The sequence below is a fragment of the Psychrobacter sp. CCUG 69069 genome (assembly GCF_021023115.1).
GTDB lineage: Bacteria > Pseudomonadota > Gammaproteobacteria > Pseudomonadales > Moraxellaceae > Psychrobacter > Psychrobacter namhaensis.
In genome coordinates this window covers 1-195,631 of sequence record NZ_QQAI01000005.1, presented here as the reverse complement: position 1 = coordinate 195,631, position 195,631 = coordinate 1, and the positions used below count along the sequence as shown (strand labels likewise).

Below are 195,631 nucleotides of genomic sequence, written 5' to 3'. Positions count from 1 at the left end.
CCAAGCGAATGGAGTCACAGCCATCTGCTTTGCGCTTAAATTGTGGCATCAATGGGCGAAGTTGAATCTCTGTGCCATCAGCCAGTTTAAAGAACTTGGGCTTTTTGGGTTTCTTTTTATTCTCTTTTAATCTGGCGTGTACTTTGGGGTCAAAGAATCGTGACCAAGCCAAGGCAAGATCACGTACCTTTTGTTGTAAGGACACGGCATTGGCATGAGTTTTTAAAAAGGCAAAATCAGGGTTGTTCTTTAAGCCAATGATTTTATTAACCAAGTTGGTGGCATTGATAAACTCATTTTTAGCAAACATCTCAAATGAGATTGCCAGCATTTGATTCCAAACAAAACGCGCAGAGCCGACAAGATTATTTAGAATAACCGCCTGCTCTGCATTAGGCTCAAGCCTAAATTTATACGCTTTGTTGATTTTCATAAACGCCCATTCATTTTACTGATTTTAATGTGATTTTTTTAATGTAAGTTCTAAAGTTTATTATAGCTTGTTTCAGTATATAATTTTTATGACTATATAATAAACACTAAGCGAAACTCACCTCTACCCTAATGTCGGGTGGCGCCTCTTTCGCGGTTTTGATAGAGAAAAATAAGGCCTGTGCAAGCAGCCTTGTTTAGACAACGCATCTATCGCGCGCCCTATGATACGTGATTTTTGATACAGACTCAAAATATTCACGTTGAATGACACAAACTAAACCGATAAAAAAAGCACCTAATGACTAGGTGCTTTTTTTCGTTCACTTCTCGTTCATATAATCATTGAGATTACAATCTAAGCCATGAACGTTCATCTATTATATGACTCATAGTAAACGCTGTCTTTATGCGTGTCATACGTTGTTATCAGCGTCCACTTTAAAAGAGTGGCTTAGTTTAAGCGCTCTTTTAAGTTTTTACCAGCTTTGAAGCTTGGTACTTTACTTGCTGGAATGCTAAGCTCTTCACCAGTCTTAGGGTTACGGCCAGTGCGGGCTTTACGGTCTTTTACGCTAAATGTACCAAAACCAACTAGTGAGATGCTATCGCCAGCTTCTAATGCTTCACCAACACTTTCCATAACAGCATTCAATGCATCGCCAGCTTGAGTCTTATTTAGACCACTTTTGTCTGCGATGCTATCAATTAATTCTGACTTATTCATAAAATTTCCTTCAAGTTTAAGGGGGATAATAAACGCTCACGCCAAGTATTGTAACGCTCTCATCGCATTTAAGCAATAAAAACCACCTGACTGCGTATTAACAGGTTTCGCTTTGTTATCGTCTTTATATCAAGGCAGCATAAGGAGCGCAAGCGATTTTACATATTTTTGTCCACTGTACTACGTATTTGACACTCAATGTTACGCAAAGCCTTTGCAACTGTCTGATTAGCTCGCTATTTTAGCTAAGATATAAGGTGTTTTTTGACATAAAACGGTTATCAGTTACCCCTCATAGTCACTAACCCACTGTTTTCATCCATACTAAGCATCAATATTAGTGTGGTTATTGACCATTAAATTATCAGTTAATAATTTAGCAACTGACAGAAACGAGCGTTACTTTTTACTATAAAGGCGTTACTATAAGCAAAATATCACTGCAGAACGGTGGGTAGACTTTAGCCCTTTATTTGCCTTTTGCCTCTGATTTATCAAATAAAAAACGGATTATTTTCATGAAGCGTTCTACGTTGTCTCACTCTTTTCTTAATATTATTTTGGTGTTCATCGAGTCGGCGCTGACACTATTGTTACGTTTGGACCCTGAACTACGTAAAGCTGCCTATCCCCTTGCCAAGCAAGGTACGGTCGTGGCGTTGCGTTTGTATTTGCCCCATGTCGAGATTTTTGCCACCTTTAGCCCCAAAGGTGTCTTACTAGATGCTCAATTGCCCGTGGGCCGTAGTGAACCTGATGTCGTTATTAATGCCTATAGTATCCAAATCATTAATGCGATCACCACTCATGATAGCGAAACCACTGAAAAACTCCAAATGCGCGGTGAGTCTGTTCAGGTGCAATTGGTGAAACAGTTCATCATGCAGCTTGGTCTTGGTAGCTTAATTCAAGGTTTGATTAAGAAATTCAAAGGTGGCAAAGGCAAGCACCAGCCTTCTGAAGCTGAAATGGCGGATAAAAAAGAAAGCTATCAGCTACGTATTAAGGAACAACAGACCCAAATAAACACCCTAACCATCAAAAATCGTGAGCTTGAAACCACGCTAAAAGAACTGCAAAGCAAACAAAAAACCCTAACTATCGTCGCTGTGGTGGCTGTCATTGTTATGATTGGGGCTATTATCGCACTGTTAATGAGTTAGTTTTGACCGTATGATCGTTCATAATTGACTTCTGCTGCTAACGACTGAAAAAAAAGCGCTTAACACTTCTTAAAGGGTGTTAGACGCTTTTTTCTATATTTTCAGGTTTTAGAAGTAAACTTACCTTTGTAGTTTAAAACCGTTAAATTCGCTTTATCCTCTCTTTAGTGCTCTTACCACTCCCACCTTTTATCAGCCATTGTTTTTATCAATCGTGTTAATAAGCTAGATTAACCATTTAACCACACTTTAATCTTGACTAAATTACTCAGGATTAAGTATAATTGGCTTAATCGTTGCACACATCGGGTTAATCATCTGTTGTTTAATAACGATAAGACACAACTTAGTCGCTTTGATATTCATCCAATAGCTTTTAAATGACTTTATAAGCCATTGCGAATCTCATCTGACTAAGATCGTTGTTAAATAAAAATGACATAAAAGTTTGGAGATAACACATGCGTTTGACTACTCGAGGCAGATATGCCGTTACTGCGTTACTAGATTTGGCGTTACAAACCAGCCAACAAGATAGCGCCGTATCCCTATCTGATATAGCCAAACGGCAATCAATCTCGATCTCTTATCTGGAACAGTTGTTTTCCAAACTTCGTAAACGTGGCCTTGTTACCAGTATTCGCGGCGCAGCGGGTGGTTATCATCTAGCAAAACCATTACATGAAATAGATGTAATGAGCATTATCTCTGCTGTCGATGAATCTGTTAATGCAATGCAATGTGAAGGGCGCGGAGACTGTCAAGGTGGTACAATGTGCTTAACCCACGATTTATGGTGTGCGTTGTCTAATCACATTGAGCAGTACTTGAAAAATATAACATTAGCGCAATTATTAGACATGGAAAATGTGCAATCAGTGTCAGAACGTCAGCACACATCCACTAAAGATATTTCTATAAAAGACATCAATACTATTACTCTATCGAACAGCGAGGCAAACCCAGCATGAGCCAACATAACAACCTTATATACTTAGATTATGCCGCCACCACGCCAGTTGCTAAATCAGTAGCGGCTAAAATGAGCGAGTATCTGACTGTAGATGGCATCTTTGGTAACCCAGCCTCACGTTCGCACGGTTACGGCTGGCAAGCGGAAGAAGCGGTAGAAACCGCTCGCGGGCAAGTCGCTGAAGTGATTAACGCAGATCCACGCGAAATCGTCTTTACCTCTGGCGCGACCGAATCTGATAACTTAGCTATCAAGGGTGCAGCCCATTTTTATCAGTCTCGTGGTAAGCACATTATTACCAGTAAAATCGAACACAAAGCCGTACTCGATACTTGCCGTGAGCTTGAGCAAGAAGGTTTTGACATTACCTATCTTGAGCCACAGCCAAGCACTGGTCTGATCTTACCTGAGCAAGTAAAAGAAGCGCTACGTGAGGACACCATTTTAGTGTCACTCATGATGGTAAACAACGAGCTTGGTACGATTACTGATGTCACTGCCATTGGCGAAATCACTCGCGAAGCTGGCGTGGTATTCCACGTTGATGGGGCACAATCGGTTGGTAAAGTAAAAATCGATCTCGAAAAAATGAAAATCGACTTGATGAGTTTCTCAGGTCATAAAGCCTACGGCCCTAAGGGCATTGGCGCCCTATTCGTTCGTCGTAAGCCACGTATTCGCCTGAAAGCAGAACAGCACGGCGGTGGTCACGAACGTGGCATGCGCTCAGGTACATTACCTACGCATCAAATCGTCGGCCTTGGTGCCGCATTTGCCTTAGCCAATGAGCGCTTTGATACAGACCACGCCCATGTTGCCAAACTACGCCAAAAATTGTGGGATGGCCTGCAAGATATCGAAGAGATTTACTTAAACGGTGATCTTGAACATAGCGTCCCTAATATTGTGAATATTAGCTTTAACTTCGTTGAAGGCGAATCTCTCATGATGTCACTAAAAGACTTAGCAGTGTCATCAGGTTCAGCCTGTACCTCAGCGACACTTGAGCCATCATACGTACTGCGCGCTATTGGTCGTCCAGATGAGTTGGCCCACAGTTCCATTCGTTTTAGCTTCGGCCGTTATACCACTGAAGAAGATATCGATACGGTCATCAAGCAAATGCATGAAGCGGTTGATAAATTACGCGCCCTATCCCCACTTTGGGATATGTACCAAGAAGGTGTAGATTTAAACTCAGTCGAATGGGCTGAGCACTAAAAATACAGAATAAAAGAGCAATATGGTTATCAAATATAACCATTACTCCATTCATCAGACAATTAAAGTTAAGTGTTTGACCCCAATTATCGATGAGTAGATAGCGTTTCAAAGTTAATAAGTGACTACTCATCACCTAACTAGGAGAAAACCCCATGGCCTATAGTGACCAAGTTATTGATCATTACGAAAATCCACGCAACGTTGGCAATCTTGATAAAAATGCCCAAAATGTTGGTACCGGTATGGTTGGTGCCCCAGCCTGTGGCGATGTGATGCGTCTACAAATCCAAGTGGATGATAATGGTATCATCGAAGATGCACGCTTTAAAACGTATGGCTGCGGTTCAGCGATTGCTTCAAGCTCACTCGTAACTGAGTGGCTCAAGGGCAAAAGCTTGGATCAAGCTGGCGAAATCAAAAACAACGATATCGCTCAAGAGCTGGCGTTACCACCTGTCAAAGTGCATTGTTCTGTACTAGCAGAAGATGCCATTAAAGCTGCGATTAGCGACTATAAAGGCAAGCATGGCACGGCAGCAGTAACAGAAGAAGCCGCCAGCTAAACCTATTAGCGTATGCGCTATTGTTTTATTAGCAATGCTTTGGTAGCGGTTCATTGAACCGCTACTAATGCTAAAGAGGTGACAATGACGCTTATGTAATTGTCACCTTTTATTTTCTAAACGTTGTTAGCATATTATTTTGGCAAGCTCGTCGTTTTGGTTGCCAGTTTATATAGAATTTTATTGATATTTATTATTGATAGTCAATGGGAGTTGGCATGATTGAAATGACAGAACGCGCCGCTCAGCATGTTCGAGATTTTTTGGACAATCGCGGCAAAGGTGAAGGTATTCGAGTTGGTATCCGTACAGCGGGTTGCTCGGGCTTGGCGTATGTTTTAGAGTTTGTCGATACACCGGACGAAAATGACACGCGCTACGAAAGTCGCGGCGTCAGCATCTTTATTGACCCCAAAAGCTTGGTATATTTGGATGGGTTATTGATGGATTATGAAAAAGAAGGGTTAAACGAAGGCTTTAAATTTACCAATCCCAATCAAAAAGGGGAATGTGGCTGCGGTGAGTCTTTTACCGTTTAAGGTCTACAGTTTACAGTCACTGTGATCAAAACGTCTAATTTTCCCTTCGAGCAGTGATAAACTATTGTGGCTACAGTGGTAGCCAGTATGATAAGCCTGTGCGCAAACATAGCTAGACAAAGAATTTAAAAATAAATAAAAAACAAGGCGTATGATATGACAGACATTACTCCAGAAGCACAGTTTGATAACTTCTTTGCCTTATTTGAGCAACCTGTACAATTTGAAATCCATCAAGAGCGTCTTGATCAACAGCTACGCCTGCTACAAAAGCGTTATCATCCGGATAATGTGGCCAAAAACCTAACAGATACTGCTCAAGCCCAACAGCATTCTGAGCAAACCTCAGCACTAATTAACCAAGCGTATCAAACATTAAGCGCCCCTGATAGTCGTGCTAGCTATTTATTAGATCTAGCAGGTCAAGCGCAAAATGTCGAACACTCCATCGCAGACTTAGATTTTTTAGAAGATGCGATGCAGATGCGTATTGAGCTGGATGATGCCATTGAGGGCAAAGATCGCCAGACCTTAGCACAGTTACATCCGCAGATTGTAGAACGTCTGTCTAAACAGTCCAAGCGTTTTGAGGATGCCTACCAGACCAAAGACTGGCAAACGGCGATTGACGCCACCCAAAAACTAAAATTCTTAGTTAAATTAAATGCTGATGTGACCACGGGTCTTGATGAGGTAGCGACATCTGAACATTCAGATGATGACGATTTGTACGTCTAAACCTCTAACAGCTAGATTCATATGATCAGACCTATCTACCAGCGTTTATGTATGAACATTTTTAACTTATGACTCTTATTTAAACGTCATGGTTAAAATAGTACCAACTATACCGTATAATCTCTTATTTTAAGGCACGCTCAACCGCTACGTTGCTCTGTTTTTAGAGTCAGGTTACAGCCGTTACATGGTCCTAGTACATGTGGTGTATTGGCTTTATTTCACTTATTTATTTTATCTCTGAGTTATCTTATGTCTTTATTGCAAATTGCCGAACCCAATCAAAGCGCCCAACCTCATCAACATCGTTTTGGCCTAGGAATTGATCTTGGTACCACGCGCTCATTGGTCGCGGTGGTACGGTCAGGCAAGGCGCAAGTCTTAGAAGCAAGCTCAAGCGCCGATAATTTACTACCTTCTGTTGTCTATTATCCAAGTACCGGCACACCACTTGTCGGCTATGACGCCCTATCTCACTTAGCGGATGATCCAAAAAATACGATCGTCTCGGCTAAGCGTTTTATGGGTCGTAGCCAAGCTGATATCAAATTCTCTCATCCTTATGAGTTGAGTGGCAGCAAAGCTGATATGCCAGCATTCGTTACTGCTCAAGGTGACATATCCCCTGTTGAAGTCTCAGCGCGTATCTTATCAGCGCTTAAGCAGCGCGCTGCGAGCGCATTACCTGATGACAGCATCGAAGGCGCGGTGATTACCGTACCTGCGTATTTCGATGAGGCCCAGCGTCAAGCCACGAAAGATGCGGCACAAGCGGCTGGTATCAATGTGCTGCGTTTATTAAATGAGCCTACCGCTGCTGCAGTCGCTTATGGTTTGGATCAAACCGATCAAGAGAATGACAAAGAAAGCCATTACCTGATTTACGATCTTGGGGGCGGAACTTTTGACGTCTCTATCTTAAAGCTGACGGATGGTGTTTTTGAAGTACTGGCAACGGGTGGTAATAGTGCACTAGGTGGGGACGATATCGATCGTTTGATCACCAATTGGCTTATCAAGCAGTTAGATATCGATCCTAAAGAGGTGAGCCGTCATGACAAATCGATACTTGCACAACAAGCCAAAGCTTACAAGCAAGCATTGACGGATACGGAACAAGTCAATATTGACATCACGGTTAATGGGCGATCTTATCAAGGAGTCTTAGGCCGCGCCGATATACTGGCTATCATAGAACCCGTTAGCCGTCGTACGCTAAGCGTGTGCGAACAAGTACTGCGTGATGCGAAGCTCTCTGGCGCTGATTTAGACGAAGTTATCTTGGTCGGTGGCTCTACTCGTATGCCTGCCATACAGCAAGTGGTTACTGAGTTTTTTGCCAAACAGCCACTTTGCCGTCTGAACCCTGATGAAGTCGTCGCCTTAGGGGCGGCACAAACCGCACATCAGCTGGTCAATGGCGATAGCGATAGCAATCTACTGTTATTGGACGTAACGCCTCTGTCACTTGGTCTTGAAACCATGGGCGGGCTGGTTGAAGTGCTCATTCCGCGTAATACCCCCATCCCTGTCAAAAAACGTCAAGTGTTTACCACGTATCAAGATGGTCAAACCGGTATGGTTATTCATGTCGTACAGGGCGAACGCGAAACGGTAGAAAACTGCCGCTCACTGGGCCGCTTTGAGCTGTACGGTATCCCACCAATGAAAGCGGGGTTTGCTCGTATCGAAGTAACCTTTAGCATTGATGCCAATGGACAGCTGACCGTCAGTGCGCAAGAGACCACAACCAAAACAGAAAGTAAGATTGAAATTGTGCCTTCATATGGCTTATCAGATGAACAAAAAGAGCAATTACTGGTTGCCGGATTTAAGCACGCAGAAGAAGATAAAAACGCGCGCTCTTTGATTGAAACCAAAGTAGAGGCTGAGCGTGAAGTACTCGCTTTACAGTCTGCCCTGAACGAATTTGCTACTTTACTGTCCTCTGAGGAACAGCAGTCATTGGCAGAGCAGATACAAAAACTACAAACAGCACTTAGTACTGATGACCTAGCTCTTATCGAAGCCGAACAAGCCCAGCTCAAACCGCATAGTGATGCGTTTGCTGCTCGGATTATGAATCAAAGCGTAAAAGCCAGTATGGCCGGTACGAGTGCCCAAGATTGGTAAGTGGATACATTGAGCAAAATAGCTTAGAGCTCGTACTAAGCTGACCTCTTATATTTTTTATTTTTTAAATTGATTAGCATCGGAAAGACAATTTATGCCAAAGATTACTGTACTCCCCCATCATGAGATTTGCCCTGAAGGCACTGAAGTCGAGCTAGAGGCTGGTGAAAATTTGTGTAAAGCTCTCTTAGAAAAAGGTATTAAGGTTGAGCATGCTTGTGAGATGTCAAAAGCATGCACCACGTGTCATGTGGTGGTACGTAAAGGCTTTAATAGTTTAGAAGAGATGGATGATATTGAAGCTGACTTATTGGATCGCGCTTGGGGACTAGAGCCTGACTCACGCTTATCGTGTCAAGTAATGCTTGATGACGAAGACTTAACCATCGAGATTCCTAAATACACGCTCAATCATGCAAAAGAAAATCACTAAACGCTCGTAGCAAATACTACTTAGCTATTTAAGAAAAAGCCAGCTAGTATCATACTAGCTGGCTTTTTTATACCCGATGTCGAAGGCCATTTTTTCAACAGTTACTTATGAACAGCTACTTATGATGATTGTCACTGTGTTTGGCTTCTGCCGCGATAGTCACTGCCACTTTTTCTTGCTCCTGCTCGATACGTTCAAGCGCAAAATTTAAGCGATCCCTAATATCTTGATAGTCATCATCTTTCATGTCTTTAAAATTGAGATGCAAGTTAAAACCCGGTAAGGTGTGGTCAACCCATTTTGATAGATGACCTTTATGCGCATCCGGATCCAGTACTTGCCACGCATTTACCTTGTTATCAAAGCCTTTTAGCTGAAACGCACCCGCATGGTGACACTCATAATTATGGCAGATATAATCGTAGGTGCTTTCACTGACCAATATCTTGTCTTTACCCGCGCTAGCCTCAAGTCTTGCTGCCAGATTGGCCTCTTTGCCAATCAGTGTGTAACTCAGACGATTGTTACTGCCAAAATTGCCAACGTGGCAATAGCCCGTGGTAATACCGATACGTATGTATAATCCCTCAAAACCCATCAAGCGCCATTTTTGTCTTAAGGTACGCATTTCACGGCGCATGTCTATCGCCATTGCCACACAGTCCAGCGCATCTTGACGCGGACCACGACTGTCAGGCTCACCAAAAAAACACACCATACCATCGCCAATGAATTTATCAAGCACCGCACCGTGCTTGTTAGCAATCAAGGTCATACAGTGCATATAAGTATTCAAAATATCGGCTAAATTATCAGCGCTTAAACTATCCGACAGCTCGGTAAAGCCTATTATATCTGAGAACATAATTGTCAGTTTTGCCCGCTTATTGGACACACTCACTGGGCTATCTGCTCTTACAATTGGCTCCCAAACTTGTGGTGGTACAAAACGAGTCAACTTATTAATAACCGAAACCATGGTACTCAGACGCCCTGTTGCCTGTTTAGCACGGACTTTATAACCCGTATACTCTTGATAGACGCGCCGAAACTGACAGAGCACAACCACCATACTGGCCAACAGTATCGTGTTTGACAGCCAACCTTCACCACAGTCCATATCCGCGCCATCTAAGATGGTACTCACATAGTAAAAAACGATGGCCGTCACCAAGGCCACTGTGATTAATTTTAGATAATTTTCAGGGCCACTAATGATGATGCGTATGCCAATCAGAAACACCAAACTGAGGGAGATGACAGGGCAAAACTGGAGCGACCCAACGACTACGGAAAATAAAATAATGACAATATTAGACGTCCAAAAGCTCATTTTGCGCCGATAATTGTAAATAAGAATCATCAAACTCGGTAGAGTTGTGATAACCAGTAGTGCCATTGAGGTGGGCCGAAAATCATAGTGCAAAGCAAGCAGTACGACCGTCAGAATTAAGACAAAAACCTCTGGATAATCAAATCGACAAACTCCTTCATTTTTTGACGGGAGCTTCGGTCTCAGCATGTCTAAAAAAGGCATATGGAGTGTTCGCTTTATCTAGCAGGCTATCGAAAAGACTAAGGTGAATAAGAGTAATATAAGTACATCTTTGGTTTTATGACTGTCATATATAAGACGATCTAATAATACATTATACTTTTTAAATAAGACAAAGCCTAGGTCATCGACAACTAAAAAAGTACCATTTATCATTTAGATAACTGGCTCTCTCCTGCTGTCCCTTATCTATACATCATGGATTCATTTAAAGACGATTAGTGCTGCTGGAGTAAACTTTGCGCAGCCTCTGTCTGCGTAGACGCAGCAAGCAAGTAAAATTTATGCCAGCAAAACGTGACAGTTTTATTGAGGCTGAGTTATAACCTGTCTAAATAAATAACACCAAAAGACAAAGCCAGACACTACTACGTATCTGGCCTCTTAGAAGCTTTCGTATACACCAAAATCAAAGTCGCTATTACTGCCATAGGCTATATGAAGACAATAAAATCAAACTTTAAACATCAAATCAAAAGTCTAAAGTATTATTTCATTTGCCAATCAAACGGCATTTGGTGATGACCACGTAATGCCATCATTAAGGTCTGCTGCATTTGTGCCAACACTTCTTTGGTGTAAGGAACGGCAGGCACGCCCCATACTGGATTTGGCCACTGCATATCGTTTTGATAGCGGACAATATGATGAAAATGCAACTGCGGCACTTGATTACCGAGGGCTGCCACATTCATTTTATCTGCTTGAAAGGTTTTAGCCAGTTGGCTTGACAACCAACTTGATTCGCGCAAAAACTGCGCTTGATCAGCCTCAGATAACTCATACAGCTCTTTAATACCAGACACGCGCGGCACAAGAATCAACCAGGGAAACTGACAATCATTGATTAGGCGACAAGTAGATAATGGAAAGTCACCCACTAAAAAACTGTCGGCCGCAAGTTTATGATGGAGTTGGAACATAATGACGGTTCTCTTGTTATGAATCTTAAATAAAAGGAAATAAAGGCAAAATACAATTAGAGTACGTTAAAAATACAACAGATTGAAGAATAGTGGCGCTATTTTATCAGTTATCCGGCGGATAAAATAGCACCATCACCCATTGTATGGATCGCCTAACTCACTTAGCCAAAATACCCAATACCCAGTTACTGTTACTGTTACCAATCAGTCAAACTAAGCCGACTCTGCCACCATATGCTCACTAAAGTAGCGGAGTAACTCTTGAATCACCGTAACGCGCTGTTGCGGCGTTGCCAGTTTTTTGGCATCTTGATAGCGAATACCAGAGGCGCCATTCATCCGATAGTGCTGTCCATCTTTTTGGATTAGCTTAATAATAGCCAATGCATCGACTGGGGTGTCCGGTGCAAACTCCAGAGTCATACTACTGCTATTGGCATCAATTTTATTAATTTTAAGCGGCTCCGCTTGTAAGCGTAACCCATGAACGGCAAATAGCTGCTTGGTTTGATCAGGCAGAGTACCAAAACGATCAATCATTTCAGTACGTATATCGGTGAGTGCCTCTTTGTCATCGGCGTTGCTGATGCGCTTATAAAACAACAAACGCTGATGGACATCGTGCAAATACTCTTCTGGTATCAGCGCGGAGCTGTGCAGATTAATCTCACTGGTTAGCGACAAAGGTGTACTCAAGTCAGGCTCTTTACCCGCTTTAATTGCCTTCGTAGCACGCTCTAACATATCCATATATAGACTAAAGCCAATCGCCTGCATATTCCCGCTTTGCTGCTTCCCTAGAATCTCACCTGCCCCGCGAATTTCTAGATCTTCGCTTGCCAGCATAAAGCCTGCGCCGAGCGTATTCGCCCGCTCAATCGCATGCAATCGGCGCTTGGCGTCGCCTTTTAGACCTTTAATAGACGGTACGAGCAAATAACAATAGGCCTGATGATGGCTACGACCAACACGACCACGCAGCTGATGCAGCTGAGCAAGACCAAACTTATCAGCGCGCTCAATAATAATAGTATTGGCATTCGGAACATCAATGCCCGTCTCGATAATGGTCGAGCAAATCAACACATTGAATTTTTTATGATAAAACTGCTGCATCACTTGTTCAAGTTGGCGCTCTTGCATTTGCCCGTGGGCAACCCCTACGCGTGCTTCGGGTACAAGCTCACGGATGGTTTCTGCCATACGCTCGATACTGGCAACATCGTTATGCAATAAATATACCTGACCACCACGCAGCAACTCACGTAGGATCGCCTCTTTTAGCAAGGCTTCTGTTTTTTGCATCACAAAGGTTTTAATCGCCAGGCGACGGGCAGGTGGCGTGGCAATGATCGACATGTCACGCATCCCTGAGAGCGCCATATTGAGCGTTCTAGGAATCGGTGTGGCTGTCATCGACATACTATCTACATCGGTCTGAATGGCCTTGATACGCTCTTTATGACGCACACCAAAGCGATGCTCTTCATCGACAATCATTAACCCTAGATTGTAAAACTTTACGTCAGGTTGCAATAACTTATGCGTACCAATCACAATATCAACCTTACCATCAGCCAAATCAGCCAGCACTGTGTCTTGATGCTTTTTGCCACCAAAGCGCGATAACGTCTCGATACGTACTGGCCAATCAGCAAAACGATCTCGGAAATTGTCTTCATGCTGACCTGCCAGCAGCGTCGTCGGTACTAATACAGCCACTTGATAGCCTGCACTAACCGCAATAAAAGCGGCACGCATGGCGACTTCTGTTTTTCCAAACCCTACGTCGCCGCAAATGAGACGATCCATTGGCTGGTTTTGTCTCATATCCTCCATCACTGCATGGATAGCATGGGTTTGGTCGGGCGTTTCTTCAAAGGCGAATTGGCTAGCAAACAGCTCATACTGTGAGCTGTCTATTTTAAAGTGAATACCGACCTTGGCTTCACGACGTGCTTGCATATTCAGAAGCTCTGCGGCAACATCGTGAATTTGCTCTAGTGCTTTTTGCTTTGCCTTGTCCCATTTGCCACTACCAATCTTATGCAGCGGTGCCAATGCTGGATCTCCGCCACTATAGCGATTAATCATTTGCAAATTGGCCACAGGCACATAAATACTGGCATCATCGGCATATTTTAAGTGAATAAACTCTTGCTCACCATCCCCTACATCTAAGGTAATCAAACCATGGTAACGCCCGATACCATGCTCGATATGGACAACAGGACTGCCTTCCGTTATTTCAGTCACGCTCTTGACCAAAAACTCTTCTGACACACCACTTTGGCGGCGGCGGCGCGTTTGCAGAACCTGCCTACCAAATAGCTGCGTTTCACTAATCAACACCAGACGTTCCGGCACATAAACGCCACGCTCAATAGGAGCAACCGTTAAACCGACCTGTGGACGTTGATTATCGTTAAGATCACTAATGTCATCTGCTGCTAAGAAATCCTCAAAGCTATCGTAAGCTTTGATATCAATCTTGCCTTTAAATAACTCAATCAGAATCTCGCGTCGACCCGCTGTTTCAGCAACCACCAACACGGGTGTCACCGTTTGTGCTTGTAGGTTTAAAAACTCTAACAGGGCACTCAAAGGCTCAGCTTTTTGATGGTTCACTGCCAGCTGCGGTGGCTCTTGAGCGCTTAGGGTCACTAACCCTGGTTGGTTATTGGCTGTAAGACGCTCTAGTGCTGCGTTTTCACTGTCTACTGCCGCGACATTAGTCATGGACGCCAGTTCATCACGCGCGCTCAGTATAACGCGTGGGTAACGATTGAGATGCTCATTTAGGGTATTTGATAACAGATATAAAAGCTCAGGGGCAACGATAGGCTTATCAATATCGTGACGGCGCTCTTCGTAGCGGCGCTGGATTTGCGACCAATAGTCTACCTGTTTTTCGTTAATCAACTCATCAGCAATAAACAAGGCATCACTTGGCAAATAGGCAAACAGACTACTCTCTGCCTCCCAATCCTTTAGATCGAAAAAGAGCGGTTGGTAGTACTCGATGCCACTGCTTGCAATGCCTGCCATCACATCTTTATGCAGCTCAAACTTACGACTACTGGCATTTGGAAACATCGCTGCAAAATTGGTACGGAACGTCTCACGCCCTTCATCGAGCGGAAACTCCTTTGCTGGTAGTATTTGAAACTGTGCAATAGGTTTTGAGATGTCTGGCAGTTTATGAAGTAGCGATAGTGACTCTTTCGCCATACTCATATCATTGCCAGTCATCATGGCATTGAGATCCTCAACGGTCAAAGTGCGCTGCGTCTGCGGATTGAAAAAACGGATGGTCTCAATTTCATCATCGAATAAATCTAGACGCAGCGGAAATGGCTGACCCATCGCAAAGATATCAATGATACTACCCCGGACGGCAAACTCACCCGGCTCAAACACATTTTCAACCGCTCGGTAACCTGCTTTTGCTAGTAGTCCACGCTGCGTATTGATATCAAATTGATCGCCAACGCTTAAATCAAAATGTTGCCCAATCAGCCAACTTGGCGGTGCCACGCGGTGCATCAGCGCCTGTACTGAAATCAGCAACACACCTGATGTTGGCATATCCGTCAACAGGTTAATACGCTCGCTCACGATGTCTTGATGCGGGGACAGCTCATCATACGTCAGGGTCTCCCAATCGGGAAACACATAGGCATCGACACCGCAAAATGCCAATTCCGTCTCTATTTGATTGAGCTGATTTTGGTCGCGAGTCACCACGACTTTGAGACGGTCAACCACATTCCATATCGGTGCCTGCATCAAACTTGCCAGCCACAAACTACTGACCGCACCATGCACTGGTGCTAGCCAACGCCGCTGTGCATCTTGAATAGGAAACAACTGCTGGTTAATAGGATCAAACGCGTCAGTCAAAGCAGTGATAGGCATAAAGAATAGGGTCAAAGTTAAGAGTCAGATGGCTATTATACGAATATTTGAGCAATTACCAAAATTTATGCCGTAACGGTTTGTCACTTAGAAATGTCACTTAGAAATGTCACTTAGAAATGTCACTTAGATACGCTACTTAGAAACGCCACTTAGGTTTGTTTAAAAAACCTCAGCCCACGGGTGGCCTGAGGTTTTAGTTTATGTACACGCACTTGATAACAGGAGGTTAGATGAGCGCTTTATCACTGGCGATGATGCCATTATTATCTGCGTAAATAAACATGCCCGAGTTTAGAGTTAAATCACCAAAGCTGATTTCAAGATCCGTTTGACCTTCATCGCGACGAGTCGATTTACGAGGAATACAGCCTAGTGCCTTCACACCAATATCCATCTCTGCCATATCATCAACATCACGCACGCAGCCATACACGACGACGCCAGCCCAGCCATTATCGATAGCGGCTTGCGCAATCATATCGCCCAACAGTGCACAGCGCATCGAACCACCACCATCAACCACCAACACCTTGCCATTACCCTCATTGTCTTTGCCATCACTGTTCAACAAAGATTTAACTCGGCTATTGTCTTCAAAGCACTTTACCGTCACAACTTCACCGCAAAATCTGGTTTTGCCACCAAAACTGTAAAACGACTTGCCTTCAATATTAGGCAAACATACCTGAGATTCAGGATTAGCATCCAATAAGTCACACGTCACAAAATTCTCTTTACTCATCTTTATTGCTTCTGACATGGTAGTCTCCTTGTTGTTAACTGACAGCACGGTTATTAGAAATTTTCCTTCATCATAGGACTAGACTTTTTTCTAGTAGTTAATGTTTTACTCGGGTCATCGCAAGCATCTGCTTATTTTCGATCACATCAACTTGTTGAGTCATCGGCTCAGTGCGGTATTTGTTACGCTCATAAATACCATGCGCACTCATTGCCATCGCACTAGCGACCCGCTTGGCAGAAATAGGATGCAATGACAATGATTCTGAGACTAAAGGGGAGATAAGTTGAAACGCTTTTTGACCAATACTTTCAAGCGGACGGCCTTTATGTTTACCAAGTAGCAGTGAAGGCCGAAAAATAACCAACTGCGTAAAACCTAACGCTATAATAGACTGCTCCGTCTCTGCTTTTACCCGATTGTACAAAAAGCGACTGTCCATATCAGCATTCATTGAAGACAATAAAAAGAAGTTTTCAACGCCTTTTTGTTGACAGAGCTTAGCAAAATTCACGTTATAATCACGGTCAACTTTTCGAAAGGCTTCATCGCTACCAGCCTGCTTTTTTGTGGTGCCAAGGCAGCTAAACGCGTCTGTCTTACGGTCCACGCCAACGCTGGTAAATATTTCAGCCAAGTTGTCAAAATCATTAACCTGATAAAAGCGCATACTCGCATTGATATAGCGTGGCGGACGCCGTGCAATCACAATTAACGTGTCATAAAGCTCACTAAGCTGCTTAACAAGATGCTGTCCTACCAATCCTGTCGCACCAATCACAATTGCTTTTCGCTGCATACCCTATCCACTTATATACGGTTAGAAAACGTCTAATGATGAGAAGATGTGTCTTTTAGCAGACCATCGCTTTAGTATCATACCTAAATTAATAGAGCACTGACGCTATTCTACAGAATTTATTGTAAGAGTTTTTATCAGCTCTGATGTTTTGAAGCCAATAATCTTAGCAGTGACCCTGATAGACACTCTAAAAACGAAACATCCATGTGCCAGCATAACTTCTTTCAGCATTAATCATCAAATATATTGTCCTAAGCGCGATAATTTGCTAAGATAACCGGCTTTACACGTCAACGCTGTTTAATTATTCCAAACAGTTCTGACGCTTGCGATGACCTATTAATATTAGATCGTTTAATATTAGACATCGACATCATATTTGACGAGACGGCTGCTCGTCACCGATGATTGTTAAACCCATTATTGCAATCAACATTCATATTTTATCTGTCTTTATCAAGGAGATACGCGTGGCTAATACTGCACAAGCTCGTAAACGCGCCCGTCAAAACACCAAACGTCGTCAGAACTCTGCGTCACAACGCTCTATGGTTCGTACTTACTTAAAACGTGTTGATGCGGCTATCGCAGCTAAAGATTATGACGCGGCTACCGAAGCTTACAAAAAAGCGGTACCGGTTCTTGATCGTATGGCTGACAAAGGTATTATTCATAAGAATAAAGCTGCTCGTCGTAAGAGCCGCCTAAACAAAACAATCAAAGGCTTACAAGCTTAAGATTTTTAGTGTTTAGACCACATCGTGCTTTAATAGTGAGATGACTAAAACCTTGTCACTGGTTCTAATACTGGGGCAAGGTTTTTTTACGTCTGCTCAAAATACAGCCATTCAAACAATGCCTAACCACCCAAACAATTTTGTAGACATTCTTTTAGTGTGTTTAAAGTTGACATTACGTCCATTTCACTTCTGGAGGCAATAACAATTGATTAGGATGCAAGCCACCTGCACGGTAGCTGTCCAATAAAGAGCTAATCGGCCGTATATACACCTCACCGCGCCATACGAAATGCGCGTTTGCCTGCTCAAAAGGCTTATCATCAAACCACAAAAATACCCCCTCCATCATCTTTGGCCAGTCATTCCAATCAATCTCAATCACGTCAAACATCACCGCTAGAAATGCAGACAGCAAGGTATCATGACTAACCGCAAGCATTAAATGTCCATGCTGGGGCTGGCTTTGATAAAAAAGCGACAAAATATCTAGCCCCCCTTGGTAAGCATTTTTAGTCCCTTCAAGATTGCCTTGTAAGAAGCGATTGATAAAATTAAGCACGCCAATTTCTTTAAACACGGGATTGGCAATTTCAGGCTCAGTGACAAGGCTACCAGGCTCAACCAATAATGACTGATGCGAAATATCACGTCGCAGCCCTGCTCCTTCTTGCATCAGTTGCGCGGTATCAATACAGCGACCAATCGGACTTGAGATACTATCGACATCAAGTGAATACGGCAGATGTCCTGCCAGCCAACGTCCCCAAGATTTCGCCAAGACACGGCCTTTTGGGGTTAGTGGTAGCTGATAACTGGCAAAACCATTCCCATCAGAACGCTCACGAAGGGAGTGTCTGGTAAATAATATCAGCCGTTTATCTTCCGGCAGTAAGCGGACGGAAGAAATCATGCTGTCAGGTAAGTGTGATGGTGCTGGAGCGCTTGGACTGTGACTCGCAAGCTTAGCAGCAGACAACTTGGACGGGGTGGTAATAAGATATTTACTCATGCTAGCAAGCGTAGCAGATTTTTTATCCCGAAAGAACAAAATATAAATTCAGTTGCAATATAAGTATGAGTAAGTCTATTAGATTAGAAAAAGGACGTCTGAACGGAAATCCTATAATACCAATAGTAGCAAAGGCATTTGTACTTATTGGTTTGATTCTAAAAAATATCAACTACTTTATCCCACGCAAACGCTAATGCTGTGCTACTAATCTCGTTAGGATATGCTCGCGGATTAACAATCACCCGTGTCTTACCAATCCGGTAATCAAATGCTTCATGAGTGTGCCCATGTACCCAAAGCACTGGTGCCCAATCCTGATGCATCCAGCCAGACAAATCACTGACGAACGCTGCATTGCTGGGCAGATTGGCATACTTCTCAGACACAGATAGAGGGCTGACACTGTGATGGCTCATCACGACCGTTTTTTTGCCAAGCACTCGCGCCGTTATTAACGCTTGCTGCAGCCACTGGCGCTGCTCAGCATGGATTTGCATCGATACCTCAGGAGAAAATAACTCACTACCGGCATAGATTTGCTTATAATCACGCATAAAGCGTTTAGCTGCAGCCATTGTGTCGTCATTGGCTTGATACTGATAATCCGTCCACAGTGTACAGCCCAAGATGCGTATATCCCCAATATCAATATACTGACACTGTAGCAGTTTAACACCCTGCTGCAACTCATCATTATAGTTGTCCCAAGTCGCTAACTTTTTATCAAAATGCAGCACATCTTCATTAAAGTACTCGTGGTTACCAGCAATAGTAATTAATGGCACTTGTAAGCGTGCTGCTTGCTCTTGTAGCCAAGGCATACCACTGTCACTGTTGGCCGTGTCTCCTGCGACTAACAGCATATCTGCGTCGGTTTTAGGGATCTGCCCCACAGAACGCGACTGCCGTGCATAACTGTCAATATGTAAGTCACTTAAAATCTGTAATTTCATATTGTCCAACGTCATCCAATAATGTCATTATTAAAATTTGAGTATCAAGAAAAACCTTCATCACTCACGTTCCCGTCTAGGAAGTTAAACGTATTTGATGGCGTCCCTCATACTCTCGAGAATGGTATCAGTCTAAATTTAAGTAGTGTAGCAGCTTTTTCTCTACCATCAAAAAGTAAAAAGACAGCGGTTTAGGCTGTCTTTTATTGCTCTATAATAAGTACAACTTACATACTTTGAAGTATTTTCTGCAGTTTAGCAGCGGGGTCTGCGGCTTGGGTAATGGAACGACCAATCACCAGATAATCTGATCCAGCGCTCAACGCCTGTTTTGGGGTACAAATGCGTTTTTGATCGTCAGCACTATCCTCTACCAATCGTATACCAGGCGTGACTAGTTTAAAGTCAGACCCACATAGGGCTTTGAGCGTTTGAGCTTCTTGAGCGGAACATACCACGCCATCCAGACCCGCTTGCTTGGTCAATTGTGCCAATCGACTCACTTGCGTATCCAAACGATCAGGGATGCCCGTTTGCATCAACGCTTTCGCATCCATAGATGTCAGGACCGTTACCGCGATCAATAAGGTCTTAAGATCATTGTCTAACAAACGCTGTTTTGCCAATGACATCGCCTCTAAACCAGCGCTTGCATGGACATTAACCATCCACACGCCAAGCTCAGCGGCTGCTAAAACGGCTTGGGCAGTGGTATTAGGAATATCATGGAACTTTAAGTCCAAAAATACCTCAAAACCACGCTGATGTAGCGATTTAACGATATCTGGGCCACAGCGAGTGAACAGCTCTTTACCTACTTTTAATCGACACAATGTTGGATCTAATTGGTCAGCTAGAGTTAGAGAGGCCTCCATGGTCATATTATCTAACGCGACTATGACTGGAGAAAGGACGGTTTTATTCATAGGGGTGCCACTTTATATCAAGGTTATCAAATTATTATGTATCGACTGCTTGGCAACTGATTCATCCTATCACCAATCAATAATCTCGCTTTTTCTTGGTTAAGGTCGCACCTTCGTCTAGACTGTGTGATGTTTCATCGTGCACATTAGTGGCAGTCGCCCCATAAACCGCTTCCTCTACCGAAGGCGCATTTGCTTGGCGGTCAATAACGACATTGGCTTGTGTCAACTGCTCTTGCAGGTTGGCATTGGCCTTTTGGAGACGGGAGATTTCCCACTTATTCTGTAGCACGCGAAAGATAAGCAATGCTAGTAAAATACCAATGATAATGCCAAGTATCAGACAAAGGATCAGCAGCAACCCTAAATTCATCGTAGGTGCTTGTAAAAATAGTAGATTGACGCCAACTTCGGTATTATTTGCCAACACCAAACCAAGGGCGTAAGCAAAGCTTAAAAACAGTAAGACAAACAGTAAAAATCGCATGAGAGGGATACCTCGGTTTGGAGTGTCATTTGTATGTTGAAGTTAAAGCCATACAGAAGCCGCTGATAAACCAGATTAATACTGGTTTTATCTCATTACCGCTTATGACTACTAACTGTTTGCAACTTTATCATTGACTGCTTCACGTAGCGCTTTACCTGGCTTAAAGTGTGGAATGGCTTTCGCGGGTACGGGTACGCTTTCTCCTGTTTTAGGATTGCGGCCCATGCGAGCACGGCGATGATGTAGACAAAAACTGCCAAATCCGCGAACTTCCACCCGACCATCATTGGCTAACGTGTGGGTCATTAGGTTTAATATTTCACGCACTGCATCATCGACCACGGTATCAGTCACATTTTCGCAGTTCGCACTCAGATTACTAATAAATTCAGACTTGTTAATCGTTTGCTGCATTATTACGCTTGCCTTGTTGATTGCTGGATAAGATGATTATGAATCAGACTTTTTTTTCAGTCACTGCGCTTAATTAGCGATTTTTTAAAAACTATTTTTAAACACGTAAGTACCTTAGAATCATAAAAAGAAAACTTCATAACTCAAACAATACTACGGTCTTAAATAATCTGTGATTCACATCTCGTTACTCAATGTACGAAATGATAGCGGATATTATCGTAAATGGAAATAAGAGTTTACCGGTTTAGGCAAAAACCTTACCGATTAACCACCGGATCAAAATTTAGTCACAAAAAAAGCGACCGGAGTCGCTTTTTTCACATTATTTTATATCAATAAGGTATCGCTTACTGCATTTGTTCTTTGATCAAGTCACCAATGGTTTTTGGCTGAGCATCAGAACCTGCTGCTGCAGTCGTGTTGGTGCTACCAAGATCTTTAATCGCTTGACGCTCTTCAGCTTCGTCTTTCGCTTTGATAGACAAGTTGATGTTGCGTGTTTTACGATCAACACTGATGATTTTCGCTTCAACGTCATCACCAACAGACAGATGCTTAGTCGCATCTTCAACGCGGTCACGCTGAATCTCAGAAGCGCGTAGATACGCTTCAACTTCGTCAGCAAGCTCGATAGTAGCGCCTTTAGCATCTACTTCTTTTACTTTACCATTTACGATAGCACCTCGGTCGTTACCGACTAGGTACTCGTTGAATGGATCAGAGCTTAACTGCTTCACGCCTAGGCTGATACGGTTGGCTTCTGCATCTACAGACAATACCATTGCTTCAACGGTGTCGCCTTTGTTGTAGTTACGGATAGCGTCTTCGCCAGTTTCGTTCCAAGAGATATCAGATAGATGAACAAGACCATCGATACCACCGTCTAGACCGATAAAGATACCAAAGTCAGTGATTGATTTGATCGTACCAGTGATTTTATCACCACGCTCATGTTTCTTATCAAACTCATCCCATGGGTTAGCTAGAGTCTGTTTAATACCTAGGCTGATACGGCGACGTTCTTCGTCGATATCAAGAATCATTACTTCAACTTCATCGCCCACTTGAACAACTTTTGATGGGTGGATGTTTTTGTTGGTATGATCCATTTCTGATACGTGTACTAGACCTTCGATACCTTCAGAAATCTCAGCAAAACAACCATAATCAGTCAAGTTAGTTACGCGAGCTTTTACCACGCTACCCACTGGGTAAGTACCGCCAACGTTGTCCCAAGGATCCGTACCAAGTTGTTTTAGACCTAGGCTTACGCGATTGCGCTCACGGTCAAACTTCAATACTTTAACTTTTAGGTCTTGACCAACTTCAACAACTTCAGATGGATGCTTGATACGGCGCCATGCCATGTCAGTGATATGCAATAGACCATCGATACCACCTAGATCAACGAACGCGCCGTAATCAGTAAGGTTCTTAACGATACCTTCGATCTCGATGCCTTCTTCAAGTTTGTTCAATAGCTCTTCGCGCTCAGCTGAATTTTCAGCTTCCATGACGGCACGGCGGCTAACAACAACGTTGTTACGCTTTTGATCAAGCTTGATAACTTTGAATTCTAGCTCTTTGCCTTCAAGATGCGTCGTATCACGGATAGGACGTACATCTACCAATGAACCTGGTAAGAATGCGCGTACTGAACCGATATCTACCGTGAAACCGCCTTTAACTTTACTTGAGATAATACCTTTTACGATCTCATCGTTGTCAGCGATTTTTTCAAGGAAGTTCCAAGTTTCAACGCGTTTGGCTTTTTCGCGTGACAGTAGGGTTTGACCCATACCGTTATCAACCGCTTCAACTACGACATCAACGCTATCGCCAACTTCAACTTCAAGTTCGCCTTCTTCGCTTAAAAACTCTTCACGAGCGACGATACCTTCAGATTTAAGACCAGTATCTACTGTGATCCAATCGCTATCGATGGCCACAACAGTACCTGTAATAACCGAGCCACGCTCGATATCCAGGCCCTGCTCTTCAATGCTCGCTTCAAATAGTTCAGCAAATGATTCCATTATGTCTACCTTTGTATAGCCGTATCCTGTCCAGCACAGTACGGATCAAATTTATGACTGCATAAAACGAGAATACTGGTTTTATATCTTACGCAGTCATATAAAAAAACGTTTGTTGCTAATAAGCGAATGATTGAACAAACTCACTAGCAACAAGTGTCTTATGTAAGCTCTTTTTGCTTAGTCAAACTGAGTCTCTACGCTGTGGTTTGAAAAAAGCTCAAGTCTAACAGTATGATTTTATACTAAAAACCCCGCCTATGCTAAGCTTTTTAGTACTTACTATGTTGTTTTTATTAACTATTAAAACAAATACCTTGATCTTGGCAATGTTTTTTAACTTGTTCATAAACCGTATTTGCATCTAATGTTGAGCTATCGAGCAGCAGCGCATCTTCTGCAGGTTTTGATGGGGCCGTTGTCCGGTTCTCATCGCGTTCATCACGGGCTTTAATCGTGGTTAAAATCGCTTCAAAATCGGCTGTTTGACCAGCATTTAGTAGCTGAGTCACACGGCGCTCGGCCCGCGCCTCCGCATTAGCTGTCAAATAAACCTTAACATCAGCGTCTGGAAACACGACCGTACCCATATCACGCCCATCAGCGACGAGTCCTGAACGGGTTGCCATATCTTGCTGCAACTTTAGCAGAGCCTGGCGAACTGTGGGAAATACCGCTATCTGGGAGGCATAACCACCAACCGTTTCGTTACGGACTTGCTCACCTACTGCCTCACCGTTCACCAGTATATCGACACGACCTGACTCGTTGTTAGGCACAAAGGCGATCTCTAAGCTTTGTGTTAACGCTAATACCGCTGTCTCATCAATAGTTTGGTTGGTATCGGCAGTGATCAACCCAGCTTCAAATGCTTTGAGACCTACGATACGATAGAGGGCGCCTGAGTCTAGCAGTTGATAATTTAGAGCTTGGGCCAAGCGCCACGTCACTGTACCTTTACCGGCGCCACTTGGCCCATCAATACAAATAACAGGATAACGCAATGGCTTTACTTGGCTAGTATCATCACTATTAAGTGGAGTGTTATCAGCTGTAGAAACGGTCATAATACTCACTTAATAGTAGGCGTACTTATACGGCTGCTTGTAGGCTAGTACCAGCACGATATCCATTTATTGATCAAATACTTGACAGCAAATTAAGAAGCTCGCTACCAAATAGTGCAGTATTATAGCAAATAAACCTGCCCATCACTAGCCACAAGACCAATATCTTGTTAATTACTTATGTTGTTTTTCTTTTTGGCAGCTTGTCGGCGTTCACGGAAAAACGCCTTAAGTATCTGACTGCTATGCTCACGACACAAGCCATGATGCACGCTGATTGTATGATTATAAAACGGCTGTATTGACAAGTCCATCTGACTACCAACCATGCCGGCCCGAGGCTCGCTCGCCGCATACACTAGCCTATCAACACGTGCGTGAATCAGAGCACCAATACACATGGTACATGGCTCTAAAGTCACATACAAAGTCGTCTGCAAGGGTAAGCGATAGTTTTTTAAACGGGCGCAAGCATCCCTTAGGGCTACAATTTCGGCATGGGCAGTCGCATCATGGCGGCCAATCGGTTCATTGAAGCCTTGACCGATAACCTGCTGATTATGTACCAGTATAGCGCCTACTGGCACTTCGCCAAGCTCAGCACCTTGTTTGGCCAACTTAAGGGCTTCTTGCATCCATTTTACATCTTGAGGTAACCAAAAGGTACAACTCTCAAGCCTTAAGGGCGTTAACGGGTCAGCCATTAATTGCTGCGGCTGTAAATTAAAAGGAAGAGTGTTTATCATTTACTGTGGTAACTGCCAATCAATCGGCTTTTGCCCATGCTGCCGCAAATAGTCATTGGTTTTAGAAAAGGGTTTGGTACCAAAGAAACCACCACGGTTAGCAGCAAGTGGCGATGGGTGTACCGCTGTCAAGATCAGGTGCTTATCTGTGTTGATATATTTACCCTTCTTCTGTGCCTTGCTACCCCATAAGATAAACACGGTATGCTCTGTTTGTTCGTTAACCACATCAATCACCGCATCGGTAAACTGCTCCCAGCCTTTATTCTGATGGCTGTTGGGCGCTCCCTCTTGTACCGTCAGTGAGCTATTCAATAGCAAAACCCCTTGCTGCGCCCAGTAAGTCAGATCGCCGTGCGCCGAGGGCTTGATACCAATATCGTCTGCCATCTCTTTCAATAAATTGTTAAGTGAGGGCGGCTTTGGTATGGCTTTGGGCACAGAAAAAGACAACCCCATTGCCTGCCCTGGACGATGATACGGATCTTGCCCTAAGATAACCACTTTTACCTGTGATAAAGGCGTTAAGTTAAAGGCATTGAACATCAGCGGTGCAGGAGGATAAATACTCTCATCTGACTGATAAGCATCCTTTAGAAATTCCCGTAGATCATCCATATTATGGGAGGTTAACTCCTCTGCTAGTGCTGTTTTCCAATCCTCGGGCAGGCGGACATTGTCTAAAATCGCCTGCTTTTGCTCTGAGGTCTTCGTCGTCTTTTCGTCAAACAACTCCATACTGTTTCCTTTTTACTTTTTTGTAAGAATCTTTTTATAAGAATCACTGAATCAATGTTTTATAAAACCGCTGCAACTCAAGATTAATAAACTTGATAATAGCTTTGGCTAAATTATAGCAATAAAAAAACGGCTACCGCAGTAACCGTTTTTATAATGTAGTAATCGTTCTTATAATATTGGTACAAGACGCTTTAGCTGGCTAATGACTCAGAATCTGGATGGGGCTCATGAGTCTCAACAACCGTCAACACAATACGGCTGTCGGCTGCTCCTTTTTCTGAGCGCTTGCCTCTACTTTTATCAAGACTTACCGTATCGTCATCTTGTGCATCGGTAGACTCAGGCGCCAAAGTAAGCTGTACTACCCCGCCGTTGACCAAGTCACCAAACAAAATCATACTTGCCAACGGCTTTTTGATCTCATCTTGAATCAGACGCTGCATTGGACGTGCACCCATTAGACGATCATAGCCTTTATCAGCTAAGTAGTCGCGTACTTCATCATCAATCTCTAGCGTCACTTGTTTGTCATCGAGCTGAACTTGTAGCTCAACCAAGAACTTATCAACCACTGATACCACGACTGAGGTGTCTAGTGGATTGAACTGAATGATGGCATCCAAACGATTACGGAACTCAGGCGTAAAGACACGTTTGAGTGCTTCAGTGTTATCACGACTATGATCTTGCTGCGTAAAGCCCATGGACGAGCGACTGATGCTATCCGCGCCGACATTTGTTGTCATAATAACAATGACTTGCTTAAAGATAGCAACACGACCATTATTGTCAGTCAATGTACCATGATCCATGACTTGTAATAGCAGGTTAAAGACATCAGGGTGCGCTTTTTCGATCTCATCAAGTAACAAAACGCAATGCGGATGTTGATTGATTTTTTCAGTAAGCAAACCACCTTGATCATAACCGACATAGCCTGGCGGTGCACCAATTAGGCGTGAGGCGGTATGGGCTTCCATATACTCTGACATATCGAAGCGTACCAACTCGACACCGAGCAAATTGGCTAGCTGACGTGACACTTCTGTTTTACCAACCCCAGTCGGACCGGCAAACATAAATGAACCAATGGGCTTGTCAGGCGCTTTAAGACCAGCACGCGACAATTTGATCGCATCTGCTAACGTCTCAATCGCTTCATCTTGCCCAAATACTAAGTGCTTAAGGTCGCGATCTAAGTGCTCAAGAATACTCTTATCATCACTCGATACTGACTTGGGCGGAATACGCGCAAGCTTAGCAATGATCGCTTCAATATCTGCCACATCAATTTTCATCGGTGGTTTTTTCTTGGCGTTAGATGCTTTAGAATCATCAGACGATTGGGCACGGTCATTGGCTTTTGCCGCATCTGCTTCATCTTGCATTTCACTATCAGTCGCGTCATGAGCCACGGCGCTATCAACATCCTCATCAATCTGGGCGTCAAAGTCTTGTTCTAGATCCGCAATGAAGCTTTCTTCTGCATCAATATCATCGGCATCAGGAATCACACCCAAACGTTTATACGCACCCGCTTCATCAATCACGTCAATGGCCTTATCTGGCAAAAAGCGCTCATGAATGTGTTTAGCGGACAACTGTACGGCAGTGACCAAGGCCTCATCTGTGTACTCAACGTTATGAAACTCTTCGTAACGTGGTTTAAGACCCCGCAAAATATCAATACTGTCATCGACACTAGGTTCTTTCACATCGATTTTTTGGAAACGACGTGACAATGCATGATCTTTTTCAAATACCTGACGATATTCGGTAAAGGTCGTTGAACCAATACAGCGTAACTCTCCATTGGCAAGCGCTGGCTTGATTAGGTTGGACACATCCATATTACTGCTCATGGACGAGCCTGCGCCAATAATCATATGTATCTCATCAATAAACAAGATAGCATTAGGTTTTTTCTTTAGGGCATCGAGCAGTGACTTCATACGTTTTTCAAAATCACCACGATATTTAGTGCCCGCAATCAATGAGCCAATATCAAGACTATAGATGACACAACCATTCAGCGGCTTCGGCGCTCTATCATTGATAATCAACCATGCCAAACCTTCAGCAATAGACGTCTTACCAACACCCGGCTCACCGACCAACAAGGGATTGTTTTTACGTCGGCGGCACAGTACTTGCGCGGCACGCTCAATCTCAGAGGCACGGCCAATCAGTGGGTCTGTTTTGCCCTCAGCAGCGCGCTGGTTTAAGTTAGTGGCAAATTCTACCAATGGGTCTTTACTGGTCTTCTCTGACGCACTACGGCGCTCACCAGTCATAGAAGCACGCGGCTCAGCTGGCTCGTCTTTATCTTGTCCATGTGACAAGTACTGGGTTAGCTCCAGACGGCTAATACCCTGCTTTTTCAGTAAATAAACCGCGTACGTATCATGCTCAGAAAACATAGACACTAAAATATCTGAGCCTTCGACAAGGCGGCCACCGCCAATAGACTGCACGTGGAAAATAGCACGTTGCAAAATACGATCAAAGCTTTGGGTTGGCTGCGGCGATTGTTCCGAATCTGCGTCGACGGTTGGCGTGTGCTTACTAATATAAGCCTCAAGCTCAGTGCGCAGCGTTGAAACATTGGCATTACACGCAGTTAAGGTATTGGCAGCGTGAGTATTTTCTAACAATGCCAGTAATAGATGTTCAACAGTGAGATACTCATGCGATTTTTGGCGCGCAAGCGTCATTGCTAAACGTAGAGAAACTTCAAGATGACGACTTAACATAACGACTTCCTACGGTTATACCTATCTTTATAATTGATAGCTTTATGAATGAGTTAGTAAGTAAATCAGGGCGACAGATGGATTGTTCAAGGGCAACATCCGTATTATTAAAAGGTATCATGAAATGACATTGGTCATGCATTGCTTACCTACTTATCATCGATCAAGAGAGTTAACCACTCACATTCTCTTTTCTTTATCTCAACACGATACTTCAGCAGAGTCAATCTATTAACACAGACTAAAATGTATCGAAGCATATTACATCTTGATAGACACAAAAATAATAGAGCAGCAACGCTCAGGAAACTGGGTAGATACAAGAGAGTTTGGTTATAAGATAACGAAGGGAGGTATAAAAATTTGGCTGTTTTTTATTTAAGCACGGAGCGGAACAAAAATTTCTAAGACAACGCTGCTTGAATATCGATGCTATTAAAAAACGATACTAGAAGAGGAGTGATACAAGACCTCTGGCTCTGCCCCTACTTAACGGGGTGACTTACTATATAAGGCTATATTAGAAGAAAATCAAGGTTGTGATAATAATACAGCCATTCATTCAGTATGTTTTATAAGAAAGATGTGATCAATGAGGACTTGGTGCAGAGTGCTTATTAAGCTGGCTATCAAGGTAAACTATTTATAAGCTGTACTGATGGTTTGATATCACAAGGCAGAGAAAGCAAAAGCAAAAGCAAAAGCAAAAGCAAAAGCAAAGTGAGAGTTGCACATTAACATCTGTACAATGTTTTTATTCGCCTTGGTGCGGCTCTATTTGGGTCAGTAGCGGATAGCCTTCACGATGGGCAAGGCTGTTCACTTTTTTGGCCTTAGTTTCAGCAATATCTTTAGGATAAATACCCGCAATGCCTTTGCTACTGTTGTGAATCGTCAGCATAATTTCCACCGCAGAATCCATACTATGACGGAACTCCGACTGTAAAATATAGACGACGAACTCCATGGGCGTATAGTTATCATTATACATAACCACGGCATACATCGGCGGCTTAGCCACTTCTGGCTCTGCCACCAATACATCTGCTTGCGGCGAGGTTTCCCCGTCGGTATCGCCCTCTTGTGCATGATGAGCAGGCATATTTGGGAAGTGCCAATCAGAAACCGTTGGCGTAGCTTGTAATATCATTTTTTTCATCATAATAAAAATACAGTTATCAGGTGTTTTTGAAGTAAGAAAGAGTAGACAGGCAGGAAACCACGCAGAGAACAAAACATCATTTAAGGACTATGTCATTATTGCTTTATGATTGATTAAGGCTCAATGGGACTTTCATCGACTTCCGGCAAGTCCAAAAGTGACAACGGCAGGTTATCAACTCGATCGCCAAGCTTCCAGTCATATAGCTGTTCCGCTTTCTGCCCACCTGCTTGTACGCTCAGTTTCACTTGTAGAGGTTTAAAACCTGAGGGCATCATAAAGCGGCCCCGAATACGAGTGATACCTTCAATGGAGTAAGTTACGGGATCTAATGGCACTTCTACAAAGTCATTGTCATTGAGCAATGTCAAGGTGGGCTTTAAACGCTTGGCTTCTCCATCACTTGCCAGCATACCGATATCAAAACCATATTCAAAGGCGTTCTCAGGTAGTGGTTCAATCTTAGCGCCAAGTATTTGTAAGGGCATACCGCCTTTTTGGCTAATGAAATCAGCGTAGAGTTCATTCAGCTGCGCGACTTGCTTGTTTTCAATCGTTAATTCCTGCTGGTTTTCACGTAACTCTTTTAGATTGGCCAAGCTTATTGCCAGCTCTTGCTTGGCTGTAACGGCTTGATTGGTCGCTATTTTATTACTGTGCCTTAATTCTTTTAGCGCTTTAGTGGCCTCGGTGCTATTGATTAACGCTTGCTTGGTTTCAGTTTGCATCGAATGAAAGCCGCGCTGATACCCCAGTTTATGACCAAATATGAGACTCACGCCCGCAGTCACTAGGACGACCACGACAAATAACGCCAGTACCAGTGTCGATGCCCCTTTTTGCGCCCTACCCGTCGTATTTGCTAGGCAATCCTTACTGGTCACAAAATGTGGTCTACGCTCCAAATGAGGTAAAGCAGAATCTTGGCACGATGAACGTGCTGGCTGTGAGCAAAAGCGTAGTATGAGCTTAACACGCATTTAGACAGTATCTCTTAACAGTAAAGGCAAGTTATTATAGCGGAATTTATAATCAATACCTAGCACCGTAAATGTGAATAGAGTGGCGATAAGAACCAGTACTAAGGGACAATAGGAGCAAAGTTTAGCCCCATTGTTTCATCAAATCCAAACATAACATTCATATTCTGTACCGCTTGGCCCGCCGCCCCTTTTACCAAATTGTCCTGCACGACGATAACGGTTAGCTCAGCACGCTCATTGTCTTGATGCACGGCAATACGTAAGCGATTGCTGGCACGGACGCTACGGGTGTCGGGATAAATACCCTTTGGCATAACATCAATGAACGGCTCTGAGGCATAAACACTCTCGAATGCGTGTTGCCAATCAATAGCCGCACCAGCCTCCGTAAGCTCCATGTGAATAGAGCTGAGCATGCCACGAATCATGGGCACAAGATGCGGTAAAAAACGAATGCGATGGGTAAACTGACTGTCTAACAGCTGGGCGACGCCTTGCTCAATCTCGGGCAGGTGACGATGTCCTTCAACGCTATACGCTTTAAAATTATCGGTGGTTTCAGCATAGTTAAGCGCAAGCTTTGCTTGACGTCCAGCGCCTGAAACACCAGATTTGGCATCAATGACAATACGAGGCTCAACCAGTCTTTGTGCCTGCTTATTTTGTGCTTCTATTATGGGTTTTAAGCCCAAAATAGCCGTGGTCGGATAACAGCCAGGATTGCCGACGACTAAAGCACTGGCAAGCTTATCGCGATTGACTTCAGGTAATCCATAAACGGCTGTTTTTAGCAGCTCAGGACAAGCATGCGACTGTTGATACCACTGCTCAAAATCGGTCAGTGACTGTAAACGAAAGTCAGCCGCCAAATCGATCACTTTTACGCCTGCTTGAGTGAGTGCTTCAGCTTGCTGCATGGCAACGCCATGCGGTGTCGCAAAAAATACCACATCGCACTTTTGTAACGTAGCAAGTGTGTTATCACCTAAGTCACTAAAGACGATATCTGAGATACCACGTAAGCTTGGAAATATCTCATCAGCGCGTGTACCCGCTTCGCTACGCGACGTTAGTAAATCAATCGAGACTTTAGGATGCGCCGACAACAGACGAATCAACTCAACACCTGTATAGCCTGTACCACCAACAATCGCTGCTGAAATCATAAGATAGCCTTTTTTCTTGTACTCAGTAAAAACATTCTAAATCGCTATAAAAGTCAATTTTTAGCTTAATAAGCCAAAAAGTGATCGCTTCTACATTTTAGAGTGTTTAGATTTGATAGTCATGTACCGCATCAATAAACACTTTAGCATGGTCAGGGTTGACCCACTGAGTAATTCCATGACCTAAGTTTGCGATGTAGCCTGTTTTTTCACCGTTAGCATACGCACTATCAAGCATCGCATTCACTTCACTACGGATAGACGCAGGTGATCCGTACAAGGTTGCTGGATCCAAGTTACCTTGAATCGCTTTACTACTCTGTAGTTTTTTATGCTGTTTGGTCAACTGGCGCTGACTTTCAGTCAATACTTGCCGCGCACGATCGATCGGCATCGTCCAGTCTAGGCCAAGAGCATCCGCTTCGCTGTCCGCTTGAACATCGAGCCATAACCCGCCGCCCTTAGTGAATAGTACCACAGGTATTTGTGGATGGCGTACCTTTAACTCAGCGACAATGCGCTTGTTATAAGCGTGAGAAAAATCAATAAATTGACGATGACCAAGTGCCCCGCCCCAACTATCAAATATTTGTAAGACTTGAGCACCAGCGACCACTTGCGCATCTAAATAGTCAATCACAGCTGTTGCCAACTTATCTAACAGTTGATGTAAAAAATCAGGATTGCTATATAAAAAACCTTTGGTATAACGATAATCTTTTGAGCTACCACCCTCAATCATATAGGTCGCTAGTGTCCATGGACTACCAGAAAAACCAAATAATGGTACTTGACCATTTAGCGCTTTACGAATGCTCGTCACCGCACGCATGACATAATCAAGAGAGTCATTAGCATCTAGCACGGGCAGTCTATCAAGATCAGCCTGTTGACGAATCGGATGTTTAAACTTAGGACCTTCACCCGTCTCAAAATATAAACCCAATCCCATGGCATCAGGGATGGTCAAGATATCACTGAATAAAATAGCGGCGTCCAAATCGTAACGACGCAGAGGCTGCAACGTCACTTCAGTGGCGCGGTCTGTGTCTCTACATAGGCTCATAAAGTCACCCGCCTCAGCGCGAGTCGCCTTATATTCTGGTAAATAACGACCTGCTTGACGCATCATCCAGACTGGCGTGGTATCGATCGTCTCAAAGCGTAGTGCCCGTAGCAATCTATCGTTTTTTAACGGCGCAAATTCTTGCCCAATTGAGTCACTATTATCTGAAGCACTCATGTACAAATCTCCAAAACAACACAGTATTTATACGTCTTAATAGATACTATGCTGGTTAAAATAAGTTGAATAAAGGAATAAAAAACGCTTATACGTGTAGATAGTGACGTCTGATCTGAATGTTCTTAACAGCGTTAACTGATACGACGCTTTAGACTTTATAAGTATGATTTGCTGTGATGCTGGATAAAAATAGCTTACCTATACGATAGATAAGCTATTTCAATCAGGAAAATCTGCTTAACCATTCACGTACTATACTGTCAAAGCCAAGTTATCACGGTGCACCATGACGACGCGCTCTTCGTTACTACCAAAGATCTTATCAAAATGTTCTGTCCGCTCACGAGCCACTCGGCGCGCATCATGCGACGAGAAATTCACTTGTCCAACTGCGATACGCTCGCCTGTATCCTGATGAATAATCTCTACAACATCCCCTTCATCAAAGCCGCCACGCACCTCTACCACACCGACTGGTAACAGACTTCTATTGTGCTCAGTCAACGCCTTTGCTGCACCAGCGTCGACCACCAAGCTGCCTGACATGCGTAGATGCGCCGCCAGCCACTGCTTACGAGCAATAATTTTGTCTTCATCGTTGGTCGTCAAAAGCGTACCGACCGCTTCACCTGACACCACGCGCGTGATGACATCGTCAATAGCCCCGCTCACGATTACGGTTGGACAGCCACCCATTGCAGCAAGACGACCTGCACGGATTTTGGTCAACATACCGCCGCGTCCAAGCTTTCCGCCATCTCCTGCTATATCAAACAAATAATCCGCCATTGCACGCTCTTGACGAATCATCTTGGCATCAGGATTGTCACGCGGGTTATCAGTGAACACGCCCTCTTGATCCGTTAAGATAATGTACAAATCAGCATTAACCATCGCTGCTGCCATCGCTCCTAACGTGTCATTATCACCAAATTTAATTTCATCAATGGTAATGGTATCATTTTCATTAATGACGGGTAGCACGCGCCATTCTAGTAATTGTGTGAGCGCGCCTGTCGTATTGAGATAACGGCTACGATTAGACAAGTCATCATGCGTTAGTAGTAGCTGCGAGCTTTGGATACCATGTTGGATCAGTGCTGACCACCATGTTTCAATCAAACCCATTTGACCAATAGAAGCACAAGCCTGTAGTGCAGCCAGTTTTTTAGGACGTTCATCAAGGTTCATGCGTACCACACCTTCAGCCACTGCACCTGATGATACCAGCAGCACTTCGACCCCTTGCTTATGTAGCTTAGCGATCTGCTTTGCCCACTCGTATATGGCAGTTCGATCTAGCCCTCGGCCGTTATTGGTTAACAGCGATGAACCAATCTTGACAATAACGCGCTGAATATCAAAGTTGCGAGTTTGTTTAATAAACCTTGCTTCTTCGGTCGTTTTTTCCATGTCACCTGCCATATAAACTCCTGTTTCTCATGTGAATTGATTACGGGGAATAATTAAAAAATTCTAGTATATCAGCTCAAGCGTGGTCGCTTAAGGAACATAAACCACCTCAACACCATCTTCATCGTCATCATCAAGATCGCTATCATTGGCTAAATCCAAGCCTTCACGCTGGGCTTTGCGAGCCGCGCGATACGCTTCGCGCTGAGCTTCTGTATTTACACGTACTTCCGCTTCTAAACGCTCAAAGCGTTCTTTTTGCGCTTCAGCGAAGATCGGGTCTTCTATTTCACGCTCACGCTCACGCTCAATTTCATTCATTAAGTGGTATTTGACCGCATCTACGCCTTCACCAGTCAGAGTTGCAGTGCGGAAAACCATACCTGTCCAACCAAGCTCTGCCACAATGTGCGTGCAAAGCTCATTCAAATCTTCGTCATCGACCTGATCAATTTTGTTCAATACCAAAATTTGCGGTAAGTTGGCCAATTCAGGAGAGAAGCGCTCAAGCTCATTTAAGATAACGCGAGCATTTTCTACCGGATCACTACCGTCAATTGGTTTTACATCGACTAAGTGCAGCAGGCGGCGCGTACGAGCCACGTGCTTTAAAAAGCGAATGCCCAGTCCAGCCCCTTCTGATGCGCCTTCAATAAGACCAGGAATATCAGCCATGACAAAGGAGCGATGACGTCCAATATCCACCACGCCCAAGTTTGGCACTAGCGTGGTAAACGGATAGTCAGCAACTTTCGGTCTGGCAGCAGAGACTTGACGGATAAAAGTAGATTTACCCGCATTAGGTAGACCGACCAAACCCACGTCAGCCACTACTTTTAGCTCAAATTTGAGGATTTTTAATTCCCCTTCAAAACCTGATGTGGCTTTGCGTGGGGCTTGGTTCGTAGAGCTTTTGAAATGCGTATTACCCAGACCACCGTCGCCGCCTTTGGCAATCAGTAATTTCTGACCAATTTCAACTAAGTCTCCCAGCACCTCATCTGTTTCAGTGTCGACCACAGTGGTGCCAATCGGTACTGGCAAATAAATATCGTCAGAGCCTTTACCTGAGCAGTTCTTACTGTGTCCGTTTTCACCGCGCATCGCGTCATAGCGACGGGTATAACGATAGTCAACTAAGGTGTTGGTGTTGTCATCAGCGATGACATAGACGTCGCCGCCACTACCACCATCACCGCCATCAGGACCACCACGCGGTACATATTTTTCTCGGCGAAAACTGGCGATTCCGTTACCACCGTCACCTGCTTTTACCGTTACGACGGCTTCATCAATAAATCGCATCTTACGTTCCTTAATTTACAATCCAGTGTATATACTGGTACAGCCAACGGCTGTCTTTTAGGTTGTTACTATATCGTGCTGCCCTAGTGAACGCAGCAAGCAATGGCATTGCTCTTAGCATTCATTATGACAATAACACCCGATAACCAATCGGACTATCGGGTGTTTGGTATGACACTTCAAATTATGCTTAATTTCTGACAGAAACCTCAAGTAAAATCTGCGCAAACCTAACGCTTACTACCGTATTTTATGAGGTTGCCACTTTGCCAAATTTGGCATTTTATGCTGGAATCTGAGTATAACTAATTCCAGCCATTTGTGTCGCCAAACGTAATACTTGAGTGCTGTAACCTACTTCGTTGTCATACCAAATATAAACAATGGCATGATTATCCGTCAAGATCGTTGCTTGTGCATCAACGATACCGACGTGCGTGTCACCGACAAAATCAGTCGATACCGCTTCTGTCGAATCCGTATAAGCAATCTGTGTCTGCCAAGTGCTGCTGTTGGCCACTTTACGCATGAACTTATTTAACGCCTCTGCACTTTCTGGAGCAGATTTAAGATTCAAGTTCAAAATCGCTAAGCTGACGTTGGGAGTAGGTACACGAATGGCATTACCAGTGAGTTTACCACTCAAGGCTGGTAACGCTTTGCCCACTGCTTTTGCCGCGCCCGTACTGGTGATCACCATATTAAGGACCGCACTACGACCCCGACGATCTGCTTTATGGTAGTTATCAATTAGGTTTTGGTCATTAGTAAATGAATGAATCGTTTCAACGTGACCGTTTTCGATACCGTACTCATCATTCAATACTTTTAAAGTTGGGGTGATAGCGTTGGTGGTACAGCTCGCTGCACTCACAATCGTGTCATCACCAACCGTGTCATTATTCACACCGTACACGACGTTTTTGATATCGCCACCAGCTGGTGCCGTTAATAGCACTTTTTTCACACCTGTAGACTGCACGTGCTTACCAAGACCCGCTTCGTCTTTCCAGATGCCTGTATTATCAATAACCAAGGCATTGTCGATGCCGTAAACGGTATAGTCAATGCTACTTGGGTCATTGGCATAGATAACCTGGACAAAGCGACCATTGATGATCAAGCCGTTGTTTTCATCATCCACTACCACGGCACCCGCGAAGCTACCATGAATTGAGTCACGCTCTAATAATGAGGCACGTTTTGCCAAATCACCAGCGGCAGCAGGACGGACCACAATGGCTTTTAGCTGTAGCCCTTTTGAACTTGACGCTTGTGACAATAGTAGGCGCGTTAAGATACGACCAATACGGCCAAAACCATATAGCACAACATCCGTTGCAGAATTCACCGTACTTTCACTGATGTTAACCGCTTGAAGGGCCGCTTGTAAGCTGGTGTCATTGGCGATCAACTGTCCAACATCAACCTGTGCAGACTGGAGACTGTCATTTTCTGCCAGCGTTTTAACCATCGCTAAGGTAGCAGCGATATCGATAGATTGGGCTTCTTGATTACGTAGCGCTACTTTTTGATGTAATGCTAATATTTGACCAACTGAGGTAGTATTTAGCGTGTCACCAAACAAGGTCACTTGTACGTCTTGCTCATTGTAGAGCTTATTCAATAGCCCCATAAGCTCAATCGCTTGTTGCTCTTGATTATTATAGTGGCCTAAGTGGTCTTGATGTAGTTGGCGTAAGGTATCAGCGTTGCTCACGAGAAACATCCTTATGGTCGGTAATGTATGATCAGTAAAGTTTAAAAAATATAGAGTAGATAGGTGATGCGCAGTTACTCTAGTATGGAAACCACACACTATTAGTGTCAGTGATAAAGTGTAGAGTAGATAGATTGCCTAGATTTTAGCCTAAAACGCCTTATTTTGCCAGTGATAACCGATCTGCTAGGGTCGATAAGGTATTTTATTAGCCTATATTGGTTATTATAAAAATAAAGGCAGCCAATTGAGCTACCTTTATTTTTATTGTCTTAAGTCTTGGGTATGACATCAAGAGCTGTCCATCCTTTAACGTATCAGTTAAGCAGGTATAGGCAATTATGGCACCAGATTTACCGTTTGATTGGTTTGCGGTGTCAACTTAAACTCTTTTAAGTCATAGCCTTGTTGTTGGGCAATCTGCCGATACTTAGCATAGGTTTCCTGAGTCACATTTGGTGAGCGCGCTAATAACCAGAGATACTCTTTATCAGGTGTCCCTACCAAAGCCGTTTTGTAGTCAGCATCACGTGCTAGCACCCAATAATCGGCACGGCCGACTGGCAACCAGCGTAACCAAGAAGGTAAAAATGTAACTTTTAGTTTGCTTCCTGATTCATCAACTGGCTTAGCTAAACCTTCAGCAACGATGCTAGAACCGTCTTTATCCACACACTTATTAGTGACTATAATACCTGAACCATCTGTTTTTTCAGTGTAGTTGGCGGTCACATCACCAGCACAATTACGCTGAAAATACATGGGCAAGCGTCCTATTTCATACCACGTCCCAGTATATTTATTGAGATCGACATGATCCACAGTGGTCGGTGTACTGGCCGACTTATGAATGATGGCACTCGGCTTAATAGACAGCATTTCTGTCGTGGTTTTCTCAGTCGTTGCGTCAGCCGCCACACTATCACTAGTGTTAACCGGCGGCGTTGCAGCGTAAGCTGAAAATGCTGCTAGCGGTATGATAATAGCTAAGGCAATACCTGTGTGCTTGATCAGTCCATTCATAAATATACGCTCCGGTATGTCTTGATACGAGGTGTGAGTTGCGGTTGATGAGGCACTGACACTTTGCCCCAGCCCCCCTTTTCGTTCTAGTTTTTTTGGTAACACCTCTGCATGATCCTCTAAAAACCCTGACAGCATGGGTTCTTTTTCGGCCAGCTTTGTGGCCTGCTTATAGCCCTCAGAGTAATAGCCATTAGCAATATCCGTGCTTTCACTAACGCTGACGCTGGATCTTGACCCTTTATTTTTTATAGTGGTGCTGTCAAGCATACCAGACTCTTTGGTTTTTAACGTGCTAGTGTTTGCACTTTTATAGCCAAAATTACTGTCTTGCATGGAGGTGTTTTTTGCAGCCTGTTTTAAGTCGTTATCATTCGGAACATCATGGTTATAGCTAGCATCGTTGCTGGCATAGCTTGTCTGTCGCCCATTACTACCATTTAAGCAATAACGATTCGACTGGCTATTCTGCTGAGACTGAGAACCAGCTTCCTGTGAATCAGACCATACTGATTGAGGTAACTTATTGGTTTTCATAGGGGTACCATATTAATAGTGACTGTTAAAATTCTTTACTTATCACACTCGTTTGATCCAATCTATGGACGTTATTTACTGACAAAACGCATTTACTGTGTGAGCTTGTACGGCAAAACTTAAATATTATTAGATTAGAAAGAATAAGATTGGTATTTGATCAGCAAATTGCTTATCACAATTAGAGTCAATTCTCTTTAAATTAGGTAGTATATATTAAGGGGAGATTGACTATTAAAACAGTGTTGCAATGTAGGGAAACGCAACGGTTTGTAAGTAATTATGTGCTTATGGTGTCCAACAAACACATAGTTACTCATCGGATAAATATGTTCAAAATCAGTTATTTGCTTTGCTGAGTTTCAACACCCCATCGCACCGACGCGGCTAGCGTGGTTATGTCTACCAGCCGTTACGCTTTAGGTTTTTGTGATGAAAGAAACTGACGAATACCTGCCACACTAACCCCGCCGTATGAGATTGCTTGATCAATTAGTGTCGGTGATAATCCGCCCAAACCGATAATCGGTATATCAGACAATTGTGCCAATGCGGACCATGTCTCCCAACCAAGTGAGACAGCATCTGGATGGGTTTGGGTAGCTAACACAGGTGATAAGAAAGCCCCAACTACTGGAGGTAATTGTTGCTGCAATCGAGCTCTAGCAAGTTTATTAGCTGCTGTAATGCTGTCGGCATCATGGCAACTGACGATTAATGGATGAGAGCTTGAGATTCCTTGGTCAGGCATCGCAGCCTCCTGAGCATCATTAAACCATTGCATCAATGCCGTATGGGTTAAATGATGAGCAACAACGTGAGTATCAGTGCCTAAAAGCTGGCTATCCGCATGATGAGGGACAATCACATGGATATCCGGACGCGCCCGCGTCAACTGCGCGATGAGCTTCTCTGTGCCCGCTTCTTTTGTTCGCACATACACCCATGCGGCGACTGTTAGTTTTTCTTCATGATATTGCAGCCACGCTACCGCTGGGTCAGAATGGTCATCAAAATGTGACAGTGGATAAGTAATCGTTATATTTGCCGGCAATTTTAGCCATTCAAGCATCGTCTTGTTGGCAGCTGGCAAGTCATACTTCTCGGCCAATAAGTCCGCTTTACTTACCCACGTCAGTGCCTGCTTTTCTAGCCCGTATTGGCAGTGCTTGTGCTGCTCATACTGCAGCGCTGTTAGCTCAATCTTATAAACCTGTAAGCTAACTTGCTTATCGCCATAGTCATGATGTAGGCGACCAAGTTTCACGATCGTGTTCTCATGAATGGCAAACCCTGTCTCTTCAGCGACTTCTCGGATGACTGCCTGCTTTGCGTTTTCACTCGCCTCTATTTTACCGCCTACGAACTCATAACGATTACCCTGATGTTGCGCAGCGTTTCTAAATCCAAGCAAATACTGTTCTTTATAGTGAATAACTGCCACCGCAACGTTGACGACAGTCGCCTTCTCACAGGTGGTTGAATGGTTTGATGGGCTTGGCATAGGAAGATCCTTTATTGCTATTTTTATGACGTTGCTGTCTTCTCCCTTTATAAGGTGAAAAGAGCTACTAAATTCACGTTAACGTATGGTTTATCCATTATTGTGATAAAAAATATGACTTATAAGGGCGGTATCAGGCTTGCTTTAGATAAGTTTACACAATGACTGCAATTTATTTTATTAATTAGCTTGCAAAATCTTTGAATGTAAATGATAATTATTATCGTTAAAAGGCAGTCATTCTATTGCTCCTTCACTCAGCCACTTTTTATCAAAAGGAATTTACCATGAGCATGGTCATCTCTCGTTATTTGAATTGCCGTGAAAACCGCTTACCTACCCTACAGTCGCAGCATCTGTTTGCACTCACCAAAGAAGTGCGTATCGAACATGAAGGTGAAGAGTATCGTCTACGTTTAACACGTAACAATCGCTTAATTTTGACTAAATAAGTAGAAAATAACGTCAGCACCCTTATAAAAAAACGCCTTCATTAAAAGGCGTTTTTTATTGCAAACCAGTTATGAGCGGCACGATGAATCTCTCAATCCTAGGTGTTGTCAGTATCTAGGTACATAGTCGATGCACTTAAACAGTGTTATAGCGCTACTAGCACAAATTTTACGCAGCCTCTGTCTGCGTAGGCACAGCACGCACGTAAAACTTGTGCTAGTAGCGCGTTTAAATTTATACAACCGTTTTATTGTCAACTGACCATATCTTCTAGAACTGCCAACTATAGACCACATCTACTGCATTTTCTGCAGCTGACGTTGCTTCAATGTAGATACGGCGTGTCAGCTGATAGCGAATAGAGAGGCTGTTTTGCGCGTTAAAAACGCCCACGCCATAGCGAATATATAAGTCAGGACTCACGTAACCTGTGACATTGACATTGGTATCTTCGCTACCCCCTGAGGCATCCACCGTCAAACTCTGAAAGCCAAAAGCTTGACCGATTTGATTGGTTAGATTGCGCGTGCCACTCAGACCAAAGCTCAATCCAGCTGCCGCTAAGTTATTGGTGACCTGCGACTTAAAGCCCTGCTCACTAATTTGTGTGGCGCTTCTGTTATTGATTCGCCCTGTAACTAGCGCATTCATGGCTTGCTGTTGAGTCAGGCCTGCATTATTAAAGACCGTGATATTCGGATTTTCGGTACTGCCCTTGACACGCACGCCTACGGTTTTTCCATCGATCGTTTTAACCGCTTCAATACTCAAGTTAGGCTTCATGACATCACCGTTGAAGCGTACTTGCCCGTAGTTAAGCTCTAGATTCTGACCAAAGGCGTTGATATTGGTGCGACGTGATACCTGTACCACCCCTTTCGCCCGCATGACACCTGTTCCATTTTGAGTAACATTAATCGCTCCTGCTAACGGAATCACTGCCCCAAAACCACGGAAGTTTATATTGTCACCCAAGTCGACACCAATGTCTGCATTGATGGACCAAGGTTTTGAAACCGCCAATACCTCATCAATATTACCAATCAGACGACGATCAAGCACAACTGCATCTTCAGTTTGCGTGATAATATCTTCACTGGCTTCTGGTGGACGAATGGTTGCTGAAGGCACACTCACTGCGCCTTTGATACTGACATAACGGTCAGTTGGACGTATGATGATATCGATATCAGGATTAATCTCCGCGACTAATAATGGCGGCTGCGTGATCACCAAGCGCTCACCAACCACGCTAAGCTTGGCCTGTAACTTTTGTTGCCAGTTCACGGTGCCTTTTAGTGTGCCTGTACCTGTACCACTGTCAAAGCTTCCATCAATGGTCGCCTGTGTACCACGAACTTTAGCTTCAGTATTCACGTTGGTTAAATTCACTGGTAGATCAAGCATCGCGATACGGCCATCAACGAGCTTCACATTCCCATAGAACTGCGGCTTGTCTAATGTCCCGCCCAGTCCACCTGCCATAGTGACATTACCTTCTAGCACTCGCATACCTGGGAAGAAAGGCTTAAATATCGCTAGATTAAGCTCATTTAGCACCAACGCACCTGAAATTGGCTTCGGGGTCTTATAAGGATCAACGACCACTTCAGCATAACCACGAGCACCGCGACCCGTATTGATGTCTGTACGCAGCTTGATACCCTCAGGAACTGACATAGCAATGAGTGACACACGCTTATACGGCAAGGTCACAGGCGCGCTATCCCCATCTTGGATCAAACCAATTTTGCCATTATCCGAGTATAACGTCATATTGATGGTTGGTGGACGTCCCGCTTGCCAGCCCACAATAGCTTTACCATTAATTTTACCGTGCCAATCGATGTCTTTGGGTAAAAAAACTGAGAACAATGACGTATCTAGATTTTGCACAGCAATATTGATATCGCCTTTATCTGGTGACGCGATTAAGTTTTCGCGTAAGCATAGTTTGCCAGACTGGTCAGTTGCCTGCCAACAATGTGCCGCCAGCTGTACCTTTAAGTCACTATTATTGCCACTTTGGTTATTAGGTAGATTTACAATCAACTGCGCAGGCTGCAACTGTTTTAAGGTCGCGTACTGGGATTCAATACGGCCCTTGCCAATCACACCCGACCAAATAAGCTGGTCTCGGTTAAAGCCACCTTTCAGCCGTGCGCTAATATCGAGCTGCTCATTGGCAACGTTAAGATCGACCACATGTGCCTGTTCAGTACCATTAAAGACGGCTTCCACACTTTCAAAACTTTGCCCTGCCGCATCTAAGCCTTCAGCGGTGACGATGAGCTGACTTGGACTGTTTGCCAAATTGACCAGTTTGCCGCGCACACGGCCCTGTCGCAAAATAAAACCTGGCAACGCAATACGCTCACCGACCAAATCGATATAAATGGTTGGTAATGCCTGTCCGGCTGGTTGCGTTAAGGTCGCGCCGCCCGTTACTTTACCAGCCAGCTTGTCTGAGAGTTGATCCAGACTGGTGATATTGATTTTGGTTTGTAATTGTCTGGCATTGCCATTGGCTGTTATATAATTATCACCCCAACGCAGCACGAGATTGTCAGCGTTCAAACTGTCGATTAAGGCATTCACTTGCTTATACTGCGCCTGCGCATCTTGCGTTTGGAGACGTTTAAAGTAGCTTGCTAAGTCTTTTGGCAAACGCAGTTTCGCCGCCAAACTGCCTTTCGCGCTAAGCGGTTGACCTTTTAACATACCACTTAGGTTAATCTGCTCAATATTAATAACTTGCTGCGAGTCAGTCCAGCGTCCATTCGTACTAATGGTCCCAGTGATAAGGCTTGGCGTGTCTTTTAGGAAATATCCTACGTTGAAACGATCCATCACGGCATTGATGTCCCAAGCAATGCCTTGGCTCACATCAACGGTGCCTTTGGCATTAATACTGCCCGCCGCGCCTATATGACTAAAACGGTTAATACGAAACAGCTGAGCGTCGCCACTGGCATCAATAATTAACTCACCTGCTGGTAGTTGTTCCGCATCTAACACCCCATCGAAGTTGACCGAAAAACGTTGCAGCTTGCCTGCCGTATTGGTACTGTCTTTAGGCGGCGTTTGCCACTCACCGCTGGTCTGTAGATCACCTGTGATAATCGCTGAGTTATTGGGTAAAAAATAACCCAAATTAAACGTCTCAAAGCGACCATCGACACGCCAACCGATGTTTTTACGCAAATCGATGACACCCTTCGCACTTACTGCGCCAGCCTCACCGTTATAATTGAATTTACGAATACTGATAAGCTTTGGCGTACCAGCGGCATCGATCGAAAGTTGTCCTTTTGGCACCTCCGCCGTATCAATCTGACCATCGAAACGCGCGTCAAACACAGACAGCTCACCACCAATCATGTTGACGCTGGCATCACCGCTACCAGTAATACCGATCGTGCGGCTATCTTGCGTGTCATCAAGTTGCGCCTGCAAATCCGTTTCACTCAAAGTAACAATATGGCGCTGACCGCTCACCCCATTCTTGGTAATCTTTAATAAACGACCACGAGCGCTGACCCTTCCCGTTAAACGCTCAAGCGGTAAGTCACTGCGATATTGTTTGGGAAGTAAGCCATCGGTACGAGCGTCAATTTGCCAAGTCAGCGGCCGCTGTTTATTCGCCAGTTGAATCTGCCCAGTTCCCGTTAAGTCCCCGACGATTCCTTCGTAATCTAGGCGATTAATATCGATGGTGTCACCGTTTTTACGCACGCGTACATCGTAATTACCTTTGGGTGCCGCGTTAAGCTCATTGATAACCGCATTGGCATCGACAGATAGCCGTGAACCACGAACGATAACCTCCGCTTGTCCGCGCGGACTGTCAATATCGCCAACATTCGGCACATTTTGGCGGACGAGGTTTTGCCATCTCGCATCAATGTACCAAGGTGCCACCTGCGTAGATTTCGCTGATGTTTTACCACGGACAATATTGGCATTAACCTGTTCGCCATCACGTTGACGTAAGGCTGCATCCATCTCTATATTACCAGCGCTGTTTTGCTGCTGATAATGGACAGACAGTCTGCCATTGAGTTTTTGCGGGGCGTACGCTTTAAAATCCGTGTACTGATCAGGAATAGCGCGGCGAATATCAAAATTGCTACCAGTCGCTCGTACCTTTGCATCAAAGCTATTTTTCCAGTCTAAAATCCCCTGCAGTATCAAGTTTCCAGCGGGAACCTCTGCCTCTAAACGATCGACGCGTAACTGACTGTTTGCAATGACGCCGCGACCTTGATAATGACCGGATGGAATATCCTTGGCGGTCAGTTCGGTGTTGATACGCAGACGTATCTCAGAGATCACCCCTGCTGCCGTCGCAGTACCGCTCTTTAGATGGATATTTTGACTGTCGGCATAAGGAATCAAAATATCATCCCATTGCAATTTGGCCTGAAACGGCGAGTCATCACTCAACCCTTGCACGACGAACTCACCGCTGACATCGCTGTCATTGTAGCGACTACGCACTTTACCGACTGTGCGTTTTAATGTTCCTGTTGCGGTGATATTTAGCGGGTCAATGTAGGCTTTTTCTAGCGCACTGACCTCGGCAATTGCGCTCAGGTCCAGCGGATAATCACCTTGTAAATCAATCTCGCCTTGTAAGGCATTGATTTTGACGATATCAGCATACTGTAAATCACCACGACCCACCGTTACCGTACTACCGACCCACGTCAAGTCACGAGCAGCAATATCATGGACAACGATCGCCTCTTTAGTCACTTGCTTATAAATAATTTTTTTAATCTTAGCCTGGTCAAAACGCAGGTTGACTGGCAATTGCAAGGTTCTATAATCGTACGGCTCACCCGTTGGTGGCTTGGTATTGAGGATTTCAATGGTTTGTATGTCAGCATCACGCAAATGTACTTCTTTGGCAAAGATAGCGCGCCAGCCTACTTTGACATAGGCCTTATCAACCAATATCTCAAGATCTTCGGTCGCCTTAATATCAATGTCGGTAACCCAAATACCATCACGTAAGTTACCGCGGCCATATTTAAACTCAATACCCGTCTCAGCACTGATTTTCTCTAATATAAATTTGGTACCGGACTCTGTACCCATCGCATAGAAGAACACGGCAAACATAATCGCCAGTACGATTGTGACCAGTACTAGCAGCTTGAGTAAAAACGACAAAGGATACCAACGTCTGACTGCACGAGCGTCGCGCTGTGCTGGATCTTCATCTGGTGCGTTATTAGGCGGGGTATTTTTTGTCAGCATGACACTCAACTACGTTAAAGAATGATGACCAGCAATCGGCACGATAGATAATAAACAAAACGAACTACACGACTGAATTAAAAAACTACAAAGGCGAACCAATAAAGAAATGTAGTCTAACGGGAATACTCTCTTCTGTCACACCAGCGGCCACATCGACTCGCACGACACCGACAGGTGATGCCCAGCGAATACCAACGCCAACGCCAACTTTGGTTTCAGTTTCAAAATCTTTGTCGTAAGCATTGCCCACATCGGTGAAGAATGCCCCGCGAAAGCCCGGTCTAAATTCGTAGTTGTACTCGGCACTACCAACGGCGAGGATTTGCCCACCAGTGAGATACCCTTTATCTAGTGGTGATAAGCTTTCATAGTCATAACCGCGGATACTTTGATCCCCGCCTGCAAAGAAACGCAACTTGTAAGGCACGTCATAAAAATCATCGGCCCAAATGTAACCTGCATTCACACTGCCCAATACTTGATGTTTTTTGTCCTCACCAAAGCTATAAATACCACTCACACCCGCGCGAACGATTGCCAAGTCGGTGTCGCTAAGAGCCTTATCGGCACCGGCTTCAATGGCATAGTACTGACGTATCCCACGAGTGGGGTTAGTCGCACTATCCACATCGGTTTTATTTATACCGTAACCAAATAACAGCGCTTGCTGTTTGGGCTTGGAGGAGGTAAAGCGTATAGGCAAGTCATCTAACTCCGTCTCATCGACACCCGTTTCCAGCTCATCCAAACGGTAACGTACAGAGTAGCTGCGATTCCAACCACTTTCACGGCGTATATTACGTGCCAAGGCTGCTTTTAAGGTACTGGTAGACAAATCAAAGTTACCTTCGCCTTGATCGATCACTTCTTCTTCATAGGTCAGACGCCCTTCTAATGTATCATTAAGCGGATGCTTCCAAGGACGACTGGCGTAGACGGTGACATTTTTAGTAATTCTTGAGACTTCGGTTTCTGCCCCTGCTTGATAACCTTGACGATTGAGCAGATTATAATCTATCTTCGCAGTGGCTCGTACACCCGTATCTGTACCATAACCAAGACCAACTTGGGCATCACGTGGCTTACTGGACGATACAAAGACATACAGCGGTACTTTTTTACTCTCTGCTACTTCTTGCGGGGTTTTACGTCCTGCCAGCGTTGGTGGTACAAAGTTTTCATCAGCAATGATACTTTCTTCGTCGGGGAATATTTTTTGAGCAATGTTACTGATTGAGTCGCTAATTTTGCCTAAAAGATTATCCGCCTCTTGGTCTTTTTCATCCAACACCCGATCATTTGGCAAGTTGCTTAAGCGTTCTGCCTTTTGTCTAATGGCTTGCAGTTTATCAAGCGTTTCTTCATCAGCCTCAAACTCGATAGCGGCAATATCGGCGGCATTGACTGTCTCTGTGTTATTGGTGTCAAGACTGCTTTCACCTTCTGCAACAACCTCGTCATTATTGGCCTTGTCATCTGCATTGTCACTCATACTGCCATTCGCATCGTCTTTTCTGCTGTTACTACGATCATTGATTGCTGCTAAGCTTACGTCCTCGTTACTGCCAGTCGTGTCTGTCACGCCAGCGTTATTGATATCATCATCTAACTGGTTGTTGCTCATGGCAGGGGCGTTATCAAAATCCAATGTACTGGCTTCACTGCGCTCATCTGGCGGTAATATCGACTCAACGTTGACCGTGTTAAAGTAACGCGTCGCGGACAAATCATTGCTAAACTTGGTAACAGCGGGGCGATAAAAAGGATCGCCTGGCTCAAAGTCAAATAGCTGCTGTAGTAGCGATAGCTCAACGGGCAGCTTATCAGGGTCTTGAGTCAGTGTGTTTGTTTCTTCATCATAAGTAAAAAACACAACCTCATCAAATTCATAGCGATCGCCGGTGTTATAGACCAAAGAGACATCCGCTGTGTTGTCTGGCAAGATAACATCAACGGATTTATTGAGCCAATATTCATCGAAATAACCGTACGTGTTACTCAGTGACTCAAGCGCAGCTTTACTGTTTTTGTAGACACGGTGATTAAAGATATCGCCTTCTTGTGGCGGTAACGTTTCTTCCAACGTGACAAATTCTTCTTGCTCACTGCCTTCACCGCGAATATCAACAATACGGCTATCCACACGGACAGGCTCGCCCAGCTCTTCAATAATGACGTCAATCGTATCCCGATTAGGCTGGCGTAGACGTAACGTCACATCATAATAACCCACGGCTTTGGCAGCATCTAACGCCGTTTCACGTAACCGCGGCAAAGCAGCCGTAAAGTCAACGACCGATTGAACCGTCGTATCATCAAGGGCGGCTTTAATGTTTTTCATGGGCTGAACGTCATTATCTGCCTTGATTATATTTGGCTGACCACTGACCGTTCCTGCAGACGCTTCTTGCTGTAAATAAACCGTGGTTTCTACGTGCGGCAGCGCCATCGCACCACCATTAAACAAGCGGTTATAGAGGCGTTTGACGATATTACTACTATTACGAGCCAGTGGTTTCGGCTTACTCGCTTGTTCGAGGCTTTGATTGACGGCCTGAGTTTCGGTTTGATAATCGGGTAAGTAATCATCAGGATTGATAACGTCGGACGGCGTATCGTCCTCAGTACTGGCATTCGCTACCATCTCACCACTGTTGTCACCTGCGTCATCCACACGGCCACTACTGACAGCGTCGCTCACGTTAATTGGACGCGACATAATCTCAGCAGTTTCGGCGTCTGTCTCATTCCTACCTAAGGTATCAAGATTGCTAGGAGCAGGCAGATTGGTGGCATCTAGCTCCACATCCAAGCCAATGGGCGGCGTCGCATCATTCAGCGTCGCGATAGGCGTATCAAAATCGCTATCGTTAGGGACGTTACCGATGTTATTGATATCTTGAGCATTCTGTAGATCCATGGCAGCCAGCTCACGATCAATCTGCTCGGGCGTCATCATCTGATAGCCCTGCTGCTGAACCGCTGCCGCTTGTTGTGACAAATCCTCATTGATACTACTAGGAAAATTCAGCTGAGCACTATTTGGACTATTTACGTCTTCGCTGGTATCAAATTCATCTTTGGCATTATCTTGAGATAGCGCTAGGTTCTGAGATGGCGTGTCTGATTTTTTAATCCCTAAGCTTTGTTCACTATAGTCATCCAATACTGACTGCTCAATAATGCCTTGCTCTACTGCTTTTTTTAGGTGGAGTGCGTCCAGCGCCCTATCAAGCTGGGTATCATCATCCATAAGCGAGGTTGGTGGGTTAGCTACTATTTGATTAGGCGCTACCTGATTTGTCATAGATTGATCAGGAGTATTGCCACTGTTAGTAGTATCAGCCAACGCCGCGGGGGCAATGCCAAAACCTACTAAGCTTGTGGCTAAAGCCGTAAAAAGCGCTGAGCGGGTAAAATGAGTGCGCGGAGCGGTAGTACGAGTGTGGCTTTCACTCTGTACGCTAATAGTATTGCGCTGCTTAACCGATACGTTGCTCGCTAGAGTTGAAGGCTGGTTTTTCATGTTGATGTCCTATCACCTCACGCGGCACAATACATGGACGATAGCTATCGCCAAGTCTTACCGGTGAATAAACTTATAGCAGTTGACTAAAATTATGGGTTGTGACTTTATGGGGCGTAACGTTGCTTGGATAAGGGCATCAATAGCACAGATTTTCGCGCTCTATTTAGAGGCGCGTAGACTGCCAGACTTGAGTGATAGCACCCTTCGCCACCGCACAGACCTTATGACGCAACCACTTAAAATTTACAAATCATAACTTAGTTAATTATGAAATCATAGCATCGGCCGCATGTATTTTTACCTAAGCCTTGCTATTATACGGCTTAACAGTGATAAAACCTACGTTATATTTCGATAAGTTTTTGATACTGTTGATAATTCACTTTACCTTAACAGCCGTACTAGGCGCTCTTCTTTACGCTACCAGCCGCCACTCATCTGTAGGAATTTTCATGGCCAACCAGTTTCAGTTATTTAAGCACCGCCGTTTTAGTGCCATGTTTTTTACCCAGTTTTTGGGTGCGTTTAATGACAACGTTTTTAAGCAAGCACTCATTTTGGTGTTGACTTACACTGCTGCCAGTCAGCTGGGTATGGAGGTCAGCATTTTAAACAACTTAGCTGCGATGTTGTTCATATTGCCCTATTTTTTGTTTTCGGCATTAGCAGGTCAAATTGCTGATAAGTTTGAAAAATCGAAGCTAACACAGTTTATCAAGTTGCTTGAACTAATCATTATGGCAATCGCCGCTGTTGGCTTCGTCTTTGAATGGTATGGACTATTATTTGTAGCACTGTTTTTAATGGGTACGCACTCAACCTTTTTCGGTCCGATTAAATATGCTTACTTGCCGCAAGCCATGAAAGAAGACGAGCTGGTTGGAGCGAATGGTTTGTTTCAAATGGGCACCTCCCTCGCCATCCTCCTTGGGATGATCATCGCAGGTGTTTTAACCCAGTTGTCGCAATCACTATATTGGATTAGTGCGACTGTGTTGATCATCGCGGTTTTGGGCTATTTAGCGGCGCGTTATATTCCTATGATGCCAGCGGTGCAGCCTCACCTAAAAATCAACTGGAATATCATCACCACCAGTCTTACTACCATACGCTACTTGTACTCCCTGCCTTTTTTATTCTTTGTCATCCTTGGCAATAGCTGGTTTTGGTTTTATGGCGCGACGTTTTTGACGCAAACGCCTGAATTTAGCAAGGTCATCTTACATGGTGATGAGTCAGTGGTTATTTTTCTACTGACTTTATTTTCTGTTGGCGTATCAATTGGCTCTTTGTTGTGTAAATCATTGACCAAAAACCAAGTCAGCCTACGTCTACTACCTTTTGGTATTGCAGGATTGAGCATCTTTGCGATTGATTTGTATTTTTCCCTATCAGGTCTCAATATTGACGTAAATAATGCCACACTACTCGGTGTCGGTGAGCTGTTTGCGATGAATAGTAGCTGGCGTGTTTTTGCTGACTTGTTCTTTTTGGGATTTAGTGGCGGTTTGTACATTGTGCCTTTGTATGCCTCTATGCAGGCGTATGCGCCTAGGAGCCATCGCGCCCGCATCGTTGGTGCCAATAACATTTTCAATGCGATATTTATGGTCACCTCAGCGATTTTTGCCATTGTTGTGCTAAATACGTTAGGGTTAACCCTACCACAGCTATTTTTAGTCACAGGCGTGCTCAATCTCGCCTTTGGCGCTTTTTTATATACCAAGCTCCATAAACATGTTAAAAATGCCGTTATGCAAACGCATGACGACATCGTTCCATAGTTTAAATAGTTAAATAGCTAAAAGTGCGCCATTGAGCCACGAATATTGGTGCTGACAATTTAGATTATTTGCTATAGTAATGTGTGTGAGGCAATGACAATAATTGCCTTGCAGTAGTCTCTATCCTTATTTTATTAAGCGTACCCAACCCCATCAGGAGTGAATTATGGCCCTGCGTCCTTTATCCAAAATCGACCAATTGTTGCTTGGGGTCGATAAGGCATTACGAGCTGTCGTGCCACATTCAAACCCCAGCACTCGTCCCCTTCCCGTGACTAGTGACGAGATTCCTGAGCTTACCATTACGCAGGCGCGTCATGTCGCAGGTTTGATGCGGATCAATCACACTGGCGAAGTATGTGCGCAAGGCCTCTATCATGGGCAGGCATTTGCTGCCAAGGACAATGGCGTTAAGCAAGCCATGCAACAATCCGCCGAAGAAGAAGTCGATCATTTGGTGTGGTGTGAGACGCGTTTAGATGAGCTTGGCAGCCACGCCAGTGTCTTTACGCCTTTATGGTATGGCATGTCCTTTGGCCTAGGTGCGGTAGCGGGTGCTATCTCTAATGAATTTAGTTTGGGATTCGTTGCAGAGACAGAAGCACAGGTCAGCGAGCATTTGCAAGATCACATCAAACAGCTACCTGAACACGATCAACGCTCAAAAGAAATACTGGCGCAAATGGACGTGGAAGAATTGCATCATCGTGAGCTGGCACTTGCAAGTGGCGGTGCCGCATTGTCACCACCTGTCCGTCAGACCATGCGCTGGATGGCCAACCGCATGAAGGCCACCGCTTACCATTTATAATGGCTGATTTTGCAGTAGTGAGTTTTGTCATAGCCATTATGTTAGCTGCGTTATTCATACTGTTGAGACTCATAACTTTGCTTAAGGTTTCCTATTAACAATCCTACTACTGATGGCATTAAGCTTAATTTGCTAGGGTATTAAAAATTTGTACGATTTTGCACCATAGACATCACCGCATTACCCGTCAATTACTAAATAACGATTAAATAAGGTAACGATTTTTATGAAAGCCACTACCCAATCGATACGCTCTAGCAGCTTGTCTACTAAGGCGCCTAAGCTGGCAACTCTGACAGCACTTACGACAGCGTGTGCCATGCTACTATCAACGCCTGTCAATGCTGCTCAAACTGATACTACAGCGACATCTGTCCCGAGTGCCATAGACTCAAGCAAGCGGGTGATTCGCCTGGCTCAACCCAACACTGCTGTTAGTACGGGGCAAACAAACACGCCAGCAATGTCACAATCAAACTCACAAGTTAATGCCGCAAGCGCCAACCCTCAACAAAGCAATGCGCCACAAAGCAGTGGTCAGCCGACCCGTACCTCTATGAGTACGGCGCAGCCACAGGCAGTTGCACCCACTGCCGCGACCCCTGAATTGACAGGGACGACTCGTGTCTATGAACCCGGTCCAATGACGGCGGCTGGCATTGATTTGCGCAGCGGACAGCTTACAAATATCCCAACGCCGCAAGTGCAACTGTCAGACGTGAGCTTTGTGCCAACGGTACTGATCCCGCAGCAAAAAGGACTTGGCACCGATAAGCTGGATGTGAGCCTTCTTGATGACTTCATCAAAGATGTGTCCCCTAATGCCCGCCACTATCCACCAAACTTCCCTAACCGCTCTCAGCGGCACTACACACGTGAAAAAATCAAAGTGTTGGCGGAGTGGATTGAACCTTATGCGCAGTCGCCAAACGCCTCTTATGACGTGTTACTTCGTGCCGCCAAGCTTAATGGCATGGGACGTAACCTAGATTTGGGTTCAGACTATACGGTACGCGGCGGAAAGTATGTTGACCGCGCCATCAAGATTCAACCCGATAGTGCTGAAGCCAACTTTTTATATGGCATGATGTTGTCAGAAGGCGGCGGCTTTAAAGAAGGCCAAAAGTACTTAGATCGTGCGGTATCTCTAGGCTACACAGAAGCCGAGCAAAGCTTGGCTCAGTCAGATTTGTTAAGTGATCGTCGCGATAACGCACTAGAGCGCCTGCGTCGCCTTGAAGAAAAAAATCCGAACAATGACACTATTCGTCAACAAATCAAACTCATCGAAGAGGGCAAATTCTATATTTGGGATATCCCCGCTCCTAACATCAACGTCAAACCCACTGTCTAATGCTTACTTATTAATAATAGTGAGTGGTAGATAGCTCAAACGTAAAGGTGAGCGCCGTCGTTTTATGTTGATCACATTTCAATATAAAAAGGCGGCGCTTTTTTGCGTCTGCTACAAGACGGTTAAAAGCTGCTGGATAACAACGCTTCGTCGACTCAGTTAAATAACATAGTCTAATATTGAAAGTTACGCTACACTCATTCTTGTCCTCGCTCATTTAATGAATCATACCATCATGACTACCGTTTACTGGACTGACCTATGACCTTCGCTAGCTCTATCAAACGTGTGGTAACGCCCACCCATCAAAAAACCCCGTCTATCCTTTTAGTCGCGTTGATAGTAGCGACAGCGTTACTGACTGCTTGTAGTACCGTCTCAGTCAATAAACAGGCTTCTGCGAAGACCATTAGTGCCCAGCGCGGCAACATCGTCACAGAAAATAAGCTTAGCAGCGATACTGCGTCAGCACTGCTATCAGCAGGGCTCAATGAGCAAGCCTGTATGCAGCAATTTGACTTATGCTTGACTCAGCTTACGGACAGTATGCTGAATAAACACTATCGACCTGCACTCGCGATTTTTGCAGAATTGCATTATGCAAAAGCCCGCCAGCTTGCTGACTCGGAAAACTGCCGCAATGCGCTTGCCCGTCCCCCAATTGACCCTTATTACGCCAATGCGCCACTGAGTGACAGCGCGGCTAAAACGCAGCAAGAAAACACCAGTCGTTGCTTAACCGATTATCAAGAACGGTTGTTTGATGCTGTCAAATCCAGCTATACCTATTTGTTCTATGACAGCTTGGACCATGATTTTGAGGGGGCTGACCAGCACCATAGCGACTCTCACACGCAAAACCGCATCCCAACCGATAACGATATTCAAACCCAAGATGTTTATAATGCCGCCAGCAATGACATTATTACCCAGCTTTATAGATCAACCAATGGATCAAATAAATTAATGGGTGGCACAAAAGTAGAATATCTACCCCCCACAGCCGCCAGCGTTGACAATAATAATCAAGCGGCTATTGCCAATCGTTCACCGCAAAAAGGCCAGCCGACCGACCAAGTCAAAGTCATGAAGGTACAAGTCGACGATTATAATCTCGGTATTTATTTGCCAAACGAAAACAACTACCTGCAAAATGCACGTAAGCAAACCTCTGCGTTGGCAGATTTGGTATCGACTTACGAGCTGCGTCTCTCTGGGCTTAACTCCATCAGTAAACGACCAGGCTTGGGTCTCAGTTTGGTCGCCTCATTAGACGACCGCTACACCACCACCATCCGCCAGTTATTGATATCGTCATTGTCAGGTCGATTAAACAGTGAAAAAAATAAAGCCAGCACAGACGAGAGCAAGCCAAGTTCACGCATCTATCCTACTGGGCACTTGCTATTGACTGGTCTTATTCAACCAAGCGGCGATAGTGTGCTGGATGTCCTGAGCAGTCGTCAACTCGATGTCCATCTGTATAACCCCTATCAAAGTGAAAGTGTGCGCATCCTAAATAATGACTACCCATTAGCCGCTAACTTTTCCGCAGGTTACGGTTTGTGGCTGTCAGAGAACCAGCTAGATGGCGTGGGTTATTTGAATTTAATCACGCGCCAGCCAGAGGAAAGGCTGCCCAAATTGTTTATGCTTGAACCCTATGACCCCAATAAGCGTGTCATCATTATGCTGCATGGCTTGGCCTCTAGTCCCGCAACTTGGGTCAATTTGACCAACGATATTCTTAATGATGATAAATTGCGGGAGAACTATCAAGTTTGGCAAATATTTTATCCAACCAATTTACCTATTTTAGAAAACCGTTATCAAATTCAACGCTTGATTAACAGCACTTACCAGCAAACTGACCCCAACGGACAAAACCGCGCTAGCAAAAACAGCGTGATTGTCAGTCATAGTATGGGCGCTATCATTGCTCGTATGATGCTGTCCGATGACAACTTGGTCGAGGACTTCGATAAGCTCGATGATCAACCCCTATTTTCTAGTAGTGAAAAACGTAGGATTCGGGACGCGCTTAAAGAAACGTTTGCCGAAGAACAGCTAAAAGAGCGTTTCGAATTAAAAGCGCTACCGCAAGTAGATACAGCTGTCTTTTTGTCTGCCCCCTTTCGTGGCACTGACTATGCAGACCGCTGGTTCACACGCGCACTGCGCCGCATTGTGTACTTGCCAGTCGGCTTGGTTAAGACGGTCACTGATAACTTAGCAACGATTGCCACCCAAGGCGATTTGGCGCAAAACCCATTGGGGGCGCTATACTTACAAAATGGCGCCAGCCAACTAAGCGACAAGTCTTCTTTTATACAGTTGACGAAAGACATCACCATCAATGAACGCATTACCTATCATTCGATTATCGCCAATAACGATGCTGATATCACTAAAGGACTGGCCCAACTACAGCCTAGTGGTGCAAAAATTGACTTATCGCAAGCCACAGAAGAAGATAAAAAAGAGACTACCAATACAAGCGACACCTCAGACACACCAAAAATTCCCGCTAAACCCCTGATCGCTGCTGTGACGGTTGATGAGAATATTAGCCAAGCGCTGACGGAACGGTTATCAGACGGTATCGTCCCTTATACTAGCGCCCATCTTGACGGAGCTGCTTCTGAGACGGTTATTAACGGTGGTCATAGTATTCAAACCAATCCGCAAACGATTCTGACCTTACGTCGAATTTTACATCAGCAATTACAGGAGTAAGGTGCGCTTGGGTCACATACTAATTGGGTTACATACTAATTGGGTTACACTCTAAAAAGGGGAAAAAGCGGGCTACTCTGCTCACTAAGTAAAAGCCGTTACTAAAACGGTTCACCAGCGACGCTTAGCCGTTACGTTGTAATCCCGTTAAAGCACTCCAATACCCATTGAATAAAAGGTCGGTTTTCCCTACTATTAATTCAAGCTTCTGAGGGGCTTTTAGCCTATTTAAGTCACGACCAGATATGTGACTGAGCCGTTGAGCGGCTTGCGTGCGTATCAAGGGAGGCGCATAATACGCTTATAGTAATGACAATAATATATTAATTTATAAGGATATAAGTTATTCAATCCAGCTAAACAGTCGTTAGCGTAGCCGCACTTTATCTCCAATGTCGCTGGCTATTTAACACTAAGCTATTGTCCGTAACGATGGTCTCTTGCCTTTGTGGGTCATTACGGACAGTTCATTAAGCGTTTTATGGAAGCCAGCGCTATTCAGCTAACAGATAAGGGTAACCGTTTATGTTCGCTACGTTTATGATTGACCAGCTTGATGCGCTGATGCTAGCGCGTATCCAATTCGCTTTTGTGATCTCATTTCATATTGTCTTTCCCGCTTTTTCTATCGGTCTTGCCAGTTGGCTCACGGTGCTTGAATTCCGTTGGTTAAGAACGGGTAAGCCTATTTACGCTGAAGTTTATAAACAGTGGGTAAAAATATTTGCCGTGGTGTTCGGCTTAGGCGTAGTATCGGGCGTGGTCATGTCTTACCAGTTCGGTACCAACTGGGCCGTCTTCTCTGATAAAGCAGGTAACGTCTTAGGCCCACTACTGGCTTATGAAGTATTAACCGCCTTTTTCTTAGAAGCGTCGTTCTTAGGTATCATGCTGTTTGGTTGGGGACGGGTCAGCAAACGCATGCATTTTGCCTCAACAGCCATTGTCGCCATTGGCACGCTGATTTCAGGTTTTTGGATTTTATCAGCCAACAGTTTTATGCAAACGCCGCAGGGCTTTATGATAGGCGCAGACGGACTGCTCTATCCCACCAATTGGCTTGAGATTATCTTCAACCCTTCCTTCCCTTACCGCTATGCTCATATGATGACAGCAGCGTTCTTGACCACCGCTTTTGTTATTGGTGGCATCGGTGCGTATTACATTCAGTCTAAAAAACATACCGAGCACCGGCAGCATGGCCGGGTGATGCTAGGCATGGCGATGATCATGGCCATATTTGTAGCACCTGCTCAAGTATTAATTGGCGATGAGCATGGTCTAAATACCTTAGAGCATCAACCAGCTAAAGTGGCAGCGATGGAAGGCATTTGGGAGGATGAACGCGGTGCTGCGCTACGCTTATTCGCGATCCCTGACCAAGAAAACCAAACCAATAAATACGAAGTTAGCATTCCCTACGTGTCCGGATTGATCTTAACCCATTCACTAGATGGCGAGGTAAAAGGTCTTAAAAATTGGGCACCCGAGGATCAACCCCCAGTTATTATTGTCTTTTGGGCGTTCCGTATTATGGTTGGTATCGGTATGTTGATGGTACTGGTGGGTTTATTCAGTCTCTATAAGTATTTTAAAAAACAACAGTTCAATCCTGACAGTGTCTGGTTTCACCGCGCGTGGATGATGATGACACCGCTTGGTTTTATCGCGTTATTGGCGGGCTGGTTTGTGACTGAGACAGGACGGCAGCCTTATACCGTTTATGGTGTGATTCGTACCGCTGAAAGTATGTCACCGCTCGCCGCACAGCAAGTTGCCACGACGCTCATCGGCTTTATTGTGTTGTATATTTTCGTGTTTGGCGCTGGCAGCTTTTATATTTTGCGCCTCATCGCACAAGGACCTAAGCCTTACGAAGATCCGGATGAAGATCATTATTATGATCATACAGTGACAGAAAGTCAGGGGCGCGCACTCAGTGGTGATAGTAGCCCGGGAGAGAGTACAAAAAAAGATATAGACACTCCTGCTAATGATGTTGATGATGGAGGGTTACGCTAATGTTTAACTACGGTGATGTATTAGACTTACCTTTGATTTGGGGCGGCCTTATCGCCCTCTCTGTCTTCATTTATGTACTACTTGACGGCTTTGATTTGGGTTGTGGTATTTTATTTCCGTTTGCAGGTTCAGATAAAAACCGTAGCCGGATGATGAACTCTATTGCCCCGTTTTGGGATGGTAACGAGACTTGGTTGGTACTTGGCGGCGGCGGTCTGTTCGCAGCCTTCCCAGTCGCTTATGGCATTATTATGACGGGCCTCTACTTACCCGTGACCGCCATGCTGTTCGGTCTTATCATGCGCGGCGTGGCGTTTGAGTTCCGTTTTAAAGCCTCTTCACGTCGACACGTATGGGACACTTTCTTTTTTGTGGGTTCAGTCATTGCTACTTTTTCCCAAGGTATTATGCTTGGAGCGCTAGTTCAAGGTCTTGAAGCAAGCAACCGTCTTTACACTGGTGGGCCATTCGACTGGTTGTCACCTTTCCCTATTGTTTGCGGCTTTGCCTTGATCATTGGTTACGCGTTACTTGGCTCTACGTGGCTCATCATAAAAACCGAACACACTTTACAAGTTTGGGCACGCAAAGTCTCAGGCTGGATGTTACTGGCTTTAGTAGTGGCAATGATCATCGTCACAGGATTTATGTATTTCTCAGACATCAATGCACTCGAAGACTGGTTTAGCTTCCCGAGTCTGTTGTATCTTGCGCCTATGCCCATTATCGTTGTACTGCTGTTTTTCTTGATGCGTAAAGACTTAAAAACAGAGCGTGAGTATCGCCCTTTCTTATTGACTGTTGCGTTGTTTTTGATGGGTTATATCGGCGTTTGTTTTGCTATGTTCCCTTATATTGTACCGTATCAAATGACGATTTATGAGGCAGCTGCTGCGGATACCTCCCTGTCCTTTATGTTGATTGGCGCCGGTATCATGCTACCGATTATTTTGAGTTATACCGCTTTTGCCTACTATACATTCAAAGGTAAATCTGATCACAAACCCATGTATTAATCGCTCATAGCAGCACAACGGATCAGCCAAAAAGTGGCTACCATGATTCATTTAAGGTAGTCACAATACGTAAGCCAATCAGGAGGTTTTCATGAAGAAGCTTAGTAAAAAACAATCACAGTGGTTGTGGTTTATTGGCTTGTATGTGGCAGGATTTTTGGTGGTTTTTACGATTGCGCAGTTAATCAAACTCGCCATGGGCGTTTAGTGACCACCTCTCGTCTCATATAAAAAAAGCAGCGTTGAATAATCAACGCTGCTTTTTTTATGTGAGGCTGTTTCTTACAAGCTACTTTTAAAGTCTTTATTGCACTTACGATCCGAGATGATTGTTGGCGCCATGACTCTCTATAAACGCGTTCACTTGCGTTAAGCGCTCAGGCGTACCGACATCTATCCAGTTATCAGTGATAACCTCAGCGGTAATTTGAAACTTTATCATCGCTTGCTTAAGAAGTGGGGCCAACGCTGCTGGTTGACCTGACACCAACCCATCAACCAGTCGAGGTGACATCACACTGATACCAGCAAAGGTAAATTTGTCTGCCTCGCCAATTGGCTGCTCACTGGCGAGACCGTTATTAATAGCAAAATCACCACCATCATTATGCGCAGGATTATCAATCAATAATAAATGCGCACGCTGATCCGCACTCAGCCTATAGTCTCGCAGTTGGGTGAAGTCATAAGTCGTCCACACATCAGAGTTAACGAGAATGAATGGCTCGTCTCGTAGCTTGCCTGTTTGTAATGCTTGGAAAATACCGCCTGCTGTCTCAAGTGGTTCATCCTCTTCAACCGACCAATGCAGTGTGACGCCGTACTTCGCACCATCTCCCAATGTGTCCATTAATTTATCAGCCAGCCATGACGCATTAATGGCAATATCAGTGATACCAGCCGCCTGTAACGCTTTGATGTGCCAAACAATCAGCGGTTGTCCACCGACTTCGACCAAAGGCTTTGGGGTCTCAAGTGTTAACGGACGCAGACGCGTACCCTTGCCCGCAGCCAAAATCATTGCTTGCGTAATCTTAGGTGTAGACGTTGACATGCATGCTCCTTTTAATATATGACGTAAGCTTTTAGCCTAACTCATGCGTATTTATACTACGGCGAATTTATCTTTATAATTAGGTAGCACGCTATCTTGTAGCCATTGATTAAAAGGGACCACCGCTTGTTTTATCTCATCACTACCCTTATCCGCAAGCCAGTCTAACTCAGTCAGCAAATCACGCATCACTTTGGGAATATCGGCCAAATAGCGGTCTTTGCCATCACGTTGGGACAAGCGAATAAAAATCCCCAATACTTTTAAATGACGCTGTACACCCATCACATTCACATCGTTCTCAAGCTGCTCAGCGCTTTTCGCTGTGGTTAATCCTGCCTGCTGTTGCAGTTGCCAAAAATCGTTGATCCACTCAGATATTTGACTCTCTGGACATTCAACGTAAGCATCACGCACCAATGACACCAAGTCATAAGTATAGGATCCTACGACGGCATCTTGAAAGTCAATCACACCTAAGCGCGCATTATCCGCTTGATCTTGCATGAGATTGCGACTGTGATAATCCCGGTGAACGATGACTTGTGGCTGTAACAAGATCTCTTTTATTAGGGCCGACTTTACATTGGACCACAACGTTTTATCAAGTGCGGCACCAACGTAAGGTATAAACCAGTCACTAAATAAATCCATTTCACGTTCCAATAACGCGCTATCATAATCTGGCAATTGGTGCTGGGATTTTGCCATCTCAATTGGGACGCTCTGTAGCGCCACCAATGTCTGCATTGCCAACTGATAGTACGTATTAATTTGGGCAGGCGTCGCATTAACGAGCAAATGGGCAAATTCTACCGTGCCAAAATCCTGTAATACTAAAAAGCCCTTTGTCACATCTTGTGCGATGAGCGTCGGCACATTGATTGCTGGTGCCATCAATTTGGCGATATTGATAAACTGGCGCAAGGCGTCTTGCTCGTCAGCAGAATCCATGACAATATAACGCGATTCTCCCGTATCACTCTCTCCTAATAACTGGAGACGGTGATATTGACGGGCGCTCGCGTCCCCAGGCAAGCTATCTAGATTAAATGCTTGCTCTGTAAATACTTGCTGTAACCAGTTTTCTAACTGCTGTAAGCGATTATTGCTACTGGTTTCAGTCATGTTCGGCTCTAAAGTTTTGTGATCAGTCATAAAAGGCATCATAGGTTAGATATAAGTCAGAAACGAGTAAAGTAGTGATAAGTCGAGCAAATACTTGCTAAAATAGTGACGTCTGCGCCACAGTTGCTGCTATACATAGTCGTATTGAGTTATCATTCAATACACGTAGTGCTATGCACAATTTTAGCACCCATTTAAAAAACAGCTTGGCTACATTATAAATTTTGGTAAATAGTGTAGCTGATTTGGTTTTTTTTGACTATGATTAGTCGTCATTATATGTAAAATGCCCAAATTCTTAAAATTACATGAGCAATGAGTAGTCTTTTAGCCGGTTATGTACTATTCAATATGACTCAATAGTATGGCGACTAAACTCAGTAACGCAATCCAATAGGCTCTGCAATCATAGGTGTGCCCTTGTTATATTCTCCGCTTTACCAAAGCATCCGCTTGATTTTATTTGGTGCCTTAGGCTTATCAAGTCTAACGGTCAGTGCTGCCATCAATGACACCGACATACAGCCAACGGAGCCGCTAGTCACTGACAGCAGTGTTACCGTAGATAGTAACTATAGTGACATTAGTGACATTCGCTATCAAAACAGTCGTAATCATAAGGGCGATGTTCAGAATAATAAGTATCAACAGGCGGACGCTGGTGCTACGACTGATAACCACTCTTTAGCTAGTGACTTTGATAATCATACTGACAGTAATATTGACAACCCTTCTCTAGAAGTTACGGCTATCAATGATAGCGATCATGACGATTTTGTATCCGCTTCAAACGCGAGGGATGATAAACAAAGCCGTAACGTGACACGAGTCAGTGAGACGATTACCCCTGAGCCTGTTGTAGATCCTCTTGTAGATCGTAGTGATCTTAATGTTAATGATGAAAGTATTCAAGACAGTCTGATGCGTTTGGCAGAGTTTTACGAGCTGACACCAGATACTGACACGCCACCGTTAAGTAATACGGATGGAACAATAAGCACTGAAGAAGACGGCATTCAAAATGCACTAACGTCTACATCGACAACCATCCCAAAAGTGGGTAGCAACTTACAGTTATTACCGAATGCTGTGGATAGCGCTCAACGCTGCGAAGGCCAATGGGTGTATCCAAAGAGCAACCCTAACTACCAGCGCGCTGTAAATGAGGCTGGCGTAGCTAATGGCCAGCCAGCCCCTAACCTGACGAACATCCCAAACAGTCAAGCGCCGTTGTTTACCGAATCAGACTACGGTTATTACGACAATGTTGACTACGCTGAACTATCAGGTAACGTGATTCTTAATCAAGGTACCCAGCGTATAGAAGCAGAAAAAATCGTACTAGATTTGAGCAACAGTGTGGCTGCTGCTCAAGGCAACGTCATGTTTACTGACCAAGCGACAGGACAGCAAGTACCACGAAGCAGCTTGCTAAATAATCCTCAAGCCAGCTTAGCTGCTCAGGCATCACAAGGCGGCCTTATCGGTGTCGCAGATAGCTTAGCGTATAATACGGAGACGGGGCAATCAACGGCTAATGACGTGGCCTTTGCTAGTGTGGAGTTGCAAGCACACGGCTATGCCAAGCGCTTAAACCGTCCTAATGACAGTCAGTATGAGTTAGACCAGGTGATGTTTAGCACCTGTCCGCCCACCAATCGCAAGTGGCAGTTTGATGCCAAAAGTATTGATTTGAATACCGAGACGGGTCGCGGCGAAGCCTATAATACAACCTTCCGTATCGCTGATGTGCCCGTGTTTTATCTGCCGTATTTTAACTTCCCGATTGACAGTCGTCGTAGTAGTGGCTTTTTATTACCGAATGCCAGTTTCAGTAGTGAAAGCGGCGTCGAACTTGATGTACCTTATTATTTCAATTTAGCCCCCAATTATGATGCCACGCTCAACACCCATATTTACACTGATCGTAACCCTATGCTCTCAGGTGAGTTTCGCTACCTAACCGAAAATTATGGTGAGGGTATTTTTAATGGCTCATACCTGCCAAATGATAAAGAGTATAATGACGAAGATCGCACCAGTTTCTTTTATGATCATTATTGGTCATCTAATAGCATTCCACGGTTAAGCGGTGATGCCAAATACAGCTACGTATCAGACGCAGACTATCTGAACGATTTCGATACGTTAGGCTTATCAGATAGCACCATCAACTTACCACGCCGTGCGCGCGTGAATTATTATAATGATTATGTTGACGGTGAATTAAAAGTAGAAACGTTTCAAACCTTAAATGCGTTTACCGATAATGGACAGCCGTTAAAAGATAAAGACAAGCCTTATTCACGATTGCCGCAGCTCAAACTTGATTATCGTCTGCCTTGGGCCAAAAACTTTGATATCACGGGCATCAGTGATTCTGCTTACTTTAAAAAATCCATCGATGATGGCTCTGAAAATGAAAAAAGTGGTGTTCGTCTTTACAACAAACTCAGCGCTGCGTATCCAATCGAGAAGTCTTGGGGTTATATTGAGCCCAAACTAAGCTTACAGCATCTTTATACGTCATATGATGAAGACAGCTTAGCAGACAACCAGCTGAGTGACGAAGATGGCAGTCAGTCCGTGTTTGTACCGCAAGCCAGTATCGATGCTGGACTGAATTTTTACCAAGCAGGGTCCCCTTTTGGTGCTTTTGACGACACGATGGGTGGCTATCAGTTGCTTAGCCCGCGCTTAAAATACACCTATTCGCCCTATAAGAACCAAAACGACCTCCCTAACTTTAACACGCGTATTGCCTCTATCAACTACGAGCAGCTGTTTTCAGACAGCTGGTTCTTGGGCCATGATCGCTTGCAAGATTTGCATTCAATCACTCCTGGTATTAATTATCGTTACATCGACGCAACGGGTGTGACACGTTTTGATGGTAGCATAGCAGAGCAGTTTTATATCGATGATGGCCGTGTCACGCTTGACAATGATCAACCTGTCTTTAGTTCTTCTTCTTCAGGGATGGTCTGGGATACCAGCACGCAGCCTTATAATAACTTTTGGGTTGATGTCAGTGGTGCACTGACCAATGACTATGACTTAAACTATATTACGACTGAGCTGCGTTATCAGCCATCAGACAATAGCTTGTTTAACGTGGGTTTCGTGAAACGTCAACGTGATGAAAACACCAATCAGTTGCCGCTCTCAGCTTTTACAGCATCCGCAGTCTTCCCTATCAATAATAGCTGGCGTATATTGGCCCAAGGTCAATATGACTATAATCGTGATAAAATGCTTGATTCTCTGGTCGGCATTGATTATGAAGATTGCTGTTTTGGTTTTGCAGTTTATGGACGTCGTTACTATAATGACCTAAACGTCAAAGACAAACCAACGCAAGCGATTATGGCAGAGATTAGATTAAACGGTCTTGGTAGTGGGAGCAGCCGCCTAACACGCTTACTGACTGATAAGGTTTTGGGCTTTGAACCTGTCCAGACAGCATGGAAAGACTGATACATTGTCTGGTTACCAGATTAATAAATGGTTTGCATAGATAAGATACTGATATAACATTTTTCACCACCCAGTTTGCCACCCTATTATGGATAACGCTGTCTAACATTCGCCTATTAAGTGTGTGAGACAGCATTAACCAACTACCATCCAATGTGATGACATTGATGAGGAGCATCATGAGATTTTTTTCTTTACGTCAAACGAGCCGCGCTGTATTGCTATCTATGAGTGCCAGTCTGGCGCTTACATTAAGTGCCCAAGCTGCTACCATCAATGCAGCAGTACAAGCAACGCCTCCTGCTGATCAAAGCAGCATTAATCGTTTGACACCAGCTAATAGCACAGACGGCATTATTGCCTTGGTCAATGAAAACGCTATTTTAAAAAGCGAGTTGATCAATGCTATCCAGCAAACCCAAGCACGAGCACAAGCGGCGGGTGAGCCCATGGCTAATTCAGCGCAACTGCAGTCTGAAGTGTTAAACGCACTCATCCTGCGCGAGCTGCAACTCTCCATGGTCAAACGCGTCGGTCTGAATCCTGATGAAGCGGCTATTAATCAACGCCTTGCTCAAATCGCCCAGACACAGGGACTTAATAGCATCTCAGCGTTACAACAACGTCTAGACGCAGCACAACCCGGTAGCTATGCTGCGTTACGTACTCAATTGATTGAAGATGCCGCCATTCAAGCCTTGCAACAGCGCCAAATCAGCAATCGAGTACGCATTAGCGAACAAGATATTGATGCGTTTTTGGCCTCACCTGAAGCCAAGCGCCTAAATCAAAGCGAGTATCAAACCATTCATGTGCGGGTTCCTTACATGGATGACTACAGCCGCCTATCAGACGCTCAGCGTGAAGAAGCACTGAAAGTCGCACAGGCGCTGCGTGATCGTCTGCTTGCCCCCAATATCAATGTCGCTGAAGCTGTTGCTGCCAGCCAAGGCAGCTACCCTATCCCTCTACAAGGGGGCGATATGGGCTTTCATAAAGCAGCGGCTCTCCCTACAGAGCTATCGAGTGAGATTACCAAGCTTGATGTTGGCGCTGTCAGCGCACCGCTAGTGACTCCTGAAGGTATCGACATCATTAAGCTTGCTGACAAGAAATCCAGCGACACCATGCTCATACCGCAGTGGCATACTCGTCATATCTTGGTTAAAGTTGATGAATTACAGACGGATGCGCTTGCTGAACAAAAAATCAATGATCTGTATGAGCAACTACGTAACGGTGCTGATTTTGCTGGTTTGGCATCGACTTATTCCGACGATCCAGGGTCAGCAGGTCGCGGCGGTGATCTTGATTGGGTCAGCGAAGAAGATATGATTGGCCCATTTGAAGCCATGATGAAAAACACAGCGGTTGGTGATTACTCTGTCCCTTTCAAAACCCAATTCGGTTGGCACATCTTAAAGGTGGAAGGCAAACGTCAGCAAGACGTAAGTGACCAGTATCGTCGCAACATGGCGCGCCAAACACTGTATCAACGCCTAGCACCGCAAGCCAAAGAAGACTGGTTACAAGAGCTACGAGCGGGCGCTTATATCCAAGTACTTGGATAGTCTATTTATCCGTGTATCGATAAGATAAATGATCGCTAATAGTGTTTTATTAAGAAGGGTATGTGCTAAGGCATGTACCCTTCTTATTTATGATCTAAAGAAATAACTCACCGTCGGTTATCAATGTATGCTTTTGTACTTTCTGCCCATGCGTTAAACCCACACTCTTATAAATCAATAGTTTACACACAAAGAAAAGCCCCGAACCTAGGGCGATTGGTTCAGGGCTATGGCGTTTCATCTTGTTGTTATTATCTCTTCCATGTGGACTCATCCTAAGTCACAAACAGTAGCGTATATAAGACAGCGGGCTGACCTGAACTTTTATACTACTGCCTCAACACTGCATCCTTGCGTATCCTTGTGTTGATGATTGTATTTTAGTGCAATCCGCTTGATACGACTAGAGGCTAAAGACCTTATTTCACGTAAGCATATGCTTACGTGCTTATCGGGGCTTTCAATGACACTATGGGTGGTCATGTTAGCACCCTGTTAACCCAAGCCTCTCTGCACGTCTGCGTGCTCCTTTGAGACTTTTTCTCCTTCTTTTTTACCTTCTTCTATTTTACTCTCTGTCTCTTTGCTATCCTCTGCGGCCGCGGTCGGTGCGTTTTGCTCTTGTTGACTCGCTTCTTCTGGGGCATATTGTAAGGTAGTCATGACAGGAAAATGGTCGGAGCCGATAGAAGGCATACGTTGAATGTCTACCACGGTAAAGCAAGCACTATGGAAAATATGATCCAATGCCCAGCGCAAAAATGGATAATTGGCATGAAAAGTGTTGATGAAATGCCGGCCAATACGTGGATCTAACAACCCTGATATTCGCTGAAAGCGCCTGGTCGTTTTTGACCATGCCACATCATTGAGGTCACCGGCCAATATGGCCGTTTGCTCATTCTCTTTTATGTGTTTGCCCACCATTAGTAGCTCGGCATCGCGAGTGGTCGATTTATCCGCTTCCGTGGGGCTTGGTGGCATAGGATGCAAGCAATACAACCAAATCACGCGACCACTTTGCAGGCGTAACTGTGTGTGAATAGAAGGTATGTCATCGATCATCAAATACTTAACTTTAGGATCAATCAACTCAAGCTTAGAATACAAGTGCATCCCATATAGATTATCCAGTGGTACTTTTACCGTATAAGGATAGTCAGGTTCGATTTGATGCAGCGCCCTCTCCCATTTTTTATCACTTTCTAGCGTGATTAAAATATCAGGCTGTTTTTGCTTAACCAGATCGACCAGTTTTTGGGTTTCATCATTGGGCGTGAGAACGTTTGAGACCATGATTTTGAGCTGATACGACGCTCCTTCTGGCGTGTCTTTTGCTTCTTGTACTTCTTTTTTCCACAGTTTGGTATAAGGCAATACCATTCTCAGCTGGAACGCTAGAGTGACACTCAATACGATAAACAGCAGCCACTGACCTAGCTGCCAATTTGGCCAAAACGCCAACATGCCAATCCAAGCAATGACACCAAGCACCATTATCTGAATGCGTGGAAACTCAACGCCGCGCACCCACCAGTTATCAAGTGGCATCCAGCCCCAAATCGTCACAAATGCGATGAGCCCTGCGAGCCACTGTACGCTGTAATATAATAGTGAGAGATCCATAGTATGTATTAACCGTCTATTAAAATGGTCATTGAACCCTAGAGTTGATGTTCAGTGTTGGTTCAATAGTGAAGTCTTGCTTGGTTTTTATTGAGCTGACGTTAGGTACTTACTTTAGCATTTCATGAGATTATCACCTACTAATGAGTGTCAATTAAGGGGTAAGTGCCATAAAACGTTACAATTTGTCGCATCTACGATAGTAAGTATTGCACACTAGCCTTCTTGCTTTTAGACACCATGTGTGTCCCCAAGCAATAGAAGTATCAGCATTATGTTAATAACTAAAAGTTATAATGAACATAGTTAATAGTGTATGAAAAACGCCTAAAAATCGCCAAAACGCCTTGCTTTTTAGGGCCAATCACGGCATTGTTATCGGCTGGCAATGCAATAAATAATTGTAAATAGGATTAGATTTCATGAGTAATTTAACAGTAGGCTTGGTAGGCTGGCGCGGCATGGTCGGGTCAGTATTGATACAACGTATGCTTGAAGAAAAAGACTTTGACGGTATTACACCTGTATTTTTTTCGACCAGTAATGCAGGCGGGGATGCGCCAAGCTTTGATGGTATTCAAACCAGCCAGTTAAAAGACGCTCATGATATTGATGCACTAGCAGCTTGTGATGTGATTATTACTTGCCAAGGCGGCGATTACACCTCAAAAGTTCATCAGCCATTGCGTGATAGTGGCTGGAATGGCTACTGGATTGATGCGGCGAGCACATTGCGCATGGAAGATGATAGCATCATCATCCTTGATCCAGTCAATCGCACCGTCATTGACAGCGCACTCGCCAACGGTAAAAAAGACTTCATCGGTGGTAACTGTACGGTATCTCTGATGCTAATGGCCATCGGTGAGCTGTTTAATAAAGGCTGGGTGGAATGGGTCAGCGCGATGACGTATCAAGCAGCAAGTGGCTCTGGTGCCAACAACATGCGTGAGCTAATCAGTGGTATGGGTCTGCTGCATGACACCGTCCGAGACGAGCTGGCTGATCCTGCAAGCGCTATCTTAGATATCGATAAAAAAATCGCCCAAGCTCAACGCTCAAATGATTTTCCTAGACAGTACTTTGGTGTGCCATTGGCTGGTAGCTTGATTCCTTATATCGACGCACAGCTAGAAAACAAGCAATCAAAAGAGGAATGGAAAGGTGGCGTTGAAACCAATAAAATCCTTGGTAATGACCAAACCAATACGGTTCCTATCGATGGCATGTGTGTACGCATTGGCGCGATGCGCTGTCACGCTCAAGGTCTAACCATCAAGCTAAAAAAAGACATTCCATTAGACGAGATCGAAGCTGCCCTTAAAAACAGCGGCAACGAGTGGTTAGATTTGGTCGAAGATGACAAAGAAGCGACTATGAATCGTTTAACCCCAGTGGCAGTGACAGGGACGCTAACGGTTGCGTTAGGTCGCTTGCGTAAGCTTAATATGGGACCTGAATATCTGGGCGCGTTTACCGTTGGTGATCAGCTGTTATGGGGCGCGGCAGAACCATTGCGCCGTATGCTTAACATCATCCGTGAGCAAAAAAACTAATACTCGTATATTAAAAGCTCAAAAAAAAAGACAGCCCATGCTGTCTTTTTTTTGCTTTATTTTGGCTGATACGCAATCATCACTTCATTGCGACGCATAAAAGGTAGCGTCCATGGCGGATTATAGCGTGCCAACTCAGGTACGCCCGTTATGGTTAAGTTGCGCTCTTGCATCCAAGACTGCAACTCCTCCGTTTTAGTCGCTACTTTTTGACTGCCTGCCAACCCTGAAAATTTGATGACCCCGTAATTTTGTGGGGGCACTTCCACGATCTCAACATTTGGATTGTTTGGTTTAGGCAGCGTTTGCATTGTGTAGTGACTGGGCATCGTAAACTGTACGCGCCATTGACCATCCGCTTTTTGCATACTGACTGGTGCCGTCATCGCAATTTTTTGAGAGTCATTACTGTCTGTTTTGGGATCAGGCTGCATCGTAACGGGCGCCGTCATCGCAATCTTGCCACTCTCCCCGCTAGGCGCTGTATTGTTACCAAAAATATAGTCCGCTAATACTTTAAACCCTTCACGACTAGCGCTTTTTTGATCCCCTGTCACCCAAGTTTGCGCCACCAGCTGCTCATCATAACGCCGCAATTCAAAGTCATCTTCTTGCGACAAAACCGTATAGTCTGGCTCTTCGGTAGCCATAGCGCCTCCTGATGTCAATAATAAACCACTTAGTAATAAGTAGGATGCCTTTTTCATAGTGTGTCTCCAGCGTCTAAAAGCATGGTCTGGCGATTCGTCATCGTTCACCAACTGTTTTATACTTTACCAACTATCCTGTCGTCATGTCTGTATCTTTTGGTTGTAGCAGAGTGATATGGATAAGGCTCATCAATGAGATTAAATATCCATATCCAAAAAAAACCTTAACAATGCTATAATTGGCGCTATTTTCATAGCTTAAATAGCGGTTATCATATGCAATTTGTCTTACATAAAACGGCCAGCGGTGAAACGCGTGCACGCCGTGGTACGGTTCATCTCAATCATGGCGATGTGCAAACGCCAGCTTTTATGCCTGTTGGCACTTATGGTACGGTCAAAGGCATGCTCCCACGTGATATCGAAGCCATCGGTGCTGATATCGTTTTAGGCAATACCTTTCATCTGTGGTTACGCCCAGGTACTGAAGTGATTGATAAGTTCGGCGGTCTGCATAAATTTATGCATTGGGATAAACCCATTCTGACCGATTCCGGTGGCTTCCAAGTATTCAGTCTAGGTGCCATGCGTAAAATCACCGAAGAAGGGGTTAATTTTAAATCACCCATCGATGGCGCCAAGGTATTTCTCTCACCAGAAAAATCCATGCAAATTCAGTACAGCTTGAATTCAGACATCGTCATGCAGTTCGATGAGTGTACCCCTTATCCAGCCACTCACGACGAAGCGAAAAAATCTTTAGAGCTTTCACTTCGTTGGGGACAACGCTGCGTTGATGAGCACAAAAGACTGGGTAGCACCAATGCCCTATTTGGCATTATCCAAGGCAGTATGTACGCCGATTTGCGCCAGCAGTCACTGGAAGGCCTACTCGATATCGGCTTTGATGGTTATGCCATCGGTGGCTTATCCGTTGGTGAGCCAAAGGATGAGATGATGGATGTCTTGGACTATATCCCAGATGATATGCCAGCAGACAAGCCGCGTTATCTGATGGGTGTTGGTAAGCCGGAAGACATCGTCGAGGCCGTGCGCCGCGGTGTCGATATGTTTGACTGCGTGATGCCAACGCGTAATGCACGTAATGGTCACTATTTCGTCACGGGCGACACTGACAATGCTGGCATAGTACGTATCCGTAATAGCCAATACCGTAATGATGAAGGCCCTCTAGACCCAGAGTGCGACTGCTATACTTGCCAAAACTTTAGCCGTGCTTATCTCTACCATCTAAATAAATGCAAAGAGATGCTAGGTGCCCAGCTGGCGACTATTCATAACTTGCGCTACTATCAGCGCTTGATGCAAGGAATCAGAGACGCTATTGAGCAAGACCGCTTTGATGAGTTCGTAAATGAGTTTTATAGCAAGCGTGGACAAACCGTTCCTGAACTAAATTTGCGCTAAACATAATATTTTTTAGACTCGTACAAGTAACAAAAAGGGCTTAAGAATCATCTTAAGCCCTTTTTATTATTGAGTGTTTTTCAAACCAAACAAGCAAATACTTTTCATCAGTCGCTATGCTATCCCATCAGTGAGGTAACAAATACAACGATCACCGCGATAGGGGCAATAAACTTAGCAACGATTTGCCAAACTTTCCATGCACCATTAGACAAGCCAAGCTCTTGCTGAATACTGCGTTGATCCATTTGCCAAGCAAGGAAGATAATCGCTGCAAGACCCGTTAAAGGGAGGATAAACTTACTGGTAATTTTATCCAAAGCATCAAAGATCCCGTTGCCCATAATGGTGAACTCAGACCATAGGTTAAACGATAACAATGCCGCAACGCCCAATAGCCAAATCACCGTACTTGCAACGATGGTTGATACCGTACGGCTCATTGGCGTACGCTCTTCTAAAAACTCAACCGTTGGTTCAAGCAGTGAAATTGACGAGGTAAGAGCAGCAAAGGTAATAAGTAAGAAGAACAGGGTACCAATGATAGTACCTGCGCCCATGCTACCAAAAGCAATCGGTAAGCTAACAAAGATAAGACCAGGGCCTGAAGCAGGATCTAGACCATTGCTAAAGATAATTGGGAAAATGGCTAGACCCGCAGCCAACGCAATAACCGTGTCCAAAATCACAACCGTTCGTGCGGTTTTAAGCAAGTTCACTTCACGGCCCAAATATGAGCCATAAGCAATCATAATACCCATACCAATAGACAGGGTGAAGAAGGCATGACCCAGAGCCGCGAGCATGACATCCGCCGTCAGCTTACTAAGATCTGGCGTAAATAAGTAAGCCACTGCCTCACCAAAGCCTCCATTCACCACGTTATAACCAACGATAACGAACAGGATAAGCCCTAATAATGGCATCAAAACCTTCGCGGTCTTCTCAATACCGCCCGTCACGCCGATACCAACGATAATGGCCGTCAAAATCATAAAGACCGTGTGCCAAATCGTCAATGTACCGGCTGAAGCTAACATGGCATCAAAGGTCGCAGCGACAGAATCACTGTCTTGACCTGCAAAACTTCCTGTACCCACTTTAGTAATATAGTTGAGCGCCCAACCACCAATAACACTATAAAAAGACAGAATTAAGAAACCACCTAAAATACCGGACGCGCCTATGATACCCCAATTGCGTGACTTGCCTTCACTTGCCGCAACATCAGCCAAAGTATTGATGGGGTTTTTTTGACCACGACGACCAATTAGCCATTCGGCGACCAAAATCGGAAAACCTACCAGCGCGATACAGAATAAATAAGCGATAACGAAAGCAGAACCACCGCTTTCACCAACCATGTATGGAAACTTCCATATATTTCCTAAACCAACTGCCGACCCGACCGCTGCTAATACGAAGCCAAAACTTGAGCTCCACTGTGCATGTTCTTGTTTATTGATAGCCATTTTTTCCGTCCTCGTGCTCCAATTAACGTCGCTGATAATCTTCCTTGATTATCATAAAGCGCCACTCATAATCTCAGGCACTTTAATAAACGCATCAATGTGAGGCGTCCAGCAACATTAAGAAAGAATTGTTTACAATATCGTAAACGCTCAGTTTCTGCTAAGCGACCAAAAAAGTCAAGTACTCATAAACATAAAAAGCCATAACAATTGGTTATGGCTTACGGTGGTTTTTTCTATCGTTGACAAGAGTTTGCCTAATTGAAATACCAACGCTACATTCAGTCTTAAACAAAACTTCTCTACATTTTTAACGCACCACACCACGACGACTTTTCTGTAATGAGTCGATGAGCAGTTGAATTTTCGGCTCTTTTGGGAGCAGCTCGTTGTTTAAAACTTCTAGCGCTTGTACTGTCGTCAAACCTGATCTAAAAATCATACGATAAGCTTGGCGTAACACATCGATGGTTTCTTTTGACCAATCTTTACGGCGCATCCCTTCTACATTGAGACCATGCGTTTTTGCTGGATTGCCAGAGACCATCGTAAAAGCAGCCACGTCTTTTAAAATCAGACTCGCGCCCCCGATCAAGCTATAATCATCAACCGTACAGAACTGATGAATACCGGAGTTACCTCCAATAATCGTGTGATCCCCAATAGTCACATGTCCTGCGACCCCGACATTATTGGCCAGTACGTTATGGTCGCCAATCACACAGTCATGAGCCACATGCGTATTAACCATCAGCAAGTTATGGCTACCAATTTTGGTAAGTTCACTATCTTGGGCTGTACCACGGTGTAGGCTACAGGCCTCACGAATGGTATTATGATCACCAATCTCAAGCCACGTACGCTCACCAGCATACTTCAAATCCTGTGGGTCTTCACCAACGCTTGCAAACTGATAAAACTGATTGTGTTGACCAATACGAGTCAACTTGGTCACAACCACATGTCGGTGCAAAACCGTGTGTGCGCCAATAGTCACCTCATCACCGACAATACAATACGGGCCGATGACGGCCGTCTCATCAATTTGAGCGGATGGTGAGATGAGTGCTGTTGGGTGGATCTGACTCATAATTTGGGCCTTTGTATCATCTGATGCGAGTAAATGGTAAAACAAATACAGCCAATTTAACTTTATTAAATAAAATAAGCATGACGCTGCTGTTAACCATGGTTGCTAACTATCATTTTTACTGCTCATGTTAATAGGAGTCGCTAAAGATTTTGATTAGCATGAGCATAATAGCAGTCATTAAGCTTTACTGTGCTTGCCGAGCAATCATTATTTGGGCACTAGCAGCAAGCTCGTCTTCGACATGTACCGTACAATCAAACTTGTAAATACCATGCTTTTGCATCACTGTTTTGGCACGAATAATCAACTGATCCCCAGGAATGACTCGGCGCTTAAAGCGCACCTTATCAACGCCTGCGAACAGATATAGATAGCCATCTTCTGCGGTCAGGCCAGCACTAATAAATCCCAGCACGCCTGAGACTTGCGCCATCGACTCTACCATTAACACCCCTGGCATGATCGGTTCATCAGGAAAGTGACCATTAAAAAACTCTTCATTAATAGTCACGTTCTTAACACCGGTAATACACTCTCCTGGTGTGCAAGCGATGATCTTATCGACCAGCAGAAAAGGATAGCGGTGCGGCAGGTAATGCTTAAGGGTATGGTAAGTTAGCGGCAGGGTAAGACCTTGCTCAGCCAAGCTTTTAATCTCGTTATCAGTTGAACTATCTATATCGTTGCTGCTCATAGCGGCACTTCCTTGCTGTGTTTGTAATTTTGATGACTTGTTTGTATTTATGCTATTCACGACCAAGCTGACGGAAACGTACCGCTGCCCGTCGCCAATTAGCCGTCGGCATCGCAGCCGTTCCAGAGGAATATGAACCAGACTTTTTAATGGATTTGGTGACCATGGTCATTCCAGATAAGATCACATCATCGGTGATCTCGATATGACCTGTAATACCGACAGCGCCGCCAATGATGCAGCGCTTACCGATACTGGTACTACCAGCGATACCCGTTTGAGCCGCGATGGCTGTACCATCACCAATACGCACGTTATGGGCCACTTGTACCAAATTATCGATAATAACATGATTACCAATCACCGTATCATCAATGGCGCCGCGATCAATACAGGTTTGGCTACCGATTCGCACATGATCGCCAATCACGACACGACCTAGTTGCGCAATGCGCTCCCAGCCAGTAACACTAGGGTCTCTGGTCGGGGCAAAGCCAAAGCCCTCTGAGCCAACACTCACGCCAGCGTGTAATCGCACATGGCTACCGATAACGCTATCGTGCCCGATAACCACTTGCGATTTGATCACACAATCAGGCCCAATCTTAGTATTTGCCTCAACCACCACATGCGCATCAAGTGAGCTGCGCGCACCAATTTGTACATTATCACCGATCACACAAAAAGGGCCAATATTGACGTGATCGCCAATGACGGCGCTATCAGCAATCACCGCACTAGGGTGAATACCGTTAGACAATGAATCACGAGCAAACAACTGACTGGCGCCCGCGTAAGCCAAATAAGGACTGGTGACTACCAACGCGATAGCGCTCGCTGGCACTTGATCACGATACTCTGCCGTGACCAATACCGCCCCTGCTTGCGTGTCCGCCAGACTAGCAATGTAATGGGGATCCGCTAAAAAGCTTAATTGCTCATGATCAGCAGTGGTTAAACTACCAACGCTACTGAACTCTTGACGTAACTGTTCAGCGCCAATCTCTGCCTTGTTCACAATAGGCTGGCGCTGTTCAATTTGAGTGATAAGTTGCTCAATCGTTATCATAGTTACTATTAACATTATTATGAATAAGGCAATCGCCAAGCTGAGAAATCATCTTGGCGACCTACTAATGTCTAACTGATGCTTTATGTACCTACATCGTTTTATATCATTAACGAGATAAATTAGGACAATTACCCTAAGTTAGAAAGTATTACCAATCTGGAACTGTACTTTTTCGGTCTCATCGCCTTCTTTATCACCGATAGGCACTGCGTAACTCAGAGAGATCGGGCCAATTGGCGTGTACCAAGTCACGCCTGCCCCTGCACTAAAACGCATACTGTTGTCTTGGGTCAATAGTGGCACACCTGTATCATCCCCTGTTTGAGGATCAACAAAGGTACGATCCTCCTTATCAGTGGTATCAAACACTTGACCACCTTCGGCGAATAGCACCGGACGTACTTGATCTGCCCAATCACCTTTAAACGGCATTGGTAAAATCAGCTCACTACCGATGCTGACAAGCGCATTACCACCAACTTCTTCTGCTAACAAAGTTTGATTAGAGGGGTCATTGACTGCATCATAGTAGGACTGTGATCTAGGTCCAAGCGTGGACGCTTCATAACCACGTACTGACCCATACCCACCGGCATAAAAGTTTTCATAAAATGGCAAATCATTACCATAGCCAAGCTTGGTATAACCGCGTGCCACCCAATCTTTATAGAAAGGATAGTACACGTTACCGCGATACACGAGTTTTTGATAGCTAGCATCACCAAGGCCAATGGTTGCATCAACCGTATGGCTCATCCCTTTGGTCGGGAAGACCGGACGATCTAAGGTGCTGTAATCCCAGCCAAATAGTAAGTTATAAGTTTGGTACTCATTTTTAAAACCTGTACGACCTTCAAAGTCTCCTGTGAAGTCTTCAACCGTACCGCCATCATCGATAATCTGCTGTACGTTTGACACGCCAAGACGGCTACCACCACGTACTGAGGTGTTATCAACGTTTAGACCCGCACTAACACGCTTGGTCTCGTCCACAGGATAGCTATAATTCAGGGTGGCACCATAAGCATCGGTGACGTAATTACTGACGTTTCTGTCATCATACTTGGTTTCGCGATAGTAGGCGCTGATACCTTGCGACACGCCGTTTTCTGTAAAGTATGGATCGGTATAACCCAAGCTATAAGAATCACGTGTCTCTGAGCGTGATAGCGCCGCCTTGACACGGTTACCCGTACCCATAAAGTTATTTTGCGTCAAGTCTAACTGGAAGGTGACACCGCCACTTTGTGAGTAACCCGCTGCAATGGTTGAACTACCAGAAGGTTGCTCTTCAACAGTATAGTGAACATCCACTTGGTCGGGCTGATTAGGCACTGGCTTCACATCGACATTAACCGCTTTAAAGAAGCCGGTACGCATCAAGCGTGTCCGTGATAATTGAATTTTTTCGCTAGACGCCAGAGCGCCTTCTAATTGACGCATTTCGCGGCGCAACACCTCATCTTGGGTCTTGAGATTGCCCGTAAAGTTAATACGGCGAACATAAATTGGACGGGCAGGATCAATATAGTAATCAACATCAACCATCTTGGTATCATCGTTGATACGCGGCACAGGTCTGATCTGAGCTAAGTAATAGCCCTCATTACCATAGCGACTTTTAAGCGCTGCAGTCGTCGCCTCTAGCTTGGCTTGCGAGTACTTTTCGTTAGGAGCAAAAGCAACCAACTCGTTTAGCTCATTTGTGTCAAAAGTCGGTTTACCTAAAAAGCTCACCTCGCCAAACTGATATTGCTCACCTTCGCTAAGACTCACTTCGATAAAGACACTGCTCTTATCTTCACTGATATTAAGCACGGCATTGTCGACTGCAAAACGTACATAACCATCGTTCTGGTATAGCGCTTTTAGGTTTTCTAAACTGGCAGCCAGCTTTTCTTTGGCATAGCGATCTGACTTAGACAGCAGACGTGTCCAAGACGATTCTTTCACGGCAAAGACGTCTTTAATCTCTTCATCGCTAAAGTGTTTGTTACCAATAATGTTGATATCAACCACTTTGGCAGGCTTGCCTTCGATAAAACGTACATCGAGCTTGACGCGATTGCCATCAAGTAGTGTTTGGTCAACCTCGATATTACTATTGTAATACCCTTGGCTGATATATTGTTGCTGTAGCTCATTGGCGACGCCTTGTAGCGTGGCTTGCTTAAGCACATCACCGACAGACAGGCCAGCATTGCTAAGCCCCTGCTCCAGCCCTTCTTTTGGAATGAGTTTATTGCCCTCAAAATTCACCTCAGCGATCGTTGGGCGCTCAACGACATCAAATCGTAGCTGACCCCCTTCGACTCGGCTCTGAATATCGGCAAAGTTTTCGGTCGCATATAGCGCCTTAATACTGGCCGCCAAACTACTATCATTCACCGTGTCCCCTACCGAAATAGGAAGAACCGGATAGAGGCTATCGGGGGTTAGGCGTTGCAGACCATTGAAACCGATGTCAGTGACTACAAACTCTGCAGCCTGTACAGGCATACTCATCATCGCTACCACTAACGGCAACCCTGCCGCGCTCATAAATAAAGGCGTACGCATAAACACTATCCGTCAATAAAAAACTTGCTTAAGTTAAGTTAAAAAGCCCATATTGTCTAGCCCGTTTTGCATAAAATCTTATATTCACACGCGGGAGACTCAGAACACTTTATATAAAATGCATCACAAAATAAACTAAAAATTACGATTAGTACAGTAGCCATGGTACAAAGCTTCCGCTCTATCATCGCCGTCATTAGCGCATAATAAGCGTAAAACCATTAGTGTCTCTTGTCTTATCCACTCTATGGCTGATTACTTGCTCAAAAAAGACGACTGATATCATTACCAATTGCTAACACCATGAAACCTGCCAGCAAGAGTAAACCGATATTTAACCCCACCATTTGTACGCCTTCTGAGAGGGGCTTACCGCGAATCAGCTCAATGAGGTGATACACAATATGACCACCATCTAATACCGGAATAGGCAAAAGATTTAGCACAGCCAGACTCAAACTAATCAAAGCCGCGGTAGATAACACCATCTGCCAACTGATATCGAAGCTTTGTTTGGCGACTTTGGCAATGGTAATTGGGCCTGACAAATTGTCCAAACCAATCATGCCTGACAGCATTTTTCCCATTGAGCTTACCGTCATGACTGCCAGTTGTTCGGTCTTCTCAAACGACTTGATCAATGATTCGCCCGGCCCATAGACCACTGTGGTTTTGTAAGCATCAGGGATAACAATCTCAGACTGTGCCACCATAGCACCAATTTGCCCATAGTCGTTACCCAAATTGTCTTTTTTACCTTGTGGCATAATTTGTAGCTGGACAGATTCACCGTCACGTAACACCGTAAAATTAAGAAGTACTTCAGGGCTGTCGCGGATGATACGGGTGGCGCTAATCCAGTCTTTGATTGGCGCATCATTAATCGCCGTAATGCGATCACCTTTTTGCAGGCCTTGACGAATGGCCGCACCATCGGGCGCCAGATTTCCAATTATCGGCGCTATTTGTGGTTGCCACGGTAGCATACCAAAGCTGCTCAACGCATCTTTACCTTGCGCCGCGCCTTGCATGAACTGCTGCACTGGCGCTTGATACGTTTGGCGCGCGCTACTATTTTGTGGATCTGACTGCAAGGTAACACTGACCTCGCCTGTCTCACCCATACGGCCAGCAAGGCGATAATTGATACCTTCCCACGTCTGTACGTCATGACCATCAATCGCAACAATTTTATCACCGACAGGCAGCCCAGCCACGGCAGCCGGCGTATCAGGTAAGACTTGCCCAACTTTGGTCGCCAGCTGCTCTGTTGGCGTCATAAACAATACCCAAAACAGGGCAATAGCGATGACAAAGTTCATGATAGGGCCAGCTGCGACAATGGCAATCTTTTTTAGCGGATGCTGGCGATTAAAAGCCAAATGTTGCTCACCTTTTGCAACCTCTCCTTCACGCTCATCCAGCATTTTGACATAGCCACCAAGCGGTAATGCTGAGATACGATAGTCAATACCGCTTTTTTTACTGGTCCAACCAAAGAGCTTAGGGCCAAAACCGATAGAGTAAGTCAGCACCTTAACGCCGCAAAGACGCGCCACAATGTAGTGACCCCACTCATGTAAAGCAATGAGTGGACCTAAGACAAATATTGCCGCAAGCAGCGTTAATAAAAACGTCATGATCTGTTCTCGATTAAGTTGCTTTTGTTACGATGACGCCAGCTTTTTAATAAGCGCATCGGTGTGGCGGCGTGCTACTTTGTCAATCGCTAATATATCATCTATGTCGGCATGCTCATTTAATAACGGCACTTGTATCTCGGTGAGTGCCTGCTCATTAACATCAGCAATATCCGTCAAGCGAATTTGTCCACTCAAAAACGCAGCCACGGCAATCTCATTGGCGGCATTGAGCACGATGGTCGCTTGTGTACCCGCTTGCATCGCTTGTCGGGCCAGACGCAGACAGGCAAATTTTTGTAAGTCAGGCTCAATAAATTCAAGCCCACTTAGCGCATACAAATCTAATGGTTGCGAGCCGCTATCAATGCGGTTGGGGTAGCTGAGGGCATGCGCGATTGGGGTTTTCATATCAGGACTGCCGAGCTGCGCTAAAAAGCTGCCATCGCTGTATTCTACCATTGAGTGAATGATACTTTGTGGATGAATCACCACATTTATTTTATCTTCAGGCAAATCAAATAAATGGCACGCCTCGATGAGCTCTAAGCCTTTATTCATCATCGTGGCAGAGTCGACCGATATCTTTTGCCCCATTGACCAGTTTGGGTGTTTAACTGCTTCAGCAACGCTTGCTTGGCGCATCTGCTCAAAAGACTGTTGCAAAAACGGCCCACCAGAGGCGGTCAACCAGAGCTTGCGTACACCGTGGTCTGGCTGATGAATTTGAGTATGGTCTTGTTGAATAGCAAGGGGTAGACACTGGAAAATAGCGTTGTGCTCAGAATCAAGCGGTAGCAAAGTAGCACCATACGTTTTAACCGCATTAATCATCACTTGGCCTGCCATCACCAGTGCTTCTTTATTGGCAAGCAAGATACGCTTGCCTGCACGCGCTGCTGCTAGAGTGGAAGGCAGTCCTGCCGCTCCCACAATAGCGGCAACTACCGTATCAGTTTGTGCATCGGTAGCAATATCTACCAGCCCCTCTGCACCGCCCACCACGGCAATATCAAGACCTACTGCACTTAGGCGCTCGGCAAACTCATCGACCGCTGCGGTCGGTACATTGACGCGTCTTGGCAAAAACTGCTGGCATAGAGCAAAAAGCTTGTCTAAACGGCGAAAACCTGACAAAGCATAAACGTCGTAATCCTGTGGTTGCGCCGCTAATATTGCCAACGTGCTATCGCCAATTGAACCTGTCGCGCCTAGTACGGCGATGCGTTGCGTCATAACCATCGATGCCTATAAAAGATACTATAAAAAAGAGAACCAAAAGAAGAAGTAAGGCATAAAGCACACAAAAGCCCGTCGTGATATCTCGCCAAAAATGCCATCAAATAATCGACACAAACCCGTGGCTCAGTGCCTTTGCTAAAACAAGAATGCGCCCTAGCCTTGCCGCTTTATACCACTATCAAACCCAGTTGCTGTATCGCCCAAAAGCCAAGCGCGAATATCGGTGTGGCCGCCAACAGTGAGTCGATACGATCAAGAACGCCGCCATGCCCAGGCAACATATTCCCTGAGTCTTTTATATCAGCGCGGCGCTTGAGCATTGACTCAAACAAATCACCAAGTACGGACGCTAAAATCGTTAAAGCGGATAATGCCACAAAGGCGATTAACGACATGCCTGTTAGTTGTAGCTTAAAGACACTAATGCCGATCACGACTAACAAGCCTGTGACTAAGCCACCCGTCAGCCCTTCCACACTCTTATTGGGTGAGACATTCGGTGCCATTTTGCGACGACCGAGTTTGCGTCCAACAAAATAAGCACCACTATCCGCAGACCACACCAATAAGAATACATAAAGAAGCCACCAAGCTGACAGTTGCCACAAATAAAACATAGCAGTAATGGCGGCAGTTAATATCACAGCGCCCATCAAGGCCAGTTTTTTACCATACCAATTGGTATGAGTGGGAAAGACCTTAACCCAAGACAGCGCCATCAACCATATTGCCAGTGATGCCACCCACCAAAACAGCCAAGTCACCTTAAATATGAGCGACACCAATGTTATGACTAAGACCAATAGCACATACAGCATAGGCTGGCGCCATTTTGGCATCAGCTTTGTCCATTCATGAGCGGCAATGATAACGCCAATCGCTAATAGCGGGGCAAATAAGATAGGAGTTTGGCTCGCAAACATTGCAATACCAACGATAATAACGAGAACAATTGCCGTCTTAATTCGTTGCCACATACTTATTGAGCCTTATAATAATGAAAAACGCATGGTCAAAAAGTGCATTATAGCAGTTAATCCACAATAGCCCACTAATAGCAATTGACACTCATGAACGCGGCTTATTATTTCACAAACAAGGGGTATTAACTACTGATCGCCTACCAACTTTGTAAGCTGCGACCCAACATCCTAAGGTAGAAAACCTTTTAACGCGTCGGCTGCTCTGTCCCTATCTGTTCGCTGGTTTTGCCAAAGCGGCGTTGGCGCTGGGCGAACTCTGTTACCATCGTAGACAATTCATCTGCACCAAAGTTTGGCCACAACGTTTGGGTAAAAAACAGCTCTGCATAGGCAGATTGCCACAGTAAAAAGTTCGATATTCGATATTCGCCGCCCGTCCGTATCAGCATATCTACCGCTGGCGCATCGGCTAATTGAACATACTTCCCAAGCCTCTCTTTATTAATGTCTTCCGCCCGTAATTGCCCTGCCTGTACTTGCTGTGCTAGCTGTTTTGCCGCATGGGCGATATCCCATTGGCCACCATAACTGATAGCAATCACCAATGTCATGGCTTCAAAATTGGCCGTTTTTTCTTCCGCATCGGCCATCAGCGTTTGTAAGTCATCACTGAGCTGACTGCGGTCGCCGATAAAACGCAAGCGAATACGGTACTCATTCATACGCGGTAGTTGTTCATGAATGGTCGAGGCTAACAGTTGCATTAGCAGCGCCACCTCACTGGGAGGACGTTGCCAGTTTTCACTAGAGAAGGCAAATACCGTTAATACTTCAACACCTGTATCGACACAATAGTCGACAATAGGGTCTAGCGCATCTTTTCCTGCTACATGGCCTTGGCCTTTACCTAAATTGTTGGCCTTACCATAACGATTATTGCCGTCCATGATAATAGCGATGTGACGAGGAAGAACAGCAGGGGCCAAAACGGCTGAAGTAGACATAGGCAAACTTGCTTATTGTTAAGGTGAGATAATAATAACGCGTACTGTGACAGTTAAAAAGTGCAATAAACACCATTCACAAATGTATCATAAATCAAGTACGCTAAGAATTGCAAAAAACAACCTATAAAGCTGGCTTGCAAATACTTGTCAGACACGCAAAATCTGCCCATTTACTACTGTATCGTACTGATCAACACAATAATAAGCAGCCAAGAGCACTGGCACATTGGCTGCTTAACGTTAGAGATTTGACTTAACTGACGTGGGTCATAAATGATAAAAGACCTGTATTTACACGTCCATCAAGTCGCTTTCTTTTTTACTCAGACGGCTGTCGATGATTTCAATATATTTGTCAGTGATTTTTTGGATATCATCACTAGCGCGGCGCTCGTCGTCTTCTGAGATTTCTTTTTCTTTCGCAAGCTCTTTGATGTCATTCATCATATCACGGCGGATATTACGAATAGACACACGGCTGCTCTCCGCTTCTCCGCGCGCCAGCTTCTGCATGTCGCGGCGTGTGTCTTCTGTCAGTGCTGGCATCGGCACACGAATCACATCCGCCGTCATTGGATTGAGACCCAAATCTGCTTCGCGAATGGCTTTGTCAACCGCTTGTACCATGGTACGGTCAAATGGCTGAACCAGTAACGTACGCGAGTCTTCAACATTCACACTAGCCACTTGGTTTAATGGCGTAGGCGCACCATAGTAACTGACCATTACACCTGACAACATACCAGGATGCGCACGCCCAGTACGGACTTTACTAAAGGTACTCTCAAGCGCTTCCAAGGTTTTTTGCATACGCGCTTCGCCGTCTTGCTTAATCTCTTTAATCATCATGTGTCCTTATTTATCGCTATCGACAAATCATTCATTACTGTTAGTTATAAAAATTATTAGGGTTATCGTGCTCTCATAAATTAATGATAAACACGCGTACCTTCATTTTCGCCCATAATGACGTTTAATAAAGCATTGGGCTTGGTCATGTCAAAAACTTGTAGCGGTACGTTATGCTCGCGGCATAAAGCAATGGCGGTTAAATCCATCACACCCAGCTTTTGCTCTAATACTTCGTCAAACGTTAAGCCGTCATATTTTTTGGCATCAGAATGTAGGCTTGGGTCTTTATCATAAACCCCATCTACTTTGGTTGCTTTTAAAATCAAACCTGCTTCGATTTCGATACCACGCAAGCAAGCGGCGGTATCTGTGGTAAAAAATGGATTGCCGGTGCCAGCCACAAAGATACAAACTTCACCATTTTTAAGGTAGCGAATCGCATTCCGGCTGCTGTAGCTTTCAGTCACTTCCCCAATAGGTAGGGCTGACATCAAGCGCGTTTTAATATTGCGGCGCTCAAGAGCGTCACGCATCGCAAGCCCGTTCATCACAGTTGCCAGCATACCCATTTGATCACCGGTGACACGGCCAACCAAACCTTCTTGTTGCAACTGTGCGCCGCGATATAAGTTACCACCCCCAACAACGATACCTACTTGCACACCAAGTCCACGCAAATGAGCGATAGACAAGCTCATTTTATCGAGAACTTCGGTATCAATACCCATGTCTTTACCACCGGCCAAAGCTTCGCCTGAGAGTTTCAACAAGATACGAGAGTAACGCGGGTTTTTGTCAGACATGAGGTCACCTTGTTAGCATTAAATTATCATTAAAGTCATTGGTAAAACACAAATAGCATTTGCCTATCGCGCCATACTGAGTAAGAGACGTCGTAAAAGGCTAAATTGCGCTAATTGTAGCAAAAGCTGCCCGCTATTGGGCAATTTTCACTTTATATTGGCGCTGTTTACCGTTCCAAAAATCTTACTCAAACCTAATCAATATTAACTATTGGATAGGTTTGAAGTTTTCTTTCTGCTTCATTGTCACGCGCTACTTCTCGTTTGAGACTTAGACTGACCACGACTCCACAGACTTTTTTAATTGGCGATGGAACTCACCGTCCAATAAAACGGGGTTATGCGGCTGTTAAGATGACAGTCGCGTTGTTTAAAATATTGATGCTGGCGTTAAGGTCGCGGTCATGTTTTGTCTGGCAGCTAGGACAGATCCACTCGCGCATCTTCAACGTCAGCTCATCTTTACCAAGGATATGATTGCAGTTTGAACAGGTCTTGGAGCTGGGATAGAAGCGCCCAACTGACTTTACCGTCTTGCCTTGCTCATTGGCTTTGTAGATAAGCTGTCGCTTAAATTCAAAGAAACCCAAATCACTGATCGCCCGTGACAATCTGCGGTTCTTGACCATACCTTTGACGTTTAAATCCTCAATTGCCATCACATCGAACTCTTTGACCAGCTTTGATGTGATTTGATGGAGAGAGTCTTGCCTAATACTCCTGATCTTGTAGTGCAAACGAGAGAGCTTGGTTTTCGCTTTTTCTCTGTTTTTACTACCTTTCTTCTTGCGACTGAGCACTTTGTTTAGTTGACGCAAGCGCTTTAGGTTGGTCTTTAATGGCTTTGGCGCTTTGATTTTGGTACCGTCTGATAAAACCAATAAATCAGTAATACCAAGGTCTATACCTACGATTTTTCCAGTTCTAACCACTTTTTTAATCGTATCGTCAATCTCAACGGCCACACTGACAAACCACTTACCGCCCCGCTTGGAGATGGTGGCTGACATAATCTTACCGTCAAAACGTAGCGGCTCTTTCATACGAACCCAACCTAGATTTGGGATACGAATGGACTTAGCTTTAATGGCAAACTGATCGTTGGATAAGCCAAACCTATCGTCACGACCTTTTTTACGCGCTGTTGGATATTTGGCAAGCCCTTTAAAGAAGTTCTTGTAAGCGTCACCCAGCTGCATGATAGCCAGTTGCGGAGCGCACTTGGTCACTTCTAACATATAAGGGAAAAATTCACGCTTAATGGCATTCAATTCGCGTCTGAGCTTTGCCTGTGAAGGCTTATTTAGCTTTTTGGTATCCATCTCAATACCAGTCGCCAAACACGCATCACGATACGCCTTATCAAGCGCATACTGCCGTTGCCACTCATATAAAGCCCAGTTGTAGGCTTTCCGCGCCACGCCACAAGCACGAGCAAAATGGTTCGCCTGTACGTTGTTGGGCTTGAGTTCAATGATGTGGCCACGGATCATAATGCTTGTTTAACCTCTTTTTATTAATGTGGAAATTACTTATTTTGATTATAAATGACTAAGATTAGATAGGTTTTAGGTAACTGTTTCGTAACCCTCTATAACTGGCAAACAAATCATATTCACTAGCATCATCGATTGTGACCGTTAGGAACTGCCCCACTTTTACTTGAGCGGTAATCTCATCCACATAGACATGACCGTCAATCTCGGGCGCATCAGCGTAGCTACGACAAATCGCAATGTTTTCTTCGCGATCAATCTCGTCAACCAATACCATTAAGGTCTTGCCCACTTTTTCTTGCAGTTTTTGCGCAGATATCTCTTGTTGTATTGCCATCAGGCGCTCATAACGAGATTGCTTGACCGCTTCAGGCACATGATCTGGCAAGTCATTGGCGACCGCGCCTTCAACTTCTGAATAAGTAAATGCGCCAACACGATCAAGACGAGCTTCGACCAACCAGTCAAGCAAGCACTGAAAATCTTCTTCGGTTTCACCAGGGAATCCAACCACAAAGGTCGAACGAATGACGATATCAGGACAAATGTCACGCCACGCTTTGATACGGGCTAACGTGTTTTCACTATGCGCCGGACGTTTCATGGCTTTTAAGATACGGTGACTGGCATGTTGAAAAGGAATATCCAAATAAGGCAATAACTTCTTTTCGCCCATCAGTTCAACGACTTTATCCACGTGTGGATACGGGTAAACATAATGCAGGCGTACCCAAATACCTAAATCATTCAGTGCTTGGCACAAATCATAAAATTTTGATTTAAGCGGCATACCATTCCAAAAACTGGTCTTATACTTCAAGTCCAGCCCGTAAGCAGAAGTGTCTTGCGAGATGATAAGCAACTCTTTTACGCCAGCGTTTTTAAGCGCCAATGCCTCATTCATCACGCTATCAATCGGACGCGAGACCAAATCACCACGTAAGCTTGGGATAATGCAGAAGGTACAACGATGGTTACAACCCTCAGAGATTTTTAGGTAGGCATAATGACTGGGCGTCAATTTTATGCCAGCCTCATTAATCAAATCTATTTTTGGGTCATAGCTGGCATCCAAATTGCGGTTTGGTTTGGGGACATGCTGCGCCACCGCCGTAATCACCTCATCATAAGCATGAGCGCCGGTCACTGCTAGTACTGCTGGATGCATTTCACGGATTTTGTCCGCCTCTTTACCCAAGCAGCCGGTGACAATCACTTTGCCATTTTTGCTAATGGCTTCACCGATTGCGTCGAGCGACTCTTGTACCGCTGACTCAATAAAACCGCATGTATTGACCACGACAAGATCTGCACCGCTATAATCATTGGCAACTTGATAGCCATCACGGCTAAGCTCTGTGATGATACGCTCACTATCCACCAATGCTTTTGGGCAACCCAGCGATACAAAACCAATCTTTGGTGCCGCACTTACAGGCGCGTTGGCAGTCGCGGACATGGCATCACTACTTTGCGCAATACTCCGGTTTTGATTGTGATTGGCTTTATGATGGTAAGGCTGGTTAGAGTTTGCTTGACTGACATCTGCCTGACTCTGCTCTTGCGCTAGATTTGGCTTGGCAGGATTAAAAATAGTGGCTGTGTTTTTAGGGGCGTCTTTGGGTGCAGTAGAAGCTGGCTGTGAGGTGAGAGTCGTTACATTCATCGACTCGGTAGAAGTTTTGGGCATGGCTGACCTTGCTAGAGATAATTGGCTGTGCGCATTGTACGTTTTTTTTGCAAAAATCGCCAGTTTTGCCGCTCTATAGTGTTGATTTGTGGTTAAATATTATCACGAGTATCCTTTTTCTTAGGCCCTACCTATGACAACCGATTTGATCACGGCAAAACCGACCCCTGACTTAGCCTTTATATCACAGCATTTGTTTACCGCTATCTTATGGGTCGATGATATGCTATCCATCACTTGGTTAAATGCCCAAGCGGAGCACTTACTTGCTATCAGCAGTGGCAGGTTACTCAATCAGTCTGTCTTGACGCTACTGGCCCCCGAGGAGTTAAAATCAAAAAACAGTACAGCTACTCATGATGACCAGATAGAGGCGCAAACTTGCTCTTTGACCGAACGCTTTTATCAAGCAAAGCAGTACCAACAACCCTTTATCGACCATGATCATATTATCAACACACCGTTAAACGGTAACCTACCCCTGTCAATTGACTATAGCGTGACGCCCGTCACCTACGAGCAGCAGCCTTATTTTATCATTGAGATATGGGGCAAAGACCGCCAAAGCCGTATCTCAGAAGAGCAGCGCCAGCAACAACAGTACGGGGTTGCCCGTCACATGCTACGCTCGGTCGCTCATGAAATCAAAAACCCGCTGGCTGGCATTCGCGGGGCTGCACAACTACTCCAACGACAATTTATCAAATTTAGCGACACGACTACTTTTAGCCCTCAATCTTCTGATACTGCGACTCCTTCAACGTCTATCTTAGATCATAATAGCAACCTGCAAAAAACAGCCATAAAGCTACGTAACTATACCGATATCATCATCTCAGAGACAGATCGCTTAACCCATCTTATTGGGCAATTTCTGGGTTCCAATCAATTGCCCAGTTGGCAAACGCTTAACATTCATGAGCCACTAGAGCATGTTTTAACCTTGATACGGCATCAATATCCACAAGTGACACTACAGCGCGATTATGACTTGTCGTTACCTGAACTGTGTGCGGATAAAGACCAGTTAATCCAAGTATTTTTAAACCTGATTAATAACGCTTGTGAATCCATGACGGAGTTTGAACAAACGCTGCCGCAAAACGAATCCCCTCAGTCTCAAGACTCCCCTTCTTTGTCTTCACAGACAGATAGGGATGGTGATGGCGGCAACTGGGCTTACCAGCCGACGCTGCACATTCAAACACGGGTGGCATTTCAACATACCATCAGTGGTCAACAGCACAAGCAGGTGGTGCAAGTTAACATTACTGACAACGGCTCAGGAATTGACCCTGCCCTTATTGGACAGATATTTTTCCCCATGGTGACAAGCCGTGCGACAGGGACTGGCCTTGGATTGTCTATTGTGCAAGATATCATCAGCCATCATCATGGTATGATTGACGTCAGCTCCACTCAATCACACAGTCCTAACGACAGTTTTAAAAATAACCATAGCAATAGCCAAACGTGTTTTACGCTATATTTACCGTTCACCCAGCCACTCATGGAAGCGTAAACATGGTGCTACATAGATAGAACGATCACCTCGCAGATGACTAAATCATAAACCTACACCAACTCATTGCTCATTAGGCCTGATATATGACTGAATATAATGACAAGCGTACCCCTAACAGCGACGATCAAACCTCGAACGGTCAGACAGTGACTGACCCAACCATAAAAGTAACGGTCAACAACGCCGCTGATAATAACCCTGCTACTTTATGGCTCATCGATGATGATGCCGCCCTACGTTTGGTATTGGCTGACACTTTTGAGGATGCAGGACTGGACGTGATTAGCTTTACGCAAGCCCAAGCAGCATGGACACGCCTAAATGACATCTTGCAAGGGTCAGCCGAACCCTTACCAGATGTGATATTGACCGATATTCGTATGCCAATGATGGATGGTTTGTCCTTTAGTGATTGGGTGCATAAACACTTCCCTAAGCTGCCGATTGTCATTATGACGGCGCATTCAGACCTCACTTCTGCCATTAATAGCTATCAGACAGGGGCGTTTGAATATCTACCAAAACCGTTTGATTTAGATGATGCGGTCGCAACGATTTATAAGGCCATTAATCATCAGCCCAACATGCCAGTGAAAAGCAATACAACTGAGCCTGACTCTACTCCAACCACCGATAAACCAGCTGACAATGATGCGACGTTTAGCACCAACACAAAGCCTGTCCGCAAAGTAAGCTCAGCCAATAAAACCAATAAAGTAAACGATGATAAAGCGGCGGTTAAGACTGACACCAAAGCACAAAGCAACCCCAGCGGAATCATTGGGCAGTCGCAAGCCATGCAGACGGTGTTTCGTGCCATTGGCCGATTGGCTCATTCGCCGATCACTGTCTTGATTACAGGAGAGTCAGGCACAGGTAAAGAATTGGTCGCAAGCGCCTTACATCAGCACTCGCCCCGTCGCCAGCAGCCGTTTATTGCCCTAAACATGGCCGCCATTCCACATGATTTGATTGAGTCTGAGTTATTCGGTCATGAGAAAGGCGCGTTCACAGGCGCAACCACAACGCGGCAAGGTCGTTTTGAGCAAGCGGATGGGGGGACGTTGTTTTTAGATGAAATCGGTGACATGCCGTTTAGCACCCAAACCCGTTTGCTACGAGTACTGGCTAACGGTGAATTTTATCGCGTGGGTGGTCAGCAGCCTGTCAAAGTAGATGTGCGCATTATTGCCGCCACGCATCAAAATTTAGAAGAGTTGGTAAAACTGGGTCGATTCCGTGAGGATTTATTTTATCGTCTGAATGTCATTCGTCTACCCTTACCGCCTCTGCGCACGCGACCGGAGGACATTCCCGCTTTGGCCACCTACTTTATGCAGCGCGCCGCTGAGCAAATGAATACAGCACCAAAGCAGCTACATCCTACGGCGCTACAAATTATGCAGTCTTTTGAGTGGCGTGGTAATGTCCGCCAACTTGAAAACGTTTGCCTATGGCTAACCGTGATGGCAACGGGCGATACCGTCATGGTCGACGATCTACCACCAGAGTTACTCGAAAATCTCCCCTCTCATTTAGAAGCGCAGCCAGCGCACACACTCTCTTCTCAAAACATACCTCAAAACCACAGCCAACCTAGCCCAGTTCATCATAGTTCTGACGTCTCAAATTGGCAGCAAGCATTGGCTACTTGGGCTGAGCAATCTCTAGAACAAGGAGAAACCGATATTTTGCAAGTGGCAACCCCTGAGTTTGAACGTATCTTACTCACGGCAGCACTCAAGCACAGCGGCGGCAAAAAAATAGTAGCGGCCAACTTACTTGGTTGGGGACGTAATACCCTCACCCGAAAGTTGCAGCAATTAGATATGTCTTAATTAATAATAGGAGTAAGACCATCTTTAAAGACAAAAAATATTGAATTAAAAATCAAACAATATCAATTGCTTATAAAATATGATAAAAATATTCGTTAAATAATTAAAAATATTTGCAAATAGGGGTTGCCAAAAGATTCAAACTCTATATAATAGCCAACCACTGAGACGCACTACCGAATCAGTTAACTGTCTAGATAGCATTTGAATTTGACTGCTTTTGATGATAGAGTAACGAAAATGGGGCTGTGGCGGAATTGGTAGACGCACCAGATTTAGGTTCTGGCGCCGCAAGGTGTGAGAGTTCGAGTCTCTCCAGCCCCACCATTTTCGGATAGTACATCTTAGACCAAATATCAAAACCTGCTTATTAGCAGGTTTTTTTGTGTCTGGATTTTAGTCTAACACTCAGAACCCTTCAACGTAATCATAAACCTACTAAGTCTACCAGTACCGCCTCTATCCTCTTATACCGCTTCTCTACCCGCTTTGCCAATGCACCATCTACGATAAACTGATAACGGCTGTATTCTGACGGCAATTTTGGCACAGGCTGCTGACAATGCTGGATAGCCCAATCCATCACTGAATCACGACTGTGAGTAGGTATCTTAAACGGTCGCTCACCCATTAATATCTCAACCATCATGATGCCAAACGCGTAAATATCGCTTTGTACGGTTGCGCTTTGTCCATGCCAGCGCTCAGGCGCAAGATACGCTGGTGTGCCGGCAGCGCTTACCTTTTTTGGTTTATCCAACCTCTCTGCTAAGGCAAAATCGGTCAATAATAAATCAGGCACTCTACCGCTGTTGTCAGCGCTGCCTATCGGCATGTCAGCGAGCAAGAGATTACTGGGTTTAATATCATTGTGTAGCCAGCCAGCGTGATGTAGATTGGCTATAAGATGAGCCGCCTGGACAATAAAGTGATGCTTTTGTTTAGTGGTTAATGACCCATACTGTTGAGCAGTAAGCTGCTTTGCCAAATTTCCATTTGGATAGTGGGGCATGACGAGAGCCGTTAACTGCTGACGTGCTCCCAAATCTTGAACCTCTACGTTGTGATAAGCAAGGAGCGATGGTGCGATAGCCATAGCGTTAGATTGGGTTTTCGATAAACCATCTAAGGCTTTTAAGATAGCGACTTCATGATTTAAATCAAATGAGAAATCACTGTCATGAGAAGTTAGCTGCCATTTAATCATCACATTACCGAACTGCGGATGCGTCGCACGCGTTAAGCCCTGATAACAATGAGTGTTAGGATGTCGCGTCTCGGTGTTCTGCTGAGCTAAACGTTGATGGACTATTTCGCTATATTGCAACGCTATCAATACTTGCGTCATTGTCGGCAGTAGCTGCTGAGCGTGGGCTTGCAACGCTTGTATAATAGATGGATTACTGGCATTATTTTTCATGGTATGATTTTTCACGATACTGTTTTTCGTAATATGGTGAAGTCCTAACAAAGCTGCGATTACGCCCTTCAAAACCAACCTGAACTGTTAGAGTTATTATGTCCCAACTAATCAACGCATCTCAGCCTGCTACTCATTATGCTCTGCCTAGCCCTTTACTGGATTTACTCAGTCAATACTTACAGGAGCAGGTCACACCAACGGTTGAGATAGACCCTGCCCAGCTGGCCTATCGCTGGGTCGGTGGTCACAACGGCCATTTAGAACCACTGGCAGTCAATCTGTTTTTAAGTTTAGATGACTTACAGGGTATTGATACCCAAAAATCAAAGCTGATACAGAACACGCGCCAATTTTTAAAAGGCTATCCCGCCAATCACGTTTTGATGACAGGCACACGCGGCGCGGGTAAATCCTCGCTGATTCGAGCATTACTACAAGCCTATCATAGTGAAGGTCTGAGAATCATTGAGATTGCACGGGACGATCTACAGGTACTTGATAAGATCCGTACAGCGATTAAGGGACTACCCGCTGACAGTGAGTGTCGTTACATAGTGTACTGTGATGATTTGGCATTTAACGGTCAGGACGAGAGTTACAGAACGTTAAAAAGCGTTTTGGATGGCGCGCTTGATTCGGAGCAAGACAAGCTCTTGGTCTATGCGACCAGTAACCGCCGTCACCTACTCCCTCAACTGATGAAGGACAATGTCAACATTTATAATGGTCAGACCGATGAGGTCAACCCTTATGAGACCGTTGATGAGACCGTATCGTTGTCTGATCGTTTTGGGTTATGGCTGTCTTTTCACCCCATGGATCAGCAGACTTATTTACAGATTGTGCAGCACTATCTGAATTTAGAGCAACAGAAAATCTTGGCCGAGACTGATACAGTCACTCATTTGGAAAGTAATAGTTTGCCTGATAATATCAGAGCCGATGCGCTACGTTGGGCCTCTGAACGTGGCGGCCGCTCAGGACGAGTCGCTTATCAATTTAGTCGTTATTGGAGCGGTAAAACCCAACTGTCCATTGCAGACAATAAACGCTAAAACGAGTCTAGTTACTGCGTGCAGAGCCTAAATAATGTACGCGGTCCGTCCCTTTACTGTCTACCAAGTCATTTGCGCCATTGACCATGTACTGGTCAAAGTCTGCTGCCAGCCACAAACTGCCTTGATAAAAACTTTCGGCGTCTGCACGGATATGGCCCATGTTTGGGGTGCTGCTATTCTGATTGTCAAAGCTTTGGTAGCGGGCGCTAAAATGCGTCAGAATTAAATGCTTGAGGCCGACATTTTGAGCAAACTTACCCACCAGTTGCGCGCTACTATGCATCGGATCAAAGTCTGGATTTTTGGACTGAATCCTAGTTAAGACGTCAGTCGTATAAGTGGCTTCATGTATCAATAAATCAGCATCCGTCACCGCAGAACGAAGACAGTCTGGTCTATCGTTATCGCCCGCCACCACGACACGTGTACGCCGCACCTCTTTATCGACATAATCTGCTGAACGCAGTTGCTGACCATCATCAGTCACCACGTCAAAGCCTTGCTGCAATCTTCCCCAAAAACTACTGGCAGGAATACCGGCTGCCATAAGCTTGTTGGTGTTAAGCGAGAGCCGATGGATATTTTGAGTGATGCCAAAGCCATAAGATGACACACGATGCGACAATGGCGTAATATCAATACTCAGCTGATGCTGGGAATCTAAAGCGATATCAACCTTACCCGCTTTTGTCTCTAGAACTTCTTCAATTGCTATGAAATCGATAGCAAATGGGAAGTACAGCTCTGTGGTCAGCTTGATAGCCTCAAGTAACGTAGCAATCGATTTTGGTGCAATGAGGGTAAGCGGCTCAAGGCGCCCTAACATAGCGGCACTCGCCAGCAACCCCGGCAGACCATAGCAATGATCTCCATGCACATGGGTGATACAAATGGCGCTCAACTGATGCATGGACAGCTTAGTGTGCAAAAGCTGATGCTGAGTACCTTCGCCGCAGTCAATCAATATCCATGGACGCGACTTTTTATGTTGCTGGGCATCACCCGACTTAGATAAATAAGGATTCAGGCATTCAATCGCCAACGCCGTCACGTTACGCTGTTTGGTTGGCACACCTGCTGATGTGCCTAAAAAGGTTAGCTTTAGCACAGATGGCTTCTCTTATTGATAACATTCACCGGCTATGACAATTGGCACATCATGGTTTTTTGGCCGTCAACCATTTGACCACCATTGGCAGTACACTCATTGACCATATTGGACTCGTACGACTTCCAGCCCCCATAAAAGCTGGCCATACATAGCAATACCACCAATATCTTTTGTGTCCACGATTTAATGGAGACCTGCTGCGCATGGATCATTTGCTCAGGAATATTGCTCTCATTGTCAGACGTTATATTCTTGGCCAATTTGTTTTGGTCGCTCATGACACTACCTTATTTATACGCTACTGTGTTAGATGTGAATTAAAAACGCTCACCATAGCATATTATATCTTTAAAATTGCGGCGTCCCGCCTTTTTCTTCAGCACGCTTAAAGGCTGGACGTTCTTGACAACGCTTGAGCCAGTTTAATAAATTGGCATATCTAACTTTGTCCATTCCTGCTCGTGCATTAGAAGCTGCTACCACGATATACATTTGTATGTCCGCCGCACTAAACGCTTCACCTGCAAACCAATGATTGTCTTGTAGCTGCTGCTCCATGAGTTTTAGGTTATTCGTGATGTTGTTATTAATCATTCCATCTTCAACTTGTTTACGAATGCCTTTGCTAATCGGTTTGATAAGCAGGGGTGATCTTTCAACCACTTTACTAAACACCAAACGCATGACCAGTGGCGGCATGGCCGAGGCTTCAGCAAAATGCAACCAAAACGTATAGGCTTCCCACGCCGCTTCATTGTCATCAGAGGGCTTAAACTGATGCTCGGTATCATAGTGTCTCAGCAGGTACTCAATGATAAAACCTGACTCAGCCAAGGCGCGATCATCGACTTCGAGTACAGGCGTGTGTCCAAGCGGATGAACTTTCTTGAGGCTTTCAGGAGCAAGGTAGGCTTTCGTACGCTGGTAACTGGTCAGTTGATAGTCCAGCTCCAGCTCTTCTAGTAACCATAAAATACGAAACGAGCGCGAATTGTTTAAATGATGCAGATTTAACATAAACCATCCTAGTTTAGAGTGAATAAGCGACAATATTCTATGCATTATGCATTATAGATAGGGCCACGCATGCAACCAAGCGTGACAGTATTCATATTGATAATAGCGTAATTGCCCCACCTTTAATACGAGACTGTTTGACATACTCCCACCACTTTCGCCAAGCTCAAGTGGGGGATTCTAAAAGCATAAGCTCTTAGGCGACTTTCTCACGAATGTCACTTGTTTTCTGTTTCATCGGGCGACCTTTATTGCATCCTCCCTCCGCAGACAAAACGGCATGTCCTGCCGATAAAATATTTTTAGCTGCATTAATATCAGCGTTGGCTTTATGACCACATTTGACGCACTCAAACTTTGCCTGAGTTTGTCTATTTTCCTTGGCGATATGCTGGCATTGAGAGCAGGTTTGGCTGGTGTAGCGTGGGTTTACTTTGATAAGTAAGCCGCCTTGCCATTGCTGCTTGTACTCAAGCATATTGACCATCATGCCCCAGCCTTGATCTAAGATAGCTCTGTTTAATCCTGCCTTGGCTTTGACATGACGGCCTTTATTCTCCACCGACCCGCTGGCTGATGTCGACATATTGGCGACTGTTAAATCCTCACAAGCAATCATGGCGTGGTTTTTGCTGATGCTGGTGGTGATTTTGTGCAAGTAGTCATGACGAATATTGGCGATATGGTGGTGTAATTTTTGAATCTTGCGGTTGTGTTTTTTCCAGTTTTGGCTAAACAGAACCTTTCTGCTTAATTGACGCTGTAATTTGGCCAGTTTGATCTGGTTGGCTTTAAAGCTGTTTTTGGGCTTGAGGGTTTCACCGTTTGAGGTGGTGAGTAGTTTTGTGATGCCTAAATCTAAGCCAATGGCGCTTGTGGCAGGGTGTCGGGGGTTCTGTGCCAGTTCGCGCTCAGTGCCAAACGATACGTACCAGTGACCTGACTTCTTGCTAATGGTGACATTCTTGATGACACCGATGATGTCTTGAGACTTTCTAAATTTCACTAGACCAATGCCATTCGGGAGTTTGATGCGATTGCCCTCAACACGGCAGTATTTATCAAACTGAACCAAGCGAATGGAGTCACAGCCATCTGCTTTGCGCTTAAATTGTGGCATCAATGGGCGAAGTTGAATCTCTGTGCCATCAGCCAGTTTAAAGAACTTGGGCTTACGAGGTTTCTTTTTATTCTCTTTGAGTCTGGCATGTACTTTTGGGTCAAAGAATCGTGACCAAGCCGAGGCAAGATCGCGTACCTTTTGTTGTAAGGACACGGCATTTGAGCTTGTTTTTAAGAACTCAAAATCAGGGTTGTTCTTTAAGCCAATGATTTTATTAACGAGGTTGGTGGCATTGATAAACTCATTTTTAGCAAACATCTCAAACGATATTGCCAGCATGTGATTCCAAACAAAACGCGCTGAGCCGACAAGATTATTTAGAATAATCTCCTGCTCTATAGTAGGCTCAAGCCTAAATTTGTACGCTTTGTTGATTTTCATAATGCCAATTCATTTTGTTTTTTTAATATAAGTTCTAAAATTTAGTATAGCTTACTTCAGTACATAATTTGTATGAATATATAATAAACGCTAGGCGAAATTCACCTCCACCCTAATATCGGGTGGAGTCCTCTTTCGCGGTTTTGATAGATCAATAACAAAAAACAATGTCTAACAAGTCAAACTTAGCTCTTCACGCTCGCCAACCTTACTTTGAGTGTAGCACTTCAATTTTACGTGTCATCTTATCTATTTTTTGCTGATATTTTCTAATTTTACGAAACCGATGCGCCGTTAGCACGCCTTTGATACGACGATTTTTCAGACGCCGACGCGGTGGAAAGCTCCCCACTTGTGGTTCGTTGTATCCGTGCAAGCGGTCATCACGCTTACGGGCCCAGTACCCTAGCGCACTATCAGTAATCATCATCAGCAACGCGATAAAAATCATGCCATACATAAATAAAGAGCCACCCTCATCGATACCTTGATGCAAAATAGTGACTGAAAACACAAACAAAAATATCGGCTCAAGGTAACATAAAGTCCCAAATAGTGAGACGGGCAGTTTTTGGCTGGCCACCATGGTCAGTGACATCGCAGCGGTACTGATAATACCCAATAGAGGCAGTAGATACCAAAACTTATCAGTGGCTATCGCCAACTCAAAACCGCCGTTCAGGTACAACGCCATCAAGACCACAGGAGTCAATAATACAAGATCAGAGATAAGTCCTGTGATTGGTGGCACTGCTAACTTTCGGCGTAACAGATAATAAGGCGGATAACCCAAGCAAACAAATAAGGTCGCCCATGATATTGCGCCATATTGCACGACATCATATACGATACCGATGCCCGCACATATCGTGGCAATCCACTGCAGCAGACTCATGTTTTCATTATAAAAAAACCGGCCAACCATAATCATAATCATGGGGTATAAAAAGTAACCCAACGTCACCTCGAGACCCAAATCATTGACTGGCGCCCACATAAATATCCAAATTTGCGCACCCAATATAGGCGTGGGTAATATAAATAACACCCATTCTTTAGGTGTTTTCAGTGTTCTTAAATAGTCAAAAATATGCTGCCATTGCTTTAATACACTGACCAGTAACACCAAACTAAACAGCATCATCAATACGCGCCACGAAGCGACTTGCGTACCTGATAACGGCTGCATCAGCAACCCGAATAAAAACAGCAATGAGTATAAAAAATTGGCAGCCACCGCAGCGATGGTGCCTTGCGACGTCTGATTGGTAGTAAGCATAACAACGACCTTTAAAAATTGGTGCACTTTTTTGGCAATTTTAGAAAAAAACAAAAGCCTCCGACGCTAACGTCAGAGGCTTTTTCTAGAACAGTAAAACGAGACTGACCAGTTAATTACTGAGACAGTGAGTCGTTATAATCTCATTCATTGTTATTGGCAATATCGATCGAGTCGTTAACATCCGTCGTCGCTGTGGAGCCAGCCGCCGTATTAACTTCTACCTGCTCTTGCCCTTCCACATCAAATGTACCGTCTTCCTTCATGGCTTCGATGAGTTCATCGTCATTTTCTTCGTGCTCCACACGTGCCATGGCGACCAATTTTTCATCTTTTGATAGACGGATTAGGGTGACACCCTGTGTGTTACGCCCAGAGCTAGCAACATGCTCAACTGGTGTACGCACTAGTGTGCCTTTATCTGAGATTAAGATAATGTCGTCTTCAGGCTCAACTTTAGTAGCGCGGACTAAGGCTCCATTACGCTGACTGGTCTTAATAGCGATAACGCCGCCACCACCGCGATTTTGGGTATTGAATTCATCGATATAGGTACGTTTACCAAAGCCGTTTTCACACGCGATCAAGATTTCGCGCACATCATCTTCGATAACCACCAATGACTTGATAAACTCATCATCAGCCAAGCGCATACCACGTACGCCTTTTGCTGTACGACCCATAGAGCGCGCATCATTTTCATCAAAACGAATGGCTTTACCGCTTGAGGCAAACAACATGACCTCTTGACTGCCGTTGGTGATACGAGCGCTCACCAGTTTATCGCCATCTTCTAGACCAACAGCTATCAGGCCGTTAGAGCGAATACTTGCGAATTGCTCAAGCTCAACGCGCTTGACCGTCCCATTGGCTGTCGCAAAAAACACAAAGTGACCGCTGACTTCATCAGACATTTGCGGAATGGGCAGTATCGTGGTGACCGTTTCATCACCATTCAAGCCAATTAGGTTGACCAATGGACGACCACGAGCGCCGCGACTGGCAATCGGTACTTCAAAACCACGTAAACTAAAGACGCGGCCACTATCCGTGAAGCACAGCACTGTCGCATGCGTTGATGTGACTACCAAATGATCAATCACATCATCTTCTTTCATTGCGGTTGCTGACTTGCCTTTGCCGCCACGTTTTTGCGCAACATAATCATCGATCGGCTGGGTTTTAGCATAGCCAGTACGCGACACGGTCATGACCACGGTTTGCTCAGGAATCAAGTCTTCACGGTTAAAATCAGTACGTGAATCGATAATATCTGTACGACGCTCATCACCGAAGTTATCACGAATCTCAATCATCTCATTAGAGATAATGGTCATTAGCTTATCAAAATCGCCTAAGATAGACTCTAAATGAGCGATTTCACGTAGCAAATCCTGATATTCTTCAGTTAATTTATCTTGCTCAAGGCCTGTCAAACGATGCAATTGCATATCTAAGATGGCATTGACCTGCTCAAGTGACAAACGATAGCGCTCTTCGCCTTCTATTAAGCCGAACGGTGCTTTAGGGTCCTCGCCTTCGATAAAGTCAGGACGCACGGATTGGCTACCAGCGGCCGTGAGCATCGCAACGACGCTACCTGAGCCCCAAGTGTTGTTCAGCAGGCTTTCACGTGCCAAGCCGCGGTTTGCAGACGCTTTAATCGTCGCAATAATATCATCAATATTCGCTAATGCGACGGTCAAACCTTCGAGCAGGTGACCACGTACGCGGGCTTTGTTTAACTCATAAATCGTACGGCGCGTCACGACTTCTTGACGATGGCGGACAAATGCAGCGATGAGCTGGCGCAAGGTCAATAGCTTTGGCTGACCATTATCGAGCGCCACCATATTAATACTAAAGCTAGACTCAAGCGGTGTTTGTAGGAACAAGTTATTGACAATTACTTCGGCTGTTTCGCCGCGACGCAAGTCAATAGCGATACGCATGCCGTCTTTATCAGACTCATCACGAATCTCGGTGATGCCTTCGATTTTTTTATCACGCACAAGCTCAGCAATACGCTCGATGAGCTTGGCTTTATTGGCTTGATAAGGGACTTCAGTGAATACAATACGCTCGCGATCACGGTTGACACCTGTATCACTCATGGGCTCGATATGATAGCGACCACGAATATGGAGGCGACCTTTGCCCGTGCGATAGGCGTCTAAAATACCCGCACGACCATAGATAATACCGCCTGTTGGGAAATCAGGGCCTGAGATGTGTGACATCAGCTCTTCAGCCGAAACTTGTGGATTTTGGGCATAGGCCAAACAAGCATTGATCACTTCAGTCAGATTATGCGGCGCCATATTGGTGGCCATACCGACCGCAATACCAGTGGCACCATTGACCAATAAGTTCGGAATACGCGCCGGCATCACGCTTGGCATGCGCTCAGAACCATCGTAGTTGTCTTCCCAATCGACCGTGTCTTTGTCCAAATCAGCGAGCATCTGATGGGTCAGCTTGGTCATACGTACTTCGGTATAACGCATCGCCGCCGGTGGATCATCATCAATCGAGCCAAAGTTACCTTGACCATCAACCATCGGATAACGCAAACTAAAATCCTGCGCCATCCGCACGATCGCATCATAGACCGCACTATCGCCATGCGGGTGATATTTACCAATGACATCACCGACTACACGAGCTGACTTCTTATACGGCTTGTTATAGTCATTAGATAGCACGTGCATGGCGTACATCACACGGCGGTGTACAGGCTTGAACCCATCACGCACATCAGGCAGCGCACGCGAGACAATCACGCTCATCGCATAATCCAGATAGGATTGCTTTAATTCATCTACGATGCCAATAGGACTGACCGATTCGCTCATATACACTCCTTCACTCACATTCTTTTTCTAATGCTGACACTTTTACTTGAGACACTCATGAGCTACACAAAAATACAGCTGCATCAATACGCAGCTCCTATCAAAATATAGACCACAAAAAACACTGCTAAGCGTGCAAAACAATAGGAAAATGGCGATAGTTTTAATGTTTAATAAAAGAAGCTATTTTAGCACAAAATTGCTGATTTAGGGGTATCTGACTGTCATTAAAAACAAGCCACACGGTTCATTTCCAGTGATATTTTGAATGATCAACACAGGCTAAAATAATCCTAATGGCAGGTTTTTTTTGATTGACTGATTTTGCCGTTTTTACAAACAAACTTACCATCTTTTGAGCAGTGCGATACCCCGCCCATCTGGCCTGAGCAAGGGGTGTTTTTGGCCTGTGCTTGACTGATAGGTAAGGTAATAAAGGCAACCGCGAGTAGTGACAGTAGCATCGATTTCATATTTTCTCTCTTATTAAGTGTTGAACTACCTACATTAAAAAAACTGCATCCAGTGGACACAGTCTTCTTGAAATAACTCACATACGAATAATTTATAGCATTTGAATACATTACGTTGGGTTAGCACCTTGATTAAAATTTTGCTCAAAGAACTCACGAGTGGCTTGCGTACAGGCAGTGCTAACGAGACCAGCATGATAAGTACTGAGTACCGCCACTTGCGCTGCTTGCTGGGCTTGTGCTTCACTGCCTCCATTTTCAATCACTTGCTGGGCAGCATTGTTACCCACCAATTGAACCGTGCTTGCAAAGTTCGCTTGAACATTATCGATGGTATTACTCATCATCCACGAGTTACTCATCGCTGAACCAATGGGGATCACTGTACTCTGATCACGATCATCATCGTTTGTGGCATCCACATCGAGTACCGTTATATTCAGATTTGGATTTTGGGCACTTGCTTGTTGCAGTATCGCCGCCATTGACCCCGTATTTAGGTCATAAAACACGGTTGGATCTTGATTACCTCCACAAATCAGCGTCGGCATAGTTGGGATATAACCACGCAAATCATTGTCTTTTAGCGCAAGGCGCAGCTCGTTTTGTGGATTCTCTGCTGGCAAAAGCCCCGTTCTAGCCAGCAGATTATCAGGATTGGCTTGTACGTCCGATAAATAATTGGCACGATAACTGGTTTGAACTAAGTAGTTTTTATCAGCAAAACCAAAACCACTCTCATTAGCAGTGGTTTCAAATAAAGCAGTTTGTGGTAATTTTCCTGCTTTTATTAGTTCCTCAAAGCTCATGGTGTTTGGTAAGTTCGTACCTGCATATTGACTGGTAAACAGCTCGGTTGGATTGCGGTATATTTTGCCCTCTACATTTTGTAAGCTTCTTGCCAATAGGGGCGCAAAAGCTGTCGCACCAATATTAACATTGCCGGAGAATATTGCATCTCCAAAAGCGGCAAGCGCGTACGGTCCTGACGATGGGGCAATCGCAGTGACAGGTTTATTTTGTTGCTCAAGTAGCTGTGCGGTTGCCATGGCGACATGGCCGCCTTGTGAATAACCTGTGAGAAATAGCTTGCCAGAATCTTTGACGTTTAAGTAGTTGGCATTATTGGCTGCTTGTTGCTGCTTAATAATGGTTCGCGCTGTATCTAAAGCGGTAACCATTTCCTCCGATTGCTGCTTGGCATTAAGATACGGGTGGTAATCAAGATCTGAATCATCGTAACCAGCATAATTGGGGACTACAACGATATAGCCTTGAGCGGCAAAGTTGGCCGCTATCAACGTGGCACGCACCCCTGCTGGGTTATCAAGATTACCTACCTGTGTGAAGTCATAATATCTTTCTGTAGCGGTGCCATGGGCATGCAGCAATATTGGTCGATCACCTTGGCAATCTGCATCAGTACCACTTGGCAGCATGAGCGCACCCGTAGCATTAGTGGCTTCACCTGCTGAGCCTTTGGTTGGATAACTGATTTTTTCGACCGTGACACCACACTTAGCATCTGGAGTAACTGCTTTGCCGATGGCTGAAGCGTCTTGTAGTGCATCATCTATATCATCAGCATCAAAGGTAGCTACTGACTTAACGCTAGTTGAATAAGTAAACCTTTCATTGTCATCATCCCCGCAACCAACCAGCAGTAAACTACTGGCAATGGCTACCGATAATAGACAACGTGACATGGTTGGTGGGCGAGTAATAGTAGAGGCTGAGAAGCGAGTGTTACCAGCAGGTTTGGCGCTTGTACCGGTGGCAGGTTTTAGTTTTATCATAATTGCTATCCTTAGCAGTAAAAAGTCATATGTTTGCTGCGAGTCCTTGGCAGTCAGTCATTTCAGTTTGATAGACCCTTTTAATCAATAACTATTCTTGAACACTTATCATTGAAGCCTACTCAAGAACAATTGTTTCTGAAACCTTACTATTTATACCGTAAAAAATTATGAAAAGCCACTGGAAAACATGTACTTGGTAACCCCTTTATTCTTCATAGAAAAATACTACCAGTCGTTGAACAGTCCTAGCTTAGCTATTGTCTTTGTTGTACGATGTTCCAAAATACAACTCTGGTACAGACAGTTTCCCTATGCAAACGAGCCATGAAAATATAAAGAAAAATGAAAGCCAGTTGATAGAGTCATCAAAGCAAGCGACTCAACAAGAAGACATACGCACTGATCGAAGCTTTGATACCATTGCTGATCATTTTGAAAAAAAGGTGTACGGTGGTTTAAAAGGTGACATTCGCTTGGCCGTATTGCGCCGTGATATTTTTGAATATAGTACACAGATGCGTCAAAAACTTGGACGACCGTTACGTATTTTAGATGTGGGTGCAGGGCTTGCACAGATTGCGATTGAGCTTGCTACGCAAGGTCATAGCGTGGTGATCAATGATATTTCAGCCAATATGCTTGAAAAAGCGCAAGCGAGCGTGGCACAAATAGATAAAGACTGGGATCTTAAAGATTTGGATATCACCTGGTATGTTTGCCCCTATCAAGCGCTTCAAGACAAGTTAGCAAAAGAAACAAATAAGTTTGATTTGATCATGTCGCATGCTTTGCTCGAATGGCTAGCGGAGCCAGCAAAGGTCATGGACTTTTTTGACCAGCACCTAACAGATGATGGGGCGCTGTCCTTATGCTTTTATAATCCGGCGAGCTTTGATTATCGCAACCTCATCATGGGTAACTTTAACTTACTCGACAATACGGACTACAAGGCTGACAACAAAAAAAGTCTGACGCCCAACTATCCCGTTGCCAAAGAAGAGGTAGAGTCATGGTTGGCCGCGCATCATTATCACATTGTGCGTACCAGTGGTCTGCGCGTGTTTCATGATTATGCACCGCTAAAACGCGGGGGCCACAATGACCCAGAGGCCGTGATAAGGATGGAGCTGCGCTATTCACAATTAGAGCCGTACAAATGGCTCGGACGTTATTTGCACATACTAGCCGCTCGGCACGCTTAAGCATGATGACACACCCTAGCTCAGGCAAAGTTTGATAACATTTCTGTTCGTGCGCTTTTTTACAGGCTTTCACAACTGCTACTTTATTTCCTCCACTCTCTCTGATCTATCATATTCTGACCAAGTCGTGGCATTGATGTCTTTTTCGTCAAACACCACGACGTGCTCTAGCAGCGGTAAGATACCAATCTGTGACCCAATCTCATGATTATGATGACTGGCGACTAACGACAACACGGTCTGCCCATCATCGAGTTGTAAGCGATACAAGTAATTGGCACCGCGAAATACCCGCCCAATCACTAGGGCCGTCTGTGTACTGTCATCATCATGAATAATGTCATCAGGACGTACCAGCACTTTGATTGGCGTACCGTTTGGATAGTCATACTCACAATACTGCGGCTGCCCTAATGCGTCACACACTTCCATGCGCCGATAAATATTGCCCAGTGCCGTCTCAACATGGCCTTCTTTGATGATGCCGTCTATCATCGCCCCTTCACCCACAAACTCGGCCACAAAAGGACTGACTGGCTCATGATAGAGCTCACTTGGGGTTGCCCACTGTACCAGCTTGCCTTTATCCATTACCCCCACTTTATCGGCGAGTGCAAACGCTTCATTTTGGTCATGAGTCACCAAAATCGCTGTGGTATTGGTACGTTTGAGAATGTCACGGACACTCATTGCCAATGACTCACGTAATACCACGTCTAAATTAGAAAAGGGTTCATCTAGTAAGAGCAGCTTGGGTTTTGGTGCCAGTGCGCGGGCTAAGGCCACCCGCTGCTGTTGACCACCCGAGAGCTCATTTGGACGTTTATCCGCATGCTCAGTCAATTCGACAAGGCTTAACATTTCAGCCACACGGGCTTTTTTGTCAGCGGTAGACCATTTATTCAGACCAAATGCGATGTTTTTTGCCACGCTGAGATGACCAAATAGTGCATAGTCCTGAAACACCATACCCATACCACGTTTGGCGGGAGCTACGGCAAATGAGTGGCGAGCGGTTTTATCAGTAAGGCATTGACTATTTAAATAAATGCTGCCGCCGCGGCTTGGCTCTAACCCTGCAATCGCTCGTAGCGCCGTGGTTTTACCACAGCCGCTATAACCCAGAAAACAACCAATCTCGCCTTGTTGTAACATTAATGAAAGCCCATTAACGATGGTAACATCATCATAGCCCACGATTAAATCTTGCACACTAAAATAAGCGTTGCTCGCGATATCGGTTTCAACCTCTTGGCTAAAGGGGCTGTCTGGTTTCTGAATTTTTTTAGGCGGGGTTTGAGGCGTTTTAACTTGTGCTACTGGTGGTTTTGTTGCATGCTCAGAACTCGCCTTAGTCTTTATTGACTTGGCTTTTACGGCGTTAGGGTCTGATGAGTCGTTCATTGAATCGGTGTACATAGACGGTACCAGTTAGCTATTAGTAAAATGAGCTGTCTTTAAAACTGCTTTTATCCTTGCTTATCACTTTGACGCAATAATATCCAAACAGGGAGTAGCCCAACCAGCACTATCAATAAGCTTGGTAAGGCCGCACGACCCCACATGCCTTCACTGGTCATCTCAAACACTCGCACCGCCAGCGTATCCCAGCCTTGGCGACGCGTCATTAACGTAATCGGCATCTCTTTCATCACCTCGACAAACCCCATCAGTAAGGCCGTCAGCACGCCGGGGCTAAGTACTGGTAACATCACCTGTCGCCAACGCTGATAAGGGCTGTCACTAAGCAGATTGGCCGCAGCTTCTTGATTGACTGTCAATCGCTGTAACTGCCGATCGACTGGCTGAAAACTCACCGTCATAAAGCGCGTCGATAATGCCAGTAGCATCACAATCACACTGCCGGACAGAAATTGCTGCGAGGTAACACCAAACGCAATCATTTGGTTGTCTAGCCAAGCGATGGGAATAAAGATGCCCACCGCCAAAACCGTACCTGGTACCACATAGCCCAAATTGGCCAAAGTGGTCATCAGCTTGGTTAATTTATCAGGGTACTGCCGCTTAATCCACGCAATAATCACCGCCAAAAAGGCAATAAAAAGCGTGGTCATACTCGCAATCATAAGGCTATTGGTCACAAAATCAATGTAACGAGCATCAAAATCTTGCCGAAAATTCAATGCGGTCCAATAAATTAGCTGCAAAAACGGTATTAAAAAGGCGATTGCAAATACTAGTGTACACAAGAGCGTCATGGCCAGTTTAGCAGGTTTACTGGCTTCAAAACGTTGGCTGCTGCCTTGGGTGACTGAGCTTCCACGCTTGGCCTGCCAATACTGCTCAAACAACACCACGATAAAGACCACACCGATTAACAGCGCTGCCAACTGGGCCGCCGTCGTTAAACTAAAAAAACCAAACCACGCTTTATAAATAGCTGTGGTAAAGGTATCGACGTTAAACACCGAAACCGCGCCAAAATCTGCCAAGGTTTCCATGCTGGCCAGTAGCAACCCACCAATGATCCACGGCAGCGCTTGTGGCAGTGCCAGCCGAAAGAACACGCGACCACGGCTAAGTCCCAGCATCTGCCCCGCTTCTATCGCCCGCCTGCCTTGAGATAAAAACGCTTGGCGCGCCAGCAAATAAACATAGGGATAAAATGCCAGAGACAAGACCATACCTGCGCCCCAGACATTACGTACCGAGGGTATCGCCGTATTGATGCCCAAATCCCGCAAGCCCGTTTGTAATGGCCCGCTAAAATCCACAATACCGACCGTGACAAACGCCAACACATAGGCCGGAAACGCCAGCGGCAACATCAATGCCCAAGAAAAGAACCGCTGCCCAGGGAAGCGGTACATGCTGGTCACCCAAGCAAGCGCGGTGCCGATAGTGCCAGAAACAATAGTCACCATCAACAATAAGATAGCAGTGTTTTTAAGGACTTGAGGCAGTACATAATCTGCCATGTGCGTCCATATATCGGCTACTGGCTGCGTCCACGATAACAACACGATCAAAATCGGTACAAGCATAAACAGCGAAATCAGTCCTAAGACTGATTTCGAGATCATACGTTTACGGACGGCGTGGTCTTGGCTGACAGCTTTTTTATCATTGACCCTGTCATTACCTGTGTCGTTTTGCCCTACAGACGTGTCTGGCGTTGTGATCATATATTGTTACCGTGTCACATGCATAGATGCCTTACAGATCAATACCAACCTCAAAAAATTTGAGATTGGCATGTCTGTTGTTACTCTATTTGTAACCCGCCTTGTCCATCATTTGAATTGCTTGGGTTTGTAATTCGCCAAACTTCTGCACGTTGATATCGTCTTTTTTGAACTCACCCCACGATCTGAGCATCTCTGATTCATCCACCCCTTCTTTTACTGGGAATTCTTTATCAGAGCTGGCATAGATGCCTTGCGCTTCGTCCGATGACAGCCACTCGATTAATTTAAGCGTCCCATCTGGATTGTCTGAACCAGCAACCACACCAGCGCCTGAGACATTGACATGCGTGCCTGTCGTGCCTTGATTGGCCCAGAATATCTCTACCGGGAAATCTGGTTTTTCATCCAACAGACGACCATAATAGTAACTGTTAGCAATACCTACTTCACACTGACCAGCGGCAATTGCTTCTAGCATGCTCGTATCATCGCTGAATACATCAGTCGCTAGGTTATCCACCCATCCACGAATGATTTCTTCTGTTTTTTCTTCGCCCAAGTGCTCTATCATGCTGGCCACAAGCGACTGATTATAAACCTTTTTAGAAGTACGAAGACACAACTTGCCTTTCCATTTTGGATCCGCCAAATCTGCGTAAGTCGATAGCTCATCGGCACTAACTTTACTTGGGTCATAAAAGATAGTACGGGCGCGTAATGAAAGGCCTGTCCACTGACCTTTTGGGTCACGATACTTTGCAGGGACATTTGCTGCTAAAACGTCTGAAGCCACTGGCTGCAGTAAGCCTTGCTGCGCAGCTTGCCACAAGTTACCCGCATCAACCGTCAAAAGCATATCAGCTGGGGTATTTTGCCCTTCCGCTTCTAAACGCGCCAGCAATGGCCCAGTGCTGTCCGTGACCAGCTCAACCTTCACCCCTGTCTGCTCAGTATAACGATCTAGCAGTGGCTTAATTAACTGCTCATTACGTGATGAGTAGATAGTAATCGTTTGACCATCAGTGCTGGTAGCACCATCATTAGCGACGCTTTCTTCCGTGCTAACTGCCGTTGTTTCTGCATCCACGCTCTCTTCTGTCGTAGATGAGTTGTTACAGCCAGTAAGACCCAGCATCATGCCAAATACGGCAACAGGTAAGGTCAGCTTATTAGAGGTTAAAGTGGCGGTGAGGGTGTTCAATGACATGGTTTTCCCCATAATGGCGCTATAAAAAGATGAGATGGATGGTGAAACAAAATTGTGCTACCAATCGCGGTATCGATCAAGCATGGTTCAGACTGATAAGACCATAATGTATGGAAACAACATACTAATGCAAATGAGATTAACTATCAATACATTTGTTAATTCAGAAATTGGTCTATGATGCGACTTAATCTGCGCGTTTACAGGGCTACATCTATCGCCCATCGTGTTTACTTATTTTTATAGCTGATTTAAGTGAAAGCACACGTTACTGCTTTATAGTAGCCACTGCCCCAACAGAACATTAACGGCCGCTTCAGTCCGTAATATGCGCAGGCCTACATGTACTGCCTCGCAGCCTTGGGCGGCAAGTAATTCTATCTCGTAATCAATCCAACCACCCTCAGCACCAATACAAACCAGATTAGGCATGGCCAATGCTGGCGGCTTCTGTAAGTCCTGCTTTTGTAAATACTGTGTCAATGACTGGGAAGTATACGGGTGCGCCACGATAGCGCCTTTGCTCACCAACCGAGGCAATTCATCTTCGACAAATGGTTTAAAGCGTTTTTGTAGACTAATACGAGGCGCTATTGTATCAACGCCTTGTTGTAGCCCTTCTAATACAAACTCATCAAGGCGCTTAAGCATCGGGCTTTGCCAATAGCTTTTTTGCGTACGGTAGCTATTTATCAGGATGATATCGCGTACGCCAAGCGCGGTCATATCCATAATCAAGCGGCGCAGTACTTTGGGGCGCGGTAGTGCCAGTATCACCGTCAAATCTAGCTTAGCTGGCGGTGCGATACTGAGCTGGACATCACGCAATTGGATACGATCAGAGGTCATATCATCAATAACTGCCGTCCCTAAATAACCCCCGAGTTGACCAATTTTAAGGGTGTCTCCAACTTTTGCCGCCAATACATTGTTAACGTGATCAATTTGTGGCAATGCATGAATGTGCGCCCTATCGTGCAAGAAGTTTGCCGCTGGTAGTAATATACAGTTCATAAAGTCTCTGCGTGTGAGTGTTGCTCGATGACACTGGTAATCATGGTAAGTTGACGGGTCAACACTGCTTGCTGTTGTTTGGTCATCTGCTCGCCTGCGTGTCCCGCCTGTTTTGCCAGTTCTAGGTGACTGAGCCAAAACGCCAGCTGCTGATAAATACGTGTTTTGTCGTCATCATTAGCAGCAGACTGTTTGCCAGAGGGCGCTTGGTTTGTAGAGAGCTCTTGATTGATATTTGCCTTATTATGAGTGGCTACTTGCTCATCTATAGCAGTAACAGTAGGGCCATTTGTTGCCACCTCTTCCACCGTAACGGGACGATAGCAAGGATTTTGCGGTTGATATAGCGCCCCTACCTCAGACAGTTTGTCCACCACACTTTGACACGATTGAGTATAGCGCCCCATTATCACAGGCGTTGCGACGCTCGCAGGCTCAACAGGATTGTGCCCGCCAATATCAACCAATGAGCCACCCACTAGTGCCACATCTGCCAGTGCGTACCATGTCATCAGCTCACCCATACTATCTGCCAAATAAACGGGGGTGTCTATGCTAATGGCCTCCTCTCTACTACGCCGCGCCATTTTTAACGTTGTGTTTTGAATGAGTGTGGCTACTTCATCAAACCGTTCAGGATGTCTTGGTACGATGATTAACAACGTGTTGGCCAGTGCTGGATTGGACAACAACTCCTGATGCAAGGACAGTGCCACTGCTTCTTCGCCGCTATGCGTGCTTGCCGCCACCCAAATTGGTCGACCGACTATACCCAGTTTTTCTGCTAACTCGACCTGACGATGAGCTAGATGCGATGTTTGTACCGTCGTATGCTCGCCTTGAATATCAGCCGCCTCTGTGACGCTGGCGCCGGCAGCAAGCTTAGGGGCATTGATCACCCACTTTAACGAGCCTGCCACCCGAATCTGCGCACTATACGCCCCCAACTGCCGAAAGCGTTTCGCAGACTCATTGTCTTGCGCAATGATTAACGTCAGGTTTTTCATCATACTGGTACTGACGGCCGCAATTTTTTGATAGCTTTTAAAAGACGCCGCCGACAGCCGACCATTGACTAGGATACTAGGGACATGATGCTCAGACAGTTTGGTTAAGATATTTGCCCACAGCTCTGTTTCTACAAACAAAGCCGCCATGGGCTGGACATGAGCCAAAAAAGTCTCAATAACGACCGGGCTATCTACAGGGACGTAACTGTGGCTCATGCGACCTTGAGTAATCTCATCAGCGAAACGACTGGCGCCGCGAGCAAAGCCTGTCTGTGTGGTGTTGGTCAGCCATATCTGATACCCCTCTGCCAACAACGCCTCTAACAAAGGGGCCACTGTGTTGGTCTCACCCAATGAGACCGCATGGCACCAAATCACGCCTTTACTCGCCTCCGACTTAGTAGTACGCGTGGCATCAGCCAATGGCCGTGCAGGATACCGTTTACCAAAACGCTGCTCAACCTCTTGTTGATAGTTATCGCGCTGATGTGAGCGTCGCCATACTTGCAGCCGATACAAGGGCTTGAGTAAGCCGATAATCAGTTGATAATAAAGGGGCGGCGTATAAACAGCACAGCTAGGCGACGATGCAAGATCAGAGGATGATTTTGCAGAACAATCAGAGGAGGTATGAGAAGATGGCATGAAGCAGCCTAGATTAGTAATTGATCAGATAATAAAAACAGCCGTAAAAAACGCGCCAATTCTACCTGAATTTAGCGCCTAATAATAAGCTTTTAAAGGTGATTTACCATAAAATATTTTAGACAAAAATCAATATCAACAACGCTATTACGCCCACCACGCCAAGCAATATTTGATAGCGTTTGATGCTATGCTGCTCTTGCTTTTTTGTGGTCATCAGCACTTGCGCTTGTTGCCAATGTGCGACCAAATCGGCGGCTTCAGCGTGACCATTTTTGGCGGCTTGCGTGAGCCAATATTTACCATTATCTATGTCTTGGCTGACTCCTAGCCCTTGGTAATACATCTTACTTAGTAGGCGCTGGGCACGGCTGTCATCTTGGCTGGCTGCCTGTTTAACCCACTCAACCCCAGACGCTGTACCAGCTACTTTATCAACGGCTAAGCCCTCATCAAGTAGCTCATACATGGCCAAACGCAACATCGCAGCGGTATGACCAGCATTAGCAGCTTCTTGGAGTGCCAGCAGCGCCTGCTTTTTTGCTGCCAAATGTTTCTCTGAAAACGCAACTTGCGCCCGAGGCTTATTTTGCTTGGCAATATGCCGCTCAAACTGTGCCAATACCTTATTAGCTTGCTGATATTCAATATTACCCCCACTTTGCTCTACCGCTATGTCATCTAGCTCTACAAGCAGCTGTGTGAATATCTCTGGCGTTGGTGAGGTTTTTGGTACCGGTGCGGGTTTTGTTATGACAGGCTGCTCTGACGGATGATTGGTTAATAATGTCTCTGCTTTAACCAGCTCAAGCTTATTGTTTTCAGATAAATCACTAGCCGCTGGTCTCTCCTTGGCAGCTACGCCATTGAATGGTGTGCGAATAGTCGATGCTTCACTAGTGTTTAAATGGACATCGGTACTGGGATCAGTATTCTGAGTAACGCTATGAGTGGCTGATTCAGTCACTTGGTGATCACTGTTATTTGGTAACCTATTATTAAGTAGCCTATCATTCGGTAGTTTTGCGCTGACTGCTTGGTATAAGCCGCTAGCCACTTGACCACCTTGCACTGCCGCAAACTGCCGATCGATATGACCAAACAGACGCAATCCTATTGGCTCTAAGGCAAAAAATGGTGATGCCACGGTACTATTGTCCGTGTTATCACGATAGTTTACCGCCATGTGTTGATAAAAATCATCGGTTACTAGTGATAGCTCAGGATAGCGCTTGCGTAGCTCAAATTGACCATACCAATGCGGCGTACTTTGCCACTGCTTCGCCAATACTCGCCCTGCATAAAACGCTAAAAACATCATAAAATTACGATGGCGCTCATCGACTAATAGTGCCTGCTCATTCCACTGATCCGCCTTAATCATGTTACGGCGTAGCTGTGACAATAACATGTCCACTCGCTGCAAGCTTGCCAGCGACTCGTCCAACACACAGTCGCGAAGCTCAGTTTCATAAGCGATGCCGCCTGCAATCGGCCGCTTGGCTAAGAAGTCTTGCCAATAACCGGCTGCAATATAATCAAGTGGCGTTACGGGCGATGCAGACATAGACAACCGGCTCCTTTCTGTAAACGAGTTGATAATCAAAATAGTGAAACCAGTAGAGTCATAAACCCACATACACAGGTTAAGGCAACCTAAAGTGTGAGGCGCTACAATAAAGGACTAAATAAGCGTACCACATTATCAAACAAACGCTCAGCCCCGTGGCGCTGACACCACTCTTCTAAGCCCAAATACCGGCAGTTTTGTAAATACACCTCTTGGCAGTCAGCCACTTGAGCGACCATCGCTGGCGTGTAAATTGCCAAACTGACCTCCATATTAAGATAAAAGCTACGCTGATCGATATTCACGGTGCCAAATAGACAGTAATCATCATCGATAACCACCGTTTTAGCATGCAGCAGCCCGCCCTTAAATAAAGCAATGGTGACACCTGCCTCAAGCAATTCTTGATAGCAGGCTTGTGATGCATGCTGCACAAGGAACGAATCGACTTTTTCAGGCACAATAAGCGTCACTTCGACCCCGCGCTTGGCTGCTATTGCTAGGGCGCCTGACAGTGCTTCGTCGGGTACAAAATACGGGGTAGTAATACGAATGCGTTTGTTAGCACGGTGCACCACTGTTACTAACGTATTATAAATCACATGGGCCGTCACTTGTGGGGCTGAGGGTATCAGCTGCGCCAGTACACCTTCGACGACAGGCATTCTGGGTATGATAATCGATGTCGAGCCAATATCTGGCTGCTTGTGATAGTCAGCGTGATCGCCTAACACTTTTACCCGACTGTTTAAATCATTGATGGTTGGGTCCATCACGTATAGCCGACGAGTATAGCTGTTTACCCGCTGATTGAGGGCGTGTAGATTGTCGTTGTTTTCAGCACCGATATCCGTTGCGATGACCTTTGCCATGGCCATCGTAATACTGATCGAGTGCCGACTGGTGGTGCGTATCGCTACATCAATCCACTGTCCCACGTTTTTATTTTGTTTAAAGAACCTCGGATCGACCAAGTTAAAACTACCGATGTACCCGATATGTTCATCCATGATCACCATCTTACGATGATTGCGCAAGTCTGAGCGCTTAAAAAGCGTCTTAAATAGCCCCACTGGCAGCGACTGATGGACAAAAACACCCGCTCGCTCTAACGTACGATGAGCGCTACTATTAAAAAAACTAAAACTCCCCACACTATCAGCCAGTACGTGGCATTCTACGCCGCGCTCTGCTGCTGCCGACAGCGCTTCTATCACCTCTAGCACCTGTCCCTTGGGATATACAATGTAAAACTCCATCAGGATAATACGCTGCGCCGCGTTTATATCCTCAATCAGACTCTGAAAAATGGCATTAGACTCAGTGAGTAACTGCATCTTGTGATCAGGAAACACCCCAAGCCCTGTCCAACGTGTGCCGATTTGGCTGACACCGCGATAATTGACTGGTAGCAAGTTTTGTCCCTGATCAAACACCAAATGCTCGCGGCGCGCCATATCATTCATCAGTAGGCTAGCTTGATCCACTCGCTCACGATAGCGCCGCCCAATCATCGGCTCCCCCAACAGGATATAAGCAATAAAACCAAACAGCGGCAATGTATAGAGCACAGCAACCCAAGCAATCGATACACCGATATCGCGCTGCACCGATACAATCCGTAGTGTCATTACTATCATTAGCACCACATGCAATACCAGACCTAAGCCTGCAAAGTCTCCCCAAGACCAGGTGGTAAAAGTGTGTTTAATAGTAGAAGTGTCTATACTAGCCTCCGGCAATCAAGATAAAAATTAACGCATCATACAGTATAATAGCTTTTTGCCACCAAACGATAGCTAACTGTGATACGAATTTGTATAGCAGCAACCCTAAGCAACTGACGCAAGTTACTGTAAACAATAAGATTAAAAATATATTTTTAATTATTTACTAAAATTTTTAAAATACTATTTGACAGCCAACTGTAAATCTATATAATACACACCCACAGCAACGGAGCTTAGTGACAAACTTAAGAGCTCAGTTGATGTTGAATAAATTGCATAGCAATTGTTCGAAGGGTGATTAGCTCAGTTGGTAGAGCGTCTGCCTTACACGCAGAATGTCGGCGGTTCGAATCCGTCATCACCCACCACTTCTTAGCGAGTGGGTAAATAAGCTAAGACGACCTAAGCAGCGGTAGTTCAGTTGGTTAGAATACCGGCCTGTCACGCCGGGGGTCGCGGGTTCGAGTCCCGTCCGCTGCGCCATATTTAAAACGAATTTAGACTGTTAAGTTTAAGCAAGTTTCGCCTCAAACATTAGATTGTTTGGGGTTTTTTTGTGTCTGTAGAATCGTATAATTTGTATTAAACCTCCTAGTAAAAACTATAAAGTAAAGAGTATTGAAAATTTGTTAAACACTTTAGCTTGATGAACGCTGACTCATTCGACTGACGCTCGCAATCAGGGCAACCATGACCACGCCCATAATAATGAGAAGGCCTGACATCATGTGCGCCGCCTCGTAGTTCAGCGCTTCAACTTGCTCATATATCGCAATCGACACCACCTTAGTCTCACCTGAGATACTACCGCCTATCATAAGTACAACGCCAAACTCACCAATAGTATGAGCAAAGCTAATCAAACTGCCCAGTACAATACCCACCCGCGCTTGCGGTAAGACCACCCTTATAAAACGCCTCAAATAGCTGGGCTCTAATAAATGAGCAACATCCATGACGTTTCGAGGAATACGCAAAAATTGGGCATACACAGGCTGGATATAAAAAGGTAATGAGTAAATAATCGAGCCGATAACAAGCCCTTCAAAAGTAAAAATCAACGAGCTCATGTTGTGCTCGTTAAGCCACTGACCAATGCCCATGCTGGGACTTAGCAGTAACAAAAGATAAAAGCCTATGACCGTAGGAGGCAAAACAAGGGGCATGGCAATAGTGCCCATGAGCAAAACTTTAAGACGTGCCCCAACTTGCGTACGGCTGGGCTTAGCAAGCCAATACGCTACAGGGGTGGCAAACAATAATAGGCATAAGGTGGTAATACTAGCAAGCTTGATGCTTACCCAAAATGGACTTAGCATATCTGACATAAGAGCCTGATCTATCATAATGTCACTGCTCGTTCCATTGGTAAAATTTATATGGGATTTAACTATTGAATACTCAAATACCCTGCTTGCACAAAGTGTTGCCTTCCTGCCGTCGAGCGTAGATAATCGGTAAAGGCCACCGCACCGGCTTGGTCACTGATCACAATGCCGTCTTGCAAGATAGCTGGATAAGACGCTGGCGGTAAGGTCATAAACTGCTCAGGCGTGGCCTTAATCGCCGTCAACTGTGATTGAGCCACCAACCCATAATCAACACTGCCCGTATGCGCATACTGAAACGCTTGACCAATGTTTTCAGCTTTTATCACACGTTTTTGCTCCGTCAGGGCATCATAAAGGTTTTGTGCTTGTAAATACGCTTGCGCAGACGCCCCATAAGGCGCTAGCTTAGGATTGGCAATGGTTATTTTGCGGTTAGGGCTGCTCATTAATAAGTCGTTTAACGTGGTAGGATCAAACCCTTCTAAAGACTGAGTCACACTATACAGCGCCAATTGACCTTGCGCATAAGTAAACGGACGATAGAGCACACTGCTTTGCTCAGAGGTACTGACTGGCCTGTCTGCCGCAAGCTTAGCAGGAAACGCTTGATTGGCAGACAAAAACACATCATAAGGCGCTCCCGCTTTAATTTGCGCATACAGCTTCCCTGAGGATGCATAAGTCACTTCCACAGGTTGCCCAGCACTGTGGTTATCCGCTTTATAGTCATCAATAATATCTGGCAATACATCAGACAAGTTGGCCGCCGCCGCGATACGAAGCGTTTGGGTTTGCTCAGATGACTTGGCAGTAGAGACTGTATTAGTGCTACTCTCTGGCGTGCAAGCGCTTACCGTTAACAGTAAACAAATAAATGTGGTAGACACAGCTACCGTTAGCTTACCCATTATTGCTAAGCCACTTAGAGGGCTCATCCTCATAATACTCTTGCTTCCACACAGGAATGTCCGCCTTAACGGTATCGAGTATCCAGCGGCACGCATCAAAGGCGGGATAACGATGGGCTGATACCACACCCACCCATATCGCCACATCGCCTATGTCTAACGCACCGATACGGTGTATGGCAATGGCATGCGTAATCTCAAAGCGTTTTTTTGCCTCTTCTATAATGGCGCGACCTTGATTGAGGGCTAAGTCTTCATAACCGTAGTAGGTCAAGCGCTCAACGCTGGTGGCATTGTTGTGATTACGGACGCGTCCCTCAAAGCACACGAATGCCCCGCAGCTGTCATCATCGAGAGTGTCTTTTAGACGCCTCTCATCAATGGCGATGTCTAATAGGGCAAAACCATCTCGTTCTGCAACTGCATATGCTTCATCAACGCTACGTTTGATGGTCATGGCATGGCTATGGACGTTGTCTGTCATTTTCTCTCTCTATTGTTGTTTCTGATACATGGCACTTGTCGTTAAACACTAACCACCCGCAACTGGGGTGATAAATACCACACTATCGCCATCAGAAATAGGATCTGTCCATTTAGCGAAGTAGTCATTCACCGCCACCCGGAGCTCTGACTGCGAACGGCTAAAGCGGTGCTTTTGGCAAAGCTGTTCATACAGTTCAGTCAAGGAGGTTGACGGTGGTACGGTGACACGCTCTTGTTGGCAATTGGCTTCATCCGCAAGGCTGGCGAAGTATAAAACATTAATGTTTATCGCAGCTTCGGTGTTTGTGTCGACAGCGCTGGTACTCATAAACCCTTCCTTCTTACAAGCTGCTCAGCTTGATATTCATCATGTGTTGAATCGATAAAACGACCATTTATGGCGTTATGTGTGTTTATAATCTGATTTGCCACCTGTCTTTTTTACTAGGTGAATGTCATCAATGACGATGTCATGCGATAAAGCTTTGGTCATGTCATAGATGGTCAAGCAGGCAATGCTGACGGCGGTTAAGGCTTCCATTTCAACCCCTGTCTTGTGGGTGACTTTGACAATGGCACTGACGGTTATGCTGCTTAGGGCATCATTATAATCAAAGGTTAAGCCAATCTTATCTAATGGCAGGGGGTGGCAAAGTGGAATCAAGTCATGGGTGCGCTTGGCGGCCATGATGCCAGCGATGTGGGCGGTTTGGGTGATGCTGCCTTTTTTGGTCATGCCGTCAGCGGCTTTGATTTGCTGATATATCTCACTAGGAAAGCGAACGTGCCCGATAGCAGTCGCCTCGCGCGTGGTGGCACGCTTGCCACTGACGTCGACCATGCTGATGTCGCCTGTACTGTCTAGGTGCGATAGGGATGGTTGATTGTTTTTTTTGCTATTGTTTTTTTGACTATCCATACTCATCTATATTCTCTTAACAAATATTTTTATAAATCGTCTAAAGCCGCGCAAGCATGCGTAAACTCTGTCGGCGTATTAAAATTGGTCAAGTGCTGCCAATCCTTTAAAAATCGCACCGTTTGGACCACGGGTTTGATAAACGGCATGACCCTACGATGACCACTATCAATATACGCCTGTAAATCGGCTTCAATACTGACGCGATAAATGCCCAACAGTGGATATAAGTGATCCTCATCGGTTAAGCAAATCACTTGTTTGTCTGCAGCTTGCGTTATGAATGACTGCAACTTTTGCCACAAATCGGCCGCTGGTATTAAGCTATCACAGCTCATAACCAGCAGCCATGATGATTGTGACGACTTCTTATTTCCTAATGCCGCGGCGTTATTCAGCTTTACCAATCTTTGCAAAGCAGACTCAATCGCAACCAATGCCCCACCTGTGGCAATTTGTCCATCGCTGTTGGTAGAACCGTAATCAGAAATGTAAGAAACAGGTGACTGCGGCTTGTGCAAGACGAGCGCTGAGCTGACGTTAAAGCCACGCTCATTGTCTGCAATCATAATGGGCACATTTAAATGCAATGAATGCCGCACATGATAGTCTAGCACCTGCTCACCTGTTGGCAGCGTGAGCTTGGCTTTGGGTGTCCCCATGCGCCTAGATGCGCCGCCCGCTAATATAACCACACCTGCCAAGCCATCTAGATGATTAGCCGTTTCAGTCATGACTAGGATTGGTACGCATAAAATGCGGTACAAAGTTACAAGGACGCGTACGGCTATCAAACTGATCTTTTAAGATCTTTGTCCAACCAGTACGGCAAGCACCAGATGAACCAGGTAAGCAGAATATACCCGTACCATTTGCCATACCAGCCACGGCCCGCGATTGCACGGTTGACATACCGATCTCATCTTTTGAGAGTAAACGGAACATCTCCCCAAAGCCGTCAATCGATTTGTCAAACAAGACATTCACCGCCTCTGGCATGCTGTCTCGAATATAGAATCCCGTCCCGCCCGTCGTGATCACGGCAAGAACGCTTGGGTCTGCAATCCAGCCACTAATCACTGCTCTAATCTGATAGATATCGTCGGTAATCAGCTGACGGTCTGCGAGATGATGTCCCGCCTCCGTTAAGCTGTCTGCTAAATATTGTCCCGAGGTATCTTCTGCAAGTGTGCGACTGTCAGAAACCGTTAAAACGGCGATATTTAAGGGGGTAAATTTTGCAGCGGGCTTGCTCATAGATAGTCCTTGATAAAGTTAATATATATTCATTAAAAGTATGACAGTCATTCATTTTTATGATTAAAAATAAAGCAGCGTCTCAATCAGCCAGTCTAACCGCCAATGATTGACAGATTGTGCATGATGCCACTGTTTGAATCATGGAGGTGGTGGTGCTCCGGTTTAATCGGCATAAAGCTGTGTAAGGTACCAACCAACCCTGCGATATCATTCTGCTGTAGATGCTGACGAATATCGTAATTGCCTTGATCAAATAGGCACAAATGCACTTTGCCTTGACTACTGACCCGCAGACGGTTGCAAGTATCACAAAAATGCGCGGCATACGGCGCAATCATACCGATGCGGCCGACATAGTTTGGATGACTATACTCTACTGCCGGACCGTCAGCGCTGCCCCGCTGATGGGGCTGCCAGCCGTGTTCTAACAGATAGTCAATAATAATGTCAGACTGGGCATGCTGAGCAAAGAACAAGTCACTGTTGTCACTGGTCTGCATAAATTCAATAAAACGATAAGTGACCGCTCTGTCTTTGACATAGTCGATGGCTTGAATGAGGTTTTCAAAAGCCGTTTCTGCCATCAATATACTGTTTATTTTAAGTTTAATATCTGTGGTTGCAAGCAATGTATCCATGTCTGCGAGCAGTTGCGGCAAAGTGTTAAAACCTGTCATTTTATAAAAGGTTGCGGCATCAAAGCTGTCCATACTGATATTCAGCTGATCCAATCCGGCGGCTTGCCAACTGGCCAAATGCTTACCAAGCTTATAGCCATTGCTGGTCATGGCAACGGTTTCGATGCCCTTCGTTTGTTTGATGGTTTTAATAATCTCGACGACGTCACGGCGTATAGAGGGTTCTCCGCCCGTGATTCTGACCTTTTTAGTGCCTACTTGGGCAAAGCCGCGTACCAATGTGGCAATTTCAGCAACGCTCAATTCATCATCAGGACGCTTGCCTTGATAGCCGTTGGGTAGACAGTATTCGCAGCGAAAGTTACAAAAATCGGTAATAGACAAACGCAGGTAAGTGAGACGACGGGCAAACCCGTCTGTCAAAGGCCGATAGGATTCATCCGCTTGATCGGCAGGCGCACCTATCATCATTGGTCTGTACCCATCGATGATAGGGGACGCGGAGGTAGGCGAGTACCATTGGGCGTTGCCTATTTCAAAGTTAGTATCACTCATATTTTATTGCCACCAGTATTGCTTGCATAAGCATTACTTTATTATTCGCATTTAGCATAAATTTGTCAGATTGCTTTGCAATTTTCCTTTAGCTTTTTTATCCTTCTTTAAACCCATCAGCAAATGATAAATTAAGCGTATAGCCAAGGAAAAGGTTGTACCGTGACCATCGTGTTTGCTGACACATTGCCACTGTCTTTATCCAAAACAACAAAGCAATTCGCACGGCTCAGTTGTTTGATTCTATGCGATTGTTGGCTTGAAAAACACTCCACTTGGTAACTGCCTACGTCATTTTGTGACAAAAATCCACGCTGAAAGTCTTTGCGGCCGGCCATTTTTCTGACGTCATTGGTTAGGGTGGCTTTGACGCTCAGCTGCATAGGCTGTTCTGCCAAGCTGGCCCCTGTCATCTGCCACAGCGCTGGCATCACAAACTGTAGAGTGCCAACGACTGTGGATAAAGGATTGCCAGGCAAGCCAAAATACAATACAGGTTTAGCAAGATCTTTGTTTAATTCACCAAACACAAAAGGCTTGCCGGGTTTCATCGCCACTTTATAGTGATTAATCTGCCCTAACGTTTCAATCACTGTGGTCAAAAAGTCATAATCACCCACCGATACACCAGCAGTAGAGACAAGCACATCACACTCTTGCATGGCCTCATGAACAGCGGCCGTCGTCTGTTCTAGATTGTCGGGAACAATGCCATAATCACGAATATCGATGGGCAAGTCAGATAGCAGGCTTTTAAGCGTTGGGGTATTGGAGTTATAAATTTGCGCCAAGCTTTCAAGCGCATGACCAATGGCAACGAGTTCATCGCCCGTCGCCAATAAGCCTACAATCAGTGGCTTGAATACCTTAACTTTATCGATACCTAAATTTGCCAGTAAGCTGATATCAGCAGGGTTGAGACGCTTGCCGACTGTTAACACCGCTTCACCCGACGTAATTTCTTCACCTTGTTTGCGTATATTATTATCAAGCTGAGCGCTTTGTGTCAGCGTTATGGTGTAAGGCTGTGATTTATCAAGCGTCTCTCTTATCTCAGCAAAGTTGGTATTTTCTTGCATGATAACGGTATCACAGCTATTTGGCACCACTGCTCCAGTAAAAATACGTACGCCTTGTCCCTCTGTGAGCTTACCTGTATAGGCACTGCCCGCTTGTGACTCTCCAATGATTTCAATCGTACTGTCTTTTGCTAGCGTACTACCTTGAGCAATCGCATAACCATCCATCGCCGATAGATTTTGTCTCGGTACGTCAAAGGGCGAGACGATATCTTCTGCCAGTATGTGGTTACGGCTGTCTATCAAATCGTAGATAGCAACTGCTCTTTTATTTAGCGGATGGTCGTTAGTATTGTAAGTGTCTATGCGCTGCTTGATGGCAGACTGTAATGCTTCCATGGTAATCATAAGGGGTCACCCTGTTAGTCGTTCTTATTATTCATATGGTAAAAACACGTTATCAAGAGTTTATCATTCACCGTAACACTTTTCTTGTCCCAATATCAGTTTTTGCAGGTTTGACACAGCCACGCGTGTTGCGAAGACTGGTATGTCTTAACAATTGTTGTGGCAACCATAACCAGTCTAGGTCACGACAATACCGGCGTTTGTGCCCAAACGGTAGGCTTTATAAGAAATCTGTCCTAGAGTAAAGCAAAAAAGCACCCGAATGAGGTGCTTTTTTGTTGTACTTATAAGGTCATAGTTTTAATGCTAGCGCTTTAAAAACTCGCTGAAAAAAGCCGTTTTTAAAACAGTTATTACTAAAAAGTAGCGCCAGCAATCCATTTTACCATGATGCTAAAGAGGCGGCGCTACGCTGCGTAATAAAGCCATCTGGCGTTTGTCCATTATCTGCTTGCCAGCGCTGGAATGCTTTACGAGTGTTAGTGCCAACGATACCATCAGCCCCTTTCGTGTCGTAACCCATACCCGTCAAACGCTGCTGCAAATTGCGTACTTGCGTCGTTGATAACGGACGCTCATAGCGCGGCCACGATTTTTGCAAGCCACCTTGTCCAGCAAGTGCCTTGCCCAGTAAGCTCACCCCTAGCGCATAACTTGAAGAGTTGTTATAAACCTTGATGACATCAAAATTTGGACTCAATAGGAGTAATGGACCATCTTTACCAGCCGGCAGCCATAGCTCCATCTCTGTGTTAGCATCCAAGTAGACATCGGCTATCGTATCCACACCCATCGCCGCCCATCTAGCCGCAGGTTGCTTACTGCCCACCACCGAATAATCGAAAGAGGTAGGAAGCGTCACCTCATAAAACGGTGCTAGACCACGAACCCAACCTGAGTTACTCAGATAATTGGCAGTAGAAGCCAAAGCATCAGCCGTTGCCCACGGATTACGGTGACCATTACCATCGCCATCCACGCCTTGTTTGAGCCAAGTGTCAGGGATAAACTGCGTCTGCCCCATTCCACCTGCCCAAGAGCCGTCAAGCTGTGACCAAGATACATCGCCACGTTGCAACAACGTCGCTAGTGATAATAACTGAGTTTCAGCAAACTCTTGACGACGACCGTCATAAGCAAGACTCGCAAGTGAGCTTGGGATACTACTGTTGCCGGTCACCGCCCCGTATGAAGACTCCATGCCCCATATCGCAGCGATAATTTCTGCATTGACACCATACTGTGACTCTAACTGCGATAAAAACGCTCGTTGCTCGCCAAACTTACGCTTACCCGTGCTGACTCGACCGTCTGATACGGCAGAGTCGACATACTCCCACGGCATTTTAGAAAACTCTGGCTGTCCTGAGTCAAGTGAGATGACCTGTTGATTCAAATAAGCCAAATCAAGCAAACGCCGAACCGTCGCCGCATCATGACCTGAAGAAATGGCTCGCATAGAAAAATCTGACTTCCAATCAGAAAAACTGCTATAGCTTGGCTTTACAACAGGCTGCGGCTTAATGACTGGCTGCGGTGTAGGCTTTACCTGAATGGTTTGAGTCTGGGTGATCTGAACATTGCCTTGACGCACAGGCTTGCTCGTTTTTTGCATTGCCTGTTGGCTCGTACACCCAACCATCACTAAGGCTGGAAAAAGGGCAATGTATTGTTTTTTTAACATCATAAGAAGTCTCAGGTATGAATAAGTAACGTGGCTTAGATATTACAGCAAACTTAACGTCCCAGTACCGCACGTGGGTCAATAGGATTGCCATTTAAGCGCACTTGAAACTCCAACCCTACTTGATTGGTTTGACCACTGCTACCCATATCGGCAATACGCTGACCTCGTTGTACGGCATCCCCTTCTTTGACGAGGAGCTGACTGTTATGTGCATAGGCCGTGATATAGTTATCACTATGGCGAATCATAATGAGATTGCCGTACTCTGGCAAGCCATTACCCGAGTAAAGCACCGTTCCAGATTGGCTGGCAACCACTGGATCGCCGACATTACCAGCAAACCACATGCCCATGGTGCCAGCGGCGGCATCAAAATTGCGGGTTACTTGATTGCGACTTGGATAGTCATAACCTGAGGTTGCGTTGGCTGTGACTTCATACACGGGACTTGGTGAGCTAGTATTGGTCGTGTTTGTCACAGGGGATGTGTACGTCGGCTGTGAGACAGTCGGTGTAGAGGCGCCGTAGCGATTATTATTGGCTGGCGCGGCTTGTCCTTGCCACAGCTTAAGCCATTGACCACTATAAATCGTGTACTTACTGTCTAAACGATTGAGTGCCCCAATTTGGCGATAATTGAGACGATAACGCTCAGCAATTTGACTGACCGTATCACCGCGCTGTACACGATGATAGTTAGGAACCCCTTGAGCATTGGTGATAATTTTTGGACCAGCTTGGTTGGCTGACTGATAAGTTGGCTTCGTTGCACAGCCGACCATCGTTAACGTTGCTGCTGTCATGGTGCCAATCAATGCCACTGTTGCAAAGCGCGATCCAGCAATAAGCTTCTTCATACAAGATTTCCTATTCTTTATGTTACTCACAAACTCCTTGTGTTACTCACAAGCACTTTGCTAACTGTTATACCGTTTAGTATTGGATAAGTACCATCAAAACACCTGATGGAAACGATTTTCTTTCATTTTTTGCTACCAATAATTCGCCTTACCTCCAACATCACTCCTTTACAAAGCTAACTTGGAGAGCTTCTCCAGCGTGGCTGCTGGCGTATGATGCAATCTTACTGGCGATAGACTAATATAACCTGCTGCTACCGCTTGGTTATCCGTCATGTCCATGGTTAATGGGCGAGCTTCTGTTGAGGCTGTTTGTTGAGACAGCACTGTTTGAGAAACCACGCTTTGCCCTAATGATGACTCATTATCACCATCTGCAGATAACTCATATGGACGCTTGCGCAAAGACAACCAATACGCATCGCGCCCGCGTGGGTCGACTACATGGTGTACAGGACGTGCAATCTGACTGTGCCCTAAAGCGGTTATCTTTCGACCTTTAATCTCACAGGCATTATCAACATCAGGAATATTAACGTTTAATACGTGATAGGGCAAATTTTTACAAGTATCTAATATCGGTGTTTCGACCAATAATTTAACAATCTCATCGGCCGCTATTTTATAGTGACTGGCCTGCTCTTGCCCGCCGCCTTTGGCTCCCCCGCCCACCAGTGAGGTTGCCATAGCCGGTATGCCAAAAAGTTGCGCTGTTAATGCTGCACCAAAAGTGCCAGAAAATAAAACGTCTTGCCCAAGATTGGCCCCTGAGTTAATACCAGTAATCACAAAATCAAAACGGGTGTGACGATACAGCTCATGTAACGCTAAGTAAATACAGTCAGCAGGTGAGCCGTTCACTGCTACAAAGCCAGAGGTTAGTTTGTGAGTGTACAATGGCATTGAGACACTCAAAGCGCTGGCACAGCCACTCTGCTCATTATTGGGCGCAACCACCGTCACCTCTCCAACAGTAGACAACGCCTGATACAGTGCCAACAAACCTGGCGCATACACCCCATCATCATTACTAATCAAAAATCTCATTTCTGCTCAATATCTCATCAATGACCGTCTGTCCACTTATGCACTTTATCATTGTAAAGTTGCTATAATCAGACCCGCAAATGGTGGCTACCCTGGTGAATGTTACCTTGCTTGGTATAGCAAAGTTATAAAATCTTATGGGACCACCATAATGGTGGAGGATTATATCCTAATCATACGCTGACACGAAGTCAGACCGTTACTCAGAGCTCGTTTCACCTTTTGTTATACTGCGCCCTTTGTCCGCCTCATTATTACCGCCGTAACGCAAAAAAGCGTGGCAACACGTTACAATAGGCAACAACCTACAACAATATAAACTTATATTTTTATGCTGTCGTAACTTATGAGTCTATGCTACTGATATGTTGCTAAAAAACGGCTTTGGCTCACAAGATATCTACACATAAATCAATATTTTATGTGACTTTTGTTTTCTGACCTATTAACATATCACCATTAAATAAAGATAAGCGAGTGTAATGCTGAATGAAAAATCAATCGATATTATCTATAGCTTCTGTGATAGCAAAGACTGCATCAAAGGTGGGTGTTGCAGGATTGATAACATCTGTTGCCATGTTGTCTCAAGCATCCTTTGCAGCGAATAAGCCCGCGACCACCATTCCTCTAGACATGTCTGGTATCAATATAACCAAGCATGAAATTGCAGTGATGCAGGTGCTGTCAGAAATATGTCCACCGATGCTGAATGGCAAACAAAAACAGCGCTTTTATAAGTCTTATACCGTGCAGCTTCATGAGTTGATGCCGTCTTTAGAAGACCCAAAAGCGGCGATTCAATACCTATCAACCCAGCAAGATTATCGCCAAATATTACAAGGTATTCGTAGCTGGACGATGGGATTCTCAAAACAAGAGAACAAAGCGTTATGCGAAGATTTAGCAAATGCTGAGTACTAGTTAGTAAGGTTTTATGAAGATGTCTCAAAAATAAGACTTAAAACCACGACGCGATCTGTTCTGAAAAAATAAGCTGTTTTGGAAAAATAAGTTCTTCCTGTACAAGTTATCTCTGTAGAAAATTTAAGCATGTTTGTTAAATTTTGACCCTATAAAAGCTTGCTGTCAGCCTGTCCAAAACAGGGGATGCAGCAAGCTTTTTTATGGCTTACAGTTAGCTCAGTCGCAATACTGGGTAAATCCTAATATAAGCAAACGTTTGCTCATCACCACTGTTTCTTTTTAATTCGGCCCTTTTTTTGCATTTATCGATTCCCCATCGGTTGGCATTTTGCTAAGATAAGGCGTTAATTTTATGTCTGTTGCTTCGTCCTCCCTACCCTCATTAGTGCGTTATTATTAAACCCGATGTTTGAGACATCCTGTTTAAATGAGAACAAGGTGTAGTACTAGGCACAAGCGATAGATACATTTGGTTTCATGATGCGGTGTAACGATATATGACAGTAAAGCGTGTAAAAAACCAGCTGATGCAGCTGGTCGTTGGTGTGAGTATCTCAGTGAGCGCAGTGGTGGCAAACGCAGCCATACAGCCGCCTGAAATGGACAATACCGCCTATGTATTGATGGACTACAATACGGGTGAAATTTTGGCGCAAAAGAACGCCAATGAATCGCTACCGCCAGCGTCCCTAACGAAAATGATGACCAGTTACATCATTGAGCAACGCTTAGCATCGGGTGACCTCAAAGAAGACGATCAAGTACTAATGAGTCCAAATGCTTGGTGCCGTGGCAGTAGCAGCCAATCTTGTATGTATGTCCCAGTGAATAAAACCGCCAGCGTCATCGATATGCTACGCGGTATCATCATTCAGTCTGGTAATGATGCTTCAAAAGCGATGGCTGAGCACATCGCTGGTAGCGAAGCGTCATTTGCCATATTGATGAATGAGCAAGCCGAAAAGCTGGGTATGGATAACACGCATTTTGTCAATTCTACCGGCATGCCTGATGAAGGACACGAAGCTTCCGCCTTAGATTTGGCGAAGCTTGCCCGCGCTATCATTAAAAACAGCGGTGACTACTATGGCATCTATGCAGAAAAAGAGTTTACTTATAACGGTATCACCCAAGGAAACCGTAACGCCCTACTCGCAACCGATCCTACCGTTGATGGTCTAAAAACAGGCCACACTGATGCGGCTGGCTATTGCTTGGTGGCATCGAGTAATCGTGATGATATGCGCTTGATTTCTGTAATCATGGGAACAGAAAGCCAGCAAGCGCGTGCTGATCAATCACGTGAACTTCTCAACTGGGGCTTTGGTCATTTTACGACCGTTACCAAAGCACCTGCTGGACAATTTGTCAGTAAAATTCCAGTATGGTTTGGGGAGGCCGATGAAGTCGAGCTAGTAACTGGTGATAATTTACAAATTCTGACCAGTAAGACACAAAAAAATAAGATCACTACGGTGGTGGATATCCCTGAGAGCTTAGAAGCCCCCATCAAAAAAGGTCAAGAAGTTGGCAAAATGATGGCAGTCATTGACGGTAAAGCTGTTGCCTCTGTTCCTATTGTCGCGACTAGTGACATCGAACAATCAGGCTTTATGAGCCGTACGTGGCAACGCATTGTACGCTGGGCACAAAATTTGTTTTAGTAAAGTCCTTGTGACATAGCTTGTCTTGAAAAGACGCCTAATTTTTAGGCGTCTTTTTTTGTCTGGGTAACCCTCTCCTAGTGTTTATTTGCTATTCGCTCCAGTCTGTTCACTATTAGGCTAGGCTAAGTAACAGTGATAAAAATAATATTGGTAAAAGTAACAGTGATAAACATGACAACAGCAAAGTTGACCGTCTTTTTAGGAGTGATGTTTTTAGGTACGACGTTTTTAGAAATGACGCTACGTCCATACCAACCAGCGTTTTAGCAAGTCGCTTAGCGCCTTATCCTTATAGGTAGCACTGTAACAGCAATCAATACCAGCTGCTTTTAAACCATGCTCAAAACTGTCTACATATCGCGCTTGATGCGGTGGATACCAGTACACTAATAAAGCACGGCGCTCACGTTCAGAGTGGCGAATACGCCTGGCTAAGGACTCCGCTTTACTTGGAGACACGTCCTCAGCAAACATGACCATATCAATCTTCTCCAGCCTTATATCATCGATAACCAGCTGCTCATGCTGCCGGTAGATAACAGTGGCCCCTAACCGCTCTAGCTCATTCGCTAAAACCCCCGTTTCTTGATAGTAATAATAAACAGTCGTCAGGCCGGCTAGTAGCGGCTGCTGCCGCGACTGATGTTGATTGGGCATTGCGATGGTCAGGATAAACTGGGTCCCCACGCCTGGCGCACTATCAACGTCTATCGTAGCCCCTATAAGCTGAGTCATTTGTTTGACTACAGGTAGGCCGACCCCGGACCCTTCATATTGACGAGTTTTTGATGAATCCACTTGAAAAAATGGATTAAAAATATCATCGATGTGATGACTGTCGATACCAATCCCTGTGTCCTCCACACTGATTTGCCAACGATTGCTTTTATCAAAATGCGTCAGTTGCGAGGTCACGGTCACCTGACCTGCTGAGGTAAATTTAATCGCGTTACCAAGTAGGATCGATAGTATCTGGTGGATTTTTTCCGCATCACCTTCGAGGTTGTAGTCTATGTGATGGATGCGACTGATTAACGCCAGTCCTTTTTTCTGAGCAAGAGGCTCAAACTCTGTCAAAAGATCTGCGATCAATTGTAAGGGGTTAAATTCACTGACATTGATACTCATCTGACCTTTTTGTATTTGATTCAACTGAATAATGTGGTCAAGCGATGACACCAACTTATCACTACCGTTACTGATGATTTGAACCGCGTCTCTTTGCTCCCTACTTAGGGTGTCATGATCTAGTAGCTGCAAACCGCCCACAATGGCATTTAGCGAGGTTTTCAGCTCGTGGGTTATCATACTTTGAAAATTGTGCAGCTGTACATCCAGCGCGATGTCTTTTTTGTGTAGCTCCTGCTCAAAAACCGCAAGCGCCGCATAGTCTTGTTTGGCTTTTTGTAAACGACTAAATAACGCAATAAAGGTCTGCTTAATCTGCATCAACTCTTGAAAGCCGAATTGCTGCGGGATAACTGGCAATTGCTCAAGATCTGGGGTTTTGATGACCATGTCACACACATCAGTCAAAGCCTCTATGTCTCTTACAGGCCAACTAAGTTTGCGCAAAATGTATAAACCCACAAGAATCGTTAGTATCGTCGCAATAAGCCACAATAACAGGTTGTTTCGGAGCCACTGTAAACGCAGTGTATTCACATCCAAAGTAATATTAATATAACCCACTAACGTGCTATTTTTAATTTTTCCAGCAGTATCTGCTGATCCTTGCATAGGGTTTGATAAAGGGATAGCGGACTGCTGGTTGGCGGTTAGTGTATTAAGGTCACGATCACCATCGATGTAATTGCTGATGACTGGATAATTAAAACTGACCGTGTCCGTAAACAAGGCATTCTTCCAATCAGCTCTCGTCTGATTAATGTCATCAATGGGCTGCGGGGTAGAATAAAATACAATGCTTTGAATACTGGGTTCGTTCTCTAACAAGAAGGTCACTTGCTCAGCCACCAAATCCGCATCTTCTGCTGTCGATGCGCTGGCAGCCAACAATGCGGCTAGCTGTTGGACGTGGGTACGCTTCTCTTTATAGTGCTGTAATAAACCATAAATAAAAGACAATAAGAAACCTGCCAAGACAGCCAAGATGATGGCCTGCGCGACAGAGCGCCAGATAAGCATAGAGATGGTTTTAGGCGAACGGTTGTTCATAGCACTCAACCGAGTTAAGACACTTGTTATCTATACTACAGGTATTTTAGGAAAGTGGTAAGGGGGATAGTCAGGTATTTGCCTATCAGTTTTATCACATGCAAACAGATACACTACTGGCATAACACTACCTTTACTTTATCGCGCTCACAGCACGATAAAGTAAATAAGAAGTCAGACAGCTTAGGATGTGCCCTAGCGTTTACGAGGTTTTTTATCTTTATCTTTTGTGGTAAATTTCTGTGCTCGATTACGCTCACGTTGACGCAATTGTTGTGTCTTCGCTTTGGTTGGCGTGTCGCTTTTATTGGCGTATGGGTTGTCATTTTGTTTAAAGATAACGTTAAGCGGCGTGCCTTCAAGCTTGAATACTTGACGGAACTGGTTTTCAAGATAGCGCTGATAGCTCTTAGGCAACGCGCTGGTTTGATTACCATGAATCACGATCACCGGTGGATTGTGGCCACCAATATGAGCATAGCGCAATTTAATACGGCGTCCAGCAACGGTTGGTGGCGGGTTGGCTGTGACCGCATCTTGCAGAATTTGGGTCAAACGATTGGTTGATACCTCAAACATGGACGACTTATAAGCGCGCAAGATGGAGGGGTATAGATTGCCAACGCCCGTACCGTGTAACGCTGATATCAGATGCACTTTTACATAAGGGATAAAGCTAAAACGACGATCCATTTCAAGCTTGATGTAATCTCTTTGATCGGGCGTTAAACCATCCCATTTGTTGATCGCCACTACCAAAGCGCGACCGGCATCAAGAGCGTAGCCAATCATGTGCAAATCTTGATCAACAATGCCTTCGTGAGCGTCAATCACAATAACCGTTACGTTAGAGTCTTCGATCGCTTGCAAGGTTTTGATGACCGAGAATTTTTCTACCTTTTCATCGATTTTACCACGGCGACGTACACCAGCTGTATCGATCAATACGTAGTCTTTACCATCGCGCTGATACGGGATATAAATACTGTCACGCGTGGTACCAGGCATATCAAAAACCACCACTCGATCTTCGCCCAATAGACGATTGACCAGTGTCGATTTGCCAACGTTTGGACGACCAATGATGGCAAGCTTTAAGCCTCTTGGCTCTACCACATTCTCTTGCGCAGGCATATCAGCGGTCAAAACTTCCAGCAGATTGCCCACACCGCGACCGTGACTGGCCGCCATTGGATACGGCTCACCCAATCCTAACGCATAAAATTCGGCCGGCGCCGCATCGTGGACACCATCGACTTTATTGGCAACGACATAGACTGGTTTACCAAGGGTGTGCAAAAACTTACCAATTTCGGCGTCAGCGCCAATCATACCGGCACGAGCATCAACGACGAATACAATAATATCCGCCTCATGAATCGCTGTGTGTGATTGCTCAGACATATAATCATCAATATTGCCGCTGCCATCATCTGCCTCACCAATACCACCCGTGTCTACCACAATGAAGGATTTGTCTTCATAGGTAGCATCGCCGTATTGACGGTCACGAGTCAGTCCTGACAAATCAGCAACCAATGCCTGCCGACTTTTTGTGAACTGATTAAATAAGGTGGATTTACCGACGTTTGGACGACCAATTAAGGCGACCACAGGCTTGATACTCATGGGTTACTCTCAGTGAAAGGCACAATGACGGACAGAACAGTTACTCCTATAAACACTGTAGTGAATATGCTGAACTTGGCCGAAAATTTAAATGAATGATAAAAACGATTGTAAAAATAATAATGGGTAATCTTACGATTAGCAAATAGTCTATGTGATAATGCCTACCGCATATCGGTCGCATAGAGTACGCGAAAGCCTGTATATAAACAAGCAATTTACACAAGGCAGTAAACGCTGACCAAGCAGCGTTTACCTTTTATAAAGCCATAACCAATCGGCGGACTAAATAATAGCGAGGAACTACCTGCTACCAAACCCAAGGCTGATCAGTAAAAATTAGCGGGCCAACTGCCAAATAGCCACTTGTCCTGAGGTGCTTTGGGTCATCAAACGGCTACCTTGGACTTGCAAGCTATTTAAGGCGCCTTTGGTCTGTACACGGCTGACGATTTTTCCACTAGCAGGATCAAATAAGTGCACCACACCATCAAGATCACCCACGGCAATGTAATTACCAATCATCACAGGGTTGGTTAGATGACGATAAGCCAACTCTTCACTTTCCCACAGTGTCTCGCCACTGGTACGGTCATAAGCCACCACTTTACCCTCTAAGCTTGTAGCAATCACTTGTTGGTTGTTGACCGCAAGCGCTTTTAAACTGGCAAGCTCGTTGACGAACATCACTTGACGCGAGGCTAAATCGATACCGAGTAACTGACCGCTATAACTGATGGCAAACAGCTGGTTGTTATCCACGATAGGCATGCCATCGACATCACTCATGCGCTCAACTTCACTACTACCCGTACCGATACCAACGCGTCTTGACCACTGCGGTAGACCATTATCGGTTGTCACGGCATGCAAACGGCCATCGGCAGTCGCTAATAGCGCCGTGTTACTATCTAATAATACGGGCGCCGCACTGCCACGCACACTGATCGCTGGAACTTGTGTGGCAAACTGCCATACAGACTGTCCAGTTTGTAGCGACAAACCATGCAAAAAGCCATCATTAGCCGATAGAATCACACGGTTATTGGTAATAAGCGCGGGTGTCAAAACCGAACCTGACATCTGTTGTTGCCAGCGTTTGTCGCCAGTAGCACTATCAAATGCCATTATCTGACCACCGCGAGTACTGACAATGGCGGTTTGGCTGAGCGCATCTATAGCAACACCGCCTGTAATTTGATCGCCGACATCGATTGACCACACACGTTCGCCAGCACTATTAAAGCCTGTCAAATCACCACCGCGCGATGCGGTCACGATTTGTCCATTGGCATAACCAACTTGCAGATCTAACGGATCTTTTTTGCTGGCTTTTTTATTACCGACATCCGTGCTAAAAATGGGCTGTAGCACACTAATAGGCTCAGCAATCTGTACCAGTTTTACCGGATCATTGACCACTGGTTTGATACCGCGATTACACCCAATCACCGCAGTGCTCATTACTGCCAAAACGGCCACATGCATAACTGTCTTTTTGAGGGTTGTAGCGTTTAAGATTTTGCTAGAGCGAATAGATTGAGTCATTATAGGTTCTCACTACAAATAAATTATTAATTATTAGATAAAACGCTAGCACTATTATTAGGCAATAACGCTTATTACTATACAATTACTGTGTAACCTCAGAGGTAGTGCCTTCTACAGCGCCTGCTTCTGCTAGTGGCTGTACAGGAGTGGGAGACGCTTGAATAAGGCGGGCTTGCTCCTCAATAGGCTCAGGCATACTACCCAAACTCTCCATCTTTAACGCCAATACGGCACGCGTTTCTTGACGGCTGCGTAATAGCTCCCAAGCATTGTTATACGACTGAATCGCTGCGTCTTTATTGCTTTGTGCCAAATAAATATCTCCTAGCAACTCTTGTTGGCTGGCTTCAAACGAGCTTGGGATATCATTATTGGCGGCTGCTAATGCAGCCTCTGTATCGCCAGCAGCCAATAGGGTGGTCGCATAACGCAGACGAGTAATTGCCTTCAGACCTGCATCGCCTAAATCGATTTCTAGGGCTTTTTTAAGGGTCTCACTTGCCGCCGTAAACTCATCATTATCCACTTGCTGCCGCGCTTTGATCATGAGTGCTTGCCAAGCGTAAATGGATTCCCCATGTTGGATTACTAACGCATCAATGTCTTTATTCAATTGTGTACGGCTCTGTACAAGTGCCTCTTGTGCCTCTGTCTCTAAATCTGGATTTTGCGAGGCCAAACTGACTTCTTCATTCAACCGCTGGATATCTGCATAGTGATCGGCCGCCACCGTATCTACCCGCGCATGGTTATCCTGCCAATAGGTCCACCCAAAGTAAGCTGCCAGCGCCAATAAAATTGCAGTGACAATATAGCTGCCATATTGCTTTAACGCTTGCATTGAGTTGTCTGCATTCGGCGAATTAGGTGTCAGAGCCATATATATTTACCTGATAAAATTGTTATTAAATTGCTGCTAGAATCAAAACCGATGGTCTATTGGCTGAGATGACGTTCACGTGGTAAAGGACGATCATCAGTTGCGAGAAAAATTCTCTTGATCCGAGAGCCAATCTTGCGCAACGGTCTGCTGCTCACCTGTCTGCATGTCTTTCACGCTAATGGTATTATCATCAAGCTCTTGCTGGGCGATAATGACGGTCAATGCAGCGCCTGACTTATCCGCTTTTTTCATTTGTGCTTTTAGGCTGGTGGCACTCGCCATTTTGACCCGTACATCTGGACGACTATAACGCAAGTTTTGCGCATAACCAATACCCGCGCTATACACCTCGGGATGAGCAACCACGAAGACATCACAAGCTGGCACCTCTGCAATTGGCGCGACCGCCTCCATCAGCAGCAATAAACGCTCAAGTCCCATGGCAAAACCAACGGCAGGCTCAGATTTTACCGGCTTATTACCATCTGTACCGATGGACTTCAATTGTCCAACCAGACCATCATAACGGCCACCTGCACAAACCGTGGCTTGGCTACCAAGTTTGTCGGTGACCCACTCAAAGACGGTTTTATTATAATAATCAAGTCCACGGACCAAATGCGGATTGATCTCAAAATCGATACCAAGCGCGGTCAAATAAGTTTGCACTTGCTCAAAGTGTGCCATGCTTTCTGTACCCAAAAAGTCAGCAAGCTTTGGGGCATCTGCCAATATCGCTTGTGTGCTCGCCTCTTTACTGTCTAAAATACGTAGCGGATTGGTCGTTAAGCGGCGTTTGCTGTCTTCGTCCAGCTGGTCTTTTTTATCGGTTAAATAGTTCACTAAGGCTTCACGATACGCGTGACGCTCATCGAGCTCACCTAGGCTGTTCAATTGCAGACGCATCTCGTCTTGTAGACCCAATGCTTGCCACATCAGATGGGTCATGGCAATCAGCTCGGCATCTGCATCAGGTAGCGCACTACCGAAGCTCTCGACACCCAGTTGATGAAACTGACGATAACGCCCTTTTTGCGGACGCTCATAACGGAACATTGGACCGATGTACCATAATTTTGGTGTATCGCCGCGTAATAGATTGTGCTCGATCACCGCGCGCACAGCCCCTGCTGTACCTTCAGGACGCAGCGCCAACGGCGTTGGTGGCTCAGATTTATCAGTGAAGCTGTACATCTCTTTTTCGACGATGTCCGTTGCCCCGCCGATAGCACGCGCAAATAAATCGGTTTGCTCAACGATCGGCAAGCGAATATGTTCATAGCCGTATCTGCCGAGCACATCAGCCAAAATCGCCTCTAAACGCAACCACTTTGCCGACTGTTCTGGCAAAATATCATTAAACCCTTTAATCGCTTTAATCATGGTACGGTCGTATCCTTAAAATGTTTAACAGGTCTCTCTATTATTGTTGTTTTTGCTCATCATGTGATTGAGCATTACTTTTAAACAAACAGCGAATCAGTATGGCCGCTTTTATGCTAAGGCGGCACGTATATAACGACTTATTTGACGCGAATAATCTCATTCTCACGTTTTTTGGCCAGATCTTCTGCATGCGCGCGTACCATGCCTTCTATTTCATCGACTAAATTATTGGTATCAATCAAATGGCTTTTTTCACCCATTCGGTACACCAGAGACTTCGGCGCGGCACCAACGATGCCAATGTCTGACTCTTTCGCTTCACCAGGTCCATTTACCTTACAGCCAATCACTGACAAATTCATTGGTTCACGAATATCTTCTAAACGTGACTCTAGCGCCGTCATTACTTTAATGACATCAAATTCTTGACGTGAGCAGCTTGGGCAAGCAATAAAATTAACACCGTTAGAACGAATATTTAGCGATTTTAGAATATCAAAGCCAATTTTGATTTCTTCTTCAGGCTCTGCAGCAAGCGAAATGCGAATCGTATCACCAATACCATCCAATAATAAACCACCCAGTGCAATGGCAGATTTTACGGCACCAGTACGGTAAACACCTGCTTCAGTGACACCCAAATGCAAGGGATTATCAATTTGTGCTGATATCAGACGATACGCATCTAGCGTCAAAAACACATTACTGGCTTTGACGGAAACCTTATATTGGTCAAAATTTAAGCGCTCTAGAATATCAATATGGCGCATTGCCGACTCAAGCATCGCCTCGCCTGTAGGCTCTTTGTATTTACGCTGGATGTCTTTTTCTAAGGAGCCGGCGTTGACACCGATCCGAATAGGGATGTTGTAATGTTTGGCACAAGCAACCACTTCTCGTACTTTGGCATCACTACCGATGTTACCCGGATTGATGCGTAGACAGTCAGCACCTGCCTCGGCAACCGCTAAGGCAATCTTATGATCAAAATGCACGTCGGCTATTAAGGGCACGCTGACCCGCTTACGAATTTCACCAAACGCTTTGACGGTATCCATGGTTGGCGTCGATACCCGCATCAAATCAGCGCCTGCTTCTACGCAGCGCTCTATTTGCGCGACAGTTGCTGCCACATCACAGGTATCTGTATTGGTCATACTTTGGACACTAATCGGCGCATCACCACCAATCGCGACATCACCGACATAGATTTTTTTGGTAAGACGACGGTTAATAGGCGCTGACGTTGACGATGTTGACATAGACAAACCCTTCAATTGGAGCGAGAAAAACGGAAACAAAACACACTTTTATGACCTTTAAAATCAAGGCGCCAACTCAAAATTGGCTTGCTCATCAGTGGCATAAGCCTCTAAAGCGACCGCTTCTTGGTTAAGCATTAAACTGACATTATCGACATTATCAATTTGTACATTAAACGGCGGCATACCTGACAATTCATAGTCACCAACGGTTTGCGTCCCACTGATTAGACTGCTACCAGAGGCATCAGTAATATTAACGGTGGCGGTATCAGTGAGCGTGACGTTTAAAGAAGCCGTGCTGGCACTAGCCTCACCGCCCAAATTTAGAGCAGAGCCAGAGGCACCAATACCAGTCGCGTCATCAATAGCGGCACCCTGAGCTTGCTCTGTCGCTGATATGTCTTCGACTACGGTTATCGATTCAGCACTGTTTTCTTTGCTGGCGTTACTCACCATACGAAACAAGAATATCGCTAAAATAATGACGCCAATGACTGCGATGATCAGTAACGGATTAAAACGAATGCGATTGTGAGTATCGCGCTGTAATGTGCCCATCGGGCGCAGCGGCGTATCGGTACTATTCAACGATTTGGCTTTGAGCTCATTGGGGTAAGCGGCATCAAAACTGTTCGCGATTTTTGCAGAATCCAATCCCAAATATTTGGCATAGTTGATCGCAAAACCACGAGCAAACGCTGCTTGCGGTAAATCAGCAAAATTTTCATTTTCAAGCGCTTGTAAATGGCGCTTTAAAATAAACAACTCGGCGGCCGCCTCTTCTAAACTGACCTGCTTATTTTTACGGGCTTGCTGCAACATGGCACCAAATGATCCCTGAGCGTTAGATTGAGTGTTTGATGATGGGGTGGTCATTTCCATGGTGCCTCTGGATTGTTAAGCCAAGTCTTAAGTTGTTTTGCTTCATCACTTAAGGGGTAAGTAGATAAAAGCTGCTGTGCCAATTGCTGGCGCGTCGTTAGGTTATTTTGCGCGGCCGCAAGTTTGATGCCTTGTAAAAGCAGGCGCGGGCTAATGCCCTGTCCTTGTATCAGTATCAACGTTTCATCATAAAGTCTCTGCGCCTGCGGTACACGCTGCTGCTCTAGCAGTAAATCCACCAATTCGATATGAGCGATAAGGCTATTGCGATTGCCATCGAGTGCCCGCAAAAACGCTTTAGCAGCTGCGCTACGATCACCTAGCTGCAGGTAAGTACGCCCTAAGTTCTCTAACGCACCGATACGGCCTTCATAACCTAACGCGGCCCCCGCAATCTCAAACTGCTCTGCCGCCTCACGATAGCGCTTCATCTGTGATAAATAAACGCCGTAGTTATTGTGGGCCTGCTCAAAGTCTTTATCAAGCGCGATCGCTTTTTTAAAATATTGATCGGCCTTTGCAAGATTGATTCGACTGCCTTCTTGCTGCAGCAAAACGCCCATCATATCATAGGCTGGCGCGTAACGGCTATCAGCAGCAAAGGCTTTTTCAAGCTGCCGCTGGGCCGTATCGAGCTCATTTTTGCGGATATATTGCGCGGCCAGTGAGGTTCGCACGCGGGCGATTTCTTGTTGATCCAAGTTACGATTGTCACTCGGTCGCGTGGACGTCTGATAAGGCGCGCTACCTATCAAGTCATTGGTTGGCGTGCTCTGACAGCCAGTCAGCAGCAAACCGGACAGCGCCGTGATTAGCAGCACACCCTTTGCTGTGGTTACTTGGTTGGTCGCTACCCTGAACTGCTTACAAAATCTAAAAAATGGTTGTTGATATTTGAGCTGACAAGAATTGTTAGAAGTCATCATAGCCGCCATCATAAACTGTGATTCAATGCGTTCGATCCTCGAGCCAACAGTTTAATGGATTTAGCCCCCATAAGTACAATTTAGTTGTCATTAATTGCGCTGTTCATCAATACTAGCCATTATGGCTACATTTTCATTACCATTGCGACAGATAAAAGACAGCTAACACTAAATGCTGGGCAATTTGTTCACGGTTCATACACCTATCGAACTATACACTTTCACGATCTTTGATGCTTTGTTGCCAAGCCGCCGAACGTCTGGTGCGATCAGCCACTTGCCCAACCAACTGACCACAAGCGGCATCAATGTCGTCACCGCGTGTTTGACGAATGGTGCAAACAAAACCTGCCTCGCTTAAGATATTGCTAAACGCATGGATGCGGTTATTGCTTGATTTATCATAGGGGGCATGCGGAAACGGATTGAATGGGATCAGGTTGATTTTGCTTGGTAAGCCTTCTAATAACGCCACTAGCTGCTGTGCATGCTCATTGCTGTCATTGACGCCATCAAGCATCACATATTCAATCGTCACATGTTTTTTGTGACGCGGATTGACATCATAAACGTAGTTTTTTGCGGCGGCAATCAGCTCATCCAACGGATACTTTTTATTAATGGGCACCAATTCATTACGTAGCTCATCGTTTGGCGCATGCAATGAGATGGCCAATGCCACGTCGAGGTCTTGCGCCAGTTGATACATTTTTGGCACAACGCCTGACGTCGATAAGGTCACGCGGCGCTTTGACAATCCATAAGCATGATCGCTGAGCATGATTTCCATTGAGCCAACCACTGGCTTATAGTTTAACAGTGGCTCACCCATGCCCATCATCACCACATTGGTGACGTTATTTTCCCATAGGCTATGGTCAACGTTTTCCAAACTTTCATTCTCATCCGTCATATAGGAAGCGTTGGCCACCCATAGCTGTCCGATAATCTCAGCGGCACTCAAATCACGCTCAAACCCTTGCTTACCCGTACTACAAAAGCTACAGTCCAGCGCGCAGCCAACTTGTGACGACACACACAAGGTTTTTCGGCCATTTAGCTTACTATCATCCGCTGGTATCAATACCGTCTCAACCAGTGAGCCACCCGTGACTTCAAACACCCATTTACGCGTGCCATCATCACTGTACTGACGATGGATCACCTTAGGCGGCACCACACAAGCATTGGCTGACAACTTATCACGCAAGGACTTACTCAGGTTGGTCATTTTTTCAAAATCCGTCACACCGTGCTGATATATCCACTTAATGACCTGAGTGGCACGAAACGGCTTTTCGCCAATACTTTTGAAGTAGTCAGCCAGTTGCGCTTGCGTCATCCCCAATAAATTGGTCTTTGCGTGTGCCTCATCTACTAGCTTGATGCTGTCAATAAGTCTAGTCGGTACGTGCTGAGTGGGTGTTTGTACAGTTGACATAATAGGTAACCTTTTTGCATAAGCTTGGATAAGCGGTGCAATTATTGATATGAGCTATGAGTGTTGTCACACATACGTAGTACGTGAGTGCATGAGCAATCCGTTATAAGCGCAGACTTTATTGATTTATCCAGTGACTGGGAAAAAATCTAATAAAATTATGCTGATAAGGGATTGATAACGCTGATTAAATACGATAATGAGGGAAACCTTGGTTAATTTCAACAAAGACTGTGACTATTATAATCGAAGTTACCCATCAGCAAATAATTAAAACGGCCTATACCCATAAGATATAAGCCGTCTTGCAAAACCAATTATAACCAATCAATCTTGTAAATAACTGGTGCACAGTTGGTTTACGATATTAACGCGTACGTGCACAAACTTCATCATCATTGAAAAAGTAGCTGATTTCACGTTTGGCTGATTCCGCTGAATCTGAGCCATGAACCGCGTTTTCATCGATGCTGCTTGCGAAATCAGCACGGATAGTGCCAACAGCGGCTTCTTTTGGATTGGTTGCACCCATGATTTCACGATGCTTAGCGATAGCGTTTTCGCCTTCTAGTACTGATACCAATACTGGACCTGACATCATGAACGATTTTAGATCATTGTAAAATGGACGCTCAGCGTGTTCAGCGTAGAAACCGCCTGCTTTTTCATCATCAAGTTGTAGCATTTTGGCGGCAACGATTTTTAGACCCGCTTGTTCGAAACGGTCGTAGATAGCGCCGATGTGGTTGCCAGCAACTGCGTCAGGTTTGATGATAGATAAAGTACGTTCGTTAGCCATAAAAAGCTCCTAATAAATGCTAAATTCAATAAAAAATGAAAGGGTTCATGCTTTGTTTTGTCTTTGGCCACAGTGTTGGCTAGGCTGATTTCAATGAGCCACTGCTTATTCACATGAAAACATGGGCGCCAACACAGGATTGCTGCCTATTATAATGATTAAGGCCATAAATGATAGGATTAATTTATGACCGTACCTTGCACAAAAGTAAAAACCCCAATGCTCAGCACTGGGGTTTTGATGTTTACTCGTTCAACCTATTTACTAACAGATGATAGTAAACAGAGGTGATAACTTAGGCATCATACGGATCGCGAAGTACGATCGTCTCTTCACGGTCAGGGCCCGTTGAGATGATATCGACTGGGCAACCAATCAAGTCTTCGATACGTTTGATGTATTTTTTCGCATTTTCTGGCAGGTCATCATAGTTGGTGATACCAACGGTTGATTCGCTCCAGCCTTGCATGGTTTCGTACTTAGGCGTCACTGACTCATAGAATTCAGCATCATGGGCGCCTGCGCACTCAGTCTCAGGCAAGTTATAACCCACACCGATAAGCAACTCTTCAAGACCATCTAGTACGTCAAGCTTGGTCAAGCAAATACCGGACATAGAGTTAAGCACAACTGCACGGCGTAGAGCTTCGGCATCGAACCAACCACAGCGGCGCGCACGACCAGTCGTCGCACCAAACTCATGACCGACTTTGGCCAAATGCGCCCCAACATCATCGAACAGTTCAGTTGGGAACGGACCGCTACCCACGCGTGTGGTATAAGCTTTAGTGATACCAAGGACGTAGTCTAAATAGAGTGGACCAATACCCGTACCCGTCGATACGCCACCAGCGGTCACGCTTGAGCTGGTCACAAACGGATAAGTACCGTGGTCGATATCCAGTAGCGTACCTTGAGCACCTTCAAACATGAGGTTTTTGCCAGCAAGGCGTAACTGGTTTAAATCTTCGGTAACATCAGTGACCATACCAGTGATCTCAGCTTTCCACTCTTGGCACAGCTTGTACGTCTCATCAAAATCAATCGCGTCAACTTTGTAATACTCAGTCAATTGGAAGTTATGATATTCGATTAAGTTACGTAGCTTTTCTTCTAAGTCTTCACGGAACAAGTCAGCAAGTTTGATGGCACGGCGCGCTACTTTGTCTTCGTACGCAGGCCCGATACCGCGACCCGTCGTACCGATTTTACCAGTACCGCGCTTGGCTTCACGCGCTTGGTCAAGAGCGACGTGATATGGCATGATCAATGGACAGTTAGGAGAGATACGTAGACGCTCACGTACGGGTACGTTGTTGTCTTCAAGCTCTTTCATTTCTTTGAGTAGGGCGTCAGGTGCCAACACCACGCCATTACCAATAAAGCAAGTCACGCCTTCACGTAAGATACCTGATGGGATCAAATGCAATACGGTGGTTTTGCCATCGACAACCAACGTGTGTCCAGCGTTGTGACCGCCTTGAAAGCGAGCAACTGCTGAGGCTTTTTCGGTAAGTAAATCAACGATTTTACCCTTACCTTCATCGCCCCATTGGCTACCCAAAACTACGACATTCTTACCCATGATCAATCCTTACCTTTATGTATTGAGGTGTGTGCAATAACGGTTGAAAAATTAAATAACTGTGTTGACAGTCTCTTTGTATAGTCCCTTCTATTTAAAACCAATACAGAGTGAATGGGATAAATTTTTCGCAGCCTCTGTCACGCTTGCGAACAGCAAGCAAGAACAATTTATCCCATTAGCACGATGACATTAATGTATCGATTTTATTTTCCACTGACTATATCTAACAATTTTTATCTAACCAATGATTTAGCGTTTTAAACGGTTTGTAGCTGCCACTGATTGTCTACAAATTTTAAATGATGCGTGATAGCGGCTGGGCGATCTTTTGCATCTAGCGGCATCGTGACACGATAACCCTGCTGACGTAAGCTCTCAACTTGTTGTAACAATGTCTGTTTCTGCTCGTGATCTGCGGTATTCAATGCATCAAAATCCACCAATACGATGGTTGGCGCATCAAGCTGAGTGTGAGCGAGCAAGCGGCTGACGTCCATACTAAAACCAGTGGCTTCACGGAGCTCATGTCCCGTTAACTGACTGCCGCTTTGCATCCCATCGAAACGGCCGCCACGTACCAGCGGTTGGGTCTCACTATTGATATAACCATTGAACACAATACCCGTGTGATAGTGGTAGCCTGATAGCTCCGTCACATCGATACTGACATCGCATTGCCATTGGTCTTGTAAATGTGCTTTTAACCGTTGCAGCTCATCAACCGCCACCGTAATTTGTGCATCTTGCTGAGCGGTGGCTGACAGTTTAACCAATAGGTTTGCAATATCGTGGCCAAAGCGGGCTAATGCATAAAAGTCATCACCCATCGGTAATACTTGGCACACACGTTTTAGCTCTGGTAAGTTTTTGTTGGCATATAAGTGCATCAAATGTTCAGTGTCACCCTCTGCCAGCTCGGCCAATTCGGCCAAACGCTTAAATATCGCTACGTGACCCAAATCGATGTGCAGCGCAGCACTCATGTTTAGCTTATTGACCATGCCGAATAACACATCTATCAGCTCGATATCTGCAGCAAGTGAGGCACAACCAAATATCTCAGCACCCAACTGCAATGGCGTGCGTGAGCCAAACAGTCCGGACGGTAATGTATGAATCACATCCCCTGCGTAGCAATAACGCGCAATACCTGTACCACCGTGATGCGCATCTATACGCAAAATCTGCGGCGTGATATCAGCGCGCAGCCCCATCAACCGACCCGTTAGCTGATCGATGATCTTAAAGGTTTGACGCTTTAAATCCTCTGAGGCATCACTTAACAACGACTCAGTAAACTCAATCATTGGCGGATTCACCAGCTGATAACCATGCGTGATGAGCTGCTGCGTCAACTGATACCGAAGCACTTCTTGCTTATGGGCATCTTCAAACAACACGTCTACTACCCCATCAGGCAGCAGCCAGCTATTGGCAACGTCGCTCGCAAAGTTGCTAAGAGAGGGCATGCGATTGGGCATAGCACTGTTTTCAGCAGGCTGAGTCGCCGCTTCATTTGTCGTATTTAACAGGGTAGGTTTTGCAGAATCAGAACTGACAGACACAATAAATCCTTGTTTGGCGTATCGCTTACCAAAAACGCGGTACTGATGCGGTACTTAAAGGTTATATTTACAATTGCATTGACGTCGGCATTTTTTATTTTTAACGCACAACATCATTGACCCAATTATTGATAAACAAACTAGGTAACCGCAAAAGCGTGAGTAATAAGTATAATTTAGAATGATAAGACGAGTATCTTTATGCGATAAGCTAATAGACCTTAATAAATCACCAAGGCACTTTATGCTTTAGTTTAGCATAGCCGTTTAGGTTCGCCTAGTGACAATTGGCCACAATCACTATCTAATTATGCTTCTTAATTATTCTTCATCGACGCTAAAGCGAGACAAGTTGTAAAGAAAACAGTGAGCGCGGTAGAACCACGTCTGCAACACAAACTCATGGTACACTAACGTATATTTTTATCTCGGAAGCCTTATGTCAACTGACTACCATCCAAACCCCGCCATCAACCAAACCAATGTTTTAGGGACGGCACTTGCGAGCTGCTGCTTTGATCCTCTTACTGGCTACTATCGCAACGGCTTTTGTCATACGGGCAATCATGATGTCGGCCAGCATACCGTCTGTGCAAAGATGACCAGCGAGTTTTTGAACTTTTCGGCCAGTCGCGGCAATGACCTTATCACGCCCCTGCCTGAGTATGGCTTTGAAGGTCTCAAACCAGGTGACTACTGGTGTGTCTGCGCCTTACGCTGGGTCGAAGCACTCGACTTTGATATTGCACCGCCAATAAAACTAGAAGCCTGTCATGAAAGTTTATTAAGCTTGGTCGATATTGACACGTTAAAAAGCTACGCGCTTTAAAGTACGCGCTTTAGAAATAATACTGTGGGTTTTGATAATTAGCATTTTTTACTTTAAAAAGGGAGGGTGTATGGAAGACAATCACGATCAGTTGATTAAAAAAACAGCACGGATTGCACCCAACTCTAACATCAGTCATATTTACGCCAATATGAGTGACAAACATCTGTATCTAGACAATGATGACAGCTATATCTATGGCGATGCGGATGCGACCACTGAGGACACCATTGAGACCATGACGGTCTACGATCCAGACTCTGAACGTTATGAAGATATCGATTTGTCCAGTGTGGACGAGGTGGTCAACTGCTACGCCTACTCGCGAAAAACGGGTGAAAAGCTCGATCAAGTGGCCCTCAATAACGTCAGTCGCGCTTTGAGTAATAATGGCCAGTTTATCTGGTTGGGTCTGTATGACCCGAGCTTAGAGACCATGGTCAAAGTCAAAGAAGCCTTTGATTTGCATGAGTTGGCGATTGAGGATGCTTTTGCTGACCATCAACGCGCCAAAGTAGAAAACTACGACAACGACATGGTGTTTGTGGTACTGCGTACCGCCAAGCTTGAGGATAATATTATCCGCTATGGCACCACGGCGATATTTATGGGCAAAAACTACCTGATTACTATCCGTAATGGCCCATCAAACTCCTATGCACCCGTCCGTGAGCACTGCCATCGTCGCCCTGAAAAGCTACGCATGGGACCTATCTTCGTCCTACATGCCATTCTCGATTTTATCGTTGATAACTATATGCCGATCACCGATCGCTTAGGTCGTTATTTACGTGAGCAAGAGCGCTATGTGTTTACCTATGAGTTTGATAAAGAGACCTTAAAAAATCTTTATGAGCTTAAATCACAACTGGTACACATGCGCGCCATTATCTTGCCGGTGCAAGACATCTGTAGCTTCTTTATCAATCATAAAAAAAGCGAGCTGGTCTCTGGTTTTTCGCAAGCAGCGAAGCCCTACTTTCGCGATGTGAATGACCACCTTTTGCATTCTCTCGATGCGATCAACGGTCTTAATGAGATGCTTAGCGTGGTAATGAATACCTATATGGCCATGGTAAATACTGGCCAGAACGAAGTGGTGCGTAAGCTTGCCGCTTGGGCAGGTATCTTAGCAGTACCAACCGCCATCGCTGGTATCTATGGCATGAACTTTGACTTCATGCCTGAGCTGCATTGGAAGTACTCGTATTTTGTCATCATGGTGGTTATTGGGTCATTGTGTGGCTATCTTTACTATAACTTTAAAAGGTTAAAGTGGTTATAGCGATCTTTTCTTCGTAGAGGTCTGTCTATTCAGCAAAAAATAGCATCGGCGTCGATGCTATTTTTTTAATTAATTATTGATAATGATTATTATTTGTAATATTATTCGCATCTAATATTACTAAATTCTTGCCTTTATTCCTAATAAACCCATTCCAAAAGTTACGATTGGCGCTGTTAACACTGCTAAGCCTACAAAATTACGAAATGTAGGACGTGCGCCCCTCTTTCACGCTGCTCTAATTTTTGCCATGGTACTACTTGTTCCTATTGAGGTTTTTATGCGCTTATCCCATCTCACTCAAGCCGTAGCACTCATAACCGCAGCCTTGCTACTTACGGCTTGCGTTGATGACTCCGACACCACTATCATTGATGGAACACCGCCATTATTAACGACCGATAGCAACTTTACTGATGGCTATAGCGCTGTTGCCGCGGTGTTTGTCTCAGGGCAAGTACAAGACAGCAGCGGTATCAAATCTTTAACTTACACGCTCAATGAAACACCAGCACAAGCGCTGTCAGTCGACCCAGAAGGATACTTTAGCGATCGCATTTTATTAGCCCGGGGTAGCAATACCATCACGTTAGAAGCCACAGACAACGCTGGTAACATCATGCGCTCAACCAAAACCATCTATTTGGGCGATACCATCGCGGCAAGCGGCTCTCATACGGGTGCGCTGCGCGATGGCGAACTCTATGGCTGGGGGCGCAACAACTACGGGCAAACGGGTCTTGGGTTAACCACCAACCTGTCAGACGCCATGGGCCATCCTGATACGCCAATGCTGATGAACAGTGCGCCCGACAACTTGCTTTCTATCAGCTTTAATCAAAACCACTCACTTGCTATCGCTAACAATGGTCAAGTCTATAGCTGGGGCGAAGACAAATATGGCCAATTAGGCCGCGGCGATACAGGTCGTAATAACTGCAGCAATGTGGCTGACTGCCGCCTTGATATCAGTACCATTGCAGGTATTGAAAACGCAGTGATGGTAGCGCCTGGCTACAAGCATAACTTGGTACTGACCGAAAACGGCAGCGTTTGGGCATTTGGTGCCAACGAGCAAGGACAGCTGGGCAATGACACGACTGCCAACAGCAGCGTACCAGTCAAGGTTGACTTCTCGGCAGCAGAGGGTGCCGGCCACATTGTGCAAGTTGTCGCCAGCGCTAATAGCTCCTATGCCTTAGATGATAAAGGTCAGGTCTGGGGTTGGGGCAGCGATGCTTATGCCAATCTTGGAAAAGGCAAGGCTTGCACCACTGCTAATAACTGCGTCAACATCAACCCCGCGCCGATTCTTATTAATGTCACTGATGAAGATCAAGTTAATGCGACCCAAACTACTGACTCTACACTCGCCATAGATGTAGAGAAAGTCACGCAATTAGCAGCTGGTAGGGATCATGTATTGGCGTTAACCAATAAAGAATCTGTTTATGGTTGGGGCCTCAATGTCAGTAGCCAATTAGGGTATTATGGTGAATTATTCAAAAATACCGAAGGTGCGTGGGCCCGTATCGTGACCACACCGACCAAACTGCCATGGTTCACGGATAAAGACGTGCGTCGCGTTTATGCCAATGGTAATGCCAGCTATGCGTTATTAGACAACGTCGCGGTCGGCACTGACGCCACTACCGATGGCATCCTCTATACTTGGGGCGCGTTTGGTGAAACAAACAGTGAGGGTACGACGGAGTATGACAATCTAGATGAGCCTACCAATAAACTGCCCAATTTAAAGAATATCGATAACATGGCAATGGGCGCCATGCACTTGATTGCTCATGAAAAACCGCTTAACCAAGACGGCTCTACCAACACCGGATATGGTCAGCTATTTACTTGGGGCTGGAGCTTTGAAGGCTCGTTAGGTAACGAGAGTACCGTTCATGTCTGGATGTACAACACCCCTATGCCAGTGATGCTACCAAATCAGCTATAACTGACAGCGGCTTCATTGTACTTATGAACACTGAGTGCTAATAAAAACTGAATAAGTTGAGAATTTAACAAGGGTTGCATCATTTTGCAGTCCTTGTTGCCTAACATGTGTCCCTACTCGTTTTTAGTTTACTATTTAACCCTATTCTCCTTAGGTAACACCATGCCCTTACGCGCCAAACCCTCCACCATTTTAACCATCTCACCATTAAGCGTATCATTATTAAACATTGTGCGTAGTACCCTACTCGGTTTGAGTATAACAGTGCTACTTAGCGGCTGTGGAGGGTCAGACGGCTCAGATGGCTCAGATGATAGTACTTCCAGCACACCCAGCCTTCCTAGCGACCCCAATCCACCAACCACACCTGACAATCCAGAAGTCGATACCGACTGGCAACCAGCAGGTGGCAACGCCACGATCTCCGCTGATGTATCACGCCCATTTCTACAAATCATGCCAAACCTACCAAGCAGTGCGTTAGGCGGCGTATCGCCCGGGCGTGAGTTATTTATCACGCAGTGGACACCTGCCAATGAAGGTCGCGCCCTCTTCGATGGTGTGGGGCCACTTTTTAACGCCAATGCCTGCACCCAATGCCATAGCGCTGAAGGGCGCAAGCCTGTTTATGCGGCTGATGGTGTATTGAGCGATGCCATTTTATTCAGACTCGGCGACCAACAAGAATTAGGGCATCCTTACTACGGCGAACAAATGCAGCATCAAAGTATTGATCCCAGTATCGCCACTGAAGGTAGTGTACGCTACGCCATGACTGCCGCTCATGGTGAGACGCCTGCTGGTGTACAGTTTGGCTTTACGCCCACTGACCCGAATCAGCCTTTAGGAAATATGGCCATTAGCGGTCGTATCTCGCCGCAGCTGGTCGGTATGGGCTTGCTTGATCTGATTCCTGAGGCTAACATCATCGCTGCTGCTGACCCTGACGATAACGACAAAGACGGAATCAGCGGCCGGATACACTGGGTGGATGAAGGCAGGCAACAACGTATTGGACGCTTTGGCTGGAAAGCCATTAACGCAAGTCTACGCACCCAAAATGCCAATGCCATGTCACAAGATATGGGCTTGACCACCTCGGTATTTATGGATCCCAATTGTACGGTGAACCAACCGATTTGTTGGACCGCGGCGAACGGCGGCTCTCCAGAAGTCTCAGACAGTAGCTTGGATGCGGTGAGCGACTTTATGACGGCATTGGCCGTTCCTGAGCGGCGCACTGGTGACTTAGCGACCTTTAATAAAGGGGCGAGCCTCTTTGCGCAAGTCGGCTGTGCAGGCTGTCACACGCCCAAGCAAAAAACAGGCGATAGCAGTCGCTTTCCACTACTATCACAGCAAACCATTTATCCTTATACCGACTTACTGCTTCATGATATGGGCGCAGGCTTGGATGATGGGGTAAAAGAAAAGAACGCAGAGAGCTATGAATGGCGCACGCCGCCATTGTGGGGTATTGGGATTGTGGCGCGTGACCCAGAAGCCCGTTTTTTGCATGATGGTCGCGCCAATAGTTTGACTGAGGCCATATTCTGGCATGGCGGTGAGGCAGAAGCAGTGAAGACACGCTTTAAGCAACTATCTGCCACGCAAAAACAAACATTATTGACATTTTTAAACGGTATTTAAGAGGTAAAAACTAACGTCTCAGTAGATACAAAAGAGGGCTACCGTCGGTAGCCCTCTTTTTTGTACATGATACTTGTACTTATTTATCATTCGCGGCGATGTTTCGTAGTGCTATCAGGTGCCTGAGCATCATCAGGCAAAAGGGATTTGACCGTTAGGTTGGCATGATGCTGGTCGAGATTGTCTTCTGGACGACCAAACGTTCTTGCCGTCCATGTCAGTACCACGATAGCAGCGCTTAATAGCATAATAGCCACCGAAATCGTCGCCAGTAGCCATAAGTGAAAGTAGTCTGAGACAGCCTGCACATCGACGACTAAATGTCGCGATAACGCTGTAATGGCAATAAATATCAAAAACTGTACCGGCAGACGGTGGGTCTTAAAGTAAATACCTATCATCGCCAGTAGCTCAAGATAAATAAACAGCATCAAAATATCTTTTAAATCCGCTGAGCCTTTTTGGAGGATATATATAAACTCTTTACCCGCCGTCCAAACCACCACCACACTGATTAAAAACAAGATCACGTAATGACAGATATCGACAAACTCTCTACCAACACCTTGTAATCGCTCATGAATACCGACGTTTTTTTTAGCCATGCTTTTAGCTCCTATCAACTGGGATGTGGTTGACTGAGCCTGAGTCTGTGCTGCCTCAGACCCTCTTATCCATTGGCGATTAGCACTCGTATGAGTCGTGGCTTAGCTGACAGCCAAACCAGCTGACTTTTCAGCCGCATCGACCGTTTGGCGAATGAGCGTGTTAATGGTCATCGGACCGACACCACCGGGTACTGGCGTATAAGCACTGGCGATGCTTTCCACGCCCTGCATTTCGATATCACCAACGCCGCCATTATCGGTTGGGTGGAAACCTGCATCAATCACAACAGCGCCTTTCTTAATCCATTCTGCTTTAATCAACTCAGGCACCCCTACTGCCCCAACCACGATATCTGCGCGCTGAATATGAGCGGCCAAGTCCTGAGTTTTGGAATGGCAAATGGTGACGGTACAGTTGGCGTTCAATAGCATCATTGCCATTGGTTTACCCAAGATGGCACTGCGCCCTACTACCACGGCCTCCAAGCCTGCCAGCTCTATATCGTAATGCGCTAATAGATGCATGATGCCTTGCGGTGTGCATGAACCATAAGCGGATTGCTGCATCGCCATACGGCCAAAACCAAGACACGTCACCCCATCGACGTCTTTTGCCAAATCGATTTGCTCAAAGCAGGCACGCTCATCAATATGGGCAGGTACAGGATGCTGTAGCAAAATACCATGCACATCAGGGTTATTGTTTAGCTCATCTATCTTTACCATCAACTGCTCGGTAGTTGTCGCAGCTGGCATCTCGACGCGTATAGAGTCCATACCAACACGCTTACAAGCATTACCTTTCATCCGCACATACGTCGCTGATGCTGGATCATCACCGACCAATATCGTCGCAAGGCTTGGTGTACGTCCAGTTTTATCCTTGATGGCATCCACGCGGGTGCGCAGTTGCTGTTCTATTTGTTTGGCAAGGGCTTTGCCGTCCAAAATGGTGGCGGATGGTTGGGCAATAGACATAGTAACTCCAATAGAGGAAGCGTTAAAAAAGTAAAGACAATGCCCGCAATGACCTTGCACGCCTGTCTTTTGCTTGGGTAGTATTGAATGAACTGAAGGTGTTTTTGCCTTTGGTATTGTACCTGTCTGCGCTATAGAATCCTAGCGTGTATTGAGGGTCAACCAAAAATTCACGCATTGAGAATTAAACTTTAAGATAAATAAAAGGAATTCACTGGTTAATTATTAAGAGAAGGTTTTAGCTAAGCAGATACGTAAGCATGACTATTAACCAGTATACAGCTTTAGAAGATTTAAATAAGAAACGGCCTATTAGCATTTAATAGACCGTTTTATAACTTTTAAGAGTTTTAGATAGTTAAGTGAACGGCAATCTAGTAGGTTTGTAACTCTAATCCGACTGCGGCACCAATATCACTGGATTGGCTATCAGAATCTATCGCCCACAGTCTGGTGGTAACCAGCGCTTTCGGCTGTAGCTGATGCTCCCACGCCACATCGATACCTGTCAGCTTATCGGTAGTAGGAAACGCTTGATTAATAGCTTCATCTGCTTGGTTGACTTTTGCATACTGCACTTTAGCATTAATGAAGTTGCGATTATCAAGCCATAGTCGACCACCAAGCGCTATGCTTTCCGCATCACCGCCTAGCGCATACCCCAATGGATAGCCTTGCTGATAATACCCATCTGTATAAGTACCATGGTCATAAGAGACACCCCGAACTTCGCCACTAGTGCGTGTATCTGTGTACTCCGCATAAAGCTGATAAGGCTTACCGTAAGCACTAGAAGCATAGTCTGCGCCCGCTAGATACATATTTTTGGCAGGTAGTCCTCCTGCTTCATCCTCACCTACGTATTGTGCATAAACGCCAGCAGGTACATTCACCAATGGTGCTAAATTTAAGCGTGCATCGAACCCACCAAGTTGATTAGCAGGATCTCCTTCATCATTACCACCATTATCTTTGGTACCTAACAGAGCATCACCAAAAGAGCCAAAACTCTCTGGACGACCTTCACCGCCCCACATAAAGGTACGAGAAGCCCCGACTTCTAACCACTCCCATGGACTCGCAGTAAGGCGAGCACCAAATAGCTTAGCATCTGGTACGGCATCATAATCTTCAAGCTGACCTGCAAATAATTGATACTGCCAAGGTCCGACCCACGATAAATATGGGGATGTCGGCGCTGTTTGTTGATCTCGCTGCATGGTAAAACCTGTCACTGGCAAGCTTGCATCACCTCGAATAAGGCTACCATCATGCCCGGGGCCCCACCAGGTAGGAATTTTACCCGCTATCAACCACTGATTGGCTGCGGTACCAGCAAGGTATGAGCCTTCAAAGCTAACGTCTGAGCTGTCATCGATAAGTTTGTCATTTTTTACATTGGCTTGGAGATTAAATTCCCAATCTGTTTCGCTAAGCGACACACCTACACTTGCTTGTTGACCTGCAAGTTGATCGTCAGCAAATTTTTGTGGTAGCTGGTCTCTATCGGTTTGTATATGCAGGGCGGCAGAGCCTTTTACCACTGAGTCACGGTTTTGGCTCAATCGCGCTTGTACCGACTGCAACATCTGCTGCTGCGCTGGCGTCTGGGCACTAGCCGTATTTAACGCGCGATTGATCTCATTAGCAGTCAGCGGCCACGTGCTGGTGCTAATCTGTGCAACCCCTTGAGTATTCAGCCAGTCAAGATCTGCCTTAAGCTTTAGATCGTTCATATACAGGTTTTGTGCAGATGCCAACATCGACACTGAGGATAAGACACTCAAACTTAGGGCAAGACTTAGCTTTTTATACATGATAGATTACTTCCAAATAACTGAGATTATATTGTCTTTCATTTAACAGCATCCCCACTACCTTTGCCTAAAGCTGTTCTAGCAATATAGTAAAAGTAATTTTTCAAGTTGAGATTATCGATCATTTCTTTATCAGTTTCGGCTAAAAGCTTGGGAGTAGACATATCTACGCCACTTAACTGAGCTAGCCCTGTAATACCAGGTAACACGTCATAAACGCCTTGATCTGCTCTGGCTTTTATGAGTTCCTCTTGATTGAATAGATTAGGTCTCGGTCCGACTAAGCTCATCTCGCCTTTGAAGACATTAATCAGCTGTGGCAGTTCATCAAGTTTGGTCTTGCGTAATACCTTACCCAATTTAGTGATAGAGCTATTATCAGCTAGGTGACTCGCTACAGACGCTGTATCTACTTTCATAGTACGAAACTTCACTAGTTTAAAGGGCTTTTGGTCTTTACCGACACGTTCTTGCACAAATAAAGGCGAGCCTGTGTCCAAGTAACCAATAGCAGTTGCACCAATTAACAAGGGTGACGCTGCTACTAACCCCGCAGCTGAGAACATAATATCCAATGGTCTTTGTAAAGGCATAGACTGGGAAGTTGCTAAACTTGACTTATAACATTTAGCAGTTTCCTGAATGGACTCACTAGTTGAATATTTAGGCTTCCAATCTAACAAATTTTTAGCCTTACTAATATCAACTTGCAATGATCCTGATAGCCTTTGAGCGACACCTGACTTACCAACTGCACTTGCTGCCGTATTAATAAATTCAACAGGTATATTTACCGCTTTGTTTTTAACGCCTAAGCCTTTTGATATCTCTTCTAACAAACCAGCGGTAGAAATATCATCATTGTCAGATATCAAAAAAACTTCATTTTTAGCATCTTTGTGCTCGATACAGGTAATAATAAAATCAACCAAATTATCGACATATATTAAGCTACGTAGGTTCTTTTTGATGCCACCTATAGGAAGTGGAATACCTTTATAAGTCCATTTCATTAAAGAATGGAAGTTACCTTTTACATTTTCGCCATATACTAAAGTAGGACGAATAATTACAACTTCTAATGGCGTAGTCTCTGCTAACTTGAGTAAACCCTGCTCAGCTTCGTATTTAGAAATACCATAAGGATCGGTAGGATTAGGCTTAGAACCTTCTGTATAAGGTTTACCGATCTTCGTGCCTTCACCATTAACTTTAATTGAGCTAATAAATATAAAACGCTTTACACCTGAATCAGCTGCTTGGCGAGCTAGATTTAAAGTCCCTTCCACATTTACTTTACGAAACTCAGTTAAAGGATCGGTAGACTTGTCATCCATTACATGCACACGAGCAGCTGTATGAACAACTACATCGACACTTTTTAGTGCATCACTCCAATCAGTGCTAGTTGTCAAATCATCAACTTTGACAATCCGTACAGCGTCCGACTGCTCATTAACATTACGCACAGCAATCGTTAAATCATAGCTCCCATCTGCTACAATACGTTTTTGTATAGCACTGCCAACAAACCCAGTTACCCCAGTGAGAAGTAATCTATGTTTATTACTCATGGATAGATATCCTAAATCAAATTTCAATTGGTTTGCTGATAAATAGATAGATGCTGCTCTATCACTTTTTCAATCGCAAATTCTCTCTCTGCTAGCTGACGTCCAGCAATACCCATTTCTACTCGAAGCTCAGTATCTGTCACTAGCTTTTCAATAGCATTAGCTAATTCCTTCGAGTCTTTAACTGGAACTAATAATCCCGTCTTATTTTCTTCTATAGCATCACGGCATCCGGGTACATCTGTAGTAATCACAGCCCTACCACATGCGGCAGCCTCAATTAAAACTTTGGGTAATCCTTCGCGATAAGACGGTAGCACTACAACATTAGAGTCTCTAAATACAGTAGACATATCCTTCTTATACCCCAATACAACTAAATTGGGAATAGCTTTCCATTCTTCAATATCTTGCTCTGTGGCGCTCGTATTATTACCTAAATCTAGATCTCCCACTATCTGATAGTTGGCTACCACACCTTTTTTATTCAGTAGTCTGATAGCTTCAATATATTCTGCTAATCCTTTATCGAATAGCAGACGTGCTGCGAAAGTCACTACAGGCGTATCATTTAAGTTTTCAGGAATAGACTGGAAGGTAGATAGGTCTATACCTGAACCACGTATGAGTGTAGTTTGCTCAGCCTTGACAGCTTTTAAATCTATTAATAACTGCTTGTCATCAGGATTTTGCAGTATAACTGTGGTTTTTTTAGAGCGTAAAGCAAAACGATATAAGCCTACTCCAATTTTTCGTTTTAAGTCTGCTTTAACACCTTCTGCCAAAAATAAAGTGCCTAACCCTGATACAGCAGCCACTACCTTATTAACTGATGTAAAGCGAGAAGCTATACCGCCATATAAAACAGGTTTTATAGTCACTAAATGCAATACATCTGGCTTGACATTATTTATAAGCTTCCAAATCGTTAATAAACTATTTAGCTCACTTAGTATATTGCTACTGTTACGTGATAATGGTATCTCATGATGGACAAAACCATTGCTTATAATTTCTTGAACGGCTGCACCATGTCTCGTTGCTACGTGTACCGTGTACCCTTGCTCTTGAGCTGCTAGAGCAATAGGCAAGCGATGAGATAAGAAAAACCAAGGTTCGTTAACAATGTATAATATTTTCAATATTATCCTTACGAGATTATGCTGATAAAAGTTTATTATGCCACTATAAAGTAAAAATACGAATACAAGAGCCAACTTACTGAATAGTTGCAACGAGTACTTTACGAAATTTTAGAGTAGAAACTGAGTAGATAGCTATTATTAGAAATTTGATTAGTATAAATTTTTTTTGCATACCTTTTATTTGAAAAACACTGACTATAATAGGTATTTTATCCTACCCTATAATTTATCTTATCAATTAGAATACTATCCTATAATTTTTTTTAAACTATCTAAGTAATTAATAGCATCAAAATAGCTCTCCGCTGTTTTTCTAGCATCGATCCTCATTTCACTATAGTCCTCAACTTCAAATGCTTTATTAATAGTGGCTTTAATCGATTCTAAAGAAGAGTCTGAACAAATTAGCCCATTAACTCCATCTATTAAGTAAGAATCTAAGTCACTTGTGATGTTTGCGATAACAGGTGTGCCAACTGCTAGACTCTCAACAAACTTTGTAGGAAACCCTGCCTGTACACTTCGTATTGGAGGCCTGATAATAATAGAATAATCTGCAGATCTCACTAATTCTAGGGTTTCATCATGACTTAATATACCATGACAAAATAAAAAATTATCTAAAATCTCCTCAGAGCATGATGAGCTATTCAAGAATTTTCTAAGATTATCACTAGTAACTCCTGCAACATGCAGCTGTACTTTATTACCTTCCATAGTAATATTCTGTACAGCTTTTATTATAAGAGCAAGTAAATCTTTCTTCCCTGGATTACCCGCATAAACCAGCTTAATTGTTTTTGAGTTTTCGTGATTTAATCTAGCTCCAATAGACTCGCAATTCACTGTTGGCGGTATTTTCACTAGACTGTCAACTGTACCAGTATAGTAATCTTTCAGGTAATCACTTATAACGATTAAAGAATCACATTTTTTATTAAGCCAGCGCATAGCTAGCTCTATATTTAAATAATACGGGGAAATAAAATAATGGAACCTACTTGGAGCATCGTACCACTCAACAGCATCAAATATGATTTTAACATTGTTTTTTCTACACCATGGAATAAGTTTAATTAAATAAGGGGAATAGCCGCTATAAAGAATAATAGCTGCAGGTTTTATAGTTAAGTTATCAAGCCACTCTATAGTTTTTTTCCCCGCGTTGAAGTACATTAGATGCTTTAATACTGTGGGGAGCTTCTCATAAAGTCTCTCATTTAAAGATATAACTTGAATCCCATTGTATTCATCTACCATTTTTGTTGATACTTGACCAGATGTAACAATAACATCATAACCAGCTTTTTTTAAAGTTACACAGTTGCCATAGATTCTACGAGCTGCAGCTCCTCCATTAGGAAAACTATAAGACCCTACATAGACAATAAGCTTTTTTTTATCTTGCATATCAATACTTCTTCCAAACAACGCGATTAACATAGTCAGTATAACTTAAGATAATTCGCACAACCTTTTCACTGACATTAGGCATACTATAATCAGTAACCAACATTAAAGAACGGTTTTCGCCCCGTGCTTGTGACTCCAATATCCCCAATCCTTGCAAAGTACGTTCAGCGGTCAATCCTACCATCATCACTACCGCCTCTTCCATACCCTCAGGGCGTTCATGCACTTGACGTAAGTTCAATGCGGGGAAATTTAAAATAGAAGACTCTTCGTTGATAGTACCACTATCTGATAGCGCCGCTTTTGCAGAGAGTTGTAGTTTATTATAGTCACTAAACCCTAGTGGCTTCAATAACTGTACTAACGGATGAAACTCAACATTCAATGATTCAATACGATTACGAGTACGCGGATGCGTAGATACTATTACTGGAAATTGATATTTTTCTGCAACGGCATTGAGCATATCAACCAAGTCTAAAAAGTTTTGCTCAGAATTAATATTCTCTTCTCGGTGAGCACTGACAATAAAGTATTGATGCTCTGTAATGCCTAAAGTATCTAAAATGTCAGACGCTTCGATTTTGGCTCTATAGTGATTTAGCACTTCAAACATGGGGCTGCCAGTTTTAATCACTAGATCAGCAGGTAAACCCTCAGCTAGTAAATAGTCACGAGCAATAGTGCTATAAGTTAAATTAATATCTGCGGTATGATCTACAATACGGCGATTGATCTCTTCTGGTACCCGCATATCAAAGCAGCGATTTCCTGCTTCCATATGGAAAGTAGGAATTTTACGACGTTTAGCAGGTATAACTGCCATACAGCTGTTGGTGTCACCTAGCACAAGCAAGGCTTCTGGTCGCACTTCCTCCAATACCTTATCGACGCCGATAACGACATTACCAATAGTTTCGGCACCAGTGCCACCAGCAGCATTCAAGAAATGGTCAGGCTTACGTATACCTAGATCAGTAAAGAAGATTTCATTTAGCTCATAATCATAATTCTGACCGGTATGAACGAGTGTATGATCGAAATACTTATCACAGGCTTGCATAACTCGAGACAGTCTAATAATCTCTGGGCGGGTTCCTACGACAGTCATTAGCTTTAACTTTTTCATAATCAACTCTTAATCTGTTATTGGCATAGCATAAGTGTCGGGCTTTTCACGATCAAAGATCTCATTTGCCCATAGCATAACGATCATTTCATCCACACCTATATTGGTAATATCGTGAGTCCAGCCCGGTACGGTTTCGACAATTCTGGCTTCATCGCCATTGGTTTCTAAGTCATAGTACTCGCCCGTAACAATATGTTTAAATTTAAATAAAGCCTTACCCTTAATCACTAAAAACTTCTCAGTCTTACTATGGTGATAATGTCCACCACGAGTAATCCCTGGATGAGCAGTAAAATAGGAAAACTGCCCTGCATCAGGGGTCTTAAGCATCTCGACGAATACACCTCGCTCATCACCATGCTTAGTTACGGTATAGTCGAATTGAGACGGCTGTAGAAAACTTAAATAAGTAGAATATAGAGCACGGGTCAAACCAGTACCTACTGGCAGCGTTATTAAAGTCTCACGCGACTGTTTAAACTCTCGTAGAGTATCTGCTAAATCGCCAACCGTAATTTGATACTCTGGCTCGATGGCGAAATACTGCTCTGGTGTGTAATCACCCTTAATCATTCGCCAAAACGTCTCTACCACATCGTCTATATATACCAAGCGAATAAGCGCATCAGGATCGTTAATTTGAATGGGTAAATCATTAGCGACGTTATAGCAAAAAGTAGCTACCGCAGAGTTATAGTTAGGTCGTGACCATTTGCCAAATACATTGGCTAAACGACAGATATATACTGGATTATCTTGGACTTGGTTTAAATGAATCAATACTTGCTCACCGCCTAACTTGCTTTGACCATAAGCATTGTCTTGCTCGGCCTGAATAGAAGAAGATAAGATAATTGGCGTACTCTTCTTATTCTCTGTTAGCAAATCAGCAATCTTTTGCGCTAAGGTAATATTACCTTCTACAAACTCTTGCTCATCTAAGGGACGATTGACCCCGGCTAAATGTATGATCCAATCCGCCTTGATAATCATATCTGCTAGTTCATTCTCACTAGAGCTACGATTAAAACATAAGATATTGATATCGTTTTTTTCAGATAGGAACTGAATGAGGTTTTTTGCGATAAAACCTTCTGAGCCTGTGACTAAAATATTCATAATTACACCTCTGGATCTAGGTATTGACCTTCAGTTAATGCACGGATGAAGTTTAGCTTAAGCAATAAGGCTTTCATACCATCAATATCTAAGCGCTCGGTATTATGTGAATTGTAATCCTCAATCTCAGTGATATGCATATCACCTTGGTCGACATATTTTCCATAATTCAGGTCACGTTGGTCTGCTGGAACTCTATAGTAGTAGCCTTGATCAATAGCCACTGCCATCTCCTCGCGACTTAAAAGGGCTTCATAAGCCTTTTCACCATGGCGTGTACCCATGACAACGATAGGGTGTTCTTCACGTTGCATTAGCTCTGTCAATGCTTTTGCCAGTACTTGAATAGTAGCAGCAGGGGCTTTTTGCACGAAAATATCACCGTTCTCACCGTGCTCAAAAGCATATAGCACTAGGTCTACGGCATCCTCTAATGTCATCATAAAGCGAGTCATGTTGGGATCAGTAATAGTAAGCGGCTTACCTTTTAATATCTGCTCGACAAATAGGGGTATAACTGAACCACGCGAGGCCATAACGTTACCATAACGCGTACCACAAATAACGGTATCTAGACCCTCTAAATTACGTGATTTGGCTACCATTACCTTTTCCATCATGGCCTTGGAGATACCCATAGCATTGATAGGATAGACAGCTTTGTCTGTGCTTAGACATACGACACGCTTAACTTTATTTTGAATAGCGGCTTCCAAGACGTTTTCTGTACCCAGTACATTGGTCTTTACCGCTTGCATAGGATGAAACTCGCAAGAAGGGACTTGCTTGAGAGCAGCAGCATGATAGATATAGTCGACACCGCGTGTAGCGCTTAATAAACTATAGTAGTCACGGACATCGCCGATATAGAATTTAAGCTTAGAATTAGCATAGGCTATACGCATGTCTTCTTGCTTTTTTTCGTCACGGCTAAATATACGAATTTCTGCAATATCAGTATCGAGAAAACGTTTTAGTACTGCGTTTCCGAATGAGCCAGTGCCGCCTGTTATTAATAAAACCTTATCTTTAAACATCAAGACACCTTATTTTAAAATAGAGAAAAACAATGTTTCGTTAACAATAACAAAAACCACTATAAGAATAAGTAATAATAAAGCTTTCATCACAACTTTCAAATAACTATTATTTAAAGAGTTGATAGCCCAAGATACTAATATTCCTGAAAAAGGAACAAAATATAACGCTAATCGATCAGTGAGCCGAACACTCATTGCCATCCAAAAAAAGCAAGCTGTAATTACAGCACCCCAAACAACCATTTTTTCTATACGCTTGACATTATATAAGGACTGGTGGCTAGGTAAATATATATTTGTCAATTTAAGCGCTAAGATAACAAAAGAAAGAATTAAGACAAAGTAAAAACTAAGTGGTACCTTAATATTTAAAAAACTATCATCAGCTTGAAGGTAATGGTACTGCTTTACATCGATATCTGACAAGAAACTAAGCCATGATACATCCAAAACGGAAAAAATCGGAGCAAATAGAAATAAGAACAGAAAAGAGTAGCGCGGTGTAAACCTACTAGTGGCAAATAAAAAAACTAAAAAAGCTATTGAGGATGTATTATGAATAAAAAAAGCTAACACACCTAAAATAATATACCAGCTATATTTTCGATAGACCCATAAATAAACAGCCACAAAAAAAATAGACATAGCAATTGACTGGCGTACACCAGAAAAACCAAAAGAAAGTATTCCAAAAGAAAAAATCACTAAAATGTAAGCTAGAATTGACTTTTGAGGAACGAAAGTTGCTAACAAAGAAATAGAGAAATAATATATTAAACTCTGAAAAAATAGGAAACTACGAAAGTTCAAGCCCATGCTATTAAAAAAAATTAAAATAGAAGAAAATAAAGGCTCTGTTCTTCTTAAAGTATATGAATCCATAGATGCAAATTGATACTCCCAAAAATACGCAGCAGTATCAACGCCGATATTATAATCTCTAAATGCGGTTAGTAAAAAAAAGGGAGAAAGGCAGATAAAAGCAAATAGGATTCTTTTATAAGATTTTATAACCAAACTTAAGGCTCCCAAAGAATACAGAGTTAGTGAAATGCAAAGTGTCTATTAGTAAATAATTGTGTTATTTGTCTATAACTTACATTTGTTACATTACTACACTTCAGCTATAAGGTTAATAATTTCAGCTTCATTAGAAGAAGAAAATCTATCCCTGAAAAGTTTTTTCCCATTACTTAATAAACAAAAGTATTCACTATCATTCAGATTTAAACAAGTTCTAACTACTAAGTTAGCAGATTTGAAATCAGATTTATTAAACAAAAAACCTGTTATTCCATCAACAACTTGTTCCTTTGAGCCACCACCAAAAGTAGCCAATGGAACAGCACCATAAGCATATGCTTCAATGACGGGACGTGAAAAATGAGGCTCAGCAAAAGGTGACAAAAGAAACCTAGACTGCTTAATATATTCATATACATTTGGAACCACGCCAATGATATTGACATTTGGTAGCAATAGCAAGTTTCGTTTTGTATTGTCAGAATACTCTCCAGCCAACACAAAATTTGCAAGCGGATTAGATCGTATTAGAAACTCCATAACTTTCCAACCTTTAATTTCAGACTCACCTCCAACGTATATAAAGTCATAAATTTTTTTATAGCTAGAGTTAATGGTAGGTAATCGCTCATAATTATATGCAACTAAGGATTTCGCTTTACCTATACCTTTAATTTTTGACTTATTATATTTGGAAATCGAGATCACTAGATCAGCAAAAGAGTTGATTATAGTAGAAATGAGAAAACTCCGAATGCCAAAATGTCCTTCCGATAGAGTTTCTCGAATATGTACAACTACTTTCTTGCCTAAAAATTTTGAAACAATAGCCCACTCTGGAATTACTGAAGTATTTATATAAACAATATCAGGTTTGGTTTTTAGTATGTAATATGGTGCTACAAAAAAGGTCTGTAACGTAACTGATACTAACTGGCTTACTAACTTATGCACCTGCCATAGGCGCACCCATTTAGACATATGATAAAAATAATATATTGGAACTTTACTCACATATTTATCACAATCAATTTCGTCAAATAAACTTGTCGCATCTGAAGCTTGAAGAAATAGAATTTCAACTAAATATCCGCGCTCAATTAAACCTTTAGCTAGATAACTCATACTTTTAGGAGCACCTCCAATACCTTTACCATGATGAACCATTAAGATTTTCATAATTTATCCAGATAACAAAAATAATGTAAAAATAGAAATTAATCCACAGTCTTACGCTATTTTTAAATATAAAATATAGGTAATTAAGACTATGAAGTATTAGGTTTTTATACTTTTTTTAAATAAACTTAAAATAGAACTAAGGAGTACTTTAAACTGACTGTTGAATAATACAATAGAACTTAAAAGCGTCATAAAATAGAGTATAAACATTGAAATAGGTTTTATTTCTATAAAGTTGATAGCTGAACTTAGAATGACCATACAAAGCACAAGGATATACATTCTAACTCTCTCGAAGCTTTGCCACAAACGTGCACTAACTTCTGTGCGCACTATAAAGAACGCTAAAAAAGCAAACGCAGATGCAACTGCAGCTCCAGCGGCACCATGTTTTGGTACTAAGTACCAGTTGCCAATTGCATTTAAAAGTAATGCCACAAGAGCTGCCAACATTGCGTAAGCTGTTTTTCTTTTGACCCCAATACCTACACCTGTAGCTTCTGAAAGCGTATACAATAATGGATGAGCCATCGATGCCAGTAAGATGTATTGAACTTGGTCATATTTTGGAGGCAAAATATAAGTCACTAACCATGAAAACATCCCAGCTAGCGACCAAATTGATATTACGGCTAACGTTGAATAGTCAGTTATATTTTTAACCTTGTGCGGATCTAGACCTTCAGATGCCCACTTATAAACTATAGGAGCCCATACAGTAGAAAAAACTGATTGAAAAACTAATGCTAAAGCAGCGAAGCTAATAGCAACTGAATAAATACCTAGCTCTTTAAATGAAGAGAAACCACGTATAAAGAACTTATCCATAGCAGTTAAACCCCAGAAGGCAATTCCGCTACCTATCAATGGGAGTCCAAAACTAATCATTCGTTTTAGCTTGTTTTTATCAATTCTTGCTGTTAGAGCAGCTAACCAGTCTTTCCGAGTATTCCATGTGTAAATTAAGAAAACAGCAGACAAGGAAAGCAAGTTAGCGATCATTAAGTTCTCAAAAATAGCTTCCACACTAAATAGAAAATAACAACCTAAAACACTTAGAAAAAAGAGTTTCGGTAAAATCTGGCTCATTGAATATGCAAAACCTTTTTCTTGCATACGTAATATCAAGCTTAGAAATCGAGACGAAAACTGTAAAAGAATTGCTACAATCAACAGACCCGTCAATAACTTTGAATCTATACCAAACAATAACACAGACATAGACCAAGGCATAAGTGCTAAAATGACTATACCTATTGTAAGTAAAACAAAACCAGGTAAGAATACACTCTTAAGCAATACTGGCTTGTCTGTAACTTCATGAAACTCACGAACATAAGCTTGATCTAATCCTAAACTAAATAGCAGTATCGAAAAGCTAAGAGTCACATGCAACATGCTTAATCGGCCAATATCATCTGGAGAGAAAAACCATGCGACTATAGGCAGGGTAATCAAACCTAAAGCAGCTCCTCCAATTGGACCAAGCGCAAAGGCTGCTATTTTTTTGGGAGTCACTTATAAAACTCAACTATTGAATCAATGACTTTATTTTGTTCACTTTCGTTAATTCCATACCATAATGGTAAACGAACCAGTCGTTCACTTTCAGACGTTGTGTATATATCTTTTCCGGAAAACTCAGAATAAATCTTACCAGCTATTGCACTATGCAGAGGTACGTAGTGAAAAACAGCTGCAATCTCTTCTGTTTTTAGATATTCTAATAATTGATTACGCTCTTCTAAATCCCTTGTTTTTAGATAGAACATGTGAGCATTATGCGCACTATCATCGGGTATAATAGGCAATTGTATTTTATCAGCTGCTTGAATAGGCTGAAGCTGTTTATAGTAACGCGACCAAGCGGATAAGCGATTATTATTTACTTCATCAGCTTTTTCTAGTTGGCCAAAAAGATAAGCAGCACTTATATCGTTTAGTAAATAACTACTTCCAATGTCTACCCAACCATATTTATCAACCATTCCTCGGAAGAACTGGCTACGGTTAGTACCTTTTTCTCGAATAATTTCAGCTCGCTCTATGAATTTGTCATCATTGATAATTAACAAACCACCTTCACCACCACTCGTATAATTTTTGGTTTCGTGAAAACTAAAAGCACCTAAATGACCAATTGTACCCAACGCTTTGCCTTTGTAATTACTTATCATACCTTGAGCAGCGTCTTCAACAACATATAGATTATAACGCTGTGCGATATCCATTATGGTATCCATCTCACAGCTGACACCAGCATAATGTACAGGAACAATTGCTTTGGTTCTTTCAGTAATAGCAGCTTCAATCTTAGTTTCATCTATATTCATAGTATCTGGACGAATATCTACAAATACGATCTTAGCACCACGTAATACAAAAGCATTAGCGGTGCTCACAAAAGTATAGCTCGGCATGATAATCTCATCGCCTGGCTGTGTATCAATTAAAATCGCTGCCATCTCTAAAGCAGCAGTGCATGAAGGGGTGAGTAATGCTTTTTTACAAGGGAGGTTCGATTCAAACCAAGTATGACAGCGTTGAGTAAAAGACCCGTCACCAGACATTTTATCACTACGCATGGCTTCTAATACATACTGGTCTTCGTTACCCGTATAGGGTGGTTTATTGAATACGATCATTATTTGAAGCTCTTCATATATTTAGTAGCATTTGGACCTTCATTGAATATAAGGTCTAAGATAGTTACGCCATGTTCAAAAGGTTCATTAAGTTGGTTATATTCTGGATAGCAAGAGTAGTCCATCCATTCAACTTGAATACCCTCTTGCTCGGCCAGTTTTTCATCGAAATAATCTTTTGCTGCTGGTCCACTTAGATATATATCAGCACCTGCTTGTTTACATATACCTAATAGCTTTTCGGTCTGACCTTCCACTAAGTCAAAGTCGCTTGACCACTTTATAACGGTCTTAATTCCCAATATCTGATTAATTATTTTTATAAGTTGAAAGTTGATTTGGCTTAAGTATTCTTCGGTATTATTTAAATAAAACTCCTCAAAAATATCTTTATACTCTTTAAAATAAGGAGCTTTTGAATAGCTTTGTTGAATAGTACGCCAGTGCTTAGTATTCCATTTTAAATCCGATACTTTAGTATCAACTATTTTTTGATCTGATTCTTTATGTCTTACAGGTATGGTAAGCCATTGAATACCTTGTTTCGTTTTTATTTGATTTCTATTTCGCCAATCATTTTTAGTATATTGAACCTGATCAAATAAGACGAATTCGTCTACCATGTTAACCAAGTCAAAGTAGCCCTTCCAAGGAATATAATTTGACTGTAAAATTGCTATTTTTTTCATAGTCTCGATAACTCCTGCCAAAATGTATCATTAAAAAACTTTAAATTATCTTCAATATTAGTAGTAGAGAAGTCCTTAATAAGTATTTTATTGTCTACAACTTGGCTTATACCATCAAGAAGAGTGACACATCCATATCTAAACATTGTTTCGATTGCTAGATCTAAGTCTGTAGGGGTTTTAAAGGCGATCTGGGATATTATTTTCCCAGTATCTACGCCCTCATCAACTATATGACAAGTAGGACCAATATATTTACAACCTCGTTCCATAGCTTGTTGAATAGGTTTGATGCCTATCAATCCACCAAAAGCTGGCAAAAGAGAGTAATGTAAATTTATTAGTCTATCTTGATATAGTGCAACTACATCCTCTCCTAGAATTTTATGCCAATTAGTTATAATAATATCTGGAGAGAGTTTATTTATCGAACTAACTAATTCTTTCGAATTACTAGCCGAGTAAGAGACTAGTTTATTATATAAGCCTTCTTGTTTGGCATATGTCAGTGCTTTACATTCTCTATCAGCAATTACTGCTAGTTGCTCAAAGTTGATAAGACCAACCTTTTTTGCTAGGTGAATAAATTTCATATTCCCACCACCACCAGAGACGAGAAATAAAATCTTAGCCATATAAAATCCTATTATGTGATTATTGTATTAATAACATTACGCTAATAAACTACGTCTGCTTATAGATAAGTAAGATAAAACTAGCAATTAAAGTTAAATAATAAAGAAAGCTGTTCTTTTAAGTTGTCTTGAGAAAAATACTGTTTAACTTCTCGAGTATTATGTAAATGTTCTTTTTTATTCAGAGAATCTAATTTTAAGAAGTCATAAACTTCAATGTTTTTATCTTTAAAAAATTTCCATTGTGTGGTATCACTTCGTATGAATACAGTTTTTCCTAAGCCAAGTAGGGTAATAGTATTCCCCATGGCTTGTTGTCTTTCATGGTTAAAGATAGCAATATCAATGCTACCTAAAAACTGTAGGTACTGCTCAAATGGCATAAACTCTGTCAGAGCTATAAATTTTTCGCCAAATAACTCTTTACCTTTAGCTATAACCTTCTTAGCATGCGCCTGATCACCATATGATAGTGGTGCGTATATCTTTATGTTTTGATTTTTGAAAGGTAGCAGCTTATCTAATATCTCAAAGTGACTATTGGAAGAGTCTGCTGAATTACCAATCTGAATGTTTACTGTATCACTTTGAATACTTGGAGCATCTAAAGCTTTATAAGTATTGCTCAAGTACATCAAACATTCATGATACTCGCCCTTAGCGCCATACCATCTTCTAGCTAAATCCACGTCTCCTGGAATATAGGTCACTAGATGACTAATATTTTTAATGACAGGTCGTCTAAATAGCTCTTTTACTTGCCATTTCCAGGTTCTTTCTCCTATCTGATAAGTATATAAATCACCGCCCCACATAACCCAATAACATTTTTTGAGAAGCCAAGGCATAAAAAATAAAATTTGAACTAACTTAATGTTAAATAATCCATGCAAAATAATTTTCTCTGCTTTATGCATCTTAATTAACACTTTAACATAATGTATAATTTCCTTAGATTTTGATACCCCCGATAGCTCTATGTTTTCATAATTTATAAGGTCTTTTTGAGACATTCCATTTGTTATTAAAAACTGATGTTCTTTAGAATTAAATTTTTCATTAACAAATCTAATAAAAGGAGGAATGAATTTATCACAGCCAGTAATATGTACTATTTTTTTAGTCATTATTTACTTCGCTAAATCTAATAAATACTGACCATACGCATTTTTGCTCATCGAATGACCAATCTCAATCACTTGTTGTTTGCTCAGCCAGCCGTTATTGAGAGCTATTTCTTCTAAGCAAGCAACTTTATAACCTTGACGCTTTTCAATAGTCTCCACAAACTGCCCAGCTTCTAGCAAGCTGTCATGTGTACCCGTATCTAACCACGCAAAACCACGACCTAGTAGCTCTACATTTAGATCACCACGTTCCATATACATCTGATTGACAGTGGTAATCTCAACTTCACCTCGATCAGAAGGCTTAACCTTTTTAGCAATCTCTATGACATCGTTATCATAGAAATATAAACCAGTTACCGCATAATTAGATTTAGGCTTGACAGGCTTTTCTTCTATCGAAATAGCGCGCTTATTTTCATCAAATGCTACTACGCCAAAACGCTCTGGATCTTTTACTTGATAGCCAAAGACAGTTGCGCCTTTTTGACGATTGACTGCTTGACGGAGCAATGGAGTAAACCCTTGACCATAAAAGATATTATCACCAAGCACCAAGCACACATTGCTATCACCGATGAACTCTTCGCCAATAATAAATGCTTGCGCTAAGCCGTCCGGACTCGGCTGCACCGCATAGCTGATATCGATGCCAAGCTCTTGACCATCTCCGAGCAGACGCTTAAAACCCTCTATATCATCTGGTGTACTGATAATAAGCACCTCACGGATACCTGCGAGCATCAATACAGATAACGGATAATAAATCATCGGTTTATCATAGATAGGGAGCAGCTGCTTAGAAACACCCTTAGTAATGGGATAAAGACGCGTACCTGAACCGCCTGCTAAAATAATACCTTTTGTATTCATTTATTCACCTGCTCCTAGTCTTTCACGTTGATAGCTGCCATCTTGAACGCGGCTGCACCAGTCCATATTATTCAAATACCATTCGACCGTTTTTCTAATACCACTATCAAACGTCTCTGTCGGCGTCCAATTTAATTCATTGGCAATTTTGCTGGCATCAATAGCATAGCGCAAGTCATGTCCTGGACGGTCTCTTACGAACGTGATTAACGACTCATATTGAATCCCGTCGGCATGAGGCTGTAACTCATCTAAAATTTGACAAATTGTTTTCACTACTTCGATATTTTGCTTTTCGTTATGTCCACCGATATTATAAGTCTCACCAACTTTGCCTTCAGTGACCACTTTGTATAATGCGTGCGCATGATCTTCTACAAATAACCAATCACGTATTTGATTGCCTTTACCATAAATAGGCAAAGCTTTGCCATCTAGAGCATTTAAGATAACCAACGGAATAAGCTTTTCAGGGAAATGGTAAGGACCATAATTATTAGAGCAATTAGTGACTAAAATAGGGAAACCATAGGTACGATGCCAGGCACGAACCAGATGATCAGAGCTCGCCTTAGACGCAGAGTAAGGTGAGCTTGGCGCATAAGAGGTGGTTTCAGTAAATAAATCCGTTGTACCTTCTAAATCACCATACACTTCATCGGTAGAGATATGATGGAATTTAAACTGTTGCTTGCTTATGTCATCAAGCGTTTGCCAGTATTGACGCGCGACTTCTAATAAATGATACGTACCGACAATATTAGTATTAATAAATTCGGCAGGTCCATCGATAGAGCGATCTACATGTGACTCTGCTGCTAAATGCATGACAAGATTAGGCTGAAAACTATTAAACGCTTCCTCTAACGCCTCTTTATCACAGATATCAATCTGTTGAAACTCGTATCTAGGGCTTTTAGCAATATCTTTGAGTGATTCTAAGTTACCCGCGTAGGTTAACTTATCGATATTTAAGACTTCATCGTCCGTATTATGGATAATATGGCGGATAACAGCAGAGCCAATAAAGCCTGCGCCACCAGTAACTAATATCTTCATAAAAACCTGCTTATTGTATTAAGTTAAAGACTTAACATACCAAGGCATTGCTTTCTCAATACCTTGAATAATATCGAACTGCGGCGCATAGCCTAACGCATTTTGTATTTTGCTAATATCAGCCTGACTATGAAGCACATCCCCTGCTCTAAAATCTCGATAGACGGGTTCTTGGGTGTAGCTAACTCCATTAGTACTTAAATGCTCTTTCAGTGCTGAAAACAGCGTATTAAGGGTAGTACGACCACCGACTGCTACATTATAGACTTGATTCTTAGCTTCTTCAGTAGCAGTCGCTGCTAGGATATTGGCCTGTACCGCATTTTCAATAAAGTTAAAGTCGCGACTGGTATCACCATCGCCATTAATAAATACTTCATCACCTGCGATCATAGCAGCCGTCCATTTCGGTATTACTGCTGCGTAGGCACCATCTGGCGTCTGGCGTTTACCAAAGATATTGAAATAACGCAAACCAATCGTCTTAAAGCTATAAGTACGTGAGAATACATCGGCATATAGCTCATTGACATATTTAGTCACCGCATAGGGTGATAACGGATTACCAATAGCATCCTCGACTTTTGGCAGTGCTGGATGATCGCCATACGTTGAGCTACTCGCCGCATAGGTAAAGCTAGCTACCTTAGCATCTCGAGCGGCTACCAGCATATTTAAATAGCCTGAGATATTGGTATCATTGGTATTGATAGGATCAGCGATAGAGCGTGGCACCGAACCTAGTGCTGCTTGATGCAGTACGTAGTCTACGCCTATACATGCTGCCTGACAGTCATCTAGATTACGAATATCACCTTCTATAAAGGTAAAGTTCTGCCACTGATCTTCATTTAACAAACCTTGTACTTCATCTAGATTATGCTGAAAACCCGTCGCAAAATTATCTAGGCCTACCACTCTTTGATTTAGTAACAATAGCTCTTCTAGTAAGTTAGAACCAATGAATCCCGCTACCCCAGTAATTAACCAGGTTTTTGGCTCGTTAATTAGTACTTTTTGAACTTTTTCATATGCAGTTGACGTCATAACCATTACTTTCCGTATTTTTTATAGATTTATAAGCGGATATCAGTGTCTTCTTTAGTGAAAACATATTTTAAATCATAAAGCACGTGTTCATTCTTGCCAAACGCTCTAATTTGCTCTACACCCATATCGACGAACTCATTATGAGCGACCGCTAAGATGATACCATCATAGTTATTTACAGCGGGCTTGCTGATAGGCGTCACACTATATTCACGCTCAGCTTCTGCTTTATTTACCCAAGGGTCATAGACATCAACGTCGATATTATATTCTTCTAGCTCATGGACGATATCGATGACCTTGGTATTACGCACATCAGGGCAGTTTTCTTTGAAACTCAGCCCTAAAACCAGAACTTTGGCACCTTCAACTTGAATACGCTTTTTAATCATGGTTTTGACCAACTGCGTGACCACATACTCACCCATGCTATCATTCAAGCGACGACCAGCCAATATAATCTCTGGATTATAACCAATCGCTTGGGCTTTATGAGTCAAGTAATAAGGGTCTACACCGATGCAGTGACCACCGACAAGGCCTGGACGGAAAGGTAAGAAATTCCACTTGGTGCCAGCCGCTTCTAAGACTGCTTGAGTATCAATACCCATTTTGTTAAAAATGACGGCTAACTCATTAATTAAGGCAATATTGACATCTCTTTGGGTGTTTTCAATCACCTTTGCTGCTTCTGCTACTTTGATACTTGCTGCTTTATGAGTGCCGGCAGTAATAATTAAATTGTATACTTCATCCACAAAATCAGCGACTTCAGGTGTTGAGCCTGCCGTTACTTTTAAAATATTGGTAACACGGTGCTCTTTATCACCCGGGTTAATACGTTCAGGACTATAACCGGCATAAAAGTCTTGATTGAAGGTTAATCCAGAAACTTTCTCCAACACCGGAATACAAACTTCTTCTGTGGCCCCAGGGTAAACGGTCGATTCATAAACCACAATGTCGTCTTTTTTAAGTAGACTGCCGATAGCTTCTGAGGCTTTAATTAAAGGCGTAAGATCGGGCTGTTTATAATCATCGATAGGCGTAGGTACAGTCACTATAAAGAAATTACAGTCTCTAAGCGTCTGAATATCTGAGCTATAACTCAAATGCGTAGCTTGCGCTAACTCTTCATCGCTCACTTCCAGCGTGTGGTCCGTTCCCGCAGTCAGAGCTGAAATACGTTCAGCATTAATATCGAAGCCCACTACTGGCAGATGCTTACCAAACTCAACGGCTAAAGGCAGACCTACATAGCCAAGCCCAATAACTGCTATTTTTATATTATTAATATCTAACATGATATTCCTTTATTAATCTAACCCATTTTATTTAAAAATACGGTATCTAGGGTGTTAATTTAAAGCTATTAAGCTTTAATTCCTTCTTGATAACCTGCTACAAACTGCTGAAACTGCTGCTTTAGCCAAGGGACATCAAACTCTTTTTGCTTTTCGGTAAGTTCAAACAGTATCAACTCAAGCTCATCTAATGGAAAGCTATGCTCCATTGCTTGCATAATTAATGGATGATAAGTCGTTTCAATATTATCTTCACCAATGATCAACTCCTCATAGAGCTTTTCGCCTGCTCTGAGCCCCGTAAATATCACTTCAATATCACCCTCAGGATGGGTAGCATCTTTAATATCAAAACCACTTAAGTGAATCATTCGGTGCGCCAAATCAACGATCTTGACCGGCTCTCCCATATCGAGGACAAACACCTCACCACCCGACGCCATCGCACCCGCTTGGATCACTAAATTTGCTGCCTCTGGAATCGTCATAAAATAGCGCGTCACATCAGGATGGGTAACCGTAATCGGTTTACCTTGTTCTATCTGCTTAGTAAATAGCGGTACGACAGAGCCTGACGATCCTAGGACATTACCAAAACGCACCATACTAATACAGGTCTGACTATCTGTCTGACTTAAGCCTTGACATACTAGCTCTGCCAAGCGCTTAGAAGCCCCCATCACGTTAGTAGGCCTTACTGCCTTATCTGTAGATATTAAGACAAACGTTTCAACATTGGCTTTGATGGCTGCTCGCGCACAGTGATAAGTGCCTTTGGTATTATTAATAACGCCTTCAAAGGGGTTATGCTCTACCATAGGTACATGTTTATAGGCGGCAGCATGATAAACCGTCTGTACATTATGGAGATTAAGTACTCTAAGCAAGTTCGATTCATTAGTGACGTTACCGATGACGGCGACTATTTCAATGTTTTGATAAGCAGGGGTGTTGGCCTGTTTTATGGTTAACTCTTGATGGATACTATAAAGTGCAAACTCAGACAGCTCATAGAGCACAAGACATTTAGGCTGGTTTTTCATCACTTGACGGCACAGCTCACTACCAATAGAGCCACCAGCGCCAGTAACCAGTACGCATTTACCGCTGATATTCTTTTGTAACAACCGTGCATCCGGCTCAACAGTTTGACGATCTAGTACATCTAAGATGTCCACCTTGCGCATACTACTGACCGTCACTTTTTCATCAGCAATTTCTTCTAGACTTGGTAATTCTTTTATTTTTACAGCAATGCTTGACAGCTTATCTATAATGTCTCTTTTTTGGGCACGACTAATAGACGGAATAGCCAAGAAAACCTGTGCAATATCAAGCTTCTCGACCAAGCTTATCAACTCATGAGCCGGATAAATCTTTTTACCAAGTAAGTAAGCTCCTGTAAGCTGTGGGTCATCATCGATATAAGCCACAACATTATACTTATGTGAGTTTCTTAAGCCTTCTAATAAGTCACGACCTGCCTCTCCTGCACCATAAATAATGACATTATCGTAACCACCTTCGACTCTAGCACCTTGTTGGTTTTTTCCTTGTAGACGCGTTAAGAACTCACGGATAGTCAGCCTACTATTCCATAACCAAATAAAGAATAGAAACAGAAATATGATAGGAGCTGAACGCGGCATATAAGGAAAGATATCAAACGAGATAATGATTTCATAAAAGACAATCAGCAAAAGAAAGAGTTGCGAAACGTTTGCCATGACGGCATCAAAGAAACCCCTAGCCACACCTCTATAAAACCCTATCGCGTACAAGCCCACGATAGGGATAATGGCGTAAAAACATAGTGCCGCTAGATCAATATGATTGCCAAGATAGCCATAGCGTAAAGATAAGGCTAAAAACAGACAAGTTAATGACAATATCAAGTCTGTACTAAGCAAAATAACGCGCTTAACGCTACGAGGTAATGACAACAAGTATTCGGCTATACGTTGTAACCAGCCACTTTTACCATTCAGTGACTGGTACGCACTTTTAGCATTTGACTTTTTAAACATAACACTCAACTACTCAAAGGGTATTAATACAGGTAAAACTACTAAGAAACTAATTACTGGTTATTACCATAAGCGTAACTATAGTGATAACTATATTTACTTGTCATTCCTTGTTGTACATCGTTGAGAATGATGCCGTCGACCTGTATGTTGGCTTTATTCATCTGATTGACAGCATAAACCACCTGCCCTTCTATCGAAACATCATATCTGGTAACCATCAATACCTTATCAGCGTGCTGTGCTAATATCATAGCGTCAGAAGCTGCTAATACTGGCGGCGAGTCGATCACAATGTAATCGTAGTGCAGATTTAGTTCTGCCATTAAAGTGTTGAAGCGACCGTTAGCCAATAAAGACGCCGGGTTGCGCGGGTGCTCACCACGTGGCATAAAATCAACATTATCTATACCGGTCGGATGGATAAAGCTTGCTAGATTGCTACTATCTTGAATGTTAACAGCTTCTAGAACTTGAGTATTTTCTTGCGCAAAATGAGTCGTGCTTTGTGATAACGTATCTTGCGATAAATAGTCAGCTAAACCATTATCTTGACTCATGCTAAACATTCTATGCAGTTCACCCAAACGCATGTCAGCATCCATAATTAGAACTTTTTTATTTAATTGAGCAAATACTTCCGTTAGGTTAGCAGAGATAAAGGACTTCCCGACACCAGGCCTTTCACCGGTGATAAGGATAACTTTCGCTCGCTGTCCTGCTCGCCCTTGCACTGGCATGCCAAACATCAGATTCGTTCTTAAGCTTTTGATGGCTTCGTAGCTTAAGCTATTGTTATCGATATAGGCTAATAAACGATTAGGCGCTTTCTTATTCTTACGCAGTCTCGTCAGCAGTGGAGAGCGTGGGACTGTTGCTACCACAGGCACGCCCGTTTTAGCTTCAATACGCTCAGGATCTTTGACCACGTTTCTCAGCATATTGTTGAGCAGTACTAGCATTGTCCCAAGCATAGCCCCCAACAGCATGGCCAATATGATAATTTGCAGCGTCTTTGGTGCAATCGCTCGATAAGTACTGATAGGCAAATCAATGATACGCGCAAAACCAATTTGACCCGCTTTAACGATCTTTAACTGCTCATAGTTTTTGAGTAGCGTGAGATATATCTCTCTATTGATCGTCGTGTCAGCTGATAACTGTAAAAACTCTCTTTGAATCTCAGGTAGACCCGCAATAGTATCATCTATTTCTTGTCTTCTAGCATTAAGCACCGCAAGCTGCTCATTGATCTGGACCACCAATGGATGCTCTTCCGTATAGTAAGTCGTTAGATCCGCTTTTTTTAATTTAAGCTCGTTAAGCTGCGCATCAATTTGCGAGCTTTCTGTCAATAACAGTTCGGCTTCTTTTGCCACGTCGATAGTACCGTATTTTTCACGGAAATCATTAAATATAGCTTCAGAATCTTCCAGTTTTTTCTTCAGGGTTGGAATCTGAGTTTCCATAAAACTGATCGTTTTGGTGGTTTCTTCAGAACCACGAGACTGGTTTTGATCAATATAAGATAAAACGATTTGTTTTAATATCAAACTAGTCTGCTGCTGATTGGCACCAGTCATAGACAGCTGAATAATGCCCGTCTGCTTGCCTTTTTCAACCACAGACAATGCATTATTTATCTGCTCCGTGGTGGTTTGAAGCGATTGCTTAGTAATATTAACCGGGTATCCATCAGCAGGAAGGTCATTAACGGTGATTTGAATCTGCCCGTCTGCACCTTTAAATAAATGCGACTTGTTAAACTGACCTTTAAACTCCTCAAAACCATTGCTTAACACAAATCCAGTCGCTGAACGTGTTAAAGTAAATGGTTGATTTAAATACGCTTGCGACACGTTAAACTGGCTGATTTCTACTTCACCATCGTTAGTTTTAAGTGACACACCTTCAGGTTTATTTATTTGAGTAGCAGTACTATTATTTTTTATTCTATCTAAAGCCCCAATATTAGGATCAGATAGGCGGATACGTAGATGTAATAAATTAACAACAGGTTCTAAGATCATACGCGATCTTATCAGTTCTGCTTCTGCTTGGGCTTTACTAGCTTCCGACCCGACTAGCTCAGAGATATCAGCTCCTAATGCTGCCACCCCTTTAGAGTCCTCTTCAATTTGAATCAGTGCATCCGACTTAAAGGTGGGATTGACATATCTGCTATATAACACTCCAACTACCAGACCTAATACAGCAAAAAATACGATGATTTTCCAGCCACGCAAAATGGCAAACAGCAGCGCCATAAGATCAATTTCGTCATTATCTTCTTTAGAAGCAGAGTTTGATAAATTCTTTGAATCTGTATTCATAACTGTATGTTCATCACTTAAGGTTAATCGTTTAGTGGCCGTTATTTAGCTAACTTTATCATCCCATTGCGCGAGACTATCAACAATATCTTGATATGCTGTTTCAAAAGCACTCATATCATGTTTATAAGGGTCAGCAATATCTTTGTCTTGCCAATGTCCAAGCTTAAAGGTTTTGCCACGGCAAAATGGCCAACGTTCCTCAATCCACTTTGTCTGACTGTCTGACATGGTAAAAATCAGATCCGCTTTTTTTGCCAAACGCTCATCAATCTGTTTTGCCACATGCTTGGTGATATCAAGCTGTTGTTCGGCCATGATTTCTAGCGCAGCAGGGTCTGCAGGATGGCCGACTAAAGCGCCCACACCTGCAGAGTCGATATTCTTATAAGGATAACGTTGTTTTAATAATGCTTCTGCCATGGGACTACGGCAAATATTACCCACGCATACCACTAAAATATTATCAAACGCCATGCTGATGACTCCCTATAAACTTGAAAAGCTTCTGATTGCTGTTGTAGAAGGTAGAATAGCGCTAATAACACGATTCCAACGCGTCAAGCCAGTTGGGTCAACGTAGACAATATCATTGGGGTGCATCTCAAAACGATTGGCAAGCGCAAAGCTGGTAATGGTCTGCATATCTACATAATAGATATCCGTTGCTTTCATACTCAGATTATCACGGACAACATATATTTTAGCAGCGTTGGCGGTAGTAGAATTAAGCCCTTTAGACTCACCCAAAACCTGCGCTAAACTGATACCCTGTTCCAAAATAGGTACAGGCTCTACTTGTCCAAACTCCCCTAATACATATACTTTATTACGGTCTTGGCTATTAACATGAATAGAATCACCATCTTGCAAATAGATTTGATTAGCAGAAGTACCCATTTCTCGTAGTGACTGTAATCCGATATTGTAACTTGTGCCATTACGGTTCAGCACGACATTATTTGAATCACCCGTAGGTGTGGCACCACCCGCCATAGAAATCGCACCATATAGCGAAACTGGCACATCCGCGATAGGGAATTCACCAGGCTGTTTAACTTCACCATCTATAAAGAACTTGTTACCACGGTAATTAACAATTTTAACTTGCGGGTCTGAATACTTAAGATAGCGTTGAAGTTGACTCTGCAAGTTCGCAGTAAACTGTGGCACACTTATACCACTTGCCTTAATACGTCCAATCAGAGGAAACTGAATGAAACCCTGCTGATCAACGGGAAAACCTAAGGCATAAGGATTAGCTGTATTACTACTATTGGTTAAGGGAGGTGCAATTTCAGGATAACCTACCAGAGTAATACCTAGAATATCTCCTTTAGTAATACGATACTCTTCTCGGCCCGAGGTTTTTATCAAGCGTACTAAGTCACTACTAGGCGCACTAACTTGTTTTGGCGGTAATGTTGCTAGGCTTAAGGGCTGAACATTAAACTGTATGCCACTTGAGGCGACAAATGTTCCACTAGGTGGCAATTCACCAGACTGTAGGCCTGAGTTGATACTACTACAACCAGACACTAGACTCATTATCAGCAGACACGCTGCACTTAATAACTTTGATGAATTGAGAAACATATAAAGACCTTTATAAATCATAGATATAAGTAGCGTATGGCAATAACTTCAACTAAGGCAACTATACTAAATAGTTACATTAACCACAAAAAAACAAAGCCATAATAACATAGGCGGTTAAATATTAAATACTAATGGCCTATTTATAGTAAAAATTACGTAAGTGTAACAATCAATTTATATTTACTGTTTACACAATATAGAGGCCTGAACATAGATCAGAACTACTTAGTAAAAGCCATATCTCTATAGTAAGACTGTGCTTAAAAAATTTATCTAATACACAGTCTTTATGATAAGCAGAATCTTGATAAATAGCGTAGAATGGTTACCTTAATTTCCTACATTGAGAAATGTAAAAACCAACCCGATTCAAGGATATCGTAATGAAAGACGAAAAACTCCAAAAAGCCCTCGCCCGTATGGGACTTGGTTCACGCCGCCAAATGGAAGAAGTCATTAAAGCAGGCCGCGTAACGGTTAATAACGGTCCAGCAACCATTGGTGATCGCGTTGAGCAAGGTGATGAAATTCGCGTTGATGGTCGTCAGATTAAATACACCGCTGAAAACGAGAAGCGTCGCCGCGTGATCGCTTACTATAAGCCGGAAGGTGAAGTTTGCTCTGCCAAGGATCCAGAAGGTCGTCCAACCGTGTTTGAACGCTTACCAAAACTGACTCATGATCGCTGGGTCATGGTCGGACGTCTAGATATTAACTCAACTGGCCTATTACTGTTTACCAATGACGGGGAAATGGCGCATCGTTTGATGCATCCATCAAGCGAAGTGACCCGCGAATATGCCGTACGCGTGTTGGGTGAAGTCACTCCCGACATCGCTCGTACGCTGACTGCTGGGGTGATGTTAGAAGATGGCATGGCACAGTTTGAAGACATCAAAGAAGGCGGCGGTGAAGGCGTCAATAAATGGTATCACGTCAAACTAAAAGAAGGTCGTAATCGTGAAGTACGTCGTTTATTTGAGTCGCAAGGACTAAAAGTCAGCCGGCTACTGCGTACGCGCTATGGAACAATTGCCCTACCAAAAGAGTTACGTACTGGCCGCTTCTTAGAGCTGGATAAAAAAGACATCAATACGTTAACGGACTTAGTGAGCCTACGCCCACGCTATGGAACTGGCCTACACGGCGCAGCGAAAGAAAAGCAAGAACGTATCAAAAACAAACCACTCAAAGCGCGTCGCACTGACAATCGTAGCGATAGCCGTAGTAACAGTGCAAAACCTAAAAGTAGTGCGAGCCCTGCCAGCCGCGGCACACGCAATACGCGTGACCGCAACGACAAGCGTTAATGGGCCCTTGCCTTAAGTCTGTTATATATCTAAGTAAACCATAAAAAAGCTGCCACTGACTATTTATCAGTGGCAGCTTTTTTGTGCTGAATTATTGAGGTAGGGCAAACGTAACAACATTAAAATCAGGTTGGTTAACCAATAAAGTAAATGGAGATCGACCCTCATCTAAAGGGAGTTATTTTTACATCATCCATCAAAATTTTTGGTCTTAGTATGTTTTAGTCATCGTGGCTATCAATGTAATGATTCATGATTTGTAACGCTTGTAATTGCTGCGTCTCTATTTGCTCTAGTAGACGATCCAGAAGCTGCTCAATATTATTCAATACCTTCTGTAACAGCTCACTGGCTTCCGCTTTTTTTTCATTACTCATATGTTGAGCGCTTGTATGGATATTGGCTAATTGATGATAACTGGCCAGCATTTCAGGCAGCCGAGTGTGCAACATCTTATGCAAGACGAACTGTTGCTCAGTGACGACAGGTTGTTTATTCTGCGTCTCTAATTCTTTTTGATACGTTTGATAGTTATGGGTTTTTTCATCAATACGTTGTAGTTGACGCAGTTGCTGCTCGGGTAAATGTTTCAGGTGTTTTTTATTCAAATGTAGCTGTTGCCAGCTGACAATAGATAACGTCAATGGCGCATTATCATCTCGATACGTGAGTACACCTGGGGTGATGCCAACCGCTTTGTGCAACGCTTGCCAGCCCTTTTTACCCAAATAAACAGTGGTAACCATCGTCACGACGCCAATACCTATTAATATACTCATATACGCTCACTATGGCTCGTTCAGTCATGCGCCTTATCGTTTAATATAGTCAATCCTAAATAAAATTGGCACGCTGTGCCACGTGCTACTGGTATTGATTTCGCGCAGCCTCTGTCGGCGTAGGCACAGCACGCAAGGGAAATAAACACCAGTAGCACTGTACCTATTTTAAAGTGTGTTAACTATACATATCATCTATCGTTCACAGTTTAATATTCTCAGTTGCAGAATTTTTATCGCGAGCGTCTTCTGACCCCTTACTCGTTTCTCTACTATGATTTAGGGATGGGACATCTACATCGGTTTCTGGATTGTCAAAACGCTTTTGTAGGTACCTGTTAGTCACCAGCAGTTTTTGCCCGTCTTGATGGTAAGAAGCGCTCAGCAAGTCATCAAACTGTGCATTAATCGTCCCAAGTACCTCTAGTAACGCTTCTTTGCCCGTGACATCAGAGTGCTTAATTTTAGTCGTATCAGCACGAGCACCCTCTAGGTCATGTAAGCGGCGATAGTCCGCTACTGCCTGAGGTATGTGTGTATCCATTAAATTTTGGATCATGATATAAGTCTCATTGACAGTATCTTTATCATCAATTTTCCCATCATTGTTGGTATCCCCATAAATGACCCGCAGTTTTTCGCCTTTTTGGTTGATTTGGGCAAGGGCTTCTTTGACCTCTGCGGGTAAGCTTTTTTCAGGAATGTAGCCCAACTGCGGCATTGCTTCATATTCAAGCATCTTAGGCGCAGTGACTTTTTTAATGCTACGATACCCGAGGTACAATCCGGCTGCTGGTAGCACCCCATATAAAATCAACATCACAAACATCGCAGTGACTTGGGTCATCAGATTGTCCTCTTATTATTATTATCCTCTCTTCAATATCTTTATATTAAAGGAAGCGTTTTTGATAAACCATTTTTAATCGCTTGTACTTAGTTAAGTGTAGAGACATTAGCTTTGCGTACGGCTTTTGACATAACGATGCGTCGAAGCCAAACGGTTCATAACGGTTTGATGCAATTCATCTAAGAGTTCATCAAGCTCATAATCAATCTCTAAAAACAAATCGGTCAGCATATCGCCTGCGGTCATTTTGCCCTGCACCGTACTATTTTTGGTGCGGTGCGGACTAAAGCGTTGCAGTTGCTCATAATGATGTAAGGCTTCAGGTATACTCTCGCCTACAAGCTTATCGATCACAAATTGGCGCTCATTGTGCTGCTGTTGTTGCTGCTCATTCAGCTCATGGCTCCACTCACGGTAGCGCTTCAACTTACCATTAATGCGGTCAAGTATCGCCACAGCCTCAATCGGCATGGCATTTAGGGTGGCGGCATCAACCACATCAACAAGCTCAGTCATAATCGGACAGCATCCATGTTTAAGATACCATAAGGTATCTGGGTCAAAAGGAGGTCTATTGCTCGGGCGCCTGTCGGCACGATTGGCCAAATAGCGATCCGTCAAAGGCGTAGGTGAGCGAATATCATTTACTTGCGCTAAAGCATCACAAATACGGTCTGCACGCTCAGGCGGCGTAAGCGCAGAATGACCACTATTTGCTTGATGATTATTGTCACTAACGTCATCAACATCTGCGTTATGACTGACACTCACTGCCTGAGCCTTTTTAGCGGCTAACGTTGGCAGGTCATCTTGAGCTTGCCCAAATGACTGTAGTATTCTTGTCAGACTGACCACCATAACCTACCTTACTCTCGTCCAATGTATTCACGCTCTCACTTCATGCTTGTATTGCACACATTCGTTCAATAGCGTATCTTAACAGCTTTTTACGACTGTGCCAGTAAGCAAAATGTCAACTCCTCTCCCCTTCAAAATGTCAAACACCCAATTATGAACGCGTCCGATTATCTGTCTGGATTCTTACTTGGGCTGTCGCTTATCATTGCGATTGGCTCACAAAACGCTTTTGTGCTCAAACAAGGGCTCAAGCGCGAACACACATTTTTTGTGTGCTTGTTTTGCGCCGTGAGTGACGCATTTTTGATCACAGCTGGCGTCGGCAGTTTTGGCGCAGTAACGGCACGCTATCCGCAAGTTGTAGACATCGCAAAGTTCGCTGGTGTTGTGTTTTTGCTAGGCTACGGATTGCAAAGTCTGTACGCAAGTGTAAGCGTGTCACACGCGCTCACTGTCGAGGGCCAAGTTGTCACCAGCTTAAAAAAAGCACTGTTATTGTGCTTTGGCTTTACTTGGCTAAACCCTCATGTCTACCTAGATACATTGGTGCTCGTCGGCATGGTTTCAACCGGTGCAAGTAGTAAACTGACTTTTGCAGTTGGCGCGATTAGCGCCTCATTCTTTTTCTTTTTTGCTTTGGGATATGGTGCGCGTTTGCTCAGGCCACTGTTTGCCAAGCCAAAAGCGTGGAATATACTCGACGCGTTGGTAGGTGTGTTGATGCTATATTTGGCTTGGCATTTGTACCAGAGTTGATAGCATCAGCCATCCTAAAAACTGCTAGCTAACCAATAACACTGCTTAGAAAAATAAAAAAACCAAACACCGTTAAGTGTTTGGTTTTTCGTGACTGCTAACTGGCGACTATTTATGAGGCTTTCTTGCGCTTTTTTGGTTGTACAAATGCCAAGTTTAAAAAGTGCTCAAGCGAATCATCCAGCACATCGAGCCAAGGCTCTGGTAGCTCAGGCGCTAGCGTACCTGTAAGCGTAGAACGATAGGCCTTTTCTCTAAAGGTCATGATGTTTTCAGTTTTATCTTTTTGCCACTGCTTTAAAATGTCGCCTTGCTTTTCTACCGCAAACTCTGGGTAATCAGTTGGATCTGTCAAGTCACGAATATAAGCGGCTTGAAAGTCAATCGAATCACCAACGGTGACACACTTAGCATAAGTCGCCAGCCATTTTTGCTCGTCAGCTTCGCGGGTCGCTAAACCAGGTAGCTCAATATCACCCATCATGACATCACGCGCATACCACGCTTGCGCATCAAACATATTAAAGGTGAAGTATTGATCCTGCATTCCCAAATACATCAGTTTTGGATTTGGCTGCCAAAAAACACCTTTATACAGGTTGGCGGGATACAAACAGTTGTGTGTTTGCAAACGTAGCTCATCAGGCATGAATGGGAAGTGGAATAAGTAGCCGGTACACATAATGACAGCATCAAAGCTTTGGCTTGTACCGTCGGCAAAATGCGCCACATCGCCTTCAAAATGCGTTACCAGCGGCACTTCTTTGATGCCTTCTGGCCACTCATAGCCAAGAGGCTGCGAGCGATAGCTGATGGTCACCGACTTGGTGCCATACTTGTAGCATTGGGTGCCAATATCTTCAGCAGAATAACTACTACCGATGAGTAGGATATCTTCGTCCTTAAACTCTAAAGCATCACGGAAGTCGTGCGCATGGAGAATACGGCCTGGGAAAGCTTCTAAGCCTTCAAAATATGGCATGTTTGGCGTTGAAAAATGCCCCGTCGCTACCACGACATAATCAAATTCTTCAACTTCCTGCTCATTGGTTTTATGATTCATCACCGTGACGGTGAACTTTTGCGTCTCATCATCGAAAGCGACCCAGCGTACTGGGCATTCAAAACGAATGTACTTTTGAATATCTTGTTTATCGATACGACCCATGATGTAGTCTTTTAAAACTTCACGCGGAGGGTACGAAGGAATAGGATCACCAAAATGCTCATCAAAAGAGTAATCAGCAAACTCTAAACATTCTTTAGGACCATTTGACCACAAATAACGATACATACTACCGTGAACGGGTTCACCGTTTCTGTCTAAACCAGTGCGCCAGCTGTAGTTCCACATACCACCGATAGCGTTTTGTTTCTCGTAGCAAACTATCTCAGGTAAGTTTTTTGCGCCAGCCAAACGAGCCGCTTCAAAAGCGCGTAATTGTGCTAAACCACTTGGACCTGCCCCTAAAATAGCAATTCTTTTGTTACTCAAAACCAACTCCTGTAATATGAATGTCACTATACTATAACATAGTTTCACAAATCACATTTTTGGGCGAGAGGATTGATAACCAATGAGAGTTAACTCAGTCATAACTACCCTCTAAAGAGGGGGTGCGAGTCTTGTAACCGCATGGCATGTAGGAAAGAATCGTTATCTTGTTTGATAATATTTGAGGGGTGTTTTGAATATTTATGGTGTTTAACAATCGATGATAGACTGTATCTGCTTATACAGCCTAAAGAATTATGAAAATTAGAATTGAGAATATCACAGTAAGTTGTGAATAAAAGAAATCAAAAAAACACTTACACCAAATCCGGAAATAGGGTGCGCAAGCCATTCACGATAATTTCAATAGAGACGGCCGCAAGTAGCATACCCATGATTCGGCTCATAATATTCAGCCCAGTATCACCCAATAAACGACTGATACGACCTGCTGCCATCAATGCTAAATAACAAAAAAAGCTGATAAATAACCCAGCAATCAATATGGCCGACACCTGCAAAATACCAGAGACTTGTGAAGAGTAGATAATAACCGTTGAGATACCACCTGGGCCAATCATCATCGGAATAGCAAGTGGAACCACTGCCGCTGCCATCGTTGGTGGCGAGTCTTGTACGTGATCAACATCAAAATTTTCTTGATCAGGCTTAACAGGATTACCCTCGCCATTCATCATGTTAAGAGCAATCAAAAACACCAAGATACCACCCGCTAACTGAAACGAGCCGATGGAAATACCGAGGGTTTTTAGCAGCGTCTCACCGGCCACGGTAAAAAAGCTAATGGTAATAAAAATCGTCAGACAAGCAACGCGCGCAACTTTGCGGCGGTTATTCATTGAATAACCACGGGTCAAATCCAAAAATAGCGTTAAGGCGCTAAATGGATTAATCAATACCATAAAGGCTAAGATTATTTTGATAATTTCAGTATTCACTGAGCGCTCGCTTGTCTATTAATACCACTTATGCAAAAAGATAAGGTCATCGTGCGCGTGCAACGATGACCCAACAGCCGGTTAAAAATGGCATTGTAACATAGGCAGATAAGCTAATAAAATCATTAACTTTGCCGAATTGCGCCTATATACATCCTTGCCAATAACTCAGCGCCATAGAAGTTTCTGACAAGTGGTTCACTCACAAAATTAATAGTAAATTTCGTAGTAGAAATCCTACCAATTAAAGCGTACTCAACGCTTCACACCTTATGCACTAAAATCCAAACCAATATCTAATGCGGTGCTACTGTGCGTCAAATATCCCATCGCAATAAAATCAACGCCTGTCTTTGCAACCGCTTGTACCGTTTCGGGCGTGATACCACCTGATGCTTCCGTCTTAGCGCGACCTTTGCACATTGCAACCGCCTTCGACAACACCTCGGGTGCCATATTATCCAGTAATACCAAGCTCACGCCAGCGTCTAGCGCCTGCTCTAGTTGTTCTAACGTATCAACTTCCACTTCTACGGGAATTAAATGACCAGCAAAGTCTTGCGCTTGCTGAATGGCAGTTTTTATATCACCGGCGATGGCGATATGGTTGTCTTTGATTAAAATCGCATCATCCAAGCCCAAGCGATGATTGCGACCGCCGCCACAGCGTACCGCGTATTTTTGTACGATACGTAGGCCTGGAATGGTTTTTCGCGTACAGGTAATTTGTGCCGGAAATGCGGCGATGCTGTCAACAATCTGTCTCGTATCTGTCGCAATGCCGCTAAGATGCGTCATAAAGTTGAGTGCCGTACGCTCTGCTGTCAATAAATGGCGGGCATTACCGCGAACCGTGGCCAAGACGGCACCTGCTGCCACGGTTTCACCATCATGGACTTGCGCCCTAAATTCAATTTGTGCATCAATCAAAGCAAAAGATAAACGCGCTAAATCCATACCGCATATCACACCTGCTTGCCGCGCCTTAATCTGCAATTGCGCTTGCATATCGGCTGGAATGGTCGCTTGCGAGGTAACATCACCGCGCCTGCCCAAGTCTTCAATTAACGCAGCTTCAACCAACGGTCTAAGCAATACCTCATCCAGTGCTGGCTCTTTTTTAACTGTCATCTTTTACCCTTATATCAGCCCATTAGTTATATAAACGTTATTTAATTAAACTCAAAATGAGCATAAATATAGCGTAAAGTGATGAGCCTCGCAAGTGCCGTCCACTACTTTATGAGGCTAAACCATATTTATCAGCCCTAAGATATCGTTAAGTCGCTATAAACAGTTGGGTCGCTACAAAAGGGAAACAACTCGGCTGGTATAAATTTTTCTTGCTTGTTTATTTAGAGTTGTCTATAACCGTATCGTCGGACTATTTGCGTTTAGGCAGTTTGCTGTCCATTAGTAAGCTTTGCAGTTCAATATCATGACGAAAGCGGTAAAGCTTGGCAGGGCGACCACGCTGCGCGCTACTACTCTGTCCTGTTTCCGTCACAAGGTTTTGTGATTCGAGCAGGCGGCGAAAATTCTGTTTGTGCAAACGTACGCCCGACAAGGCTTCCACGCTTTGCTGTAATTGCGATAAGGTAAACACATCTGGCATCAAACCAAAGATGAGCGGACGGTACTCAATTTTAGCGCGTAGGCGTGAGATAGCTGTAGCAATCACGCGGCGATGATCATAATACATGGGTACGCCCATCAGCTGTGACCAATCCGTAGGCGAGACACCAGTTTGATAACTGGGTGGATAAGTCGGTGCTTCAGGTATGAGTCCTGCCTCATAAAGCATCTCATAGCGCAGTAACACATGCTCGGCCACCCACTCCCCACTGCCATACGCTGTATCGCTCGTGATCCCATTGTCAGTATCTATATTTTGAGGGTCTCTAGTCACCAAAGATGACTCACTTATTCCCCAGCAGAGGCCGATACGCTGTCGCCGTCGCTGCTGGACGACTTCCTCTTCTGCCCTATTTGCCCAAGCCAACAACGCAGGCACAATAAAATCCATGATGATATCTGGTATACCATCTAAGTGATTTTCCCAAGGGAAATAGTCGTACCAATCTCGCCATAACGCTTGGCTTTGTAGTTGCTGTGTCTGCGTCTCTTGCACCAGCCCTAAGTAGCTGACATAGACCAGTGCGTGACCATCGATATTGCGCCTATTGGTATCGACAAAGGTATATAACTGCTCTAAATAACCAAGCGGCTGCTGCGTTTGTTCCTCAACCCATTGCCGCACGCCAGCTTGCAGCGAGCGATGCAACGGCATCAGTGGACCGTTGGGCAGTAATTTGCCTTGATCGACTGTTAAAACCCGAGCCGTGTGTTCTGTAATGGCAACCAATACCGCGACCACTTCTGTCGTGCCACTACCTTGCTGATGTGCGTGTGAATAAGACAACGTCATGACTTTAGGAATTATCCTTTAACTTTAAAAATGTAAGAAGAAAACAATGTAACTAAAAGTAATGCAACTAAAAACAATGAAATGAATCGTTAACACCTGGCTTAGTATAGCGTGAATCGTTAATTATCATAGCTTGCCCTTGTAAATATAAGCGGCTGGATACGATAAAAGGAAAACAATCACGAAGGGCGATTTTGTATAAATCAGTAGCAACTGTCAGAGAGGCGATAAAAAACACTTGTTTTTATGCTCAAAATGAGCATAATTAAGACAGTTATTCTGAGCTGTGTTTAATTGATTCACTTTTAGCGGCATGTAGTTTGTCGTTATTGCCCCAAAGGTTGCCCTTATGAAAACTTATCCGTATGACGCGCCCATCATGAGCACGGACAGTCGCATTGCCACTCAAATGAATATCGACTACGCCAAAGCCAAGATACCAACCGACTTGCCACGTACCGAGCGCCTGGCGGTTGAAGAAAACATCAAACAATTATTAAAGAATAATAATGCCGTGCTGGTCGCTCATTATTATGTCGATCCTTTTATTCAAGATTTGGCGTTAGCAACTGGCGGCTGCGTTGGTGATTCGCTTGAAATGGCACGCTTTGGTCAAGCGCATAGTGCGCAGACGTTAGTGGTCGCTGGTGTACGCTTTATGGGAGAGTCGGCCAAGATATTAAGTATGGAAAAAACCGTGCTGATGCCAGATTTGGAGGCGGAGTGTTCGCTTGATTTGGGCTGCCCTGCTGACGAGTTTTCCGCATTCTGTGATGCTCATCCCGAGCGTACGGTCGTTGTCTATGCCAATACCAGCGCTGCTGTCAAAGCACGGGCTGACTGGGTGGTGACCTCGTCCGTTGGTATCGATATCATTCGTCATTTACATGCGCAAGGCGAGCCTATTATTTGGGGACCTGACCGGCATTTAGGGAAATATATCGCTCGTGAAACTGGCGCAGATATGCTGCTTTGGCAAGGCTCATGCTTGGTGCATAACGAGTTTAAAGCCACTGAGCTGATGCAATTAAAAGACGAGCATCCAAACGCAAAAGTGCTGGTACACCCTGAGTCACCTGATAGCGTCGTTGAGCTTGCAGATGTGGTTGGCTCGACCAGTAAGCTATTGCAATCGACTTATGAGATGGATGCCGATACCTTCATCGTCGCCACCGACTTGGGCATCTTACACGAGATGCAAAAGCGCTCACCAACCAAACGCTTTTTGGCCGCGCCGACGGCTGGTGAGAGCGCGAGTTGCAAAAGCTGTGCGTTTTGCCCTTGGATGGCGATGAATGGCTTGCAAGGTATCGAGAAGTGTCTAACTGATCAGAGCGGTGAAGTATTGATGACGCCTGAGCTGGCCACAGCAGCCAAAAAACCATTACAACGCATGCTCGATTTTGCCGAGTCGCAAAAACAGCGAGTGGCCGCTAGTGGGGACATCGTTAAAGACCGCGAGCTGTTTGCCAATGTGGGAGCCGCCTAAGATGAGCGAGGCATGCACAGTTGATACGGAGAACGATAGCAGACAAACAGACGTCCTCATCATCGGGGCTGGGCTTGCCGGTTTAAGCACCGCCTTATCTTTGCCACAGTCGTTAAAAGTCACGGTATTAAGTAAAGCCGCACTAGATGTCTGCTCAAGCCACTATGCACAAGGCGGTATCGCCGCAAGCTTAGATAAAAATGACTCTGTCACTGACCATATTGCTGATACGCTAGTCGCTGGTGCTGGGTTGTGTGAGGCTGATCACACCGCCAGCATTCTCAGCGCCGGACAGCAAGCGATTCAATGGCTTTGCGATCAAGGTGTGCCTTTTACGCAGATTGCTCAGCAGGATAATTCACACAAGTCTTTAAATGGATTGCACATTAGTGACTTACATTTAACCAAAGAAGGGGGTCATGGATGCCGCCGCGTGGCACATGCCGATGACGCCACTGGTCGGCATATTATGGATGCCTTGACCACCAAAGCATACGCTGCGGACAATATCACCATCCTACCCCACCATGAAGCGCTGGACTTACTCACATCGCCACTTAATGAGAGCGTCTCTCTAGACGGTGATGCTAAGTATTGCCAAGGCGCGCTTGTTTTCGACCATATCAATCAGCGTCAGCGTATCTTTTATAGTCGTGCCGTCGTACTGGCCAGTGGCGGCTTAGGGCAATTGTTTAAACGCGCCAGCGCCCCCAATGTCTGTGTCGGAGATGGGGTAATGATGGCGTGGCGAGCAGGCTGCCGCTTAGCAAATCTCGAGTTTATCCAGTTTCATCCGACAGGCCTTGCATTTGCCGAGAGCAGCTTTTTGATATCCGAAGCACTACGAGGTGAAGGCGGCCATCTGTATTGTCCGCAGACAGGGGCGCGCTTTATGCTAGATGTCGATGCACGAGCCGAACTGGCCCCCCGAGATATCGTCGCTCGTGCCATCGCTGAGCAAATTCACACAAACGGTCTTGGTTATGTCCATCTTGACGTCAGTCACTTGCCAGCGACATTTTTACAAGCGCATTTTCCGCAGATTGACCAGACGTTGCTAGCGCTTGGTATTGATATGACGACAGAGCCGATTCCGGTTGCGCCCACAGCGCACTATAGCTGCGGCGGCGTGGTCACATCTGCCAATGGTTTGACCGATGTGGCAGGGCTATATGCCGCTGGTGAAGTTGCTTACACTGGGCTGCATGGCGCCAATCGCTTGGCAAGCAACTCTTTACTAGAGTGCGTGGTCGTTGGCCGTAACATCGCCGCTGATTTGCCGCGTTATTTAAGAGAATTTACAGCGTCAAATACCGCTCTATATGAGGACAAGGCAGCCAAAAAAACTTTTTCGATTTGGATGCCGCCAATCCTTAAAAACACACAACCTGTTATTTTGCCAACTTCTACTTCATTGATATTTGACTCGTCTGTTTATAACGCGGCTGATGACAGTAGCCACTCTGACACTGATGTGACCAAAATAACCACCGCATTAAAGCAACTGATGACCACTAACATGGGAATTACGCGTCATGCTGAGTCATTAGAACAAGCGCTGATACAAATACAAAATTGGCAGCAGTGGCTTAAACACGCTACGTTCAGTCAGTCTGATGCCTGTGACTCAAATAGTGCTACTGATAGGCTTGCCCACTTACAATTAAAAAGACAGTTACAATTAGCGACCTTGATTATTCAGTCTGCTTATCAGCGCATTGAGAGTCGCGGCGGCCATTATAGGCAAGATTATCCTGACATGGCTTGTCAGCCCAAAATAAGTGTCATTACTCCTTTATCGATCAGTCGGCCTTGCAGGCCTTATGAAAATCACACATTTGAGGCGGTCAATCAAGACAAGACTCAACCAACTAAGCGCATACCAACAGCCATGAGCGCCTTATAAACTTGCAAAAACAAGGGGATTTTCATCTAGTCACACCAGTATCTACGGCCTAATATGATACAATCGTCGGCTTGTTAAAAACTGATGAGCCCGCCGATATGCAAAGCCTAATTACTCTTGTTTTGGTATTAATGCCAATGTTTATTGGCTTTGCCATCCCCTCTAATCCCACCATGACGAAGGTTGCGGATAAAGGCCTGTCGTATTTGATATTTATCATCTTAGCGCTAATCGGTATTGAGCTATCGCAAGTTGAAGGTCTTAGCAATCAGCTGGGCGAAATCACGCTTTATGTCACTGTACTATCAATATTGACCGTAGGCACGGGGTTGTTTGCACTCATGCTCTTTGATCGTCTGCGTCCATGGCATGCCAAAAAACCCAGCGTAAAATCAAAAGAGCACCGCGTCAGTATCCGCGGTAGCCTCGCGCAAGTAGTATGCGTGGCGATTGGTATGGTAATCGGCTACTTCTTACCTGAAAATTACATGCCCCCTGAAAACACCATGACCGTTATGCTAATGATATTAATTTTGCTGGTCGGTATTGGACTAAAAGGCTCAGGCATTACTCTAAAAGAAGTGCTATTAAACAAGCGCGGTGTCGAGATGAGTGTCATCTTTACGCTGTCGGTACTGGTGGGCGGGCTTATTTTTGCGCTGTTATTTACGGAGGTATCGTGGACCAAGGGCTTGGCGCTGGCTTCAGGGTTTGGTTGGTACTCACTATCCGCGATTGTTATGACCGATGCTTATGGAGCCGTTTGGGGCAGTGTGGCGTTGTTCAATGACTTAGCACGTGAGTTTTTTGCATTACTGTTTATTCCTGTCTTTATGCGCAAATATCCATCAGCAGCAGTTGGGCTTGGCGGCGCGACCAGTTTAGACTTTACTTTGCCTATTATTCAGCAATCAGGTGGTCTAAAAGTCGTGCCATTAGCGATTAGTTTTGGTTTCCTGATTAATATTGTCTCGCCCGTACTGATGGTATTTTTTTCGGCATTTGCGTAAGTTAGTTAGAATAAAAAAGATTTAAAAGAACAAAAGCAAGTGACAAATCTATTTGCCACTCATATTAATCAAAAGAATCTACTAAATGTTAAGCGTCTATGGCAAAGTAAACACCGTCCTCATTATCATTATAAAAATCTTTCTGTTTTTCTACAGGCGCTTCCCATATTTGAATAAATAAATCCGCTAAAACAGCAGTACGCTTAAGAATCTTTTCTTCATTCCACTCGCTAAGCTTATCTTCAGTCTCTAGTTGAAAATAACGATTTAAGTTAGATTTACTATATTTTAGTATCTCTGGGCGTTTAACGTCCCACGAACTATTTGAAATAGCTGGATTCAGACTGTTAGTAATAAGGGTTAAATTACCAATGGTATTTTTTAATGTGTTTCTTCTAGCCTCTTGCTCGAGTATTTCTTCTGCTGATCTGCCTTCCTTCGACAATGACCAATGCTTTTCCCACTTTTCAGGCAATATGTGTTCAATAGTTAAATTTTGCTGGATTGGCATTGATTCAGCTTTAGAATGCTGACTAGCATCATCGATAGCTTCCAATATCATTCTAATTTTATACTGTGCAATACGCCCATATAATGGTCGCTGTAATAGATTTTCTTTTAGCTCAAGATTATTAGGCATTCTTGAGCTGTCACTATCGCTCTTAGACAATATAGTGTGAATACTATCTGCCTTGATAGTTAAATCCGTTTGTTTTTTAGTACGATACAGTTCTTTGATGATATCAATGAAGTGGCGGTTGTAATTCTTAGTAGTCATTCCGCAAACCATTCTTCTAACTAAGTACGACTCTAATACACTTAGAAATTGATGTAGCTCATTTGGCTGTTTTTGCCATAGTATCATTGCCAACAATAGCAAGGGATATACAGTTGCTGTATCAATAGCTTCTAGTCTATATAAAAATAGGGCTATTCTCTCATCCTGAGGTTGGGTAATGCCTTGGTACAATTTAGCAAATTCTTTCAAGGCAACTAAATGTTCAGTTGTATTTGTTGGATGTCGAAAAAACCTATTGTCAAACTTACTGTAATTGTCTTCTGTATCACGAACATGAGCTTTAAAAGAATCAAATAAATGTGATACTTTTATATCATCCTGAAGCATTAAACTCAGGTAGTTCTGTAAGAACCAATCTATTCTTGGACGTTTAGTACGTCCTTGACTAACCTCTTCTCGCCAAAACTCACTATCAAAAGCTAACCAATATTCATTATATAATCGTTCGACTTCCTTTTCTGAGCCTTCAATCTTTCTAAATAAAAAATTCTTAATTAAATCTGCTGGCAGTAACTGAGTACCACGCGCATTAAGTGTCTCAAAAATTACTTGTGCCTCATCTTGTGTGTGTAAATCAATAACTACAATCTGCAAATGCTCCCGCATTATCTGCCACAAAGCATCTAAACAGTCTTCAATATTGTTACCATGATCTACAAACCAATCTTCTAATACCCTTATGAAGTATTGATAGGCTTTGAATATTTGGCTATTTTTTACATTTCTATCAATTTTTGCTATAGTCAATCCCACTTAAAAGTGTTATAAACTAATTATCAAACCTAATTGCTATCATAAAGACCATGACTTACTCCCTAGATTTTCGCAAACAAGTACTAAAAAGCTTAGACGAGGGTATGACTTT

Annotated in this window: 153 protein-coding genes and 3 tRNA genes; 39 read left to right on the top strand and 117 right to left on the bottom strand. The window is 44.2% G+C overall.

Annotated elements, in window-relative coordinates:
• Positions 1 to 433: helix-turn-helix domain-containing protein (locus DVY93_RS05645; RefSeq protein WP_230709680.1), on the bottom strand; the 433-nt coding region annotated here is incomplete at its 3' end.
• A gap of 453 nt (positions 434 to 886) precedes the next feature.
• The gene (locus DVY93_RS05640; RefSeq protein ID WP_045445077.1) at positions 887 to 1,159 is read right to left on the bottom strand and encodes an HU family DNA-binding protein; all 273 of its coding nucleotides are present in this window, start codon (positions 1,157 to 1,159) and stop codon (positions 887 to 889) included.
• A gap of 518 nt (positions 1,160 to 1,677) precedes the next feature.
• Between DVY93_RS05640 and DVY93_RS05635 the strand changes: the two genes are divergently transcribed.
• The 8 genes from DVY93_RS05635 (at position 1,678) to fdx (ending at position 8,925) form a co-directional block, all read left to right on the top strand.
• Positions 1,678 to 2,322 carry a hypothetical protein gene (locus tag DVY93_RS05635; RefSeq protein ID WP_198334484.1) on the top strand — a complete coding sequence of 215 codons (645 nt, stop codon included), beginning with the start codon at positions 1,678 to 1,680 and terminating at the stop codon, positions 2,320 to 2,322.
• Between the two features lie 461 nt (positions 2,323 to 2,783).
• Positions 2,784 to 3,293 (top strand): Rrf2 family transcriptional regulator, encoded by a 510-nt coding sequence (locus DVY93_RS05630; RefSeq protein WP_193005361.1) that lies wholly within the window; start codon positions 2,784 to 2,786, stop codon positions 3,291 to 3,293.
• Positions 3,290 to 4,516, top strand: a complete 1,227-nt coding sequence (locus DVY93_RS05625; protein WP_230709677.1) for an IscS subfamily cysteine desulfurase — start codon at positions 3,290 to 3,292, stop codon at positions 4,514 to 4,516. Before DVY93_RS05630 ends, DVY93_RS05625 begins: the two co-directional genes overlap by 4 nt.
• A gap of 155 nt (positions 4,517 to 4,671) precedes the next feature.
• A complete protein-coding gene (gene iscU / locus DVY93_RS05620; RefSeq protein WP_193005359.1) occupies positions 4,672 to 5,082 on the top strand; it encodes a Fe-S cluster assembly scaffold IscU in 411 nt (136 codons plus the stop codon).
• Positions 5,083 to 5,300: 218 nt separating this feature from the next.
• Positions 5,301 to 5,621: an iron-sulfur cluster assembly protein IscA gene (iscA, locus tag DVY93_RS05615; protein ID WP_021814983.1), complete on the top strand. Its 321-nt coding sequence runs from the start codon at positions 5,301 to 5,303 to the stop codon at positions 5,619 to 5,621.
• Positions 5,622 to 5,777: 156 nt separating this feature from the next.
• Positions 5,778 to 6,359 carry a Fe-S protein assembly co-chaperone HscB gene (gene hscB / locus DVY93_RS05610; protein WP_193005358.1) on the top strand — a complete coding sequence of 194 codons (582 nt, stop codon included), beginning with the start codon at positions 5,778 to 5,780 and terminating at the stop codon, positions 6,357 to 6,359.
• 252 nt (positions 6,360 to 6,611) lie between these two features.
• Positions 6,612 to 8,492, top strand: a complete 1,881-nt coding sequence (hscA, locus tag DVY93_RS05605; RefSeq protein WP_230709676.1) for a Fe-S protein assembly chaperone HscA — start codon at positions 6,612 to 6,614, stop codon at positions 8,490 to 8,492.
• Between the two features lie 94 nt (positions 8,493 to 8,586).
• Positions 8,587 to 8,925, top strand: a complete 339-nt coding sequence (gene fdx, locus DVY93_RS05600; RefSeq protein WP_193005356.1) for an ISC system 2Fe-2S type ferredoxin — start codon at positions 8,587 to 8,589, stop codon at positions 8,923 to 8,925.
• Positions 8,926 to 9,040: 115 nt separating this feature from the next.
• On the opposite strand, the gene DVY93_RS05595 is transcribed toward fdx, so the two are convergent.
• The 5 genes from DVY93_RS05595 to DVY93_RS05575 all read right to left on the bottom strand — a co-directional run bounded on the left by DVY93_RS05595 (position 9,041) and on the right by DVY93_RS05575 (position 16,868).
• Entirely contained in the window at positions 9,041 to 10,462 is a 1,422-nt protein-coding gene (locus tag DVY93_RS05595; protein WP_230709673.1) for an adenylate/guanylate cyclase domain-containing protein, read from the bottom strand.
• A 506-nt stretch (positions 10,463 to 10,968) separates the two neighbouring features.
• Complete coding sequence (locus DVY93_RS05590; RefSeq protein WP_193005354.1) at positions 10,969 to 11,403, bottom strand: HIT domain-containing protein; 435 nt, start codon at positions 11,401 to 11,403, stop codon at positions 10,969 to 10,971.
• 216 nt (positions 11,404 to 11,619) lie between these two features.
• The gene (gene mfd / locus DVY93_RS05585) at positions 11,620 to 15,324 is read right to left on the bottom strand and encodes a transcription-repair coupling factor (protein WP_230709672.1); all 3,705 of its coding nucleotides are present in this window, start codon (positions 15,322 to 15,324) and stop codon (positions 11,620 to 11,622) included.
• Between the two features lie 229 nt (positions 15,325 to 15,553).
• Entirely contained in the window at positions 15,554 to 16,069 is a 516-nt protein-coding gene (gene rraA / locus DVY93_RS05580) for a ribonuclease E activity regulator RraA (protein ID WP_193005363.1), read from the bottom strand.
• Between the two features lie 97 nt (positions 16,070 to 16,166).
• A complete protein-coding gene (locus DVY93_RS05575) occupies positions 16,167 to 16,868 on the bottom strand; it encodes an NAD-dependent epimerase/dehydratase family protein (RefSeq protein WP_193005352.1) in 702 nt (233 codons plus the stop codon).
• A 473-nt stretch (positions 16,869 to 17,341) separates the two neighbouring features.
• Here DVY93_RS05575 and rpsT point away from each other — a divergent pair, with 473 nt between their 5' ends.
• Positions 17,342 to 17,608: a 30S ribosomal protein S20 gene (gene rpsT, locus DVY93_RS05570; protein WP_010200097.1), complete on the top strand. Its 267-nt coding sequence runs from the start codon at positions 17,342 to 17,344 to the stop codon at positions 17,606 to 17,608.
• 175 nt (positions 17,609 to 17,783) lie between these two features.
• Here the strand turns inward: rpsT and DVY93_RS05565 are convergent, their stop codons facing one another.
• From DVY93_RS05565 to DVY93_RS05475, 19 genes are all read right to left on the bottom strand, one after another.
• Positions 17,784 to 18,620, bottom strand: coding sequence for a histidine phosphatase family protein (locus DVY93_RS05565; protein ID WP_193005351.1), 837 nt, complete (start codon positions 18,618 to 18,620; stop codon positions 17,784 to 17,786).
• 158 nt (positions 18,621 to 18,778) lie between these two features.
• Complete coding sequence (locus tag DVY93_RS05560) at positions 18,779 to 19,576, bottom strand: metallophosphoesterase (protein WP_226949410.1); 798 nt, start codon at positions 19,574 to 19,576, stop codon at positions 18,779 to 18,781.
• A gap of 227 nt (positions 19,577 to 19,803) precedes the next feature.
• Positions 19,804 to 20,502 (bottom strand): orotidine-5'-phosphate decarboxylase, encoded by a 699-nt coding sequence (pyrF, locus tag DVY93_RS05555; protein ID WP_193005349.1) that lies wholly within the window; start codon positions 20,500 to 20,502, stop codon positions 19,804 to 19,806.
• Between the two features lie 76 nt (positions 20,503 to 20,578).
• The gene (locus DVY93_RS05550) at positions 20,579 to 20,989 is read right to left on the bottom strand and encodes a lipopolysaccharide assembly protein LapA domain-containing protein (RefSeq protein WP_193005348.1); all 411 of its coding nucleotides are present in this window, start codon (positions 20,987 to 20,989) and stop codon (positions 20,579 to 20,581) included.
• A gap of 111 nt (positions 20,990 to 21,100) precedes the next feature.
• Complete coding sequence (locus tag DVY93_RS05545) at positions 21,101 to 21,406, bottom strand: integration host factor subunit beta (RefSeq protein ID WP_193005347.1); 306 nt, start codon at positions 21,404 to 21,406, stop codon at positions 21,101 to 21,103.
• A gap of 350 nt (positions 21,407 to 21,756) precedes the next feature.
• Positions 21,757 to 23,445, bottom strand: a complete 1,689-nt coding sequence (rpsA, locus tag DVY93_RS05540; protein WP_193005346.1) for a 30S ribosomal protein S1 — start codon at positions 23,443 to 23,445, stop codon at positions 21,757 to 21,759.
• Positions 23,446 to 23,741: 296 nt separating this feature from the next.
• Positions 23,742 to 24,512 carry a (d)CMP kinase gene (gene cmk / locus DVY93_RS05535; RefSeq protein ID WP_230709670.1) on the bottom strand — a complete coding sequence of 257 codons (771 nt, stop codon included), beginning with the start codon at positions 24,510 to 24,512 and terminating at the stop codon, positions 23,742 to 23,744.
• Between the two features lie 170 nt (positions 24,513 to 24,682).
• Positions 24,683 to 25,258, bottom strand: a complete 576-nt coding sequence (gene tadA / locus DVY93_RS05530) for a tRNA adenosine(34) deaminase TadA (protein ID WP_230709669.1) — start codon at positions 25,256 to 25,258, stop codon at positions 24,683 to 24,685.
• Positions 25,259 to 25,996 (bottom strand): uracil-DNA glycosylase, encoded by a 738-nt coding sequence (locus DVY93_RS05525; RefSeq protein WP_193005343.1) that lies wholly within the window; start codon positions 25,994 to 25,996, stop codon positions 25,259 to 25,261.
• Positions 25,997 to 26,190: 194 nt separating this feature from the next.
• Positions 26,191 to 28,752 (bottom strand): ATP-dependent Clp protease ATP-binding subunit ClpA, encoded by a 2,562-nt coding sequence (clpA, locus tag DVY93_RS05520; protein ID WP_193005342.1) that lies wholly within the window; start codon positions 28,750 to 28,752, stop codon positions 26,191 to 26,193.
• 754 nt (positions 28,753 to 29,506) lie between these two features.
• Complete coding sequence (locus DVY93_RS05515; protein WP_193005797.1) at positions 29,507 to 29,902, bottom strand: ATP-dependent Clp protease adaptor ClpS; 396 nt, start codon at positions 29,900 to 29,902, stop codon at positions 29,507 to 29,509.
• A 125-nt stretch (positions 29,903 to 30,027) separates the two neighbouring features.
• Complete coding sequence (locus tag DVY93_RS05510; protein ID WP_193005796.1) at positions 30,028 to 30,894, bottom strand: hypothetical protein; 867 nt, start codon at positions 30,892 to 30,894, stop codon at positions 30,028 to 30,030.
• A 101-nt stretch (positions 30,895 to 30,995) separates the two neighbouring features.
• On the bottom strand, positions 30,996 to 32,063 hold the full coding sequence (gene argC / locus DVY93_RS05505; protein ID WP_193005795.1) for an N-acetyl-gamma-glutamyl-phosphate reductase: 1,068 nt from the start codon (positions 32,061 to 32,063) through the stop codon (positions 30,996 to 30,998).
• Positions 32,064 to 32,169: 106 nt separating this feature from the next.
• On the bottom strand, positions 32,170 to 33,306 hold the full coding sequence (gene hemE, locus DVY93_RS05500) for a uroporphyrinogen decarboxylase (protein ID WP_193005794.1): 1,137 nt from the start codon (positions 33,304 to 33,306) through the stop codon (positions 32,170 to 32,172).
• A 255-nt stretch (positions 33,307 to 33,561) separates the two neighbouring features.
• Complete coding sequence (gene proB, locus DVY93_RS05495) at positions 33,562 to 34,734, bottom strand: glutamate 5-kinase (RefSeq protein ID WP_193005793.1); 1,173 nt, start codon at positions 34,732 to 34,734, stop codon at positions 33,562 to 33,564.
• Between the two features lie 78 nt (positions 34,735 to 34,812).
• Entirely contained in the window at positions 34,813 to 36,027 is a 1,215-nt protein-coding gene (gene cgtA / locus DVY93_RS05490; protein WP_193005792.1) for an Obg family GTPase CgtA, read from the bottom strand.
• Between the two features lie 283 nt (positions 36,028 to 36,310).
• Positions 36,311 to 37,756: a glyceraldehyde-3-phosphate dehydrogenase gene (locus DVY93_RS05485; RefSeq protein WP_193005791.1), complete on the bottom strand. Its 1,446-nt coding sequence runs from the start codon at positions 37,754 to 37,756 to the stop codon at positions 36,311 to 36,313.
• A 330-nt stretch (positions 37,757 to 38,086) separates the two neighbouring features.
• On the bottom strand, positions 38,087 to 39,307 hold the full coding sequence (locus DVY93_RS05480; protein WP_230709668.1) for a lipocalin family protein: 1,221 nt from the start codon (positions 39,305 to 39,307) through the stop codon (positions 38,087 to 38,089).
• Between the two features lie 412 nt (positions 39,308 to 39,719).
• Positions 39,720 to 40,811 (bottom strand): NUDIX domain-containing protein, encoded by a 1,092-nt coding sequence (locus DVY93_RS05475; protein WP_230709664.1) that lies wholly within the window; start codon positions 40,809 to 40,811, stop codon positions 39,720 to 39,722.
• Positions 40,812 to 41,104: 293 nt separating this feature from the next.
• Here DVY93_RS05475 and hemP point away from each other — a divergent pair, with 293 nt between their 5' ends.
• Complete coding sequence (hemP, locus tag DVY93_RS05470; protein ID WP_227672156.1) at positions 41,105 to 41,263, top strand: hemin uptake protein HemP; 159 nt, start codon at positions 41,105 to 41,107, stop codon at positions 41,261 to 41,263.
• A gap of 271 nt (positions 41,264 to 41,534) precedes the next feature.
• Here hemP and DVY93_RS05465 read toward each other — a convergent pair whose 3' ends face one another.
• A complete protein-coding gene (locus tag DVY93_RS05465) occupies positions 41,535 to 46,529 on the bottom strand; it encodes a translocation/assembly module TamB domain-containing protein (RefSeq protein ID WP_230709662.1) in 4,995 nt (1,664 codons plus the stop codon).
• 85 nt (positions 46,530 to 46,614) lie between these two features.
• The gene (locus DVY93_RS05460) at positions 46,615 to 50,058 is read right to left on the bottom strand and encodes an autotransporter assembly complex protein TamA (protein WP_230709660.1); all 3,444 of its coding nucleotides are present in this window, start codon (positions 50,056 to 50,058) and stop codon (positions 46,615 to 46,617) included.
• A gap of 455 nt (positions 50,059 to 50,513) precedes the next feature.
• On the opposite strand from DVY93_RS05460, the gene DVY93_RS05455 reads away from it, so the two are divergent.
• From DVY93_RS05455 to DVY93_RS12505, 7 genes are all read left to right on the top strand, one after another.
• Positions 50,514 to 51,845 carry an MFS transporter gene (locus DVY93_RS05455; RefSeq protein WP_230709658.1) on the top strand — a complete coding sequence of 444 codons (1,332 nt, stop codon included), beginning with the start codon at positions 50,514 to 50,516 and terminating at the stop codon, positions 51,843 to 51,845.
• A gap of 172 nt (positions 51,846 to 52,017) precedes the next feature.
• Positions 52,018 to 52,656 carry a 2-polyprenyl-3-methyl-6-methoxy-1,4-benzoquinone monooxygenase gene (gene coq7, locus DVY93_RS05450; RefSeq protein ID WP_230709681.1) on the top strand — a complete coding sequence of 213 codons (639 nt, stop codon included), beginning with the start codon at positions 52,018 to 52,020 and terminating at the stop codon, positions 52,654 to 52,656.
• 226 nt (positions 52,657 to 52,882) lie between these two features.
• A complete protein-coding gene (locus tag DVY93_RS05445) occupies positions 52,883 to 54,010 on the top strand; it encodes a hypothetical protein (protein ID WP_230709656.1) in 1,128 nt (375 codons plus the stop codon).
• Positions 54,011 to 54,271: 261 nt separating this feature from the next.
• Positions 54,272 to 56,746 carry an esterase/lipase family protein gene (locus tag DVY93_RS05440; protein ID WP_230709654.1) on the top strand — a complete coding sequence of 825 codons (2,475 nt, stop codon included), beginning with the start codon at positions 54,272 to 54,274 and terminating at the stop codon, positions 56,744 to 56,746.
• Between the two features lie 525 nt (positions 56,747 to 57,271).
• Positions 57,272 to 58,768, top strand: coding sequence for a cytochrome ubiquinol oxidase subunit I (locus tag DVY93_RS05435; protein WP_193005782.1), 1,497 nt, complete (start codon positions 57,272 to 57,274; stop codon positions 58,766 to 58,768).
• Positions 58,768 to 59,784: a cytochrome d ubiquinol oxidase subunit II gene (gene cydB, locus DVY93_RS05430; RefSeq protein WP_193005781.1), complete on the top strand. Its 1,017-nt coding sequence runs from the start codon at positions 58,768 to 58,770 to the stop codon at positions 59,782 to 59,784. The genes DVY93_RS05435 and cydB overlap by 1 nt, the downstream gene beginning before the upstream one ends.
• A gap of 91 nt (positions 59,785 to 59,875) precedes the next feature.
• Complete coding sequence (locus DVY93_RS12505) at positions 59,876 to 59,992, top strand: DUF2474 domain-containing protein (protein ID WP_404672111.1); 117 nt, start codon at positions 59,876 to 59,878, stop codon at positions 59,990 to 59,992.
• A gap of 105 nt (positions 59,993 to 60,097) precedes the next feature.
• On the opposite strand, the gene murU is transcribed toward DVY93_RS12505, so the two are convergent.
• A complete protein-coding gene (gene murU / locus DVY93_RS05425; protein WP_230709653.1) occupies positions 60,098 to 60,838 on the bottom strand; it encodes an N-acetylmuramate alpha-1-phosphate uridylyltransferase MurU in 741 nt (246 codons plus the stop codon).
• A 51-nt stretch (positions 60,839 to 60,889) separates the two neighbouring features.
• A complete protein-coding gene (locus DVY93_RS05420; protein ID WP_230709652.1) occupies positions 60,890 to 61,996 on the bottom strand; it encodes an aminoglycoside phosphotransferase family protein in 1,107 nt (368 codons plus the stop codon).
• A gap of 390 nt (positions 61,997 to 62,386) precedes the next feature.
• Between DVY93_RS05420 and DVY93_RS05415 the strand changes: the two genes are divergently transcribed.
• Both DVY93_RS05415 and DVY93_RS05410 read left to right on the top strand, forming a co-directional pair.
• A complete protein-coding gene (locus tag DVY93_RS05415; RefSeq protein WP_230709651.1) occupies positions 62,387 to 65,443 on the top strand; it encodes an LPS-assembly protein LptD in 3,057 nt (1,018 codons plus the stop codon).
• Positions 65,444 to 65,622: 179 nt separating this feature from the next.
• A complete protein-coding gene (locus DVY93_RS05410; protein ID WP_193005777.1) occupies positions 65,623 to 67,014 on the top strand; it encodes a peptidylprolyl isomerase in 1,392 nt (463 codons plus the stop codon).
• A gap of 495 nt (positions 67,015 to 67,509) precedes the next feature.
• On the opposite strand, the gene DVY93_RS05405 is transcribed toward DVY93_RS05410, so the two are convergent.
• Complete coding sequence (locus DVY93_RS05405) at positions 67,510 to 68,640, bottom strand: endonuclease/exonuclease/phosphatase family protein (protein ID WP_193005776.1); 1,131 nt, start codon at positions 68,638 to 68,640, stop codon at positions 67,510 to 67,512.
• 422 nt (positions 68,641 to 69,062) lie between these two features.
• Between DVY93_RS05405 and asd the strand changes: the two genes are divergently transcribed.
• Positions 69,063 to 70,196: an aspartate-semialdehyde dehydrogenase gene (gene asd / locus DVY93_RS05400; protein WP_230709650.1), complete on the top strand. Its 1,134-nt coding sequence runs from the start codon at positions 69,063 to 69,065 to the stop codon at positions 70,194 to 70,196.
• A gap of 56 nt (positions 70,197 to 70,252) precedes the next feature.
• Here asd and DVY93_RS05395 read toward each other — a convergent pair whose 3' ends face one another.
• Complete coding sequence (locus DVY93_RS05395; RefSeq protein ID WP_230709648.1) at positions 70,253 to 70,846, bottom strand: SOUL family heme-binding protein; 594 nt, start codon at positions 70,844 to 70,846, stop codon at positions 70,253 to 70,255.
• 276 nt (positions 70,847 to 71,122) lie between these two features.
• Between DVY93_RS05395 and tgt the strand changes: the two genes are divergently transcribed.
• Complete coding sequence (gene tgt / locus DVY93_RS05390; RefSeq protein WP_230709647.1) at positions 71,123 to 72,274, top strand: tRNA guanosine(34) transglycosylase Tgt; 1,152 nt, start codon at positions 71,123 to 71,125, stop codon at positions 72,272 to 72,274.
• A 119-nt stretch (positions 72,275 to 72,393) separates the two neighbouring features.
• Here the strand turns inward: tgt and DVY93_RS05385 are convergent, their stop codons facing one another.
• From DVY93_RS05385 to rimO, 13 genes are all read right to left on the bottom strand, one after another.
• The gene (locus DVY93_RS05385; RefSeq protein WP_193005772.1) at positions 72,394 to 73,746 is read right to left on the bottom strand and encodes a sodium-dependent transporter; all 1,353 of its coding nucleotides are present in this window, start codon (positions 73,744 to 73,746) and stop codon (positions 72,394 to 72,396) included.
• A gap of 310 nt (positions 73,747 to 74,056) precedes the next feature.
• Positions 74,057 to 74,836, bottom strand: a complete 780-nt coding sequence (gene lpxA / locus DVY93_RS05380; RefSeq protein ID WP_193005771.1) for an acyl-ACP--UDP-N-acetylglucosamine O-acyltransferase — start codon at positions 74,834 to 74,836, stop codon at positions 74,057 to 74,059.
• 187 nt (positions 74,837 to 75,023) lie between these two features.
• A complete protein-coding gene (gene fabZ, locus DVY93_RS05375) occupies positions 75,024 to 75,533 on the bottom strand; it encodes a 3-hydroxyacyl-ACP dehydratase FabZ (RefSeq protein ID WP_193005770.1) in 510 nt (169 codons plus the stop codon).
• A 52-nt stretch (positions 75,534 to 75,585) separates the two neighbouring features.
• Positions 75,586 to 76,602, bottom strand: a complete 1,017-nt coding sequence (lpxD, locus tag DVY93_RS05370; RefSeq protein ID WP_230709645.1) for a UDP-3-O-(3-hydroxymyristoyl)glucosamine N-acyltransferase — start codon at positions 76,600 to 76,602, stop codon at positions 75,586 to 75,588.
• 141 nt (positions 76,603 to 76,743) lie between these two features.
• Positions 76,744 to 79,164 (bottom strand): outer membrane protein assembly factor BamA, encoded by a 2,421-nt coding sequence (gene bamA / locus DVY93_RS05365; protein WP_230709643.1) that lies wholly within the window; start codon positions 79,162 to 79,164, stop codon positions 76,744 to 76,746.
• A 263-nt stretch (positions 79,165 to 79,427) separates the two neighbouring features.
• A complete protein-coding gene (gene rseP, locus DVY93_RS05360) occupies positions 79,428 to 80,804 on the bottom strand; it encodes an RIP metalloprotease RseP (RefSeq protein ID WP_230709641.1) in 1,377 nt (458 codons plus the stop codon).
• A 27-nt stretch (positions 80,805 to 80,831) separates the two neighbouring features.
• The gene (ispC, locus tag DVY93_RS05355) at positions 80,832 to 82,046 is read right to left on the bottom strand and encodes a 1-deoxy-D-xylulose-5-phosphate reductoisomerase (protein ID WP_230709639.1); all 1,215 of its coding nucleotides are present in this window, start codon (positions 82,044 to 82,046) and stop codon (positions 80,832 to 80,834) included.
• A gap of 167 nt (positions 82,047 to 82,213) precedes the next feature.
• Positions 82,214 to 83,023 (bottom strand): phosphatidate cytidylyltransferase, encoded by an 810-nt coding sequence (locus DVY93_RS05350; RefSeq protein WP_230709637.1) that lies wholly within the window; start codon positions 83,021 to 83,023, stop codon positions 82,214 to 82,216.
• Between the two features lie 191 nt (positions 83,024 to 83,214).
• Positions 83,215 to 83,973 carry a polyprenyl diphosphate synthase gene (gene uppS / locus DVY93_RS05345; protein WP_230709635.1) on the bottom strand — a complete coding sequence of 253 codons (759 nt, stop codon included), beginning with the start codon at positions 83,971 to 83,973 and terminating at the stop codon, positions 83,215 to 83,217.
• Between the two features lie 294 nt (positions 83,974 to 84,267).
• Positions 84,268 to 84,822, bottom strand: a complete 555-nt coding sequence (gene frr / locus DVY93_RS05340; RefSeq protein ID WP_193005799.1) for a ribosome recycling factor — start codon at positions 84,820 to 84,822, stop codon at positions 84,268 to 84,270.
• Between the two features lie 83 nt (positions 84,823 to 84,905).
• On the bottom strand, positions 84,906 to 85,631 hold the full coding sequence (pyrH, locus tag DVY93_RS05335; protein ID WP_193005763.1) for a UMP kinase: 726 nt from the start codon (positions 85,629 to 85,631) through the stop codon (positions 84,906 to 84,908).
• A gap of 338 nt (positions 85,632 to 85,969) precedes the next feature.
• Positions 85,970 to 87,124: an RNA-guided endonuclease InsQ/TnpB family protein gene (locus DVY93_RS05330; protein ID WP_230709633.1), complete on the bottom strand. Its 1,155-nt coding sequence runs from the start codon at positions 87,122 to 87,124 to the stop codon at positions 85,970 to 85,972.
• 64 nt (positions 87,125 to 87,188) lie between these two features.
• On the bottom strand, positions 87,189 to 88,817 hold the full coding sequence (rimO, locus tag DVY93_RS05325; protein ID WP_193006204.1) for a 30S ribosomal protein S12 methylthiotransferase RimO: 1,629 nt from the start codon (positions 88,815 to 88,817) through the stop codon (positions 87,189 to 87,191).
• Between the two features lie 133 nt (positions 88,818 to 88,950).
• On the opposite strand from rimO, the gene DVY93_RS05320 reads away from it, so the two are divergent.
• The 3 genes from DVY93_RS05320 to DVY93_RS05310 all read left to right on the top strand — a co-directional run bounded on the left by DVY93_RS05320 (position 88,951) and on the right by DVY93_RS05310 (position 92,507).
• A complete protein-coding gene (locus tag DVY93_RS05320; RefSeq protein ID WP_230709631.1) occupies positions 88,951 to 90,339 on the top strand; it encodes a two-component system sensor histidine kinase NtrB in 1,389 nt (462 codons plus the stop codon).
• Positions 90,340 to 90,425: 86 nt separating this feature from the next.
• A complete protein-coding gene (locus tag DVY93_RS05315; RefSeq protein WP_230709629.1) occupies positions 90,426 to 92,180 on the top strand; it encodes a sigma 54-interacting transcriptional regulator in 1,755 nt (584 codons plus the stop codon).
• A 242-nt stretch (positions 92,181 to 92,422) separates the two neighbouring features.
• Positions 92,423 to 92,507, top strand: a tRNA-Leu gene (locus tag DVY93_RS05310).
• A gap of 100 nt (positions 92,508 to 92,607) precedes the next feature.
• On the opposite strand, the gene DVY93_RS05305 is transcribed toward DVY93_RS05310, so the two are convergent.
• Positions 92,608 to 93,615 carry a protein kinase domain-containing protein gene (locus tag DVY93_RS05305; protein ID WP_230709627.1) on the bottom strand — a complete coding sequence of 336 codons (1,008 nt, stop codon included), beginning with the start codon at positions 93,613 to 93,615 and terminating at the stop codon, positions 92,608 to 92,610.
• A gap of 83 nt (positions 93,616 to 93,698) precedes the next feature.
• Between DVY93_RS05305 and DVY93_RS05300 the strand changes: the two genes are divergently transcribed.
• Positions 93,699 to 94,658 (top strand): ATP-binding protein, encoded by a 960-nt coding sequence (locus DVY93_RS05300; RefSeq protein WP_193004623.1) that lies wholly within the window; start codon positions 93,699 to 93,701, stop codon positions 94,656 to 94,658.
• Positions 94,659 to 94,665: 7 nt separating this feature from the next.
• On the opposite strand, the gene DVY93_RS05295 is transcribed toward DVY93_RS05300, so the two are convergent.
• The 8 genes from DVY93_RS05295 to DVY93_RS05260 form a co-directional block, all read right to left on the bottom strand.
• The gene (locus DVY93_RS05295) at positions 94,666 to 95,769 is read right to left on the bottom strand and encodes a ribonuclease Z (protein WP_193004624.1); all 1,104 of its coding nucleotides are present in this window, start codon (positions 95,767 to 95,769) and stop codon (positions 94,666 to 94,668) included.
• Between the two features lie 32 nt (positions 95,770 to 95,801).
• Positions 95,802 to 96,050: a hypothetical protein gene (locus tag DVY93_RS05290; protein WP_230709626.1), complete on the bottom strand. Its 249-nt coding sequence runs from the start codon at positions 96,048 to 96,050 to the stop codon at positions 95,802 to 95,804.
• Positions 96,051 to 96,120: 70 nt separating this feature from the next.
• A complete protein-coding gene (locus DVY93_RS05285) occupies positions 96,121 to 96,789 on the bottom strand; it encodes a glutathione S-transferase (RefSeq protein ID WP_193004626.1) in 669 nt (222 codons plus the stop codon).
• 196 nt (positions 96,790 to 96,985) lie between these two features.
• Positions 96,986 to 98,293: an RNA-guided endonuclease InsQ/TnpB family protein gene (locus DVY93_RS05280; protein WP_230709621.1), complete on the bottom strand. Its 1,308-nt coding sequence runs from the start codon at positions 98,291 to 98,293 to the stop codon at positions 96,986 to 96,988.
• Between the two features lie 208 nt (positions 98,294 to 98,501).
• Positions 98,502 to 99,572 (bottom strand): EamA family transporter RarD, encoded by a 1,071-nt coding sequence (rarD, locus tag DVY93_RS05275; protein ID WP_230709619.1) that lies wholly within the window; start codon positions 99,570 to 99,572, stop codon positions 98,502 to 98,504.
• A 143-nt stretch (positions 99,573 to 99,715) separates the two neighbouring features.
• A complete protein-coding gene (gyrA, locus tag DVY93_RS05270; RefSeq protein WP_230709617.1) occupies positions 99,716 to 102,427 on the bottom strand; it encodes a DNA gyrase subunit A in 2,712 nt (903 codons plus the stop codon).
• Positions 102,428 to 102,720: 293 nt separating this feature from the next.
• Positions 102,721 to 102,900: a hypothetical protein gene (locus DVY93_RS05265; RefSeq protein WP_230709615.1), complete on the bottom strand. Its 180-nt coding sequence runs from the start codon at positions 102,898 to 102,900 to the stop codon at positions 102,721 to 102,723.
• A gap of 110 nt (positions 102,901 to 103,010) precedes the next feature.
• A complete protein-coding gene (locus DVY93_RS05260) occupies positions 103,011 to 104,696 on the bottom strand; it encodes an alpha/beta hydrolase family protein (RefSeq protein WP_230709613.1) in 1,686 nt (561 codons plus the stop codon).
• A 314-nt stretch (positions 104,697 to 105,010) separates the two neighbouring features.
• On the opposite strand from DVY93_RS05260, the gene DVY93_RS05255 reads away from it, so the two are divergent.
• Positions 105,011 to 105,901 carry a methyltransferase domain-containing protein gene (locus tag DVY93_RS05255; protein ID WP_230709611.1) on the top strand — a complete coding sequence of 297 codons (891 nt, stop codon included), beginning with the start codon at positions 105,011 to 105,013 and terminating at the stop codon, positions 105,899 to 105,901.
• Between the two features lie 78 nt (positions 105,902 to 105,979).
• Here DVY93_RS05255 and DVY93_RS05250 read toward each other — a convergent pair whose 3' ends face one another.
• The 7 genes from DVY93_RS05250 to DVY93_RS05220 all read right to left on the bottom strand — a co-directional run bounded on the left by DVY93_RS05250 (position 105,980) and on the right by DVY93_RS05220 (position 116,238).
• Positions 105,980 to 107,320 carry an ABC transporter ATP-binding protein gene (locus tag DVY93_RS05250; protein WP_230709609.1) on the bottom strand — a complete coding sequence of 447 codons (1,341 nt, stop codon included), beginning with the start codon at positions 107,318 to 107,320 and terminating at the stop codon, positions 105,980 to 105,982.
• A 50-nt stretch (positions 107,321 to 107,370) separates the two neighbouring features.
• Complete coding sequence (locus DVY93_RS05245; protein ID WP_230709607.1) at positions 107,371 to 109,047, bottom strand: ABC transporter permease; 1,677 nt, start codon at positions 109,045 to 109,047, stop codon at positions 107,371 to 107,373.
• A gap of 85 nt (positions 109,048 to 109,132) precedes the next feature.
• Positions 109,133 to 110,257 carry an extracellular solute-binding protein gene (locus DVY93_RS05240; protein WP_230709605.1) on the bottom strand — a complete coding sequence of 375 codons (1,125 nt, stop codon included), beginning with the start codon at positions 110,255 to 110,257 and terminating at the stop codon, positions 109,133 to 109,135.
• Between the two features lie 276 nt (positions 110,258 to 110,533).
• Positions 110,534 to 111,271, bottom strand: coding sequence for a 16S rRNA (uracil(1498)-N(3))-methyltransferase (locus DVY93_RS05235; protein ID WP_193006746.1), 738 nt, complete (start codon positions 111,269 to 111,271; stop codon positions 110,534 to 110,536).
• Positions 111,268 to 112,926: a 3-deoxy-D-manno-octulosonic acid transferase gene (locus DVY93_RS05230; RefSeq protein ID WP_230709603.1), complete on the bottom strand. Its 1,659-nt coding sequence runs from the start codon at positions 112,924 to 112,926 to the stop codon at positions 111,268 to 111,270. Before DVY93_RS05230 ends, DVY93_RS05235 begins: the two co-directional genes overlap by 4 nt.
• Before the next feature lie 118 nt (positions 112,927 to 113,044).
• Positions 113,045 to 114,493: a tetratricopeptide repeat protein gene (locus DVY93_RS05225; RefSeq protein ID WP_230709601.1), complete on the bottom strand. Its 1,449-nt coding sequence runs from the start codon at positions 114,491 to 114,493 to the stop codon at positions 113,045 to 113,047.
• A 104-nt stretch (positions 114,494 to 114,597) separates the two neighbouring features.
• The gene (locus tag DVY93_RS05220) at positions 114,598 to 116,238 is read right to left on the bottom strand and encodes a cardiolipin synthase (RefSeq protein WP_269062816.1); all 1,641 of its coding nucleotides are present in this window, start codon (positions 116,236 to 116,238) and stop codon (positions 114,598 to 114,600) included.
• Positions 116,239 to 116,518: 280 nt separating this feature from the next.
• Here DVY93_RS05220 and DVY93_RS05215 point away from each other — a divergent pair.
• Positions 116,519 to 116,594, top strand: a tRNA-Val gene (locus DVY93_RS05215).
• A 38-nt stretch (positions 116,595 to 116,632) separates the two neighbouring features.
• A tRNA-Asp gene (locus DVY93_RS05210) sits at positions 116,633 to 116,709 on the top strand.
• 155 nt (positions 116,710 to 116,864) lie between these two features.
• Here the strand turns inward: DVY93_RS05210 and modB are convergent.
• From modB to surE, 12 genes are all read right to left on the bottom strand, one after another.
• Positions 116,865 to 117,572, bottom strand: coding sequence for a molybdate ABC transporter permease subunit (gene modB, locus DVY93_RS05205; protein WP_230709597.1), 708 nt, complete (start codon positions 117,570 to 117,572; stop codon positions 116,865 to 116,867).
• Between the two features lie 44 nt (positions 117,573 to 117,616).
• Positions 117,617 to 118,492, bottom strand: coding sequence for a molybdate ABC transporter substrate-binding protein (gene modA, locus DVY93_RS05200; protein WP_230709586.1), 876 nt, complete (start codon positions 118,490 to 118,492; stop codon positions 117,617 to 117,619).
• The gene (locus tag DVY93_RS05195) at positions 118,458 to 118,949 is read right to left on the bottom strand and encodes a molybdenum cofactor biosynthesis protein MoaE (protein ID WP_230709584.1); all 492 of its coding nucleotides are present in this window, start codon (positions 118,947 to 118,949) and stop codon (positions 118,458 to 118,460) included. The genes modA and DVY93_RS05195 overlap by 35 nt, the downstream gene beginning before the upstream one ends.
• A gap of 48 nt (positions 118,950 to 118,997) precedes the next feature.
• A complete protein-coding gene (locus DVY93_RS05190) occupies positions 118,998 to 119,279 on the bottom strand; it encodes a MoaD/ThiS family protein (protein WP_230709581.1) in 282 nt (93 codons plus the stop codon).
• 75 nt (positions 119,280 to 119,354) lie between these two features.
• Positions 119,355 to 119,876, bottom strand: coding sequence for a cyclic pyranopterin monophosphate synthase MoaC (gene moaC, locus DVY93_RS05185; RefSeq protein ID WP_230709579.1), 522 nt, complete (start codon positions 119,874 to 119,876; stop codon positions 119,355 to 119,357).
• Positions 119,877 to 119,899: 23 nt separating this feature from the next.
• The gene (mobA, locus tag DVY93_RS05180; RefSeq protein ID WP_230709578.1) at positions 119,900 to 120,604 is read right to left on the bottom strand and encodes a molybdenum cofactor guanylyltransferase; all 705 of its coding nucleotides are present in this window, start codon (positions 120,602 to 120,604) and stop codon (positions 119,900 to 119,902) included.
• Positions 120,597 to 121,127: a molybdenum cofactor biosynthesis protein B gene (moaB, locus tag DVY93_RS05175; RefSeq protein ID WP_230709576.1), complete on the bottom strand. Its 531-nt coding sequence runs from the start codon at positions 121,125 to 121,127 to the stop codon at positions 120,597 to 120,599. Before moaB ends, mobA begins: the two co-directional genes overlap by 8 nt.
• A gap of 95 nt (positions 121,128 to 121,222) precedes the next feature.
• Positions 121,223 to 122,239 (bottom strand): GTP 3',8-cyclase MoaA, encoded by a 1,017-nt coding sequence (moaA, locus tag DVY93_RS05170; RefSeq protein ID WP_442966504.1) that lies wholly within the window; start codon positions 122,237 to 122,239, stop codon positions 121,223 to 121,225.
• Positions 122,240 to 122,454: 215 nt separating this feature from the next.
• Positions 122,455 to 123,750: a molybdopterin molybdotransferase MoeA gene (locus tag DVY93_RS05165; protein ID WP_230709572.1), complete on the bottom strand. Its 1,296-nt coding sequence runs from the start codon at positions 123,748 to 123,750 to the stop codon at positions 122,455 to 122,457.
• A 382-nt stretch (positions 123,751 to 124,132) separates the two neighbouring features.
• A complete protein-coding gene (locus DVY93_RS05160; protein WP_230709570.1) occupies positions 124,133 to 125,437 on the bottom strand; it encodes a lytic murein transglycosylase in 1,305 nt (434 codons plus the stop codon).
• Between the two features lie 50 nt (positions 125,438 to 125,487).
• On the bottom strand, positions 125,488 to 126,294 hold the full coding sequence (locus tag DVY93_RS05155; protein ID WP_230709568.1) for a peptidoglycan DD-metalloendopeptidase family protein: 807 nt from the start codon (positions 126,292 to 126,294) through the stop codon (positions 125,488 to 125,490).
• Between the two features lie 171 nt (positions 126,295 to 126,465).
• Positions 126,466 to 127,344 carry a 5'/3'-nucleotidase SurE gene (gene surE, locus DVY93_RS05150; RefSeq protein WP_230709566.1) on the bottom strand — a complete coding sequence of 293 codons (879 nt, stop codon included), beginning with the start codon at positions 127,342 to 127,344 and terminating at the stop codon, positions 126,466 to 126,468.
• Between the two features lie 489 nt (positions 127,345 to 127,833).
• Between surE and DVY93_RS05145 the strand changes: the two genes are divergently transcribed.
• Complete coding sequence (locus DVY93_RS05145; RefSeq protein WP_193006616.1) at positions 127,834 to 128,268, top strand: MCR_0457 family protein; 435 nt, start codon at positions 127,834 to 127,836, stop codon at positions 128,266 to 128,268.
• 500 nt (positions 128,269 to 128,768) lie between these two features.
• Positions 128,769 to 129,935 carry a D-alanyl-D-alanine carboxypeptidase family protein gene (locus DVY93_RS05140; RefSeq protein ID WP_193006615.1) on the top strand — a complete coding sequence of 389 codons (1,167 nt, stop codon included), beginning with the start codon at positions 128,769 to 128,771 and terminating at the stop codon, positions 129,933 to 129,935.
• Between the two features lie 243 nt (positions 129,936 to 130,178).
• Here the strand turns inward: DVY93_RS05140 and DVY93_RS05135 are convergent, their stop codons facing one another.
• From DVY93_RS05135 to DVY93_RS05080, 12 genes are all read right to left on the bottom strand, one after another.
• Positions 130,179 to 132,116: a sensor histidine kinase gene (locus tag DVY93_RS05135; protein WP_230709557.1), complete on the bottom strand. Its 1,938-nt coding sequence runs from the start codon at positions 132,114 to 132,116 to the stop codon at positions 130,179 to 130,181.
• A 195-nt stretch (positions 132,117 to 132,311) separates the two neighbouring features.
• Positions 132,312 to 133,745: a ribosome biogenesis GTPase Der gene (gene der / locus DVY93_RS05130; protein ID WP_193006613.1), complete on the bottom strand. Its 1,434-nt coding sequence runs from the start codon at positions 133,743 to 133,745 to the stop codon at positions 132,312 to 132,314.
• A gap of 339 nt (positions 133,746 to 134,084) precedes the next feature.
• Positions 134,085 to 135,293 (bottom strand): outer membrane protein assembly factor BamB, encoded by a 1,209-nt coding sequence (bamB, locus tag DVY93_RS05125; protein ID WP_230709555.1) that lies wholly within the window; start codon positions 135,291 to 135,293, stop codon positions 134,085 to 134,087.
• 85 nt (positions 135,294 to 135,378) lie between these two features.
• Positions 135,379 to 136,176: a YfgM family protein gene (locus DVY93_RS05120; protein ID WP_198334946.1), complete on the bottom strand. Its 798-nt coding sequence runs from the start codon at positions 136,174 to 136,176 to the stop codon at positions 135,379 to 135,381.
• A 96-nt stretch (positions 136,177 to 136,272) separates the two neighbouring features.
• Positions 136,273 to 137,562 carry a histidine--tRNA ligase gene (hisS, locus tag DVY93_RS05115; RefSeq protein WP_230709554.1) on the bottom strand — a complete coding sequence of 430 codons (1,290 nt, stop codon included), beginning with the start codon at positions 137,560 to 137,562 and terminating at the stop codon, positions 136,273 to 136,275.
• Positions 137,563 to 137,702: 140 nt separating this feature from the next.
• Positions 137,703 to 138,827 (bottom strand): flavodoxin-dependent (E)-4-hydroxy-3-methylbut-2-enyl-diphosphate synthase, encoded by a 1,125-nt coding sequence (gene ispG / locus DVY93_RS05110; protein ID WP_230709552.1) that lies wholly within the window; start codon positions 138,825 to 138,827, stop codon positions 137,703 to 137,705.
• A gap of 63 nt (positions 138,828 to 138,890) precedes the next feature.
• Positions 138,891 to 139,706 carry a helix-turn-helix domain-containing protein gene (locus DVY93_RS05105; RefSeq protein ID WP_193006623.1) on the bottom strand — a complete coding sequence of 272 codons (816 nt, stop codon included), beginning with the start codon at positions 139,704 to 139,706 and terminating at the stop codon, positions 138,891 to 138,893.
• Complete coding sequence (pilW, locus tag DVY93_RS05100) at positions 139,703 to 140,638, bottom strand: type IV pilus biogenesis/stability protein PilW (RefSeq protein WP_230709550.1); 936 nt, start codon at positions 140,636 to 140,638, stop codon at positions 139,703 to 139,705. Before pilW ends, DVY93_RS05105 begins: the two co-directional genes overlap by 4 nt.
• A gap of 211 nt (positions 140,639 to 140,849) precedes the next feature.
• A complete protein-coding gene (rlmN, locus tag DVY93_RS05095; RefSeq protein ID WP_230709548.1) occupies positions 140,850 to 142,079 on the bottom strand; it encodes a 23S rRNA (adenine(2503)-C(2))-methyltransferase RlmN in 1,230 nt (409 codons plus the stop codon).
• 367 nt (positions 142,080 to 142,446) lie between these two features.
• Complete coding sequence (gene ndk, locus DVY93_RS05090; RefSeq protein WP_230709540.1) at positions 142,447 to 142,878, bottom strand: nucleoside-diphosphate kinase; 432 nt, start codon at positions 142,876 to 142,878, stop codon at positions 142,447 to 142,449.
• Positions 142,879 to 143,173: 295 nt separating this feature from the next.
• Entirely contained in the window at positions 143,174 to 144,463 is a 1,290-nt protein-coding gene (locus DVY93_RS05085; RefSeq protein ID WP_198334952.1) for an adenylosuccinate synthase, read from the bottom strand.
• 260 nt (positions 144,464 to 144,723) lie between these two features.
• Positions 144,724 to 146,031, bottom strand: a complete 1,308-nt coding sequence (locus tag DVY93_RS05080; RefSeq protein WP_230709538.1) for an ATP phosphoribosyltransferase regulatory subunit — start codon at positions 146,029 to 146,031, stop codon at positions 144,724 to 144,726.
• 439 nt (positions 146,032 to 146,470) lie between these two features.
• On the opposite strand from DVY93_RS05080, the gene DVY93_RS05075 reads away from it, so the two are divergent.
• From DVY93_RS05075 to DVY93_RS05060, 4 genes are all read left to right on the top strand, one after another.
• Positions 146,471 to 146,860: a DUF2237 family protein gene (locus tag DVY93_RS05075; RefSeq protein WP_230709536.1), complete on the top strand. Its 390-nt coding sequence runs from the start codon at positions 146,471 to 146,473 to the stop codon at positions 146,858 to 146,860.
• Positions 146,861 to 146,930: 70 nt separating this feature from the next.
• Positions 146,931 to 148,145: a magnesium/cobalt transporter CorA gene (gene corA, locus DVY93_RS05070; protein ID WP_230709534.1), complete on the top strand. Its 1,215-nt coding sequence runs from the start codon at positions 146,931 to 146,933 to the stop codon at positions 148,143 to 148,145.
• A gap of 280 nt (positions 148,146 to 148,425) precedes the next feature.
• A complete protein-coding gene (locus DVY93_RS05065) occupies positions 148,426 to 150,105 on the top strand; it encodes an RCC1 domain-containing protein (RefSeq protein WP_230709532.1) in 1,680 nt (559 codons plus the stop codon).
• 162 nt (positions 150,106 to 150,267) lie between these two features.
• Positions 150,268 to 151,755: a di-heme oxidoredictase family protein gene (locus tag DVY93_RS05060; protein WP_230709530.1), complete on the top strand. Its 1,488-nt coding sequence runs from the start codon at positions 150,268 to 150,270 to the stop codon at positions 151,753 to 151,755.
• Positions 151,756 to 151,841: 86 nt separating this feature from the next.
• On the opposite strand, the gene DVY93_RS05055 is transcribed toward DVY93_RS05060, so the two are convergent.
• The 24 genes from DVY93_RS05055 to DVY93_RS04940 form a co-directional block, all read right to left on the bottom strand.
• Complete coding sequence (locus DVY93_RS05055) at positions 151,842 to 152,360, bottom strand: phosphate-starvation-inducible protein PsiE (RefSeq protein ID WP_230709528.1); 519 nt, start codon at positions 152,358 to 152,360, stop codon at positions 151,842 to 151,844.
• Positions 152,361 to 152,462: 102 nt separating this feature from the next.
• The gene (folD, locus tag DVY93_RS05050) at positions 152,463 to 153,341 is read right to left on the bottom strand and encodes a bifunctional methylenetetrahydrofolate dehydrogenase/methenyltetrahydrofolate cyclohydrolase FolD (RefSeq protein WP_230709526.1); all 879 of its coding nucleotides are present in this window, start codon (positions 153,339 to 153,341) and stop codon (positions 152,463 to 152,465) included.
• 374 nt (positions 153,342 to 153,715) lie between these two features.
• Positions 153,716 to 155,158, bottom strand: coding sequence for a capsule assembly Wzi family protein (locus tag DVY93_RS05045; RefSeq protein ID WP_230709524.1), 1,443 nt, complete (start codon positions 155,156 to 155,158; stop codon positions 153,716 to 153,718).
• A 38-nt stretch (positions 155,159 to 155,196) separates the two neighbouring features.
• A complete protein-coding gene (locus DVY93_RS05040; RefSeq protein WP_230709522.1) occupies positions 155,197 to 156,732 on the bottom strand; it encodes a hybrid nucleoside-diphosphate sugar epimerase/sugar transferase in 1,536 nt (511 codons plus the stop codon).
• Between the two features lie 23 nt (positions 156,733 to 156,755).
• The gene (locus DVY93_RS05035; protein ID WP_230709520.1) at positions 156,756 to 157,874 is read right to left on the bottom strand and encodes a glycosyltransferase family 4 protein; all 1,119 of its coding nucleotides are present in this window, start codon (positions 157,872 to 157,874) and stop codon (positions 156,756 to 156,758) included.
• Positions 157,875 to 158,123: 249 nt separating this feature from the next.
• A complete protein-coding gene (locus DVY93_RS05030) occupies positions 158,124 to 159,287 on the bottom strand; it encodes a glycosyltransferase (protein ID WP_230709518.1) in 1,164 nt (387 codons plus the stop codon).
• 1 nt (position 159,288) lies between these two features.
• Positions 159,289 to 160,419 carry a non-hydrolyzing UDP-N-acetylglucosamine 2-epimerase gene (gene wecB / locus DVY93_RS05025; protein WP_230709516.1) on the bottom strand — a complete coding sequence of 377 codons (1,131 nt, stop codon included), beginning with the start codon at positions 160,417 to 160,419 and terminating at the stop codon, positions 159,289 to 159,291.
• A 9-nt stretch (positions 160,420 to 160,428) separates the two neighbouring features.
• Positions 160,429 to 161,541, bottom strand: a complete 1,113-nt coding sequence (gene wbjC, locus DVY93_RS05020) for a UDP-2-acetamido-2,6-beta-L-arabino-hexul-4-ose reductase (RefSeq protein WP_230709514.1) — start codon at positions 161,539 to 161,541, stop codon at positions 160,429 to 160,431.
• Positions 161,542 to 161,543: 2 nt separating this feature from the next.
• Positions 161,544 to 162,578 (bottom strand): polysaccharide biosynthesis protein, encoded by a 1,035-nt coding sequence (locus tag DVY93_RS05015; protein WP_230709504.1) that lies wholly within the window; start codon positions 162,576 to 162,578, stop codon positions 161,544 to 161,546.
• Between the two features lie 9 nt (positions 162,579 to 162,587).
• A complete protein-coding gene (locus tag DVY93_RS05010; protein ID WP_230709503.1) occupies positions 162,588 to 163,598 on the bottom strand; it encodes an EpsG family protein in 1,011 nt (336 codons plus the stop codon).
• Positions 163,599 to 163,694: 96 nt separating this feature from the next.
• Positions 163,695 to 164,783 carry a glycosyltransferase family 4 protein gene (locus tag DVY93_RS05005; protein ID WP_230709501.1) on the bottom strand — a complete coding sequence of 363 codons (1,089 nt, stop codon included), beginning with the start codon at positions 164,781 to 164,783 and terminating at the stop codon, positions 163,695 to 163,697.
• Between the two features lie 99 nt (positions 164,784 to 164,882).
• On the bottom strand, positions 164,883 to 166,304 hold the full coding sequence (locus tag DVY93_RS05000; RefSeq protein ID WP_230709500.1) for a lipopolysaccharide biosynthesis protein: 1,422 nt from the start codon (positions 166,302 to 166,304) through the stop codon (positions 164,883 to 164,885).
• Entirely contained in the window at positions 166,301 to 167,431 is a 1,131-nt protein-coding gene (rffA, locus tag DVY93_RS04995) for a dTDP-4-amino-4,6-dideoxygalactose transaminase (protein WP_230709499.1), read from the bottom strand. The genes DVY93_RS05000 and rffA overlap by 4 nt, the downstream gene beginning before the upstream one ends.
• Complete coding sequence (locus tag DVY93_RS04990) at positions 167,431 to 168,120, bottom strand: WbqC family protein (protein WP_230709498.1); 690 nt, start codon at positions 168,118 to 168,120, stop codon at positions 167,431 to 167,433. The genes rffA and DVY93_RS04990 overlap by 1 nt, the downstream gene beginning before the upstream one ends.
• Positions 168,117 to 168,755, bottom strand: a complete 639-nt coding sequence (gene purN, locus DVY93_RS04985; protein ID WP_230709497.1) for a phosphoribosylglycinamide formyltransferase — start codon at positions 168,753 to 168,755, stop codon at positions 168,117 to 168,119. Before purN ends, DVY93_RS04990 begins: the two co-directional genes overlap by 4 nt.
• An 80-nt stretch (positions 168,756 to 168,835) precedes the next feature.
• Positions 168,836 to 169,882 carry a TDP-N-acetylfucosamine:lipid II N-acetylfucosaminyltransferase gene (locus tag DVY93_RS04980; RefSeq protein WP_230709496.1) on the bottom strand — a complete coding sequence of 349 codons (1,047 nt, stop codon included), beginning with the start codon at positions 169,880 to 169,882 and terminating at the stop codon, positions 168,836 to 168,838.
• 3 nt (positions 169,883 to 169,885) lie between these two features.
• Positions 169,886 to 170,755: a glucose-1-phosphate thymidylyltransferase RfbA gene (rfbA, locus tag DVY93_RS04975; protein ID WP_230709495.1), complete on the bottom strand. Its 870-nt coding sequence runs from the start codon at positions 170,753 to 170,755 to the stop codon at positions 169,886 to 169,888.
• A complete protein-coding gene (gene rfbB / locus DVY93_RS04970; RefSeq protein WP_230709493.1) occupies positions 170,756 to 171,814 on the bottom strand; it encodes a dTDP-glucose 4,6-dehydratase in 1,059 nt (352 codons plus the stop codon).
• Between the two features lie 18 nt (positions 171,815 to 171,832).
• Positions 171,833 to 172,867, bottom strand: coding sequence for an NAD-dependent epimerase/dehydratase family protein (locus DVY93_RS04965; protein ID WP_230709491.1), 1,035 nt, complete (start codon positions 172,865 to 172,867; stop codon positions 171,833 to 171,835).
• A 23-nt stretch (positions 172,868 to 172,890) separates the two neighbouring features.
• Positions 172,891 to 174,168, bottom strand: a complete 1,278-nt coding sequence (gene tviB / locus DVY93_RS04960; RefSeq protein ID WP_230709489.1) for a Vi polysaccharide biosynthesis UDP-N-acetylglucosamine C-6 dehydrogenase TviB — start codon at positions 174,166 to 174,168, stop codon at positions 172,891 to 172,893.
• A gap of 68 nt (positions 174,169 to 174,236) precedes the next feature.
• Positions 174,237 to 176,195: a polysaccharide biosynthesis protein gene (locus DVY93_RS04955; RefSeq protein WP_230709487.1), complete on the bottom strand. Its 1,959-nt coding sequence runs from the start codon at positions 176,193 to 176,195 to the stop codon at positions 174,237 to 174,239.
• Between the two features lie 53 nt (positions 176,196 to 176,248).
• Positions 176,249 to 178,528, bottom strand: coding sequence for a GNVR domain-containing protein (locus tag DVY93_RS04950; protein WP_230709486.1), 2,280 nt, complete (start codon positions 178,526 to 178,528; stop codon positions 176,249 to 176,251).
• A gap of 45 nt (positions 178,529 to 178,573) precedes the next feature.
• Complete coding sequence (locus DVY93_RS04945) at positions 178,574 to 179,005, bottom strand: low molecular weight protein-tyrosine-phosphatase (RefSeq protein WP_230709484.1); 432 nt, start codon at positions 179,003 to 179,005, stop codon at positions 178,574 to 178,576.
• 12 nt (positions 179,006 to 179,017) lie between these two features.
• Complete coding sequence (locus DVY93_RS04940) at positions 179,018 to 180,124, bottom strand: polysaccharide biosynthesis/export family protein (protein ID WP_230709482.1); 1,107 nt, start codon at positions 180,122 to 180,124, stop codon at positions 179,018 to 179,020.
• A 386-nt stretch (positions 180,125 to 180,510) separates the two neighbouring features.
• Here DVY93_RS04940 and rluB point away from each other — a divergent pair, with 386 nt between their 5' ends.
• Positions 180,511 to 181,437 (top strand): 23S rRNA pseudouridine(2605) synthase RluB, encoded by a 927-nt coding sequence (rluB, locus tag DVY93_RS04935; RefSeq protein ID WP_230709480.1) that lies wholly within the window; start codon positions 180,511 to 180,513, stop codon positions 181,435 to 181,437.
• A gap of 221 nt (positions 181,438 to 181,658) precedes the next feature.
• Here the strand turns inward: rluB and DVY93_RS04930 are convergent, their stop codons facing one another.
• From DVY93_RS04930 to DVY93_RS04920, 3 genes are all read right to left on the bottom strand, one after another.
• Entirely contained in the window at positions 181,659 to 182,216 is a 558-nt protein-coding gene (locus tag DVY93_RS04930; protein WP_230709479.1) for a hypothetical protein, read from the bottom strand.
• A gap of 202 nt (positions 182,217 to 182,418) precedes the next feature.
• Positions 182,419 to 183,063 carry a hypothetical protein gene (locus DVY93_RS04925; protein WP_230709476.1) on the bottom strand — a complete coding sequence of 215 codons (645 nt, stop codon included), beginning with the start codon at positions 183,061 to 183,063 and terminating at the stop codon, positions 182,419 to 182,421.
• Positions 183,064 to 183,171: 108 nt separating this feature from the next.
• Positions 183,172 to 183,924, bottom strand: coding sequence for a hypothetical protein (locus DVY93_RS04920; RefSeq protein ID WP_230709475.1), 753 nt, complete (start codon positions 183,922 to 183,924; stop codon positions 183,172 to 183,174).
• A gap of 153 nt (positions 183,925 to 184,077) precedes the next feature.
• Here DVY93_RS04920 and DVY93_RS04915 point away from each other — a divergent pair, with 153 nt between their 5' ends.
• The gene (locus DVY93_RS04915) at positions 184,078 to 184,680 is read left to right on the top strand and encodes a LysE/ArgO family amino acid transporter (protein WP_230709468.1); all 603 of its coding nucleotides are present in this window, start codon (positions 184,078 to 184,080) and stop codon (positions 184,678 to 184,680) included.
• Positions 184,681 to 184,792: 112 nt separating this feature from the next.
• Here DVY93_RS04915 and DVY93_RS04910 read toward each other — a convergent pair whose 3' ends face one another.
• The 4 genes from DVY93_RS04910 to DVY93_RS04895 all read right to left on the bottom strand — a co-directional run bounded on the left by DVY93_RS04910 (position 184,793) and on the right by DVY93_RS04895 (position 189,562).
• A complete protein-coding gene (locus DVY93_RS04910; protein WP_230709466.1) occupies positions 184,793 to 186,175 on the bottom strand; it encodes an NAD(P)-binding domain-containing protein in 1,383 nt (460 codons plus the stop codon).
• A 317-nt stretch (positions 186,176 to 186,492) separates the two neighbouring features.
• Positions 186,493 to 187,134: a MarC family protein gene (locus tag DVY93_RS04905; RefSeq protein WP_198334982.1), complete on the bottom strand. Its 642-nt coding sequence runs from the start codon at positions 187,132 to 187,134 to the stop codon at positions 186,493 to 186,495.
• A 270-nt stretch (positions 187,135 to 187,404) separates the two neighbouring features.
• Positions 187,405 to 188,265 (bottom strand): carboxylating nicotinate-nucleotide diphosphorylase, encoded by an 861-nt coding sequence (nadC, locus tag DVY93_RS04900; protein WP_230709464.1) that lies wholly within the window; start codon positions 188,263 to 188,265, stop codon positions 187,405 to 187,407.
• Between the two features lie 253 nt (positions 188,266 to 188,518).
• The gene (locus DVY93_RS04895) at positions 188,519 to 189,562 is read right to left on the bottom strand and encodes an NUDIX hydrolase (RefSeq protein ID WP_230709462.1); all 1,044 of its coding nucleotides are present in this window, start codon (positions 189,560 to 189,562) and stop codon (positions 188,519 to 188,521) included.
• Between the two features lie 349 nt (positions 189,563 to 189,911).
• Between DVY93_RS04895 and nadA the strand changes: the two genes are divergently transcribed.
• The 3 genes from nadA (at position 189,912) to DVY93_RS04880 (ending at position 193,967) form a co-directional block, all read left to right on the top strand.
• Complete coding sequence (gene nadA / locus DVY93_RS04890) at positions 189,912 to 191,051, top strand: quinolinate synthase NadA (RefSeq protein WP_230709460.1); 1,140 nt, start codon at positions 189,912 to 189,914, stop codon at positions 191,049 to 191,051.
• A gap of 1 nt (position 191,052) precedes the next feature.
• Positions 191,053 to 192,957: an L-aspartate oxidase gene (gene nadB, locus DVY93_RS04885; RefSeq protein ID WP_230709458.1), complete on the top strand. Its 1,905-nt coding sequence runs from the start codon at positions 191,053 to 191,055 to the stop codon at positions 192,955 to 192,957.
• Positions 192,958 to 193,055: 98 nt separating this feature from the next.
• Complete coding sequence (locus DVY93_RS04880; RefSeq protein ID WP_230709456.1) at positions 193,056 to 193,967, top strand: lysine exporter LysO family protein; 912 nt, start codon at positions 193,056 to 193,058, stop codon at positions 193,965 to 193,967.
• 88 nt (positions 193,968 to 194,055) lie between these two features.
• Here the strand turns inward: DVY93_RS04880 and DVY93_RS04875 are convergent, their stop codons facing one another.
• Positions 194,056 to 195,519, bottom strand: a complete 1,464-nt coding sequence (locus tag DVY93_RS04875; RefSeq protein ID WP_230709454.1) for a DUF262 domain-containing protein — start codon at positions 195,517 to 195,519, stop codon at positions 194,056 to 194,058.
• Between the last annotated feature and the right edge of the window lie 112 nt (positions 195,520 to 195,631).

Coding starts and splice junctions, on each gene's coding strand:
- DVY93_RS05640 (WP_045445077.1), bottom strand. CDS start 1,159: ATGAATAAGTCAGAATTAATTGATAGCATCGCAGACAAAAGTGGTCTA.
- DVY93_RS05635 (WP_198334484.1), top strand. CDS start 1,678: ATGAAGCGTTCTACGTTGTCTCACTCTTTTCTTAATATTATTTTGGTG.
- DVY93_RS05630 (WP_193005361.1), top strand. CDS start 2,784: ATGCGTTTGACTACTCGAGGCAGATATGCCGTTACTGCGTTACTAGAT.
- DVY93_RS05625 (WP_230709677.1), top strand. CDS start 3,290: ATGAGCCAACATAACAACCTTATATACTTAGATTATGCCGCCACCACG.
- iscU (WP_193005359.1), top strand. CDS start 4,672: ATGGCCTATAGTGACCAAGTTATTGATCATTACGAAAATCCACGCAAC.
- iscA (WP_021814983.1), top strand. CDS start 5,301: ATGATTGAAATGACAGAACGCGCCGCTCAGCATGTTCGAGATTTTTTG.
- hscB (WP_193005358.1), top strand. CDS start 5,778: ATGACAGACATTACTCCAGAAGCACAGTTTGATAACTTCTTTGCCTTA.
- hscA (WP_230709676.1), top strand. CDS start 6,612: ATGTCTTTATTGCAAATTGCCGAACCCAATCAAAGCGCCCAACCTCAT.
- fdx (WP_193005356.1), top strand. CDS start 8,587: ATGCCAAAGATTACTGTACTCCCCCATCATGAGATTTGCCCTGAAGGC.
- DVY93_RS05595 (WP_230709673.1), bottom strand. CDS start 10,462: ATGCCTTTTTTAGACATGCTGAGACCGAAGCTCCCGTCAAAAAATGAA.
- DVY93_RS05590 (WP_193005354.1), bottom strand. CDS start 11,403: ATGTTCCAACTCCATCATAAACTTGCGGCCGACAGTTTTTTAGTGGGT.
- mfd (WP_230709672.1), bottom strand. CDS start 15,324: ATGCCTATCACTGCTTTGACTGACGCGTTTGATCCTATTAACCAGCAG.
- rraA (WP_193005363.1), bottom strand. CDS start 16,069: ATGAGTAAAGAGAATTTTGTGACGTGTGACTTATTGGATGCTAATCCT.
- DVY93_RS05575 (WP_193005352.1), bottom strand. CDS start 16,868: ATGCAGCGAAAAGCAATTGTGATTGGTGCGACAGGATTGGTAGGACAG.
- DVY93_RS05565 (WP_193005351.1), bottom strand. CDS start 18,620: ATGAGTAAATATCTTATTACCACCCCGTCCAAGTTGTCTGCTGCTAAG.
- DVY93_RS05560 (WP_226949410.1), bottom strand. CDS start 19,576: ATGAAATTACAGATTTTAAGTGACTTACATATTGACAGTTATGCACGG.
- pyrF (WP_193005349.1), bottom strand. CDS start 20,502: ATGAATAAAACCGTCCTTTCTCCAGTCATAGTCGCGTTAGATAATATG.
- DVY93_RS05550 (WP_193005348.1), bottom strand. CDS start 20,989: ATGCGATTTTTACTGTTTGTCTTACTGTTTTTAAGCTTTGCTTACGCC.
- DVY93_RS05545 (WP_193005347.1), bottom strand. CDS start 21,406: ATGCAGCAAACGATTAACAAGTCTGAATTTATTAGTAATCTGAGTGCG.
- rpsA (WP_193005346.1), bottom strand. CDS start 23,445: ATGGAATCATTTGCTGAACTATTTGAAGCGAGCATTGAAGAGCAGGGC.
- cmk (WP_230709670.1), bottom strand. CDS start 24,512: ATGACCGTTTCTACAGCTGATAACACTCCACTTAATAGTGATGATACT.
- tadA (WP_230709669.1), bottom strand. CDS start 25,258: ATGATAAACACTCTTCCTTTTAATTTACAGCCGCAGCAATTAATGGCT.
- DVY93_RS05525 (WP_193005343.1), bottom strand. CDS start 25,996: ATGGAGTTGTTTGACGAAAAGACGACGAAGACCTCAGAGCAAAAGCAG.
- clpA (WP_193005342.1), bottom strand. CDS start 28,752: ATGTTAAGTCGTCATCTTGAAGTTTCTCTACGTTTAGCAATGACGCTT.
- DVY93_RS05515 (WP_193005797.1), bottom strand. CDS start 29,902: ATGATATTACAAGCTACGCCAACGGTTTCTGATTGGCACTTCCCAAAT.
- DVY93_RS05510 (WP_193005796.1), bottom strand. CDS start 30,894: ATGCGTGTTAAGCTCATACTACGCTTTTGCTCACAGCCAGCACGTTCA.
- argC (WP_193005795.1), bottom strand. CDS start 32,063: ATGATTTCAGCAGCGATTGTTGGTGGTACAGGCTATACAGGTGTTGAG.
- hemE (WP_193005794.1), bottom strand. CDS start 33,306: ATGAGTGCTTCAGATAATAGTGACTCAATTGGGCAAGAATTTGCGCCG.
- proB (WP_193005793.1), bottom strand. CDS start 34,734: ATGGCAGGTGACATGGAAAAAACGACCGAAGAAGCAAGGTTTATTAAA.
- cgtA (WP_193005792.1), bottom strand. CDS start 36,027: ATGCGATTTATTGATGAAGCCGTCGTAACGGTAAAAGCAGGTGACGGT.
- DVY93_RS05485 (WP_193005791.1), bottom strand. CDS start 37,756: ATGTTTCTCGTGAGCAACGCTGATACCTTACGCCAACTACATCAAGAC.
- DVY93_RS05480 (WP_230709668.1), bottom strand. CDS start 39,307: ATGAAAACCAATAAGTTACCTCAATCAGTATGGTCTGATTCACAGGAA.
- DVY93_RS05475 (WP_230709664.1), bottom strand. CDS start 40,811: ATGCCAAGCCCATCAAACCATTCAACCACCTGTGAGAAGGCGACTGTC.
- hemP (WP_227672156.1), top strand. CDS start 41,105: ATGGTCATCTCTCGTTATTTGAATTGCCGTGAAAACCGCTTACCTACC.
- DVY93_RS05465 (WP_230709662.1), bottom strand. CDS start 46,529: ATGCTGACAAAAAATACCCCGCCTAATAACGCACCAGATGAAGATCCA.
- DVY93_RS05460 (WP_230709660.1), bottom strand. CDS start 50,058: ATGAAAAACCAGCCTTCAACTCTAGCGAGCAACGTATCGGTTAAGCAG.
- DVY93_RS05455 (WP_230709658.1), top strand. CDS start 50,514: ATGGCCAACCAGTTTCAGTTATTTAAGCACCGCCGTTTTAGTGCCATG.
- DVY93_RS05445 (WP_230709656.1), top strand. CDS start 52,883: ATGAAAGCCACTACCCAATCGATACGCTCTAGCAGCTTGTCTACTAAG.
- DVY93_RS05440 (WP_230709654.1), top strand. CDS start 54,272: ATGACCTTCGCTAGCTCTATCAAACGTGTGGTAACGCCCACCCATCAA.
- DVY93_RS05435 (WP_193005782.1), top strand. CDS start 57,272: ATGTTCGCTACGTTTATGATTGACCAGCTTGATGCGCTGATGCTAGCG.
- cydB (WP_193005781.1), top strand. CDS start 58,768: ATGTTTAACTACGGTGATGTATTAGACTTACCTTTGATTTGGGGCGGC.
- DVY93_RS12505 (WP_404672111.1), top strand. CDS start 59,876: ATGAAGAAGCTTAGTAAAAAACAATCACAGTGGTTGTGGTTTATTGGC.
- murU (WP_230709653.1), bottom strand. CDS start 60,838: ATGTCAACGTCTACACCTAAGATTACGCAAGCAATGATTTTGGCTGCG.
- DVY93_RS05420 (WP_230709652.1), bottom strand. CDS start 61,996: ATGACTGATCACAAAACTTTAGAGCCGAACATGACTGAAACCAGTAGC.
- DVY93_RS05410 (WP_193005777.1), top strand. CDS start 65,623: ATGAGATTTTTTTCTTTACGTCAAACGAGCCGCGCTGTATTGCTATCT.
- DVY93_RS05405 (WP_193005776.1), bottom strand. CDS start 68,640: ATGGATCTCTCACTATTATATTACAGCGTACAGTGGCTCGCAGGGCTC.
- asd (WP_230709650.1), top strand. CDS start 69,063: ATGAGTAATTTAACAGTAGGCTTGGTAGGCTGGCGCGGCATGGTCGGG.
- DVY93_RS05395 (WP_230709648.1), bottom strand. CDS start 70,846: ATGGCTACCGAAGAGCCAGACTATACGGTTTTGTCGCAAGAAGATGAC.
- tgt (WP_230709647.1), top strand. CDS start 71,123: ATGCAATTTGTCTTACATAAAACGGCCAGCGGTGAAACGCGTGCACGC.
- DVY93_RS05385 (WP_193005772.1), bottom strand. CDS start 73,746: ATGGCTATCAATAAACAAGAACATGCACAGTGGAGCTCAAGTTTTGGC.
- lpxA (WP_193005771.1), bottom strand. CDS start 74,836: ATGAGTCAGATCCACCCAACAGCACTCATCTCACCATCCGCTCAAATT.
- fabZ (WP_193005770.1), bottom strand. CDS start 75,533: ATGAGCAGCAACGATATAGATAGTTCAACTGATAACGAGATTAAAAGC.
- lpxD (WP_230709645.1), bottom strand. CDS start 76,602: ATGATAACGATTGAGCAACTTATCACTCAAATTGAACAGCGCCAGCCT.
- bamA (WP_230709643.1), bottom strand. CDS start 79,164: ATGCGTACGCCTTTATTTATGAGCGCGGCAGGGTTGCCGTTAGTGGTA.
- rseP (WP_230709641.1), bottom strand. CDS start 80,804: ATGACGTTTTTATTAACGCTGCTTGCGGCAATATTTGTCTTAGGTCCA.
- ispC (WP_230709639.1), bottom strand. CDS start 82,046: ATGGTTATGACGCAACGCATCGCCGTACTAGGCGCGACAGGTTCAATT.
- DVY93_RS05350 (WP_230709637.1), bottom strand. CDS start 83,023: ATGTGGCAACGAATTAAGACGGCAATTGTTCTCGTTATTATCGTTGGT.
- uppS (WP_230709635.1), bottom strand. CDS start 83,973: ATGTCTACTTCAGCCGTTTTGGCCCCTGCTGTTCTTCCTCGTCACATC.
- frr (WP_193005799.1), bottom strand. CDS start 84,822: ATGATTAAAGAGATTAAGCAAGACGGCGAAGCGCGTATGCAAAAAACC.
- pyrH (WP_193005763.1), bottom strand. CDS start 85,631: ATGTCTGACAAAAACCCGCGTTACTCTCGTATCTTGTTGAAACTCTCA.
- DVY93_RS05330 (WP_230709633.1), bottom strand. CDS start 87,124: ATGATCCGTGGCCACATCATTGAACTCAAGCCCAACAACGTACAGGCG.
- rimO (WP_193006204.1), bottom strand. CDS start 88,817: ATGCCCAAAACTTCTACCGAGTCGATGAATGTAACGACTCTCACCTCA.
- DVY93_RS05320 (WP_230709631.1), top strand. CDS start 88,951: ATGACAACCGATTTGATCACGGCAAAACCGACCCCTGACTTAGCCTTT.
- DVY93_RS05315 (WP_230709629.1), top strand. CDS start 90,426: ATGACTGAATATAATGACAAGCGTACCCCTAACAGCGACGATCAAACC.
- DVY93_RS05300 (WP_193004623.1), top strand. CDS start 93,699: ATGTCCCAACTAATCAACGCATCTCAGCCTGCTACTCATTATGCTCTG.
- DVY93_RS05290 (WP_230709626.1), bottom strand. CDS start 96,050: ATGAGCGACCAAAACAAATTGGCCAAGAATATAACGTCTGACAATGAG.
- DVY93_RS05285 (WP_193004626.1), bottom strand. CDS start 96,789: ATGTTAAATCTGCATCATTTAAACAATTCGCGCTCGTTTCGTATTTTA.
- DVY93_RS05280 (WP_230709621.1), bottom strand. CDS start 98,293: ATGAAAATCAACAAAGCGTACAAATTTAGGCTTGAGCCTACTATAGAG.
- rarD (WP_230709619.1), bottom strand. CDS start 99,572: ATGCTTACTACCAATCAGACGTCGCAAGGCACCATCGCTGCGGTGGCT.
- gyrA (WP_230709617.1), bottom strand. CDS start 102,427: ATGAGCGAATCGGTCAGTCCTATTGGCATCGTAGATGAATTAAAGCAA.
- DVY93_RS05265 (WP_230709615.1), bottom strand. CDS start 102,900: ATGAAATCGATGCTACTGTCACTACTCGCGGTTGCCTTTATTACCTTA.
- DVY93_RS05260 (WP_230709613.1), bottom strand. CDS start 104,696: ATGATAAAACTAAAACCTGCCACCGGTACAAGCGCCAAACCTGCTGGT.
- DVY93_RS05255 (WP_230709611.1), top strand. CDS start 105,011: ATGCAAACGAGCCATGAAAATATAAAGAAAAATGAAAGCCAGTTGATA.
- DVY93_RS05250 (WP_230709609.1), bottom strand. CDS start 107,320: ATGTACACCGATTCAATGAACGACTCATCAGACCCTAACGCCGTAAAA.
- DVY93_RS05245 (WP_230709607.1), bottom strand. CDS start 109,047: ATGATCACAACGCCAGACACGTCTGTAGGGCAAAACGACACAGGTAAT.
- DVY93_RS05240 (WP_230709605.1), bottom strand. CDS start 110,257: ATGTCATTGAACACCCTCACCGCCACTTTAACCTCTAATAAGCTGACC.
- DVY93_RS05235 (WP_193006746.1), bottom strand. CDS start 111,271: ATGAACTGTATATTACTACCAGCGGCAAACTTCTTGCACGATAGGGCG.
- DVY93_RS05230 (WP_230709603.1), bottom strand. CDS start 112,926: ATGCCATCTTCTCATACCTCCTCTGATTGTTCTGCAAAATCATCCTCT.
- DVY93_RS05225 (WP_230709601.1), bottom strand. CDS start 114,493: ATGTCTGCATCGCCCGTAACGCCACTTGATTATATTGCAGCCGGTTAT.
- modB (WP_230709597.1), bottom strand. CDS start 117,572: ATGATAGATCAGGCTCTTATGTCAGATATGCTAAGTCCATTTTGGGTA.
- modA (WP_230709586.1), bottom strand. CDS start 118,492: ATGAGCCCTCTAAGTGGCTTAGCAATAATGGGTAAGCTAACGGTAGCT.
- DVY93_RS05195 (WP_230709584.1), bottom strand. CDS start 118,949: ATGACAGACAACGTCCATAGCCATGCCATGACCATCAAACGTAGCGTT.
- DVY93_RS05190 (WP_230709581.1), bottom strand. CDS start 119,279: ATGAGTACCAGCGCTGTCGACACAAACACCGAAGCTGCGATAAACATT.
- moaC (WP_230709579.1), bottom strand. CDS start 119,876: ATGAGTATGGATAGTCAAAAAAACAATAGCAAAAAAAACAATCAACCA.
- mobA (WP_230709578.1), bottom strand. CDS start 120,604: ATGACTGAAACGGCTAATCATCTAGATGGCTTGGCAGGTGTGGTTATA.
- moaB (WP_230709576.1), bottom strand. CDS start 121,127: ATGAGCAAGCCCGCTGCAAAATTTACCCCCTTAAATATCGCCGTTTTA.
- moaA (WP_442966504.1), bottom strand. CDS start 122,239: ATGATGATAGGTGCGCCTGCCGATCAAGCGGATGAATCCTATCGGCCT.
- DVY93_RS05165 (WP_230709572.1), bottom strand. CDS start 123,750: ATGATTACCATGGAAGCATTACAGTCTGCCATCAAGCAGCGCATAGAC.
- DVY93_RS05160 (WP_230709570.1), bottom strand. CDS start 125,437: ATGATGTTAAAAAAACAATACATTGCCCTTTTTCCAGCCTTAGTGATG.
- DVY93_RS05155 (WP_230709568.1), bottom strand. CDS start 126,294: ATGAAGAAGCTTATTGCTGGATCGCGCTTTGCAACAGTGGCATTGATT.
- surE (WP_230709566.1), bottom strand. CDS start 127,344: ATGAGATTTTTGATTAGTAATGATGATGGGGTGTATGCGCCAGGTTTG.
- DVY93_RS05145 (WP_193006616.1), top strand. CDS start 127,834: ATGAAAAATCAATCGATATTATCTATAGCTTCTGTGATAGCAAAGACT.
- DVY93_RS05140 (WP_193006615.1), top strand. CDS start 128,769: ATGACAGTAAAGCGTGTAAAAAACCAGCTGATGCAGCTGGTCGTTGGT.
- DVY93_RS05135 (WP_230709557.1), bottom strand. CDS start 132,116: ATGAACAACCGTTCGCCTAAAACCATCTCTATGCTTATCTGGCGCTCT.
- der (WP_193006613.1), bottom strand. CDS start 133,745: ATGAGTATCAAGCCTGTGGTCGCCTTAATTGGTCGTCCAAACGTCGGT.
- bamB (WP_230709555.1), bottom strand. CDS start 135,293: ATGACTCAATCTATTCGCTCTAGCAAAATCTTAAACGCTACAACCCTC.
- DVY93_RS05120 (WP_198334946.1), bottom strand. CDS start 136,176: ATGGCTCTGACACCTAATTCGCCGAATGCAGACAACTCAATGCAAGCG.
- hisS (WP_230709554.1), bottom strand. CDS start 137,562: ATGATTAAAGCGATTAAAGGGTTTAATGATATTTTGCCAGAACAGTCG.
- ispG (WP_230709552.1), bottom strand. CDS start 138,827: ATGTCAACATCGTCAACGTCAGCGCCTATTAACCGTCGTCTTACCAAA.
- DVY93_RS05105 (WP_193006623.1), bottom strand. CDS start 139,706: ATGACCACCCCATCATCAAACACTCAATCTAACGCTCAGGGATCATTT.
- pilW (WP_230709550.1), bottom strand. CDS start 140,638: ATGATGACTTCTAACAATTCTTGTCAGCTCAAATATCAACAACCATTT.
- rlmN (WP_230709548.1), bottom strand. CDS start 142,079: ATGTCAACTGTACAAACACCCACTCAGCACGTACCGACTAGACTTATT.
- ndk (WP_230709540.1), bottom strand. CDS start 142,878: ATGGCTAACGAACGTACTTTATCTATCATCAAACCTGACGCAGTTGCT.
- DVY93_RS05085 (WP_198334952.1), bottom strand. CDS start 144,463: ATGGGTAAGAATGTCGTAGTTTTGGGTAGCCAATGGGGCGATGAAGGT.
- DVY93_RS05075 (WP_230709536.1), top strand. CDS start 146,471: ATGTCAACTGACTACCATCCAAACCCCGCCATCAACCAAACCAATGTT.
- corA (WP_230709534.1), top strand. CDS start 146,931: ATGGAAGACAATCACGATCAGTTGATTAAAAAAACAGCACGGATTGCA.
- DVY93_RS05065 (WP_230709532.1), top strand. CDS start 148,426: ATGCGCTTATCCCATCTCACTCAAGCCGTAGCACTCATAACCGCAGCC.
- DVY93_RS05060 (WP_230709530.1), top strand. CDS start 150,268: ATGCCCTTACGCGCCAAACCCTCCACCATTTTAACCATCTCACCATTA.
- DVY93_RS05055 (WP_230709528.1), bottom strand. CDS start 152,360: ATGGCTAAAAAAAACGTCGGTATTCATGAGCGATTACAAGGTGTTGGT.
- folD (WP_230709526.1), bottom strand. CDS start 153,341: ATGTCTATTGCCCAACCATCCGCCACCATTTTGGACGGCAAAGCCCTT.
- DVY93_RS05045 (WP_230709524.1), bottom strand. CDS start 155,158: ATGTATAAAAAGCTAAGTCTTGCCCTAAGTTTGAGTGTCTTATCCTCA.
- DVY93_RS05040 (WP_230709522.1), bottom strand. CDS start 156,732: ATGAGTAATAAACATAGATTACTTCTCACTGGGGTAACTGGGTTTGTT.
- DVY93_RS05030 (WP_230709518.1), bottom strand. CDS start 159,287: ATGCAAGATAAAAAAAAGCTTATTGTCTATGTAGGGTCTTATAGTTTT.
- wecB (WP_230709516.1), bottom strand. CDS start 160,419: ATGAAAAAGTTAAAGCTAATGACTGTCGTAGGAACCCGCCCAGAGATT.
- wbjC (WP_230709514.1), bottom strand. CDS start 161,541: ATGAATATTTTAGTCACAGGCTCAGAAGGTTTTATCGCAAAAAACCTC.
- DVY93_RS05015 (WP_230709504.1), bottom strand. CDS start 162,578: ATGTTTAAAGATAAGGTTTTATTAATAACAGGCGGCACTGGCTCATTC.
- DVY93_RS05005 (WP_230709501.1), bottom strand. CDS start 164,783: ATGAAAATCTTAATGGTTCATCATGGTAAAGGTATTGGAGGTGCTCCT.
- rffA (WP_230709499.1), bottom strand. CDS start 167,431: ATGATCGTATTCAATAAACCACCCTATACGGGTAACGAAGACCAGTAT.
- DVY93_RS04990 (WP_230709498.1), bottom strand. CDS start 168,120: ATGAAAAAAATAGCAATTTTACAGTCAAATTATATTCCTTGGAAGGGC.
- purN (WP_230709497.1), bottom strand. CDS start 168,755: ATGGCTAAGATTTTATTTCTCGTCTCTGGTGGTGGTGGGAATATGAAA.
- DVY93_RS04980 (WP_230709496.1), bottom strand. CDS start 169,882: ATGACTAAAAAAATAGTACATATTACTGGCTGTGATAAATTCATTCCT.
- rfbA (WP_230709495.1), bottom strand. CDS start 170,755: ATGAATACAAAAGGTATTATTTTAGCAGGCGGTTCAGGTACGCGTCTT.
- rfbB (WP_230709493.1), bottom strand. CDS start 171,814: ATGAAGATATTAGTTACTGGTGGCGCAGGCTTTATTGGCTCTGCTGTT.
- DVY93_RS04965 (WP_230709491.1), bottom strand. CDS start 172,867: ATGGTTATGACGTCAACTGCATATGAAAAAGTTCAAAAAGTACTAATT.
- tviB (WP_230709489.1), bottom strand. CDS start 174,168: ATGTTAGATATTAATAATATAAAAATAGCAGTTATTGGGCTTGGCTAT.
- DVY93_RS04955 (WP_230709487.1), bottom strand. CDS start 176,195: ATGTTTAAAAAGTCAAATGCTAAAAGTGCGTACCAGTCACTGAATGGT.
- DVY93_RS04950 (WP_230709486.1), bottom strand. CDS start 178,528: ATGAATACAGATTCAAAGAATTTATCAAACTCTGCTTCTAAAGAAGAT.
- DVY93_RS04945 (WP_230709484.1), bottom strand. CDS start 179,005: ATGGCGTTTGATAATATTTTAGTGGTATGCGTGGGTAATATTTGCCGT.
- DVY93_RS04940 (WP_230709482.1), bottom strand. CDS start 180,124: ATGTTTCTCAATTCATCAAAGTTATTAAGTGCAGCGTGTCTGCTGATA.
- rluB (WP_230709480.1), top strand. CDS start 180,511: ATGAAAGACGAAAAACTCCAAAAAGCCCTCGCCCGTATGGGACTTGGT.
- DVY93_RS04930 (WP_230709479.1), bottom strand. CDS start 182,216: ATGAGTATATTAATAGGTATTGGCGTCGTGACGATGGTTACCACTGTT.
- DVY93_RS04925 (WP_230709476.1), bottom strand. CDS start 183,063: ATGACCCAAGTCACTGCGATGTTTGTGATGTTGATTTTATATGGGGTG.
- DVY93_RS04920 (WP_230709475.1), bottom strand. CDS start 183,924: ATGGTGGTCAGTCTGACAAGAATACTACAGTCATTTGGGCAAGCTCAA.
- DVY93_RS04915 (WP_230709468.1), top strand. CDS start 184,078: ATGAACGCGTCCGATTATCTGTCTGGATTCTTACTTGGGCTGTCGCTT.
- nadC (WP_230709464.1), bottom strand. CDS start 188,265: ATGACAGTTAAAAAAGAGCCAGCACTGGATGAGGTATTGCTTAGACCG.
- DVY93_RS04895 (WP_230709462.1), bottom strand. CDS start 189,562: ATGACGTTGTCTTATTCACACGCACATCAGCAAGGTAGTGGCACGACA.
- nadA (WP_230709460.1), top strand. CDS start 189,912: ATGAAAACTTATCCGTATGACGCGCCCATCATGAGCACGGACAGTCGC.
- nadB (WP_230709458.1), top strand. CDS start 191,053: ATGAGCGAGGCATGCACAGTTGATACGGAGAACGATAGCAGACAAACA.
- DVY93_RS04880 (WP_230709456.1), top strand. CDS start 193,056: ATGCAAAGCCTAATTACTCTTGTTTTGGTATTAATGCCAATGTTTATT.